191 protein-coding genes, 1 tRNA gene, 1 rRNA gene and 5 pseudogenes are annotated in these 221,826 nt (G+C 71.5%); 81 read left to right on the top strand and 117 right to left on the bottom strand.

Annotated elements, in window-relative coordinates:
* Window positions 1–342 precede the first annotated feature (342 nt).
* From ACYUD3_RS29705 to ACYUD3_RS29725, 5 genes are all read right to left on the bottom strand, one after another.
* Window positions 343–1,254: a LysR family transcriptional regulator gene (locus ACYUD3_RS29705; protein WP_470976361.1), complete on the bottom strand. Its 912-nt coding sequence runs from the start codon at window positions 1,252–1,254 to the stop codon at window positions 343–345.
* A gap of 210 nt (window positions 1,255–1,464) precedes the next feature.
* Window positions 1,465–2,361, bottom strand: coding sequence for a helical backbone metal receptor (locus tag ACYUD3_RS29710; protein ID WP_470976364.1), 897 nt, complete (start codon window positions 2,359–2,361; stop codon window positions 1,465–1,467).
* 5 nt (window positions 2,362–2,366) lie between these two features.
* The gene (locus ACYUD3_RS29715) at window positions 2,367–2,936 is read right to left on the bottom strand and encodes a helix-turn-helix domain-containing protein (RefSeq protein ID WP_470976367.1); all 570 of its coding nucleotides are present in this window, start codon (window positions 2,934–2,936) and stop codon (window positions 2,367–2,369) included.
* A 333-nt stretch (window positions 2,937–3,269) separates the two neighbouring features.
* Entirely contained in the window at window positions 3,270–5,063 is a 1,794-nt protein-coding gene (locus tag ACYUD3_RS29720; protein WP_470976370.1) for an ABC transporter permease/substrate binding protein, read from the bottom strand.
* Window positions 5,056–6,123 carry a quaternary amine ABC transporter ATP-binding protein gene (locus tag ACYUD3_RS29725; RefSeq protein WP_470976373.1) on the bottom strand — a complete coding sequence of 356 codons (1,068 nt, stop codon included), beginning with the start codon at window positions 6,121–6,123 and terminating at the stop codon, window positions 5,056–5,058. The genes ACYUD3_RS29720 and ACYUD3_RS29725 overlap by 8 nt, the downstream gene beginning before the upstream one ends.
* Before the next feature lie 281 nt (window positions 6,124–6,404).
* Here ACYUD3_RS29725 and ACYUD3_RS29730 point away from each other — a divergent pair, with 281 nt between their 5' ends.
* The 3 genes from ACYUD3_RS29730 to ACYUD3_RS29740 all read left to right on the top strand — a co-directional run bounded on the left by ACYUD3_RS29730 (window position 6,405) and on the right by ACYUD3_RS29740 (window position 10,147).
* Window positions 6,405–7,325, top strand: coding sequence for a 5'-3' exonuclease (locus tag ACYUD3_RS29730; protein ID WP_470976376.1), 921 nt, complete (start codon window positions 6,405–6,407; stop codon window positions 7,323–7,325).
* A gap of 208 nt (window positions 7,326–7,533) precedes the next feature.
* Complete coding sequence (locus ACYUD3_RS29735; protein ID WP_470976379.1) at window positions 7,534–8,382, top strand: siderophore-interacting protein; 849 nt, start codon at window positions 7,534–7,536, stop codon at window positions 8,380–8,382.
* 253 nt (window positions 8,383–8,635) lie between these two features.
* Window positions 8,636–10,147, top strand: a complete 1,512-nt coding sequence (locus ACYUD3_RS29740) for an amino acid permease (RefSeq protein WP_470976381.1) — start codon at window positions 8,636–8,638, stop codon at window positions 10,145–10,147.
* A 27-nt stretch (window positions 10,148–10,174) separates the two neighbouring features.
* Here the strand turns inward: ACYUD3_RS29740 and ACYUD3_RS29745 are convergent.
* Window positions 10,175–10,515, bottom strand: a pseudogene (locus tag ACYUD3_RS29745) (GNAT family N-acetyltransferase); the annotation flags it as partial.
* Between the two features lie 398 nt (window positions 10,516–10,913).
* Here ACYUD3_RS29745 and ACYUD3_RS29750 point away from each other — a divergent pair.
* Entirely contained in the window at window positions 10,914–11,870 is a 957-nt protein-coding gene (locus tag ACYUD3_RS29750; RefSeq protein ID WP_470976384.1) for an RluA family pseudouridine synthase, read from the top strand.
* 49 nt (window positions 11,871–11,919) lie between these two features.
* Here ACYUD3_RS29750 and ACYUD3_RS29755 read toward each other — a convergent pair whose 3' ends face one another.
* From ACYUD3_RS29755 to ACYUD3_RS29780, 6 genes are all read right to left on the bottom strand, one after another.
* Window positions 11,920–13,341, bottom strand: a complete 1,422-nt coding sequence (locus tag ACYUD3_RS29755; RefSeq protein WP_470976387.1) for a cytochrome P450 — start codon at window positions 13,339–13,341, stop codon at window positions 11,920–11,922.
* A 42-nt stretch (window positions 13,342–13,383) separates the two neighbouring features.
* Window positions 13,384–14,010, bottom strand: coding sequence for a GTP-binding protein (locus tag ACYUD3_RS29760; RefSeq protein WP_470976390.1), 627 nt, complete (start codon window positions 14,008–14,010; stop codon window positions 13,384–13,386).
* Window positions 13,991–14,401, bottom strand: coding sequence for a DUF742 domain-containing protein (locus tag ACYUD3_RS29765; protein ID WP_470976393.1), 411 nt, complete (start codon window positions 14,399–14,401; stop codon window positions 13,991–13,993). Before ACYUD3_RS29765 ends, ACYUD3_RS29760 begins: the two co-directional genes overlap by 20 nt.
* The gene (locus ACYUD3_RS29770) at window positions 14,398–14,805 is read right to left on the bottom strand and encodes a roadblock/LC7 domain-containing protein (RefSeq protein WP_470976396.1); all 408 of its coding nucleotides are present in this window, start codon (window positions 14,803–14,805) and stop codon (window positions 14,398–14,400) included. The genes ACYUD3_RS29765 and ACYUD3_RS29770 overlap by 4 nt, the downstream gene beginning before the upstream one ends.
* Window positions 14,802–16,493 carry an ATP-binding protein gene (locus ACYUD3_RS29775; RefSeq protein ID WP_470976399.1) on the bottom strand — a complete coding sequence of 564 codons (1,692 nt, stop codon included), beginning with the start codon at window positions 16,491–16,493 and terminating at the stop codon, window positions 14,802–14,804. Before ACYUD3_RS29775 ends, ACYUD3_RS29770 begins: the two co-directional genes overlap by 4 nt.
* Window positions 16,494–16,798: 305 nt before the next feature.
* Window positions 16,799–17,437, bottom strand: a complete 639-nt coding sequence (locus ACYUD3_RS29780) for a TetR/AcrR family transcriptional regulator (protein WP_470976401.1) — start codon at window positions 17,435–17,437, stop codon at window positions 16,799–16,801.
* Window positions 17,438–17,588: 151 nt separating this feature from the next.
* On the opposite strand from ACYUD3_RS29780, the gene ACYUD3_RS29785 reads away from it, so the two are divergent.
* From ACYUD3_RS29785 to atzF, 4 genes are read left to right on the top strand one after another with little or no spacing between them, the layout of a single operon-like run.
* Window positions 17,589–18,416 carry an urea amidolyase associated protein UAAP1 gene (locus ACYUD3_RS29785; protein ID WP_470976404.1) on the top strand — a complete coding sequence of 276 codons (828 nt, stop codon included), beginning with the start codon at window positions 17,589–17,591 and terminating at the stop codon, window positions 18,414–18,416.
* Window positions 18,413–19,030, top strand: a complete 618-nt coding sequence (locus ACYUD3_RS29790) for an urea amidolyase associated protein UAAP2 (RefSeq protein ID WP_470976407.1) — start codon at window positions 18,413–18,415, stop codon at window positions 19,028–19,030. Before ACYUD3_RS29785 ends, ACYUD3_RS29790 begins: the two co-directional genes overlap by 4 nt.
* Window positions 19,027–22,566, top strand: a complete 3,540-nt coding sequence (locus ACYUD3_RS29795; protein WP_470976410.1) for a 5-oxoprolinase/urea amidolyase family protein — start codon at window positions 19,027–19,029, stop codon at window positions 22,564–22,566. Before ACYUD3_RS29790 ends, ACYUD3_RS29795 begins: the two co-directional genes overlap by 4 nt.
* 14 nt (window positions 22,567–22,580) lie before the next feature.
* Window positions 22,581–24,224, top strand: coding sequence for an allophanate hydrolase (gene atzF, locus ACYUD3_RS29800; RefSeq protein WP_470976413.1), 1,644 nt, complete (start codon window positions 22,581–22,583; stop codon window positions 24,222–24,224).
* Between the two features lie 152 nt (window positions 24,225–24,376).
* Here atzF and ACYUD3_RS29805 read toward each other — a convergent pair whose 3' ends face one another.
* Window positions 24,377–27,229 carry a DEAD/DEAH box helicase gene (locus ACYUD3_RS29805; protein WP_470976872.1) on the bottom strand — a complete coding sequence of 951 codons (2,853 nt, stop codon included), beginning with the start codon at window positions 27,227–27,229 and terminating at the stop codon, window positions 24,377–24,379.
* Between the two features lie 155 nt (window positions 27,230–27,384).
* On the opposite strand from ACYUD3_RS29805, the gene ACYUD3_RS29810 reads away from it, so the two are divergent.
* On the top strand, window positions 27,385–27,729 hold the full coding sequence (locus tag ACYUD3_RS29810; RefSeq protein WP_470976416.1) for a hypothetical protein: 345 nt from the start codon (window positions 27,385–27,387) through the stop codon (window positions 27,727–27,729).
* A gap of 100 nt (window positions 27,730–27,829) precedes the next feature.
* Here ACYUD3_RS29810 and tatC read toward each other — a convergent pair whose 3' ends face one another.
* The 10 genes from tatC to ACYUD3_RS29860 form a co-directional block, all read right to left on the bottom strand.
* A complete protein-coding gene (tatC, locus tag ACYUD3_RS29815; RefSeq protein ID WP_470976419.1) occupies window positions 27,830–28,774 on the bottom strand; it encodes a twin-arginine translocase subunit TatC in 945 nt (314 codons plus the stop codon).
* Between the two features lie 54 nt (window positions 28,775–28,828).
* Entirely contained in the window at window positions 28,829–29,116 is a 288-nt protein-coding gene (gene tatA / locus ACYUD3_RS29820) for a Sec-independent protein translocase subunit TatA (RefSeq protein WP_470976422.1), read from the bottom strand.
* Between the two features lie 262 nt (window positions 29,117–29,378).
* Window positions 29,379–29,573 (bottom strand): hypothetical protein, encoded by a 195-nt coding sequence (locus ACYUD3_RS29825; protein ID WP_470976425.1) that lies wholly within the window; start codon window positions 29,571–29,573, stop codon window positions 29,379–29,381.
* Window positions 29,574–29,637: 64 nt separating this feature from the next.
* Window positions 29,638–30,018, bottom strand: coding sequence for a hypothetical protein (locus ACYUD3_RS29830; RefSeq protein ID WP_470976428.1), 381 nt, complete (start codon window positions 30,016–30,018; stop codon window positions 29,638–29,640).
* A 347-nt stretch (window positions 30,019–30,365) separates the two neighbouring features.
* The gene (locus ACYUD3_RS29835) at window positions 30,366–31,364 is read right to left on the bottom strand and encodes a helix-turn-helix transcriptional regulator (RefSeq protein WP_470976431.1); all 999 of its coding nucleotides are present in this window, start codon (window positions 31,362–31,364) and stop codon (window positions 30,366–30,368) included.
* Window positions 31,365–31,378: 14 nt separating this feature from the next.
* Window positions 31,379–32,332: a helix-turn-helix transcriptional regulator gene (locus tag ACYUD3_RS29840; protein WP_470976434.1), complete on the bottom strand. Its 954-nt coding sequence runs from the start codon at window positions 32,330–32,332 to the stop codon at window positions 31,379–31,381.
* 145 nt (window positions 32,333–32,477) lie between these two features.
* Window positions 32,478–32,849 carry an FKBP-type peptidyl-prolyl cis-trans isomerase gene (locus ACYUD3_RS29845; RefSeq protein ID WP_470976437.1) on the bottom strand — a complete coding sequence of 124 codons (372 nt, stop codon included), beginning with the start codon at window positions 32,847–32,849 and terminating at the stop codon, window positions 32,478–32,480.
* A 58-nt stretch (window positions 32,850–32,907) separates the two neighbouring features.
* Window positions 32,908–33,915, bottom strand: coding sequence for an FKBP-type peptidyl-prolyl cis-trans isomerase (locus tag ACYUD3_RS29850; protein WP_470976440.1), 1,008 nt, complete (start codon window positions 33,913–33,915; stop codon window positions 32,908–32,910).
* Window positions 33,916–34,051: 136 nt separating this feature from the next.
* Window positions 34,052–35,413 (bottom strand): Pup--protein ligase, encoded by a 1,362-nt coding sequence (gene pafA, locus ACYUD3_RS29855; RefSeq protein WP_470976443.1) that lies wholly within the window; start codon window positions 35,411–35,413, stop codon window positions 34,052–34,054.
* 9 nt (window positions 35,414–35,422) lie between these two features.
* Window positions 35,423–36,691: an MFS transporter gene (locus ACYUD3_RS29860; protein WP_470976446.1), complete on the bottom strand. Its 1,269-nt coding sequence runs from the start codon at window positions 36,689–36,691 to the stop codon at window positions 35,423–35,425.
* A 135-nt stretch (window positions 36,692–36,826) separates the two neighbouring features.
* Here ACYUD3_RS29860 and ACYUD3_RS29865 point away from each other — a divergent pair, with 135 nt between their 5' ends.
* Window positions 36,827–37,846 (top strand): LacI family DNA-binding transcriptional regulator, encoded by a 1,020-nt coding sequence (locus ACYUD3_RS29865; protein WP_470976449.1) that lies wholly within the window; start codon window positions 36,827–36,829, stop codon window positions 37,844–37,846.
* Between the two features lie 69 nt (window positions 37,847–37,915).
* Here the strand turns inward: ACYUD3_RS29865 and prcA are convergent, their stop codons facing one another.
* From prcA to arc, 5 genes are all read right to left on the bottom strand, one after another.
* Window positions 37,916–38,659 carry a proteasome subunit alpha gene (gene prcA / locus ACYUD3_RS29870; protein ID WP_470976451.1) on the bottom strand — a complete coding sequence of 248 codons (744 nt, stop codon included), beginning with the start codon at window positions 38,657–38,659 and terminating at the stop codon, window positions 37,916–37,918.
* Window positions 38,660–38,715: 56 nt separating this feature from the next.
* The gene (gene prcB, locus ACYUD3_RS29875; RefSeq protein ID WP_470976454.1) at window positions 38,716–39,561 is read right to left on the bottom strand and encodes a proteasome subunit beta; all 846 of its coding nucleotides are present in this window, start codon (window positions 39,559–39,561) and stop codon (window positions 38,716–38,718) included.
* 202 nt (window positions 39,562–39,763) lie between these two features.
* Entirely contained in the window at window positions 39,764–39,982 is a 219-nt protein-coding gene (locus ACYUD3_RS29880; protein WP_470976457.1) for a ubiquitin-like protein Pup, read from the bottom strand.
* A 190-nt stretch (window positions 39,983–40,172) separates the two neighbouring features.
* Entirely contained in the window at window positions 40,173–41,684 is a 1,512-nt protein-coding gene (gene dop / locus ACYUD3_RS29885; protein WP_470976460.1) for a depupylase/deamidase Dop, read from the bottom strand.
* A gap of 247 nt (window positions 41,685–41,931) precedes the next feature.
* The gene (gene arc / locus ACYUD3_RS29890; protein WP_470976462.1) at window positions 41,932–43,698 is read right to left on the bottom strand and encodes a proteasome ATPase; all 1,767 of its coding nucleotides are present in this window, start codon (window positions 43,696–43,698) and stop codon (window positions 41,932–41,934) included.
* A 252-nt stretch (window positions 43,699–43,950) separates the two neighbouring features.
* On the opposite strand from arc, the gene ACYUD3_RS29895 reads away from it, so the two are divergent.
* Window positions 43,951–44,256, top strand: a complete 306-nt coding sequence (locus ACYUD3_RS29895) for a ferredoxin (RefSeq protein WP_470976465.1) — start codon at window positions 43,951–43,953, stop codon at window positions 44,254–44,256.
* Window positions 44,257–44,314: 58 nt separating this feature from the next.
* Here ACYUD3_RS29895 and ACYUD3_RS29900 read toward each other — a convergent pair whose 3' ends face one another.
* The 4 genes from ACYUD3_RS29900 to ACYUD3_RS29915 form a co-directional block, all read right to left on the bottom strand.
* On the bottom strand, window positions 44,315–44,881 hold the full coding sequence (locus ACYUD3_RS29900; RefSeq protein WP_470976469.1) for a hypothetical protein: 567 nt from the start codon (window positions 44,879–44,881) through the stop codon (window positions 44,315–44,317).
* A 221-nt stretch (window positions 44,882–45,102) separates the two neighbouring features.
* The gene (locus ACYUD3_RS29905; protein WP_470976472.1) at window positions 45,103–46,002 is read right to left on the bottom strand and encodes a tRNA (adenine-N1)-methyltransferase; all 900 of its coding nucleotides are present in this window, start codon (window positions 46,000–46,002) and stop codon (window positions 45,103–45,105) included.
* A gap of 41 nt (window positions 46,003–46,043) precedes the next feature.
* Window positions 46,044–47,708 carry a site-2 protease family protein gene (locus tag ACYUD3_RS29910; protein WP_470976475.1) on the bottom strand — a complete coding sequence of 555 codons (1,665 nt, stop codon included), beginning with the start codon at window positions 47,706–47,708 and terminating at the stop codon, window positions 46,044–46,046.
* A gap of 703 nt (window positions 47,709–48,411) precedes the next feature.
* Window positions 48,412–49,266: a hypothetical protein gene (locus ACYUD3_RS29915; protein ID WP_470976478.1), complete on the bottom strand. Its 855-nt coding sequence runs from the start codon at window positions 49,264–49,266 to the stop codon at window positions 48,412–48,414.
* Here ACYUD3_RS29915 and ACYUD3_RS29920 point away from each other — a divergent pair.
* Together ACYUD3_RS29920 and ACYUD3_RS29925 are read left to right on the top strand one after the other, a co-directional pair.
* A complete protein-coding gene (locus tag ACYUD3_RS29920) occupies window positions 49,265–50,044 on the top strand; it encodes a RecB family exonuclease (RefSeq protein WP_470976480.1) in 780 nt (259 codons plus the stop codon). The genes ACYUD3_RS29915 and ACYUD3_RS29920 overlap by 2 nt on opposite strands.
* A gap of 674 nt (window positions 50,045–50,718) precedes the next feature.
* Window positions 50,719–51,393 (top strand): response regulator, encoded by a 675-nt coding sequence (locus tag ACYUD3_RS29925; RefSeq protein WP_470976483.1) that lies wholly within the window; start codon window positions 50,719–50,721, stop codon window positions 51,391–51,393.
* 474 nt (window positions 51,394–51,867) lie between these two features.
* On the opposite strand, the gene ACYUD3_RS29930 is transcribed toward ACYUD3_RS29925, so the two are convergent.
* From ACYUD3_RS29930 to metH, 4 genes are all read right to left on the bottom strand, one after another.
* A complete protein-coding gene (locus ACYUD3_RS29930; protein ID WP_470976486.1) occupies window positions 51,868–53,445 on the bottom strand; it encodes an ABC transporter substrate-binding protein in 1,578 nt (525 codons plus the stop codon).
* Window positions 53,446–53,472: 27 nt separating this feature from the next.
* Window positions 53,473–55,074 (bottom strand): ABC transporter substrate-binding protein, encoded by a 1,602-nt coding sequence (locus ACYUD3_RS29935; protein ID WP_470976489.1) that lies wholly within the window; start codon window positions 55,072–55,074, stop codon window positions 53,473–53,475.
* A 379-nt stretch (window positions 55,075–55,453) separates the two neighbouring features.
* Window positions 55,454–56,149 carry an HAD family hydrolase gene (locus ACYUD3_RS29940; RefSeq protein WP_470976492.1) on the bottom strand — a complete coding sequence of 232 codons (696 nt, stop codon included), beginning with the start codon at window positions 56,147–56,149 and terminating at the stop codon, window positions 55,454–55,456.
* A 135-nt stretch (window positions 56,150–56,284) separates the two neighbouring features.
* Window positions 56,285–59,806, bottom strand: coding sequence for a methionine synthase (metH, locus tag ACYUD3_RS29945; protein WP_470976495.1), 3,522 nt, complete (start codon window positions 59,804–59,806; stop codon window positions 56,285–56,287).
* A gap of 537 nt (window positions 59,807–60,343) precedes the next feature.
* Between metH and ACYUD3_RS29950 the strand changes: the two genes are divergently transcribed.
* The 4 genes from ACYUD3_RS29950 (at window position 60,344) to ACYUD3_RS29965 (ending at window position 65,598) form a co-directional block, all read left to right on the top strand.
* Entirely contained in the window at window positions 60,344–61,108 is a 765-nt protein-coding gene (locus ACYUD3_RS29950) for an IclR family transcriptional regulator (protein ID WP_470976497.1), read from the top strand.
* Window positions 61,109–61,508: 400 nt separating this feature from the next.
* A complete protein-coding gene (locus ACYUD3_RS29955; protein WP_470976500.1) occupies window positions 61,509–62,291 on the top strand; it encodes an MIP/aquaporin family protein in 783 nt (260 codons plus the stop codon).
* 107 nt (window positions 62,292–62,398) lie between these two features.
* A complete protein-coding gene (gene glpK, locus ACYUD3_RS29960; protein WP_470976503.1) occupies window positions 62,399–63,937 on the top strand; it encodes a glycerol kinase GlpK in 1,539 nt (512 codons plus the stop codon).
* 44 nt (window positions 63,938–63,981) lie between these two features.
* The gene (locus tag ACYUD3_RS29965) at window positions 63,982–65,598 is read left to right on the top strand and encodes a glycerol-3-phosphate dehydrogenase/oxidase (RefSeq protein ID WP_470976506.1); all 1,617 of its coding nucleotides are present in this window, start codon (window positions 63,982–63,984) and stop codon (window positions 65,596–65,598) included.
* A gap of 124 nt (window positions 65,599–65,722) precedes the next feature.
* Here the strand turns inward: ACYUD3_RS29965 and mtnK are convergent, their stop codons facing one another.
* Genes mtnK through ACYUD3_RS29985 form a run of 4 tightly spaced genes read right to left on the bottom strand, consistent with a single transcriptional unit; the run spans window position 65,723 to window position 70,632 of the window.
* Window positions 65,723–66,892, bottom strand: a complete 1,170-nt coding sequence (gene mtnK, locus ACYUD3_RS29970) for an S-methyl-5-thioribose kinase (protein WP_470976509.1) — start codon at window positions 66,890–66,892, stop codon at window positions 65,723–65,725.
* A gap of 14 nt (window positions 66,893–66,906) precedes the next feature.
* Complete coding sequence (locus ACYUD3_RS29975; protein ID WP_470976512.1) at window positions 66,907–67,953, bottom strand: ABC transporter permease; 1,047 nt, start codon at window positions 67,951–67,953, stop codon at window positions 66,907–66,909.
* Window positions 67,954–67,994: 41 nt separating this feature from the next.
* The gene (locus ACYUD3_RS29980) at window positions 67,995–69,545 is read right to left on the bottom strand and encodes a sugar ABC transporter ATP-binding protein (protein WP_470976515.1); all 1,551 of its coding nucleotides are present in this window, start codon (window positions 69,543–69,545) and stop codon (window positions 67,995–67,997) included.
* Window positions 69,532–70,632, bottom strand: a complete 1,101-nt coding sequence (locus tag ACYUD3_RS29985) for a substrate-binding domain-containing protein (protein ID WP_470976517.1) — start codon at window positions 70,630–70,632, stop codon at window positions 69,532–69,534. Before ACYUD3_RS29985 ends, ACYUD3_RS29980 begins: the two co-directional genes overlap by 14 nt.
* 367 nt (window positions 70,633–70,999) lie before the next feature.
* On the opposite strand from ACYUD3_RS29985, the gene ACYUD3_RS29990 reads away from it, so the two are divergent.
* Genes ACYUD3_RS29990 through mtnB form a run of 3 tightly spaced genes read left to right on the top strand, consistent with a single transcriptional unit; the run spans window position 71,000 to window position 72,905 of the window.
* The gene (locus tag ACYUD3_RS29990) at window positions 71,000–71,590 is read left to right on the top strand and encodes a 1,2-dihydroxy-3-keto-5-methylthiopentene dioxygenase (RefSeq protein WP_470976520.1); all 591 of its coding nucleotides are present in this window, start codon (window positions 71,000–71,002) and stop codon (window positions 71,588–71,590) included.
* The gene (gene mtnC / locus ACYUD3_RS29995; protein ID WP_470976522.1) at window positions 71,587–72,306 is read left to right on the top strand and encodes an acireductone synthase; all 720 of its coding nucleotides are present in this window, start codon (window positions 71,587–71,589) and stop codon (window positions 72,304–72,306) included. The genes ACYUD3_RS29990 and mtnC overlap by 4 nt, the downstream gene beginning before the upstream one ends.
* Window positions 72,303–72,905 carry a methylthioribulose 1-phosphate dehydratase gene (mtnB, locus tag ACYUD3_RS30000; RefSeq protein WP_470976524.1) on the top strand — a complete coding sequence of 201 codons (603 nt, stop codon included), beginning with the start codon at window positions 72,303–72,305 and terminating at the stop codon, window positions 72,903–72,905. Before mtnC ends, mtnB begins: the two co-directional genes overlap by 4 nt.
* A 71-nt stretch (window positions 72,906–72,976) precedes the next feature.
* Here mtnB and mtnA read toward each other — a convergent pair whose 3' ends face one another.
* A complete protein-coding gene (gene mtnA, locus ACYUD3_RS30005) occupies window positions 72,977–74,008 on the bottom strand; it encodes an S-methyl-5-thioribose-1-phosphate isomerase (protein ID WP_470976526.1) in 1,032 nt (343 codons plus the stop codon).
* A gap of 256 nt (window positions 74,009–74,264) precedes the next feature.
* Here mtnA and ACYUD3_RS30010 point away from each other — a divergent pair, with 256 nt between their 5' ends.
* The 5 genes from ACYUD3_RS30010 (at window position 74,265) to ACYUD3_RS30030 (ending at window position 78,813) form a co-directional block, all read left to right on the top strand.
* Window positions 74,265–74,735, top strand: coding sequence for a hypothetical protein (locus tag ACYUD3_RS30010; RefSeq protein WP_470976875.1), 471 nt, complete (start codon window positions 74,265–74,267; stop codon window positions 74,733–74,735).
* Window positions 74,732–75,505 carry a nucleoside phosphorylase gene (locus tag ACYUD3_RS30015; protein ID WP_470976528.1) on the top strand — a complete coding sequence of 258 codons (774 nt, stop codon included), beginning with the start codon at window positions 74,732–74,734 and terminating at the stop codon, window positions 75,503–75,505. The genes ACYUD3_RS30010 and ACYUD3_RS30015 overlap by 4 nt, the downstream gene beginning before the upstream one ends.
* Complete coding sequence (locus tag ACYUD3_RS30020; protein ID WP_470976531.1) at window positions 75,502–76,884, top strand: amidohydrolase; 1,383 nt, start codon at window positions 75,502–75,504, stop codon at window positions 76,882–76,884. The genes ACYUD3_RS30015 and ACYUD3_RS30020 overlap by 4 nt, the downstream gene beginning before the upstream one ends.
* A 91-nt stretch (window positions 76,885–76,975) precedes the next feature.
* Window positions 76,976–77,647 (top strand): FadR/GntR family transcriptional regulator, encoded by a 672-nt coding sequence (locus ACYUD3_RS30025; protein WP_470976534.1) that lies wholly within the window; start codon window positions 76,976–76,978, stop codon window positions 77,645–77,647.
* 248 nt (window positions 77,648–77,895) lie between these two features.
* A complete protein-coding gene (locus tag ACYUD3_RS30030; RefSeq protein ID WP_470976537.1) occupies window positions 77,896–78,813 on the top strand; it encodes a PAC2 family protein in 918 nt (305 codons plus the stop codon).
* A 108-nt stretch (window positions 78,814–78,921) separates the two neighbouring features.
* Here the strand turns inward: ACYUD3_RS30030 and ACYUD3_RS30035 are convergent, their stop codons facing one another.
* The 5 genes from ACYUD3_RS30035 to ACYUD3_RS30055 all read right to left on the bottom strand — a co-directional run bounded on the left by ACYUD3_RS30035 (window position 78,922) and on the right by ACYUD3_RS30055 (window position 83,628).
* Window positions 78,922–79,884 (bottom strand): SMP-30/gluconolactonase/LRE family protein, encoded by a 963-nt coding sequence (locus ACYUD3_RS30035; RefSeq protein ID WP_470976540.1) that lies wholly within the window; start codon window positions 79,882–79,884, stop codon window positions 78,922–78,924.
* A gap of 230 nt (window positions 79,885–80,114) precedes the next feature.
* A complete protein-coding gene (gene mshC / locus ACYUD3_RS30040; protein ID WP_470976543.1) occupies window positions 80,115–81,344 on the bottom strand; it encodes a cysteine--1-D-myo-inosityl 2-amino-2-deoxy-alpha-D-glucopyranoside ligase in 1,230 nt (409 codons plus the stop codon).
* Window positions 81,345–81,465: 121 nt separating this feature from the next.
* Window positions 81,466–82,299: an SCO1664 family protein gene (locus ACYUD3_RS30045; RefSeq protein ID WP_470976546.1), complete on the bottom strand. Its 834-nt coding sequence runs from the start codon at window positions 82,297–82,299 to the stop codon at window positions 81,466–81,468.
* A complete protein-coding gene (locus tag ACYUD3_RS30050; protein WP_470976549.1) occupies window positions 82,263–82,853 on the bottom strand; it encodes a DUF3090 domain-containing protein in 591 nt (196 codons plus the stop codon). Before ACYUD3_RS30050 ends, ACYUD3_RS30045 begins: the two co-directional genes overlap by 37 nt.
* A 91-nt stretch (window positions 82,854–82,944) precedes the next feature.
* On the bottom strand, window positions 82,945–83,628 hold the full coding sequence (locus tag ACYUD3_RS30055) for a histidine phosphatase family protein (protein WP_470976552.1): 684 nt from the start codon (window positions 83,626–83,628) through the stop codon (window positions 82,945–82,947).
* A 62-nt stretch (window positions 83,629–83,690) separates the two neighbouring features.
* Here ACYUD3_RS30055 and ACYUD3_RS30060 point away from each other — a divergent pair, with 62 nt between their 5' ends.
* Window positions 83,691–84,686 (top strand): magnesium and cobalt transport protein CorA, encoded by a 996-nt coding sequence (locus tag ACYUD3_RS30060; protein WP_470976555.1) that lies wholly within the window; start codon window positions 83,691–83,693, stop codon window positions 84,684–84,686.
* Between the two features lie 136 nt (window positions 84,687–84,822).
* On the opposite strand, the gene ACYUD3_RS30065 is transcribed toward ACYUD3_RS30060, so the two are convergent.
* Window positions 84,823–85,878, bottom strand: a complete 1,056-nt coding sequence (locus tag ACYUD3_RS30065) for an LLM class F420-dependent oxidoreductase (RefSeq protein WP_470976558.1) — start codon at window positions 85,876–85,878, stop codon at window positions 84,823–84,825.
* Window positions 85,879–86,035: 157 nt separating this feature from the next.
* On the opposite strand from ACYUD3_RS30065, the gene ACYUD3_RS30070 reads away from it, so the two are divergent.
* Together ACYUD3_RS30070 and ACYUD3_RS30075 are read left to right on the top strand one after the other, a co-directional pair.
* Window positions 86,036–87,022: an aldo/keto reductase gene (locus tag ACYUD3_RS30070; RefSeq protein ID WP_470976561.1), complete on the top strand. Its 987-nt coding sequence runs from the start codon at window positions 86,036–86,038 to the stop codon at window positions 87,020–87,022.
* Window positions 87,023–87,945: 923 nt separating this feature from the next.
* The gene (locus tag ACYUD3_RS30075) at window positions 87,946–90,198 is read left to right on the top strand and encodes a helix-hairpin-helix domain-containing protein (RefSeq protein ID WP_470976878.1); all 2,253 of its coding nucleotides are present in this window, start codon (window positions 87,946–87,948) and stop codon (window positions 90,196–90,198) included.
* A 178-nt stretch (window positions 90,199–90,376) separates the two neighbouring features.
* Here the strand turns inward: ACYUD3_RS30075 and ACYUD3_RS30080 are convergent, their stop codons facing one another.
* Window positions 90,377–91,078, bottom strand: a complete 702-nt coding sequence (locus ACYUD3_RS30080) for a hypothetical protein (protein ID WP_470976564.1) — start codon at window positions 91,076–91,078, stop codon at window positions 90,377–90,379.
* A gap of 47 nt (window positions 91,079–91,125) precedes the next feature.
* Here ACYUD3_RS30080 and ACYUD3_RS30085 point away from each other — a divergent pair, with 47 nt between their 5' ends.
* Complete coding sequence (locus ACYUD3_RS30085) at window positions 91,126–91,314, top strand: DUF5703 family protein (RefSeq protein ID WP_189718181.1); 189 nt, start codon at window positions 91,126–91,128, stop codon at window positions 91,312–91,314.
* Window positions 91,315–91,476: 162 nt separating this feature from the next.
* Here the strand turns inward: ACYUD3_RS30085 and ACYUD3_RS30090 are convergent, their stop codons facing one another.
* The 3 genes from ACYUD3_RS30090 to ACYUD3_RS30100 form a co-directional block, all read right to left on the bottom strand.
* Window positions 91,477–92,340 carry a chaplin gene (locus tag ACYUD3_RS30090; protein ID WP_470976567.1) on the bottom strand — a complete coding sequence of 288 codons (864 nt, stop codon included), beginning with the start codon at window positions 92,338–92,340 and terminating at the stop codon, window positions 91,477–91,479.
* Between the two features lie 129 nt (window positions 92,341–92,469).
* Window positions 92,470–92,703, bottom strand: coding sequence for a chaplin ChpH (gene chpH / locus ACYUD3_RS30095; RefSeq protein ID WP_470976570.1), 234 nt, complete (start codon window positions 92,701–92,703; stop codon window positions 92,470–92,472).
* A gap of 162 nt (window positions 92,704–92,865) precedes the next feature.
* Window positions 92,866–94,191, bottom strand: coding sequence for a M20/M25/M40 family metallo-hydrolase (locus tag ACYUD3_RS30100; RefSeq protein WP_470976573.1), 1,326 nt, complete (start codon window positions 94,189–94,191; stop codon window positions 92,866–92,868).
* Between the two features lie 186 nt (window positions 94,192–94,377).
* On the opposite strand from ACYUD3_RS30100, the gene ACYUD3_RS30105 reads away from it, so the two are divergent.
* The 4 genes from ACYUD3_RS30105 to ACYUD3_RS30120 all read left to right on the top strand — a co-directional run bounded on the left by ACYUD3_RS30105 (window position 94,378) and on the right by ACYUD3_RS30120 (window position 100,380).
* Window positions 94,378–94,462: transfer RNA gene (locus tag ACYUD3_RS30105), tRNA-Leu, on the top strand.
* A 277-nt stretch (window positions 94,463–94,739) separates the two neighbouring features.
* Window positions 94,740–98,594, top strand: coding sequence for a Pls/PosA family non-ribosomal peptide synthetase (locus ACYUD3_RS30110; protein WP_470976576.1), 3,855 nt, complete (start codon window positions 94,740–94,742; stop codon window positions 98,592–98,594).
* Window positions 98,595–98,653: 59 nt separating this feature from the next.
* A complete protein-coding gene (locus ACYUD3_RS30115; protein ID WP_470976579.1) occupies window positions 98,654–100,009 on the top strand; it encodes a M1 family metallopeptidase in 1,356 nt (451 codons plus the stop codon).
* Window positions 100,009–100,380, top strand: coding sequence for a YchJ family protein (locus ACYUD3_RS30120; protein ID WP_470976582.1), 372 nt, complete (start codon window positions 100,009–100,011; stop codon window positions 100,378–100,380). The genes ACYUD3_RS30115 and ACYUD3_RS30120 overlap by 1 nt, the downstream gene beginning before the upstream one ends.
* 5 nt (window positions 100,381–100,385) lie before the next feature.
* Here ACYUD3_RS30120 and ACYUD3_RS30125 read toward each other — a convergent pair whose 3' ends face one another.
* Window positions 100,386–101,087 carry a FadR/GntR family transcriptional regulator gene (locus tag ACYUD3_RS30125; RefSeq protein WP_470976585.1) on the bottom strand — a complete coding sequence of 234 codons (702 nt, stop codon included), beginning with the start codon at window positions 101,085–101,087 and terminating at the stop codon, window positions 100,386–100,388.
* 148 nt (window positions 101,088–101,235) lie between these two features.
* On the opposite strand from ACYUD3_RS30125, the gene ACYUD3_RS30130 reads away from it, so the two are divergent.
* The 4 genes from ACYUD3_RS30130 to ACYUD3_RS30145 are packed head-to-tail and all read left to right on the top strand — an operon-like array spanning window position 101,236 to window position 104,994.
* Window positions 101,236–101,745, top strand: coding sequence for a gluconokinase (locus ACYUD3_RS30130; RefSeq protein WP_470976588.1), 510 nt, complete (start codon window positions 101,236–101,238; stop codon window positions 101,743–101,745).
* Window positions 101,746–101,786: 41 nt separating this feature from the next.
* Complete coding sequence (locus tag ACYUD3_RS30135; protein WP_470976592.1) at window positions 101,787–103,184, top strand: GntT/GntP/DsdX family permease; 1,398 nt, start codon at window positions 101,787–101,789, stop codon at window positions 103,182–103,184.
* Window positions 103,185–103,204: 20 nt separating this feature from the next.
* Entirely contained in the window at window positions 103,205–103,963 is a 759-nt protein-coding gene (locus tag ACYUD3_RS30140; RefSeq protein ID WP_470976594.1) for an SDR family oxidoreductase, read from the top strand.
* 20 nt (window positions 103,964–103,983) lie between these two features.
* Window positions 103,984–104,994, top strand: a complete 1,011-nt coding sequence (locus tag ACYUD3_RS30145; RefSeq protein WP_470976596.1) for an L-idonate 5-dehydrogenase — start codon at window positions 103,984–103,986, stop codon at window positions 104,992–104,994.
* Window positions 104,995–105,029: 35 nt separating this feature from the next.
* Here the strand turns inward: ACYUD3_RS30145 and ACYUD3_RS30150 are convergent, their stop codons facing one another.
* The 3 genes and pseudogenes from ACYUD3_RS30150 to ACYUD3_RS30160 all read right to left on the bottom strand — a co-directional run.
* Complete coding sequence (locus ACYUD3_RS30150) at window positions 105,030–105,662, bottom strand: cytochrome b/b6 domain-containing protein (RefSeq protein ID WP_470976599.1); 633 nt, start codon at window positions 105,660–105,662, stop codon at window positions 105,030–105,032.
* Window positions 105,646–106,398, bottom strand: coding sequence for a molybdopterin-dependent oxidoreductase (locus tag ACYUD3_RS30155; protein WP_470976602.1), 753 nt, complete (start codon window positions 106,396–106,398; stop codon window positions 105,646–105,648). Before ACYUD3_RS30155 ends, ACYUD3_RS30150 begins: the two co-directional genes overlap by 17 nt.
* A gap of 86 nt (window positions 106,399–106,484) precedes the next feature.
* Window positions 106,485–107,422 (bottom strand): annotated as a pseudogene (locus tag ACYUD3_RS30160) (hypothetical protein); the annotation flags it as partial.
* A gap of 627 nt (window positions 107,423–108,049) precedes the next feature.
* Here ACYUD3_RS30160 and ACYUD3_RS30165 point away from each other — a divergent pair.
* From ACYUD3_RS30165 to ACYUD3_RS30175, 3 genes are all read left to right on the top strand, one after another.
* Window positions 108,050–108,943, top strand: coding sequence for a DMT family transporter (locus tag ACYUD3_RS30165; RefSeq protein WP_470976605.1), 894 nt, complete (start codon window positions 108,050–108,052; stop codon window positions 108,941–108,943).
* Window positions 108,944–109,035: 92 nt separating this feature from the next.
* Window positions 109,036–109,551 (top strand): NUDIX domain-containing protein, encoded by a 516-nt coding sequence (locus ACYUD3_RS30170; RefSeq protein WP_470976607.1) that lies wholly within the window; start codon window positions 109,036–109,038, stop codon window positions 109,549–109,551.
* A gap of 153 nt (window positions 109,552–109,704) precedes the next feature.
* A complete protein-coding gene (locus ACYUD3_RS30175) occupies window positions 109,705–110,097 on the top strand; it encodes a YidH family protein (protein ID WP_470976610.1) in 393 nt (130 codons plus the stop codon).
* 235 nt (window positions 110,098–110,332) lie between these two features.
* Here the strand turns inward: ACYUD3_RS30175 and ACYUD3_RS30180 are convergent, their stop codons facing one another.
* Window positions 110,333–110,581: a hypothetical protein gene (locus ACYUD3_RS30180; protein WP_470976613.1), complete on the bottom strand. Its 249-nt coding sequence runs from the start codon at window positions 110,579–110,581 to the stop codon at window positions 110,333–110,335.
* Between the two features lie 24 nt (window positions 110,582–110,605).
* Between ACYUD3_RS30180 and ACYUD3_RS30185 the strand changes: the two genes are divergently transcribed.
* A complete protein-coding gene (locus tag ACYUD3_RS30185; RefSeq protein ID WP_470976616.1) occupies window positions 110,606–110,938 on the top strand; it encodes a DUF202 domain-containing protein in 333 nt (110 codons plus the stop codon).
* Window positions 110,939–111,107: 169 nt separating this feature from the next.
* Here the strand turns inward: ACYUD3_RS30185 and ACYUD3_RS30190 are convergent, their stop codons facing one another.
* The gene (locus tag ACYUD3_RS30190; RefSeq protein ID WP_470976619.1) at window positions 111,108–112,049 is read right to left on the bottom strand and encodes an NADP-dependent oxidoreductase; all 942 of its coding nucleotides are present in this window, start codon (window positions 112,047–112,049) and stop codon (window positions 111,108–111,110) included.
* 164 nt (window positions 112,050–112,213) lie between these two features.
* On the opposite strand from ACYUD3_RS30190, the gene ACYUD3_RS30195 reads away from it, so the two are divergent.
* From ACYUD3_RS30195 to ACYUD3_RS30205, 3 genes are all read left to right on the top strand, one after another.
* The gene (locus ACYUD3_RS30195; protein ID WP_470976622.1) at window positions 112,214–112,510 is read left to right on the top strand and encodes a hypothetical protein; all 297 of its coding nucleotides are present in this window, start codon (window positions 112,214–112,216) and stop codon (window positions 112,508–112,510) included.
* A gap of 180 nt (window positions 112,511–112,690) precedes the next feature.
* Window positions 112,691–113,716 (top strand): phosphotransferase family protein, encoded by a 1,026-nt coding sequence (locus tag ACYUD3_RS30200; protein ID WP_470976624.1) that lies wholly within the window; start codon window positions 112,691–112,693, stop codon window positions 113,714–113,716.
* Between the two features lie 6 nt (window positions 113,717–113,722).
* The gene (locus ACYUD3_RS30205; RefSeq protein WP_470976627.1) at window positions 113,723–114,937 is read left to right on the top strand and encodes an acyl-CoA dehydrogenase family protein; all 1,215 of its coding nucleotides are present in this window, start codon (window positions 113,723–113,725) and stop codon (window positions 114,935–114,937) included.
* Between the two features lie 49 nt (window positions 114,938–114,986).
* On the opposite strand, the gene ACYUD3_RS30210 is transcribed toward ACYUD3_RS30205, so the two are convergent.
* The 3 genes from ACYUD3_RS30210 to ACYUD3_RS30220 are packed head-to-tail and all read right to left on the bottom strand — an operon-like array spanning window position 114,987 to window position 118,021.
* The gene (locus tag ACYUD3_RS30210; RefSeq protein WP_470976630.1) at window positions 114,987–115,580 is read right to left on the bottom strand and encodes a TetR/AcrR family transcriptional regulator; all 594 of its coding nucleotides are present in this window, start codon (window positions 115,578–115,580) and stop codon (window positions 114,987–114,989) included.
* Window positions 115,581–115,601: 21 nt separating this feature from the next.
* Window positions 115,602–117,263, bottom strand: a complete 1,662-nt coding sequence (locus ACYUD3_RS30215) for a class I adenylate-forming enzyme family protein (RefSeq protein WP_470976633.1) — start codon at window positions 117,261–117,263, stop codon at window positions 115,602–115,604.
* Complete coding sequence (locus ACYUD3_RS30220) at window positions 117,260–118,021, bottom strand: SDR family oxidoreductase (RefSeq protein ID WP_470976636.1); 762 nt, start codon at window positions 118,019–118,021, stop codon at window positions 117,260–117,262. The genes ACYUD3_RS30215 and ACYUD3_RS30220 overlap by 4 nt, the downstream gene beginning before the upstream one ends.
* Before the next feature lie 175 nt (window positions 118,022–118,196).
* On the opposite strand from ACYUD3_RS30220, the gene ACYUD3_RS30225 reads away from it, so the two are divergent.
* Window positions 118,197–119,489 carry a serine-threonine protein kinase gene (locus tag ACYUD3_RS30225; RefSeq protein WP_470976639.1) on the top strand — a complete coding sequence of 431 codons (1,293 nt, stop codon included), beginning with the start codon at window positions 118,197–118,199 and terminating at the stop codon, window positions 119,487–119,489.
* A 35-nt stretch (window positions 119,490–119,524) separates the two neighbouring features.
* Here ACYUD3_RS30225 and ACYUD3_RS30230 read toward each other — a convergent pair whose 3' ends face one another.
* On the bottom strand, window positions 119,525–122,293 hold the full coding sequence (locus tag ACYUD3_RS30230) for a penicillin acylase family protein (protein WP_470976642.1): 2,769 nt from the start codon (window positions 122,291–122,293) through the stop codon (window positions 119,525–119,527).
* Between the two features lie 220 nt (window positions 122,294–122,513).
* Between ACYUD3_RS30230 and ACYUD3_RS30235 the strand changes: the two genes are divergently transcribed.
* Complete coding sequence (locus ACYUD3_RS30235; protein ID WP_470976645.1) at window positions 122,514–123,122, top strand: hypothetical protein; 609 nt, start codon at window positions 122,514–122,516, stop codon at window positions 123,120–123,122.
* 113 nt (window positions 123,123–123,235) lie between these two features.
* Here the strand turns inward: ACYUD3_RS30235 and ACYUD3_RS30240 are convergent, their stop codons facing one another.
* Entirely contained in the window at window positions 123,236–124,039 is an 804-nt protein-coding gene (locus tag ACYUD3_RS30240) for a G1 family glutamic endopeptidase (RefSeq protein ID WP_470976648.1), read from the bottom strand.
* Between the two features lie 252 nt (window positions 124,040–124,291).
* Between ACYUD3_RS30240 and ACYUD3_RS30245 the strand changes: the two genes are divergently transcribed.
* The gene (locus tag ACYUD3_RS30245; RefSeq protein ID WP_470976651.1) at window positions 124,292–125,191 is read left to right on the top strand and encodes a hypothetical protein; all 900 of its coding nucleotides are present in this window, start codon (window positions 124,292–124,294) and stop codon (window positions 125,189–125,191) included.
* A 48-nt stretch (window positions 125,192–125,239) separates the two neighbouring features.
* Here the strand turns inward: ACYUD3_RS30245 and soxR are convergent, their stop codons facing one another.
* On the bottom strand, window positions 125,240–125,695 hold the full coding sequence (gene soxR, locus ACYUD3_RS30250; RefSeq protein ID WP_470976654.1) for a redox-sensitive transcriptional activator SoxR: 456 nt from the start codon (window positions 125,693–125,695) through the stop codon (window positions 125,240–125,242).
* 120 nt (window positions 125,696–125,815) lie between these two features.
* Here soxR and ACYUD3_RS30255 point away from each other — a divergent pair, with 120 nt between their 5' ends.
* Window positions 125,816–126,277 carry a MaoC family dehydratase gene (locus ACYUD3_RS30255; RefSeq protein ID WP_470976656.1) on the top strand — a complete coding sequence of 154 codons (462 nt, stop codon included), beginning with the start codon at window positions 125,816–125,818 and terminating at the stop codon, window positions 126,275–126,277.
* Here the strand turns inward: ACYUD3_RS30255 and ACYUD3_RS30260 are convergent.
* From ACYUD3_RS30260 to ACYUD3_RS30295, 8 genes are all read right to left on the bottom strand, one after another.
* A complete protein-coding gene (locus ACYUD3_RS30260) occupies window positions 126,268–126,894 on the bottom strand; it encodes a TetR/AcrR family transcriptional regulator (RefSeq protein ID WP_470976659.1) in 627 nt (208 codons plus the stop codon). The genes ACYUD3_RS30255 and ACYUD3_RS30260 overlap by 10 nt on opposite strands.
* Before the next feature lie 116 nt (window positions 126,895–127,010).
* Window positions 127,011–127,298, bottom strand: a complete 288-nt coding sequence (locus ACYUD3_RS30265) for a YiaA/YiaB family inner membrane protein (RefSeq protein WP_470976662.1) — start codon at window positions 127,296–127,298, stop codon at window positions 127,011–127,013.
* A gap of 87 nt (window positions 127,299–127,385) precedes the next feature.
* Window positions 127,386–128,705 carry an MFS transporter gene (locus ACYUD3_RS30270; RefSeq protein WP_470976665.1) on the bottom strand — a complete coding sequence of 440 codons (1,320 nt, stop codon included), beginning with the start codon at window positions 128,703–128,705 and terminating at the stop codon, window positions 127,386–127,388.
* Between the two features lie 94 nt (window positions 128,706–128,799).
* Window positions 128,800–130,047, bottom strand: coding sequence for an MFS transporter (locus ACYUD3_RS30275; RefSeq protein WP_470976668.1), 1,248 nt, complete (start codon window positions 130,045–130,047; stop codon window positions 128,800–128,802).
* Between the two features lie 28 nt (window positions 130,048–130,075).
* The gene (locus ACYUD3_RS30280; RefSeq protein ID WP_470976671.1) at window positions 130,076–131,491 is read right to left on the bottom strand and encodes a CitMHS family transporter; all 1,416 of its coding nucleotides are present in this window, start codon (window positions 131,489–131,491) and stop codon (window positions 130,076–130,078) included.
* A 138-nt stretch (window positions 131,492–131,629) separates the two neighbouring features.
* Window positions 131,630–134,143 (bottom strand): molybdopterin-dependent oxidoreductase, encoded by a 2,514-nt coding sequence (locus ACYUD3_RS30285; protein WP_470976674.1) that lies wholly within the window; start codon window positions 134,141–134,143, stop codon window positions 131,630–131,632.
* Between the two features lie 449 nt (window positions 134,144–134,592).
* A complete protein-coding gene (locus ACYUD3_RS30290; protein ID WP_470976676.1) occupies window positions 134,593–135,210 on the bottom strand; it encodes a TetR/AcrR family transcriptional regulator in 618 nt (205 codons plus the stop codon).
* A 64-nt stretch (window positions 135,211–135,274) separates the two neighbouring features.
* Window positions 135,275–135,919: a nuclear transport factor 2 family protein gene (locus tag ACYUD3_RS30295; protein ID WP_470976679.1), complete on the bottom strand. Its 645-nt coding sequence runs from the start codon at window positions 135,917–135,919 to the stop codon at window positions 135,275–135,277.
* Between the two features lie 192 nt (window positions 135,920–136,111).
* Here ACYUD3_RS30295 and hmgA point away from each other — a divergent pair, with 192 nt between their 5' ends.
* From hmgA to ACYUD3_RS30310, 3 genes are all read left to right on the top strand, one after another.
* The gene (hmgA, locus tag ACYUD3_RS30300; RefSeq protein ID WP_470976682.1) at window positions 136,112–137,470 is read left to right on the top strand and encodes a homogentisate 1,2-dioxygenase; all 1,359 of its coding nucleotides are present in this window, start codon (window positions 136,112–136,114) and stop codon (window positions 137,468–137,470) included.
* 20 nt (window positions 137,471–137,490) lie between these two features.
* Window positions 137,491–138,240: a GntR family transcriptional regulator gene (locus tag ACYUD3_RS30305; protein ID WP_470976684.1), complete on the top strand. Its 750-nt coding sequence runs from the start codon at window positions 137,491–137,493 to the stop codon at window positions 138,238–138,240.
* A 198-nt stretch (window positions 138,241–138,438) separates the two neighbouring features.
* The gene (locus ACYUD3_RS30310; protein WP_470976687.1) at window positions 138,439–139,575 is read left to right on the top strand and encodes a type ISP restriction/modification enzyme; all 1,137 of its coding nucleotides are present in this window, start codon (window positions 138,439–138,441) and stop codon (window positions 139,573–139,575) included.
* A 69-nt stretch (window positions 139,576–139,644) separates the two neighbouring features.
* Here ACYUD3_RS30310 and ACYUD3_RS30315 read toward each other — a convergent pair.
* A pseudogene (locus ACYUD3_RS30315) lies at window positions 139,645–139,794 on the bottom strand (TetR/AcrR family transcriptional regulator); the annotation flags it as partial.
* Window positions 139,795–139,796: 2 nt separating this feature from the next.
* Between ACYUD3_RS30315 and ACYUD3_RS30320 the strand changes: the two are divergent.
* Complete coding sequence (locus ACYUD3_RS30320; RefSeq protein WP_470976880.1) at window positions 139,797–140,669, top strand: ATP-binding cassette domain-containing protein; 873 nt, start codon at window positions 139,797–139,799, stop codon at window positions 140,667–140,669.
* The gene (locus ACYUD3_RS30325; RefSeq protein WP_470976690.1) at window positions 140,666–141,421 is read left to right on the top strand and encodes an ABC transporter permease; all 756 of its coding nucleotides are present in this window, start codon (window positions 140,666–140,668) and stop codon (window positions 141,419–141,421) included. Before ACYUD3_RS30320 ends, ACYUD3_RS30325 begins: the two co-directional genes overlap by 4 nt.
* Before the next feature lie 120 nt (window positions 141,422–141,541).
* On the opposite strand, the gene ACYUD3_RS30330 is transcribed toward ACYUD3_RS30325, so the two are convergent.
* The 3 genes from ACYUD3_RS30330 to ACYUD3_RS30340 form a co-directional block, all read right to left on the bottom strand.
* Complete coding sequence (locus tag ACYUD3_RS30330) at window positions 141,542–141,820, bottom strand: hypothetical protein (protein ID WP_470976693.1); 279 nt, start codon at window positions 141,818–141,820, stop codon at window positions 141,542–141,544.
* A 128-nt stretch (window positions 141,821–141,948) separates the two neighbouring features.
* On the bottom strand, window positions 141,949–142,836 hold the full coding sequence (locus tag ACYUD3_RS30335) for an anti-sigma factor (RefSeq protein ID WP_470976696.1): 888 nt from the start codon (window positions 142,834–142,836) through the stop codon (window positions 141,949–141,951).
* Window positions 142,833–143,378, bottom strand: coding sequence for a sigma-70 family RNA polymerase sigma factor (locus ACYUD3_RS30340; RefSeq protein WP_470976699.1), 546 nt, complete (start codon window positions 143,376–143,378; stop codon window positions 142,833–142,835). Before ACYUD3_RS30340 ends, ACYUD3_RS30335 begins: the two co-directional genes overlap by 4 nt.
* 208 nt (window positions 143,379–143,586) lie before the next feature.
* Between ACYUD3_RS30340 and ACYUD3_RS30345 the strand changes: the two genes are divergently transcribed.
* The 4 genes from ACYUD3_RS30345 to ACYUD3_RS30360 all read left to right on the top strand — a co-directional run bounded on the left by ACYUD3_RS30345 (window position 143,587) and on the right by ACYUD3_RS30360 (window position 150,247).
* Window positions 143,587–145,116 carry a DUF4331 domain-containing protein gene (locus tag ACYUD3_RS30345; RefSeq protein WP_470976702.1) on the top strand — a complete coding sequence of 510 codons (1,530 nt, stop codon included), beginning with the start codon at window positions 143,587–143,589 and terminating at the stop codon, window positions 145,114–145,116.
* A gap of 324 nt (window positions 145,117–145,440) precedes the next feature.
* Entirely contained in the window at window positions 145,441–146,991 is a 1,551-nt protein-coding gene (locus ACYUD3_RS30350) for a tetratricopeptide repeat protein (RefSeq protein WP_470976705.1), read from the top strand.
* Window positions 146,988–148,598 (top strand): HoxN/HupN/NixA family nickel/cobalt transporter, encoded by a 1,611-nt coding sequence (locus tag ACYUD3_RS30355; protein WP_470976708.1) that lies wholly within the window; start codon window positions 146,988–146,990, stop codon window positions 148,596–148,598. The genes ACYUD3_RS30350 and ACYUD3_RS30355 overlap by 4 nt, the downstream gene beginning before the upstream one ends.
* Before the next feature lie 44 nt (window positions 148,599–148,642).
* Entirely contained in the window at window positions 148,643–150,247 is a 1,605-nt protein-coding gene (locus tag ACYUD3_RS30360; RefSeq protein ID WP_470976711.1) for a serine/threonine-protein kinase, read from the top strand.
* 13 nt (window positions 150,248–150,260) lie between these two features.
* Here the strand turns inward: ACYUD3_RS30360 and ACYUD3_RS30365 are convergent, their stop codons facing one another.
* Entirely contained in the window at window positions 150,261–151,055 is a 795-nt protein-coding gene (locus ACYUD3_RS30365; protein ID WP_470976714.1) for an SGNH/GDSL hydrolase family protein, read from the bottom strand.
* Window positions 151,056–151,377: 322 nt separating this feature from the next.
* Between ACYUD3_RS30365 and ACYUD3_RS30370 the strand changes: the two genes are divergently transcribed.
* The 5 genes from ACYUD3_RS30370 (at window position 151,378) to ACYUD3_RS30390 (ending at window position 157,104) form a co-directional block, all read left to right on the top strand.
* A complete protein-coding gene (locus tag ACYUD3_RS30370) occupies window positions 151,378–152,586 on the top strand; it encodes a S8 family peptidase (protein WP_470976717.1) in 1,209 nt (402 codons plus the stop codon).
* Between the two features lie 482 nt (window positions 152,587–153,068).
* The gene (locus tag ACYUD3_RS30375; RefSeq protein ID WP_470976720.1) at window positions 153,069–153,896 is read left to right on the top strand and encodes a glycosyltransferase family 2 protein; all 828 of its coding nucleotides are present in this window, start codon (window positions 153,069–153,071) and stop codon (window positions 153,894–153,896) included.
* Complete coding sequence (locus ACYUD3_RS30380) at window positions 153,893–154,969, top strand: glycosyltransferase family 2 protein (protein ID WP_470976725.1); 1,077 nt, start codon at window positions 153,893–153,895, stop codon at window positions 154,967–154,969. The genes ACYUD3_RS30375 and ACYUD3_RS30380 overlap by 4 nt, the downstream gene beginning before the upstream one ends.
* Window positions 154,966–155,766, top strand: coding sequence for a polysaccharide deacetylase family protein (locus tag ACYUD3_RS30385; protein ID WP_470976728.1), 801 nt, complete (start codon window positions 154,966–154,968; stop codon window positions 155,764–155,766). Before ACYUD3_RS30380 ends, ACYUD3_RS30385 begins: the two co-directional genes overlap by 4 nt.
* Window positions 155,767–156,006: 240 nt before the next feature.
* Window positions 156,007–157,104: a DUF5925 domain-containing protein gene (locus ACYUD3_RS30390; protein ID WP_470976731.1), complete on the top strand. Its 1,098-nt coding sequence runs from the start codon at window positions 156,007–156,009 to the stop codon at window positions 157,102–157,104.
* A 320-nt stretch (window positions 157,105–157,424) separates the two neighbouring features.
* Here ACYUD3_RS30390 and ACYUD3_RS30395 read toward each other — a convergent pair whose 3' ends face one another.
* Entirely contained in the window at window positions 157,425–157,799 is a 375-nt protein-coding gene (locus ACYUD3_RS30395) for a GntR family transcriptional regulator (RefSeq protein ID WP_470976734.1), read from the bottom strand.
* A gap of 71 nt (window positions 157,800–157,870) precedes the next feature.
* Between ACYUD3_RS30395 and ACYUD3_RS30400 the strand changes: the two genes are divergently transcribed.
* Together ACYUD3_RS30400 and ACYUD3_RS30405 are read left to right on the top strand one after the other, a co-directional pair.
* Window positions 157,871–158,797: a GNAT family N-acetyltransferase gene (locus tag ACYUD3_RS30400; RefSeq protein WP_470976737.1), complete on the top strand. Its 927-nt coding sequence runs from the start codon at window positions 157,871–157,873 to the stop codon at window positions 158,795–158,797.
* Window positions 158,778–159,310, top strand: a pseudogene (locus ACYUD3_RS30405) (ribonuclease FAU-1 family protein). Before ACYUD3_RS30400 ends, ACYUD3_RS30405 begins: the two are co-directional and overlap by 20 nt.
* Before the next feature lie 87 nt (window positions 159,311–159,397).
* Here the strand turns inward: ACYUD3_RS30405 and ACYUD3_RS30410 are convergent.
* Window positions 159,398–160,012, bottom strand: a complete 615-nt coding sequence (locus tag ACYUD3_RS30410) for a class I SAM-dependent methyltransferase (protein WP_470976740.1) — start codon at window positions 160,010–160,012, stop codon at window positions 159,398–159,400.
* 125 nt (window positions 160,013–160,137) lie between these two features.
* Here ACYUD3_RS30410 and ACYUD3_RS30415 point away from each other — a divergent pair, with 125 nt between their 5' ends.
* The gene (locus ACYUD3_RS30415) at window positions 160,138–160,272 is read left to right on the top strand and encodes a hypothetical protein (RefSeq protein ID WP_470976743.1); all 135 of its coding nucleotides are present in this window, start codon (window positions 160,138–160,140) and stop codon (window positions 160,270–160,272) included.
* 31 nt (window positions 160,273–160,303) lie between these two features.
* Here ACYUD3_RS30415 and ACYUD3_RS30420 read toward each other — a convergent pair whose 3' ends face one another.
* From ACYUD3_RS30420 to ACYUD3_RS30435, 4 genes are all read right to left on the bottom strand, one after another.
* Entirely contained in the window at window positions 160,304–161,164 is an 861-nt protein-coding gene (locus ACYUD3_RS30420) for an esterase/lipase family protein (RefSeq protein ID WP_470976746.1), read from the bottom strand.
* Window positions 161,165–161,364: 200 nt separating this feature from the next.
* Window positions 161,365–162,165 (bottom strand): slipin family protein, encoded by an 801-nt coding sequence (locus ACYUD3_RS30425; RefSeq protein ID WP_470976883.1) that lies wholly within the window; start codon window positions 162,163–162,165, stop codon window positions 161,365–161,367.
* Between the two features lie 228 nt (window positions 162,166–162,393).
* Entirely contained in the window at window positions 162,394–163,281 is an 888-nt protein-coding gene (locus ACYUD3_RS30430; RefSeq protein WP_470976749.1) for a S1 family peptidase, read from the bottom strand.
* Window positions 163,282–163,580: 299 nt separating this feature from the next.
* Window positions 163,581–164,360: a DUF1684 domain-containing protein gene (locus tag ACYUD3_RS30435; RefSeq protein WP_470976752.1), complete on the bottom strand. Its 780-nt coding sequence runs from the start codon at window positions 164,358–164,360 to the stop codon at window positions 163,581–163,583.
* A gap of 38 nt (window positions 164,361–164,398) precedes the next feature.
* On the opposite strand from ACYUD3_RS30435, the gene ACYUD3_RS30440 reads away from it, so the two are divergent.
* On the top strand, window positions 164,399–164,527 hold the full coding sequence (locus ACYUD3_RS30440) for a hypothetical protein (protein ID WP_470976755.1): 129 nt from the start codon (window positions 164,399–164,401) through the stop codon (window positions 164,525–164,527).
* 10 nt (window positions 164,528–164,537) lie between these two features.
* Here the strand turns inward: ACYUD3_RS30440 and ACYUD3_RS30445 are convergent, their stop codons facing one another.
* Both ACYUD3_RS30445 and ACYUD3_RS30450 read right to left on the bottom strand, forming a co-directional pair.
* Entirely contained in the window at window positions 164,538–165,344 is an 807-nt protein-coding gene (locus ACYUD3_RS30445; RefSeq protein WP_470976886.1) for an LLM class oxidoreductase, read from the bottom strand.
* Window positions 165,345–165,523: 179 nt separating this feature from the next.
* On the bottom strand, window positions 165,524–167,260 hold the full coding sequence (locus ACYUD3_RS30450; protein ID WP_470976758.1) for an FAD/NAD(P)-binding protein: 1,737 nt from the start codon (window positions 167,258–167,260) through the stop codon (window positions 165,524–165,526).
* Window positions 167,261–167,836: 576 nt separating this feature from the next.
* On the opposite strand from ACYUD3_RS30450, the gene ACYUD3_RS30455 reads away from it, so the two are divergent.
* The gene (locus tag ACYUD3_RS30455) at window positions 167,837–168,274 is read left to right on the top strand and encodes a cell division protein SepF (protein ID WP_470976761.1); all 438 of its coding nucleotides are present in this window, start codon (window positions 167,837–167,839) and stop codon (window positions 168,272–168,274) included.
* Between the two features lie 78 nt (window positions 168,275–168,352).
* Here the strand turns inward: ACYUD3_RS30455 and ACYUD3_RS30460 are convergent, their stop codons facing one another.
* Together ACYUD3_RS30460 and ACYUD3_RS30465 are read right to left on the bottom strand one after the other, a co-directional pair.
* Window positions 168,353–169,525 (bottom strand): acyl-CoA dehydrogenase family protein, encoded by a 1,173-nt coding sequence (locus tag ACYUD3_RS30460; RefSeq protein WP_470976764.1) that lies wholly within the window; start codon window positions 169,523–169,525, stop codon window positions 168,353–168,355.
* 65 nt (window positions 169,526–169,590) lie between these two features.
* Window positions 169,591–171,207 carry an MFS transporter gene (locus ACYUD3_RS30465; protein ID WP_470976767.1) on the bottom strand — a complete coding sequence of 539 codons (1,617 nt, stop codon included), beginning with the start codon at window positions 171,205–171,207 and terminating at the stop codon, window positions 169,591–169,593.
* Between the two features lie 223 nt (window positions 171,208–171,430).
* On the opposite strand from ACYUD3_RS30465, the gene ACYUD3_RS30470 reads away from it, so the two are divergent.
* Complete coding sequence (locus tag ACYUD3_RS30470; RefSeq protein ID WP_470976770.1) at window positions 171,431–172,549, top strand: mannosyltransferase family protein; 1,119 nt, start codon at window positions 171,431–171,433, stop codon at window positions 172,547–172,549.
* Window positions 172,550–172,788: 239 nt separating this feature from the next.
* On the top strand, window positions 172,789–173,823 hold the full coding sequence (locus ACYUD3_RS30475; RefSeq protein ID WP_470976773.1) for a phosphatase PAP2 family protein: 1,035 nt from the start codon (window positions 172,789–172,791) through the stop codon (window positions 173,821–173,823).
* A gap of 21 nt (window positions 173,824–173,844) precedes the next feature.
* Here ACYUD3_RS30475 and ACYUD3_RS30480 read toward each other — a convergent pair whose 3' ends face one another.
* Window positions 173,845–174,060: an I78 family peptidase inhibitor gene (locus ACYUD3_RS30480; protein ID WP_470976776.1), complete on the bottom strand. Its 216-nt coding sequence runs from the start codon at window positions 174,058–174,060 to the stop codon at window positions 173,845–173,847.
* Window positions 174,061–174,454: 394 nt separating this feature from the next.
* Between ACYUD3_RS30480 and ctaD the strand changes: the two genes are divergently transcribed.
* Complete coding sequence (gene ctaD, locus ACYUD3_RS30485; protein ID WP_470976779.1) at window positions 174,455–176,086, top strand: aa3-type cytochrome oxidase subunit I; 1,632 nt, start codon at window positions 174,455–174,457, stop codon at window positions 176,084–176,086.
* A gap of 82 nt (window positions 176,087–176,168) precedes the next feature.
* Here the strand turns inward: ctaD and ACYUD3_RS30490 are convergent, their stop codons facing one another.
* The 3 genes from ACYUD3_RS30490 to ACYUD3_RS30500 form a co-directional block, all read right to left on the bottom strand.
* Window positions 176,169–176,666 carry an MTB12 C-terminal domain-containing protein gene (locus ACYUD3_RS30490; protein ID WP_470976782.1) on the bottom strand — a complete coding sequence of 166 codons (498 nt, stop codon included), beginning with the start codon at window positions 176,664–176,666 and terminating at the stop codon, window positions 176,169–176,171.
* A gap of 140 nt (window positions 176,667–176,806) precedes the next feature.
* The gene (locus tag ACYUD3_RS30495) at window positions 176,807–177,340 is read right to left on the bottom strand and encodes a transglycosylase family protein (protein WP_470976785.1); all 534 of its coding nucleotides are present in this window, start codon (window positions 177,338–177,340) and stop codon (window positions 176,807–176,809) included.
* Window positions 177,341–177,879: 539 nt separating this feature from the next.
* Window positions 177,880–178,596, bottom strand: a complete 717-nt coding sequence (locus tag ACYUD3_RS30500) for a transglycosylase family protein (RefSeq protein ID WP_470976788.1) — start codon at window positions 178,594–178,596, stop codon at window positions 177,880–177,882.
* Between the two features lie 545 nt (window positions 178,597–179,141).
* Between ACYUD3_RS30500 and ACYUD3_RS30505 the strand changes: the two genes are divergently transcribed.
* Together ACYUD3_RS30505 and ACYUD3_RS30510 are read left to right on the top strand one after the other, a co-directional pair.
* Complete coding sequence (locus ACYUD3_RS30505) at window positions 179,142–179,912, top strand: hypothetical protein (protein ID WP_470976791.1); 771 nt, start codon at window positions 179,142–179,144, stop codon at window positions 179,910–179,912.
* A gap of 47 nt (window positions 179,913–179,959) precedes the next feature.
* Entirely contained in the window at window positions 179,960–180,385 is a 426-nt protein-coding gene (locus tag ACYUD3_RS30510) for a hypothetical protein (RefSeq protein ID WP_470976794.1), read from the top strand.
* A gap of 46 nt (window positions 180,386–180,431) precedes the next feature.
* Here ACYUD3_RS30510 and der read toward each other — a convergent pair whose 3' ends face one another.
* The 4 genes from der to ACYUD3_RS30530 all read right to left on the bottom strand — a co-directional run bounded on the left by der (window position 180,432) and on the right by ACYUD3_RS30530 (window position 184,716).
* The gene (gene der, locus ACYUD3_RS30515) at window positions 180,432–181,892 is read right to left on the bottom strand and encodes a ribosome biogenesis GTPase Der (RefSeq protein ID WP_470976889.1); all 1,461 of its coding nucleotides are present in this window, start codon (window positions 181,890–181,892) and stop codon (window positions 180,432–180,434) included.
* Window positions 181,893–182,004: 112 nt separating this feature from the next.
* On the bottom strand, window positions 182,005–182,628 hold the full coding sequence (locus ACYUD3_RS30520; protein WP_470976892.1) for a lysophospholipid acyltransferase family protein: 624 nt from the start codon (window positions 182,626–182,628) through the stop codon (window positions 182,005–182,007).
* Between the two features lie 119 nt (window positions 182,629–182,747).
* Window positions 182,748–183,437, bottom strand: coding sequence for a (d)CMP kinase (gene cmk, locus ACYUD3_RS30525; RefSeq protein WP_470976797.1), 690 nt, complete (start codon window positions 183,435–183,437; stop codon window positions 182,748–182,750).
* 193 nt (window positions 183,438–183,630) lie between these two features.
* Window positions 183,631–184,716 carry a prephenate dehydrogenase gene (locus ACYUD3_RS30530; protein ID WP_470976800.1) on the bottom strand — a complete coding sequence of 362 codons (1,086 nt, stop codon included), beginning with the start codon at window positions 184,714–184,716 and terminating at the stop codon, window positions 183,631–183,633.
* Window positions 184,717–184,959: 243 nt separating this feature from the next.
* Here ACYUD3_RS30530 and ACYUD3_RS30535 point away from each other — a divergent pair, with 243 nt between their 5' ends.
* On the top strand, window positions 184,960–185,382 hold the full coding sequence (locus ACYUD3_RS30535) for a Rieske (2Fe-2S) protein (RefSeq protein ID WP_470976802.1): 423 nt from the start codon (window positions 184,960–184,962) through the stop codon (window positions 185,380–185,382).
* Window positions 185,383–185,394: 12 nt separating this feature from the next.
* Here the strand turns inward: ACYUD3_RS30535 and ACYUD3_RS30540 are convergent, their stop codons facing one another.
* The 11 genes from ACYUD3_RS30540 to ACYUD3_RS30590 all read right to left on the bottom strand — a co-directional run bounded on the left by ACYUD3_RS30540 (window position 185,395) and on the right by ACYUD3_RS30590 (window position 197,985).
* On the bottom strand, window positions 185,395–186,420 hold the full coding sequence (locus ACYUD3_RS30540) for an ADP-ribosylglycohydrolase family protein (protein WP_470976805.1): 1,026 nt from the start codon (window positions 186,418–186,420) through the stop codon (window positions 185,395–185,397).
* Entirely contained in the window at window positions 186,417–187,166 is a 750-nt protein-coding gene (locus tag ACYUD3_RS30545; RefSeq protein ID WP_470976808.1) for an NUDIX hydrolase, read from the bottom strand. Before ACYUD3_RS30545 ends, ACYUD3_RS30540 begins: the two co-directional genes overlap by 4 nt.
* Before the next feature lie 168 nt (window positions 187,167–187,334).
* Entirely contained in the window at window positions 187,335–188,408 is a 1,074-nt protein-coding gene (locus tag ACYUD3_RS30550; RefSeq protein ID WP_470976811.1) for a pseudouridine synthase, read from the bottom strand.
* The gene (gene scpB, locus ACYUD3_RS30555) at window positions 188,408–189,049 is read right to left on the bottom strand and encodes an SMC-Scp complex subunit ScpB (protein WP_470976814.1); all 642 of its coding nucleotides are present in this window, start codon (window positions 189,047–189,049) and stop codon (window positions 188,408–188,410) included. Before scpB ends, ACYUD3_RS30550 begins: the two co-directional genes overlap by 1 nt.
* On the bottom strand, window positions 189,046–190,005 hold the full coding sequence (locus ACYUD3_RS30560; protein ID WP_470976817.1) for a segregation and condensation protein A: 960 nt from the start codon (window positions 190,003–190,005) through the stop codon (window positions 189,046–189,048). Before ACYUD3_RS30560 ends, scpB begins: the two co-directional genes overlap by 4 nt.
* 18 nt (window positions 190,006–190,023) lie before the next feature.
* On the bottom strand, window positions 190,024–190,566 hold the full coding sequence (locus tag ACYUD3_RS30565; protein ID WP_470976820.1) for a hypothetical protein: 543 nt from the start codon (window positions 190,564–190,566) through the stop codon (window positions 190,024–190,026).
* The gene (locus ACYUD3_RS30570; RefSeq protein ID WP_470976823.1) at window positions 190,551–191,678 is read right to left on the bottom strand and encodes a ParA family protein; all 1,128 of its coding nucleotides are present in this window, start codon (window positions 191,676–191,678) and stop codon (window positions 190,551–190,553) included. The genes ACYUD3_RS30565 and ACYUD3_RS30570 overlap by 16 nt, the downstream gene beginning before the upstream one ends.
* Before the next feature lie 452 nt (window positions 191,679–192,130).
* Window positions 192,131–193,246, bottom strand: coding sequence for an alanine dehydrogenase (gene ald / locus ACYUD3_RS30575; RefSeq protein ID WP_470976895.1), 1,116 nt, complete (start codon window positions 193,244–193,246; stop codon window positions 192,131–192,133).
* A 133-nt stretch (window positions 193,247–193,379) separates the two neighbouring features.
* Window positions 193,380–195,437, bottom strand: coding sequence for a tetratricopeptide repeat protein (locus tag ACYUD3_RS30580; protein ID WP_470976826.1), 2,058 nt, complete (start codon window positions 195,435–195,437; stop codon window positions 193,380–193,382).
* A 166-nt stretch (window positions 195,438–195,603) separates the two neighbouring features.
* On the bottom strand, window positions 195,604–196,230 hold the full coding sequence (locus ACYUD3_RS30585; RefSeq protein ID WP_470976828.1) for an NUDIX domain-containing protein: 627 nt from the start codon (window positions 196,228–196,230) through the stop codon (window positions 195,604–195,606).
* Window positions 196,231–196,317: 87 nt separating this feature from the next.
* Window positions 196,318–197,985 (bottom strand): CTP synthase, encoded by a 1,668-nt coding sequence (locus tag ACYUD3_RS30590; protein WP_470976898.1) that lies wholly within the window; start codon window positions 197,983–197,985, stop codon window positions 196,318–196,320.
* Between the two features lie 519 nt (window positions 197,986–198,504).
* On the opposite strand from ACYUD3_RS30590, the gene ACYUD3_RS30595 reads away from it, so the two are divergent.
* The 6 genes from ACYUD3_RS30595 to ACYUD3_RS30620 all read left to right on the top strand — a co-directional run bounded on the left by ACYUD3_RS30595 (window position 198,505) and on the right by ACYUD3_RS30620 (window position 208,180).
* Window positions 198,505–200,304: a glycoside hydrolase family 15 protein gene (locus tag ACYUD3_RS30595; RefSeq protein WP_470976901.1), complete on the top strand. Its 1,800-nt coding sequence runs from the start codon at window positions 198,505–198,507 to the stop codon at window positions 200,302–200,304.
* Between the two features lie 330 nt (window positions 200,305–200,634).
* Window positions 200,635–201,252 (top strand): TnsA-like heteromeric transposase endonuclease subunit, encoded by a 618-nt coding sequence (locus ACYUD3_RS30600; protein WP_470976831.1) that lies wholly within the window; start codon window positions 200,635–200,637, stop codon window positions 201,250–201,252.
* A 41-nt stretch (window positions 201,253–201,293) separates the two neighbouring features.
* Window positions 201,294–203,396: a helix-turn-helix domain-containing protein gene (locus ACYUD3_RS30605; RefSeq protein WP_470976834.1), complete on the top strand. Its 2,103-nt coding sequence runs from the start codon at window positions 201,294–201,296 to the stop codon at window positions 203,394–203,396.
* Window positions 203,386–204,525: an AAA family ATPase gene (locus ACYUD3_RS30610; protein WP_470976837.1), complete on the top strand. Its 1,140-nt coding sequence runs from the start codon at window positions 203,386–203,388 to the stop codon at window positions 204,523–204,525. The genes ACYUD3_RS30605 and ACYUD3_RS30610 overlap by 11 nt, the downstream gene beginning before the upstream one ends.
* Window positions 204,522–206,435 (top strand): TniQ family protein, encoded by a 1,914-nt coding sequence (locus ACYUD3_RS30615; RefSeq protein WP_470976840.1) that lies wholly within the window; start codon window positions 204,522–204,524, stop codon window positions 206,433–206,435. Before ACYUD3_RS30610 ends, ACYUD3_RS30615 begins: the two co-directional genes overlap by 4 nt.
* Before the next feature lie 74 nt (window positions 206,436–206,509).
* Window positions 206,510–208,180: a PucR family transcriptional regulator gene (locus ACYUD3_RS30620; protein WP_470976843.1), complete on the top strand. Its 1,671-nt coding sequence runs from the start codon at window positions 206,510–206,512 to the stop codon at window positions 208,178–208,180.
* A 56-nt stretch (window positions 208,181–208,236) separates the two neighbouring features.
* On the opposite strand, the gene ACYUD3_RS30625 is transcribed toward ACYUD3_RS30620, so the two are convergent.
* From ACYUD3_RS30625 to ACYUD3_RS30645, 5 genes are all read right to left on the bottom strand, one after another.
* On the bottom strand, window positions 208,237–209,364 hold the full coding sequence (locus tag ACYUD3_RS30625) for a glycosyltransferase family 4 protein (RefSeq protein WP_470976846.1): 1,128 nt from the start codon (window positions 209,362–209,364) through the stop codon (window positions 208,237–208,239).
* A 255-nt stretch (window positions 209,365–209,619) separates the two neighbouring features.
* Window positions 209,620–211,362 (bottom strand): DNA repair protein RecN, encoded by a 1,743-nt coding sequence (gene recN, locus ACYUD3_RS30630; protein WP_470976849.1) that lies wholly within the window; start codon window positions 211,360–211,362, stop codon window positions 209,620–209,622.
* 99 nt (window positions 211,363–211,461) lie between these two features.
* Window positions 211,462–212,367 carry an NAD kinase gene (locus tag ACYUD3_RS30635; protein ID WP_470976851.1) on the bottom strand — a complete coding sequence of 302 codons (906 nt, stop codon included), beginning with the start codon at window positions 212,365–212,367 and terminating at the stop codon, window positions 211,462–211,464.
* A complete protein-coding gene (locus ACYUD3_RS30640; RefSeq protein WP_470976854.1) occupies window positions 212,364–213,179 on the bottom strand; it encodes a TlyA family RNA methyltransferase in 816 nt (271 codons plus the stop codon). The genes ACYUD3_RS30635 and ACYUD3_RS30640 overlap by 4 nt, the downstream gene beginning before the upstream one ends.
* Before the next feature lie 34 nt (window positions 213,180–213,213).
* Window positions 213,214–213,402, bottom strand: a complete 189-nt coding sequence (locus ACYUD3_RS30645; RefSeq protein WP_470976908.1) for a hypothetical protein — start codon at window positions 213,400–213,402, stop codon at window positions 213,214–213,216.
* A 63-nt stretch (window positions 213,403–213,465) separates the two neighbouring features.
* On the opposite strand from ACYUD3_RS30645, the gene ACYUD3_RS30650 reads away from it, so the two are divergent.
* Window positions 213,466–213,813 (top strand): SCP2 sterol-binding domain-containing protein, encoded by a 348-nt coding sequence (locus ACYUD3_RS30650; protein WP_470976857.1) that lies wholly within the window; start codon window positions 213,466–213,468, stop codon window positions 213,811–213,813.
* Window positions 213,814–213,834: 21 nt separating this feature from the next.
* On the opposite strand, the gene ACYUD3_RS30655 is transcribed toward ACYUD3_RS30650, so the two are convergent.
* The 4 genes from ACYUD3_RS30655 to ACYUD3_RS30670 all read right to left on the bottom strand — a co-directional run bounded on the left by ACYUD3_RS30655 (window position 213,835) and on the right by ACYUD3_RS30670 (window position 218,052).
* Window positions 213,835–214,776 (bottom strand): ABC transporter ATP-binding protein, encoded by a 942-nt coding sequence (locus ACYUD3_RS30655; protein WP_470976859.1) that lies wholly within the window; start codon window positions 214,774–214,776, stop codon window positions 213,835–213,837.
* Window positions 214,773–215,789 (bottom strand): FecCD family ABC transporter permease, encoded by a 1,017-nt coding sequence (locus ACYUD3_RS30660; protein ID WP_470976903.1) that lies wholly within the window; start codon window positions 215,787–215,789, stop codon window positions 214,773–214,775. The genes ACYUD3_RS30655 and ACYUD3_RS30660 overlap by 4 nt, the downstream gene beginning before the upstream one ends.
* Window positions 215,790–215,860: 71 nt before the next feature.
* Window positions 215,861–216,904 (bottom strand): FecCD family ABC transporter permease, encoded by a 1,044-nt coding sequence (locus ACYUD3_RS30665; RefSeq protein ID WP_470976862.1) that lies wholly within the window; start codon window positions 216,902–216,904, stop codon window positions 215,861–215,863.
* A 122-nt stretch (window positions 216,905–217,026) separates the two neighbouring features.
* A complete protein-coding gene (locus ACYUD3_RS30670; protein ID WP_470976865.1) occupies window positions 217,027–218,052 on the bottom strand; it encodes an HAD-IIA family hydrolase in 1,026 nt (341 codons plus the stop codon).
* Window positions 218,053–218,125: 73 nt separating this feature from the next.
* Here ACYUD3_RS30670 and ACYUD3_RS30675 point away from each other — a divergent pair, with 73 nt between their 5' ends.
* On the top strand, window positions 218,126–219,409 hold the full coding sequence (locus ACYUD3_RS30675) for a DUF1015 family protein (protein WP_470976868.1): 1,284 nt from the start codon (window positions 218,126–218,128) through the stop codon (window positions 219,407–219,409).
* A gap of 82 nt (window positions 219,410–219,491) precedes the next feature.
* Here the strand turns inward: ACYUD3_RS30675 and ACYUD3_RS30680 are convergent, their stop codons facing one another.
* The 3 genes and pseudogenes from ACYUD3_RS30680 to rrf all read right to left on the bottom strand — a co-directional run.
* Entirely contained in the window at window positions 219,492–220,418 is a 927-nt protein-coding gene (locus tag ACYUD3_RS30680; protein ID WP_470976905.1) for an RNA polymerase sigma factor, read from the bottom strand.
* Between the two features lie 477 nt (window positions 220,419–220,895).
* Window positions 220,896–221,642, bottom strand: a pseudogene (locus ACYUD3_RS30685) (hypothetical protein); the annotation flags it as partial.
* Window positions 221,643–221,757: 115 nt separating this feature from the next.
* Window positions 221,758–221,826 (bottom strand): 5S ribosomal RNA (gene rrf / locus ACYUD3_RS30690); the annotation flags it as partial.

The following is a 221,826-nucleotide window of genomic DNA, read 5'->3' on the forward strand; positions in this document are numbered from 1 at the left end:
AGCGCCTGTCTAGACTGCTCGCCACCACACGTCAGTGATCACGTGTTGCGACGACCTCTGGAATCCGCCCCAGAGGCACGGGGCGCTATCAACATGCGCCACCCCACGGACACAACCAGCCAAGCCCCCACAGCAACCCCACCCACCCAAGGATGCGGGGCTGTATCGATACGCGGCTCCACCACACGAGCGCAACCAGCCAACCCCCCACAGCACCCCCCACCCACCCAGGGGCGCGGGGAACTGCGCGGCCAGCCACGACGGCGCCGCACCCGCCACACCACCCCACCCCCAACGGCGCCCAAGCCCCCCGCCCCGCAAAGCGCAGCGCAAAGCACAGCGCTACGCCCGAGTCAACGACAACAACTCCCGCGCCGGCCCCGCAGGCCGATGCCCCGCCGGCCACACCGCCCGCAGCGCCCGAGTCATACTCACCCCCTCCACCGGCACCCGCACCAACCTCCACAACGCCAACTCCTCCCGCACAGCAAGCTCGCTCAACACCGCCGGCCCAGCCCCACTCACCGCAGCCGCTTTCACCGCAGTAGTAGAGGACAACTCGATCAACGGCCGGGCAAGCCCACCCAACGCCGCGTCCAACACCTGCCGAGTCCCCGACCCCTTCTCCCGAAGAATCAACGGAGTAGCAGCCAACTCCTCAGCGGACAACAGCACTTGACGCCGCACCCAAGGATGATCAGGAGCGACGACCACCACCAGCCGGTCATGGGCTATCACCACCGAATCCAGCCCCCCAGGCACACTCACCCCCTCCACGAACCCCAGATCCGCCTCCCCACCGAGCAACCGAGCCGCCACCGACGCGGAGTTCCCCGCCAGCAACGACACCGCCGTATCCGGCCGCGCGGCGCGCAGCGCGAGCAGCCAGCCGGGAAGAAGGTACTCGGCGATGGTCATACTCGCCGCGACCCGCAACCGCGAATCCCGCCGGTCCCGCAACGCCTGCGCCCCCACATCGAACGCGGCAGCCGCCTCGACGACCCTCCGCGCCCAGTCCGTGACCAACGCCCCCGCGTCGGTGAGCCGCGACCCTCTGGGCGAGCGGTCGACGAGGGCGACGCCCAACTGCCGTTCCATGGACCGCAGTCGACTGCTCGCGGCAGGCTGCGTGATGCCCAGCTCCCGCGCCGCCGCCCCGAGACTCCCCAGCCGGGCCACCGCGAGCAGCAGCTCCAGCGCGCCCAGCTCGGGCACCCGATGAGCCAGCGAAACCGCCACACCGTCACCACTCATAAACCCATCTTATGCCCGGCCCCACCCGTTTCCCCAGGTCAGAGCCGATCCTTCACACGACCGTAAAAACACCCCACCAGAAACACGGGCCACCCCACCGACGACCCCGCCAGAAACGCCGCCCACCCCCCACCAAAACACCGGCCGCCCCGCCAGAAACACCGCCCACCCCCACCACCAGAACCGCCCCCACCAGAAACACCGGACCCCCTACCCACCCCACCCCACAACCCCCGCCCGCCCCAACGCCTCCCCCAACACCTCCGGCGCCTCCCCCAACGACGGCCCGTACCAGGTCAGATGCCGCCCACTGACCAACGCACAAGCCACCCCCGGAAACGCCTCAGGCCCATCCGAAGCGGAGAACGCATACGGCTCATCCGGCAGCACAACCACCCCCGCCCCAGCCCCCCGCAACTCCTCCAACGCCACCTTCGGATACCGCTCGGAATGCCCCGCATACACATTGTCGACCCCAAGCCGCGCCAGCACATCCCCCGCAAAGGTGTCCCGCCCCAGCACCATCCAAGGCCGCCGCCACACCGGCACAACAGCAGCCGTACGCCGAAGAGGCACCCCAAAAACACGCCCCGCCCCCGACCCGCCGGCCCCAGAAACACCGGCCCCCTGCGCCCCAGACCCAGCCCCAACCCCCGATCCACCCCCAGCCTCGGTCCCCGCCCCCGACCCCGATCCACCCCCAGCCCCCGCCCCCGCCGAAAACCCCACCTCCCACCGCCCCACCTCCCCCCAAACCCTCTCCGCCGACACCAACCACCCCGGCCGCCCCGACACCCCACAAGCCCGCAGCACCCGCCCCAACTCCCGCACCCCCTGCGGCACATCCCGCACCTCGGTCACCAGCACCCGCAACCCCAGCGCCCGCAGCGCCGCCAGATCAGCAGCCCGGTTCTCCTCCTCGTTAGCGATCACCAGATCCGGCGCCAGCTCCAGCACCCGATCCAGCCGAGGATTCTTCGTACCCCCCACCCGCACCACATCCAGCCCCGCCGGATGGCTGCACCAGTCGGTGGCCCCCACCAGCACCTCAGGCACCGTCACGGCGACAGCCTCGGTCAGCGAGGGAACCAGCGACACGACCCGCACCAGAACTACCGCTTCCCGCCCCGCACGGCCTCGATGTGCTCGGCGACGGCGACGACCACGACCCGCGTGTCGGGAACGGTCGCCCGCCACCGGTGCCGCACCCCGCCGGTGAGATACAGGGTGTCCCCGCGCCCGAGCCGGTACGCCCGCCCCTCCGCCTCGATCTCGACCGCGCCGTCGGCGACGTACAGCAACTGGTCGTTGCGGTACTGGAATTCGCGCCCGGCGTCATGGTCACCGGTGAACTCGGTGGCGTGCATCTGATGGTGGCCGCGGACCAGGGAGCGGGCGCGGGCGGCGGGCGGCGGCTCGCAGGGGTCGTCCGCGCGGACGACGTCGACGCTGCACGCGGGATCGGCGGCGGCGAGGAGTTCGACGGCGGTCGTGCGCAGGGCGTCGGCGATGCGTTCCAGGGAGCTGTGGCTGGGCCGGGCGCGGTCGTTCTCGATCTGGCTGAGGAAGGGGACGGACAGGCCGCTGCGCTCGGCGACGGCGGCGAGCGTGAGGTCGAGGGCGCGGCGCCGGCGCCGTACGGCGGCACCTACCCGCAGGGGACGGTCCTTGTGGTCGCCCATGGCTCCGGCTCCCTCCTTAGCTCGTCGGTCCGCGGCTCTCCTGATGAGTTGTCTGCACCCTACGCATGTTCCGCAAACCGTTTCATGTGCCCGTCACATCGGCGACATGTGCCCGCGCTCCCGACGCACGTGTTCGCGCCAGTGGATCACACCCGCCGGTGGTACGGAGCGGACACCCGGTGCCCGGCGGTTCGCGAACGTACACCCCGCACGGCACGAAGTCACCCGTCCGGCCCCTGGAGGGGCCCGGAACGGATGACTTCGGGGCTGTGCGTGGCTCTGCGTGGTTGGCCGAATCAGGACGACGGCTCAGCCGCGCACCGGGACGACGGCTCAGCCGGCCGCGCCCCCCACCGGCGCCCACTTCTCCGCCAGCCCGGGATGGGCCTTCAGCCAGGTCCGCACGGCCTCCTGCTCCTTCCCCTTCCCCGACTTCTGGATCTGCGCCTCCAGGCCGGTGAGCTGCTCCTCCGTCATGGAGAAGTCCTTGAGCCAGCGGGCGGCCTCGGGGTGCTCGGCGGCGAATCCGGTGCGCGCGACGGTGTGGACGCCGTCGCCCTCGCCCCACGCGCCCTGCGGGTCGGCGAGCTTCTTGAGGTCGTACTCGCTGTAGGCCCAGTGCGGGGACCACAGGGTGACGACGACGGGTTCCTTCTTGGCGTAGGCGCGTTTGAGCTCGGCGAGCATGGCGGGCGTCGAGCCGTCGACGACCTCGTACCCTTCGAGCCCGTACGTCTTGGCGACCTTGTCCTTGAGCAGGCCCATGATCCCGGCGCTGGGCTCGATCCCGATGATCTTCCCCTTGAACTCGCCGGACTTCGCCTTGAGGTCGGCGAGGGAGTTGACGTCCTTCACGTAGGAGGGGACGGTCAGCTCCAGCGAGGTGGGGTTGTACCAGGAGCCGAGGTCGTCGAGCCGCTTGCCGTACTTCTTCCAGTACTCGGCGTGGGTGACGGGCAGCCAGGAGTCGGTCTGGAAGTCGATCTGGCCGGTGGCGAGGCCGGTGTAGAGGGGCCCGGCCGCGTACTGGGTGGTCGTCACCTTGAAGCCGCGTTCCTCCAGGAGTTCCTTCCAGAGGTAGGTGGAGGCGATGCCCTCGTCCCAGGGGATGTAGCCGATGCTGATCTCCTTCCCCTTGCCGACGTCCGTCCCGGAGGCCTGCGCGGTGGCGGAGTCCTTCCCGAACACCCCGAGCCCGCCCGCGACCAGCGCGAGCACGGCGACGCAGGAGATGGCGACGGCGGGGCGCGGCCGGTACGACCACACGCTCGCCTTGGTCCGCGCGGCGGCCCGGCGGCCGAGCGGGGAGAGGCGGGTGCCGAGGGCGCCGGTCATGCGGTCGAGGTAGATGGCGAGGACGACGATGCCGAGCCCCGCCTCGAAGCCGAGCCCGATGTCGAGCTGGCCGATGGCCTCGTTGACGGCGCCGCCGAGGCCGCCGGTGCCGACCATGCCGGCGATGACGACCATGGACAGGCCCAGCATGATGACCTGGTTGACGCCCGCCATGATCGTCGGCAGCGCGAGCGGCAGCTGGACGCGCAGCAGGGTGTCCCGGGGTGTCGTACCGAACGCCTCGGCGGCCTCGACGAGTTCGGGGTCGACCTGGCGGATGCCCAGCTCGGTCATGCGGACGCCGGGGGCGAGCGCGAAGATCAGGGTGGCGACGACCCCGGCGGGCACGCCCATGCCGAAGAAGAGGATCGCCGGGATCAGCAGGACCATCGACGGCATCGTCTGGAGCAGGTCCAGGACGGGCCGTACGGCGGCGCTGACGGTCTTGGAGCGGGCCGCCCAGATGCCGAGCGGGATCGAGATCACGAGCGCGATGAGGGTCGCGACCAGGACGAGCGACAGGGTCGACATCGCCTTGTCCCACAGGTCGAGCGAGTCGATCAGCGCGAACCCGGCAAAGGAGAGCACTGCGGCGACCGAGCCGCGCAGCCACCAGGCGAGCACGGCGAGGATCCCGGCGAGCAGCAGCGGCGCGGGCGCGGTCAGCAGCGCGTCGAAGCCGTCGTAGAGCCCTTCGACGACCGTCTTCAGCGCGTCGAAGAGCCAGGAGAGGTGGGAGACGAGCCAGTCGACACCGGAGTCGACCCAGTCCCCGAGCCGGAGCCTAGGCATCGGCGCTCACCTGCCCGGCGCAGGGGATCTCGGGCCGTTCCTCGTCGCCGATGAAGGCGACGAGCCGGCTGCGGGGGACGACGCCGACCACAGCCCCGTCCGCCTGTACGACGGCCACGGGGTGCGGGACGCGGGCGCTGAGGGCGCAGAGTTCGGTGAACGGGGTGTCCGGACTCGCCGTCTCGCAGCGGCAGTCGGCCTCGTCGCCGGTGAGGTCGGTGTCCATGACGGCCGTCGCCGTGAGGACGCGGGAGCGGTCGACGTCGGCGATGAAGGAGGCGACGTAGTCGTTCGCGGGGCGCAGCAGGATGTCCTCGGCGGTGCCGTTCTGGACGATGCGGCCGTCGCGCATGACGGCGATGCGGTCGCCCAGGCGCATGGCCTCGTTGAGGTCGTGGGTGATGAACACGATGGTTTTCTTGAGGGTCTGCTGAAGGGTGAGCAGCTGGTCCTGCATGTCGCGGCGGATCAGCGGGTCCAGGGCGCTGAACGACTCGTCCATGAGGAGGAGGTCGGCGTCGGTGGCGAGGGCGCGGGCGAGGCCGACGCGCTGCTGCATGCCGCCGGACAGCTCGTCGGGCCAGGACGACTCCCAGCCCTCCAGGCCGCACAGTTTGAGGGCCTCGGTGGCGCGCTTGTCGCGTTCGGGGCGGGGGACGCCCTGGACGGCGAGGCCGTAGGCGGCGTTGTCGAGGACCGTGCGGTGGGGGAAGAGCGCGAAGTGCTGGAAGACCATGCTGATCTTCGCCGCGCGCACCTCCCGCAGCTCGCGGTCGCCGAGTGCCGTGAGGTCCTGGCCGTCGAAGCGGACGCTGCCCGCCGAGGGTTCGAGCAGGCCGTTGAGCATGCGCAGCAGGGTGGACTTGCCGGATCCGGACAGGCCCATGACGACGAAGATCTTGCCGGGTTCCACGGTGAAGGAGGCGTCGATCACCGCCGCCGTGACGCCCTCGGCGCGCAGTTCGTCGCGGTCGGCCCCTTGTTCGAGCCGGTCGATGGCGGCGTCCGGTCGTCTGCCGAACACCTTGTAGAGATGGTCTGCCTCTAGCCTGGCGGACACGCGTACCTCTTCGGTCGGGGACAGGTCAGGAGCGGCGGCGGCCGGTGGTCCGGGAATTCTGGGCAGGGCTTGACCCCGCCATGGTTGAACCAACAACCGATGCCGCTCCGAGGGCCCGCCTGCCCCGGTCCTTTCCGGCCAAACGTGCGGGTGGCCCAGCTCACAGGGGATGGCGGGAACCGGCGCGCCAAGGACCGGAATGCGATGCGCAAGCACCGGCCGGGCGGCAGCCGGGTGAATCGCGTCGGGGCACTGTCAGTGGGGTGCGGCATGATGCGGGGGTGACCGGACGACTGATGCTTCTCGACACCGCTTCCCTCTACTTCCGCGCTTATTTCGGGGTGCCGGAGTCCGTGAAGGCGCCGGACGGCACTCCGGTGAACGCCGTGCGGGGGCTGCTGGACTTCATCGACCGGCTGGTCGTCGACCACCGCCCCGACGAGCTGGTGGCCTGCATGGACGCGGACTGGCGGCCCCAGTGGCGGGTCGACCTGATCCCGTCGTACAAGGCGCACCGGGTCGCGGAGGAGCGGGAGTCGGGTCCGGACGCGGAGGAGGTGCCGGACACGCTGTCGCCGCAGGTCCCGGTGATCGAGGAGGTCCTGGACGCGGTCGGGATCGCGCGGGTGGGGGTCGCGGGGTACGAGGCGGACGACGTGATCGGTACGTTCACGGCGCGCGCGAAGGGCCCGGTCGACATCGTCACCGGCGACCGGGACCTGTATCAGCTGGTCGACGACGCCCGGGGGGTGCGGGTGCTGTATCCGCTGAAGGGCGTGGGCACGCTCCAGCTGACGGACGAGGCGGTGCTGCGCGAGAAGTACGGCGTCGACGGGCGCGGGTACGCGGATCTGGCACTGCTGCGCGGCGACCCGAGCGACGGGCTGCCCGGGGTGCCGGGGGTCGGGGAGAAGACGGCGGCGAAGCTGCTGGATCAGTACGGCGACCTGGCCGGCATCCTGGCGGCGGTCGCGGACCCGGGGTCGAAGCTGACGCCGGCGCAGCGCAGGCGGCTCGACGAGTCGCGGCCGTATCTGGCGGTGGCGCCGAAGGTGGTGCGGGTCGCGGACGACGTACCGCTGCCGGAGGTGGACCCGGCGCTGCCGCGGACGCCGCGCGATCCGGCGGGGGTGGCGGAGCTGGGGGCGCGGTGGGGGCTGGGCGGGTCGCTGCGGCGGTTGCTGGGGACGCTGGGGGGCTGAGCGGGGCGAGCCGGGGGCCGGAGTTGGGCCGGAGCCGAGCCCGGGCTGGGCCTGGGCTGAGTCAAAACCGCGCAAAACCTAACGAAGTTCTTCCTGGCCAGGCTGCCTGCCTGCGGTTTCGTTCCGGGACGTCCTTTTGAGGGGGGCGGGATCGGGGGGAGTAATGCTAACTTAGGTTATCCTAACCAAAGGAACTTGGGAGGCCGTCATGGCAGAGCGTCCGGCACGGAAACCGCGCAAGCCCCATTCCGCTCGCGTCGTCCGCACCGAACGGCTCACCCCTCATATGCAGCGTGTCGTCCTCGGCGGCGAAGGTCTCGCCGAGTTCACCGCCGGCGGCTGCACGGACCATTACGTCAAGCTCCTCCTCGCCCCCGAGGGCGTCGGCTACCCCGAGCCCTTCGACCTGGAGCACATCCGCGAGGAGCTGCCCCGCGAGCAGTGGCCGGTCACCCGTACCTACACGGTCCGCGCCTGGGACCCGGAGCACCGGGAGCTGACCCTGGACTTCGTGCTGCACGGCGACGAGGGCCTGGCCGGCCCTTGGGCGATGCGGGCCCAGCCCGGCGACGTCGTCCGCTTCATGGGCCCCGGCGGCGCCTACGCTCCCGCCCCGGCCGCCGACTGGCACCTCCTGGTGGGCGACGAGAGCGCGCTGCCCGCGATCGCCGCCGCCCTGGAGTCCCTCCCGGCCGGAGCCGTCGCGCACGCCTTCGTCGAGGTCTCGGGCCCCGAGGAGGAGCAGAAGATCGACTCCGACGTCGAGGTCACCTGGCTGCACCGCGGCCGGCGCCCGGTGGGCGAACTCCTCGTGGACCAGGTCCGCGCCCTGGACTGGCCCGGGGGCCAGGTCCACGCCTTCGTCCACGGCGAGGCCCACTTCGTCAAGGAACTCCGCCACTTCCTCCGCGTGGAACAGGGCCTGTCCCGCGAGGACCTCTCCATCTCCGGCTACTGGCGCCTCGGCCACAACGAGGACGGCTGGCAGGCGTCCAAGCGCGAGTGGAACGCCCGGATCGAAGCAGAACAGGAGCAGCCCCAGCGCGCAGCCTCCTGACCCTCCCCCCCCCACATACAGAGACTCCGACAACACCCCAGCGCCTGTGCCGACCTCCAGGCGCTGATGGCTGCCGCGCGAGCAGCACACCACCCTCGCGACATAACGCGATCGAGTGAACCCCCCTCCGTCGTGAGCACATGGGCCCGCCCCCGACACGTTCGAGTGACGCGTCCGAAACAGGTCGTCCCTAATTTCTGTCATCCGACAGGAATGTGCGCGCCGCCCCACGCGCCGACGGCAGGAGCCCGCCGTGACGACCACGACCCCCTCCGACATACCCCAGGCAGCTACCCAACTCCACACCGCGGACGGCGACTTGGCGGAGTTCGGCTACCGGCAGGAACTGCACCGCAGCCTCGGCCGCTACGCCTCCTTCGCCGCCGGCTTCTCCTTCATCTCGGTCCTGACGACCGTCTTCCAGTTCTTCGCCTTCGGCTACGGCACCGGCGGCCCCCTCTTCTTCTGGACCTGGCCCGCGGTCCTGCTCGGCCAGTTCGCGGTCGCCGCCTGCTTCGCCGAACTCGCCGCCCGCTACCCGATCTCCGGCGCGATCTACCAGTGGTCGTCCCGCCTCTCCACCCCGGCGTTCGGCTGGTTCGCGGGCTGGATCATGGTGATCGGCCAGATCGTCGTCGTGTCCGCCGCCGCCCTCGCCCTCCAGATGGTGCTCCCCGCGATCTGGTCCGGCTTCCAGCTCATCGGCACCGACCCCGCCCCCACCTCCCCCGACGGCGCCGCCAACGCGGCCCTGCTGGGGGTGATCCTGCTGGCGCTCACGACCCTCGTGAACGTCCTCGACAACCGCGTCATGTCCGCGATCAACCGGATCGGCGTGACCGCCGAGATCATCGGCGCCGTCCTGATCGTCGTCCTCCTCCTCACCCACGCGCGGCGCACCCCGAGCATCACCTTCCACGCGCCCGCGCACACCGGACTGTGGAGCGCGCTGCTGGTCGGCTCGTTCACGGCCGCCTACGTGATGATCGGGTTCGACAGCGCAGGGGAGATGAGCGAGGAGACCCACAACCCGCGCCGGACCGCGCCGCGTACGATCCTCACCGCGCTCGGGGCCGCCGGGCTGCTCGGCGGGCTCATCGTGCTCGGCGGCATCCTGGCCGCGCCCAGCCTCAGCGACGGGCACCTCGCGACCGACGGCCTGAGTTACGTGCTGACCAGCAGCCTCGGGGACGGCGTCGGCAAGGCGCTGCTCGCGGACGTCGCCGTCGCCATCGCCGTCGCCACCCTCGCGATCCAGACCGCCGCCTGCCGCATGCTCTTCTCCATGGCCCGCGACGGCCGCCTCCCCTTCGCCGGCCGCCTCGCCCGCGTCAACCCGCGCACGGGCATGCCGGCCGCCCCCGCGCTGGTCGTAGGGGCCTTGGCTGCGGCCCTGCTCCTGCTCAACTTCGCGTCCCCGGAAGCCTTTCTGGCCATCGGGACGACCTGCATCGTGATGCTGTACCTCGCCTACGCGATGGTCACAGGACCGCTCCTGTTCCGCCGGCTGCGGGGCGGCTGGGGCGGCCCGGACGGCGCCGACGAGACCGGCGCGCCGCTGTTCTCCCTGGGCCGCTGGGGGCTGCCCGTCAACGTGGTCGCGGTGGTGTACGGCGTCCTGATGGCCGTCAACCTGGCGTGGCCGCGCGCGGCGGTGTACGACCCCGAGGGCGGGCACTGGTACTTCCAGTGGTTCACCGTGCTGTTCCTGGGGGCGACGGTGGTGGTGGGGGCGGGGTATCGGGCGCGGCGCGGGAATCGCTAGGGGCCTGCTGGAGTCGCTGGGGGCGGCTCAGAGGACCTCGTCGCCCCGCACCCGCGCGTGCAGGTGCATGTCGTGCCAGCCGTCGGCGTGCAGGAACGCGCTGCGCTTGGTGCCCTCCGGGCGGTAGCCGAGGCGGGCGGCGACCCGGCAGGAGGCCTCGTTGGCGCTCGCGTGGTACAGCTCGAGGCGGTGGAACCCGATGCCGTCGAGGGCCCAGCGGGTCAGCGCCGCCCGCGCGCCTCGGGGACGGTCCAGTACGCCAGCTCGGCGCCCCCGTCCCCCAGCACGATCTCCCGCAGCGCGACCCGCCCCAGCAGTACGTCGCTCCCGACGCCGACAACGGCCCACTGAGCGGCCCGCTCCCCCTCAGGTTTCCGGGGACGACGGCCCCGGCGAGCTTCTGCCAACCCCGGCGGCTCCGACAACTCCGACAACTCCGGCAGCCCGGCAGCCCCGCAGCCCCGCAGCCCCGCAGCCCCGCAGCCCCGCAGCCCCGCAGCCCCGCAGCCCCGCAGCCCCGGCAAGTCTCCCCCACCGCCGGCCCACTGCGCGGCCCGCTCCCCCTCAGGTTTTCGGGGACGACGGCCCCGGCGAGCTTCTGTCAACCCCGCCAGCCCCGTCCGCCCCGACCGCCCCGACCGCCCCGACCGCCCCGACCGCCCCGACCGCCCCGACCGCCCCGACCGCCCCGACAAGCCTCCCCCAACCCCGGCCCGCTCCCGCTCCCCAGGCCCCCTGCCCCCTCCCCCCGTACCCTGGTCAGACCATGAGACGCCGCGCCCCCGCCCCGCCTTCCCCCCTCCCCCAGCAGAACGGCGTCGACCCCGTACGTATCCGGCTGCCCGGCAACGCCTCGTGGCCGACCGTCGGTGCCTATCTCGTCGAGCGGCTCAGCGGTGCCGGGGACGGGGTCGTGGAGGGGATGCTCGCGGAGGGGCTGATCGTCGGGGCGGACGGGCGGGCCGTCGACGCCGACGCGGCGTACGTCCCCGGCGCCTTCTACTGGTTCCACCGCGAACTCGCCCCCGAGGTCCCCGTCCCCTTCCCCGTCGGCATCGTCTACCGGGACGCCCACATCGTCGTCGCCGACAAACCCCACTTCCTCGCCACCACCCCCCGCGGCAGCCACGTCACCGAGACGCTACTGGCCCGGCTGCGGCGGGAGTTGGGGATTCCCGCGCTCGGCGCCGCCCACCGGCTCGACCGGCTCACGGCCGGACTGGTGCTGTTCACCGTGCGGCCGGAGGAACGCGGCGCGTACCAGACGCTGTTCAGGGACCGGCTGGTGCGCAAGACGTACGCGGCGGTCGCGCCGTACGACCCCTCGGTCGCGCTGCCGCGCACACTGCGCAGCCGGATGGAGAAGGACCGGGGTTCACTGGTCGCCCGTGAACTGCCCGGTCCCGCCAACGCAGTTACGCATGTCGAGGTGGCCGGACGACACGAGGAACTGGCCCTGTACCGGCTCACCCCCGAGACCGGACAGACCCACCAACTCCGCGTCCACATGACGTCGTTGGGCCTGCCGATCCTCGGCGATCCGCTGTACCCCGAGATCCAACCCCCGATCCCCGCCGACGACTTCAGCCGCCCCCTCCAACTCCTCGCCCAGGAACTGGAGTTCACCGACCCGGTGACCGGTCTGCTCCACCGGCTGCGCAGCGGGCGGGAGTTGGGCGCCTGGACGGCGTACGCGGAATGGGCCCGCTCAGCCGGCGCCTGAACGCCAGCCGGCATCCGAACGCCCGCAACTCCCAGCGCCCCCCAGCGCCTTAATACCCGCGCCACCACACCAGCACCCGCCGCCAGAACCCGCCCCGCGCCCCCTCCCTCTCAACCACCACCGGCTCCGGCACCGCAGCCACCCTCGGCTCCGCCGGAATCTCCTCCGCCCGTCGCCGCGGCGGCGGCAGCGGCCGGTGGTGCGGTTTCTGCGCGACCTCCTGCTGCGGCTTCGGGTCGAAGCGCACCGGCAGCGCCACCAGATGCCGCGAGGCGATCGACTCGCTGTACTTCAAGTCGGCCTCCTGGCACGCCAGTTGGACATCCGGAAGGCGCCGCAGCAGCGCGTCCACGCCGACGTCCGCGATGGCCCGCCCGATGTGCTGCCCCGGACACTCGTGGGCCCCGCCCCCGAACGCGAGGTGCGCGCGGTTGCCCTTCATCCCGGCGGAGATGTCGGGGCGGATGCGCGGATCGACGTTGCCCGGCGCGATGCCGAGGAGCAGCCCGTCGCCCTTGCGGATGCGCTGCCCGCCCAACTCGGTGTCGTTCTTGGCGAAGTAGGCGAAGATCGTGTTGAACGGCGGTTCGTCCCACAGGGCTTGCTCGACCGCCTCGGCCACCGTGAGCTGCCCGCCGTTGAGTTTGGCGTAGAAGCGGGGGTCGATGATGACCTGGCGCAGCACGTTGGAGAGCAGGTTGACGGAGGCCTCGTAGGCGGCGAAGAGGACGACGCGCAGGTGTTCGCGGACCTCGTCGTCGGTGAGCCCGGCGGGGTGGGTGACGAGGTGGCTGGCGAAGTCGTCGGCGGGTTCGGCGCGGCGGCGGGCGGCGAGCCGGCTGAGCGCGTCCATGACGTAGCCGTGGCTGGTGATCGCGGTGTCGCTGCCTTTGAGGGCGTCGCGGGCGCAGCTGACGAGCCGGTCGTTGTACTCCTCGGACATGCCGAGGAAGTCGCACATCACGGCCATCGGGAGGTGTTCGGCGAACTGGCCGACGAGTTCGGCGCGCCCGCTCTCGCAGAACTCGTTGACGAGCCGCTGGGTGGCGCGGTCGATGTACCGCTGCACGACCCGCATCTCGAGGATGTCCATGCCGGACTTGACGGCGCCGCGCAGCCGTTTGTGCTCGTCGCCCTCGGCGTGGCAGCAGATGGGCTGCCAGGCGATGTGCGGCATGAGCGGGTGGTCGGGCTTGACCTGGCCCTCCTTGAGCGGGGTCCAGATCCGGCTGTCGCGGGTGAAGTGGGCGGGCGAGCTGATCATGTGGAGGTTCTCGGCGTGGCCGAGGACGACCCAGATCGGTACGTCGTCGTGGAGCAGGACGGGCGCCACCGTGCCATGTTCTTCACGGAGTTGGCTGTAGAGGACGGTCAAGTGCTCGGCGCCGGGGCCGAAGAGGCGGGCGAGTCCGCCGGGGCCGCGGTGGGCGGGGCAGCCGGGGGGCGGGGTGACGGTGGGTTCAGTGGTCACGGGGTTTCTTTCCACACGGGTTCAAAAGGAGTTCAGGGGCGCTCAGTTGAGGGAGCCGGCCAGCGAGAGTTCGTGCAGGAACGTCATCAGCGTCTTCAGCACGTCCCGGCTGGAGGCCCGGCGTCGTACGTCGCACTCGACGATGGGGATCACCGGGTGCAGATCGAGCGCGCCGCGCAGTACGTCGAGGGGGTAACGGGGGCCGTCGGGAAAGACGTTGACGGCGACGACGAAGGGCACGCCGCGTTCTTCGAGGCGGCCCATGACCTCGTAACTGACCTCCATGCGGCGGGTGTCGACGAGGACGACCGCGCCGAGGGCGCCTTCGAAGAGGCCGTTCCACAGGAACCAGAACCGTTCCTGTCCCGGGGTGCCGAAGAGGTAGAGGACGAACTCGTCGGTGATGCGGATGCGGCCGAAGTCCATGGCGACGGTGGTCGCGGTCTTGGTTTCGGAGCCGAAGTTGTCGTCGACGCCGATACCGGCCTGGGTCATGGTCTCCTCGGTGGTCAGCGGTTTGATCTCGCTGACGGAGCCGACCATGGTGGTCTTGCCGACGCCGAAGCCGCCCACGATGACGATCTTCGCGGCGGCCGCGGTGGAGTGCGGCAGGTGGTCCTCGGGCCGGGGCCCTGGCAGAAGGATCGGCTCAGAGCCGTTGGAGTCCATGCATCACCGCTTCGAGAAGGGACCGGTCGGGGATCTGCTGGCGGAAGATCGGGGCGCGGGCCTGGACGAGTCCGGCCGCGAACATCTCGGTCAGCAGCACGGAGATCACGCTGAACGGCAGCCGCAGATAGGCGGAGAGCTCCGCGACCGACAGGGGCGCCGCGCACATCCGCAGCACCGTCGTCTGCTCGGGGGAGGCCGAGCCGGGCGTGTCCTCGCTCGCCACGATCAGCGTGACCAGGTCGAGCGGGGCCCGCTCGCCGTCGGGCCCCGAGATGACGTACAGCCGTTCGGTCTTCTTCTTCTCCGCCGGGCCCTGCGCGGCCGGGGTGTACGACAGCGGCGGTGACTGCTGGTCCGGGGAGCGGCGCCGGCGTTGGGGAGGCGTCATACGGCCTGCCCGCTGCGCCGGGGCGGGCTGGTGAGGTGGGAGCCGATCCGGACGACGAGGTCACGCATGTGCAGGCTCATCGCGCCGGGTTCGCAGCGTACGTCGGACAGGACGGCGAGGTAGGCGTTGGCGCCGGCCGCCATGAGGTAGAAGTAGCCGCCGTCCATCTCGATGACGACGAGCTTCATGTCGCCCTCGACGGTGGGGATCTCCTCGGCGATCGCGCCGGCCAGGGACTGCATTCCGGCGCAGGCGGCGGCGACGCGGTCGGCGGCGTCGGGGTCGCCGCCGTAGCGGGCGATGCGCAGTCCGTCGGCGGAGAGCACCACGATCATCTCGATGCCCGGGACCCCGGAGTACAGCTCCTTGAGCAGCCAGTCGATGTTGCCCCGCTGCTGGATCACGTCAAGTCCCCTTCGTCACGGGCCTCGGCGCGCGCCGGGGCCTTGTCGTCGTTGTCGGCTCTGCCGTCTGAGCCGTTTTTGTCATCGAGCAGGTGCAGGTACGCGGTCGGGTTGCGCGTGAAGTCGGTGGGGTGGACGCCCTCGGGGGCGCCCGCCTTCAGGCCGGCCCAGAACGCCTCGAAGCCGACGCCGGGCTCGGGTCCGGCGGGCCGGGTGGGCTGGGGCGGGACGTACTGCGCCCAGATGTCCTCCTCGCCGCGTTCGGCGGCCTCCTTCGCGGCGCGCTCCTCGGCGGCCTGGGCGACGTAGGCGGCGGCGCGGTCGGCGGCCGGGTTGCCCTTGCTGCGGCGCTGCGGCAGGCCCTCGGCGGTCCACTCGGTGATGACGGGGAGGTCGTCGTCGAGGGAAACCCCGGCGGGGATACGGGGGTTGGTGGGGCGGCGGCGCTTCGGGGGGCGCTCGGGGCCCTTGATGTCACCGAGGTCGAGGGTGGATCCGGCGGCGGCGCCGATGCCGTGGGCGTAGATGTCGGCGGGCCCGTCGGTGACCATCTCGCTCGGCACGATCAGCACCGCGCGTACGCCGCCGTAGGCGGAGACGCGCAGCGAGCACTGCATCTTGAACTCTTTGCAGAGCCGGCCGACGACGGCGAGGCCGAGGATGGGGGTGCCGCCGCCGTCGAGGATCTGCTCGCCGCGCGAGGCGGCCTCCAGGATGTCCTCGACGCGGGCGCGGCCCTCCTCGCTGAGGCTGATGCCGGCGTCCTCGATCTCGATGGCGATCCCGGACTGCACCTCCATCGCGTTGACGTGCACCTTGGTCGCCGGGGGCGAGAACCGGGTGGCGTTGTCCATGAGTTCGGCGCAGGCGTGGATGACCGGCTCGACGGAGATGCCGCGGATGTTGACCTTGGCGATCGACTCCAGCTTGATGCGCGGGTATTCGAGGATGCGGGACATGCCGCCGCGCAGCACGCTGTAGAGGGGGACGGGCTTGGGCCACTGGCGGCTGGGCCGGCCGCCCGCGATGACGCCGATGGAGTCGGCGAGCCGGCCGATCAGCGCGGTGCCGTGGTCGATGCGCAGCAGGTCGTCGAAGACCTCGGGGTTGTTGCCGTGGTCGTACTCCATCTCCATCAGCTCGTCGTTCTGCTGGTGGACGATGGCCTGGATGCGGCGGGCGACGGTGGTGTAGGTGCGGTGCGCGGACTCGCGCAGCAGCTCTTCCCTGTCGATGATGTCCAGCGTCACGCGCAGGAGTTCACGCTGGGCCTCGTCCAAGTCGTGGAAGGAGGGCTCGCGTTCGCCGAGTTTCAGCAGCACCTCGCGGGTGGAGTTCCCGGCGTGCATGATGAACAGCGCCTCGGGCAGGATGTGCCGGGCGACATGCAGGTTCTGCTCCGCGTACCCGGCAAGTCGCCGCTCCAGCAAGGCCGTACGCCGCTCGTGCTCCGCGCCGAGTTCCCGGATGCGCCGTCCCCGGCGGACCACTTCGGTGGCGGTCAGGACGACCAGCAGGGTGGCCACCACACCACAGGCGCCGACGGCGATCCGCGCCGACCGCTCCACCAGCGCGACGGCCGCTCCGGTCACCGCGGCCATCAGTATCGCCGGGGGCAACAGCACCCGGAAGTAAGGAAGTTCGCGGCGGCCTGGTGGGGCCTGGGCCGGGGACTGGACACTCACCATGAGGACCCTCTGTCGGGAATTGTCCGCATCTTCGGAACATTTGGGAACAGGCGCACGAATACGTCTCAACTAGGTGCGCTGCGGGCGAGCTTAGTCCGAGCGGATCAACGCCGTGTCATGTTCGGCAAGCACCTGAAACGGACCCCACGACCGGGGTATGGTCGTTCGTTTTATACGAAGGGAATTCGTTCGAACGCGGGGTGTGATGGCGTACAGGCGTGCGGGGAGAGGGAGTTGGGTGTGCGATTCCGGTTGTGCGGTTCTGGTCGGACGAGGGTGACGACCCCTCAGATCCCGCAGACCCCTCAGGTCCCTACGATCCGCAGCGCCGCGTCCGCCGTGGCCCGTGCGAACTCCGCGACCGGGCGCCCCGGATCGGACCGGTGGACGAGTATGACGCCCTCGATCAGCCCGAAGACGAGGTCGGTGCGCAACTCCAGCTCGCTCTCGGCGAGTTCACGCCCGACGGCCGTCCCGGCGAGCAACTGCGCGTAGGCGCCCTTGAGTTCGGCGCGCACGGCGTGGAACCCGGCGAACCGCTCGGCGCGCACCTCGGGCAGCAGATACAGCCCGCCGAGGTTGTGCGGGCTGCCGCACAGCAGCTCGACGTCGGCCCGGCACAGCTCCCACAGCCGCTCCTCGGGCGGCCAGGTGTCGTCGGCGAGGAGTTCGCGGGCGTAGGCGAGGGACGGGGTGACCGTCGACTCCAGGAGCTCGACGAGGAGCTCCTCCTTGCCGGAGACGTAGTGATACATCGACGCCTGGCGCATCCCGGCGCGCTCGGCGACCGCGCGGGTGGTGGTGGCGCCGTAGCCGCGCAGGGTGAACAACTCCGCGGCGGCGGCCAGCAGTTCGGCTCGCGGGGTGAGCCCGCTGGCCGACCGCCCCGCGGCCCGGGGCCGCCCGACCCGCCGTTCGACCCGGCGTCCACCAGCACTTTCCATGGCCCGATCCTCGCACACGGGCTCTTTCACGAGCGCGGGTGAGCGCCCGGCAACGGAACAGAAACGCGCGGGCAACCGGCACGACGCAGCCCGCGCCTAATTTCTGTCGGGCGACAGAAATCCTGATCCCCGAGCCGATCCGGAGACCTCCATGGCGACAGCCACCACGTACGGCGCCCGCGCCCACGCCCGCGCCCAGGCCGGCACCCGCGCGGCGGCCATGCCCGTCGTACCGGCCGCCGACTGGCCCGACCCGCCCTGCGAGGCGGGCCACCTGGTGTGGGCGGAGACCGTCGCGGGCGGCAACTACACCCACCGCGTCCTCGCCCGGGGCACCGAGCTGCGCCTGACCGACACGGAGGGCGAGGCCTGCGCGCACCTGCTGCTGTACGCCGACGCCCGCCCCTGGGAGCGGCTGAACGTCGCCGACACGGTCAAGGTCCAGTGGAACGCCTACCTCGGCGAGGGCGTCCTCCTCCTGTCCGACCAGGGCCGCGTCCTCGCCTCGGTGACCGCCGACACCTCCGGCCGCCACGACACCCTGTGCGGCACCTCGACCCTGGCCCGCAACACCGAGCGGTACGGCGACGGCACCCCGCACTCCCAATCCCCCGCCGGACGCGAGCTGTTCAAGCTGGCGGCGGCCAAGAACGGCCTGGAACCGAGGGACTTGCCGCCCTCGCTCTCCTTCTTCCAGGGCGTACGGGTCCAAGAGGCCGACGGGCGGCTGGAGTTCACGGGTTCGGCAGGCCCGGGCGCGAGTGTGACGCTGCGCGCGGAGCAGGACGTGACGGTCCTGATCGCCAACGTCCCGCACCCGGCCGACCCGCGCGCCGCGTACGTCAGCACCCCGCTGGAGGTCCTGGCCTGGCGCGCGGCACCGACCTCGCCGGGCGACCCCTTGTGGGACGCGACGCCGGAGGGCAACCGGGCCTTCCTCAACACCGCCGAATTCCTCACCGCGAGGGGGCTCGCATGAAGACCGTGGTCCCGGCCAGGGCGTCCTGGTCGTCCGTACTGAAAGCGGGCGAAACCCTCACCATCACCGACCTGCACGGCAACCAGGCCGTCGACTTCCTCGTCTACGACGCCCACGACACGTCCGTCCGCTACAGCGCCCCCGACACCGTCCACGCGCAGGGCGGCATCTTCCTCACCACGGGCAGCGTGCTCCTCTCCAACGAGCACACCCCGCTGATGACGGTCACCTCGGACGACGTGGGCCGCCACGACACCGTGGGCGGCGCCTGCTCGAAGGAGTCCAACACCCTCAGGTACGGCCACCACACCTGGGCGCAGCACGCCTGCGTGGACAACTTCCTCGCGGAGGGCGCCAAGTACGGCCTCGGGAAACGGGACTTGGTGTCCAACGTCAACTGGTACATGAACGTGCCGGTCGAGAGGGACGGCACCCTCGGCATCGTCGACGGCCTCTCCTCCCCCGGCCTCTCCCTGACCCTGCGCGCCGAACGGGACGTCCTCGTCCTGGTCTCCAACTGCCCCCAGATCAACAACCCTTGCAACGGGTTCGAGCCGACGCCGGTGGAGATGACGATCTCCGGTGCCGACACGGATTCGGGAGGCCCGGAATGACCTTCGACACCCTCCTCATAGCCAACCGGGGCGAGATAGCCGTACGTGTCATCCGCACCGCACGCCAACTCGGCCTGCGGACCGTCGCGGTGTACTCCGACCCCGACCGCTCGGCGCCCCACGTCCGGCTCGCGGACGAGGCGGTGCGGCTGGGCCCGGCGGCGGCCAAAGAGTCGTACCTGGACGCGGAGTTGGTGCTGCGGGCGGCGAAGGAGACCGGGGCGGGGGCGATCCACCCCGGGTACGGATTCCTGTCCGAGGACGCGGAGTTCGCGCGGCGCTGCGCCGCCGAGGGGATCGTGTTCGTCGGCCCGACCCCGGGGCAGCTGGAGCTGTTCGGCGCCAAGCACACCGCGCGCGCGGCGGCCGAGGCGGCGGGCGTGCCGCTGGCGCCGGGCACGGGCCTGCTGGACTCGCTCGCCGAAGCCCTCGCGGCGGCCGGGGAGATCGGCTACCCGGTGATGCTGAAGGCGACCGGCGGAGGCGGCGGCATCGGCATGTCGGCGTGCCGCTCGGCGGCCGAACTCACCGACGCCTGGGACCGGGTGCAGCGCGTGGCCGCCGCCTCCTTCTCCTCCGCCGGCGTCTTCCTCGAACGCCTCGTCGAGCGCGCCCGCCACGTCGAGGTCCAGGTCTTCGGCGACGGCGCGGGCAAGGTCGTCACCTTCGGCGACCGCGACTGCTCCCTCCAGCGCCGCAACCAGAAGGTGGTCGAAGAGGCCCCCGCCCCGGGCCTGCCTCCGGCGGTCCGCCGCCAACTGCACGACGCGGCCCGCGACTTGTGCGCCTCGGTCGGCTACCGCTCGGCCGGCACGGTGGAGTTCGTCTACGACGCGGCCCGCGAGGAGGCCTACTTCCTGGAGGTCAACACCCGCCTCCAGGTGGAACATCCGGTCACGGAGGAGATCTACGGCGTCGACCTGGTCGCCTGGATGCTCCGCCTGGCCCAGGGCGACCAGGACGTCGTCCAGGACCCCGGCCCCCCGCGCGGCCACGCCGTGGAGGCCCGCCTCTACGCCGAGGACCCGACCCGCGAACACCGCCCCAGCGCGGGCCTGTTGACCCGCGTGACCTTCCCCGAGGGGGTCCGCGTGGACGGCTGGGTGGAGACCGGTACGGAGGTGACGACGGCGTACGACCCCATGCTCGCGAAGGTGATCGCGCACGGCACGGACCGCGAGGACGCGCTGCGGCGGCTCGCGCTGGCCCTCTCCGCCACCCGCGTCGACGGCATCGAGACCAACCTCGGCCTGCTCAAGTCGGCTCTGCGCAATGGGGAGTTCACGCGGGCGGCGCACTCGACGGCGACCCTCGCCGGCGTCACCGACCCGGCCCCGCGCATCGAGGTCGTCTCCGCCGGCACCCTCACCACCGTCCAGGACTGGCCCGGCCGCACCGGCTACTGGCAGGTCGGCGTCCCCCCGTCGGGCCCGATGGACGACCGCTCCTTCCGGCTCGGCAACCTCGCGCTGGGCAATCCCGAGGGGGCGCCCGGGCTCGAATGCACGTTGCAGGGACCGGAGTTGAGGTTCACCCAGCCGACGGACGTCTGTGTGACGGGGGCGCCGGCCGAGGTGACGGTGGACGGGGTGCCGGTCGCGCGCGGCACGGCGGTACGGGTCCCGGCCGGGGGTGTGCTGGCGGTGGGGGCGCCGGTCCAACACGGGCTGCGGACCTATGTGTTGGTGGCGGGGGGACTGGACGTCCCGGCGTTCCTGGGGAGCGCGAGCACGTTCACGCTGGGGCGGTTCGGGGGGCATGGGGGGAGGGCGCTGCGGACGGGGGATGTGCTGCGGGCGGGGGAAGGTGCTGTCGAGACGGGAGCCGGTGCCGAAGCAGGGGCCGTGGGAGCCGTCTTCGAGGCCGACCCCCTGACCTTCACCTCCGTCTGGCACCTCGGCGTGACCGAAGGCCCGCACGCCGCACCGGAGTTCTTCACCGAGGACGACATCCACGACTTCTACGCCGCCGACTGGAAGGTCCACTTCAACTCGGCCCGCACCGGCGTCCGCCTGGTCGGGCCCAAACCCCGCTGGGCCCGCCCGGACGGCGGCGAGGCGGGCCTGCACCCGTCCAACATCCACGACACCCCGTACTCGGTGGGCGCCGTCGACTACACCGGCGACATGCCGGTCCTGCTCGGCCCCGACGGCCCCTCCCTGGGCGGCTTCGTCTGCCCGGCGACGATCCTGAGCACCGAGCGCTGGAAACTGGGCCAGCTGCGCCCCGGCGACACCGTCCGCTTCACCCCGGTCACCACAACAGGCGCCCCCAGAGCGGCCATTGAGGACGGCGGCATCCTCGCCCGCGACGGCGACGTCACCTACCGGCGCAGCGGCGACGACAACCTCCTGGTCGAATTCGGCCCGATGCAGCTGGACTTGGCCCTGCGGATGCGCGTCCACGCCCTGATGGAGGCGGTGACGGAGGCGGCCCTCCCCGGCGTCACGGACCTCACCCCGGGCATCCGCTCGCTCCAGATCAAGACGACGCCGGAGCGGCTGCCTTTGAAGGAACTCCTGGAAAGAACAAGGGAGTTGATAGCAGGACTCCCGCCCACGGACGAACTGACGGTCCCCTCCCGCACGGTCCACCTCCCCCTCTCCTGGGACGACCCCGCGACCCGCGAGGCGATCGCCCGCTACATGGCGGGCGTCCGCGACGACGCCCCCTGGTGCCCCTGGAACATCGAGTTCATCCGCCGCGTCAACGGCCTGGACACGGTGGCCGACGTCTACGACACGGTCTTCGCCGCCGAGTACCTCGTACTCGGCCTGGGCGACGTCTACTTGGGCGCCCCGGTGGCCACCCCGCTGGATCCCCGCCACCGCCTGGTCACGACGAAGTACAACCCGGCCCGCACGTGGACGGCCGAGAACTCGGTGGGCATCGGCGGCGCGTACCTGTGCGTCTACGGCATGGAGGGCCCCGGCGGCTACCAGTTCGTGGGCCGCACCACCCAGGTCTGGTCCCCCTGGCAGCAGCGCGGCGCCTTCGAACCGGGCGCCCCCTGGCTGCTGCGCTTCTTCGACCGCGTCAAGTGGTACCCGGTGGAGGCGGACGAACTCCTCTCCCTGCGCGCGGACATCATCGCGGGCCGCTTCGTCCCGCGCATCGAAGAGGGCACGTTCTCGCTGGCCGGCTACCAGCGCTTCCTGGACGAACAGGCCGACTCCATAGGGGAGTTCAGGGCGAAGCAGCAACAGGCCTTCGCAGCCGAACGCGAAGCCTGGGAAGAGGCGGGCGAGTTCACGCGGGCGGAAGCCGCCTCGGCTCCCCCGCCCCCGCAGGCCGAGCTGGAGATCCCCCCGGGCGCCCGGCTGATCGAGGCCGAATTCGCGGCGTCCGTATGGCAGTTGAACGTGGCGCCGGGCGAGCGGGTGACGGCGGGCCAGCCCTTGCTGGCGCTGGAGGCGATGAAGATGGAGTCCCGCGTCCACGCCCCGACGGCCGGAGTGGTCGAGCGGATCCTGGCCCGCCCCGGCGACCAAGTAGAGGCAGGAACAGCCCTGTTGATCCTGACCCCGGCGAACTGAAAGAGGAGCGACAGATGACCACCCCTACCCTCACCCGGGTCCGTGCCGCCTACGCCCGCATGGCCGCCGTCGACCGCCCCGAGATCTGGATCAACCTGCGCCCCCAGCCGGAGGTGGAGACGGAGGCGGCGGCTCTCGACGCCCGCGTCGCCGCCGGGGAACAACTCCCGCTGGCGGGACGGCTCCTGGCCGTCAAGGGCAACATCGACGTGGCGGGCCTGCCGACGACGGCGGGCTGTCCGTCGTACGCGTACCAGCCCGCCGAGGACGCCCCGGTCGTGGCGAGCCTGCGGGCGGCGGGGGCGTTGGTCCTCGGGACGACCAACCTCGACCAGTTCGCGACCGGTCTGGTGGGGACCCGGTCGCCTTACGGGGCCGTGCGCAACGCCCACGATCCCTCGCGGATCAGCGGTGGCTCCAGTTCGGGTTCGGCGGTCGCGGTGGCGCTCGGGATCGTGGACCTGGCGCTCGGCACGGACACGGCCGGCTCGGGCCGGGTGCCGGCCGCCTTCAACGGCATCGTCGGCCTCAAACCGACCCGCGGCCTCGTCCCCACCACCGGCGTCGTCCCGGCCTGCGCGTCCCTGGACTGCGTCACCGTCTTCGCCCGCACCCTCCCGGAGGCCGAACGGGCCCTGTCCCGCATGACGGCCGCCCCCAGCCCCGTCCCGCCCCGCGCCCCCGGCCCCTGGCGCATCGCGGTCGCCACCCCCGAACAGCTCGGCGAACTCGACCCCGGCTGGCAGGAGGCCTACGACGCGGCGGTCCGCCGCTGCGCCGACGCCGGCGCCGAGATCCGCGCCCTCGACCTCACGCCGTTCACGGAGGCGGCGGCGATGCTGTACGAGGGCGCGTTCGTGGCCGAGCGCTACACGGCGGTCGGAAGCTTCGTCGACAAGGCGACGGACGACCTGGACCCCACCGTGGCCGCCATCATCACCCGCGCCCGCGACCTCCCGGCCCACCGGCTCTTCACCGACCAGGCCGACTTGGCGGCGCTCCGCACCCGGGCCCTGCTCGAACTGGCCGACGCGGACGCCCTGTTGCTCCCGACAGCCCCCGGCCACCCCACCCTGGACGAGGTGGCGGCAGACCCCGTGGGAGCCAACGCCCGCCTGGGCCGCTTCACCAACTCCACCAACCTCTTCGACCTGTCAGCAGCGGCCATCCCTTCCGGCGAGGTGAACGGCCTCCCCTTCGGAGTGATGCTGATCTCCCCGGCCCACACCGACGAACGCCTGCCGCGGATGGCGGAGTTGCTGAACGAGACGGTGCGACTGGCGGTGGTCGGCGCCCACTTGACGGGCCAGCCGCTGAATCCGCAACTGCTGGGGCTGGGGGCGGTGTTGGAACGTACGGGGAGGACTGCGCCGAGGTACGCGCTGCACGCACTGAAGACAACTCCGCCGAAGCCGGGGCTGGTTCATGTGGGGGAAGGCGGGGCGGAGATAGAGGCGGAGGTGTGGCGACTGCCGGCGGAGGGATTGGGCCGCTTGCTGGCGGCTTTGCCGAGGCCGATGACGCTGGGGAGGGTGGAGCTGTCGGACGGGGAGCAGGTACCGGGCTTCCTCTGCGAGCCGGGGGCGCTGGAGGAGGCGGAGGACATCACGGGGTACGGAGGCTGGCGAGCTTTCTTGGAAGCTGGCGGGCTCTCGTGAAAGCTGCCGGGCGTTCTTGAAAGCTGGCGCGCGTTCTTGAAAGGGGGCGCGGGGCTGTATCGATTTGCGGCTCCGCCGCGCTGGGGGTGCCCCCTGCTCGAAGAGCTTGGGGGAACGACCAGCCACAACCCACCCGCACCCGCCGCCGAAGCTCACCCCACGGACGAATAGGCAACAACCCCCCTGAGCAACCCCTCCACCGCCTTCCGCGCAGCCTTAGGCACAGTGGACCCCTCCCCCGGCGCCGCAGCGGCAACCTGCCCCAGCACATCGATCACCTGCTTACACCACCGCACAAAGTCCCCGGCCGGCATCTCCGCCTCCCGGAGCACCTCATCGAGCCCGGCCCCCGAGGCCCACATATAAGCAGCCCAGGCAAACCCAAGATCAGGCTCCCGCTGCCCGACCCCCTCGGTCTGACTGATCCGGAACTCCTCCTCCAGCGCGTCGAGCCGCCCCCAGATCCGCACCATCTCCCCGAGCGAGGCCTTGGCCTGCCCGGACGGCAGCTTGGGAGCCATGGCATCGTCGCTGGCCCGGGCCTCGTACACCAACGCCGAGACACAGGCGGCGAGTTCGGCGGGACCGAGCCCTTCCCAGACCCCGGCCCGCAGACACTCACTGGCCAGCAGATCGAGCTCCCCGTAGAGCCGGGCGAGCCGCCGCCCGTGCTCGGTGACCTCGTTGCCCCGCAGATAATCCAGCTCGGTGAGGAGCGCGACGATCCGGTCGAAGGTACGGGCGATGGTGTTGGTCCGCCCCTCGATACGGTGTTCCAGCTGCGAGGTGTCCCGCAGCAGCCGGTGATACCGCTCGGCCCAACGGGCGTGGTCCTCCCGCTCGTCGCACCCATGGCAGGGATGCGCGCGCAGGTCGGCCCGCAGCCGGGCGATCTCCCGGTCGTCGGCGGCCTGGGCCCGCTTCTTACGGGCCCGCTCCGGCGGAACATGCCCGGCCTTGGTCCGCAGCGCGGAGGCGAGATCGCGCCGGGACTGCGGCGAGCGCGGATTGAAGGTCTTGGGAATCCGCATCCGGTCGAACGCCTCGACCGGCACCGGGAAATCGATGGCGGCCAGCCGCTTGACCTGCCGCTCGGCGGTGAGCACGAGCGGCCGGGGCCCTTCCTGGTACTCGTGCCCGCGATGCCCGTTGGCCCGCCCGGCGGGCAGCCCGGGGTCGAGGACGAGCGCGAGGCCGGCGTACTTGCCCGTAGGAACATGGATGATGTCCCCCGGCTTCAGCCGCTCCAGCGCGACGGCGGCCTCGGCCCGCCGCTGCGTCACCCCCTGCTTGGCCAGCTCCGTCTCTCGGTCCTTCAGCTCCCGCCGCAGCCGCGCGTACTCCTCGAAGTCGCCGAGATGGCAGGTCATCGACTCCTTGTACCCGGAGAGCCCCTCCTCGTTGCGCTGGACCTGCCGGGAGATCCCGACGACCGACCGGTCGGCCTGGAACTGCGCGAACGACGTCTCCAGCAGCTCCCGCGAGCGATGCCGCCCGAACTGCTCGACGAGGTTGACGGCCATGTTGTACGACGGCTTGAAGCTGGAGCGCAGCGGATAGGTACGCGTACCGGCGAGCCCCGCGAGATGTTCGGGGCTGAAGGCGCGCTGCCACAGCACGACCGCGTGCCCCTCGACGTCGATCCCCCGCCGCCCGGCCCGCCCGGTGAGCTGCGTGTACTCGCCGGGGGTGATGTCGGCGTGCTGCTCGCCGTTCCACTTCACGAGCTTTTCGAGGACGACGGACCGCGCCGGCATGTTGATGCCGAGGGCCAGCGTCTCGGTGGCGAAGACGGCCTTGACGAGCCCGCGGACGAACAGTTCCTCCACGACCTCCTTGAACGACGGCAGCATCCCGGCGTGATGCGCGGCGATGCCCCGCTCCAGCCCTTCCAGCCACTCGAAGTACCCGAGGACGTGCAGATCCTCGCGCGGGATGGCGGCGGTCCGCTCCTCGACGAGCGCCCGCACCTCCGCGCGCGCCTCGTCGTCGTTGAGCCGCAGCCCGGCGTACAGGCACTGCTGGACGGCGGCCTCGCAGGCGGCGCGGCTGAAGATGAACGTGATCGCGGGGAGGAGGCCCTCGGCATCGAGGCGTTCGATGACCTCGGGCCGGCCGGGCGTCCAGATCCGCGACCGCGACCGGCGCTCACGCTCCCGGTCGGCCTCCCGCATCCCGCGCCCGCGCCGCCGGTCCTGATAGGACGGCCGCGAGGCCTCGGTCCGGGCCAGCCGCACCAGATCAGGGTTGACGGCCTTCTTACTCCCCTCGCCCTCCTCGAAGAGGTCGTACATCCGGCGGCCGGCCAGAACGTGCTGGAAGAGGGGGACGGGGCGGTGTTCGGAGACGATGACCTCGGTGTCACCGCGGACGGTGTCGAGCCAGTCGCCGAACTCCTCGGCGTTGGAGACGGTCGCGGAGAGCGAGACCAGGGTGACCGACTCGGGGAGGTGAATGATCACTTCCTCCCATACGGCGCCCCGGAACCGGTCGGACAGGTAGTGCACCTCGTCCATGACGACGTACCCGAGGCCGAGCAGCGTCTGCGAGCCCGCGTACAGCATGTTCCGCAGCACCTCGGTGGTCATCACGACCACCGGCGCCTCGGAGTTGACGCTGTTGTCCCCGGTCAGCAGCCCGACCTTGTCGGCGCCGTACCTGCGGCACAGATCGGCGTACTTCTGATTGGAGAGCGCCTTGATCGGGGTCGTGTAGAAACACTTCTTCCCCTGCTCCAGGGCGAGATGGACGGCGAACTCCCCGACGATCGTCTTCCCCGACCCCGTCGGCGCCGCAACCAGCACCCCCTTACCGGCCTCCAACGCCCGACACGCCTCAACCTGAAACGGATCGAGCCCGAACTCGTACATCTCGCGAAACCCGGACAGCGCGGTCGCCTGCTCGACAGCGCGCGCACGCGCCGCCGCATACCGCTCGGCCGGAGAGAGTTCCTCTGTCATCGTGCTTTCGAGCGTACCGGGCCCCACTGACAACGGGACGATCATTATCCGTATCCCCACATCCCGATCCCCTCACCCCACCAGGGCCGGATCACACCGGCCAAGATCTCCCTTGCGCGACGATCATCCCCGAACTAGCGTTCCCCCTCGTTGCATGCAACTGACCACTGCGATCAACGACAACCGAACAAGGGGGAAAGTTGAGTATCGCGAAACGCATCTCCGTGCTCACGGCCACGACGGCGCTGCTTCTGGGGGCGGCCGGCGCCGGCTCCGCCTCGGCGGCGGACGCCTCCATACTCGCCGTGCACCGCGGCAGTGTGGGCTGCTTCAACTGGTCCTGGGGGGACGGCACCATCTCCTGGACCGTCTACGCCAGCAACACCTGTAGCACGAGCCGAGGCCTGGGATTCCGCACGAACGGGGGCGCCATCGCTTGCATCTGGGTGGCGGGCAAGTCCCAGGAGAACCACAAGTACCCGGTGAAGCCTGATTCGAGCAGCTTCGTAGACGTGGCGTCCTGCCCTCCCGGCACCGGCGACTGATCGTCTGACCACAGGCTGATCCACGCAAGAACGCTCGGCCGGAACCCTCCGGCCGAGCGTTTCTGTGTGAACGCGCCGCACCTCGGCGGCGCTCGACCACTCACGTCACGTCGTCGTACCCATTGATCCGCTCACGACTCCCCTGCTCGGGCAGCGCCCGCTGGGAGCTCACCGTCTCGACCTCGCCGATGTCCGCCGGAGTGAGATCCAGCTCGGAGGCCTCGTCGTCGCCGGGGCCCGACTCGGCGCGCCGACGCTTGCGCTTGTCGTTCATCAGGGAGAACAGAGTCGCGCAGAAGTACAGCAGCCAGATCGGTCCGGCCAGGGCCAGCATGGTCAGCGGGTCGGTGCTCGGGGTCGCGAACGCCGCGAAGATCGTGATGCCCATGATCATGCCGCGCCACCAGCCGAGCAGCCGCTTGCCCGTCAGCACTCCGGTCAGGTTGAGCATGACCAGCAACAGCGGCATCTCGAAGGAGAGACCGAAGACCAGCACCATGCGGACGATCAGATCGAGCAGGTCGTCCAGCGGCAGCTGGTTGTCCAGATCGGCCGGTGAGAAGGAGAGCAGCGCCTGTGCCATCACCGGAAGCGTCTTGTACGCGAAGTAGGCACCGCCGAAGAACAGCGGGACACCGGTGCCGACGAACGCGTACGCGTACTTGCGCTCGTGCCGGTGCAGACCCGGCGCCACGAAGCCCCACAGCTGGTACAGCCAGATCGGGGAGGCGCCGATCACACCGGTCATCAAGGAGACCTTGAGAGCGAGTGTGAAGGGGGTCAGCAGACCGTTCAGGACGATACGGGCGCAGGTGCCGCTGCGTTGCTGCGCCAGCTCGGAGAGGGTGGCGTTGCACCCGACCGAGTCCAGGATCGGGTTCGTGAAGAACTCGATGATGTCCTTGTAGAAGAAGGCGGCGCCGATCGTGACCACGATGATCGCCAGCACAGCCTTCGCGAGCCGGTTGCGCAGCTCACGCAGATGCTCCGCGAGGGGCATCCGCCCCTCGGGGTCCTTCTCCTTCTTGCGGGCAGTCTTGAGCAACCCACGTTCCCATCTCGTACGGCGGGCCGGAAGGGATCACCACCGGCACCAGGGTCAGCGCTTGGTGGTGTCCGTCGTCTCCGTGACCGGCCGCGAGCTGGTCACGTCACCGGGAGCCGCCTGGATGGTGCGCTGCGCCGCGGACTCGTCACCGGGGTGCGGCGGATCGGCCGGGGCGGCTGCCTTCCCGCCCTCCTCCTTCATCGCCTTGGCCTCGCTCTTGAGGATCCGCGCGGACTTGCCGAGCGAACGCGCCATGTCCGGAAGCTTCTTCGCGCCGAAGAGCAGGATGACGACTACGAGGATGAGAATGATCTCGGGGGCTCCGAGCCTTCCGAACATAAGTCTTTACCTTCTCACCGAGGCGGCTGGGTGGGGTGCTGTCCGACCGGCCGGACACCTGTCCGGACGATCGTGATGTCAGCGATCGTAACGCTCAGGGGTGAACGTGTAGCAATCCCCGTGCGTACTCCCGGTTCCGCGAACCCGGGCCTCGTTCTCCGGTCCGCGACCAGCAGCGTACCCGCCACAGGCGGCCCCGCGGGAGGGCGAAGTAACCCAAACCACGCCGACCCCCCGACTCACAGAACCATCACAGCAGGACTCACAGCGCGTCCACAGCCCGCGCGGCGCTCCCCGCCGCCCGCTCCAGCTCCTCGGCGGCCCGCCCGATCCGCCCCGCGGACTCCGCGACCTGCGCCCCGAGCCGCCGCGCCTCGACGAACACCCGCACGGCCAGCACGCCCAGCACGGCGAGCCCCACGAACCCCACACCCACAGCGAACATCGCCCAGAACATGCCCCGAGCCTAGCCCCTGAGCGCCACGACACCGGCGCCCGCCCCATGTCCCCCCCTTCACCCTTCACCGCAGCCGCAGCGTCCGCACCCCGCCCCCCAGCAGCAGCTCCACGATCCGCTCCCCCGCCGGCTTGCGCACCGCCTCCCCGCACTCCGGGCAGGTGAAGGAGTAGAACGTCGTCTTCGCGCTCCCCCCGATCGCCAGCATCAACGAGTCGGCCCCCAGCTCGAACCGCCCCCGGCACTCCGGACACCCGGCGGTGAACATGACGGGCCCGACGGCCCGCGCCTCGACGCCGGGACTTACGGAACCGGCGCCCCCGACGCCGGGACTTACGGGACCCGCGTCCCCGGCACCCACACCCTCCGCGCCCGCATCTCCCGCGTCCCCCTCATCCCCCGCGTCCACATCCTTCATCCCGGCGAAGGCGACAGCGACGGACATCTCCCGATCCCCGCCCGCCGACACCCCCACTCCCACAGAGCCCCCCGCAACCCCAGCCCCAGCCCGCGCCCCCGCAGCCCCACCCCCACCGGCTATCCCCTCGAACGGCACCCGCCGAATCCCGGACGGCACCCGAACCAGCCCCGCCACCCTCCGCTCAGCCTCAGCCTCACCCGAAACCGAGACCAAGCCCGACCCCGACCCCGAGCCCGAACCCGAGCCCGAACCCGAACCTGAGGCCGACCCCGAGCCTGAGCCCGACCCCGAACCTGAGGCCGACCCCGAGCCTGAGCCCGAGCCCGCCTCCGAGGCCGACCCCGAGACCCCCGCCCCAGACCCAGCCCCCCTCACTCCCGCCCCACCCCATCCCCCTCATACGCCGCCAACGCCTCCCGAGCAGCCCCCCGCGCACTATCAGCCAGCTCCTGCGGAGCGACGATCCGCCCGTCCCCGCCGAGCCGCAGCCCCAGCCGCCGCAGCGACGCCGGATCCGGCGTACGCAGCGTGATCCTGAGCCCCCCGCCGGCCAGCTCCTCCGCGCTGTCGTGCGGGTAGTACTCGGCGACCCACCGCCCCCCGGGCCCCACCTCCACCACGACCTCGGGATCCTCCGCCGCCGGCTGCACCAGCGCCTCGGACAGGTCCCGCAGTTCCACCTCCGGCGGCGCCGACGGCTCGTCGAGGATCTTGATCTCGGCGACGCGGTCGAGCCGGAACGTGCGCCGGGCCTCGGAGCGCCGGCACCAGGCCTCGACGTAGGTGTGCCCGACGCTGACGAGGCGGATCGGGTCGATCTCCCGCTCGGTGACCTCGTCGCGCGCGGGCGAGTAGTAGCGGATCCACAGCCGGCGCCGCTCGGAGATCGCGCGGTCGACGTCGGCGAAGACCCCGCCCTCGGACTCGAACGTCACCGACAGCCGGGAGCTGGCCCCGGCCGCCTCGCCGGCCGCCGTCTCGACCTTGGCGGTCGCCCGCAGCAGGGCCTGCCGGTCCCCCTCGCGCAGCCCGGGCAGCGTCGCGACCGCGCGGGCGGCGACCAGCAGGGCCGTCGCCTCGTCGGCAGCGAGCCGCAGCGGCTCGGCCGCGTCCGCGCCGAGGGCGGCCGGGTTGTGCCACCAGATGTGCTCGCCGTCGGTGTCGATGTCCAGGAGGTCACCGCCCCGGAAACTCGTCCCGCACATCGGCAGCACGTCGAGATCGGCGACCAGCTCCTCCTCACTGATCCCGAACGCCCGCGCCACGTCCTCGACGCGCGCCCCGGGCCGCTCCCGCAGATACGTGACCAGCGACAGCATCCGCCGCGTCTGGTCGATCGCGTTCACCGGCCTGACCGGCTTGACCGCCATGTCCCCGTCCCCCTCTAGCCCTTGGCCACGGCCCGCAGCCGCTCCACGACGTCCGCCCGCAGCTCCGCGGGCTCCACGACCACCACGTCAGGACCGAACTCCACCAGCCAGGCGTCCAGACCGTGCCCGTACGGAATCTCCAACTCGTCCCACCCGTCCCCGAGTTCCCGGACCCCGGAGGCCTTCGCCCGAAGGGGGTACCCGGCGCCCGTGCGCAGCCGGATGACCGCGCCGCGGTCGGCGGTCTCCCCGGCCCAGCCGGCGACGGTCTCGCGGACCGTCACCACGTCCGGCACCGGCGCCGTGAACCCGGTCCCGCGCGAGCGCACCTTCCCGGTGATCCGCGACAGCCGGAACACCCGCTCGGCGCCCCGGTCGCGGTCGTACCCGGCGAGGTACCAGTGCCCGCGCCAGCACTCCAGCGCCCACGGCTCCACATGCCGCGGCTCGGGCCGCGCGGCGGTGGCCTTGCGGTACTCGAAGACGACCGGACGGCGGTCCCGGCACGCCAGCATCAGCGGCTCGAACGCCGCCTCGTGCACGGGGATACGGGGCTCCAGCGCGCCGTGCGCCTCATAGGGGTCGACGTCCTCGGGCAGCCCCGCCGCCCGCAGCTTCTGAAGCGCCCCGGAGGCCGCGCCCGCGAGCCGGGCCTGCTGCCACACCTTCGCGGCGAGCCCCAGCGCGGCGGCCTCCTCGGCGTCCAGGGTGATCGCCGGGAGCCGGTTGGAGTCGCGGCGGGCGAGATAGCCGACCTCGCCGTCCAGGTTCTCCACCGTCTCGATGACCAGGCCGAGTTCGCGCAGATCGTCCTTGTCGCGCTCGAACATCCGGTTGAAGGCGTCCTCCGCCCCGGCTTCGAGGTAGGCCTCGATGGATTCGCGCAACTCCCGCTTACTGAGCGGCCTGCGCGTCCCCAGCAGACACAGCGCCAGGTTCATCAGCCGCTCAGCCTTGGCAATGGCCATCGACGCGCTTCGCCTCCCTATGGTGCTTCCGACGGATGACCGTACCGCCCCGCACTCCCCGGACAAAAGCCGAGGGCCCACGCCCGGACAGGCATGGACCCTCGATGATCGACTCCGGTCGCGGGGCGACCGATGCGTGCGACGATCAGACCGCGATCAGGTCGACGACGAAGATCAGCGTCGAACCCTTCGGAATGGCCGGCGTCGGGCTCTGGTCCCCGTACGCCAGGTGCGCCGGAATGGTCAGCTGACGGCGGCCGCCGACCTTCATGCCCTGCACACCCTGGTCCCAGCCCGCGATGACGCGGCCGGCACCCAGCGGGAACTTGAACGCGGAACCGCGGTTCCAGCTCGCGTCGAACTCCTCGCCGGTCGCGAAGGTGACACCCACGTAGTGCACGGTCACGGTCTGACCGGCCTGCGCGACCGCGCCCTCGCCCTCCCAGATGTCCTTGATCTCAAGGTCGGCGGGCGGCTCGCCCTCGGGGAAGTCGATCTCGGGCTTCTCGATGCTCACGTCAAACTCCTGGTCGTTCACAACAGGCAACCCGCACAGTCTTACATCTCTCGTACGCTCACGACGCGGCGAGGATGTCCACGGAGAACACCATCGTCGACGTCTTCTCGATCCCGCTCCCGCTCGGCGGGTTGTCCCCGTACCCCAGGTCCGGCGGGACCACGATGACGACCCGGCTGCCGACCTTCTTCCCCGTCAGCCCCTGCGCCCACCCCTTGACGACCTGCTGCAAGGAGAACGACGTCGGCGCGTCCCGCTTGTACGACGAGTCGAACTCCTTGCCCGTCTCCCACACCACGCCCTTGTACTGCACGACGACCGTGCTGTCCGCCTTCACCTCGGCGCCGTCGCCCTCGATGACGTAGTTCGCCACCAGCTTCTTCGGCGCCGCCGACTTCGGCACCTCGATCGAGGGCGCCTTGCCGTCGGTGTTCGTCCCGACCTTCGGCAGCGCGGAGTCGTCCTGCGCGACGTCCGAACCCTTCGCGGACGACTTGCCGTTGAACGTGTCGTCGATGTCGACCACGAACACCAGCGTGTCCGTCCCCTTGATGCCCGCCTGGGACTGGCCCTGCGAGCCGTAGCCCCACGTGGGCGGCACCGAGAACTCCACGCGGCTGCCCGTCTTCTTCCCCGCCAGCGCGTACCGCCAGCCGTCGATGATCGAGCCCTGCGCGAGCTGGATGAACAACGGGGTCTTGCGGTCGTAGGAGTTGTCGAAGACCTTCGCCGACGTCCAGATCTGGCCCAGGTAGTGGGCCCAGATGTAGTCGCCCTCCGCGACCGCCTTCCCGCTCCCCGCGATCAGCGTCTTCACCGCCAGCTGGTCCGACGGCGTCCCCGAACCCTTGGCGACCGTCGGCTTCGTACCGAACTTCTCCCCGGCCGTCACCGCCGGCAGCGGGCCGTCCACGATCTTCGGCGCCGGGGCTGCGGACGCCGACCCGGCCGCCGAAGGTGACGCGCTGTCACTCGCCTTGGCTGAGTCCGACTTGCCGTCACCGCACGCGGCGAGCGTGGCCATTCCCACGGGAACGGCGGCGAGAAGAAGAGAACGTCGGCGCACGATGAAGCCTCGTAATCGGTCGATCTTGCGGATGGCGTGCGCGCAACTCTACGGCGTGCAAAGGGCGCCGCACTGGAAACGTACGGCGCCCGTGTTGCGTTCCGGCTCAGCGGTCACACTCACCGATAAGCGTGACTCACATCCCCGCGATCAGCTTCTCCACCCGGTCGTCGACCGACCGGAAGGGGTCCTTGCACAGCACCGTCCGCTGTGCCTGGTCGTTCAGCTTCAGGTGCACCCAGTCCACGGTGAAGTCCCGCCGCTGTTCCTGCGCCCGCCGGATGAAGTCGCCGCGCAGCCGTGCCCTGGTCGTCTGCGGCGGCACCGACTTGCCCTCGAAGATCTTCAGGTCGTCGCAGATCCGCGCCGCCTGGCCCTTGCGCTCCAGCAGGTAGTAGAGCCCCCGCCGGCGGTGGATGTCGTGGTACGCGAGGTCGATCTGGGCCACCCGCGGATGCGACATCGTCATGTTGTTCTTGGCCCGGTACCGCTCGATGAGCTGGTACTTCATCACCCAGTCGATCTCGGTGCCGATCCGGTCCAGGTCCTCCGCCTCGATCGCGTCGAGCGTGCGGCCCCACAGCTCCAGGACCCGCTCGACCGTCCCTGTGCGGATCCCGCGCCGCTCGCAGAAGTCCACGGCCTTCTCGTAGTACTCCCGCTGCACCTCCAGCGCCGAGGCCTCCCGGCCGCTGGCCAGGCGGACCTTGCGGCGGCCCGTGATGTCATGGCTGACCTCGCGGATCGCCCGGATCGGGTTCTCCAGCGTCAGATCCCGCATCACCGTGCCCGCCTCGATCATCCGCAGCACCAGGTCGGTCGCGCCGACCTTCAGCAGCATCGTCGTCTCGGACATGTTCGAGTCGCCCACGATCACATGCAGCCGCCGGTAGCGCTCGGCGTCCGCGTGCGGCTCGTCCCGCGTGTTGATGATCGGCCGGGAACGCGTCGTCGCCGACGACACGCCCTCCCAGATGTGCTCGGCCCGCTGCGAGACGCAGTACACGGCGCCCCGCGGTGTCTGGAGCACCTTCCCCGCGCCGCACAGGAGCTGACGGGTCACCAGGAAAGGGATCAGAATGTCGGCGAGCCGGGAGAACTCCCCGTGCCGCGCCACCAGATAGTTCTCATGGCAACCATAAGAGTTGCCCGCCGAGTCCGTGTTGTTCTTGAAGAGGTAGACGTCGCCCGCGATTCCCTCCTCGTGCAGGCGGCGTTCGGCATCCACCAGAAGGCCTTCGAGAATGCGCTCCCCGGCCTTGTCGTGGGTGACCAGCTCGATCACGTTGTCACATTCGGGTGTCGCGTATTCCGGGTGAGATCCCACGTCCAGATACAGACGGGCACCATTGCGCAGAAACACATTGCTGCTGCGGCCCCATGACACGACACGGCGGAAGAGGTACCGCGCCACCTCGTCAGGAGACAGGCGGCGCTGTCCCCTGAACGTGCACGTGACGCCGTACTCGTTCTCCAGCCCGAAAATGCGGCGGTCCATGACTGAACATTACGCCCGATCCCCCGAACTGAAACGGGGTTCGACGGCACGGTTCGGATCATTTTCCGACGACCCCACCACCACCCCGCCCGCGGCCGGCACAGCCATTACCCCCCTCGTCGCCAGCAAAACCAGCAACGCGGAGAAACCCGCGAACCCCGACACCGCGAATCCCCACAACGTGCCCCCCGCCTCCACCACCGGACCCGCGAGCCCGGTCCCCAGGGACTGACCCACCGTGAACATCGTGACCAGCCAGGAGAACGCCTCCGTCACCGTGCCGCGCGGCGCGTAGTGATCGACCAGTACGAACGCGCACGCCAGCGCCGGCGCCAGGAACAGCCCCGCGAGCGCCGCCAGCAGCACCATCCCCACCGCGCCCGGACGCAGCATCAGGGGCAGGTAACACACCGCCATCAACGCGACGATCACCCGCAGCCGCCGCACCGGGTCACCGGACCACACCTGCGCCCCGTACAGCGTCCCGCCGGCCAGCGCACCCAGCCCGATCGCCGCCATCAGCCACCCGTACACCGCGTCCCCGCCGTGCGCGTCCGCGTACGGCACCGACGCCACCGTGATCGACCCCAGCGCCACCCCCACGAACACCAGCGCCCCGAGCAGCGCGAGCAGCCCGCGCGAGCGCAGCGCGCCCAGCCAGTGCGCCTCCCGGGGCGCCGACCGCCAGGCCCGCGAGGGCGGCGACACCACCACCGACAGCGCCCCCACGACCCCGACCGCGTTGATCACCAGCAGCGCCGCCCGCTCCGACCACACCGACACGCACAGGGTCACCAGCAGCGGCCCGACCGTGAACATGACCTCCTGCGCCACGGCGTCCATCGCGTACGCCGTGTGCACCTGCTCCTCCCGTCGCAGCACCGACGGCCACAGCGCCCGCAGGCCGCCCTCCAGCGGCGGCGTGAACACCCCGGCGGCCACCACGGCCACGCACGCGAGCCACAGCGGCTCGATCCCGTTCCACGCGAACGCCCCCATGGCGAGCGCCGACACCACGGCCGCCGGCAGCTGCACCCGGGGCTGCCCGTAGAGATCCACCAGCCGCCCCAGCACCGGCTGCCCGACCGCGTTCGCGACCCCGTAGACCGCCGCGAGCACCCCGGCCAGGCTGTACGACCCGCCCTGCGCGCGCGTGAACAGCACGAGGGTGATCGCCGCCGTCGCGCACGGCAGCCGCCCCACCAGCGTCCCCACCAGCAGCCGAGCGGCGTACCGCGCCCGCACGACCTCCAGATACCCCCCGAGGCCTCCGGCCACGATCGCCTCCCACGGCTCAAGTGTTACGTATAACGTCCAGGGTCATACGTACCATGAGCGCGGACCAACGGTCCAGAGAGCGCCCGCGAGAAGGCACCCGAAGGCGAACGACCAGAAAAGGGAGGTGGGCACCTGGTGCCCCGCAACACCACCCGCCCCACCAGCCGCGACGTCGCCCAGGCCGCCGGCGTCTCCCAGGCCGCCGTCTCCCTCGTCCTCGGCGACAAATGGCGCGGCCGGGTCGCCGAAACCACCGCCGAACGCGTACGGCAGGCCGCCCGCGACCTCGGCTACCGGCCCAACCTCGCCGCCCGCAACCTCCGCCTCGGCCACACCCGCACGGTCCTCCTCGTCGTCCCGGCCCTCACCACGGAGTTCTTCGCCGGCGTCTACACCGGGGCCGCCCGCGTCGCCGCCGCCCACGGCTTCGGCGTCGTCCTCTACCCCTCCCCCGAAGGCATCGGCCCGGCCCGCGACCCCTTCCACAGCGCCCAGGCCGCCCTCGACGGCATCATCGCCTCCTCCATGGCCGCCGACGCCCTCACGGCGCTGCGCGGCGACCAGCTCCCCCTGGTCATGCTCGACAGCGACCCGCGCGGCAGCCACGGCGCCACCACCGTCAACCTCGACATCGCCGACGGCGCCCGCCAGGTCGCCGAACACCTCCTGGGCCTCGGCCACCGCCACTTCCTGCACCTCGCGGCCGACGTCGCCTCCTGGACCTTCGACATCCGCGGCGACGCCCTCACCGCCCGCCTGCGCGCCGCCCCCGGCACCACCCTGCGCACCGCGCACGCCGACATCGCCATCGACGCCGCCCAGCACGCCACCACCCAGGCCCTCAACTGGCCCGTGGGCCCCCGCCCCACGGCGATCGTGTGCGACGACGACAAACTCGCCGCCGGCGCCTACAAGGCCGTCCGCCGGCTCGGCCTGCGCATCCCCGACGACGTCTCCGTCACCGGCCTCGACGACCTCGCCCTGGCCACCGCCATCGACCCCGAACTCACCACCGTCCGGCTCGACGCCGAACTCTTCGGGGAGCGGGGCATGCAGGCGCTCCTGGCGGTCCTGGAGGGCCGGGACCCGGACGCCGGGGACATCCCGGTCCAGCTCGTCGTACGCGGCTCCACGGCGCCCCCACCGGTCTCCTGACGCCGCTGGAAAAGCCCCGTGCCCCAACCGGGGGCCCGGCCGGGGCACGTACAGGGAGGAACCGCTCGCTCACTCGTCGTCGGAGCTGTCCCCGTCCTCGGCGGACGCCGAGCCCTCCGCCTCCAGCAGGCGCGACAGCTGCGGGCCCACGATCCGCTTGAACTTCCGCTGCTGCGGGCGGGTACGGTCCAGCACCGCGACCTCGAGGCGCTCCGCCGGGATCTCCCGCTGCTGCCCGTTCGACTCGCGCGACAGCGCCTGCACGGCCAGCCGCAGCGCGGCCGACAGCGTCATCCCGTCCTCATGCCGCTGGTCCAGGTAATTGCTGATCAGCTCGGCGTTGCCGCCCACCGCGACCGAGCCGTGCTCGTCCACGATCGAGCCGTCGTGCGGCAGCCGGTAGATCTGGTCGCCCTCGGGGGTCTCGCCGACCTCCGCGACCACCAGCTCCACCTCGTACGGCTTCTCCGCCGCCGACGAGAAGATCGTCCCCAGGGTCTGCGCGTACACGTTCGCCAGGCCGCGGGCCGTCACATCGTCGCGGTCGTAGGTGTATCCGCGCAGGTCCGCGTACCGCACCCCGCCGATCCGCAGGTTCTCGTACTCGTTGTATTTGCCGGCCGCCGCGAAACCGATCCGGTCATAGATCTCGCTGAACTTGTGCAGCGCGCGTGAGGGGTTCTCGCCGACGAACACGATGCCGTCGGCGTATTGCAGCACGACCAGACTCCGGCCGCGCGCGATGCCCTTGCGCGCGTACTCCGCGCGATCGGCCATCGCCTGCTGGGGTGAGACATAGAACGGCGTCGACACCGGCGTTCCTCTCTGTGAAAGTTACTCGGTCACCTGGAAAGAGAAGGGGGCGCCGGCTACAGCAGCGCGGCCCGCGGACCGTCGGGCTGCTCGAGGCGCCGCTCCAGGATCGAACGGGCGATGTCGGCCGACTCCGCCTCGCTCAGCCGCCGGATGCCGTCCTCGGTGATGACCATGACGATCGGGTAGATCCGGCGCGCGACGTCCGGGCCGCCGGTCGCCGAGTCGTCCTCGGCCGCGTCGTAGAGGGCCTGCACCACGACCGTGGCCGCGTCCGTCTCGCCGAGGCCTTCACGGAACAGCTTCTTCAGGGCGCCGCGGGCGAAGACCGAACCCGAGCCGATGGCCGCGAAGTTCTGCTCCTCGGAGCGGCCTCCGGTGACGTCGTAGGAGAAGATGCGGCCCTTCGCGCGGTCCACGTCGAAGCCCGCGAACATCGGGATGACGGCCAGGCCCTGCATCGCCATGCCGAGGTTGGACCGGATCATCGTGGACAACCGGTTCGCCTTGCCCTCCAGGGACAGCTGGGCGCCCTCGACCTTCTCGAAGTGCTCCAGCTCCAGCTGGAACAGCTTCACCATCTCCACGGCCAGACCGGCCGTACCCGCGATCCCGACCGCCGAGTACTCGTCCGCCGGGAACACCTTCTCGATGTCCCGCTGCGAGATCATGTTGCCCATGGTGGCGCGGCGGTCACCGGCGAGGATCACCCCGCCCTCGAACGTCACCGCCACGATCGTCGTCCCGTGCGGAGCCTCCAACACGCCCTGCCCGGCCGGGAACTGACGGCTTTCCGGCAGCATCTGCGGCTGGTGCGCGGAGAGAAAGTCCATGAACGACGAGGACCCCGGGGTCAGGAAGGCAGCCGGCAGACGCCCGGTGCTACGAGTGTTGGCTTCCACGCGTTTCCTTCCGGTTGAAGCTCGGTACGCCACGGACCCTACCCGTCCCGTGACAGTGATCCACATGAACGGAGGGCGCTTTGAGGCCGCGGTGACGCCGGGCGAAGGCCGCTCGCGGTCCGTGCTTCGCGCACCGCGAGCAACGCTTCACCTCTCCACGTTCACCCAAAGAGTTCCCCCACCATCACCTTCGATCCGAAGGTTACTGGCCGCCCTTCTGGACGAATCCACGAACGAAGTCCTCTGCGTTTTCCTCAAGGACATCGTCGATCTCGTCAAGGACCGAATCGACGTCGTCCGACAGCTTCTCGTGCCGCTCCTTGAGGTCTCCGGTGGCCGCGGTCTCCTCCGCCTGCTCCTCGACCTCTTCGTTGGACCGCGTCGCCTTCTGCTGGCCGCCGCCGGTGTCCTTGGTCGACATAACCCTCACCCCGCTCAGTTCGCCCGAACATGGTCCACTGACCGGCATTTCCGCCGATCGGTGATGATCAGACCCTACAAGCCGGGTCTGACATCGGCTCCGCAGTTGGTACAACGTGCGGGAGCCACCTCGATGATTCCCGGACGCGGGGTCTTCCACCCGCGCGCCGGGTGTCCGCAATGGTCCGCGCTCAGCCGCCGGAGAGGACCCTGACCAGGTCCTCGGCGGTGCGGCAGCGGTCCAGGAGTTCCTTGACGTGATTTCGCGTTCCGCGTAGTGGTTCCAGGGTTGGGACGCGCTGGAGGGAGTCGCGGCCGGGGAGGTCGAAGATCACCGAGTCCCAGCTGGCGGCGGCGACGTCGTCGGCGTACTGCTCCAGGCAGCGGCCCCGGAAGTAGGCCCTGGTGTCCTCCGGGGGCTTGGTCACGGCGCGTTCGACCTCGGTCTCGTCCAGCAGCCGCTTGATCCGGCCGCGGGCGACGAGGCGGTTGTAGAGGCCCTTCTCGGCGCGTACGTCGGCGTACTGGAGGTCGAGGAGGTGGAGTTTGGCGGCGTCCCAGTCGAGTCCGTCGCGGCGGCGGTAGCCCTCCATGAGTTCGCGTTTGGCGACCCAGTCGAGCTCGCCGGCGAGGCTCATGGGGTCGTTCTCCAGCCGGGTCAGGGTGTCCTCCCAGCGGGCGAGGACGTCCTTGGTCTGCTCGTCGGCGTCGGCCCCGTAGCGCTCCTCGATGTACTTGCGGGAGAGCTCGTAGTACTCCATCTGGAGTTGCACGGCGGTGAGTGTGCGTCCGCTGCGCAGGGTGATCAGGCGCTGGAGGGTGGGGTCGTGGGAGATCTGGTGGAGGGTGCGTACGGGCTGGTCGACGGCGAGGTCGACGGCGATGAAGCTGTCCTCGATCATGGACAGGACGAGGGCCGTGGTGCCGAGTTTGAGGTAGGTGGAGATCTCGGAGAGGTTGGCGTCGCCGATGATGACGTGCAGGCGGCGGTACTTCTCGGCGTCGGCGTGCGGTTCGTCGCGGGTGTTGATGATCGGGCGCTTCAGGGTCGTCTCCAGGCCCACCTCGACCTCGAAGTAGTCGGCGCGCTGGCTGATCTGGAAGCCGTGCTCGTGGCCGTCCTGGCCGATGCCTACGCGGCCGGCGCCGGTGAAGACCTGGCGGGAGACGAAGAAGGGGGTCAGGTGGCGCACGATGTCCGAGAAGGGGGTCTCCCGCTTCATCAGGTAGTTCTCGTGCGTGCCGTAGGAGGCGCCTTTGTTGTCGGTGTTGTTCTTGTAGAGGTGGATCGGCTGGGCCCCGGGCAGTTGGGCCGCGCGTTCGGCCGCCTCGGCCATGATCCGCTCGCCGGCCTTGTCCCAGAGGACGGCGTCGCGGGGGTTGGTGACCTCGGGGGCGCTGTACTCGGGGTGGGCGTGGTCGACGTAGAGGCGGGCGCCGTTGGTGAGGATGACGTTGGCGAGGCCGATGTCCTCGTCGGTGAGCTGGCTGGCGTCGGCGGCCTCACGGGCGAGGTCGAAGCCGCGGGCGTCACGCAGGGGGTTCTCTTCTTCGAAGTCCCAGCGGGCCCGGCGGGCCCGGTGCATCGCCGCGGCGTAGGCGTTGACGATCTGGGACGAGGTGAGCATGGCATTGGCGTTGGGGTGGCCGGGGACGGAGATGCCGTACTCCGTCTCGATGCCCATTACTCGCCGTACGGTCATGCGGCCCTCCTTGCCCGGCGGCGCCCTCGGTGGTGGGCGTCGCTCAAGTACCGCTGATGGTGCGGTGCGTGTGCGGTGCCCGTGCCCGCACTGTGCGACTCGGCGGTACGGAAGAGCCTAGAACGCCGCCTTGCCGACGGGGAGATCATTTGCGTCATTGCCTTGTTTCTGGCGTGGCTGGATCTTCTGTATAAAACAGGGCGGCTGCGAGTGCCCGGGGTGGGCTCCCGCAGCCGCCCTGTTTTCGCTACAGGTACTGCCCGGTGTTGGCCACGGTGTCGATGGAGCGTCCGGTGTCCGCGCCCTGCTTTCCGGTGATGAGGGTACGGATGTAGACGATCCGTTCGCCCTTCTTTCCGGAGATACGGGCCCAGTCGTCGGGGTTGGTGGTGTTGGGGAGGTCCTCGTTCTCCTTGAACTCGTCCACGCAGGCCTGGAGGAGGTGGGAGACGCGCAGGCCCTTCTGGCTCTTTTCCAGGAAGTCCTTGATGGCCATTTTCTTGGCGCGGCCGACGATGTTCTCGATCATGGCGCCGGAGTTGAAGTCCTTGAAGTAGAGGACTTCTTTGTCTCCGTTGGCGTAGGTGACTTCGAGGAAGCGGTTCTCTTCGGATTCGGCGTACATGTGCTCGACGGCGGTCTGGATCATGCTTTCGACGGTGGCCGTCTTGCTGTCGCCGTGTTCACCGAGGTCGTCCGGGTGGAGCGGGAGCCGTTCGGTGAGGTATTTGCCGAAGATGTCCTTGGCGGCCTCGGCGTCGGGGCGTTCGATCTTGATTTTGACGTCGAGCCGGCCGGGGCGCAGGATGGCCGGGTCGATCATGTCCTCGCGGTTGGAGGCGCCGATGACGACGACGTTCTGGAGCCCTTCGACGCCGTCGATCTCGGCGAGGAGCTGCGGGACGATGGTGTTCTCGACGTCGGAGCTGACCCCGGAGCCGCGGGTGCGGAAGAGGGATTCCATCTCGTCGAAGAAGACGATGACGGGGGTTCCCTCGCTGGCCTTCTCGCGGGCCCGCTGGAAGACGAGCCGGATCTGGCGTTCGGTCTCGCCGACGTATTTGTTGAGGAGTTCGGGGCCCTTGATGTTGAGGAAGAAGCTCTTGCCCTGGGCCTGTCCGGTGACCTCGGCGACCTTTTTGGCCAGCGAGTTGGCGACGGCTTTGGCGATGAGGGTCTTTCCGCATCCGGGGGGCCCGTAGAGCAACACGCCCTTGGGGGGCCGCAGTTCGTGCTCTTTGAACAGGTCCGGGTAGAGATACGGGAGTTCGACCGCGTCGCGGATGGCCTCGATCTGGTTGCCGAGGCCGCCGATCTGCTCGTAGCCGATGTCCGGGACCTCTTCGAGGACGAGTTCCTCGACCTCGCTCTTGGGGACGACCTCGTAGACGTAGCCGGAGCGGGGTTCGAGGAGCAGGGCGTCGCCGGGGCGGATCGTGATGTCCAGCAGCGGTTCGGCGAGCCTGACGACCCGTTCCTCGTCGGTGTGCCCGGTGACGAGGGCGCGTTCGCCGTCCTCGAGGATCTCTTTGAGGGTGACGATGTCTCCGACGCGCTCGTACTCCATGGCTTCGACCACGTTGAGCGCTTCGTTGAGCATCACTTCCTGGCCGCGCCTGAGGTCGTCGAGGTCGACGCCCGGGCTGACGTTCACGCGGAGTTTGCGGCCTCCGGTGAAGATGTCGGCGGTGCCGTCCTCGGTGGCCTGGAGGAAGACTCCGAAGCCGGCCGGGGGCTGGGCGAGCCGGTCGACCTCTTCCTTGAGGGCCACGATCTGGTCGCGGGCCTCGCGGAGTGTGCCGGCGAGTCGCTCGTTCTGGGCGGACACGCCGGCCAGGTTGGTCTGTAGCTCGACGATCCGCTCTTCGAGAATCCTCGTGTGCCGCGGAGAGTCGGCGAGCTTGCGGCGCAGGACGGCGATCTCCTGCTCAAGATAAGCGATCTGCCCGGCCGGGTCGTCGGACCCTCGTCCCGGGCGGATGCCGCGGTTCATGTCGTCGTCGTGGGCTGCCACGGTCCTCACCTCCTCCAAGGGGAGCTGGACGCTTCCAGACCCTACCTGGGTGGGTGTCGATTGAAACCCCTAGATCACAAAGACGGTCGGGGTGTGTCCGATCTTCACCCTTGCGCTCTCCCTCACGCCAGGGGAATACCCAGCGGAGGGGGTGCGGAAGCGGGCCCAGGTAGGGTCGAAGTGTTCAACACCCGTCAGGGCCTGCATGGTTCCCGTAGGGGTGTGCGTTAAACGGCAGGGACGGCGGAGAAGATGAGTACGGGTCCGGAGGCCGCTGTCGGCGGCGAGGTGCTGGAGGTCTGGATCGACCAGGCTCTCTGCACGGGTGACGGGATCTGCGCGCAGTACGCGCCCGAGGTGTTCGAGCTGGACATCGACGGTCTGGCGTATGTGAAGGACGCCGGGGACGAGTTGTTGGTGGCGCCGGGGGCGACGACGGTGGTGCCGTTGCCGCTGCTGACCGATGTGGTGGATTCGGTGCGGGAGTGTCCGGGTGAGTGCATTCATGTGCGGCGGGTTTCGGACAGCGTCGAGGTGTACGGACCGGACGCGGAGTGACCGCACCTGACCCTCTGTGACCGTTTGCCGGTTTTCCCGCCGCCCGGGTTGGCCGGTTTCAGACGGTGCGGGTTCCCGCAGGTGTCGAGCGGATGAACGCGTTCCCCTTCCAGCGCCATTGGACGTCGCTCTTGACGTCGGGGCAGCAGCTGGGGACGTCGGCGGTGGAGTACCCGAGGAGGCCCGCGCGGACCGCGCCGTCGGTGACGCTCAGCGCGGTGACGGTGTTGCGGTCCTTGGGCCCGACGAGGGTGGCGACCACCCGGGGCGCCGCGTCCTTCGCCCCTTGGGTCAGCACATAGACGGAGTCGGGCGGGGTCCCCATAGGGGCGTCGCAGTGCACCACCGCGACGGTCTCGGGCCGCCCGTCCCCGTCGAGATCCCCGCCGGCCTGCCGCACGACGAGCGCCTTGACGGGCCCGCAGTCGAGAGGGAAGCGCACTCCGGCGACCGAGGGGGCGACAGCGGGTCTGGAGTCGGCGGAGGTGGGCTGTGCGGCGGTCGCGGGGCCGGGCTGGAGAACCGAGGAGAGGGCGACGACACCGGCGAGAGCGGTGGCGGTCGCGACCCAGTGGATCGGCCGGGTGTGCGTGTGGGCCAGTTCCGGGACGACGGGGTGCTGCACGTTGAGCGCGTCTCCTGTGAGGGCTGTGCCGAAAAAGGGGCGGGGCCGGCTGCGGAGGGGGGAGTGCCCAGCATCGTGCCACATGAGGAGGAGCGGCGGAACGCCGGGGTGCGCGGTCGTACAGGGTGTCAATACGACGATGCCGTGGCGGAGTTCCCTGGGGATCTGCGGGAACTTCGCCACGGCGTGGTGTCGTTGTACGCGGCACAGGGCCGCCAGGGTCAGCGTTCGCCGGCGTCGGCGTTGGGGCCCGTGTAGTCCTCGCCGTACGCGCCCTTGGCCGGACGGCGCCGGCGCATGGGCGGCTCCACCCCGTCGGCCAGGCGGCGGGCGGTGAGCAGGAACCCGGTGTGGCCGATCATCCGGTGATCCGGACGGACGGCGAGCCCCTCGATGTGCCAGTTGCGGATCATCGTCTCCCAGGCCGTCGGCTCGTTGAAGCAGCCGATCTCGCGGATCGACTCGACGGTCCGGGCGAGCTGGGTGGTGGTGGCGACGTAGGCGCAGAGGATGCCGCCGGGGACGAGCGCCTTGGAGACGGCGTCGAGGCACTCCCAGGGCGCGAGCATGTCGAGGATGACGCGGTCGACGTCGGTGTCGGACAGGTTGTCCTGGAGGTCACCGACGGTGAGCTGCCAGGCGGGGTGCGGGCCGCCGAAGTAGCGCTCCACGTTCTGCCGGGCGATGTCGGCGAAGTCCTCGCGGCGCTCGTAGGAGTGCAGCATGCCCTGGTCGCCGACGGCGCGCAGCAGGAAGCTGCTGAGCGACCCGGAGCCGACGCCGGCCTCGACGACGCGGGCGCCGGGGAAGATGTCCGCGAAGGAGAGGATCTGCCCCGCGTCCTTGGGGTAGACGACGGCTGCCCCGCGGGGCATGGAAAGGACGTAGTCGGGGAGCAGGGGGCGCAGCGCGAGGTAGGCGACGTTCCCGGTGGTGCGGACAACGCTGCCCTCGGGTGCGCCGATCAGTTCGTCGTGCGGGAAGGAACCCTTGTGGGTGTGGAAGTTCTTCCCGGCCTCGAGCGTGAACGTGTAGTGGCGGCCCTTGGGGTCGGTCAGCTGAACCTGGTCCCCGACCTTGAAGGGCCCGCGCCTGCGGGCGGCACCGGTCGGTTCGGACATGTGACCAGCCTACCGGCGTTTCGGGGGCCGCCCGACCACGGTCAGCTGGGGCGGGCCATGGCCTTCACGAAGGCGCGCTCGACGTCGGCGGCGGACAGGACGCCGTAGATCTCGCCGGTGTCCTCGACGACCAGGTACTCGGTGGCCGGGGCGGCGCGCAGGGCGTCGAGGAGGTCTTCGCCCGCGAGTTCGGCGGAGACGCGCATACCGTCGGTGAGGTCCTGGGCGAGACCGCTGACGGCGACCCAGGGGCGGCGGTGCTCGGGGATGCCGACGATAGCTGCCTCGCGGACCAGGGAGAGCGGTTCCCCGTGGGCGTCGACGACGACCAGGGCGCGGGCGCCGGCGGCGTTGGCGCGGCGCAGGGCCTCGGACAGCGGGGTGTCGTTCTCGACGGGCACCGCGCGGCGGGTCAGGTTGCGGGCGCGCAACTCCGGGAGGTGTTCGCGCAGCCGGGCCATGCGCAGGCTGTTCCCCGCGCCGGTCCAGATGATCGCGGCGAGGATCGCGGCCAGGAGGGCGTCGGTGACGGTGTCCATGCCGACGCTGTCTTCCGCGGTCGTGCCGAGGGCGCCGGACTGGGTGAGCAGGGGCAGTCCGATGAGGACGGAGACGGCCAGGGCGCGGCCGACCCAGGCGGCGGCGATCGTACCGCTCATCGGCTTTCCGGTGATCTTCCAGACGACCGCGCGGAGCATGCGTCCGCCGTCGAGGGGGAGGCCGGGCAGGAGGTTGAAGATGGCGACGATCAGGTTGGAGATCATCAGGCCCGCGAGGAGGACGCCGGGGACCGTGCCGGGGTCCACGGGCTGCATCGCGAGGTAGAAGAGTCCGGCGAGGACCAGGGAGAGCAGCGGGCCGACGAACGCGAGCACGAATTCGCGGCCCGGGGTCTCGGCTTCTTTCTCGATCTCGGAGACGCCGCCGAAGAATTGGAGCTGGATGCGGCGGACGGGGAGTTTGAAGCGGAGTGCGGCGACCGTGTGGGCGAGTTCGTGGACCAGTACGGACGCGTAGAAGGCGACGGCGAAGAACAGCGCCACGAGATACCGGGCGAACCCCAGTTCGGGCAGGACTCGGTCGAGTTGGCCGCCGAACACCCAGGTGATGAGCGCGGCGACGAGGAACCAGCTGGGGGCGACGTAGACGGGGACTCCGAAGGGGCGTCCCATGAGGATGCCGCCGCGGGGTTCGGTGGGGGGTTTTTGCGGGCGGGGTTTGCCGTTGCCGGGGGGGTCGCCGGGGTCGGTGTGGGCGTGTGCGTGGCCGGGGTGGAGGTCGTGGGTGGGGGCGGAGGCGGATGGCTCGGGGGTGTCGGGGGTTTTCGTGAGCTGGGGTGCCTTCGCGGGGGCGGGGGGCTGCGTGCGCTGAGGGGTCTGCGGCGCGGGCTCGGGGGCTTTCGCGAGGTGGGGGGGCTGCGCGGGCTGGGAGGGCTGGGAAGCCTTCGCAGGCTGGGAGGTCTGCGGCGCGGGCTCGGGAGCTTTCGCGAACTGGGGGGGCTGCGCGGGCTGGGAGGTCTGTGCAGGCTGAGGGGTCTGCGCGGGTTGAGGCTGCTGCGCTCCCTCGCCGGTTGCCTTCTTCTCCGTGCCGGCCGGTTCCGCGGCTGCCGGGGAGGCTGGGGGCTCTGGGCGGGTCACAGGGGGCTCGGGCTGGGCTGCCGAGGCTGTCGGCTGAGTCACCGACGCATCCGGCTGAGCTGCCGGCACCCCTGGCTGGCCTGCCGAGATTTCCGGCTGGCCTGCCGAGGCTGCCGACTGGGCTGCCGGGGGTTCGGGCTGGGGTACCGACGCCTCGGGCTGAACTGCTGGGGCTTCTGGCTGGGCTGCCGGGAATTCGGGCTGGGTCGCCGACGCTTCGGGCTGGGCTGCCGGAGACGTCGGCTGAGTCACCGGGGCTTCTGGCTGTTCCGGCTGGGGCACAGGGGCGTCCGGCTGGGCTGCCGAGGTTTTCGGTTTGCCGGGCTCGGGGGCGGGCTGGGGCGCAGGGTTGGTGGAGGGGTCGGCCGGCTGTTCGTCGTCCGGCCGTGGCCTCCCGCTCCCGCCGCTTTCCACCACGGTGTCCCCTCGATCGAAGCGTCTCCCGCTCCAGCCGGGCGGAAGGGTCTTTGACCGATGGTATGCGGCCGCCGGGACGCGTTCCGCCCCGGCACCCCCTGTGTTCGCCCGCCCGTCGCGGGGCTGGGGCCGGGAGTGGGTCACTGTCAGTGGCGGGCCGTATGGTCTGGGGCATGGAGAGCAGCAGCGAGGGTGTGGTGCGGGGGTCCGGTGGCGGGCGTGCGCGGGAGTGTGTGCCGGGTGGGGTGGGGGTGGGCGAGACGGATACGCCGGGCGCCGTGACGGACGGCTCTGCCGGGACCGACGCCGACGGGTCTGCCGCGACCGACGGGTCTGCCGCGACCGACGCCGACGCTCACGCCGGGGGCGACTCCAGCGCTGCGATCGACGCAGACGGCTCTGCCTCGGCCGACGGATCTGCTGCGAACGACGCCGACGCTTCCGCCCACGCCACGGCTGACCTCGCCGCCGAAGCCGACTCCAGCCCCGCGACCGACTCCAACGAGACCTCTTCCGCTTCCGGCTCCGCCGAGGGCAAGGGCTTCGGCAAGAGCGACGACCCCAGCTGCTCCGACGACTCCGGCAGCTCCGGCAGCTCCGGCAGCTCCGGCAGCTCCGGCAGCTCCAACGACTCCAGCAGCCCCGCCAGTTCCGACGACCCCGGCAGCTTCAGCGGGTCCGAAAAATCCGACGGCTCCGACGGCTCCAGCAGCCCCGGCGACTCCGGTGACCCCGAAAGTTCCACCTGCCCCGACGCCTCCGGCGGCCCTGGTAGTCCTGGTGGTCCTGACAACCCCAACGACTCCGCCAGGGCTGGCAGCTCCGGTGCCCCCGCCGTCCCTGGCAACTCCGACAGCCTCGCCAGCTCCGACAGCCCCGTCAACTCCAGCGGCTCCAAAAGCTCCGGCAGCCCCGAAAGCTCCGCTGGCCCTGGTGGCCCTGCCAGCCCCAGCAACTCCGCCAGAGTTGGCGGCTCCGGTGGCCCCGCTGCCCCTAGCAACCCCAGCAGCTCCGACGGCTCCGCCAGCTCCAGCAACCCCGGCAACTCCGGCGACCCCGCAAGCTCCGTCAGTCCCGTTGGCTCTGGTGGCCCTGACAACCCCAGCAGCCCCAACGTCCCTGGCGCCCCCAGCAGTGCCCCCGTCCCCTCCCCCACCCGCTCCCCCTCCTCCCCCACCTCCCTCTCCCCCTCCCGAGCCGGGGACTTCATGCAGTGCCCCTTGCTCTATCGGTTCCGGGTCATTGATCGGTTGCCGGAGAAGCCGAGTGCGGCGGCTACTCGGGGGACGTTGGTGCATTCCGTGCTGGAGCGGCTGTTTGACGCGCCCGCCGGGGAGCGGACCGTGCCGCGGGCCAAGGGGCTGGTGCCGGGGCAGTGGGAGCGGCTGCGGGAGAGCCGGCCGGAGGTCGGGGAGCTGTTCGCCGACGATCCGGACGGGGAGCGGCTGGCGGCGTGGCTGGGAGAGGCCGAGCGGCTGGTCGAGCGGTGGTTCACGCTGGAGGATCCGACGCGGCTGGAGCCGGCCGAGCGGGAGCTGTTCGTGGAGGCCGAGCTGGAGTCGGGGCTGACGCTGCGCGGGATCATCGACCGGGTGGACGTGGCGCCCACGGGCGAGGTGCGGATCGTCGACTACAAGACAGGGAAGGCCCCGCGGCCGGAGTACGCGGAGGGCGCCCTGTTCCAGATGAAGTTCTACGCGCTGGTGGTGTGGCGGCTGAAGAAGGTCGTACCGCGCCGGTTGCAGCTGGTGTATCTGGGCAGCGGCGAGGTCCGGACGTACGACCCCGTACCGGCCGACCTCGAACGCGTCGAACGCAAGCTGCTCGCGCTGTGGGAGGCGATCCGGCTGGCGACGGAGACGGGGGACTGGCGGCCCCGGCCGACGAAGCTGTGCGGTTGGTGCGATCACCAAGCGCACTGCCCGGAGTTCGGAGGCACTCCCCCGCCGTACCCACTGCCGGTACGCCCGGCTGACGTACCGAGCTGATCCCCGGCCGACGCCCCGAGGCCGGGGGAGTCTCCGGTGCCGACACAGAGTAGAGCCGACGCATCTCCGGTGCCGGCGCGGGGCAGAACCAGGCGGGTCCCCGTACCGGCACAGAGCAGCGCCGGACGGGTCCTCAGTACCGGCGCAGAATCGAACCGGGCAAGTCCCCGATGCCGGCGCGGAGTAGAACCGGGCAAGTCCCTGATGCCGGCGCGGAGTGGAGCCGGGCGTATCTCCGAGGCCAGCGCAAGGCAGAACCAGGCATCTCCAGCGCTGACGCAAGGTGAGCCGGGCAAGTCTCCAGCGCCGGCACAGCCCGGAGCCGGGCAAGCCCCCGGTACGGAGCAGCACCGAGCAAGTCCCCTACCCCAGCACAAGGCAGAGCCAGGCGTCTCCAGCACCGGCACAACCCGCAGCCCAGCAAGCCCCCGATGCAGGGCAGCACCGAACGAGTCCCCCATCCAGCGCAAGGTATAGCCGGGGCGAGTCCCCCGTACCGGCACAGGGCACAGTCGCTCGTCCCCCCGCCAGCACAGAGCAGAGGCCAGGTAAGTCCCCCCGCCGGCGCAGCCCAGAGTCACGCGAGCCCCCCACTCCGGCGCAGCCCGGAGCCGGGCGAGTCCCCCCTGCTCGCGCAAGGCAGAATGGGGCCGGGCTAGCTAAGGAGACTCACCGTGGCCATCCGTGTCCTACTGGTCGACGACCAGCCCCTGCTGCGTACCGGGTTCCGGATGATTCTGGAGGCCGAGCAGGACATCGCTGTCGTCGGCGAGGCCGGGGACGGCCTCCAGGCGCTGGACCAGGTGCGGGCGTTGCAGCCCGATGTGGTGCTGATGGACATCCGGATGCCCCGGATGGACGGGGTGGAGGCGACCCGGCAGATCACGGGTCCGGAGCGGGACGGTCCGGCGAAGGTGCTGGTGCTGACGACGTTCGACCTGGACGAGTACGTCGTGGAGGCGCTGCGCGCGGGGGCCAGCGGGTTCCTGCTGAAGGACGCGCCGGCGAACGAGCTGGTGCAGGCGATCCGGGTGGTGGCCGCGGGCGAGGCGATGCTGGCGCCGAGCATCACGCGCCGGCTGCTCGACAAGTACGCCACGCATCTGCCGTCCGGCGACGACCCGATGCCCGACACCCTGCACACCCTCACCGACCGTGAGGTGGAGGTCCTGAAGCTGGTCGCCCGGGGCCTGTCGAACGCGGAGATCGCGGCCGACCTGTTCGTCAGCGAGACGACCGTGAAGACCCACGTGGGCCACGTCCTGACGAAGCTGGGGCTGCGGGACCGGGTACAGGCGGCGGTGTACGCGTACGAGAGCGGCCTGGTGCGGCCGGGGGCGCAGCAGTAACCCTGCGGGAGGCGGCGGCAGCAGTCTGGCCGGGGGCGGCAGCCCACAGTCCGGCCCGGGGGGGGGCGGCAGCAGCAGTCCGGCGGAGGCAACAGCCCACAATCCGGCCCCGGGGGCGGCGGCCCGCAGCCCGACGGGAGGCGGTGGCCCGCAGTCCGGCCGAGGGCGGCAGCGGTGGTCCGGGGTTCGCGGCCGCCTCACCCTCATCTCGGCTCACGCCCGGCCGCCCACCTCCCGTACAAGCCCCGGCTCACCGCCCACCTCCCGTACAGGCCACCAGCTCACCGCCCACCTCCCGTACAGGCCCCCGGCCCACCACCCCAGCCCCCGTACAAGCCCTCAACTCACCGCCCCAGCCCCGCACAGCCCCTCGGCCGCCCAGCCCCCGTACAGGGCCCCCGGCCCACCACCCGGCCCCCGCACAGACTCAGGGCGCCCCCACCCAAGGAGGCACCCTTCCCCCCCCGTCCCCTATCAGCCCTTGCTCAGTTCCCAAAAACGGAAGACCGTCGACGCGTCCAAGCAGTACTCGAGGCCATAGACGTTCTCCCGGGTCACCGCATACTGCTTCGCCTGCCAGACCGGCAGGATGGGGAGTTGGGCGGCGACGATGTCCTGGAGTTCGCCGTAGTCGCGGTCGGTGTTGCCGCGGTTGGTCTGGGCCGCGGTGCGCGGGATGAGGCTGCCGGTGATCGTCTCGTTGGCGTAGTTGTTGCCGAGGACGTTCCCGGTGCCGAAGAAGGGGGCGGTGAAGTTGTCGGCGTCGGGGTAGTCGGGGACCCAGCCCTTGACGTAGACGCCGTATTTGCCGGCCGCGATGTCCTTCTCGTACTGGTCGTAGGCGACGGATCTGACGTCGGCGTCGAAGAGGCCGCTCGCGTTCAGCTGGGCGGCGATCGTCTTCAGCTCCTGGTCGGTCGCGGGGCCGTAGCGGGACGGCGTGGACCAGAGAGTCAGTTTGACCTTGTCGGTGATGCCGCCCTCGCGCAGGGCCGCCTCGGCTTTGGTCTTGGAGGGGCGGGCGCCGTAGCGGTCGAAGAAGGCGGTGTTGTGGCCGGTGATACCGGCCGGGATGATCGAGTAGAGGGGGTCGGCGGTGCCCTGGTAGACGTCCTTGATGAGCGCGTCGCGGTCGATGAGGTACGCGATGGCCTGGCGGACGGGGAGTTTGCCGGCGACGGGGTCGTCCATGTTGAAGACGAGGTGCTGGACCTCGGCGCTGCTGCCTTCGACGACTTCGACTTCTTTGCTGGCGTTGTGCTGGACGTCGGTGATGTCGGCGGCGGTGAGGCCCCGGTAGGCGATGTCTATTTTGCCGTCGAGGAGGGCTTTTTTGAGGGCGGCCTGGTCGCCGTGGAAGAACTTGAGGGTGACGCCGGAGTTCTTGCGCTTGACGTTGCCCTTGTAGTTCTCGTTGGCGGAGAAAACGGCTTGTCCGTCGCTGAAGGAGTCGAGTTTGTAGGGGCCCGAGCCGACCGCTTTGCCGTCTTTGCGCAGGGCGTTTCCGTCATATTGCTTGTGGTCGACGATGGCGCCGGCGCCGGAGGCGAGTTTGCTGGGGAAGGTGGCGTCGGGGACCTTGAGGCGGAAGACGACGGTGTGTTTGTCGGGGGTCTCGATCCTGTCCAGCATGGGGAACATGATCGCGGGGCCGTTCTCGTCGTTGATCTTCAGCGTGCGGTCGAGGGAGAACTTGACGTCTTCCGAGGTGAGGGAGTCGCCGTTGCTGAATCTCAGGCCGTCTTTGAGGGTGCACTCGTAGACCTGGGTGGCGGTGTCGGTGAAGGTGCACTCTTTGGCGGCGTCCGGTTCGGGGTCGGTGCCGCCCTTGGGGAAGGCGAGGAGGGACTGGAAGACGTTGTTGAACAGCAGCCAGGAGCCGGGGTCGTAGCCCGAGGCGGGGTCGGTGGCGAGGACGTCGTCGGACATCCCCATGACCACCGAGGAGCCGCTGCTTCCGGAGCTGCCGCTCTCCGAGCCGCAGCCGGTCAACAGTCCGGAGGCGAGGCCTGCCACGATCGGCAGGACCGGCCACTGGGTGCGCTTGTTCACGTGTGCGTGCCTTGTCGTCGTTTGGGGTCAGTGGGCGCCTCTGCCCAGCTCCCACAGGCGCAGGGTGGCCGAGGAGTTGAGGGCGTACGCGGTGCCGGTGATGTCGTCGTGGGCCGCGACGTACTGTTTGCCCTGCCAGAGGGGGAGGACGGGGACGTCCTCGGCGAGCAGGGTCTGGATGGTGTTCAGGGGTTTCGCGGCGGCCTTGCGGTCGGCGGCACGGCGGGACTGGGGGATCAGGGTGTCGGTGATCTCGGGGTTGACGTAGGGGGAGCCCAGGAAGTTGTCCCGGTCCAGGAAGGGGGCGAGGAAGTTGTCGGGGTCGGGGAAGTCGGGGAACCAGCCCATGCCGTAGGCGGCGTAGGTGCCTTTGCGGGCGGCCGGGACGTAGGTGTCCCAGGGGGCGCCCTGGAGGGTGACCTCGAACAGGCCGCTCGCGTTCAGCTGTCTCTGGAGCTCGGTGAACTCCTGCTTGGTGGCAGGGCCGTAGTGGTCGGTGGTGTAGTTCAGGGTGAGTTTCACCGGGACGGGAACTTTCGCCTGATCGAGGAGCGTTCTCGCTTTGACCGGGTCGGGGTCGCCGTAGCGGTTGAAGAAGGCGTTGGAGTGGTTGGCGACGCTGTTGGGGACGAGCGAGTAGAGGGGGTCTGCCTGGCTGCCGTAGACGGCGGCGACGAGGGCTTCGCGGTCGACGAGCTGGGCGATCGCCTGGCGGACGGCTTTGTTGTCGACGGGGGGTGCGGTGGTGTCGAAGACGAGGTAGCGGATCTCCAGGCCGGAGAGGTCGACGAGGTCGATGCCGTTCCCGGCGGGGGCGGCGGCGTACTTGTCGATCTGGCGGGGTGTCATGGTGCGGGTCATGACGTCGAGGTCGCCCTTCGTCAGGGCGGTGTCCATGGCGTCCGCGTCGTCGTAGGTGACGAGGTCGACGCGGTCGCTCGCGACCTTGAAGGTGCCGGTGTAGCGGGGGTTCTTGGTGAGGACGGCTCTGGTGATCCGGTCGCCGTCGGTCTCGGCCTTGAGGATGTAGGGGCCGGAGCCGTCGACGGCGAAGCCTTCGCGGAAGGTGTCGGCGCGGTAGTCGGCGGGGTTGACGATGCCGGCGACCGGGGTGGACAGCTTGTAGGGGAAGGTGGCGTCGGCGGTCCTGAGGTGGAAGACGACCTGGTCGGTGCCCTGGGTCTCGACGGTGTCGATGGTGTTGAGCAGCGCCGCGACGCCGGAGTCGGCCTTGAGCGCGAGGGCGCGGTCGACGGAGAACTTGACGGCTTCGGCGGTGACGGGGGTGCCGTCGGCGAAGGTGAGGCCTTCGCGCAGGGTGCAGGCGTAGCGCTCGCTGCCGGTGTCGGTGAATCCGCAGGACTTGGCCGCTTCGGGGACGAGGTCGCCGTCGCCCTTGGGCTGGGCCATGAGGGTCTGGAGGGTCTGGCGCAGGATGTTCCAGCTGCCGGCGTCGTAGGCGTAGGCGGGGTCGAGGGGGGCGGGGGCGTCCTGGGTGGCGGTGACGCGGTCGGTGGTGCCGACGCGGACGGGGGTGTCCGCCTGTGGGTCGCCGCTGCCGCCGCAGGCCGCGAGCATGGGGGCCAGGAGTGCGGCGAGGGCGGGGATCGCCGGTGTCCTGCGGTTCATGCGCGGGCTTCTCCTGGGCTGTGCGCGGCTCGCTCGCCTCGGTCTCGGGTAACGCGTTACCGGTGGGTTCAAGCGTCGAGATTAGTGCGCGTTCGCAAGTCTGTTCGCGGGTTCGGGAAGGGAATGCCGCTCACCCTGTGGAGCCGTTTGCGGACGGAGTGGAGAATCGGGCTCGGAATGTTTGGTGCGGTGTTCCATCAATCGGGACACAAAGGCGGGGTGGGGCCGTGTCCGGTGGGGCATGGGGGCGCGCCGGGGCCCGCCAGGAAGTGGGGAACGTCACATTCCTGGTGGGGGCGGAATTCGGCCGCCGGCTCATGATCGGGAATTCACGGCCGGGGGTCGCTGTGAATTTCCGGGCTGATGTGGGGTTTTTCTGTCAGCCGGTCATGAGGGCGCGCAGAAATGTCAGGTCGACGTGTTCCAGGGAGGACACGACCGTGCGGCGCGCGGCGGGGGCGATGGGGGTGGTGGAGGGGACGGCGACGACCTGGCAGCCGGCGGCCTCGGCGGCGGCGACTCCGGTGGCGGTGTCCTCGATGACGGCGCATCTGGCCGGATCGGCGCCGAGTCCGGCGGCGGCGGCGAGGTAGGGGTCGGGGTGCGGCTTGGTGCGCGGGACCTCGTCGCCGGCGACGGTGAGGCGGAAGTGCTGGGGGCCGAGGGAGGTGAGGACGCGGTCGATGATGCGCCGGTGGGAGGCGGAGACGAGGGCGGTGGGGATGTCGTGGGCGGCGAGTTCGGCGAGCAGGCGGGCAGCGCCGGGCATGAGCGGCAGGCTCTGGCCGATGCGCTCCTCGAAACCGTCGTTGAGCAGGACGCTCAGCTCGGCGAGGGTGATGTCGGCGCCGGTGGCCTCGATGAGGAAGCCGGCGCTGCGGGTCATGGGGCCGCCGACGACGATGTGCCGCCAGGAGTCGTCCAGGGTGTGGCCGAGCTTCTTGAAGATCTCCACCTCGACGTCCCACCAGAAGCCCTCGGTGTCCACCAGGGTGCCGTCCATGTCGAGGAGGACGGCCTGGAGGGCGGAGCCTTCGGCGGTGCGGGTTGCGGGCGCGGGGACCGTACTGGTCATCCACTGCCTCCTTGCTGGCCTTCGTGCCGGCCGTGAGGGACGAGCAGGCCGGTCACGACTCCGCGTTCACGCGGAGAGGCGACCGGCCTGCGGTGGACCGACCAGTGTACGACTCGGGCGGTCGGCGCGCGTTTTTTATCGCGCGTTGAAGTACTTGGCCTCGGGGTGGTGGATGACGATGGCGTCGGTGGACTGCTCGGGGTGGAGCTGGAACTCCTCGGAAAGGTGGACGCCGATGCGTTCGGGCTGGAGGAGTTCGGCGATCTTGGCGCGGTCCTCGAGGTTGGGGCAGGCACCGTAGCCGAGGGAGAAGCGGGCGCCGCGGTACTTGAGGTCGAACATGTCGGTGATGTCGGCGGGGTCCTCGGCGGCGAAGCCGAGTTCGGCGCGGACGCGGGCGTGCCAGTACTCGGCGAGGGCCTCGGCCAACTGGACGGAGAGGCCGTGCAGTTCGAGGTAGTCGCGGTAGGCGTTGGCCTCGAAGAGCTTGGCGGTCTCCTCGCCGATGCGGTTGCCGACGGTGACGACCTGGAAGCCGACGACGTCGGTCTCGCCGGACTCCTCGGGCCGGAAGAAGTCGGCGAGGCACAGGCGGCGGCCCCGGCGCTGGCGGGGGAAGGTGAAGCGGGTGCGCTCGTTGCCCTGGTCGTCGAGGACGATGAGGTCGTCGTCCTTGGAGACGCAGGGGAAGTAGCCGTAGACGACGGCGGCTTCGAGGAGGTTGTCGGTCTGGAGCCGGTCGATGAGGCCGCGCAGCCGGGGCCGGCCCTCGTTCTCGACGAGCTCCTCGTAGGTGGGTCCGTCGCCGGCGCGGGCCTGCTTGAGGCCCCACTGGCCCTTGAAGAGGGCGCCTTCGTCGAGCCAGCTGGCGTAGTCCTTGAGCGGGATGCCCTTGATGATGCGGGTGCCCTGGAAGGGCGGCGCGGGTACGGGGTTGTCGGTGGCGACGTCGGAGCGTACGTGCCCTTCCTCGGGGCGCTCCTCGGCCACCGCGGCGGCGGCGCCGGCGGGGCGGACCCGGCGCTGTTTCAGCTCGGGGAGGGCGGCGCCGGGGACGCCGCGCTTGACGCCGATGAGGGCGTCCATGAGGCGCAGTCCCTCGAAGGCGTCGCGGGCGTAGCGGACCTCGCCCTGGTAGATCTCGTGGAGGTCCTGTTCGACGTAGGCGCGGGTGAGGGCGGCGCCGCCGAGGATGACGGGGTAACTGGCGGCGAGGCCGCGGCTGTTGAGCTCCTCCAGGTTCTCCTTCATGATCACGGTGGATTTCACGAGGAGTCCTGACATGCCGATGACGTCGGCCTTGTGTTCCTCGGCGGCTTCGAGGATCGCGGAGACGGGCTGCTTGATGCCGAGGTTGACGACGTTGTAGCCGTTGTTGGACAGGATGATGTCGACGAGGTTCTTGCCGATGTCGTGGACGTCACCGCGGACGGTGGCGAGGACGATGGTGCCCTTGCCCTCGCTGTCCGACTTCTCCATGTGCGGTTCGAGATGGGCGACCGCGGTCTTCATGACCTCGGCGGACTGGAGGACGAACGGCAGCTGCATCTGGCCTGAGCCGAAGAGCTCGCCGACGACCTTCATGCCGTCGAGGAGGGTGTCGTTGACGATGTCGAGGGCGGGGCGGGTCTGGAGGGCTTCGTCGAGGTCGGCTTCGAGGCCGTTCTTCTCGCCGTCGATGATGCGCCGCTTGAGGCGTTCCTCCAGGGGCAGCGCGGCGAGTTCCTCGGCCTTGCCGGCCTTGAGGGACTTGGCGGTGGCGCCCTCGAAGAGGGCCATCAGCTTCTGGAGCGGGTCGTAGCCCTCGGCGCGCTTGTCGTGGATGAGGTCGAGGGCGGTCCGCACCTCTTCCTCGGTGAAGCGGGCGATGGGGAGGATCTTGCTGGCGTGGACGATGGCGGAGTCCAGGCCGGCCTTGACGCACTCGTCGAGGAAGACGGAGTTCAGGAGGATGCGGGCGGCGGGGTTGAGGCCGAAGGAGATGTTGGACAGGCCGAGGGTGGTCTGGACGTCCGGGTGGCGGCGCTTCAGCTCGCGGATGGCCTCGATGGTGGCGATGCCGTCGCCGCGGGACTCCTCCTGGCCGGTGCAGATGGTGAAGGTCAGGGTGTCGATGAGGATGTCGGACTCGAGGATGCCCCAGTTGGCGGTGAGGTCGGTGATCAGCCGCTGGGCGATCTCGACCTTCTTCTCCGGGGTGCGGGCCTGGCCCTCTTCGTCGATGGTGAGGGCGATGAGGGCGGCGCCGTGTTCCCGGGCCAGCGCGCTGACCTTGGCGAAGCGGGACTCGGGGCCGTCGCCGTCCTCGTAGTTGACGGAGTTGATGACCGCGCGCCCGCCGAGCTTCTCAAGTCCCGCCTGGATGACGTCGACCTCGGTGGAGTCCAGGACGATCGGCAGGGTGGAGGCGGTGGCGAGGCGGCCTGCGAGTTCCTCCATGTCGGCGACGCCGTCGCGGCCGACGTAGTCCACGCAGAGGTCCAGCATGTGGGCGCCTTCGCGGATCTGCTCGCGGGCGATCTCCACGCAGTCGTCCCAGCGGGCCTCCAGCATGGCCTCGCGGAACTTCTTCGAACCGTTGGCGTTGGTGCGTTCGCCGATGGCGAGGTAGGAGGTGTCCTGGCGGAACGGCACGGGCTGGTAGAGCGAGGCGGCGCCGGGCTCGGGGCGCGGCTGCCGCTCGGTGGGGGTGACGCCCTGGACGCGCTGGACGAGCTGGCGCAGGTGTTCGGGGGTGGTGCCGCAGCAGCCGCCGATGAGGCTGAGGCCGTAGTCGCGGACGAAGTTCTCGTGGGCGTCGGCGAGTTCGGCGGGGGTGAGGGGGTAGCTGGCGCCGTCCTTGCCGAGGACGGGGAGACCGGCGTTCGGCATGCACGACAGGGGGATGCGCGCGTTGCGGGCGAGATAGCGCAGGTGCTCGCTCATCTCGGCGGGCCCGGTGGCGCAGTTCATGCCGATCATGTCGATGCCGAGCGGCTCCAGCGCGGTGAGCGCGGCCCCGATCTCGGAGCCGAGCAGCATGGTGCCGGTGGTCTCGACGGTGACGGAGACGATGATCGGTACGTCGATCCCGGCCGACGCGCGGGCGCGCTGGGCGCCGATGACGGCGGCCTTGGTCTGGAGCAGGTCCTGGGTGGTCTCGACGATGAGGGCGTCGGCGCCGCCCTCGATGAGGCCCTCGGCGTTGCGCTGGAAGGCGTCGCGGATGGTGGTGTAGCCGACGTGACCGAGGGTCGGCAGTTTTGTACCGGGGCCGATGGAGCCGAGGACCCATCGGCCGCGGCCGTCGCGCGCGGTGTAGGCGTCGGCGGTCTCGCGGGCGATACGGGCGCCGGACTCGGACAGCTCGTGGACGCGCTCGGGGATGTCGTACTCGGCGAGGGCGGCGAAGTTGGCGCCGAAGGTGTTGGTCTCGACGCAGTCGACGCCGGCGTCGAAGTAGGCCTCGTGGACGGAGCGGACGATGTCCGGGCGGGTGACGTTGAGGATCTCGTTGCAGCCTTCGAGGTCCTGGAAGTCCTCCATGGTGGGGTCCTGGGCCTGGAGCATGGTGCCCATGGCGCCGTCTGCGACCACCACGCGGGTGGCGAGCGCCTCTCTGAGCGCGGACACACGGGTCCGGCTGTCGGCGGAAGGGGTCGGCGGCACAGAGGCCATGTAAGGGCTCCCTCGGGTGCGACGGCTGTCGGCTTCGCGGCGGCTCCCGGGCGGACGGCCGTGGGCGCAGGGCTCACGGCTGTGCCCCGGGGAAGGCGCACGTGGCCCAGGGTAGCGGTGAGGAGGCCTCTGGCGGCAGGGCGTCCCACGGGACGGAATGGTGTGTCGGTTTTCGGACAGGGCGGCCGGGGCGTTGCGCGGGGGCGGCGGCGGGGGCGGGTTCCGGCCGGATGGGGGCCGGTGTCGTCGCAGGTGGGGGCGGTGACCGGGGGCGCGGGGCGGGGGCTCAGACTGGTGTCCGCCGAGGCGGGTCGCGGTGGCGTGTGAAGGGCCGTCACTTTGTGCGGGATGGCGCGTTGGGCAACGTGTGGTGACCGACCATTGGCGGCAGGTCGACATCGACCGGTAGTGTTCGACATTGCCGAACGGTGGCTGCGCAAGTGGATCACAGGGACGCGAGCGGTACCGGAAGCGGCCGGTGGGCGCCGGCCGGGGCCGGACCGGACACCGGTCGAAGGGGACGGAGGCAGGACGGCAATGGCACGGAACATCCAGTCGCTCGAACGGGCGGCCGCGATGCTGCGGCTCCTCGCGGGCGGCGAGCGGCGGCTCGGCCTGTCGGACATCGCCTCGGCCCTCGGCCTCGCCAAGGGCACGGCCCACGGCATCCTGCGCACCCTCCAGCAGGAGGGGTTCGTCGAGCAGGACGACATCTCCGGCCGCTACCAGCTGGGCGCCGAGCTGCTGCGCCTGGGGACGACCTACCTGGACGTCCACGAGCTGCGCGCGCGGGCCCTCGTATGGACCGACGACCTCGCGCGCGCGAGCGGTGAGAGCGTGCACCTGGGGGTGCTGCACCAGCAGGGCGTGCTGATCGTGCACCACGTCTTCCGGCCCGACGACAGCCGGCAGGTCCTGGAGATCGGCGGGATGCAGCCGCTGCACTCCACGGCGCTGGGCAAGGTCCTCTCCGCCTACGACCCGGTCGCGCACAGCGAGGCGCTGGAGACCGAGCGCAGGTCGTTCACGGACCGCACGGTGTGCGAGCCGAAGGCGTTCGAGCAGATCCTCGACCTCACGCGCGCGCGGGGTTATGCGGCCGACGTGGAGGAGACCTGGGAGGGCGTCGCGTCGATCGCGGCGCCGATCCACGACCGGCGCAGCATGCCGGTCGGCGCGGTCGGCATCACGGGGGCCGTGGAGCGGCTGTGCCGGGACGGCGAGCTGCGGCCGGAGCTGATCGCCTCGGTGCGGGACTGCGCCCGCGCGGTATCGCGGGATCTGGGCGCCGGGCGGTTCTGATCGGGCCCCTGCGGGGCTTGCGGGACGTATAGGGCCTGCTGAGAAGTTCGTGAGAGCTCACCGGGACGTCGGGCGGCGTTCCGGCTCTCGGCATACCCTGAGCCCAGAACGGGACGCAGCGGTCGATATCGGGTCAGACGTGGGCCGACCTCGCGAAGATCGATAACCCATGACTATCAATAACGATCGTGTTTTCGATAACAGAACTCTTGACGTGCGCGTAACGCCGGAGCAAGACTCCCGTCCATCGGTCGACATTGTCGAACACCTACCGGCAATACGCGCTAGAGTGTGACAGTGCCAAGGGCCGAACATCGCTCTCATCCCCCGAGGGCGGCGCGGAACCCCCGGAGGGACCCGGGGTTCGGCTTCCCCTGGACGAAGGACAAAGGAGTCGCGGGTGTCCAGCTCCGACATCTTCATCGGCGAGACCATCGGTACCGCCATACTCATCCTGCTCGGCGGTGGCGTGTGCGCCGCCGTCACGCTGAAGGCCTCCAAGGCCCGAGGCGCCGGCTGGCTCGCCATCACCTTCGGGTGGGGTTTCGCCGTTCTGACGGCCGTCTACACCTCCGCGCCGCTCTCCGGCGCGCATCTCAACCCGGCCGTGACCCTCGCGCTCGCCATCAAGAACGACGACTGGAGCACCGTCCCCGAGTACTGGGGCGGTCAGCTGCTGGGCGCCATGATCGGCGCGACGCTCGTCTGGGTCGCCTACTACGGCCAGTTCCACGCGCACCTCACCGACCGTGAGATCGTCGGCGAGCCCGGCCAGGCCAAGGCCGTCGAGGCGCAGGAGCGCGGGGCCGGCCCGGTGCTCGGCATCTTCTCCACCGGCCCGGAGATCCGCGTCGTCTGGCAGAACCTCGCCACGGAGATCATCGGCACGATCGTGCTGGTGCTGGCGGTCCTCACCCAGGGGCTCAACGACAGCGGCAAGGGTCTCGGCACCCTGGGCGCTCTCATCACCGCCCTCGTGGTGGTCGCGATCGGCCTGTCGCTCGGCGGTCCGACCGGCTACGCGATCAACCCGGCCCGTGACCTCGGTCCGCGCATCGTGCACGCCCTGCTCCCCCTGCCCAACAAGGGTGGTTCCGACTGGAGCTACGCCTGGATCCCGGTGGTCGGCCCGCTGATCGGCGGCGCCATCGCGGCAGGCATCTACAACGTCGCGTTCGCTTAAAGAAGCCGCCCGAGGGTTTCACTCGTACGAGCTACGGAGTATCGAAACTCTCGGCGAACGCCGTTCGTCAAGCCCCATAACCACGGAAAACGCCCCAGGAGCACACAGTGACCGACGCCCACACCGCAGGCCCCTTCATCGCCGCCATCGACCAGGGCACCACCTCCAGCCGCTGCATCGTCTTCGACCGCGACGGCCGCATCGTCTCCGTCGACCAGAAGGAGCACGAGCAGATCTTCCCCAAGCCGGGCTGGGTGGAGCACGACGCGAACGAGATCTGGACGAACGTCCAGGAGGTCGTCGCGAGCGCCATCGCCAAGGCGGGCATCACGCGCGACGACATCAAGGCCATCGGCATCACCAACCAGCGTGAGACGACGCTGCTGTGGGACAAGAACACCGGCGAGCCGGTCCACAACGCGATCGTCTGGCAGGACACCCGCACCGACGCGCTCTGCAAGGAGCTCGGCCGCAACGTCGGCCAGGACCGCTTCCGCCGCGAGACCGGCCTGCCGCTCGCGTCCTACTTCGCCGGACCCAAGGCGCGCTGGCTGCTCGACAACGTCGAGGGCCTGCGCGAGCGCGCCGAGCGCGGCGACATCCTGTTCGGCACGATGGACAGCTGGGTCATCTGGAACCTGACGGGCGGCGTCGACGGCGGCCGGCACGTCACGGACGTGACGAACGCGTCGCGCACGATGCTGATGAACCTGCACACCCTCGCGTGGGACGACAAGATCGCCGAGTCCATCGGCGTCCCGCTCCAGATGCTCCCCGAGATCCGCTCCTCCGCCGAGGTCTACGGCGAGGTCACCGGCGGCCCGCTCGGCGAGCTGCTCGGCGGCATCCCGGTCGCCTCCGCGCTCGGCGACCAGCAGGCGGCCCTCTTCGGCCAGACCTGCTTCTCCGAGGGCGAGGCCAAGTCGACCTACGGCACCGGCACGTTCATGCTGATGAACACCGGCGAGAAGATCATCAACTCGTACTCGGGCCTGCTCACCACGGTCGGCTACCGCATCGGCGAGCAGGCCCCGGTCTACGCCCTGGAGGGCTCGATCGCGGTCACGGGTTCGCTGGTGCAGTGGATGCGCGACCAGATGGGCCTCATCTCCACCGCCGCCGAGATCGAGACGCTCGCCCTGTCCGTCGAGGACAACGGCGGCGCCTACTTCGTCCCGGCCTTCTCCGGCCTGTTCGCCCCGCACTGGCGCTCCGACGCCCGCGGTGTGATCGCCGGCCTCACCCGGTACGTCACCAAGGCGCACCTCGCGCGCGCCGTCCTGGAGGCCACGGCCTGGCAGACCCGTGAGATCACCGACGCCATGACGAAGGACTCCGGTGTCGAGCTCGCGGCCCTCAAGGTCGACGGCGGCATGACCTCCAACAACCTGCTGATGCAGACCCTCTCGGACTTCCTGGACGCCCCCGTGGTGCGCCCGATGGTCGCCGAGACGACCTGCCTCGGCGCCGCCTACGCCGCCGGCCTCGCCGTCGGCTTCTGGACCAACACCGACGACCTGCGCGCCAACTGGCGCCGGGCCGCCGAATGGACCCCCCGCATGGACGCGGACACCCGCGACCGTGAGTACAAGACCTGGCTCAAGGCCGTCGAGCGGACCATGGGCTGGATCGAGGACGAGAGCTGAAGCGACCCCCCGCTCACAGCTCTGATGAGGAGTAAGAACCGCACATGACCAGTCAGCCCACCCTCCAGACCGTGCCTGCCCTGGGCACCCACCCGGCCTCCGGCTCGAACCCGAGCCGAGCCGAGACCCGGGAGCAGCTCGCCAAGGCGTCGTACGACCTCCTCGTGATCGGCGGCGGCATCCTGGGCATCTCCACCGCCTGGCACGCCGCGCAGTCCGGTCTGCGGGTGGCGCTGGTCGACGCCGGTGACTTCGCCGGCGCCACCTCCTCCGCCTCCTCCAAGCTGCTCCACGGCGGTCTGCGCTACTTGCAGACCGGCGCGGTGAAGCTGGTGGCGGAGAACCACTTCGAGCGGCGGGCGGTCTCCCGCCAGGTGGCCCCCCACCTGGCGAACCCGCTCACCTTCTACCTGCCCGTCTACAAGGGCGGCCCGCACGGCGCGGCCAAGCTCGGCGCGGGCGTCTTCGCCTACTCCGCGCTCTCCGCGTTCGGCGACGGCGTCGGCCACCTCCTGTCCCCCGCGAAGGCGGCGCAGGACGTGCCCGAGCTGCGCACGGACAACCTGAAGGCCGTCGCGGTCTACGGCGACGACCAGATGAACGACGCCCGCATGGCCCTGATGACGGTCCGCGCGGCCGTCGAGGCGGGCGCCGTCGTCCTCAACCACGCCGAGGTGACCGGACTGCGCTTCACCAACGGCCGGGTCACCGGCGCCGAGCTGAAGGACCGGCTCTCCGGTGACGAGTTCGGTGTCGGCGCCCGTCTGGTGCTCAACGCGACCGGCCCCTGGGTGGACCACCTGCGCAAGATGGAGGACCCGAACGCGGCGCCCTCCATCCGCCTGTCCAAGGGCGCCCACCTCGTCCTGAAGCGGACCTCCCCCTGGAAGGCCGCCCTCGCGACCCCGATCGACAAGTACCGCATCACGTTCGCCCTCCCCTGGGAGGACATGCTGCTGCTCGGTACGACCGACGAGGAGTTCGAGGGCGACCCGGCGGACGTCTCGGTCACCGAGAAGGACACCGCCCAGATCCTCGACGAGGCCGCGTTCTCGGTCCGTGACAAGCAGCTGCACCGCGACAACATCACGTACGCGTTCGCCGGCCTGCGCGTCCTGCCCGGCGGCCCCGGCGACACCGCGAAGGCCAAGCGCGAGACGGTCGTCACCGAGGGCAAGGGCGGCATGCTGTCCATCGCCGGCGGCAAGTGGACGACGTTCCGCCACATCGGGCGCACGATCATGAAGAAGCTGGAGGCGCTGCCGGGTCACCCCCTCGGCGACGACTTCGAGCCGATCGCCTCGCTGCCCAAGAAGCTCCCGCTGCCCGGCGTGGCCAACCCCCGCGCGGTCGCCCACCGCCTCCTGGTCGACAGCCCCGCCCCCGGCCCCCGCATGGCCGCCGACACGGCGAAGCACCTCGCGACCCACTACGGCTCGCTGGCCTTCGACATAGCCCGCCTGGCCAACGAGAACCCGGAGCTGGGCCGCCGCGTCCACCCCGACGCCCCCGAGATCTGGGCGCAGGTCGTCTACGCCCGGGACAACGAGTGGGCGGAGACGGCGGACGACGTGCTGCGCCGCCGGACGACGCTGACGATCCGGGGTCTGGCGACGGACGAGGTGCGGGCGCAGGTGCAGGACGTGCTCGACAAGAAGTGACGGTACGGCTGGTGTCGGGCTGACGCCGGTACGCGGAAGGGGCGGCTCCTTGAGGGGCCGCCCCTTTTGTATGCCGGCTTCGCTTAGCGGGCCGAGTTGCGCGAGCCGGCGCGCAGGCTGCGCGTTACAAGCTCTCCGCCAGCCCCCGCACATCCCCCGCCGACCCCAACTCCCCCCGCCGCACGATCAGTTCCCGCCCCAACAACAGCGCCCGCCGCGACGCCGGCACCGGGTCCGGCAGCGTCGTCAGGTCCGTCAGATGCGCGAACCCGATGATCCGCCGCACGATCTCCGTCCCCGCGTACCCCAGCGACTCCACCCACACCCGGCGCAGGAACCGCTCCAGATAGGCGTCGTCGAAGAAGGTGTCGACCCGGGTCGGCCACAGGCGGCGGAACTCGGCCGTGAACGCCTCCCAGGACAGCCGGAGTTGATCGGCGTGGTCGGTCAACGTGCCCAGCGCGCGGGCCCGTTCCGCGGCGACCAGGACGTTGGCCCAGTACAGGCCGAGGTCGTAGCCGATCGGTCCGACGAAGGAGAACTCGGGGTCGAAGACCCGTACCACCGGCGCCCCTTCGCGCTCGCCGACCATGACGCTGCCGGTGTGGAGGTCGCCGTGCAGGAGCGCCTGGGCGCTGGTCATGAAGGTGTGCCGGAGGTCGGCGACCTCGGTGCGCAGCCGGGCGTCCGCGCGGAACTCCGCCGCCAGATCCGCCAACTCCGGGAGCCAGTGGTTGTGTTCGTGCTCGATGTACGGCTCGGAGAGGACCACGTCCTCGGTGATCTTGCACAGCTCGGGGCTGACGGACGCCGCGAGCAGCGCCTTGCGTTCGGCCGAGGGCATCCCGAAGTCGCTGGTGGCGAAGGTGAGCTGGGCGACGAACTCGCCGATGCGGGCGGAGGTGCCGGGGCCGTAGGAGGCGCCTTCGTTGAGGAGGGTGCGCAGGACCTCCAGGTCGGACATGTCCTCCATGACGAGGGCGTAGTTCTCGGGGTCGTAGCCGTGGATCGCGGGGATCTTGCCGGGGGCGACGGCCGCGACCTGGTCGTAGGCGCGGGCCTCGGCGTCCGCGCGGTCGGGGTTCATCGGCCAGGAGGGGCCCGCGACCCGGACCCAGGGCAGGGCCTGTTTGACGGCGAGGCTCTGGGTGCCGGCGGCGTTGGCGGCGAGGAAGACGCGGTTCATGTTGCCGTCGGAGACCTCGCGGACGCGGATGTCGGCGAGGTCGTCCCAGTGGCCGCGCTCGTTGAGGTACGCCGGGATGTCGTCCGGCTCCAGGATGCGGTAGCCCATCGGCGGTAACTCCCTTATGCGGTGCGGCGCTTGGACAGGGTGAAGCTGAAGACGAGGGCGAGGATGAGGACGGCTCCCTCGACGACGTCCTGGGTGTAGTACGGCAGGCCCTTGATGGTGAGGCCGGTGCTGATGATGCCGATCAGGACCGCGCCGAGGGCGGTGCCCCAGACGTTCGGGCGGCCCCGGCCGAGCACCGAGGTGCCCACCAGCGCGACGGCGACGGCCTCCAGGAGCTGGGACGTGCCGGCGCTGACGTCGCCCTGGCCGATGCGCGAGGCGAGGATGAGGCCGCCGACGGAGGCGAGGACGCCGGAGATGACGTAGGCGAGCGAGCGGTAGGCGCCGACGCGGATGCCGGCCAGCCGCGACGCCTCGGGGTTGGCGCCGATCGCGTACAGCACGCGCCCCCAGCGGGTGCGGGCGAGGAAGATCCAGGCGGCGACGGTGAGCCCGCCGAAGATCAGCACCGAGATCGGGACGCCGAGGACGGTCCCCCGGTCGATCTTCAGGAACCCGGCGGTGAACTTCCCGGGCGCCGTCGAGCCGTCCGACATGGTCATGCCCGGCGTGATCGACTGCCCGTCGACCAGGATGAGCTTGCTGCCCTGGATGACGAACATCGTGCCGAGCGTGGCGAGCATGTCGGGGATCTTCAGTACGACGATCAGCAGCGCGTTGAGCAGTCCGGCGAGGGCGCCCGCGATCAGGACGGCGACGATCGCTACGCCGCCGACCTGGTTGTGCACGACCATCGTCTGCGCGGCGACCGAGACCCCGAGCCCCGCGACCGCGCCGACGGACATGTCCATGCCGCCGACGGCCATGGTGAGGGTGACGCCGAGGCCGAGGATCGCGGCGACGGAGACGTAGCGCAGGGTGTCGAGGAGGGTCGCCGACTCGCGGAAGGAGCCCTCGCTCAGCGCGAAGTACAAGAACAGCGCGACCGTCACGAAGATGAAGCCGTATTTGATGACGGCGTTCTGGACGCGCGCGGCCGTGCCCGGCGCGGGCGGGGTCGCCGCCTTCGCCGGGGCCTCGGTGCTCTGGGTGGTGGTCATGGGGTGCTGCTTCCTTCGGCTTTCCTTCGGCGCGGCGAGCGTCAGACGGACGCCGAGATGGTCTGGATCACGCGGTCGCGCTCGGCGTCCTCGCCGTACGCGTCGAGGTGGATCTCTCCGGCGGCCAGGACGACCACCCGGTCGGCGGTCTCCAGGATCTCGTCGACGTCGGCGGACAGGACGAGGACGGCCGAGCCGTCGGCGGCAAGCTGACGGGCGCGGCGGCCGATGTCCCGGCGGGCCCCGATGTCCACGCCTCGGAACGGTTCGTCCAGGATGAGGACACGGGGGGTCTCGGCGAGCCAGCGGCCGACGACGACCTTCTGCTGGTTGCCGCCGGACAGCTCCTCGACGGTGCTGTGCTCGTCCCGGGTGACGACGCCCAGCGCCTCGATGGTGTCCCGGCCCAGCGCGTCCTCCTTGGCCCGCTGGAGCAGTCCGCCCCGGGACAGCGACTTCAGGAACGGCAGCGACACGTTCTGGGCGACCGACCAGCCGGGGACGAGCGCGTCCGCATGCCGGTCCTCCGGTACCAGATGGACGCCGGCGCGGATCGCGTCCGCCGGGCGGCGCGGCGCGTACGCCGTCCCGTCCAGCTCGGCCGTGCCCGCCGCGAACGGCTCGGCGCCGAACAGACCCCGGGCCAGCTCGGTCTTGCCGGCCCCCAACAGGCCCACGACGCCGGTGACTTCACCGGCGCGCAGGTCGAGGTCGAGGGGCTGGGCCTGGGCGGCGAAGAGCCGTACGCCCTTCAGGGAGAGCACGACGTCGCCGGACGCGCCCTCCTGGACCGGGCGGGCGGTCGTCGCCTCCTGTTCCTGGGCGAGCATCGCGCGCAGGGCCGCGTCCCAGTCGAACGGCTTGGCCTGGTCCTCGGTGAGACGGCCGTCTCGCAGGACGACCAGCCGGTCGGCGAGGGCGTCGATCTCGCCGAGCCGGTGGGAGACGTACAGCACGGCGATGCCGTCCGCGCGCATCCGCTCGACCAGCTCGAACAGGCGCCGCGCCTCGGCCGCCGAGAGCGCGGAGGTCGGTTCGTCGAGGATCAGCAGGCGCGGGCGGGTCGCCAATGCTCGGGCCAGGATGAGGAGTTGGCGGTCGGAGATGCCGAGTTCGGTGACGTCCCGCTTCAGGACGGCGTCGCTCCAGTCGAGTCCGAGGCCCGCCTGGATCTCGCGGGCGCGGGCCAGCGTGCGGCGACCGCTGAGGAAAGGGTTGCCGCGCTGCTGGGCGAGCTCCTCGAAGACGAGGTTCTCGGCGACGGAGAGCCCCGGGACGATGCCCTCGCCGATCCGCTGGTGGACGGTCTGGATGCCCAACGCGCGGGCGGCGGAGGGGGATTGGAGCGCGACGGCCTCCCCGCCGACCCGCACCTCACCGCCGTGCCCGGCGTGCACCCCGGACAGGATCTTGATCAGCGTGGACTTGCCCGCCCCGTTCGCCCCGAGCAGCGCGACCACGCTGCCGGGGGCGATGTCGAGGGAGACGGAGGCGAGGACGGTCTTGCCGGCGAAAGCCATGCTGACGTCGGTGAGGGTGACGGCCGGGCCCTGCGTATCAGAGGCCGGACTCCCCGTCTCAGTGCGCGACATTCGCGATCCAGTCCGCCGTGGACACCTCGGACAGGTTCAGCGCCGGCAGCGCCGCCCGCAGCTCATCCATGTTGGCGATCTTCTTCTCGCGCAGGAAGTCCTGGGTGATGGCGACGGCCGGGAACTCGACCGTCGTCTTGCCGAGCTGGCCCGCCAGCTCCAGGGCCGTGGTGCGTACGACCGCCGCGCCGACCGCCGACGGGTCGGTGCCGGCCGTGGCGACCCAGGGGCTGCCGGCGGCGGTCATCTGCTGGATGTCCGCGTTGGAGACGTCGGCGCCGAAGACCTTGACCTTGTCCTGGAGCTTCTTGTTCTGGACGGCGAGGACGGTGCCCTTGGCGAGTTCGTCGTAGGGGGCGAAGACGCCGGCGACGTCGGAGTTCTGGGTGAGGGCGGCCGAGACCAGCGGCACGTTGTCCGTGGCGGTGGAGTCGGTGACCTTGCCGACCTTGAACGCCTGCTTCCAGCCTTGAGCTGCGGCCTCGGTCTTCCAGACGGAGTCGCGCTTGTCGAGGGCGGCGTACCCGGCGACGTTGACGTAACCCACCTTGGCGTTCTTGCCGAGCTGCTTGGCCATGACGTCGAGGACGGCCTGGGCCAGGCTCGCGTCGTTCTGGCGGGTGGTGACGACACCCTTGGTGGGGGTCTCGACGTCGTAGACGACGACCTTGATGCCCTTCTTGACGGCCTGGTCGATCTCCGGCTGGATCGTCGCCGGGAAGCCGTGGTCGATGATGATCGCCTTGGCGCCGGAGTTGATCGCCGAGGACAGGTCGGTGGCCTGCTTGGCGTTGTCGGCCTGGGCGTCGTACACGGTCAGGTCGATGCCCAGGGCCTTGGCCTGGGCCTTCGCGCCGTTGCCCCACTGTTCGAAGTAGTCGCCCGCGCCGCTCTGCCGGACCAGGGCCACCTTGACCGCGCCCGCGCTGAAGGGGGCGGGCTTCTTGCCGGTCGCGGCCTGGGCGGAGGCGGCCGAGTCGCCCGCCGTTTTGGACGAGGAGTCCGAGGACTGGGCGCAGCCGCTCAGGACCAGGGCCGAGAGGGACGCCAGTGAGAGTGCGGCGAGGGGCAGACGGGTACGGGACATGAGGGGCTCCAGGTACGGGGGTGCTGCGAGGGGTCGCGGAAGAGGGGCGCGAGCCTTGAGAGGGGAGGCTCCGGGAACGGTCAGCGACAGCTGGCTGTGGTCGACCGGAGCAAGTCCACGTACAGCCGCCGCACGAGCAGCAGCGTCTTCATACCCCAGATCATGAGAAGGGTTTCAGTGTTACGTCAAAGGTGTAAAAGGTCTTTCTCAAGGGATGAGACAACTACTACGTCACACCGGGCGCTCTCAGGCCCTGGAGTTACCATCAGCAGGACCGGCACCTGCCCCTTTGCCCCTATCGCCCGTCCATTGCCCGTCTCGGCATCCGGACAGGCCCCTCACCTCGACAGACCCTGGAGCTGCTGCCATGACGCTGCTGACCACCTGGCCCGAGTCCGGCCCCGAGACCCAGGTCCGCCGCACGGCGGACCCGGCCGAGATCGCCGCGGCGCTGAAGCCGCTCGGCGTGCGGTACGAGCAGTGGCCGATCCGCGAGGACGTGCCCTTCGACGCGGACAGTGACACGGTCTTCGCCGCGTACGGCCCCGAGATCGACAAGCTGAACGCCGAGGAGGGCTTCACCACGGTCGACGTCCTGGGCCTGCACCCCAGCGACGACCCGGGCTTCCCCGCGAAGGCGAAGGCCGCGCGCGAGAAGTTCCTCCAGGAGCACACGCACGACGACGATGACGAGGTCCGCTTCTTCGTCTCCGGCTCCGGCATCTTCTACCTGCACGTGAACGGCGAGGTGCACGCCGTCTTCTGCGAGAAGGGCGACCTCCTGGGCGTCCCGCGCGGCACCACGCACTGGTTCGACATGGGCACGAACCCCTCCTTCACCGCGATCCGCTTCTTCCACGAGGAGGACGGCTGGATCGGCAGCTTCACCGGCTCGGCCATCGCGGGCCGCTTCCCCGACTACGACACGATCGCCGCAGGATACGAGGGCGCCGCGTGACGCTCCGGTACGACGTCGACGCCGTGGTGCTCGACATCGAGGGCACCACGAGCGCCACGGGCTTCGTCGTGGACGTGCTGTACCCGTACTCGCGTGACCGCTTCGCGGAACTGCTGTCCCAGCGGGCGGACGAACCGGCGGTGGCCCGGGCGATCGCGCAGATCCGCGAGCTGTCCGGCGAGCCGGACGCGGACGCCGCCGCGCTGGAGAAGACCCTCAACTCCTGGCTGGACGAGGACCGCAAGGCGACCCCCCTGAAGACCCTCCAGGGCATCGTCTGGTCCGAGGGCTTCGCGCGCGGCGAACTGGTCTCGCACTTCTACGCCGACGTCGTCCCCCAGCTGAAGGCCTGGCACGCGGCCGGCGTCCTGCTGTACGTGTACTCGTCCGGCTCGGTCGCCGCCCAGCGGGCGTGGTTCGCGTCCACCCCGGACGGCGACCTGCTGCCGCTGGTCTCGGGTCTGTACGACACCGAGAACGCCGGGCCCAAGCAGGATCCGGCGTCGTACCGGACCATCGCCGAGTCGGCCCAAGTGGCGCCGGAGCGGCTGCTGTTCCTCTCCGACCGGCCGGGCGAGCTGGACGCGGCGCGCGCCGCCGGCTGGCACGCGGTGGGCGTCCGGCGGGCCGGGGAGCCGTACTACGAGCAGGGCGTCGGGGACCACGCGCAGGCCGCGTCCTTCGACGAGATCGTCTTGACCAGGAGCACCGCATGAGCATCACCGAGCAGGACCTCCACGAGGCGGGCGCGGTCCTCGCCGCCGAGTCCGCGCGCTTCGCCTCCTTCGGCTGGATGCGCGGGACTTCGGGCAATCTGTCGGCCGTGCTGTCCCGGGACCCGCTGCTGCTCGCGGTGACGGCGAGCGGGCACGACAAGGGTGAACTGACGCCGAAGGACGTGGTGTTGGTCGACGCGCAGGGCGCGGCCGTGCAGGGGGGCAAGCCCTCGGCGGAGGCCGAACTGCACGCCCGGGTCGCCGCGTTGACCGGCGCCGGGGCCGTCGTCCACGTCCATACGGTCGCGTCGGTCGCGATGGGGCACCGGCAGCCGGGCGGGATCGCGTTCCGGGACGTGGAGATGCTGAAGGGGGTGGGGCAGCCGGCGCACGGCGTCGAGGTGGTGCTGCCGGTCATCGCCAACAGCCAGGACATGAAGGAGCTGGGGGACCGGCTGGAGGCGGCGCGTAATCCCTTGATGCCGGCGGTGGTGGTGGCCGGGCACGGGCTGTATGTGTGGGGGGCCGATCCCCGGCAGGCCCGGCATCACACCGAAGTGGTGGAGTGGCTGCTGGAGTTGGAGTTGGCTCGGCGGTAAAGGGGGTGTGGGTGGGGGCGGTTGGGTGAGAAGTGGGGCCCTTTCCGGAAAGGGCCCCACTTCGCGTACGGCTACTTCAGCCGGTCGCCCGGCAGTTCGCCCGCCGAGACCTCCAACACGCCCCGCTCGGTGACCAGTCCGGTGACCAGGCGGCCCGGGGTCACGTCGAACGCGGGGTTGTGGCCGCGCGACTCGGCGGGGGCGGTGCGGACGCCGCCCCACTCCAACACCTCGTCCTCGCCCCGGAGTTCGATGTGGATGTCGGCGCCGGTGGGCGTCGAGAGGTCCACGGTCGTGGTGGGGGCCGCGACGAGGAAGGGGATGCCGGCGTCGGCGCACGCGAGGGCGACGCCCACGGTGCCCACCTTGTTGGCGGTGTCGCCGTTGGCTGCGATGCGGTCGGCGCCGACGATCGCCGCGTCGACCTCCCCGCGCAGGATGGTCCCGGCCGCCGCCCCGTCCGCCTGGACGTAGTGCGGGATGCCCTCCTGGACCAGCTCCCAGGCGGTGAGCCGGGACCCCTGGAGCAGGGGCCGCGTCTCGTCGGCGTACACGAGCTCGACCTTGCCGCGGGCGTGGAGTTCGCGTACGACGCCCAGGGCCGTGCCCCAGCCGGTCGTCGCGAGGGCGCCGGTGTTGCAGTGGGTGAGGATGCGCAGGGGGCGGTCGAGGCCCGTGCGCTTGAGGAGCCACTCGGCGCCGTGGACGCCCATCGCGCGGTTGGACTCGACGTCCTCGCGCTGGACGGCCGCCGCCTCCTCGAGGACCGCGTCGAGGCCCTCGGCGTAACGGGTCATGACCCGGTCCACGCCGACCATGAGGTTCACGGCGGTGGGGCGGGCCTCGCGGATGCGGGCGACGGCGGCGAGGGTCTCGACGTCGCTCCAGCCCTCGCGCTCGGCCTGGAGCATGGCGACGGCGACCCCGTACGCGCCGGCGGCGCCGATCGCGGGGGCGCCGCGGACGACGAGGCGCTGGATGGCGTCCACGAGGCTGTCCACATCGTGGATGTCCACCGTCTCGTAGCGGTGCGGAAGAAGGGTCTGGTCGATCAGCGCGAGCGCGGAGCCGGTCCAGTCGACGGCACGCAGTTCCTGGGGCATATGGGGGACGCTCCTGAAGGTCCGTTCGGTGTCCGACACCGTACATGACCTCGGCGAACCATAGTTCGAGACAGGAGACGTGTCCCCGCTCACGAGGCGCCGTTTCCTGGACTTCGGCCGGTGTCGCGGCTGAGCCTTCCCCTCCTCGGCCTCGCTTCACCCTCCCCCGTGCACTTTTTTCCCGCCCTCTCCCCCAGCGCTCTCGTGACCCGGCGCGTCGTTCTTCTTCGCGGTGCCGCAAGTCGGCGGGCTGGCGATGGAGCGGACGACGGAGGTGCCGCGCGAGCTGACGCAGGTGCTCCGGGCGATCGTGATCGTGTTCCTCGCGGCGGCGGCGTACTCGCTGGTCCTCGCGGTCGGCGCGGTGACGCTGAAGGGCGACGCGGTGGTGCTCGGCATCGCCATGTTCAGCGACCCGGCGCTCCAAGGCCTGCCCCTGGTAGGGGGGTTCAGCCCGCCGGCGTATCTCGCGTGGGGCCTTCGGCTGCGCGGGGTGGGTGAATCCCCGGAGGCAGCCGCGACGTTGGGCGTGCGGCCCGCCAAGTACCGTTATACGGCGGTGCTGCTGTTCGGCCTGGTGGAGGCGGCGGGCTTCCGCCTCCAGGGCGTCGGCCTGCCCCAACAGGCCACGGACGCCGCGCCGTACGTCGTCACGCTCGGCGCCCTGTTCCTGTCGACGGCCCGCCGCCGTCGCCGTACCCCTCCCCCTTCTGGAGCTGTCTCATGACGCAGGACCTCCTGCCCGTCACCCGTGTTCCCCGTACCGGTCTGCCCGTTCACGCCGTCGTGGTCGGTGATCCGGCGCGCGCGGCGGCGGTGGCCGGGCTGCTCGACGGTGCGCGGGAGGTGTCGTACCACCGTGAGTACCGTGTGTTCAGCGGGAGTTGGAAGGGGTTGCCGGTGACGGTGGCCTCGCACGGGGTGGGGGCGCCGGGGGCGGTGCTGCTGTTCCAGGAGCTGGCCGACGCGGGCGTCCGCACTTTTCTGCGGTTCGGTACGGCCGGGGCGATGCGGCCGGGGATCGGTGACGGCGATCTGGTGATCGCGGAGGCGGCCGTGCGCGACGACGGCGTCACCCAGCAGCTGATACCGGCCGAGTACCCGGCGGTCGCCGCCCCCGAGGCGGTCCTGGCGCTCCAGCGCGCCGCCCGCGAGACGGGCGCCCCGCACCACCGGGGCGTGGTCTGGACCCGCGCGGCCTTCCAGCCGGGCCTCATCCCGCTGTTCTCGTACGACGGCGCCGGGCTCGCGGCGATCGAGATGGAGCTGTCGGCGCTGTTCGTGACGGCGTCGCTGCGGGGGCTGACGGCGGGCGGTGTCCTGGTCGTGGACGGCGCGAACGCGGACGAGCTGGTCGACGAGGAGGGCACGAGCAGTTACGACCCGCACCGCGACGTCGTCGCGCGGGGTGTCGAGCGGGGGGCGGTCGTCTCGCTGGAGGCGCTGCGGCTGCTGGCGGAGGCTTTCGAAGCTGAGGCTGAGGTGAAGTCCGCGTGAACGTCGACCTGTTGGTGCGCTCGGGGACCGTCCTGACGATGGACGACCGGTCAACTGTCTGGGAGGACGGGGCGGTTGCGATCCACCGGGGCGAGATATTCGCCGTGGGGGAGACCAGGGCCGTCCAGGCGCGTTTCTCGGGCGTCGAGGAGATCGACGCCTCGGGCTGTCTCGTGCTGCCCGGTTTCGTCAACACGCACACGCATCTCGCGATGAGCCTGCTGCGCGGCCGGGCCGACGACGTCACTCTCCAGGGCTTCCTGGAACGGGTGTTGACGTGGGAGGCGGAGCTGCTGACGCCCGAGAACGTGGCGGCGGCGGTCCGGCTGGCGGTCGCGGAGAGCGTGCGGGCCGGGGTGACGTCGGCGCTGGACATGTACTGGTTCCACGAGGCGGCCGAGGAGGCGGCGCGGGCGGCGGGGTGGCGGCTGCTGACCGGGCCGACCTTCATGGACGTGCCCGAGCCGCCGGACGGACGGTCCTTCGAGGACCGGATCGCCTGGGCCCGCAAGGACCTTGAGATCCGTACCGGCCGGGGCGCGGGCCTTGAGTTCAGCACCGGGGAGGTCCGCACCGGTCAAGGCGCAGCCCTTGATGCCGGCCCCGCCGGGAGACCCGTCCTCTTCGCCCACTCCGCCTACACCCTCTCCCCCGCCCAGCTGACCGAAGTGTTCGCCCTGGCAAGGGAGTTCGGCGCGCTGATTCACCTCCACGCGGCGGAGAACGCGGCCGAGGTCGCGACCGTGGAGGTCAAGTACGGGAAACGGTCTGTGGAGTTGCTGGACTCGCTCGGCCTGCTCGGCCCGGACGTCCTGCTGGCGCACGCCGTCGACCTGACCGGCCCGGAGATCGCGGCGCTGGCCCGCACCGGCACCTCGGTGGCCCACTGTCCGCTCTCCAACCTGAAGTTGGGCTGCGGCGTCGCGCCGGTGCCCCGGCTGCTGAGCGCCGGGGTGACCGTCGGCCTCGGCACGGACGGCGCGGTCAGCTCCAACTCCCTTGACGTGCTGGGGGTCGTACGGCAGGCCGCGCTGGTGCACAAGGCCGGGGGTGATCCGACGCTGGTCGGGGCCGAGCAGGCGGTGCGGATGGCGACCGTGGAGGGGGCGCGGGCGCTGGGGCTCGGGGATCAGTTGGGGTCGCTGGAGCGGGGCAAGCGGGCCGACTTGGCGGTCGTGTCGCTGGAGGGGCCGCATGTACGGCCGCTGCACGACCCGTGGTCGACGCTGGCGTACGCGGCGAAGTCTTCGGACGTGCGGGACACCGTCGTCGACGGGAGAGTCCTGATGCGGGACCGGGTGCTGACGACGCTGGACGAGCGGGCCGTGGTCGCGGAGCTGGAGTCGGTGATCGCGGACTTGGGGTCGCGGGTCCGCTGAGCCCGCATAATGTCCGCTAGACATCCGATGTCTGGGTGGGGACGAACGTGGGTCGACGCGCCCCGGGACGAACGACGCTGGGAGGCCGGTCATGGCAGTCACCGACGAGGCGATCGAGAAGATCAAGGGAATGATCGTCTCAGGTGCGCTGCGGCCCGGGGACCGGCTGCCCAAGGAGAGCGAACTCGCCGCCGAACTGGGCCTGTCGAGGAATTCGCTGCGGGAGGCGGTGCGGGCGCTGTCGCTGATCCGCATCCTGGACGTGCGCCAGGGCGACGGCACGTACGTCACCAGCCTGGACCCCCAACTCCTGCTGGAGGCGCTGAGTTTCGTCGTGGACTTCCACCGCGACGACACCGTCCTGGAGTTCCTGGCGGTGCGCCGCATCCTGGAACCGGCCGCGACGGCGATGGCGGCGCTGCGCATCAGCGAGCAGCAATTGGACGCGCTGAGCGCCCAGTTGGACAAGCTGGGGGCGGCGCCCTCGGTGGAGGAACTGGTCGCCGCCGACCTGGAGTTCCACCGCGGGATCGTGCGGAGCGCGGGCAACTCGGTGCTGTGCTCGCTGCTGGACGGGCTCTCGGGGCCGACGACGCGGGCGCGGATCTGGCGCGGGCTGACGCAGGAGGACGCGGTCGCGCGCACTCTGCACGAGCACCGGGCGATCCTGGCGGCGCTGCGGGACCGGGACGCGGAGGCGGCGCGGTCGTGGGCGACGGTGCACATCGCGAGCGTGGAGCAGTGGTTGCGGTCCAGTCTGTGAGACGGATCGCGGGGCGGCGGCGGACTGGCCGTGAAAGCGGTTGCGTCGAGTGCCCTCGAAGCGGCTGTATGGAACCCGTAAGGAATTTCGGGAAACCGGTTTCCGCACTGACCCCGGCCGCGGGGTGTCCAAGGCCGCCGGGCGGGGCAGTGATCCGGTCACTCCCCCGTCCAGGGGGCTGCGGACGCTCCCGCCGCACGCCGTAAGGTTGGGTGGTCAGGCGAGAGCATGTCGGAAGGAGGCGCTGGGTGATCGAGCTGGAGGGAGTTCCCGAGCTGATCGACCCAGTCATGGTGGCCGCGTTCGAGGGCTGGAACGACGCCGGTGACGCCGCGTCCAGCGCCGTCGCGCATCTGGAGCGGGAGTGGAAGGGCGAGGTGTTCGCGGCGCTGGACGCCGAGGACTACTACGACTTCCAGGTGAACCGCCCCACGGTGTTCATGGACGGCGGGGTGCGGAAGATCACATGGCCGACGACGAGGCTGTCGGTGGTGCGGGTCGGCGGGGACAAGCCGCGTGACCTGGTGCTGGTGCGCGGCATCGAGCCGTCGATGCGCTGGCGGTCCTTCTGCAACGAACTGCTGGCGTTCGCGCATGAGCTGGGCGTGGAGCTGGTGGTGATCCTGGGCGCGCTGCTCGGTGACACCCCGCACACCCGTCCGGTCCCGATCAGCGGCACCACGTCCGACCCGGACCTGGCGCGGCGGATGGACCTGGAGGAGACCAAGTACGAGGGCCCGACCGGCATCGTCGGCGTGCTCCAGGAGGCGTGCACGCACGCGGGCGTCCCCGCGGTGTCGCTGTGGGCGGCCGTCCCGCACTACGTGTCGCAGCCGCCGAACCCCAAGGCGACGCTGGCGCTGCTGAACCGCCTGGAGGACCTGATCGACGTGGCGATGCCGCTCGGCGAGCTGGCCGAGGACGCGCGCGCCTGGCAGACCGGGGTGGACCAGCTGGCCGCCGAGGACAGCGAGGTCGCCGAGTACGTCCAGACGCTGGAGGAGGCCCGGGACACCGCCGAGCTGCCCGAGGCGTCCGGCGAGGCGATCGCCCGCGAGTTCGAACGCTATCTGCGCCGCCGCGACCCCAACGAGCCGAGTGAGCGGACCCGTCCGCCGAAGCCGCCGAAGGCCGGCGGGGACGATGAGGATTCGTCGGAGGACTGAGGGCCCCTGCGGGCCGAGGTGGAGGGCGGTGCTCATGGGCACCGCCCTCTGCCGGTTTTAAAGCGCTTTAAGAACCTTTTAAAGCGCTTTAGGTCCGCTTAAAGCGCTTTAAGCCGGTACCGACACGATCGCGTACGTCGTCTCCGGCGTCGGTGTCGTCGTGAACCGCGCGTTGGGCAGGTACAGCCGCCCCTGATACGCGGCGACGGTCGTCGGCACGTCGAACTCCGGGTGCGTGAGCCGCCGTTGGAACACCCCGCTGCGCCCGTCGGCGGCCAGCCTGAACACGTCGACGGCGTTCTGCCGGTTCTGGACGACGTACAGGGTGCGCCCGTCGCGCAGCAGCCCGTCGCCGTTGGTGAGCGGGGCCGCGTCCCCGAGGTCGACGAGGGTGGTCAGGCCGGTGCGCGGGTCGACGCGGTGCAGGGCGCCGACGCCGGACTGGACGACGAGGAGCGCGGAGCCGTCGGGGGTGCGGGTGATGCCGTTGGCGTTGACGGCCTCGCCGGGGGTCTGGGCCCAGTCGCCGCCGAGGGTGAGGGTGACGACGTCCTCGGCGGCCGGGAGCGCGCCGCCGCGGCCGAGCGGGAGGGCGTAGAGGGCCGGCTGGTTGGAGTCGGTGAACCAGGCGGCGCGCGGGGTGAGCAGCACGTCGTTGATGAACGTGGGCTCGGCCTGGGCGGGCGCGTAGGAGGCGAGGATCTCGCCGCTGCGGGCGTCGACGACGCGCAGCCCGAATCCGCGTCCGGCGACGAACAGGCGCCCCTGGTCGTCGAGTTTGAGGCCGACGGAGGGGGTGCCGGGTCCGGCGGAGACGATGCGGCCCGCGCCGGTGCGCAGGTCCGCGCGGTAGATCGAGCCGTCGCCCAGGGAGCCGAGGTAGGCGTAGGGGCCGCGGCCGATGGTGATCCCCTCGGGGCGGAAGCCGTCGGGGAGTTGGATCACCTCGGGCCAGGAGGCGGCGCCGGCCGGTGTGCCGAGGGAGGCGGCGCCGAGGGTGGCCGCGCCGACGGCGAGCACGCTGCGGCGGGAGAGAAGGCGTGGGGGGCGTGCGAAGGAACCGGGTGCCACGGGGGCGTCCTTCCGCAGGAGGGCCGGCTGCCTGCCGGCCGGACGGTCAACAGTCCGTCCACCCCATCACAACTGCCGCTGGGGACACAGGGGTTGCCCGGCCTTCGACAGTTCATCGACAGCTCTCCGGCACCGGAAGGGGGGCGGCCGGATCGTACGGACACCGGAAGGGGGCGGCCGGATCGTATGAATACGACCTGACCGCCCCCCCCTAGTGCTGCCGGTTGCCCCTAGAGGGCGATGCCCAGGAGGGCGTCGACCGCGCGGGAGACGACTCCGGGGGCGCCGATGTCGTCGCCGCCCTCGCTCTCCTGGCGGGCGGCCCAGCGGTCGACAGCCGCGAGGGCCGCCGGGGTGTCGAGGTCGTTCGCGAGGGCTTCGCGGAGTTCCTCGACGAGGACTTCGGCGGGCGGGCCGTCGGGGCGGGAGACGGTGGCGCGCCAGCGGGCGACGCGAGCGACGGCGTCGGCGAGGCCCTGGTCGGTCCACTCCCAGTCGGAGCGGTAGTGGTGGGCGTGCAGGGTGAGGCGGATGGCGGCGGGGTCGACGCCGTCGCGGCGCAGCCGGGAGACGAAGACGAGGTTGCCGCGCGACTTGGACATCTTCTCGCCGTCCAGGCCGACCATGCCGGCGTGGACGTAGGCCTTGGCCATGGGGTGTTCGCCGGTGAGGGCGTGGGCGTGGGAGGCGCCCATCTCGTGGTGCGGGAAGACGAGGTCGGAGCCGCCGCCCTGGACGTCGAAGCCCATCCCGAGGTGTTCGAGGGCGATGGCGACGCACTCGATGTGCCAGCCGGGCCGGCCGCGGCCCAGGGAGGCGCCGTCCCAGCTGGGCTCGCCCGGGCGGGCGGCCATCCACAGCATCGGGTCGAGGGGGTTCTTCTTGCCCGGCCGGTCGGGGTCGCCGCCGCGCTCGGCGGACAGCAGCCGCATGGCGGCGGCGTCCAGGTTGGAGACCTCGCCGAAGTGCGGGTCGGCCTCGACGGAGAAGTACACGTCCCCGTCGAGCTCGTAGGCGGCGCCGGCGTCGCGCAGCCGCTCGACGAGCGGGACGATGCCCGGTATGGCCTCGACGGCGCCTATGTAGTGCTTCGGCGGGAGCATCCGCAGGGCGGTCATGTCCTCGCGGAAGAGGGCCGTCTCCTGCTCGGCGAGGCCGGCCCAGTCGACGCCGTCGCGCTCGGCGCGCTCCAGGAGGGGGTCGTCGACGTCGGTGACGTTCTGGACGTAGTGAACCTGCCGCTTGGTGTCGAGCCACACGCGCTGCACGAGGTCGAACGCGTTGTAGGTCGCCGCGTGCCCCATGTGCGTGGCGTCGTACGGCGTGATGCCGCACACGTAGATACGGGCGACAGGACCGGGGTCGAGGGTCACCGGACCGCCGGTCGCGGTGTCGTGGATCCTCAGGTCGCGGCCCTGACCAGGCAGGGCGGGGACCTCGGAAGCGGGCCAGGCATGCATGTCATGAGCGTAACCGGACGGCACTTCGGGTCACGAACCGGAGTGCGTGGGATCGGCCGGGAAGGCGCTCTTGTGCGGGTGCGGGCGCTGTGCTGGGGGTTCGTGAGAAATCTCAGGTTTGTCAGACGGGCGGCCAGGGAATCGCGGGCCATTCGCCGCCGGGCTCGGGGTGCTTGCCGGTGGTGAGGAGGTCGGCGACCCGTGCGCGGGTGGCGTCCAGTTCCGCCGGGGTGATGAGGGGGGCGAGGGTCGCAGTGAGGGTCCCGGAGGGCTCCAGGGCCGTTCTGAGGGCCTGGAGGGCGGCCTGGGCCTCCCCGGTCAGGGGTTCGCCCGCCCAGCCCCACAGGAGGGTGCGGAGCTTGTTCTCGGCGTTGAAGGTGACGCCGTGGTCGATGCCGTAGAGGCGGCCGTCGGCGGTGGGCAGGAGGTGGCCGCCTTTGCGGTCGGCGTTGTTGATGACCGCGTCGAGGACGGCGAGGCGGCGCAGGCGGTCGTCGTCGGCGTGCACCAGGAGGGCCGTCTTGCCTTCGCCGACCTCGGCGAACCCGATGGCCTTCCAGCCGGGTCCGGGTTCCTCGGCGTCGACCAGGGCGAGGAGTTCGGCTTCGGGGGCGGCCTCGATCCACAGCTGGCACATGCCCTCGCCGTAGGGGCCCTCGCGCAGCACGGTCGGCGGGATCAGCCCCCAGCCGGTGGCGGCGGAGACCGCGTAGGCGGCGACCTCTCGCTGGGCGAGGGTCCCGTCGGGGAAGTCCCAAAGGGGCCGCTCCCCCGCGACGGGTTTGTACACGCAGGCGGCTTCGCGGCCCTCATGGGCGACGGTGCAGTACAGGACGGCGTTGGAGGCGTCCCCGATCCGGCCGCGCACGGTCAGCTCGCCGTGCGCCAGCAGGTCGGCGTCGGCCGGTTCCACGGCGGTCACGCCCCCCGGCGGTATCCGTTCTGGCGCGGACATACGTGTCCCTCCGGGTCGAGCGGCAGGCTGCACAGCGGGCAGGGCGGGCGGCCCGCGTTGACGACGTCCAGGGCGCGCTTGGCGAAGGCCCTCGCCTGCGCGCCGGTCAGCCGGACCCGCAGCATCGGGGGCCCGTTCTCCTCGTCCTGGAGGAGCTTCTCCTCGGCCTCGGCGAGGTCCTCCTCGGACTCCGCCTCCAGTTCGACGAGCGCCTGCGCCTCGACGATCATGCGCTGCTCGTCGCCGTCCCACGCCAGGGCCATCGTCCCGACCCTGAACTCCTCCTCCACGGGGGCGTCCAGGGGCGCGGTGTCGTGGTTCTCGGCCGGGGCGACGGCGGGTACGGCGGCGCTTCCGCCGCTGCGCCGCACGACTTCGTCCAGCAGTTCGTCCATGCGCTCGGCGAGCGCCGCGACCTGGGTCTTCTCCAGGGCCACGCTGGTCACCCGGGGGCCGGCGCTGGCCTGGAGGAAGAACGTACGGCGTCCGGGCAGCCCGACCGTACCGGCCACGAAACGGTCCGGGGGGTCGTAGAGGAACACCTGACGGGACACGTCCTGATCTCCATGGTCGGGGGTGTGCGGATAGGGGTACGGCCCTGTGTGCGCGCGCAGGGCGACCGCCTCACCCTACTGCGGCCGACGATCACGGTGCGCCCGCACCGCCCCCTACGGTCGCGTCCCCGGCGGGCGGCTCCTCGCGCGGGACGAGCGAGGCGAAGTCCCCTGTGTCGCCGAGGCGCACGAGGAAGGGCCGCAGCCGGGTGTACCGGATGACGGTGACCGAGCAGGGTTCGACGGAGATCCGCTGGAACAGGTCGAGGTGCAGTCCCAGGGCGTCGGCGACCAGCGACTTGATGACGTCGCCGTGCGAGCACATCACATAGACGGCGCCTTCCCCGTGGTCGCGCTCCACGCGCGCGTTCCACTCGCGTACGGCTTCGGCGGCCCGGGTCTGCATCGCGCGCATGGACTCGCCGCCGGGGAAGGCGGCGGCGGAGGGGTGGGCCTGGACGACCTCCATGAGGGGATCGCCGCTGAGTTCGGCGAGTTTGCGTCCCGACCAGTCGCCGTAGTGGGCCTCGCCTATGCGTTCGTCGGTGTGCGCGGTCATCCCGCGCGCGTGCAGGAACGGCTCGATGGTCTCCTGGCAGCGCTGGAGCGGGCTGGTGACGACTTCCGCCACCGGCACCCCTTCGAGCCGCCCCGGCAGCGCGGCGGCCTGCGCGCGCCCGCGTTCGTCGAGAGCGACCCCCGGCGTCCACCCGGCGAGCACTCCAGCGGTGTTGGCGGTCGACCGTCCGTGCCGGACGAGGATCAGCGTGGGCATGCGGCCCAGGGTAGGCGCAGGCGTGGGTGCGCCGCCGTGACACCGGCGGGAGAATGAGCGGCGTGATCGTCGACTGTGGGATCTACCGTGAGGGCCGCCGCAGCGAGGGTCCCGCGGACTTCTCGGACGCGCTGGCCGCGGCGCGGGCCGGGGGCGGGTTCGTGTGGATCGGGCTGTACGAGCCGACCAGGGACGAGTTCGCGCTGGTCACCGAGGAGTTCGGGCTGCATCCGCTGGCGGTGGAGGACGCCCTGAAGGCACATCAGCGCCCGAAGCTCGAGGTGTACGACGACTCGGTGTTCGTGGTGCTGAAGCCGGTGGGCTACGACGCGGGGAGCGGCACGGTCTCCTGCGGCGAGGTGATGGTGTTCCTCGGCGACGGCTTCGTGGTGACCGTCAGACACGGCCAGGACGCCCCTCTGACGGCCGTACGTCGCCGGCTGGAGCAGGAGCCCCAGCTGCTCGCGAAAGGGCCCACAGCGGTCCTCTACGCGATCTCGGACGCGGTCGTCGCCGGGTACCTGGAGATCGCGGCGGAGTTGCAGTCGGACCTGGAGGGCCTGGAGGCGGAGGTGTTCTCACCGGCCGGCGGCGGCTCGGGCGGCACCGCGTCGCGGATCTACACGTTCAAGCGGCAGATCCTGGAGTTCCGGCGTGCGACGGTCCCCCTGGCCATGCCCATGGCCCGCCTGGGCGGCGCGGACCGGTACGACCCCCAGGTGCCGTTCGTGCACGACGGGTCGCGGCCCTTCTTCCGGAGCGTGAGCGACCGCCTCGCGCGCGTGAACGAGTCCGTGGAGGGCCTGGACCGGCTGGTGTCGGACGTGCTGTCGGCGCACCTGGCGCAGATGAGCGTGCGGCAGAACGACGACATGCGGAAGATCTCCGCGTGGGCGGCGATGGCGGCGGTCCCGACGATGATCGCGGGGATCTACGGGATGAACTTCACGCACATGCCGGAGCTGCACTGGGTGTGGTCGTACCCCGGGGTGATCGCGCTGATGCTGGTCCTGGTGTGGCTGCTGTACGGGACGTTCAAGCGGCGGGGCTGGCTGTGAGCCTTCGCGCTCGGTAGGACAAGTGCGCCGTAAGAGGGACCGCCGGGGGCGTAACCCCGCGCGGGGTGGCGCGTTGTTCCCCGTGACGGCCGTGGCGGGGAAGACCCCCCGAGCCCCCACCACGGCCGGGGAAACCTCAGGCCAGTCCGGCCAGCTCCAGCGCCTCGCCGCCCGCGCGCAGGGCGGCGATCCGCTCGTCGAGGGTGAACCCGGCGGGCGCGAGCGTGAGGGTGGTGACGCCGGCCGCCGCGTAGGCCTTCATCCGGTCGGCGATCCGCTCCACGGAGCCGAGCAGCGTGGTCTGGTCGATGAGGTCGTGCGGCACGGCCGCGGCGGCGCCGTTCTTGTCGCCGGCCAGGTACTTGTCCTGGATCTCGGCGGCGGCCTCCTCGTAGCCCATGCGCCGGGCGAGCTGGTTGTAGAAGTTCTGCTTGCGGCTGCCCATGCCGCCGACGTACAGCGCGGTGTAGGGCCGGAAGGTGTCCGCGAGCTTGTCGACGTCCTTGTCGTCGCCGAGGGCGAGCGGGAGGGTCGGGCAGACGTCGAAGCCGTCCAGGGTCGCGCCGGCTTTCTCGCGGCCCGCGCGGAGGTGCTTCAGGGCGGTGTCCTCCAGGTGCTCGGCGGAGGGGAAGATCAGCAGGGCGCCGTCGGCGATCTCGCCGGTCTGCTCCAGGTTCTTCGGGCCGATCGCCGCGATGTACAGCGGGATGTGCTCGCGCTCGGGGTGCACGGTCAGCTTGATCGGCTTCCCGGGGCCGCCGGGCAGCGGCAGCGTCCAGTGCTCGCCCTCGAAGGACAGGCGCTCGCGGGTCATCGCCTTGCGGACGATCTCGACGTACTCGCGCGTGCGGGACAGCGGCTTGTCGAACTTGACGCCGTACCAGCCCTCGGAGACCTGCGGTCCCGAGACGCCCAGGCCGAGGCGGAAGCGGCCTCCGGAGAGCGAGTCCAAGGTGGCCGCCGTCATCGCCGTCATCGCGGGCTGGCGGGCGGGGATCTGGAAGATCGCCGAGCCGACGTCGATGCGTTCGGTCTTGGCCGCGACCCAGGTCAGCACGGTCGCCGCGTCCGAGCCGTAGGCCTCCGCGGCCCAGCAGACGGAGTAGCCGAGCCGGTCGGCCTCCTGCGCCACGGCGAGGTTGTCCCCGTCCATCCCGGCACCCCAGTACCCCAGGTTGATCCCGAGCCGCATCGGCCACATCCCCTTACTGAGCAGTAACGTCCCTTGCGGACAGACCATAGCGCGGCCCCGCGCGCGGCGGGGAGGGGCCGCCCGATGTGGATAACCTGCGGATTCGGTTATCCACAGGCAACCCACCGCCGGGTTCTGGCCAGTAATGTCGGCGTTCATGGAGCAGAGGCATCTCGGCCGCACCGGCCTGCGCGTGTCCCGCATCGGACTCGGCACCCTCACCTGGGGCCGCGACACCGACGAGCACGACGCGGCGGACCTCTTGAAGACGTTCTGGGAAGCGGGCGGTTCACTGGTCGACACGGCCGACGTGTACGGCGACGGCGACGCCGAATATCTGCTGGGCCGGCTCATCGAGGGGCTGGTACCGCGCCGGGACCTGATCATCGCCACGAAGGCCGGCAGCGTCCCCGACCCGCACCGCCGCTTCGACGGCTCCCGGGGCCACCTCCTCGCCGCCCTGGACGCCTCCCTGGCCCGCCTCGGCACCGACTACGTCGACGTCTGGCACATCCACGCCTACGACCCCGACACGCCCATGGAGGAGACCCTCCAGGCCCTCGACATCGCCGTCTCCAGCGGGCGCGCCCGCTACGCCGGGGTCTCCAACTTCTGCGGCTGGCAGATCGCCAAGGCGGCGACCTGGCAGCTGGCCGCCCCGGGCACGCGTACGCGGCTGTCCAGCACGCAGATGGAGTACTCGCTCCTCCAACGCGGCGTGGAGCGCGAGGTGTTGCCCGCCGCGATAGACCTCGGCATCGGCCTCCTCCCCTCCTCTCCGCTGGGCCGGGGCGTCCTCACCGGCAAGTACCGGGGCGACGCCCTGCCCCCGGACTCCCGGGCCGCCTCCGACCACTTCGCCCCGTTCGTGGAGCCGTACCTCGACGACACGGCGAGCCGGATCGTCGACGCGGTGACGACGGCTGCGGACGGTCTCGCGGTGACCCCCCTCCAGGTCGCCCTGGCCTGGGTCCGCGACCGCCCCGGCGTCTCCGCCCCCATCGTCGGCGCGCGCAACGCGCAGCAGCTCACGGCCGCATTGTCAGTGGAGGCCCTTACGCTTCCTGACGAGATCTGCCGGGCGCTCGACGACGTCTCCGCGCCCGTGCACCGCTATCCCGATCACGACTGGAGCACGCTGTGAGCACGGACCCGCAGACCACGGAACAGACCGGGGCTGGGACGCCGGAGGAGTACGCGGGCGGGGGGTCGGGGGCCGAGGGGGGTTCCGGGGGCGGAGGGATTTCTGAGGGGGGCGGGGCTGAAAGGGGCTCGGGCGGGGGCGGCGAGCGGGCCGAGGGGGATCTGGACGACGGGCGGGGCGGGTCCGGGGGTGCCGTTCAGGAGGCTGGTGCCGGTGGGGGTGACGGGGCTGAGGGGGGCGTAGCCGCTGAGGGGGACGCCCAGGCTGCGGGTGTCAGGGAGGACGATGCCGAGGGGGGCGCGGGCGAGGGGGGCGCTCGGGCTGCCGGCTCCGGGGAGGGTGATGTCGACGGTGCTGTAGCCGATGCGGAGGCTTCCGGGGCCGACAGCGCTGAGGGGGCCGTGCGCAGTGACGGGGACACCAGCGTTGAGGGGGCCGCGAGCAGTGAGGGCACCGCCAGCGGTGAGAGTGCCGTGAGCGGTGACGGGGACGCGGGTGCCAAGCCTGAACTCTCCGAAGCCCAGGCCGAGCTTGCCGCGCAGAAGGTCGAGCGGGAGCGGATCGCGCGGCGGAAGGCCGAGAGGGAGGGGCCGGTCGACAGCGGGACCAAGCTGACGGGGACCGCCGCCCAACTGCTCGCCGCCGTGCGGGCGATGGAGAGCGGGGCCAAGCCGGCCTCCGTACCTGTCGCTGTTCCGGCGTCCCTGGGGGACTCGGGTGCCCCGGCGACTCCGGGCGGTCTGGCCTCCTCGGGTGCCCCCGCGACTCCAAACGGCCAGGCCTCCTCGGGCGGCCCGGCGACTCCAGGGTCCCCGGCGACTCCGGGAACCCCCGCGACTCCGGGCAGCCCTTCACCCTCGGGCAGCCCGGCGATTCCGGGAACCGCTGCGACTTCGGAGTTCCCAGCAGCTCCGGGAGCCCCGATGTCCTCGGGCGCTCCGGCAACCCAGGGCGCTCGGACAGCCTCCGGTGCCCTAGCAACCCCGGGCGCCTTCGCGGCTCCGGATACCGCAGGCACCGCAAGCACTCCTGCAACCCTGAACACCCGAGCCGCCGCTCAAGCCGTTCCGGCCGCTCCCGGAGCCCCCGGCGCTCCCGCCCCCTCCGTCGGCCATGCCGCCTACTCCAGCCCCGCTGCCCACGCCGTTCCGAGCGCTCCCGCGGCCCCCGGCTCTCCCGCCCCCTACGTCAGCCCCGCCGCCCACACCGTGCCGCCCCAGACCTCCCCCGATCCCGCACAACGGCCCGCAACGCCCCCCACCGACGTCACCCACGCCCCGCCCGCCCCTGCCCTGCCCCCCGAAGCCACGGCAGCCGTACGGGCCGTCCTGGTCGCCGGTGGAGCGCCCGAGGGGATGGCTCCGCAAGTCGCCGCCGTGCACGGAGTCGGCGCCGGTGAGTTGCTGCGGGACGACCCCTGGCAGTTGCTGCGTGTCCCCGGGGTGCGGCCCGAGCAGGCTGATGGGTTCGCTCGGGCGCTGCTCGGCGGGGAGTGCGGGCCGGACGACGAGCGCAGGGGCCGTGCGCTGACGGTCTGGCTGCTGGAGCAGGCCGCGCTGGCGGGGCACACGGTGCTGGAGCTGGCGGCGCTCACCGGGGCGCTGGCCCAGCGCGGGGTGCCGGACGCCGAGGAGGCCGTGCGGAACGCGCTGGACGAGGGGGAGGCGCTGCTCTTCCAGGACCCGCTGGAGGAGGCGGTCGTGGAGGACGACGATGAGGAGGCGGAGCCTCCCACGCGCGCGTTGGTCGGCCTGGAGCGGTACGCCCTCGCGGAGGAGAGCCTCGCCGAGGGCCTGGGCCGCATCGCCAACTCCCTTCCCGGGGACGCCGCCGAGGAGTGGGACACGTCCACCGCCCCGCGCGGAGCCGCCGAGTTGATCCGCGCGGTCGCCGCACACCCCTTGGTGCTCCACACCGGCGGCGAGGCGTCCCGCACCGAACCGGCGGCCCTGGCCGACGCCGCGCGGGCGCGGGGTCTGCGCGTGGTGGTCGCCTGCCATACGGCGGAGGGCCGGGGGAGGTTCGCGGGGCTGCTCGGGGGTGGCGGCGCGGAGGGGCGGGCCGGCGCGGGGGCGGACGGGCCTTCTGCCGGTGCCGATTCCCACGCCCGGCACGCCGAGTACGCCGACGCATCCACCGCGCGCGGCACGCACTCCGCCGACCACGGCACCGGCCGCGCGGACTCCTCCCCAGCCCTCCCCGCCCACCTCACCGACACCATCGTCACCCTCCCCGCCCTCCTCTCCGGCGCCCAGGGCCCCGGGCGGGACTCCGATGGGACCCTGGCTCTCGATCTGCTGATCGTCCTGGACGCCCCGCAGCTCGATGTCGAGATCGGTGCGATGGTCGTGGAGTCGCTGGCGGACGGAGCCCGGCTGGTGTTCAGCGGGGATCCGGGGGTGCTGGGGTCGGCCGGGGCCGGGCGGGTGTTCGGGGATCTGATCGCCGCGCGGAGCTGTCCTCAGGTCGCCTCGCGGGTGCCCGACCCGGGGCCCCTCGGGGAGCTGGTCTCCGGGATCGGGATCGGGGAGCTCAACCAGGTCGACGCGCCCGGCAAGGAGATCGTGATCGTGCCGGTGCGGGACGCGGGTGAGGCCGTGCACCGGACCGTGCAGCTGGTCGCCGACTCCGTACCCCGCGCCTTCGGGGTCACCGCGGGCGAGACCGTCGTCATCACCCCGGGTCACGGCGGCGCGGCCGGTACCCGCGCGCTCAACTCCGCGCTCAAAGAACGGCTGAATCCCGGCCCCGGGAAGTACGCCGGATACGACCCCGGTGACCTCGTCGCCTACTCCCCCGCCCCCGGCCGGACGGCCCAGGCACGGGTCGTGGGGGCCGGCGCGGACGGGCTGCGCCTCACGTGCGCCGGCGCCGCCGTCGTCGTGCCCAAGGAGCAGGTCGAGAGCCGGCTGCGGCACGGGTGGGCGATCACCGCGCATCAGGCGGCGGGGGGCCGCTGGCCGGCGGCGGTCGTCGTGCTGCCGGGGGACGCGGCCCAGGGGCTGTCGCGGCCCTGGGTGTACACGGCGTTCAGCCGCGCGGAGCGGCACCTGTCGGTCGTCCACGGCGTCGACCAGGCCCTCCCGCACGCGGTCGCCGAGATCCCCGCCAAGCCGCGCACGACCCGGCTGCCGGGGCTGCTGAAGGGGCAACTGGCGGCGGTGGCGGTCGAGTAGCGGGGGCGGGGGCCGGCAAGCGAAAGGGGCGCGGAGGAAACCCACCCTCCGCGCCCCTCGGGCAAACCCCGAAGCCCCTGGCCCGGACGCTCCGAAGCCCCTGGCCCGGACGCTCCGGAGCGCCCTTAAGCGCGCGCCCCCGAAACAGCCGCCGAGCCCCCTGAGCCCCTAACCCGCCCTACCGCCGATCCGCGTCCAGCGGCTCCAGTTCCTCCACCTCGTCTTCGACCTCCACCTCGACCTCATCCTCATCGAGGTCGAACTCGTCCTCGTCCTCCACATCCTCGTCGAAGACGGCGCTGACGTCGAAGCGGCAGACGACTCTCTGGGGGTCGGTCTGTTCGAAGGGGCTCTCCAGCCACTCGCCGGGGTCGGCGGGCTCGTCGGCGGCCAGGACCCAGAGGGTCGAGTCGCCCTCCTCCAGGCCGAACTCCTTGTGCCGGGAGGCGATCTCGTCGGGCTCGTACTCACCGAACAGGATGCCGAGCGCGCCATGGACGGTGCTCGCGGTGTCCTCGCCGCCGTCGTACTCGGCCGCCTCCACCCGCTGGGCCTGTGCCAGCAGCCGCTGTGGCTCCGCGACGGCGTAGTCGCGGCGGATCAGCACGCTGAGGGCGTTCGGCTCCTCGGGGCCCGCGTACGGCGGGAGGGTGTCCTCGGAGCCGGGGATCTCGAAGGGGGTGACCTCGTCGTAGCGGTCGTAGAGCAGCTCGTCGTACGCTTCCGCCGCCGTGGCCAGCTGGTTGAACGCCTCGTAGACGGCCGGGTCGTCCTCCCCCGACCGGCGTTCGACCGCCGCCAGGTGGCGGTCGAGCGCGGTCTTGATCGCCTCGGCGGCGGCGCGTACCTCGGCAGCGGTGGGCTGCGCAGCATCAGACATAGTGCAGACGCTATCCGTACCAGGCCCCAGCCCGCACAATAGATGCGATGCCGGAATACGAATTTGTCGACGTCTACGTACCTCGTGGGGTCTCCCGCAACGAGGCGACACGTCTGCTCACGGACCATGCCGAGTACGGACACTGGGAGTTGCACCGCCTGAGCCTCATGCGTGACGGCAGCCGCAGGGTGCGGCTGCGGCGGCGGATCATCCGCCAGGTACGGGCCACGTGGTGAGCTGAGACGCGCGCGACCCAGGTCAGCGACGCGACGGAGCGAGCCCCACCGCCGGGGCTCGCTCCACCGTGTTTTCACTCGTGTTTCTTACGGCCGCCCGGCCGCCGTCCACAGCGCCGACGGCCGCCGGCCGGGACGCCTACGACTCCCCCGTGGGCGATTTCACGCCGCGCGCCGCGCCTTGCGGTAGAGCACCGCGCCGGCCAGCACCGCGCCCGCGCTCAGCGGGACGGTGAGGCCCAGGGGGATGTCGCTTCCCGTGTGGGCGAGTTCACCGGAGGCCGCCGCCTGGTGGGCGACCGCCGGTGCGACCTGGGGCGCGTGATTCGGGGTGGACGACCCGGTGTTGGTGTCCACCAGGCCCGTGGGGGTGGTGGGGTGCGTGGGGTGGGAGGGGTGTGCCGGGTGCGTGGGGCCCGAGGGGATCGGTGTCCCAGGTGCCCCCGGTGTCCCCGGCTTGCCCGGCGTGTGGCCCCCCGGAGTCCCCGGGTTGCCCGGATGCCCAGGCTTCCCCGGCGGCGTCCACTGATGCCCGCCTCCGTACCCCCCGTTCCCGCAGTCCCCCCCGAACGCCGGGTTCGCGATCCCGACCACGTCGACGCTGTTGCCGCAGACGTTCACCGGTACGTCGACCGGCACCTGGACCGTGTTGCCCGACCCCACGCCGGGCGACCCGTCGCTGTGCCCGCCGGCGTGCGAACCGCCGTGCGCACCCCCTGAACCGCCGTGCGCGCCACCGCCGTGCGCGCCGCCTCCGTACCCCCCGCCGCCATGCCCGCCCCCCGCAGGGTTCGCGCACGCGTTCCCGTACGCCGGGTTGAGGAGGCCGACGACGCTCACGGTGTTGCCGCAGAGGTTGACGGGGACATGGACCGGGACCTGGACGGTGTTGCCGGAGAGGACGCCCGGGGAGTCCGTGGCGGAGCCGGTGGTGGCGGAGTCGGCATGGGCGACTCCGCCGGCGGCGGCGATCACCCCCGTCGCCGCCGCCATGGTCATGAGGCCCTTGCGGGTGACCTGTCGCATTGCTGGAGACCTGCCTTCATGTCTCTGATCGGTGGGAAAGCTCGCTGGGAAAACGGGCCGGCCCCGGAGCGCATGGCGCGCGCTCCGGGGCCGGTTCGCCGTGTGGACGACCCCTTCAGCGGGGTGACGTCACTTGTTGACGCAGGTGTTGCCGAAGGCGGGGTTCAGCAGCCCGATCACGGAGATCGTGTTGCCGCACACGTTCACCGGGACGTGCACGGGCACCTGGATGACGTTGCCGGAGACGACGCCCGGGGACTGCACAGCGGCACCCTGGGCACCCGAGTCGGCGACGGCCAGGCCGGCACCCGCGAGAACCAGTCCGCCCGTGGCGGCAGCGGCGACGGCGACCTTCTTGATCATTAGTTCCTCCTGTTAGGCAAACGGCCCCAAGGTGCGGGACCGCATGAGCTGTAACGAGGAGGGAGTAATGAGGCTACGAGCTTATGGTCGGATTCACTCTTCCCAGGCAAGCCCGAACGGCCGCTCTAATAAAAGGACTTACAGCCCACCGAGGCTCAGGACTCACGACGCGTCGATGAACCGGTCGAGCACCCGCACCCCGAACTGGAGCCCGTCCACCGGCACCCGCTCGTCCACCCCGTGGAACATCCCCGCGAAGTCCAGCTCCGGCGGCAGCTTCAGCGGCGCGAAGCCGAAGCCGCGGATGCCGAGGTCGTCGAAGGACTTGGCGTCGGTGCCGCCGGAGAGCATGTACGGGACGGCCTTGGCGGTGGGGTCCTCGGCGAGCAGCGCGGTCTGCATGGCGTCGACGAGGGCGCCGTCGAAGGAGGTCTCCAGGGCCTTGTCGGAGTGCACGTCCTCGCGCTTCACGCGCGGGCCGAGCAGGCGGTCGAGGTCGGTCAGGAACTCCTCCTCGTGGCCCGGCAGGAACCGTCCGTCGATGTGGGCGGTGGCCTCGCCGGGGATGACGTTGACCTTGTAGCCGGCGCCGAGCTGGGTCGGGTTGGCGGTGTTGCTGAGGGTCGCGCCGATCAGCTTGGCGATGCCGCCGAGGCGGGCCAGGGTCGCCTCCATGTCCTCGGGGTCGAGCGGCGTCCCGAGGGCGTCGCCGAGTTCGTCGAGGAAGGCGCGGGTGGTCTTGGTGACGCGGACGGGGAACTTGTGCCGGCCGACCCGGGCGACCGCCTCGGAGAGTTCGGTGATCGCGTTGTCGCGGTGGATCATCGAGCCGTGCCCGGCGGTCCCGGCGACGGTCAGCTTCATCCAGTGCATGCCCTTCTCGGCCGTCTGGATGAGATACAGCCGCCGCTGCTCGCTGACGGTGAACGAGAACCCGCCGACCTCGCTGATCGCCTCGGTGACCCCGTCGAAGAGCTCGCGGTGCCGGTCGACGAGGTAGCGGGCGCCGTACGTCCCGCCCGCCTCCTCGTCCGCGAGGAACGCCAGGACGATGTCCCGGGGCGGCTTGCGCCCGCTGCGCAGCCGGTCGCGCACGACCGCGAGGGTCATGGCGTCCATGTCCTTCATGTCGACGGCCCCGCGCCCCCACACACACCCGTCGGCGACCTCGCCGGAGAAGGGGTGGTGCGTCCAGTCGTCCGCGTTGGCGGGGACGACGTCCAGGTGGCCGTGGATGAGCAGCGCGGGCCGGGAGGGGTCCGCGCCCTCCATGCGGGCCACCGTGGAGGCCCGGCCGGGGTGCGACTCGAAGATCTTCGGCTCCAGGCCGACCTCGGCGAGCTTCTCCGCGACGTACTCCGCCGCCGCCCGCTCCCCCGGGCCCGAGTGGTCGCCGTAGTTGCTGGTGTCGAACCGGATCAGCTCGGACGCGAGGTCGACCACCTCGTCCTCGCCCCTGACGTACCCGCCCGTGCCCGTATCGCTCACGCTGCCGCCTCCCACGTACCGGTTGTCTGCTGCCCCCATCCTCCCTCCCCGCGCCACCGCCGCCCAAGACCGCTCCCTCCTCGTCACACACCGTTCACGCCCCTCCCGTGCGTGATCAGGCACCCCGGAAACCCTGGTAGGGTTTACGACGTCGCCGCAGGGGAAACCCCGCGAGTCGCACACCTTGTCCGGGTGGCGGAATGGCAGACGCGCTAGCTTGAGGTGCTAGTGCCCTTTAACGGGCGTGGGGGTTCAAGTCCCCCCTCGGACACAAGAGAGCGAGGGCTCCGACCAGCCGGTCGGGGCCCTCGCTTTTAGCGTGTGTGGCTGATCTCTCGCCGGACAAAGATCGCGCAGGTCAACGCCGTGAAGATCACTGCGGGGCATGGCCGGGACCGGACGTCCGACTGGCCGTCCGCCCCACCGCTTCATAGCCTCGTACTAAAATTTCCGGCTTGTTACGGAGCTGGACCCGGACAACCCCAGGCAGACCTGCGGGCCCACCAGCGCCCCGGAGCTTCCGGGCACGAGAACGCGAGGGGGCCCCGATGGCGGCCATGCACGAGGGCGGTACCGCCCTGTTGGCGCAGGAGGAGGTTCCGGTCGCGCGGTTCTCCGCCGGCCGGGCTCCTGATCCGCGCACGCTGGTCGACGTCTTCGAGGCGAGTCTCGCGGCGTACCCGGACGAGCCCGCGCTCGACGACGGGCACGTCCAGCTGACCTACCGCGAGCTGGCCGCCGAGGTCGAGCGGGCGCGGCGGCGGCTGGCCGAGGCCGGGGTGGGGCGCGGCGACCGGGTCGGGGTGCGGGTGCCGTCGGGCACCAATGAGCTGTACGTCGCGATCCTGGCCGTGCTGGCGGCGGGGGCCGCCTATGTGCCGGTGGACGCCGAGGACCCCGACGAGCGGGCCGTGCTGGTCTTCGGTGAGGCCGGGGTGCGGGCCGTCGTCACCGGCGGGCACACCATCACCCTCCATGGGCGGGCGCCGGAGGGCGAGCACGCCCCCGCCGGGCGGCCCGGGCTCCAGGACGACGCCTGGATCATCTTCACCTCCGGTTCGACCGGCAAGCCCAAGGGCGTCGCCGTCTCGCACCGCAGCGCCGCCGCGTTCGTCGACGCCGAGGCGAACCTCTTCCTCGTCGAGGAGCCGGTGGGCCCCGGTGACCGGGTCATGGCAGGTCTTTCGGTCGCGTTCGACGCGTCCTGCGAGGAGATGTGGCTGGCCTGGCGGTACGGCGCCTGTCTGGTGCCGGTGCCGCGCGCGCAGGTCAGGAGCGGCGCCGATCTCGGTCCGTGGCTCGTCGAGCAGGACATCACGGTCGTCTCGACCGTCCCGACGCTCGCCGCGCTGTGGGAGCCGGGGACGCTGAACGATGTCCGGCTGCTGATCTTCGGCGGGGAGGCGTGTCCGCCGGAGCTGGCACAGCGGCTCGTCACCGAGGGGCGGGAGGTCTGGAACACGTACGGGCCGACCGAGGCGACCGTGGTGGCGTGCGCGGCGCTGATGTCCGGTGAGGAGCCGATCCGGATCGGACTGCCGCTGGACGGCTGGGAGCTGGTCGTCGTCGACGAGTCCGGGGAGCCCGTACCCATGGGCGGGACCGGGCAGTTGGTCATCGGCGGGGTCGGCCTTGCCCGTTACCTCGATCCGGAGAAGGACGCCGAGAAGTACGCCCCGTTGGAGTCGGTCGGCTGGGAACGCGCCTATCGCAGCGGTGACTTGGTGCGCGCCGACGCCGAGGGTCTGGTGTTCCTCGGGCGGGCCGACGAGCAGATCAAGCTGGGCGGGCGGCGCATCGAACTCGGTGAGGTGGACGCCGCGTTGCAGGCGCTGCCCGGGGTCGCCGGGGGCGCCGCCGCCGTACGGACCGCGCGCAGCGGGAACCAGCTGCTCGTGGGGTATGTGGTGACGCAGGACGGGTGGGACCAGGCGGTGGCCGTGGAGAAGCTGCGGGCCGGACTGCCCGCCGCGCTCGTGCCGTTGCTCGCGCCCGTCGATGAACTGCCCACCCGGACCTCGGGGAAGGTCGACCGTAACGCCCTCCCCTGGCCGCTCGACCACCTCCAAACGTCCGTCGCGAAGGAGGAGTTGTACGGCACCGAGGCATGGCTCGCCGAGCAGTGGACGGAAGTCCTCGGCGCGCCCGTCACCAGTGCCGGCGACGACTTCTTCGCGATCGGCGGCGGCAGCCTCGCCGCCGCTCAGCTCACCACGCGGCTGCGCACCCGGTATCCGAGCGCGGCCGTCCTCGACATCTACTCGCAGCCGGTGCTGCGCAAACTCGCCCGGCTCCTGGAGGAGTCGGCGCAGGATGACAACTCCGCGCGGGACATCCGGCCGGTGCCGGTGCGCGCGCAGGCCGTCCAACTCCTCGCGCTGGTCCCGATGTTCACGCTGATGGGGCTGCGCTGGGCGACCATCGTCGCCCTCGCCGGGAATCTGCTGCCGGGGTACACCTGGCTGCCGACGGTCTCCTGGTGGGCGCTGGTGCCGCTCGCGCTGGTGCTGTTCAGTCCGGCCGGGCGGCTCGCGATCGCGGCCGGCGGGGCGCGGCTGCTGCTGCGCGGGGTCAGGCCGGGGCGGTACTCGCGCGGCGGGAGCGTGCACCTGCGGCTGTGGGCGGCCGAGCGGCTGGCGGAGGCGTCCGGGGCGACCGGGCTGACCGGGGCGTGGCTGGAGCGGTACGCGCGGGCGCTGGGGGCGAAGATCGGGCCCGAGGTGGATCTGCACTCGCTGCCGCCGGTGACGGGGCTGCTGAAGCTGGGGCGCGGCGCGGCCGTGGAGTCCGAGGTGGACCTGTCGGGCTGGTGGCTGGACGGGGACCGGCTGGAGATCGGGGCCGTCAAGGTCGGCGCGCACGCCGTCGTGGGCACGCGCAGTGTGCTGTTCCCGGGGGCGCGGGTCGGGAAGCGGGCCGAGGTGGCGCCGGGTTCGGCGGTCACCGGGCAGATCCCGACCGGGCAGCGCTGGGCCGGCGCCCCGGCCGTGAAGCTGGGCAAGGCGAAGCGGAACTGGCCGAAGGACCGGCCGGCGCGGGGGACGTACTGGCGGGTCATGTACGGGCTGACGGGCGGCGCGCTCGGGCTGCTGCCGCTGGTCGCGGCGGGTGTCGCACTGCTGGTGGCGTCGGTGTTCGTGCGGCCGGGCGGGGCGGTGTGGCCGGGGATCGCGTACGCGCTGGTGCCGGCGACCCTCGCCTACGGGCTGGTGTGCGCGCTGCTGATCCTGGTCGGCGTGCGGCTGCTGAGCATCAGGCTGACCGAGGGGACGCATCCGACGCACAGCCGGATCGGGTGGCAGGCGTGGACGGTGACGCAGCTCATGGACCAGGCGCGGGAGATCCTGTTCCCGCTGTACGCGGGTCTGGTCACGCCGGTGTGGCTGCGGGCGCTGGGGATGCGGATCGGGCGCGGGGCGGAGGTGTCGACGGTGCTGGCGCTGCCGAGTCTCACGACGGTCGGTGAGGGCGCGTTCCTGGCCGACGACACGCTGACCGCGCCGTACGAGCTGGGCGGTGGCTGGGTGCGGATCGGGCGGGCCGAGATCGGGCGGCGGGCGTTCCTGGGGAACTCGGGGATGACGGCGCCGGGGCGGTCCGTGCCGGAGGGCGGTCTGGTGGGTGTGCTCTCCGCCACTCCGAAGAAGGCGAAGAAGGGCAGTTCGTATCTGGGGCTGCCGCCGGTGAAGCTGCCGCGCAGCGCGAAGGGCGGCGACCAGAGCCGTACGTACGAGCCGTCGGCGGGGCTGCTGTGGGCGCGGGGGCTCGTGGAGCTGTGCCGGATCGTGCCGGTGTTCTGCTCGGCGGGGCTCGCGGTGCTGGTGGTGACGGCGCTGTGTCTGCTGGGGCCGTGGGGGTTCCCGCTGTCCGGGGTGGTGCTGCTGGGCGCCGGGGCGGTCGGGTCGCTGCTGGCGGTCGGGGCGAAGTGGGCGCTGGTCGGGCGGCACCGGGCGGGTGAGCATCCGCTGTGGAGCCCGTTCGTGTGGCGCAATGAGCTGGCGGACACGTTCGTGGAGGTCGTCGCGGTGCCGTGGCTGGCCGGTGCGGTGCCCGGGACGCCCGTCATGACGGCGTTGCAGCGCGGGCTCGGGGCGCGGATCGGCAAGGGGGTGTGGCTGGAGAGCCACTGGCTGCCCGAGGCGGATCTGGTGACGCTCGGGGACGGCTCGACGGTGAACCGGGGCTGTGTCCTTCAGACTCACCTCTTCCACGACCGGATCTTGCGGACGGATACTGTGATCCTCCGTGAGGGCGCCACCCTGGGCCCTGGCGGGATCGTGCTGCCCGGCAGCACGGTCGGGGCCCGTACGACTCTGGGTCCCGCGTCGCTCGTGATGGCCGCGGAAGTCCTTCCCGATGACACTCGCTGGCTCGGCAACCCCATCGAGGCGTGGCGCGCCTGAGCGCGAGCGGCGCAGATCGGTGTGGGCACGTGAGCACGGCGCAGGGAGCGGACTCGGCAGTGGCAGTGCAGCAGACGGCGGGCGTCGACCCGTACTTCCCGGAACACGGAGACCCCCGGTACCGGGTGCATCGGTATGAGCTCGCGCTGGACTACCGGCCGGGACCCAACAGGCTGGCGGGGCAGGCCCGGATCAACGCGATCGCGGGCCGCTCGGCGCTGGCCGAGTTCCAGCTGAACCTGGCCGACTTCAAGATCGGCCGGGTGCGGGTGGACGGCCGGCAGGTGCCGTACACGCATCGCGGCGGGCGGCTGCGGGTGCGGCCCGCGAAGGCGGTGCGGCCGGGGGCCGCGTTCACCGTCGAGGTGCACTGGTCGGGCAACCCGAAGCCGGTCAACTCGCCCTGGGGCGGCCTCGGCTGGGAGGAACTCGGGGACGGCGCGCTGGTCGCGAGCCAGCCGGTGGGGGCGCCGTCGTGGTTCCCGTGCAACGACCGGCCGGCCGACAAGGCGTCGTACCTGCTGTCGGTGACGACGCCGTCCGCGTACGCGGTGATCACCGGCGGGCGGCTGCTGACGCGGACGACCCGGGCGTCGACGACGACCTGGGTGTACGAGCAGGCGGCGCCGACCTCGCCGTACCTCGTCGGGCTCGCGATCGGGAAGTACCAGACGGTGCTGCTCGGGGACACCGGTCCTGAGGGGGTGCCGCAGCACGGGCACATTCCGGCCGAGCTACTGCCTTCCTTCTCGCGGGACTTCGCGCGGCAGCCGCAGATGATGGAGCTGTTCCAGGAGCTGTTCGGGCCGTATCCGTTCGACGAGTACGCCGTGGTCGTCACCGAGGAGGAGCTCGATGTGCCCGTCGAGGCACAGGGGTTGTCGCTGTTCGGGCTCAACCATGTGGACGGGGCCCGGGGTTCGGAGCGGCTGGTCGCGCACGAGCTGGCGCATCAGTGGTTCGGCAACAGCGTGTCGGTCGCGGACTGGCGGCACATCTGGCTGAACGAGGGGTTCGCCAAGTACGCGGAGTGGCTGTGGTCGGAGCGCACCGGCGGGCGCAGCGCGCACCAGCACGCCGCCGCCGCGCACCGGTTGCTGGCGGGGCTGCCGCAGGATCTCCGACTGGCCGACCCCGGGCGGAAGTTCATGTTCGACGACCGGCTGTACGAGCGCGGCGGCGTCACCGTCCACGCGATCCGCTGCGCCCTCGGCGACTCCCGGTTCTTCCCGATGCTGCGCGGCTGGGCCGGGCTGCACCGGGGCGGGGCGGTGACGACGTCCACGTTCACCGCGCACGTGGGCCGCTTCTCGGCCGAGCCGCTGGACGAGCTGTTCGACGCGTGGGTGTACGGGACGAAGCTGCCGGCGTTCCCGGCGATGCCTCCGGTGCCGCCGCTGCCGGTGGTGCGCTGATGGCCCGTACCTGCCCTTGCGGGCTGCCCCGGTCCTACGCCGCCTGCTGCGGCCGGTACCACTCCGGCTCAGCTTCCGCGCCGACCGCCGAGGCCCTGATGCGGTCGCGGTACTGCGCGTTCGTGCAGGGGGACGTGGCGTATCTGCTGCGCACCTGGCATCCCGAACACCGGCCCGCGCGGCTGGAGTTGGACCCCGGGATGCGGTGGACGGGGCTGGAGATCATCAGGGCCGAGAGCGGAAGCGCCTTCCATACGGCCGGAGTTGTGGAGTTCCGGGCGTCGTACCGGGGTGGGGCGCTGCACGAGGTGAGCCGGTTCGCGCGGGTCGAGGGGGCGTGGGTGTACGTGGACGGGGAGTTCCCCGCGTAGGCCAACTACGGTGCCAGGATGTCGAGTTCCTGGAGCGCGCCCTCCGCGATCTCCCGCGTCAGCCGCTCCGCCCGTACCGCGTCCCCTTCGCGGATCGCCTCGGCGACCTGGACGTGGAGGGTGACCGCCGCCGGGTCCGGGTCCTCGAACATCACGCGGTGTTCGGTGCGGCCGGTGAGGACCTCGGCGACGACGTCGCCGAGGCGGGCGAACATCTCGTTGCCGGAGGCGGTGAGGACGACGCGGTGGAAGGCCACGTCGTGGACGAGGTAGCCGGCCAGTCTGTGGCCGCGTGAGTGGGCGACCATGCCCAGCGCGCACTCGGTCAGCTCCGCGCACTGCTCCGGGGTGGCGTGCTTCGCGGCGAGCCCGGCGGCGACCGGTTCGACGGCCGAGCGCAGGACGGTGAGCGAGCGCAGCTGGCGGGGGCGGTCGGCGCCGGCGAGCCGCCAGCGGATGACCTGGGGGTCGTAGACGTTCCACTCCGCCATGGGGCGCACGCGGACGCCGACCCGGCGGCGGGACTCGACGAGGTGCATGGACTCCAGGACGCGGACGGCCTCGCGCATCACGGAGCGGGAGACCTCGAAGCGCTGGGCGAGTTCGTCGGTGCGCAGCACGCTGCCCGGGGGGAACTCGCCTGCGGTGATCGCGGGACCGAGGGAGTCGAGTACTTGGCCGTGCAGACCCCGGCCCGGAGTGGTCATGCACTCAGCGTACGGCCTCCGTCACGAGACCAAAAAGTCAGACTTATTAGTCACAGGGTCTTGAATTCGTCGTACCTAATGGGTTTCAGTGGCGTCGACATCACGTGTCGGTGATATGTCCGGCACGTCGAGGAGGAGCGAGGTTGTGATGAGCACCCCCCAGGTCGTCGTGGTCATGGGCGTCGCGGGCACCGGGAAGACCACCGTCGGGCCGCTGCTGGCGGCGCGGCTCGGTGTGCCGTACGCCGAGGGTGACGACTTCCATCCGCCGGCGAACATCGCCAAGATGGCGGCCGGCACCCCGCTGGACGACGCGGACCGCCGGCCGTGGCTCGACTCGATCGGCGCCTGGGCGCAGCAGCGGTCCGGGCTCGGCGGGGTGGTCTCCTGCTCGGCGCTGAAGCGCGCGTACCGGGACCGGCTGCGGACGGCCGCCCCGGGGCTGCTCTTCGTGCACCTGTCCGGCTCGCGCGAGCTGATCGGGGAGCGGATGGGCCACCGTGCGGGGCACTTCATGCCGACCGCGCTGCTCGACTCGCAGTTCGCCACCCTGGAGCCGCTGGGCGCGGACGAGGCGGGCGCGGTCGTGGATGTCTCCGGCTCGCCGGAGGAGATCACCGAGCGGGCGGCCCGTTCGCTCGCCGCGCTCCCCGTCTAGCCCCGCCCGTCGAACCACTTCATCTGCAAGGGACACCTCCCGTGACCAGACTCAGCGTCGAGATGCTGGCAGCGGACAGCGCCGAACCCATCACCTCGGCCGGACACGCTCAACTGGGCGTCGCCGTGCTGGCGGGTATCGCCGTCATCGTTCTGCTCATCACCAAGTTCAAGCTGCACGCCTTCCTGTCCCTGACGATCGGCTCGCTGCTGCTGGGCGCGTTCGCCGGGGCGCCGCTGGACAAGGCGATGGCGAGCTTCACCTCCGGGCTCGGCTCGACCATGGCCGGCGTCGGTGTGCTCATCGCGCTCGGCGCGATCCTCGGCAAGCTGCTGGCGGACTCCGGCGCCGCCGACCAGATCGTCGACACCATCCTGGCCAGGGCGAACGGCCGGACCATGCCGTGGGCGATGGTCCTGATCGCCTCGGTGATCGGGCTGCCGCTCTTCTTCGAGGTCGGCATCGTCCTGCTGATCCCGGTCGTCCTGATGGTCGCCAAGCGCGGCAACTACTCCCTGATGCGGATCGGCATCCCGGCGCTGGCCGGTCTGTCCGTGATGCACGGCCTGGTCCCGCCGCACCCCGGCCCGCTGGTCGCGGTCGACGCGCTGGGCGCCAACCTGGGGGTCACGCTGGCCCTCGGTGTGCTGGTGGCGATCCCGACGGTGGTCATCGCCGGGCCGCTGTTCTCCCGGTACGCGGCCCGCTGGGTCGACGTCCAGGCCCCCGACCGCATGCTCCCTCAGCGTCCTTCGGAGGACCTGGAGAAGCGTCCGAGCTTCGGCGCGGCGCTGACGACGATCCTGCTGCCGGTCGTGCTGATGCTGTCCAAGGCGCTGGTCGACATCGTCGTGGACGACCCCACGCACACCGTCCAGCGTGTCTTCGACGTCGTCGGCTCCCCGCTGATCGCGCTGCTCGCGGCCGTCCTGGTCGCCGTCTTCGCCCTCGGCCGGCCCGCCGGGCTCACCAAGGACCAGCTGTCGGGCCTGGTCGAGAAGGGCCTCGCGCCCATGGCGGGCATCCTCCTCATCGTCGGCGCGGGCGGCGGCTTCAAGCAGACCCTGATCGACTCCGGTGTCGGCCAGATGGTCCTCGACATCTCCAAGGACTGGTCGATCCCGGCGATCCTGCTGGCCTGGCTGATCGCGGTGGCGATCCGGCTGGCGACGGGTTCGGCGACGGTGGCGACGGTCTCGGCGGCCGGCCTGGTCGCACCGCTCGCGGCCGACATGTCGACGACCCACGCGGCCCTCCTGGTCCTCGCGATCGGCGCCGGCTCGCTCTTCCTGAGCCATGTGAACGACGCCGGGTTCTGGCTGGTGAAGGAGTACTTCGGGCTGAGCGTCGGCCAGAACCTGAAGACCTGGTCGGTCATGGAGACGATCATCTCGGTGGTCGCGGGCGGCATCGTCCTGCTCTTGTCCCTGGTCATCTAGCTCCCTTGGGGGTCACGACGATGAGTCATCCTCTTTTCGACATCAGTGGAAAGACCGCGCTGGTCACCGGCTCCAGCCGGGGTATCGGCCTGGCGCTCGCCCGGGGGCTCGCCGAGGCGGGCTGCACGGTGGTCCTGAACGGGCGGGACCCCGAACGCCTCAAGGAGGCCGCCGGCCGGCTGCCCGGCGAGGTCCACACCGCCGTCTTCGACGTCACCGACGGCCCCTCGGTCGCCGCCGGGGTCAAGGACGTCGAGGAGCGGGTCGGGCCGCTCGACATCCTCGTCAACAACGCGGGGATGCAACTGCGGGCACCCCTGCTGGAGTTCACCGACTCCGACTGGCACCGCATCCTGAACACCAACCTCACCAGCGCGTTCCTCGTCGGCCGCGAGGTGGCCCGGGGCATGACGGCACGCGGCCACGGCAAGATCGTCAACATCTGCTCCCTCCAGAGCGAGGTCGTCCGCCCCGGCATCGCGCCGTACGCGGCGACCAAGGGGGCGCTGAAGATGCTGACCAAGGGCATGTGCGCGGACTGGGGGCCGCACGGCGTGCAGGTCAACGGGCTGGGGCCCGGTTACATCGAGACCGAACTCACCCAACCCCTCGTCGCCGACGAGGAGTTCAGCGCGTGGGTGCGCAAGCGGACGCCCGCCGGGCGGTGGGGCCGTACCGAGGATCTGGTCGGCGGGGTGCTGTTCCTCGCCTCCCCTGCCGCGGACTTCGTCAGCGGGCAGGTGCTGTACGTCGACGGCGGCATGACGAGCGTGCTGTGACTTCGGAGGGGGCAACGCGGATGCTGGGCTGTGTCATTCACGGTCAAGGGGACCTGCGCGTCGAGGAGTTGGCGCCGCCGGCCGCCGGTGCGGGGCTGGCGCTGGTCGCCGTGCGCTACGGCGGGGTCTGCGGCTCCGACCTGCACTACTGGCGGCACGGCGGGGTCGGGGACTTCCGGCTGAAGGAGCCGATGGTGCTGGGGCACGAGGTGGTCGGTACGGCGCTCACCGGCGCCCTCGCCGGGCAGCCCGTCGCCGTGCATCCCGCCACCCCCTGCGGGGTGTGCCCGGAGTGTGCCGGCGGGCGGCGCAACATCTGCCGCGACACCCGGTACCTCGGCAGCGCCGCCCGGACCCCGCATGTCCAGGGCGGGTTCGCCGCTCAGATCGCCGTTCCCGAGGAGCAGTTGCGGGTGCTGCCGGAGGGGCTCGACCTTCGGCGGGCGGCGCTGGCCGAGCCGCTGTCGGTGGCGCTGCACGCGGTGCGGCGGGCCGGGGACGTGACCGGGCGGCACGTACTGGTCACCGGGGCGGGTCCGATCGGCTGCCTGGTCGTGGCGGCGGCGAAGGCCGCCGGGGCGGCCCGGGTGACGGTGACCGACCTGCTTCCGGCGGCGCTGGAGTACGGGCGGACCGCCGGCGCGGACGCTCTCGTACGGGCCGACGATCCGTCAGATCCCGGCTGGCCCAAGGAAGTCGACGTCGCCGTCGAGGCGTCCGGGGTGGCCGCGGGGCTCGACACCTGTCTGCGGCTCGTGCGGCGGGGCGGGGTCGTCGTCCAGCTCGGGATGCTGCCGCCGGGGCAGAGTCCGTTCGCGGGGAATCTGGTGGTGAGCCGGGAGATCGAGCTGCGGGGGGCGTTCCGGTTCGACGGGGAGTTCGACGACGCGCTGCGACTCCTCGCCGGGGAGGCGGCGTTCGACGGGCTGGTGAGCGCGGTGGTCCCGGTGACGGCGGCGGAGTCGGCGTTCGCGCTGGCCGCCGACCGGGGGAAGTCGTGCAAGGTGCTGCTGGACTTCGGGGCCGGCTAGGCGGCGCCCGCGTGCCCGCGACGGTGGCGGCGCGCTCAGTCCTTCGGGTGCCGCCACAGGGGATGCTCCCTCTTCGCCCACTCCCCCGACACCCTCCCCGTCCGCATCCCCTCCCTGGCCTCCGGATCCCCCAGCGCCATCCCGATGTGTCCCGCCAGCACGATCCCGATCGTCAGCGCCAGCCAGTCGTGCACGAAGGTCGCGCTGGTGCGCCACATGATCGGGGTCAGGTGGGTGAACCACATCAGCAGGCCCGTGCCCAGCATCACCAGGGTCGCGCCCGCGATCCAGGCCGCGTAGATCTTCTGGCCCGCGTTGAACTTGGCCGCCGGGCGGGAGCTTTGGCGCTTGTCCCGGCGGAGGACCGCCCGGAGCCAGACCTTGTCGTGGGGGCCGAAGCGGTTGAGGTGGCCGAGGTCGCCGCGGAACGCCTTGGACAGCAGGCCCGCCAGGAACGGGAGGGGGAGGAACAGGCCCACCCACTCGTGGACGCGGGTCACGAGGTCGCGGCGGCCGACCAGTTCCGCGAGCTGGGGGACGTACAGGCAGGCCGCCGTCGCCACGACGACGCCCATCATCACGGCCGTCGTGCGGTGGACCCAGCGTTCCGTCCGCGTGAAGCGGGCGATGCCCGTCGGCGCCGGGCGCAGGTCAGCTCGTGGGGGCATCGTCACGTCCGTTCGACTTGCCCACCCAGCCGTCGACGTCGTACCCGCGCTCCTCCCAGTAGCCCGGTTCCACCTTGTCGGTGACCGTGATGCCGGAGAGCCACTTGGCCGATTTGTAGAAGTACATGGGGGCGACGTAGAGGCGGACCGGGCCGCCGTGGTCGTGGCCCAGGGGCTTGTCCTGCATGCGCAGGGCCACCAGGACGTCCGCCCGGCGGGCCTGGTCGAGGGTGAGGCTCTCGGTGTAGGCGCCGTCGAAGCAGGTGAAGTGGATCGCCTTGCCCTTGGCCTGGACGCCCGCCGCGTCCAGCAGGTCGGAGAGGCGGACGCCCTCGAAGGGGGTGCTGGGGACGCGCCAGCCGGTGACGCACTGGACGTCCTTGACGATCCGCGTCTGGGGCAGGGCGCGCAGGTCGGGGAGGGTGTAGGTCTTGGGGCGGTCGACCAGGCCGCCGACGGTGAGGCGGTAGTCCGTGTCGCTCTTGTGGGGGACGGACGCCGTCACCGAGTAGTAGCGGAAGCCGCCGCCGTTGGGGAGCAGTCCGGTGAGGCCGGTGGGGTCCTTGCCGGCGATCGTGCCGAGGACCTTCTCCATGCCGCGCTGGAGGACGGGGGCGGTGGTCACGCCGAGGGCGCCGAGGGCGAGGGTGGCGAGGAAGATACGGCGGCCGACGGGGGTGCCGGCCGGCTCTCCCGCGGCCTGCGTGCCCGGCTCCTTCGGTGGTTCGGGGTTCACTTGTCCATTCGAGCACTCGGGGGCGGGCGGGGCCAGTCGCCCCGGCCGGTCTTACTCGGTTCTCAGACTGACTTGGTCCGGCTGACTTATGTGCTCCGCGTGCGGGAGACCTCCCGCGCCGCCGCGAACGCCCCGTACGGGTCCCGGTCCGGGTAGGACCAGGGCCGGCGGGTCATATGGCCGCCTATCCGCTGGAACAGGGCCGCCGCCTCGGCCGGCCGGCCCTGGCAGACCTTCGCGTGGGCGAGGTAGTTGAGGTCGAGGAGGCGGCGGGGGTGGCCGTCGTGCTCCCACTCCAGCCACCAGTCGAACGCGGCCTTCATGACCTCGTGGGCGCGGGCGTCGTCGGACCAGTGCCCGGAGGCGGCCGGGTCGGCGGCGAGGAAGCCGCGCTCGGCGAGGACGCGGTAGCGCTCGGCGTGCGCGACGACCGGGAGGATCGCCAGCGGGGAGTCGGCGGGGGCCTGTTCGGCGGCCCAGGCGGCGAAGTCGTAGACCTCGTGCAGCGGGTCGGGGCCGGTGTCCGCGCGGCGGGCGGCGAGGCGGGTGACCATCAGGTGGTGGGCCTGGTGATGGTCGGGGTAGCGGGCGCGGACCTCCTCGAAGAGGCGGACGGCGGCGGTGTCGTCGGGGCCGGTGGGGCCCTCCAGCATCAGCAGGCCGAGCCAGGGGGTGGGGTCGGCGGGGGCGAGTTCCGCGGCGGCGCGGCAGGCCTCGCGCGCGTCGTCCGGGCCGCCCTCGCCGGTCCGCGCGCGCCGGACTAACGCGAGCGCGTACAGGGCGGCGGCGTCGGCGCTCCAGGGTTCGGCGCGGGTCCATTCGCGGGCCGCGGCGGGGGCGTACGGCTCCAGGGCGAGGACGGCGGTGCGGTGGCCGCGGCGGTCCCACTCGTCGCCGGTGCGGGCGAGGAGGGAGCGGGCGGCCTGCCAGCGGCCCTGGGCCAACGCGGCGCGGGCGACGCCGAGTTCGGCGTCGTCGAGGGTGGTGTCGTCGCGCGGGGCGCTGTGGGGGGCGGTGGCGGCGCGCGGGGCGCCGTAGGCGGGGTGCGGGGTGCCGGCGGGCGGGGCCGCGCCTTCCGGGGGCACCGCGGCTCCTTCGGGCGGCATCACGTCCTCGGACGGCATCACGTCTTCGGACAGCACCGCTCCTTCGGGCAGCACACCCATGGGCATGTCTCGCATGTCTCGCATGTCTTCGTCGAGCAGGGCGCCGTCGGGCAGGGCGCCGCGAGCTGGGGCCGGGGCCGGTCGGGCCTCGGCGGGCGGGGGTGGGGGCACCGCGGGACTTCCTCATCCTCCTGGCGCGAGACGGATCGCCTCGGCCTGCGATCGGCCGATCACGCACAGCAAATCCCCAGCCGGTGGTCAGCGTCAAGGGCCGGGGGGCCGTGACACGTATCAAGTGCCTTTCTTCCCAAGGGACTTGCCGTCCGGGCGGGGAGCACTCCGCCGCTGGTGGGAGCGGCGGGTGTGGCGTGAGTCATGGCGGGCGGCGCCCGCGCCCCTCACGATGGCGGTACCGCCCCGGTCGTGGGTACCCCTGTTTCACAGGAGGCGCTCGATCTGGACGACCCGGGGGCACGAGGGGTAGGGGGGCGCTACAGTCGGCCTACGATCCGTGGCCCGACCGGACGATCATCGAGGTACGCAGCGTGTCGGTTCTGGTTCTGACTCTCGCCGTGAGCGCCGCCTGCTGCCTGGGCTTCGGGTTCGTGCTCCAGCAGCAGGCCGCGCGGAAGGCGCCGCTGGGCGACTTCCTCTCGCCCCGGCTGCTGCTCGACCTGATGCGGGTGCCGCGCTGGCTGGCGGGCATCGCCCTGATGGTCGTCGGCATGATCCTCGGGGCGGTCGCGCTCGGGCAGGGGGAGATCTCGCTGGTCGAACCGCTGCTCGCGACCAACCTCCTGTTCGCCCTCGCCCTCTCCCGCCGCTACACCCACCAGTCGCTGGGCCGCCAGGGCTGGACGGGCCTGGCGCTGCTGGCGGGCGGGGTGAGTACGTTCATCCTCGCCGGGGAGCCGCGCGGCGGGCACGCGACCGTCGATCCCGTGCGGCACTGGCTGATCATCGGCGCGACGGTCGGTACGGCCCTGCTGCTGGCCGCCTTCGCCAAACGCACCCGCCTCGGCGCGGGCCCGGTCCTCCTCGGCCTCGCGGCGGGTCTGCTGTACGGCGTCCAGGACGCCCTCACCCGGGTCAGCGGGCAGCGCTTCTCCGCCGGGGGCCTCACCGAACTCCTCACCGGCTGGCAGCCGTACGCGGTCCTCGCGATCGGCGTGACCGGGCTGGTCCTCGTGCAGAGCGCCTTCGAGACGGCGCCGCTGCGGATGTCGCTGCCCGCGCTGACGGCCGCCCAGCCGCTCGCCGGGATCCTGTGCGGGGTGGGGTTCCTGGGGGACCGGCTGCGTACGGACACCGGGGCGCTGGCGTGGGAGGCGGCGGGGCTCGCGGGGATCGTGGCGGGGATCGTGCTGCTGGGGTTGCATCCGGCGTTGCCGCAGGGGGCGGGGGTGCGGGAGCCGGAGCGGGATCTTCAGCCGCATTGAGTTCTAGGGGGCTGGCGGCGAAGGGCGTTCCTTTGCGGGGGCGTTCCTTCGCCGGTCCCCGGTGCTCGTACCCCTCCTGCTTTCATGGGCGTATGAGCTCTGCTGACGAGATTCTCGACATCGTCGACGAACAGGACCGGGTGATCGGGCGGTCTACGCGCGGGGAGGCTTATGCCCGCAGGCTGCCGCACCGGTGCACGTTCATCCAGGCCCGGGACTCCGAAGGGCGCCTCTTCGTCCATCGGCGCACCGCCACCAAGCTGGTCTTCCCCTCGCTGTACGACATGTTCGTCGGCGGGGTCGTCGGCGCGGGCGAGTCGTACGACGCGGCGGCGCTGCGGGAGGCGGAGGAGGAGCTGGGGGTGAGCGGGCTGCCGCAGCCGGCGTTTCTTTTCAAGTTCCTGTACGACGGCGGGGCGCGGGGGAAGTGGTGGTCGGCCGTGTACGAGGTGCGGTGCCCGTCCGTCGTCCAGCCGCAGGTGGAGGAGGTCGGCTGGTACGGGTTCCTCACCGATGCGGAGGTGGAGGAGCGGCTCGGGGAGTGGGAGTGGGTGCCGGACGGGAGGGCGGCGTACGAGAGGTTGCGGGAGTTCAGGGTGGGGGGCTGAGGTGGGCGTCGGCTCGGGTAAGGGGGCCTCTGGTAGCTCGGTAAGGGGAGCTCCCGTGACTCGGTAAGGGGAGCCCGGGTGGCTCGGTAAGGGGAGCCCGGGTAAGAGGAGCTGGCCGGGCTTGGTGCTTTCCTGAACGGTAAGGTCCTAAACGTGATCGAGTTTGTGCGTAACGTCCGCCTATGGTTCGCGCCCGAGTTGGTGCGGGGGGAGGGGCGTACGCCGGACTACCGGTTCTCCCTGGCCAACGAGCGGACCTTCCTCGCCTGGCTGCGGACCGCGATGGCGCTGGTCGGTGGGGGGTTCGCGGTGGATCAGTTCCTGCCGGACCTGGGGTGGGGGTGGCGCGTCGCCTTCGCGCTGGCGCTGCTTGTGGCGGGGGTGTTGTGTGCGGTGCGGGCGGTGCATCACTGGGTGCGGTGTGAGAGGGCTATGCGGAGGGGGGAGGATCTGCCGGTGTCGCGGTTCCCGGCGGGGTTGAGTCTGGTGGTGGCGGGGGTGGCGATGGGGATGGTTGTCGTGGTGCTGTTCGGGTGGGACAAGTGAGGGGGCGCTCCGCGGGGGGTGCCGGGGGGTGTCGGTGGTCGGCTGCGGCTCCCGCGGGGGGTGCCAGGGTATGTCGGTGGTCAGCTGCGGCTCCCGCGGGGGGTGCCAGGGTATGTCGGTGGTCAGCTGCGGCTCCGTCGTGGCTGGTCGCGCAGTTCCCCGCGCCCCTTGAAGGCGGCTGCGCCGCCTGTCCGCCCGGCCCCATGGGAGGCTTCCACGCAAGCGCTCCGGCCAGTCACATGAGGAGTTCCCGCGCTGGCTCGCCGGTCGGCCTGACGAGAAACCGCCGCGCAAACTCATCGGTCGGCCTCATGAGAAGCTCCCGCGCAAACTCGTCGACCGGCCCCACGAAAAGCTGCCGCACAAGCCTGTCGGCCAGCCCCACGAGAAGCTTCCGCACAAGCCCGCCGACCGGCTTCACTAGAAGCTCCCACGCAAACTCTCCGGCCGGCCTCACCAGAAGCTCCCGCACAAGCTCACCCACCGGCCCCACCAAAAACTCCCGCCCATGAACACCACCCCCTCCCCCAACACCCCCCTCCGCGACCCCGGCCTCCAGCCCGAGCGCACCCGGCTCGCCTGGCGGCGCACCACCCTCGCCTGCACGATCGTCGCGATACTCGCCATGAAGACCGCGCTGCACGACGGCACCCCGGCCGCCGGGCTGGTCGTCGCCGCCCTGTGCTGCGTGCTGTGGCTCGGGTTCCTCCGGCTCGCGCAGCGGCGGATGCGGATGCTCGGCGCGGCGCGGCCCCCTGTACTGACGCCGCGCCTCGCCGCCCAGGCCGTGCTGTGCGTCGTGGCACTCGCGGTGTGCGCGGCCGTGCTCGTGGCCGTCTAGATCAGCGGCAGCCCATCTCGAACACCCTGCCCAGACCAGCCGCACCCCACCTCAAGCGCCCCACACAGGCCCGCCGCACCCCACCTCAAACGCCCCGCACAGACCAGCCACGCCCCACCCCAAGCACCCCACACAGACCAGCCTCAGCTCACCTCAAGCCCCTCCCCCCTCACTCCCCCTCCCCCCAATCCACCGTCACCACGATCTTCCCCCGCGTCCGCCCCTCCTCATTGAGCCGGTACGCCTCCGCCGCCCGCTCCAGCGGGAACTTCTCCGAGACGTGCACCGTCACCACCCCCTGCTCCGCCAGTTCCGCCAGCCTCGTGAGGTCGGTCGTGTCCGGGCGTACCCAGAAGTAGCGGCCGCCGTAGCCGAGGACGTCGCCGTCGGCGATCGACACCAGGCGGCCCTCCGAGGTGAGGACGTTCGCCGAGGCCTTGAGGGCGTCTCCGCCGACCGTGTCGAAGGCCGCGTCGACGCCTTCGGGGGCGAGGCCCCGGATGCGGTCGGTGAGGCCGTCGCCGTAGGTGACCGGCTCCGCGCCCAGCTCGCGCACGAAGTCGTGGTTGCGCTCGCTCGCCGTGCCGATGACGCGGCAGCCGAGGTGGCGGGCGATCTGGACGGCGATCGAGCCGACCCCGCCGGCCGCCGCGTGGACGAGGACGGTCTCGCCGCGCCTGACCTGGAGGACGTGCTGGAGCGCCTGATAGGCGGTGAGCCCGGCGAGGGGAAGCCCGGCGGCCTGCGCGAAGGAGAGGTTGCGGGGCTTGCGGGCGAGGGTGCGGACGGGGGCGGCGACGTACTCGGCGAAGGTGCCGCGCGAGAGGAAGTCCTCGCGTACGTAGCCGATGACCTCGTCGCCGACGGCGTACTCGGTGACCGAGAGGCCGGGCTGGACGACGACGCCGGAGACGTCCCAGCCGGGGACGACGGGGAAGACCGGGTCGATGACGCCGTCGAGATAGCCCTCGCGGGCCTTCCAGTCGACGGGGTTGACGGCCGCCGCGCGGACCTTGACGAGCACCGCGTCCGGGCCCACCTTCGGCTCGCGGACCTCGCCGTACTCGAACACCTCTGCGCCGCCGTACCGGCTGTAACTGATCGCCTTCATGCCTAGACCCTCCAAGGCGGGCGGGCGGCGCGCAAGCCGGAGGCCGTCCGGTGGGGACCGGCGCGCCAGCGGCAGCGGGGCGGTATGAGACGTATGCTCCGTTCGCGTGCCCCTGTGGGCACAGCTGTCACACACCCCCCACCACACCTCACGAGGTGAGCACCATGACCGTTCTGCACCAGGAACACGACACCCACCCGCACGCCCACGGCCCGGGCTGCGGCCACACGGAGGTCCCGCACGGCGACCACACCGACTACGCGCACGACGGGCATCTGCACCGGGCGCACGAGGACCACTGGGACGAGTGCGAGCCGGCCGGGCACGCGGCCCACTCCGGGCACGGGCACGAGCACGGGACGGACTGCGGGCACGTGCCGGTGCAGCACGGCGACCACGTCGACTATCTGCACGACGGGCACCGGCACGCCCAGCACGAGGACCACTGGGACGATCACTGACGGTCGTACCCGACCGAAAACGTTCCGTACGGCTCTCCGCGCTTCTGCGCGGGGAGCCGTACCCCTAGGGTGGCCCAGGTCACGTTCGCGTTCCGCACTGGACGACATACCGACCGGTCGGCATCATGAGCTGCGTAAGCCGTTCGGCCCCGCCCGTCCGCCCTGCCGTAGGAGTTCCGTATGACCACCGATCACCCACCCGGGCTCGATCCCGGCCGGCTGCGCCGGCTGCTCGACCGGGAGCGGCCCGGGCTGGTGGCGGGCGAGCTGACCGGCCGGCTGATCGAGGGCGGGCGGTCGAACCTGACGTACGCGGTCACCGACGGCCGCTCGCGGTGGGTCGTGCGCCGGCCGCCGCTCGGGCATGTGCTGGCCACCGCGCACGACATGCGGCGCGAGCACCGGGTGATCGACGCGCTGCACCGGGGCTCCGGGGTGCCCGTGCCGGCGCCGGTGCTGCTGTGCGAGGACGAGGAGGTGCTGGGGGCGCCGTTCTACGTCATGGAGTTCGTCGAGGGGACGCCGTACCGGACCGCCGAGGACCTCGCCCCGCTGGGGGCCGCGCGGACGCGGGAGGTGACTCTCTCGCTGGTCGACACGCTGGTCGAGCTGCACGCCGTGGACCCCGAGGCGGTCGGGCTCGGCGACTTCGGCCGCCCCGAAGGCTTCCTCGACCGGCAACTGCGGCGCTGGGGCAAGCAGTTGGACGCCTCCCGCAGCCGCGAGCTGGCCGGGGTCACGGAGTTGCACGCGGCGCTGGGGAAGCGACTGCCGGTGTCGTCGGCGGCTTCGGTGATCCATGGGGACTACCGGCTCGACAACGTCCTTGTGGGCGCCGATGATTCGATCAAGGCTGTGCTGGACTGGGAGATGTCGACCCTCGGTGATCCGCTCACCGACCTCGGGCTGCTGGTGATGTACAGCATCCCGCTCGACCTCCCCAACTCCCCCATCACCACTACCGCTTCGGCCGCCGGGCACCCTTCGCCCGCCGAGCTGATCGAGCGGTACGCCGCGCGCTCCGGGCGTGATGTCTCCGCTGTCGACTGGTACACCGCCTTCGCCTGGTTCAAGCTCGCCGTCATCCTCGAAGGCATCCACTACCGGTACACCCTCGGGCAGACGGTCGGGCGCGGTTTCGACCGCATCGGGGAGCTCGTCCCCGTCTTCATCGAGCACGGACTGACCACTCTTCAGGAAGGCTGACCTGCCATGGACTTCGCGTTCGACGCGCGTACCGAGGAACTGCGCGGGAAGCTGCTCGCCTTCATGGACGAGTACGTCTACCCGGCAGAGCCGGTCGCCGAGGAACAGCGCGCCGCGCTCAGCTCCCCTTGGGAAACCCCGGCTGTCATAGAGGAGTTGAAGGCCGAGGCCCGCAAGCAAGGCCTGTGGAACCTCTTCCTGCCTGATGCCGAGTACGGCGCCGGGCTCACCAACCTCCAGTACGCCCCCCTCGCCGAAATCACCGGCCGCTCCCCGCAGTTGGCGCCGACCGTCCTCAACTGCTCGGCCCCCGACACCGGGAACATGGAGGTCCTCACCCAGTTCGGGGACGAGGCGCAGAAGAAGCAGTGGCTGGAGCCGCTGCTGGCCGGGGAGATCCGCTCGGCGTTCGCGATGACCGAGCCGGAGGTGGCCTCATCGGACGCCACCAACATCACGACGCACATCCGGCGGGACGGCGACGAGTACGTCATCACCGGGCGGAAATGGTACATCTCCGGTGCCATGAACCCCGATTGCCGGATCTTCATCGTCATGGGGAAGACCGACCCGGACGGCGCCGACCTCCGCCGCCAGCAGTCGATGGTGCTCGTCCCCCGGGACACCCCCGGGGTGACCGTCAAGCGGGCGATGAAGGTCTTCGGGTACGAGGACCACTACCACGGCGGTCACGCCGAGGTGGTCTTCGACGAGGCGCGGGTCCCCGTCTCGAACCTGATCGGCGAGGAGGGCGGCGGCTTCGCGATCGCCCAGGCCCGCCTCGGCCCCGGCCGTATCCACCACTGCATGCGGCTGATCGGCATGGCCGAGCGGGCGATCGAGCTGATGTGCCGGCGGGCGGTGTCCCGTACGGCGTTCGGAAAGGCCCTGGCCCAGCAGGGAGTTGTGCACAACTGGATCGCGGACGCCCGCGTGACGGTCGAGCAGCTCCGGCTGCTGGTGCTGAAGACGGCCTGGATGATGGACACCGTGGGCAACAAGGGGGCGCACACGGAGATCCAGTCCATCAAGATCGCCACGCCCCGCGCGGTGGTCGACATCATCGACCGGGCGATCCAGCTGCACGGCGCGGGCGGCCTGAGCCAGGACTTCCTGCTGGCCGAGCTGTACGCGGGGGCGCGGACGCTGATGATCGCCGACGGTCCCGACGAGGTGCACCAACGGTCGCTGGCACGGCGGGAGTTGAAGAAGTACCTGTAGGCGTAGGGAAGTTGCGGGCCACCCCGATCGGGGCGGCCCGCGTTTCTGTCTACGGCCGCAGCGCTCTCAGCAGCAAGTCCGCCAAATGGTCCGCCACTTGCTGCGGAGTCCACTGGCCGCCGGGGCGGTACCACGTGGACAGGTGGTGGACCGAGCCGAAGTGGTAGTCGACCACGAGGTCCGCCGGGGTCGCCGTCGAGAAGACGCCCGTGCGCTGGCCCTCCTCGACCAGCGCGCGGAAGCGCTCGTGGTAGCGGCGGCGTTCGGCGCGGACCTGTTTGTTCTTCTCCGGGCTCAGGTGCTGCATCGAGCGGAAGAAGATCGAGGCGTCGTCGAGGTTGTCGATGGTGGTCACCACCACGTCCGCCGCCGCGCCGCGCAGCCGCTCCTCGACCGGCCCCTCCCCGTCCGCGAACGCGTCGAGGCGGTCCTGCTGGACGCGCAGGACGCGGGCGTAGATCTCATGGAGGAGGTCGTCCTTGGAGCCGAAGTAGTGGTAGAGCGCACCCTTCGTCACCCCGGCCGCCTCCACGATCTCCTGGACGGAGGTGCGGTCGTAGCCCTGTTCGGCGAAGAGCCGGGTGGCGGCGGCCAGGAGTCGCTGGGGGACGGGGGTGGGGTCTCCGTCGGTCGTTCTGGGCACTGCCGCCACCTGCCTTGCTGGTTACTCGGGGGACTTTCCGCGGGAACGCAGTTCCCGACGCAGGATCTTCCCACTCGCCGTCTTGGGGAGTTCGGGCAGGATCTCCACCTGCCGAGGGTATTTGTACGCGGCGAGCCGCTCCTCGCAGTACGCCGCCAGTTCCTCAGGGCTGACCGAGGCCCCGGGCCGCACGCTGATGTACGCCCGCACGGTCTCCCCCCGGTACCCGTCCGGCACCCCCACCACGGCCGCCTCGCGCACGGCGGGGTGCGTGTAGAGCACGTCCTCCACCTCGCGCGGCCACACCTTGAACCCGGACGCGTTGATCATGTCCTTCTTGCGGTCGACGACGTACAGCCACCCGTCGGCGTCCATGAACCCGATGTCCCCGGTCCTCAACTCCCCGCCGGGGAACGTCTCTTCGGTCGCCTCGGGCCGCCGCCAGTACCCCGGCACGACCTGCGGCCCGCGCACGGCGATCTCCCCGTGCTCCCCGAAGGGCACCTCGTCGCCCTCGTCGTCGACGATGCGTACGACGGCGTCGGCGCTCGGCAGGCCCACGGCGAGGGTGCCGGAGACGGGGTCGACGGGCGCCTCGTGCTGCTGCGGGACCGAGGCGCAGGGGGCCGTGCACTCGGTCAGCCCGTAGCCGTTGCGGAGGTAGGGGCCGAACCCCGCGCGGAACTGCTCGACCAGGGCCGGCGGCAGCGGGGCGCCGCCCGAGCTGATCATCACGAAGGAGGAGAAGTGGTCCCTGGTCGCCTTCGGGTGTGCCGCCAGCGCCATGAACGCGGTGGACGGGCCGACGGTGTAGTGCGGCCCGAACTCGGCGAACGCGTCCAGGACGACGCCCGCCTCGAAGCGGTACGTCAGGACGAGCGTGCCCGCGCTGTTCAGGCAGGCGGCGAACTGGCAGACCATGCCGGTGATGTGGAAGAGGGGCGCCAGCGCGTAGTAGACCGGCGCCTCGGGCATCCGCATGCCGGTGCTCTGCCGCTCGGCGTTGACCATGATGTTGCCGTGCGTGTTGGTCGCGCCCTTGGGGGTGCCGCTCGTTCCGGACGTGTAGCTGATCAGGGCGACGTCAGAAGGCGTGACAGTCCTCCCTTCGGGTGAACTCAAGCCCCTGTGCGCAACCTCCGTGAGGTCATCGGCATCAGGGGCCTGCGGCAGCCGCTCGAAGGTCAGCACCCGCTCGTCGTCCCGGCTCTGGAAGTCCCGCTCGCACGCCGTCACCGCGAACCGCACCGGGGAGTCGGCGGCCGTCGCGCGCAGGTACGTGTCCCAGGCCCGGTCGGTGCAGATCAGCGCCGTCACCTCGGCGTCCCGCAGGACGTGCGCGACCTCCGCCGACTTGTACATGGGGTTGACGGGCACGACGACCGCGCCCGCCTTCCAGGCCCCCAGCACGGCCAGCACGAAGTGCGGCGAGTTCTGGAGGACGACGGCCACCCGGTCCCCGTACGCCACCCCGCGCGCCGCCAGGTACCCGGCCACCGAGTCGCTCAGCCCGTCCACCTCGCGGTAGGTGAGGCGGCCGTCGAAGTAGGCGAGGCACGGGCGGTCGGGGGCGAGCGCCACCGAGCGGTCCAGGGCGTGGACCAGGGAGTCCAGCGGGGTGATCGGGGCGCGCTGGGCGGCGTCGAGGAGGTTCAGCCAGGGCCTGTCGGCGTAGGTCGTCACCGGGCCTCCCACTTCTGCTGGATGTGGTTCATGGTGCCGAGCCAGCGGTCGGGGTCGCCCGCGCGGCCCTGGTAGAACGCGGCGACCTCGGGGTGCGGCAGGATCAGGAAACGGTCCTCGGCGATGCCGTCCAGGAGGGCGTCGGCGACCGCCGAAGGATCGATGGCCGTCCCCTTCAGGACCAGGTCACCGATGCTGCCGCTCTCCTCCAGCATGTCGGTGCGCACGCCCTGCGGGCAGATCGCGTGCACCTTGATCCCCCGGTGCCGGTAGGTCAGCGACAGCCACTCGGCGAAGGCGTACGCGCCGTGCTTGGTGACGCTGTAGGGGGCGGCGCCGATCATCGTGAGCAGCCCGGCGGCCGACACCGTCGACACGAACCGCCCCTCGCCGCGCTCCAGCCAGCCGGGCAGCAGCGCGCGGGCGGCGCGGACGTGGGCCATGACGTTGACGTCCCAGGCCAGCGCCCAGACGTCCTCCTCGGCCGCCTCGGTCCCGCCGGCCCCGACCCCGGCGTTGGCGCAGTAGACGTCGACCCGCCCGCCGAGGGCCTCGCGGGCTTGCTCTACGACGACGGAGGCGTCCCCGGGGACCGCCGTCCCGCCGATCTCGTCGGCGACGGCCCGCGCCTTGCCCGCGTCGAGGTCGTTGACGACGACCCGGGCGCCCTCGGCGGCGAACCGCCGGGCCAGCGCGGCTCCGATCCCACCCCCGCCCCCGGTCACGACGACCCCGGCTCCTCGCAAGGCTTCCACCATCGGTCTCCTTCGACACGACACGGCTCGGTACGGCTCATCGACAGACTAACCAGTCGGTATGTGACTCCGGAAGAGCCGTCGCCCTCCGGCGATTCCCATCCGTACGTGACGTCTGGCCAAGCCCCTCCGTTAGCAGGACACTGCGCCCACACCACTCCGGGGGACGGAGCCCGCCATGGCCGGACCGGCAATCAGCGTGAGTCCTTACTGGGAACTGACCTTCGACGCGGACGGCGATCCGAGCCCCGCCGAACGCGCCGCCTTCCTCACCGACATCAGCGAACGCGGAGTCCAGGACCTGCTCGTCTTCGCGCACGGCTGGAACAACGACCGCACCGAAGCGACCTCTCTCTACAACCGCTTCTTCGCCCCCGTCCCGGCGCTCGCCCCGCGGGCGAGGCTCGGGTATGCGGGCGTCATCTGGCCGTCGATGCGCTTCTGCGACGAGCCGATCCCCAACTACCCCGCGACCGTGGCCGTCTGCGGTCCCACCCTGGACGACGACACCCACCGCGCCCTGCTCCAGACCTTCCCCGGCCAGGGGCCGACGGTCGAGCGGCTGGCCCAGCTGCTGGCCCAACGGCCCGCCGGGGACGCCGGGTTGACGGAGTTCGGGCAGCTCGTGCGGACACTCGTGGGCGTCGACCCGCAGGGCCCGTGCGTCGCCGACACCGGCGCGGACGAACTGCCGGAGATGTTCTCGGCGTCGGCGGCCGACATCTGCGAACAGTTCGCGCAGGCGCTCGCCGCACTGCAAGACGGCGGCGGGAGCGAGGAGTTCAGCCTTCCCAACCCCTGGGACGGGGCCAAGGAGCTGCTGCGGCAGGCGACGTACTACGAGATGAAGCGGCGGGCCGGGACGGTCGGACAGAACGGACTCGGGCCGCTCATCGGGCAGTTGGCGAGCGCCGCCCCCGGAGTGCGCGTCCATCTCGTCGGGCACAGCTTCGGCGGCCGGCTGGTGTCGTTCGCGCTGCGCGGGCTGCCGCCGGGCGTGCGGTCGGTGAAGTCGGTGACGCTGCTCCAAGGGGCCTTCTCCCACTACGCGTTCGCGGCCAGCCTGCCGTTCGCGGCCGGGACCGCCGGGGTGCTCCAGGGCCAGGAGAAGCGGATCGACGGACCGCTGGTGTGCTGCTACTCGTCGTACGACGAAGCGCTCGGGACGCTGTACCCGCTGGCCTCGAAGGTCGCCGGTGACGACCGGACGTTCACCGGGGAGGGGTTCGGGATCGGGCAGCTGCTCGGCACGAAGTGGGGGGCGATGGGGCACGACGGGGTGCAGTCCGTGCCCGGCACAAGGGCGTTGAGCCTCGCGGAGGCGCTGGGGGCGCCGTTGCCGGTCTCGGGGTGCGTGAACGTCGACGCGGCGGCCGTCGTACGGCAGGGCGGGCCGCCGACCGGGGCGCACAGTGACATCGTGCACCCCGAGCTGGCGCGGGTGGTGCTGGCGGCGGGCCGGGTCCGTTAGCCGGGGCTCATGAACCCGGCCCGCTCACAAGGGAGTTACCGGTGTGACGTGAACTCCACCACCTGCTGGAAGGTGGGCCGGTTCTGCCAGCTGATGTTGTAGTGCTTGATGCCGCCCAGCGGGCGCTGCTGGATGGAGTCGGCGCACCACTGGTCGCCGGCCGAGCAGAGGGTGTCGGCCGGGTAGACCTGGGCGGCGGTCTTGCCGGCGGCCGTCTTCAGGGTGCTGATGAGGATGTCGCGGCAGGCGCTGAGGACGCCGCCGCCGCAGTACTGCTGGGCCAGCGGGTCCTGGACGGTGTCGCCGAGGACGGACCTGATGTCCTTGTCGACGTAGGACCACCAGCCGTACTGGAAGGAGCTTCCGGCGTGGGCGCCGGTCGGGCCGTGGGCGGCGGACGGGGACTCGTCGACCGGGATGTTGTTCGTGAACGCCGTGTAGAGGTCGCTGCCGAGGCCGGGCTGGAACTCGCCCTGGACCAGCAGGGGCCACCACGCGTCGAGGATGCGGATCGCGTCGGGGTCGGCGTACTTCTTGGCGCCCGCCGAGGTCTCCGTGCGTTTCGCGCCGTTGGTCAGCCAGGTCTGGAGTTTGGTGACCGCCGCCGCTGCCGTGGAGTCGGTGACCGTGGAACTGTTGATCACGCGGAGCAGCTTGGGCAGGACGTCCTCGGCGCGCAGGTCGGCGAGGGCGGCGTCGGCCATGGCCTGGGTGAGCTGGGCGCGGGTGACGCCGCCGGCCGCGACCAGTTTCTTCACCCGGTCCTCCAGGAGGTTGCCCCGGTGCACCGAGCCCTCGCCCCAGGGGGCGCTGGAGTAGTCCTTGGCCTGCTTGTTGTTCCAGGAGATGTAGTAGTCCTGGTCGACGGACTGGGGGTGCTGCGAAGCGGGCGTGTAATCAGCGGTGTTGGTCGTCGGGTTCCAGTTCTGCCACTCGTACGCGGCCTGCGCCCAGACCGGGAACTCGGCGTCGACCCCGGCCGCGCGGACCGGGTTGTCGCCGGAGTTGTAGTAGGCGGTGTGGCTGGAGTCGGCGTAGAACCAGTTGAACGTGTAGTTGATGTGCTGGACCGCGCTCTGGAAGGTCTGCGGACTCGTCACGTAGGACGGGTCGTTGAGCATCTGGAAGCCGATGATCGAGTCGGCCTCGTGCATGTAGGAGGAGCGCAGGGTGGTGTAGGCGACCTTCTTGCCGCCGACGGTGGCGCGGTAGGAGACGGGTCCGTACTTCGTCTTCCACGCGCGCATCGTGTAGGAGCCGGCGGCGGTGCCGTCGGCGGTGGTCGGGGTCCAGGCGTTCTTCTGCTCGATCTTGTCCATGGCCGTGCAGGTGCCGTGGTACAGGTAGTGGTAGTCGTCCTGGCACAGTTCGACGGCGTAGGTGTCGATGATGTCCTGGCCCGAGGTGGTCGCGCTCCAGGCGTAGTCCTGGCCCCGGCCGAGGTTGACGTACATGCTCAGGCCCGCGAAGGACGCGCCGCGCGCGCTGATGCCGGGGCCCTGGATCTCCTGGAGCATGAGCAGCTGCGGGGCGAAGTAGCCGGTCTGCGGGCCGAAGACGGCGACGGGGTGGCCGCTGGCGGTGTATTTGCCGCTCACCACAAGGGCGTTGGACATACCGCGCTTGGCGGAGCTGACGGCCGCGGTGGCCGCCGTGGACTGGGGGGCGCCGGTGCCGGTGGCGTCGTAGACCAGAGGTTCCTGGACGGTCGTGCCGGCGTCGGGCAGGGCCTCGCCCTGGGGGGTGTCCGGTTTGGTGGCGTAGGGGAAGCTCTCGCCGTTGTGGACGGTGACGACGGCCTCGGCGTCGTTGCGTTCGCGGAAGGACTCCCAGACCTTGGTGCCCTGGGCGACGCCGTACTTCTCCTGGGCGGCCAGCAGTGAGAGGGCGTTGTTGACCTCGCCGCCGCCGCCGGAGCCGAAGAGGGAGCCGATGACGGAGGCCAGCGCGACCAGGTCGGTGATCTTGAAGTGGTCGATGGTGCCGGCGTTGGTGACGGAGTCCTTGTGGCCGGTGAGGACGTACTCGCCGGGGAAGTAACGGCCGCTGTCGGAGGCGTCGATGTAGGAGTTGATGCCGTCGAGGTAGGCGCCCGCGTCGGTGAGGGCCAGCTGGCCGCGGGCGCCGTTGGTGGCGACCGCGTTGTCGATCTGGGCCTGGAGGTCGGCCTCGCTGTAGGGGGCGTTGCGCCAGAACTGCTGCTCCAGGCCCTGGTTGGAGGCGGCGCCGCCGGCGAAGGCGGTGAGCTGGCCGCGGCCGACGTGGCGGAAGACGTCCATCAGCCACAGCCGGTCCTCAGCGGCGGCATATCCGGCGCCGAACTCGGTGCCGTATCGAGTGGTACCGGTGATGTGCGGCACACCCGTCTTCTTGTCGCGGACGATCGTGACGTCGCTGCGGTTGGCGGGCTTCTCGGTGGAGGCGACTTGATCGGACGGGACGCCGAACGAGGCGTCGTTGAAGAACGTGTTGATGGTGGCGTTGGTCAGCGTCGGGTACCCCTTGGCCAGGTTGGCGTAGGGGCCGAGCTGGTCCTCGGCGTGGTCGGGCTGGGTGCCGAAGACCTGGTTCAGGAGGATCTGGGCGAGGGTGGCGTTGCCGTTCTCGCCGGGCGGCAGGATGTCGGAGCACTGGCCGCCGCAGTAGTCGTTCGAGGCGGCGGCCTCGGCGGCGGCGGTGGTCTGGGTCAGCGGGGAGAGGAGTCCCGCGACGAGCGCGCAGACGGTGGCCGACTTCAGGAACCCCGGGATTCTCCCGGGAGTTCTCAGTCTGTCGAGCGCGAAGCGGGGGGTTCGCCGTGGCATGGGCAGCTCCTAGCGACGAGGGTGGCCGAAAGGTTACCGCCGGTATCCCCGGGATTGAAGATGAACATGCGTCAAGTTTTTCCAGGATTCGGGGGACTCGGGAAACGCGATGGAGCCGATTCCCGAGTCGATACGTCTATTCGACGACGCCGCGTGAAGTCGGCGCGGCGGCGCCGAAGTGACCGAAGTACAGGTGCAGGTGTGACGGAGGTGCAAGGCGATGGCAGGTTTCCGGAGTCTGGCGAGACAGGTACGCGACCCGCGCTGCGATCTGGCGCTGCGGCGTTATTCGCTGCGCAAGTGCCTGGAGCGGTTCGCCCCTTACGGGCACAGGGCGACCTGGGCCCATCTCTGCTCGCGGGCCGGCTTCGGGCCGGAAGACCGCTCTCCCGACCCGGCGCGGCTCGTGGCCGCGCTGGAGGAGCTGGAGGAGGCGCGGGTGGTGTGGCTGGCCTATGAGACCGAGTTCGCCAAGCGGCGCAGGAAGGAGAAGCACGACGGGCTGCGCAGGCCCGGCAGTGTGGACGACTGGCACCGGCTGACCTGGGGCGGGTTCGGCGTGGCGTGGTGCGACGACCCGCGACTTCACCCCCGTGAGTCGCTGGCCGGCGTGCTGCGCAAGCTGATCGCGGCGCTGGAGCGGGCGCCGGGCGGCAACTGCCCGGTCTGCGGCGGCGGGCGGCTGCTGTGGAAGTACGACCTCGACCACGAGCCGTCGGCGGGCCCGGTCTGCACGGACTGCGGGATCCTGGTCCCGCGCCCGGTCCTCACCCCCGAGGCGCTGGCGTACGCGCGTCGGGGGCGGGTGCTGCTGTCGGTACCGGCGTAGGAGGGGCGACGGGGGTGCGCCGGGGATGCCGCACCCCCTTTGATCACCGGCATGTCGCTATCGGCGTCCTCTTTAGGGGGCGGCGTTTACGACAACTCCGGTCATTTTCTTGCTTACGCCGACTTCCACGCCACGGAGAACGCGCCGCCCGAGATGGACCCCGGCTGCGCCCGCACGGCCGAGCCGCTGGCGTTGGTCATCGTGATCGAGTCGGGCGAGAAGGTGTCCAGGTTGCTGCCGTTCGCCTTGGAGGCGGTGAACCTCGCGGTGCCGAAGTTGGAGAGCTTGGCGACGGTGCCGTCGACCTCGGGCGCCTCGGCGACGACCTCGGCGGAGGAGTTCTCGAACCCGGAGGACCCCGCGTGCGTGGTGGTCTTGGTCCACCCCTGCGTGGAGTCCGTCAGCGTCATCTTGAACGTACTGCCCGTGTAGGTCACGGACGCGGTGAGCTTGTCGCCGCCGGCGACGGTGACGTCGTCGTACGACGTGGAGGCGGCCGGGAGGACCTCCCACCAGGCGCCGTAGACGGCCTGGCCGCCGATGCAGTCGGCCTCGGTGCCGGTCTGCTCCAGGGCCGAGTTGGAGTAGCCGTCGAGGCCGATCCAGAAGGAGGAGTAGGTGGTGGCCGAGCCGCAGGTGACGGTCGGCTCGGTCCAGGAGGTGGTGGTCGAGGTGAAGTCGCCGGAGGAGCCGGTGGCCGCGTAGCCGGACCAGTTGGTGGACGACTCGGCGGCGTTGACCTTGCCGGAGTGCCTGAGCGAGCCGTGCGGCGCGTGGTTCTCGTGGCGCTCTATCGCCTGGGTCAGCCGGTGCGAGGACGCGGGGGCGGCCTGGGCGGCGAGCGCCGGGGTGGCGAGGGCGGCGGTGAGGGTGCCGGCGGCGAGGACGGCGAAGCCTGCGGACCTGATGCTGGGCATGAACTCTCCGTTGTTTCCTGGGGAGGTGGGGGGACATGCGGCGGTGTCCAGCAGCTTCGGCGAGCTTTCATGGGCATGGCAAGGAGGTCCGGGGCGTTCAGTGTTGCGGGTATTGGGGCCGCAATGCCGATGAAACGGCCAGCAGGAAAAGCCTTTAGAAATGGGCGAGTTCGATCAAACAAGCGGAAACTTTGATCAAACATCGGGGCAGCGGACTCCGCCTTGTCAGGGGCCTGAGCGGAGACTGTGGGAATGGGTGAGAGACCGTTCGACCAGGAACTGCGGGCCGCCATCGCCGCGAGCGGGCTGAGCCTGGACCGCATCCACGAACGGCTGCGGATCCGCGGCGCCCCGGTCTCCGCGGCGACGCTCAGCTCCTGGCAGTCCGGCCGCTACCAGCCCGAACGCCGCCGCTCGCTCACCGCGCTCGCCGCGCTGGAGGACGTCCTGTCGCTGCCGCCGGCCACCCTCAGCGCCCGGCTCGCCCCGCCCCGCCCGCGCGGCCGGTGGCTGCCGCCGGGCGAGGGCCACTCCGCGCTCGCCCAGACCTGGCGGCTGGGCGCCGCGAGCCACGCCGTCGACGTCCGCTGGGACTCCGCGCTGACCCGGCTGAGCTGCCACAACCGCGCGGAGGTCGACGCCGAGGGGCGCATCCGCTCGCTGACCAGCCGCCGGCTGCTGCGCGCGGAGGCCGACGGCGCCGACCGCTGGATCGCCCTCTACCGCCGCGACACCCCCGGCCCCCTCCCCCGCGTCCGGCTCGCCGAACCGGCCCGCCTCGGCAACGTCGTCGAACTCCCCGAGGAGGGCCTGATCGTCGCCGAGCTGCTCTTCGAACACCCCCTCGCGCGCGGGGAGACGGTGATCGTCGACTACACCCTCGACCACGTCGACCCCCGCCCCTTCTCCCCCCGTATCGAGACCGCGATCAACGTCCCCATGCGCGAACACCTCCTGGAGGTGAACTTCACCCCGGGCACCCTCCCCCAGGCGTGCTGGTCCTTCCGTACGACGGGACTGGCGCCGGAGGCGGAGGGGGCGGCGCGGTTCCGCCGGGAGCAGCGGCTGCGGCTGGACTCCTCGGGGACGGTGCACGCGGTGGCGCTGGGGGCGGGGGGCTGCCGGTTCGGGATCCGGTGGGTGTGGGAGTGACCGGAGTTACCCAGAGGGTTCGCTGAAGGGGCGCTCGCCCAAAGGGAGTTACTTCTCCCGCAGCAGCCTCGACCCGGCCCCCTGCTCCCCGAACACGTCGTCCGGGTTGGACAGCACGCAGGTGCTCAGCGAGAGGCAGCCGCAGCCGATGCAGTCGGTCAAGTGGTCGCGCAGGCGGCCGAGTTGGCGGATGCGTTCGTCGAGTTCGGAGCGCCAGGCGGCGGAGAGGCGGGCCCAGTCCTCGCGGGTGGGGGTGCGCTCCTCGGGGAGTTCGGCCAGCGCCTCGCGGATGGTGGCCAGCGGTATGCCGACGCGCTGGGCGGCGCGGACGAAGGCGACGCGGCGCAGCGTGTCCCGGGTGTAGCGGCGCTGGTTGCCGGAGGTGCGGCGGCTCGTGATCAGGCCCTTGGCCTCGTAGAAGTGCAGGGCCGAGACGGAGGCGCCGCTGCGGGCGGCCATCTGGCCCACGGAGAGCTCTTGGCACTGTTCGGGAATCTGGGGCACCCGATCAAGGGTAGGCGGGAGTCGTCGGCTTCGTTGACTGCGAGCGGCCCGCACGACAAGATGCTAAGCAGTCGCTTAGCAGATTGCCGACTGGGGCCGATGACTGAGAGGGCCGGGAACATGGCAGAGCCGAGGATCTTCACGTCCGCCGACGAGCTGAAGGCGGCGGTGGGCGAGCAGCTGGGGCACACCGACTGGCTGGAGATCGACCAGAAGCGCATCGACCTCTTCGCGGAGGCGACCGGGGACCACCAGTGGATCCACGTCGACCCGGAGAAGGCGGCGCAGGGCCCGTTCAGGACGACGATCGCGCACGGCTACCTCACCCTGTCGCTGCTCCCCCTCTTCGGCCCCCAGCTGATCGGGGTCGAGGGCGCGAAGATGGGCGTCAACTACGGGACGAACAAGGTGCGCTTCCCCGCCCCGGTCCCGGTCGGCTCCCGGCTGCGGGCGACGGCGGTGCTGGCGGCGGTGGAGGACGTCAAGGGCGGCGTCCAGGTGACCCTCACCTTCACCGTGGAGCGCGAGGGCGGCGAGAAGCCGGTCTGTGTCGCGGAGTCGGTCTCCCGCTACTACCTCTGACCGCGCACCATCCGCAGGGCGAGGTCGGCGTACAGCTCGCCGACCTCCTCCGGGGTACGGGGCCCGTCGACGTTGAACCAGCGGGCCACGTCGATGCAGAGCGACAGGATCGCCAGCGTCGTACCGCGTACGTCGCCGACGTCGAACTCGCCCGCGGCGACGCCGTCCTCGACGATGCCGCGGACCTCGGCGTCGACCTGCCGGCGCAGGGCGACGATCTCGGCGCGGGCCTCGGGGCCGAGAGCGTCGAGCTCGTACTGGACGACGCGGGCGGTGGTGCGGCGCACGGCATGCCAGCGGACGAACGAGCTGATCGCGTCCGCGAGCCGCTCACCCGCGGTGCCTTCGCGGGCGGCGGCGGTGCGCAGGATGTCCAGCGCCTTGTCGTGGCCGAGCCGGCTGATGCGGTGGAGCAGCTCTTCCTTGGTCTTGTAGTGGATGTAGAGCGCGGCGGGGCTCATGCCGGCCCGGCCGGCGATGTCCCGGGTGGTGGTCGCGTGGTAGCCGCGCTCGGCGAAGGCCTCGACGGCGGCGACGAGCAGGCGCCGGGCGGCGTCCGGCGTGACCTCTTCCCACGGCTCGGCCTCGCCGCCGATCGTGTCCTGCGCCGTACTCATCGCTCCTGGACCCCTCTCGCTGACAGTCGCCCTACCATACCGCCGAAGCTGAGCGGGCGCTTAGCGAGGTGCGGGGGTTCTTGAGGGGCTTTTTGAGGGGGCGCGCCGGGCGGGGCTCAGAGTTTCTCGAAGGGGTCGTGGTCGGAGAGAAGCTTCTCCAGCCGGGCCTGATCGACCCGGCTGACGATCTTCCCGGCTTCCTGGCGGTCGCGGATGACCTTGGCCAGGGTGAAGCAGGACGTCACCAGGTACAGCACGGCGATCGCGAGGAAGGCGCGCACCCAGGCGTCCGCGCTCAGCTGGTAGATCCCGATGGCCGTGGCCGCCATCGCGATGGCGAAAGAGAGGACCGCCTGGCCGTAGAAGGCGGCGGTGCTCTGCTCCTTGACGGGTGAGTCGCTCATGGGCCACAGCTTCCGCCCGCCGTGGCCCGCGCCGCATCCGTCGGGATACTCAGAACGTACTCAGACCCAAGTCCCCTCGCATCGGCCTCAGTTGGCCCTCGCCCGGTTCGCCAGCACCTTGATCGAGGCCAGTGCGATCAGTGACAGGCCGATGATGTACGCCGACACCGACAGGGACGTGCCCGTCGTCTCCAGCAGCAGGACCATCATGAAGGGGGCCAGGCCGCCGCCGGCCACCGCTGCTATCTGGTAGCCCAACGAGGCTCCGGTGTACCGCATTTCGGGGGTGAACAGCTCGGCGAACAGCGCCGCCTGGGGGCCGTACATGATGCTGAGGAAGCAGCCGGCCACGAAGGTGCTGATCGCCAGCCAGAGGAGGGAGCCGGTGTCGATGAGGAGGAACATCGGGACGGCCCACAGGGCGATGCCGGCCGCGCCGAGCGCGTAGATCCGGATCCGGCCCACCTTGTCGGAGAGCGCCGCCGCCGCGGGGATCAGCAGGAGCTGGGTGAGGCTGACGCAGAGGGAGACGGTGAGGACGGCGCTGCGCTTCATGCCCAGGTCCCGGGTCGTGTAGTCGAGCACGCCGGTGATGAGGATGTAGAAGGTCGCCGTGTTCACCGCGAAGGAGCCGCCCGCGAGCAGGACGGTGCCGAGGTGGTGCCGGAGGATCGTCCGCAGCGGCGACTGCTGCCCGCCCTGCTCCTGCTGCGCCAACTTCCGTTCGGCGGCCCGGAATTCGGGGGTCTCCTCGACGTGGGTGTGGATGTACCGGGCGAGCACGAGGACGAACAGCCCGATGACGAAGGGGATCCGCCAGCCCCACGCGCTGAACGCCGAGTCGGAGGTGAACGCGCCGGCCAGCAGGAACACCGAGTTGGCGGTCACCACCCCGATGGGCACGCCGAGTTGGACGAAGCTGCCGTAGATCCCGCGCTTGCCCTCGGGCGCGTACTCGGTCGCCAGCAACATCGCCCCGCCCCACTGGGCGCCGACGGCGACGCCCTGGACGATCCGCAGCAGCACCAGCAGGATCGGGGCCGCGACACCGATCGTGGCGTAGGTCGGGAGCAGCCCGATCCCGGTCGTCGCGAGCCCCATGAGGGTGAGCGCGAGCACGAGCATCGGCTTGCGCCCGCGTTTGTCACCGAGCTGACCTGCGACGATCCCCCCGATCGGGCGGGCGAGGAAGCCGACGGCGAAGGTCGCGAACGCGGCGAGGACACCGGCGGTGGAGCTGCCGGCCGGGAAGTAGAGATCCCCGAGCACGAGCGCGGCGGCGATCCCGAAGACGAAGTAGTCGTACCACTCCACGGCCGACGCGAGCGCGGCGGCGGTGGCGACCCGGCGGTGGGAGGTCCGCCGGGCGTCGGTGGAGAGCGGCTGAGCGGTGGGGAACGTGTCCATACGTGCACACTCCGGTGGGTGCGATGGGGACGTTCACGGGAACATACTGACCGGACGGTATGGGGTCAATGAGATGGACGGAGAAGATCAGGTCTCACCCCGGCCGCACCTCCTCCCCCTCCTCGGCCCCCTCGGCCTTTTCACTCCGGTCCGCCTCCGTCTCCGCCGCCACCGGCCGCCCCGGCGCCCGTACCGCCACCCCCGACGACAGGAGCAGCAGCACCCCGAGCATCAGGAACGGCGCCGCCACCCCCGCAACTCCCGCCACCAGACCGGCCGTTGCGGGCGCCGCGACCTGGCCCAGGCGGTTGCCGGTCAGCCGCAGTGCCAGAGCCGTCGAGCGGGCACCGGCCGGCGCCGCCTGAACCACCGTTGTCATGGAGAGGGGTTGGCCAACTCCCAGGCAGAACCCCAGAATCGCCAGCGTCACCGCCAGTCCCCACCCCGGCAGCGGCAGCGCGATCGCCGCGCAGAGCAGGGCGGCCAGCAGACAGGTCAGGGTCAACAGGCGGGCCCGGCCCAGGAGTTGCAGCAGCGGGGTGAGGACCAGACGGCAGGCTATGGACGCCGCGGCGCGCAGGCTCAGCAGCAGGCCGACCGCCGCCGGGGAGATGCCCCGGGCTTCCCCCACCACCGGGAGGTACGCGGTCAGGATGTCCGTCGCGGACAGGACCGACATGCTGACGAGCATGCCCGCGGGGACGCCGCGGGTGCGCAAGATGCCGGTGACCGGGACGCGTTGACCGGAGCGGGGGCGCGTCGACGGCGTCGTCTCCCTGGACTCGATGCGCCAGAGGGACGTGAAGGACACGGCGGCGCCCGCGCCCGACATCAGGAGGGCGAGGGCGCTGGTGCGGGCGAGGTCGTGGCCGGTGATCAGCGCGCCGGCCGCGATGGGGCCGGCCAACTGGCCGAGGGACGCGCCGATCGTGAAGTGGCCGAAGTTGCGGTCCTGTTCGTGGGGCGCCGACTGGCGGGCGACCAGGGACTGGGCGCCGATCACGAAGCTGAGGTGGCCCAGGCCCATCACCCCGCTCCAAAGGGCCATCGCCCACAGGGAGTCGGCGAGTCCGCTCAGCGCGCAGCCGCCCGCTATCAGGATCACGCCCGCCGGGAGCAGCGGGGCGCAGCGGCCGTGGTCGGTGCGGCGGCCGAGGGGGACGGCGGCGAACAGGGGCAACAGGGCGTAGACGCCCGCGATGACGCCCACCGCCCGCTCGTCCGCGCCCAGCGCGAGGGCCCGGTAGGAGACGGCGGGCCGGGCCATCGACACCGCCCCCTGCGCGAAGGCGAAGGCGACGACGAGCCGGAGCAGCCAGCCGCGATTCCTGCCGGGCCTCACAACGTCCTCCAGGGATAGGTAAGTTGTTCTAGATGATCCCGAAGAGCATGCCCGCCGCGAGGATCACCAGACAGGTGAGGCAGGCCCACTTCACGACGAACCGGGTGTGGTCGCCGAACTCGACCTTGGCCATGCCGACGAGGACGTAGACGGCCGGGACCAGCGGGCTGGACATGTGCAGGGGCTGGCCGACGAGGGAGGCGCGGGCGATCTCCAGCGTGGAGACGCCGTGCGCCTGGCCGGCCTCGGCGAGGACGGGGAGGACGCCGAAGTAGAAGCCGTCGTTGGACATGAAGTAGGTGAGCGGCAGGCTCAGCAGGCCGGTGACGAAGGCCATGTGCGGGCCCATGCCGTCGGGGATGTTGTCGACGAGCCAGCGGGCCATGTGGTCGACCATGCCGGTGCCCTTGAGGACGCCGGTGAAGACGGCGGCGGCGAAGACCATGCCGGAGACGTTCAGGACGTTCTCGGCGTGCGCGGCGAGGCGGGCCTTCTGGTCGGGCATGTGCGGGAAGTTGACGGTCAGCGCGAGGGCCGCGCCGAGCAGGAACAGCACCGGGATCGGCAGCCACTCCATGATCATGGCGGTGAGGAGGGTGGCGGTGAGGAGGGCGTTGAACCAGTACAACTTGGGGCGGAGGGTGGGGCGTTCGGGGTCGAGGACGTGGAAGCCGTCGTCGGGGTCGGGGCCTTCAGGGCTCTCGGGGAGGGCGGCGCCCTTGCCGCCGGCGGAGCCCTGGGAACCGGCGGAACCCTTGGCGCCGGCGCCGACCAGGGCCGTCTCCGACTCCTCGGCCTTCTCCTCCACCAGCACCTCGTCCAGCGTCAGCACGCCCAGCCGTTTGCGCTCGCGGCGGCCGAGGACGTACGACAGGGCGATCACGAAGACCAGGCCGACGGCGAGCGCCGGGATCATCGGTACGAAGATCTCGCTGGCGTCGAGCTTCAGCGCCGTCGCCGCGCGGGCCGTCGGGCCGCCCCAGGGAAGGGTGTTCATCACGCCGTTGGCCATCGCGGCGACACCGGTCAGCACGACGAGGCTCATCTTCAGCCGCTTGTACAGCGGGTACATCGCCGAGACGGTGATCATGAAGGTCGTGGAGCCGTCGCCGTCGAGGGAGACGATCGCGGCGAGGACGGCCGTACCGACGACGATGCGCAGCGGGTCGGCCTTGCAGAACTTCAGGATGCCGCGGACGACCGGGTCGAAGAGGCCGACGTCGATCATCACACCGAAGTAGACGATCGCGAACATCAGCATCGCCGCGGTGGGGGCGAGGCTGGTGACGCCGTCGATGACGTAGTCGCCGAGGTGGGCGCCCTTGCCGACGAACACGCAGAAGAGCGCGGGGATCAGTACGAGCGCCGCGATCGGCGACATCTTCTTCAGCATGATCAGGACAAGAAATGTCGCGATCATGGTGAAGCCGAGGATGGTCAGCATGAGTTGGATACCTAACGTTCGCCCTTGAACATCCCACCGTGGGCAGGCGGTGCGTTGACGTTAGGTGGCGTCAAACTGGGTTAACAAGATGTTGACACGCGAGCAATAAGCGCAAAACTCCAGGTCAGCCGCGCGTCATCAGAGAGCGGTCAATTCGACCGGCACCGCGTTGAGGACGGCGTTCCCCGAAAGGGGGTCGAGCTGCCGGCCGTCCAGGAGCTGATTGACGTTGACGCCGGGGTCGAGCGCGGCGTGCCGGGTCCGGGTGCCCGGACGGTCGTGGCCCCAGCCGTGCGGGAGGCTGACGACGCCCCGGCGGACGGTGTCGGTGATCTCGACGGGTGCGGTGACCGCTCCGCCGGCGCCCCTGACCTTGACGTACTGCCCGTCTGCCACGCCCAGCTCCTCGGCGTCCTCCGGGTGCACATGCAGCGTGCACCGGTTCGAACCGCCGGTCAGGGAAGGGAGGTTGTGCATCCAGCTGTTGTTGGAGCGGAGGTGGCGGCGGCCGATCAGGAGGGGGGTGCTGGGGAGTTGGGTCATCGCGCGGGCAAGTCGGGGGAGATCGGCGGCGATTGGGGCGGGGAGCAGCTCGATCTTCCCGGTGCGGGTCTTGAGGGGTTGGGGAAGGCGGGGGCGGAGGGGGCCCAGGTCTATGCCGTGGGGGTGGGTGAGGAGGTGGGCGAGGGTGAGGGGGGTGGGGGTGAGGGGGGTGGGGGTGGTGGTGGGGGCGAGCTGGGCGCTTCGGCCGCGCTGCTCGGCCTGTTTGGGGTCCCCGCCCGGCTCGGCTTGCTCGGTCGGCTCGGCTTGCGTGCTCTGTTCGGCCGGCTCGGCTTGCCCGGCTTGCGCGTTCTGCTCGGTCGGCTCGGCTTGCGTGCTCTGTTCGGTCTGCTCAGCTTGCGCGCTCTGTTCGGCCGGCTCGGCTTGCGTGCTCGGCTCGGTCGGCTCGGCTTGCCCGGTCGGCTCGGCTTGCGTGCTCTGCTCGGTCTGCTCGGCGAATCCGTCTCCGTACGGGCCCAGCCGCAGCATCATGTCCAGGCGCCGTTCCACCCCGTTCTCGCCGGTCAGCAGGGCCGCCAGCGCTTTGGGGTCGCGGCCGTGGACCGGTGAGTGGGGTTCCTTCACCGCCTTGCCCAGGGTCTGCGCGATGACCATCTCGTCGACCGCCGCCGGGTCCGTGCCGTGCATGCCGGTGGCCGCCAGGGTGAGGCGGGCCAGGATCTCGCTCTCGGGCATGCGGTCCGGTTCGAGGGGGATCGCGGGGCGGGTGTAGCGGACCTGGTTGCGGACGGCGAGGGTGTTGAGGGCGAAGTCGTGGTGCGCGGACTGCGCGGGCGGCGGCGGGGGGAGGACGACGTCGGCGTGGCGGGACGTCTCGTTGAGGTACGGGTCGACGCTGACCATGAAGTCGAGGCCGGCCAGGGCTTTGTCGAGCCGGTCGCCGTCGGGCGCGGACAGTACAGGGTTGGCGGCGACCGTGATGAGCGCCCTGATCGGCTCCCCCTCGGCCGTCTCCGTGTCGATCTCCTCGGCGAGCGCGGCCAGCGGCAACTCCCCCTTGGCCTCCGGGTGTTGACCGACCCGGGAGCGCCAGCGGCCGAGCGCGAACCCATGGCTCGGACCGGCCGGGCGGGGCGTCTTGTCGGTCGCGGCCTGCGGGAAGAGCACACCGCCGGGCCGGTCCAAGTTGCCGGTGAGGATGTTGAGTACGTCGACGAGCCAGCTCGCGAGCGTGCCGTGCGCGACCGTGCAGCTGCCGATCCGGGCGTACACGGCGGCAGTTGGGGCGGCGGCGAGTTCACGGGCGAGGGTACGGATGGTGCCGGCGTCGATGTCACAGGCGCCGGCGACCGCTTCGGGCGTGAACTCCCTGAGCGCGTCCCGGAGTTCACCGAGCCCCTGGAGATGCGGCGCCAACTCCCGTGTGTCCACGGCGTCTTCGGCGAACAGTGTGTTCACCATCGCCGCGAGCAGCAGCGCGTCCGTGCCCGGCCGGATCGGCAGATGGCGGTCGGCGAGGCGCGCGGTGCGGGTGCGGCGCGGGTCCACGACCGTCAGGGTGCCGCCGCGTTTCCTGAGCGCCTTCAGCCGGCCGGGGAAGTCCGGTGCCGTGCACAGACTCCCGTTGGACTCAAGGGGGTTGGCGCCGATGAGGAGGAGGTGGTCGGTGCGGTCGAGGTCGGGTACGGGGATCGCGTTGGCGTCACCGTAGAGGAGTCCGCAGGCCACATGTTTGGGCATCTGGTCGACCGTCGAGGCGGTGAAGTAGCTGCGGGTGCCGAGGCCGGCGAGGAGGACCGGCGGGTAGAGGGCGCCGGCGACGGTGTGGACGGTGGGGTTGCCGAGGACCAGGCCGACCGAGTTCGCGCCGTGCCGTTCGGCGACCGGGCGGATCCCGGCGGCGACCGCGTCGAAGGCCTCCGCCCAAGTGGCCTCGCGCAGTTCGCCGTTCTCGCGGATCAGGGGGGCGCGCAGCCGGTCGGGGTCGCCGTCGAGGGCTCCGAAGGAGGCGCCTTTCGGGCAGATGAAACCTTTGCTGAAGACGTCGTCACGATCACCGCGCGCGCCGGTGACCCGGGTGCCTTCGACGGTGAGGGTGAGACCGCAGGTGGCTTCGCACAGGGGGCAGATGCGGAGGGCGGTGCGGGGCATGGGGGCCTCCCGGGCGACGGCGACGGTGACGCGCGTGGGGTGCGGCGCGCTGGTGCGCGTACGCTTGTGAGCGTACCGACCGGTATGCAGGCTGGCGAGCCTTACGGGGAGATGCGGCGCGAAACCTCCGGAGGGCTGCGGCGGGCCTTTCCTGGACCTCCGAGGAGCTGCGGCGCACGCTCCGGAGAACTGCGGCGAACCTTCCCTGGACCTCTGTAGAGCTACGGCGAGATCTCCCCGGCCTCCGCAGCCCTTGCGCGACCACCCCTCCACCAAGCCCTTCCGAAACCTCCGGAAAGCTGCGGCGAGCGTTCTGCGGAGCTGCGGCGAGACCTTGCCGGCCTTCGCAGATCTGCGCGACCGCCCCTCCGCCGAGCCGCCCGGCCCCCGCCCGCGCACCCTCCGCCGAGCCGCCCGACCCCGGCCGGCGCCCCCTCCGCCCGGCCCCCTCAGTCCAGCACCCGCGCCAAATACGCCCGCAGCAGTTGTCTCGCCTCGTCGATGATCTTCTCGTCGCCCTCCGGTGAGACCCGGAACGCCAGGTGGACCAAGGTGTCGGCGGTCTCCACGGCGACCAGGAACGTCCGGCGCAGATCGTCGTCCGCCGGGCGGCCGAGGTAGTCCGCGAGGAGGAGGGTGAGGCGGTCGGCGACGCGGGTGTTGGGCTCGGCGTGCCGGGAGCCGACCGGGATCTGGTTGCCGAAGTCGACGAGCGAGAAGCCCGGCGCCGTCCGCGTCATCTCCAGGTACTCGTCGAGCACCGCGTCCATCGCCGCCCGCCAGTCGCCGGGGCGGGACTTCCGGAGGCGTTCGGTGACGCGGACCGAGTAGCGCTCCAGGTTGCGCTGGGCGAGGGCGTCGGCCATCTCGCGCTTGTTGCCGAAGAAACGGTAGACCGAGCCGATGGGCACCCCGGCCCGCTGGGCGACCGCGCGGGTGCTCAGGTCGTCGTAGCCGACCTCGTCGAGGAGATCCGCGCAGGCGTCGAGAATCCTGGCCAGCCGTTCCGCGCTGCGGCGCTGGACCGGGGCGCGGCGTAGCGATGTCGCCGGGGGCACGGAGTTCATGATGCCTTTCCGCCGGGGGCCGTCGAGGGTCGCCCGTGGATACGGAGAAGGGTGGTTGGGCCACTCATCCCTTAGGGGTTCCCGTAGGTGAGGGGCTTCCCGTAGGGGAAGGGTCTCCCTTAGGGGCGGGGGCTCCCTTAGGGGAAGCGCTGCCCTTAGGGGTTCCCGTAGGTGAGGGAGCTCCCGTAGGGGACGGTGATCCGTCCGTCTCCGACGCCGTGATGTCCGCCGTGTTCTCCACCGGCTTCCCGTCCACCGCCCACACCGTCCCGTCGTCCGCGTACAGCCGCGCCGTGACGTGATGGGTGCCGTGCGGCAGATACCCGGCGGCGATGCGGTAGCGCGGGACGCGCAGGTCGGCGAGGGGTTTCCCGTCGACGTAGAGACGGGCGGTGCCCCGGCCGGGCACGGCGGTGGCGGCGCCGGGCGCGGAGAAGGCGAAGTCGCGCAGGGTGAGCCGTATGTCCCAGCTGCCGTCGGGTTCCGGGGTCACCTGGAGGCCCACCGAGGGCGCCCCTTTCTCCGGCACTTCCCGGTAGTGCCGGCCCGCCTCGTCCGTCCGCTCCAGGACCTTGCCGACCGGGGCGGTCGACACGGTGTTCTTCCCGTCTCCCGCGACGGCTCCGGAGCCCGAGCCACAGCCCGCGAGTCCGGCCGGCAGCAGGACACAGACCACGAGCGCGGCGAGAGATCCACGCTTCCACGACATGCGGCTGAGCCTAGGACAGCGGGCGGACCCGCGAATCCCCCTGGAGTCTGGTTCTCGTCATCCCTGGTCGTCCCCCTAGAGGACCCCCGAGTCCCCCTAGGGAGTACCTGAGAGGGAGAGCCGGGCCGCCCCTTGCGGCGCGGCGGCGGCAATCCTACGGTGGTCCATAGGATTCGACGCGAGGGAGCGACGATGGGCGCGGACGCGCGGAAGACCGCCGAACGGCTGGCGTATCTCACCGGTTTCGGCAATGAGCACAGCTCGGAGGCGGTGCCGGGGGCGCTCCCGGAGGGCCGCAACTCCCCGCAGCGCGCCCCGCTCGGCCTGTACGCGGAGCAGCTGAGCGGCACGGCGTTCACGGAGCCGCGCGCCCACAACCGCCGCTCCTGGCTGTACCGCGTCCGCCCGAGCGCCGCGCACCCGGCGTTCACCCGTACGGACAACGGCGCGATCCGTACGGGACCCTTCACAGAGACCACACCGGACCCCAACCGCCTGCGCTGGAACCCCCTCCCCGAGCCCGCGCCCGGCACCGACTTCCTGGCGTCCCTGTGGACCGTCGGCGGCAACGGCGACGTCACGCAGCGCACCGGCATGGCCGTGCACCTCTACCACGCGAACGCCGGCATGGACCGCGTGTTCTCCGACGCCGACGGCGAGTTGCTGATCGTCCCCGAGCGCGGCGGCCTCCTCCTGCACACGGAGTTCGGTCAACTCCAGGCCGAGCCGGGCGAGTTCGCGCTGATCCCGCGAGGCGTCCGGTTCCGCGCCGAACTCCTCGACGCCACCGCGCGCGGCTACGTCTGCGAGAACTACGGCACCCCCTTCCGCCTCCCCGACCTGGGCCCGATCGGCGCCAACGGCCTGGCGAACCCAAGGGACTTCAGGGCGCCGACGGCGTCGTACGAGGACGTCGAGGGCCCCGTCGAGGTGGTGAACAAGTTCTGTGGGAACCTCTGGCACGCGACCTACGACCACTCCCCGCTCGACGTCGTCGCCTGGCACGGCAACCTCGTCCCGTACGTCTACGACCTGCGCCGCTTCAACGTCATCGGCACCATCTCCTACGACCACCCCGACCCGTCGATCTTCACCGTCCTGACGTCCCCCTCGGACACCCCCGGCCTGGCCGGCGTCGACTTCGTGGTGTTCGCGCCGCGCTGGCTGGTCGGCGAGGACACGTTCCGGCCGCCGTACTTCCACCGCAACGTGATGAGCGAGTACATGGGCCTGATCGAGGGCGCGTACGACGCCAAGGCCGAGGGGTTCGTGCCGGGCGGGGGCTCGCTGCACAACATGATGTCGGCGCACGGCCCCGACCGGGCGACGTACGACCGCGCGAGCGGCGCCGACCTGCGGCCCCAACGCGTGGACGACGGACTGGCGTTCATGTTCGAGACCCGCTGGCCGCTCACCCTCACCGCGCACGCCGGAGAGCATCTCCAGGAGGGGTACGACGAGGTGTGGGGCGGGCTGGAGCGGCACTTCCGGGGCGCCGGAGCCGGCCAAGTCACCGGTGCCGTCCGGGACTTCGGCAACCCCCAAGACTGAGCCTGCGGTTGGATGCCCCCGTGACCTCCTTCGCCCCCGACTCCCTGACCCTGAACCGGAAACTCCCGCTCTGGTACCAGGTTTCGCAGTCCCTGCGCGCGTCGATACTCGGCCGCTCGCCCTCGGACCCGCTCCGGCTGCCCACAGAAGAGCAGTTGGCGGCGCACTACGGGGTGAGCGTGCTGACCATGCGGCAGGCGCTGAAGGAACTGGAGACCGAGGGGCTGATCACCCGGCACCGGCGCCGGGGCACGTTCATCGAACCGACGGCCCAACGGGGTATGCCGGTACGCCTGTTGGGCTCGGTCGACGCGATCGTCGCCCAGCAGTCGGGGATGCGGACGGAGCTGCTGGCGCAAGGTCCGGCGCCGACGCCTCCCGAACTGACGTCATATTTCCCGGACTTGGCGGAGGTCATGGCGTACCACCGCCTGCGCGGCGACGAGTCGACCGGCGAGCCGACCAACCACGCCCGCAACTGGGTCCGCCCCGAACTCGCCGCGCGGATCGACCCGGAGGACCTGTCGCGGTTCCCGATGACGAAGGTGCTGCGGGACGTCGTAGGGGCGGAGATCGGGAGCATCACGGACACGGTGGCGGCAAGACTGGCCGACCCGGAGACGGCGCGGCTGCTGGGGGTGCCGCTGCTGAGTCCGATCCTGCATTACACGGGGGTGACACATGATCCGGCGGGGCGGGTGCTGGATGTGGCGGTGATCCACTATCGGGGGGACCGGTTCTCGTTCACGGTGACGTTGGACGCGCCTTAGGGGACGGGGCTCGGCTGGGTGGAGTTCGGCTGGGCGGAGTTCGGCTGGACGCCCCTTAAGTGACCGCCCCTGGGCGAACGTCCCCTAAGGGTGGACGCCCCTTAGGCGAGCGCCCCTAGGTGACCTCCCCTAGGTGACCGCCCCCTAAGGATGTTCCCGTAAGGACACCCGGCCCCTCCCCCACCCCGGCGTCGTACCATGCCCTGCGTGACGCACGACGACGCTCCGCCGCTCGCGGACCTCATGCCGTGGTCCGTCGCACCGCCGAAGCTCGGTCGGGGGTGGCCGGCGGCCACGGACGCGGCCGTGCTCAAGTCCCGTTGGGAGACGCTGATCCGGGCGGCGGGCGCGGAGCGGGAAGCCCTCTTCGAGCCGACCCGGGCCCGCACCCTGCGCTCGGCCGTCCCCCAGCTCCCCGGCCAGCCCACGGACACCGACCGCCTCACCCACGCCTCCGGCCCCTGCCCGCAGCCCGTAAGGGTCCTGCACTCCCCCTACGACGAGCGCTGGCTGCTCCCCGACCACCGCCTGATCGACGCGGCCCGCCCCGAGCTGTGGCGGGTCGCCGACGCCCACCAGATCTTCCTGGTGGAGACCCCGGACGGCCTCCTCCCCAGCGCCCACCTCCCACTGCTGCGCCCGTCCCGGATCCGCCCCCTGTACCGCCGCCCGGGCGGCCGGGAACCGAACCTGGCCCCGGGCCTCCAGGACCACCTAGCCCACCACCTAGGGGCGACCCCGAGCCCCGAGGACGTCCTGGCATGGATCGTGGCGACCACGACCCCCGATCTCAGGGTCCCCCTGACGAGTGACCCCGCTCTCTGGTCACAGGGCACCGAAAAAGGCCACCGCATCCTCTGGCTCCACCGCCGCGACGGCACCCGCCCCAAACTTCCCGGCGGCCGCCGCCCCTACGTCCGAGCCCCCCTCCCACCCCGCCCGACCGAGATCCGCTACACCCTGGAGGAGGAGACCCTCCACTTGAACGAGGGCAAGATCTCCCCCGTCCCAAGGGAGGCGTGGAACTTCCGCCACGGCGAACTCCGGGTGCTGGAGGAGTGGTTGGGGGCGAGGACGGGGGAGTCAGGGGAGAAGAACGGCACCCTGGAGTCGATCGTCCCGACGACTTGGCCACAAGGCTGGACGAGCGAACTCCTTGAGCTGGTAACGGTGTTGACGCTGCTGGCGGAGGAGGGGGAGGGGATGAGGGTCGAGCACGAGTTGGGGAACTTGCGAGAGAAGGGCCTATTCCCAGCACCGAGCAACTACCGAGTACCGGCATCGGTGTTGGATCACCAAGAGGAAGGCCCAGAAGGCCAACTGGCGTTGATCTAAGAAACTTCAGGGGCGCGGGGCTGTATCTATTTGCGGCTCCGCCGCGTGGGCGCGATCAGCCACAACGCACCCGCACCCGATCTCGGCCGCGACCCGCCGCATGGACACGGCGTCGAGCCCGTCCGCGTCGGCGACCCGGACGGCCGCCGCCGCGATGTCGGCGCGGCTGTACGCGGGCCTGGGCCCCCGCCCGGCCCGCTCGGGACGCGCCCAGATCACCTCTGGTTCAGCCGGTCGGCCCGGACCTCCAGATCCCGCCGGGCACGGTCTGCGGGCTGCTGGGCCGGAACGGGGCGGGCAAGACGACGGCGGTGCGGATTCTGACGACGCTGCTGGCGCCGGACGCCGGGACCGCGCGGGTGGCGGGTCTGGACGTCGTACGCGAGGCCGCCGGGGTGCGGCGCAGGATCGCGGTGGCCGGGCAACGGACCTCCGTGGACACGGAGTTGACCGGCGCCGAGAATCTGCGGCTGCTGCGGGCGCCGAAGGGGCGGGCCGGCGAGCTGCTGGAGCGGTTCGGGCTCGCGGGGGCGGCGGACCGGGTCGTGGGGACGTACTCGGGCGGGATGCGGCGGCGGCTCGACCTCGCCGCGAGTCTCGTCGTACGGCCGGAGGTGCTGTTTCTCGACGAGCCGACGGCCGGGCTCGACCCGCGGGGCCGGGCGTGGGTGTGGGACGCCGTGCGGGAGCTGGCGGCGGAGGGGACGGGGGTGCTGCTGACGACGCAGTACCTGGAGGAGGCGGACCAACTCGCCCACGAGATCGTCCTGATGGGCGACGGCAAGGTCGCACACCGGGGAACGCCCGCCGAACTCAAGTCCCGGCTGGGCCGGTTGGCCGAGGTCACGGTCACGGAAGCGGCCGCGCTGCCCGCCGCGGCGGTCGTACTCGATCAACTCACCGGCAGACTCCCAGTACTTGACGACCAGCGCCGCACCGCCCGGGTGGTGGTCCTCGACCCGGAGCTGACTCTGCCGCGGCTGGTGCGTGAACTCGACGCGTCCGGCGTCCCGTTGGCCGACGTCAGTCTCCGACTGCCCACGCTGGACGAGGTGTTCCTGAGGCTGACCGCCCGTGAGGAGGCGCAGCGATGATCCATGACGGTACGGCGATGCTGGGCCGCCAGCTGCTGCGGCTGCGGCACGCCCCCGCGCTGCCGGTACTGACCCAGGCGATGTCGGTCGCGCTGCTGCTGTTCTTCGGATACGTCCTCGGCGGCGCGCCGGCGATGCCGGCCGGGGAGTACCGGGCGTTCCTGGTGCCGGGGATGCTGGCGGCGCTGGGCGCGAACGGGATCATGGCGGGGATGTTCACGGCGGCGCAGGACCTGCACCGGGGGGTGACGGACCGGCTGCGCACGCTGCCGGTGAGCCGGGCGGCGGTGCCGCTCGGGCAGGTGGCGGCCGATGCGCTGGTGACGGCGGCCGGGCTGGTGCCGCTGATACTGGTGGGGCTCGCGATGGGGTGGCGGATCGAGGGCGGAGCGCTGGCGGCGCTCGGGGCGGTGGGGCTTCTGCTGCTGTTCCGGTGCGCGTGCGCCTGGGTGGGGATCGCGCTCGGCCTCGCCTCTCAAAGCGAGGAAGCGGCAGGGCAGTTGGGGAGTGCGACGTTCCTGCTGCCGATGCTGTCCACCGCCTATCTGCCGGCGGACGGGCTCCCGGAATGGCTGCGGGTGGCCGTCGAGTGGAATCCGATCAGCGCGGTCGCCGCCGCCGTACGCCATCTCTTCGGCAACTCCCCCATTCCTGAAGGGCATCCGGTGATGGGGGCGCTGGGGTGGTGTGCGCTGCTGATCGGGGTGTGCGCGCCGTGGGCGGTTCGGCGCTACGCGCGTGTCGGTGGGTGAGGTGAACGCGCCAGCAGAACAAGGGGAGTTGGCCCGCGCTCGGGCGGGTACACCTGACGCCGCCGCGTGCCGTGGGGATGGCGGGGAGACGCGGCGGGCGCCTGAGCGCGGGGCGTGACGTCAGTGCCGGCGACCGCCGAAAAGCGTACGGCGCAGCCGGCGCAGTGGCGCGAAGAGGGAGACCCGGCTGAGCCGGCTGCCCTGGTCGCTGGTCTGCTGGGTGCTCCTGTCGCGGGAGGTCAGCTCCAGCATGAGCGAGGTCGCCTCGACAGTTTTCTGCTGTGGTATCGCAGGTCCGGACAGCACCGACAGATGTCGGTCAAGGCGCGAACTGGTCGCGCTGCTACCGCAAGTGATCGCCGGGACCCTCGCCCTGCTGCGCATCGTTATCTGTTCCATCGTCACTCCCCACCCGTACGAGTCCACCCGACCCCGGGCAGGTTAACCCTATCTCCCCCTCAGGGCACGCGTGTATCCCGTCCTCATGATTCACCTTCTCCGCAAGGGGGTTGACAAATCCCCCGCGATTACTCTCCGAATCCAACCGATTTCAGGGCGAGTTGGACAACTGGCTGCGAAGTGGGCTGAGGTGACCCGCCGTCGGGCTCGACCGTCACAGCGAGTGACGTCGCGTCGGTCTCAAGTCCCGTTGCCACCAAGGGCGTGTCGGCCGAGAAAAGACCAAGCGAGCGCGGCTGCTCGGCGGGTCGCATGAGCCAGAGCTGATGCACCTGCCCACCCCCCAACTCCCCATACCCGCTGAGGGTTACGACCGCTTCACCCTCCGCGACCGAGGCGATCACGCCGATACCGCGGCCCTCGGTGTCCTTGCCGCTGCTCGCACGGGCGTCGGGCGCGGCGAGGACGTGCGCGATGCGCCGCGCCTGAGTCTGCGCGGTGTCCAACTGCCCCTGGGTTTCCCGGGCTTGGACGGCGAAGAGCGCGGCGACCACAAGAGCCGCGGCGGCGGTGACCGTCGCGAAGGGGGCGAAGAGCGGACGGCGTGCGCGGGCGGCCCGTGAGCGCCCGGGCGGCGGCTGCGCGCCCCAAACGTGCGGCGGAAGCTGAGTCGTACGCTCGCGCACACCGTCCGCGCGCTCACGCGACTCCCCCCGCCGCTCACTCCGCTCACGCGACTCCCGATACCCCCCGCGCGCCCCCGCCGGCTCCTGCGGAGTCAGCTGCACCGCGGCGAACACCCGCTCCCGCATCCCGGCCGGCGGCACCGCGGCCGTCGACCAGGCCAGCCGTACGGCGTCCTCGGCGAGCGCGCGCACCTCGGCCGCGCACGCCCCGCAGGAGGCGAGGTGTTTCTCGAAGCGGCGCCGCTCGTCGCCCTCCAGGGCGTCCAGCGCGTAGGGCGCCGCCAGCGAGTGCGGGTCCTCCCTGCGCAGCAGGCGGTCGAGGACGCTCATGCGGCGGCACCTCCCAGGCAGTTGCGCAGCCGCGTGAGTCCGTCCCGCATCCGCGTCTTGACCGTGCCGAGCGGCAAGGAGAGCCGTTCGGCGACCTCACGGTACGTGTAGCCGTCGTAGTAGGCGAGGGTGACCGACTGGCGCTGGAGCGTCGTCAGCCGGCCCAGGCAGCGGCGTACCCACTCGCGTTCCAGGCCCGCCTCGACCTCTTCGGCGACGTGGTCGAAGGCCGGCTGGTGGTCGCGCAGGGCCTCGCGCTGCTCGCGTTCGCCGGCCGCGCGGACGCTGCGCACCCGGTCGACGGCGCGGCGGTGGGCGAGGGTGAGGATCCAGGAGAGCGCGCTGCCGCGGCCGGGGTCGAAGCGGGGCGCGGTGCGCCAGCACTCCAGCAGCACTTCCTGGGCGACCTCCTCGGACTGGGAGGGGTCGCGCAGCACGCGCCGGACGAGGCCGAACACCGGTCCGGAGACCATCGTGTACAGCCGCTCGAACGCCCCTTGGTCGCCCTGGGCCACGAGCACGAGCAGCTCGTCCGCCTCCACGCGGTTCCCCTCTCCGCGGCCACAGCCGGGCCGACCTGCCACTCCAGGCACTCGCACGGGCACACACCTCCGGTGGAGGTACGGATCAGAAAGGGGAAAGCGCGGGTCGGAGATGAAAATAATTTTTTTCGGATTGACCAATCCGATCGCCCTCCTGCCTCCGTATCCCCATCCGTCACAAGCAAGCTGGGACTTCAGGACGGACGGCATGACGACTTCTCTCTCCAGGGGCGCCGCGCGGCGCAGGAGCATCGCGACCCTTCTGTGCGGCGCGCTCGCCGCGGGCGGAATGACGGCCGCCGGCGCGGCTCTGCTGGCCCCGGGGGTCGCCAACGCCTCCAGCCACCGCGAGGCCCCCCTGATCTCCGGCACCCCGCAGTACGACAACACCGACGTCTACGCGTTCGTCAGCCCCGACAAGCCGGACACCACGACGCTCGTCGCGAACTGGATCCCCTTCGAGGAGCCGGCCGGCGGCCCGAACTTCTTCCAGTTCGCCGAGGACGCCCAGTACGACCTCAACATCGACAGCGACGGTGACGCGAAGCAGGACCTCACCTTCCGCTACACCTTCAAGACGCACGTGAAGAACAAGAAGACGTTCCTCTACAACACCGGCGCGGTGAAGAGCCTCGACGACCCCAACCTGAACATCACCCAGACCTACGACCTTGAGCTGATCAAGTTCAAGAAGGGCAAGGAGCAGCACCGCACGAAGATCGCGAGTGACGCGCCGGTCGCCCCGTCCAACGTGGGCAAGGCGTCCATGCCGGACTACGCCAAGCTGCGCGACCAGGCGATCTACAAGCTCACGAGCGGCGGCCAGAGCTTCGCGGGCCAGGCCGACGACCCGTTCTTCCTCGACCTGCGCGTCTTCGACCTCCTCTACGGCGGGAACCTCTCCGAGGTCGGCAACGACACCCTCAAGGGCTACAACGTCAACACCATCGCCCTCCAGGTCCCCAACGACCTGATCCGCGAGTCCTCGCACCAGCCGATCGTCGGCATCTGGTCGACGACCCAGCGCAAGAACGCGCGCGGCTACTACGAGCAGGTCTCGCGGCTGGGCAACCCGCTGGTCAACGAGGTCGTCAACCCCATCAAGGACAAGGACAAGTTCAACGCGTCCCAGCCCAAGGACGACGCCCAGTTCCTGAAGAACGTCACCAACCCCGAACTGCCCAAGCTCATCGAGGCGATCTACAAGATCAAGGCCCCCGCCGAGCCGCGCAACGACCTCGTCGACGTGTTCCTCAAGGGCGTCAAAGGTCTCAACCAGCCGCCGTACGTGACGCCTTCGGAGCAGCTGCGGCTCAACACCTCGATCAAGCCCAACGCGAGCCCCAAGCGGCTCGGCGTCCTCGACGGCGACACGGCCGGCTTCCCCAACGGCCGCCGGCTCAGCGACGACGTCGTCGACATCGCGCTCCAGGTCATGGAGGGTGAACTGGTCGGCGCCAAGAACGACTTGGGCGACGCCGTCGACAAGAACGACAAGGACTTCGAGAAGTACTTCCCGTACGTCGCCCTGCCCACCGAGGGTTCGCGCGGTCCCGTCGCCAAGGGCGTCGACACCAAGAGCGACGTCACCGGCCAGCTCGGCAACGCCCTTTCTCCGACCGGTACTTCGGCGACGGACGACAAGACCCTGATCGCCGCCTCGGCGGGCGCCGGCGCGGCGGGCGTCCTGCTGATCGGCGGCGGGCTGATGTGGCTGCGAGGGCGGCGCCGGTACTAGGCGCGGCGCTCGCTCAACGGGCCTTGCAGATCAGCCGAGTTGAGCCTCACTCAACGGGCCTTGCAGATCAGCCGAGTTGAGCACCGCTCAACAGGCTTGGCTGGCCGGCCGAGTTGAGCCAGGCCCCCCAGACCGGGCCGGTGCAAGAAAGGGCGGCGCACGCACCCGCCCGCACCGGCCCCGGCGGGCCGGGAGGTCCACTGCGCCTCCCCGGCCCGCCACCCAGACCGGCGCGGCCCGGACCATCCGAATCCCCCACGGCCCGGGCCGCGCCACCCCACCGCACCACCAGGCGAAGCACCACCACGCGAACGAGGAGAGGGCATGGCCCCGCGCACGAACGACGGCGAGCCGGAGCAGCAGACGTCCGAGGAGCCCAAGTCGCTCTCCGGGGAGGGAAGTTCACCTCGGACCCCGGCGACGGAGAAGTCCGAGGCACCGACACCCGAGACCCCTGCCCCTCCTCCCTCCGAGCCCCCCTCCCCCACCGACGACCGAACCGACGAACGAACAGCCGCCGTCCGCCGCGTACGCGCCGCAGGCACCCGCTGGCGCGCCCTCCAACTCGGCGCCTGCGCAAGCCTCCTGGCCGTCGCCCTGACCGGCGGAGCCATCGCGTTCGGCGCCCTCCGCGACGGCGAACCCGCTCCCGTGGCGGCAGCGGCGGCCCTCTCCCCGGGCCTGCTGAACACCGGGAACATCGACAGCGCGATCACCGCCCTCCAGTCCCATCTCCGCACCCAGCCAAGGGACTTCGGCAGCTGGGCGAGCCTGGGCCTGGCCTACGTGGAACAGGCCCGCACGAAGGGCGACCCCTCCCGCTACCCCCAGGCGGACAAGGCGTTCAAGAAGTCGCTGGAGATCAGGGCGGCCAACGAGCAGGCGCTGGCCGGACAGGCGGCCCTGGCGGCGGCCCGGCACGACTTCACCGGCGCCCTCACCCACGCCGCCGCCGTACTGAAGGAGAACCCCTACAGCGAACGCGCCCTCTGCTCCCGCATCGACGCCCTGGTCGAACTCGGCCGCTACGACGAGGCGTTGACGGCGGCGGAGATCGCCGACACCCGCCGTCCGGGCATCCCGGTCTTCACCCGGTACGCGTATGTACAGGAGCTGCGCGGCGACGTCACCACCGCGCGCCGCGTCCTGGAACAGGCCCTCGGCAGCGCGACGACGAACGGCGACATCGCGTACGTCGCCGCGCAGCTCGGTCAACTCGCCTGGAACCAGGGCGACTACGCCACCGCCCTGACCGACTACGCCCGCGCGCTGGCCGCCGACGAGAACTACCTCCCGGCGCTGGAGGGCAGGGCGAAGGCACAGGCGGCGAGCGGCCAACAGGCGCAGGCCATCAAGGGGTTGGAGAACGTGGTGGCCCGCTACCCGCTGCCCGCCCCGCTGGTCGAGCTGGGCGAGCTGTACGAGGCCCGGGGCGCGGACGGCGACAGGGCGACGGCGGCCGACCAGTACGTGCTGGTCGACGCGTGGACGGCGCTGGCCCGCGCGAACGGCGTCAACGCGGACCTCGACACGGCCCTCGCGGCGGCCGACCACGGCGACAAGTCGGCGGCGCTGAAGGCGGCGCAGGCGGAGTGGGGGCGCCGCGAGACCGTGCACACGGCGGACGCGCTGGCCTGGGCCCTGCACGTCAACGGCCGTGACGCGGAGGCGCTGCCGTACGCGCGCAAGGCCACCGCGACCGGCTACCGCAACGCGTCCTTCCTCTACCACCAGGGCATGATCGAGCGCGCGACCGGCCAACAGGCCGACGCCCGCGCCCACTTGAGCGCCGCCCTGAAACTCAACCCCGGTTTCTCCCCCCTCGGCGCCCGCGCCGCGCGCGCCGCCCTCAAGACGCTGGAGGCGGGTCAGTGACGAACTCCCGTCGGCTGTTCGCCTCCAGCGCGGCCGTCCTGACGGCCGGGTGCGCGCTCGCGCTCCTTCCCACCGCCAGCGCGAGCGCGCACCCACTCGGCAACTTCACGGTCAACCGCTACGACGGCCTCGTCGCCGCCCCCGGACAGCTCCGCGTCGCCCACGTGGAGGACCTCGCGGAGATCCCGGCGACCCAGGCGAAGCCGGCGATCGAACGCCTCGGCGGCCTGACCCCGTGGGCCGAGCAGCGCTGCGCGACGGCGGCGGCCGAGAGCGAACTGACCGTCAACGGCCGTACGGTCAAGCTGACTTCGGCGTCCGCAAAGGCCGCAGTACGGCCGGGGCAAGCGGGCCTCGACACCCTGCGCGTGGAGTGCCGACTGACGGCTCCACTCCCCGAGGAACGGAACGTCGAGGTGAGCTTCCACAGCGCGGGCACCTCAACTGGCCCCGGCTGGCGGGAGATCACCGCCCAGGGCGACCGTATGACGCTCACCGCCACCGACGTGCCCAAGACCTCCGTCTCCGCCGAACTCACCAGCTACCCGCAGGAGTTGCTGTCCTCCCCGGCGGACACGGCGACCGCCTCCCTCACCCTGGAGCCGGGCGGCCCGGCGCTCGCCGCGCAGTCGGACGACGCCCCCGGCGCCGCCGTCCTCCCGCGCGGCGCCGACCGCTGGACCCGGGCCCTGGACGAACTCGTCGCCCGCCAGCACCTCACCCTCGGCTTCGCCGCGCTGGCGATCCTCCTCGCGATCGGGCTCGGCGCGATGCACGCGGTCGCCCCCGGCCACGGCAAGACCATCATGGCCGCGACGGCGGCGGCGCGCGGCGGCAAGGCCCGCATGAAGGACGTCCTCCCCCTGGCCGCGTCGGTCACGGTGACCCACACCCTCGGCGTGGTCGCCCTGGGCCTGTTGGTCACCGCCGGCTCGGCCGCGGCCCCGTCGGTCATCACCTGGCTGGGCGTGGCGAGCGGCGCACTGGTAGCGGCGGCGGGCGTGACCCTCGTACGCAGGGCATGGCGCAACCGAAGCAACGGACATGGACACGGCCACAGCCATGACCACGGGCACACGCACGACCACGGAGACGGCCACCCCCACACGCACGCCCCCACTCCCGCCCCGACCCGCCAACTGGCCCTGGCAGGCGCTCACTCGGCCCCCGAGCACCACCATCACCACAACAACCACGAACACCCCCACCCGCATACCCACACCCACACCCACAACGGCCACACCCACACCCACGAAACCGCCCCCACCCTCCGCGGCACCCTCCTCCTGGGCTTCGCCAGCGGTATGGTCCCCAGCCCCTCCGCGGTGGTCGTCCTCGTCGGCGCGGCGGCGCTCGGCCAGGCGTGGTTCGGTCTGCTGCTGGTCATCGCGTACGGCGTCGGCCTGGCCCTCACCCTCACCGCCGCCGGTTTCGCGGTCGTCCGGCTCGGCGGCGGCGCCACCCGGCTCCTGGAGCGCGGACCGCGCTGGACCGCCCACCCGCTCGTGGCCGCCGTGCAGCGGAATCTCCCGCTGTGGTCGGCGCTGGTCGTGGTGGTGCTCGGGGTCGGACTGATGCTCAAAGGGGCGGCAACCGCACTGGGCTGAGCTAATTTTGGGGAAGTACCCGAGAGGGTGCGAAGGGGGGCACGATGTCGGTGGAATCCGGCGGTGAGCGGCTGATCTCGGACCGGTACCGGCTGCTCACGCCGCTCGGCGAGGGCGGCATGGGGACGGTGTGGCGGGCCCGTGACGAGGTCCTGCACCGGGAGGTGGCCGTGAAGGAGGTCCGCCCGCCCGCGGGGCTCGGCGCCTCGGACGTCGAGCGGATGTACGCCCGCCTGGAACGCGAGGCGTGGGCGGCGGCGCGGGTCGCGAACAGGAACGTGGTGACCGTCTACGACGTCGTGATGCAGGACGGCCGGCCCTGGATCGTGATGGAGCTGGTGCCGGGCCTCACGATGGCCGAACTCCTGGAGGCGGAAGGCCCGTTGGAGCCGGCGCGGGCCGCGTGGATCGGCGCCGAGGTGCTGTCGGCGCTGCGTGCGGCGCACGGCGCGGGGGTGCTGCACCGGGACGTGAAACCGGCCAATGTGCTGCTGTCGAACGACGGCCGGGTCGTCCTCACGGACTTCGGGATCGCGACGATGGAGGGCAGCGCGGCGCTGACGATGACCGGCGAGGTCATCGGCTCGCCCGAATTCCTGTCCCCGGAGCGGGCGATGGGCCGCACCCCGGGCCCGGAGTCGGACCTGTGGTCGCTGGGCGTGCTGCTGTACGCGGCGGTCGAGGGCATCTCCCCGTTCCGCCACGACACCCCGCTCAGCACGCTGCGGGCCATCGTGGACGAGGAGTTGCCGCCCTCGCGCCGGGCGGGACCGCTCGCCCCGGTCATCGCCGGCCTGCTGCGCAAGGACCCGGCCCAGCGGCTCCCGGCCGACCGGGCGGAGCACGACCTGCGGATCGTCGCGGCGGGCGGGACGCCGCGCGAGGAGACGGCGCCGACGACCCCGTACGCGCCGTACAGCCCGACCGTGGCGGCGCCGCAGCCGTCGTACGACGAGCCGAGGCATCAGCGGCCCGCGTATCAACAGCAGCCGCTCGCCGACCCGTTGGCGCGGGAGCCGCGGAGCGCGGGGAGCCGGGTGCTGGGCGCGGGGGTGCTCGCGGTGGCGGTCGCGGCGGCGCTGGCGCTCGCGGCGATCGTGTACCTGGCGATGCATTTGAACGACAACCGCGGCGGCGACAAGAGCACCGGCGGCGGCCAGACCAACAGCCAGTCGCAGGGCGTGACTCCGCCGCCCGTGCAGAGCAGCCCGAAGGAGGAAACCCCCAACTCCCCGTCCCCGAGCCCGACCCCGACTCAGGCCAAGCAGTCCGTCTCGGTGACCGTCAGCGGCAACAACACGCAGTACGACGGGAGTTGCCCGCCCGCGCGCTCGGACGCCCCGGCGTTCACCGCGACCATCACGGTCGGCCGGACCCCGGCGGCCGTCTCCTACCGCTGGGTCTCCCAGGACGGCCAGGCGGACTCGGGCTGGCAGACCCTGAACTTCGGTGCGGGGGACGGCACTTCGCAGAAGGTGCGGGTGTTCCTGACGGCGTACGCGCAGGCGGGGACGTTCGGCAGCGCACTGTGGGTGGAGGTGCGCCAGCCGGCCGAGGCCAGGTCCAACTCGGTGCCGTACTCGGTGACTTGTGAGCCGGAGACCCCGTCCAGCGGGACCTCCGGCTCGCCTTCGCCGTCAGCCTCGTAGCAGGCCGTGCGGCTCAGTCGTTGGCGTTGAGGGTGGGGAGGTAGCCGCCGGACTGCCCTGCGGCGGTGGGGTGGTAGGACTCACCGAGGTTCAGCAGTTCGAGGCTGTGCAGCCAGGAGCTGCCGGAGCAGATGAGGTGGGAGTCGAAGGGGGAGCGTACGTCGCCGAAGGTGAAGCCGTGGTCGGCGGCGCGCTTGGCGATGGCGGTGTCGAGGTAGTCGGCCGCGTCGTTGATGGCCTGGCGCTTGGTGTCGGAGAGGCCCAGGCAGACCTGTCCGAGCAGGTAGAAGCGCGGGTAACCGAGCACGACCACATGGGCGTTGGGGGCTTTGGAGCTGATCGCGCTGTACACGCTGTCGAGCCGGCCGGGGAGGGTGGAGTCGACGTACGCCTTGGCGGTGTTGATGCGGCTGAGGCAGGTGCTGTCGCCGTTGAGGACGCAGGTGGTCATGACGTCCGTGAAGCCGGCGTCGTTGCCGCCGATGGTGAGGGTGACGAGGGCGGTCGAGGAACTGAGGCCGCCGAGCTGGTTGTTGAGGACGTCGGTCGTGACGGCGCCGGAGCAGGCGGCGAAGGTGAACGACGAGGGGGAGTTGGCGGCGTTCCAGAGGTAGGGGTACGCCTTGGTGCTGCGCTTGCAGTCGCCGCTCGAGCTGATGTAGGTGCCCGTGCCGACTCCGGAGGAGTAGGAGTCGCCGAGGGCGACATAACCGCCGGTGGCCGCGTGGGCGTTGGTCACGCCGCTGAGGGCCGCGCCGAGGGTGAGCAGTGCCGTACTGACGAATACGGCAATTCGGGAACGTCTCATGGAACCTCCCTTTAGCAGCATCTCTGCCACAACTGTGGTAGCAGCCACGCGTGTTGACCGGAAGTGTTCATGCCAAGACTTCTGCTACCCGAACGGGATCTTTCCGGGCCCCTTTTGGATCATTTTGTTTCGTGCACATGTCAACTTTGTTGACAACCACTCAGGTCCCTTGTTCTACCCCTGTAGATGACCCAGGCTTTACCTCAGCCGCGAACGGAACGCGACATTCGACGGCCATGTGCGCACGACCCCGTGCGCATCCCCCACACGTCGCCCTCCCCTACCCAGGGAGCGGCGCAGCCCGGAGGAGGACCCCCTCGTCATGGCACAACCGCGTAGCTCCAAGGCCCGTATAACCGCCGCCGCCACCCTGGCGGCCGCCGCCCTCGTCGGCGGGCTCACCGCACTCCCCGCCCAGGCCGCCCCGGCCGAGGGCAAGGTCCTCGCGGCCGGCTCCCCCACCGCCGTCAAGGACAGCTACATCGTCACCCTGAAGTCCCAGGCCGGCTTCAAGGCCGCCTCGACCGACGGCAAGGCGCTCATCAAGGAGTACGGCGGAAAGGTCGACAAGACCTTCGGCGCCGCCCTCAACGGCTACACCGCGACGCTCTCCGCGCAGGAGGCCCGCAGACTGGCCGCCGACCCGGACGTCGCGGCGGTCGAGCAGAACCAGACGGTCCACCTGACCGACACCACGCAGTCCAGCGCTCCTTGGGGCCTCGACCGCATCGACCAGACCTCGCTGCCGCTGTCGGGCACGTACACCTACCCCGACTCCGCGGGCAGCGGCGTCACCGCGTACGTCATCGACACCGGTGTGCGCATCACCCACGCGCAGATCAGCGGCCGTGCCTCGTACGGCTACGACGCGGTCGACGGCGACAACGTGGCCTCCGACGGCAACGGCCACGGCACCCACGTGGCCACCACGATCGCGGGGTCGACCTACGGGGTCGCCAAGAGGGCGAGGATCGTGGCCGTCCGCGTGCTCGACAACGCCGGTTCGGGCACCACCGCCGGCGTCATCGCGGGCGTCGACTGGGTGACGGCCAACCACTCAGGACCCTCGGTCGCCAACATGTCGCTGGGCGGCGGCACTTCGGCCTCGCTGGACACGGCGGTGCGCAACTCCATCGCCAGCGGTGTCACGTACGCGGTCGCGGCCGGGAACAGCAACGCCAACGCGTCCTCCTCCTCGCCGGCCCGGGTCACCGAGGCCATCACGGTCGGCGCCACCACGAACACCGACGCCCGCGCCAGCTACTCCAACTACGGCTCGGTCCTGGACATCTTCGCCCCCGGCTCCTCGATCACGGCCGGCTGGTACACCAGCGACACCGCCACCAACACCATCTCCGGTACGTCGATGGCGACGCCGCACGTCGCGGGCGCGGTGGCGGTCTACCTCGCCGGCCACACCTCGGCGACCCCGGCGCAGGTCGCCACGGCGCTGACCGGGGGCGCCATCACCGGCGCCGTCACCAGCCCCGGCAGCGGCTCCCCGAACCGGCTGCTGAAGCTCGTCCCGTAAGTCCTGTGAGACACCTCGTGTCCCGATAACGGATACCCGCTCCACCCGGTTCCCCGGAGGCGTTCCCAGCCTCCGGGGAACACTTTTTTCCCTGGGAACGAAGGGAACCGCAGCGGGACGACCGGATGTGTAACGGTCAAAAGAACAAAAACGTGAGCCCTCGTTCCAGGTCTTGCCATACGGGCTCAATCATCAATACCGTCATACATCTCACTCGCATCGGACCGCCGGAAAGCGGCACCAGGGGAGGGCTCGGGGGCCATGACGGACCCCGGTGCGAGGCGCGGTAGGGGGGTGCCGTGCCCGGTGACCCGAACGGGGTGACCGGGCCGTGCCGCGCGATCGGCCGCCGGACGTCCGGGGGCCGGTCAGCCATGCCAGCTCGCCCGGCTCCGCCCGGGCGGTAAACCCCCCTTTCGAACCGGACTCAACGCCGGGCCGCCCAGGGGCGGGCGGTCCACCGGACGAGAGGGACCAGACCCATGAGTTCCGTTCTGCAACCGGTCACACCAGTACCGGAACCGGCGTCACCACCACAGCCCATCGAGAAATACCGGCCGGTCACCTCCTACCTCGCCATCGCTCCGCCCGTGAGCGTGGTGATCCCCGCCATGAACGAGGCGGAGAACCTTCCCTACGTCTTCAAGACCCTGCCCGGCTGGATCCACGAGGTGATCCTGGTCGACGGCAACTCCACCGACGCCACCGTCCGTGTCGCCGAGGAACTGTGGCCCGGCGTCAAGGTCGTGCCGCAGCAGGGCCGCGGCAAGGGCGACGCGCTGATCACCGGCTTCGAGGCGTGCAGCGGCGACATCATCGTCATGGTCGACGCGGACGGCTCCGCCGACGGCGGCGAGATCGTGAGTTACGTCTCCGCACTGGTCTCCGGCGCCGACTTCGCCAAGGGCTCGCGGTTCGCCAACGGCGGCGGCACCGACGACATGACGTTCGTGCGCCGGCTCGGCAACCGGGTGCTCTGCGCGATCGTCAACCGCAAGTTCGGCGCCCGCTACACCGACCTCTGCTACGGCTACAACGCGTTCTGGCGGCACTGCCTCGACAAGATCGACCTCGACTGCACCGGCTTCGAGATCGAGACCCTGATCAACATCAGAGTCGTCAAGGCGGGTCTGAGGGTGCAGGAGATACCCAGTCACGAGTACCTGCGCATCCACGGCGTCAGCAACTTACGCGCCGTGCGCGACGGCTTACGCGTGCTGCGGGTCATCCTCCGCGAACGCTCCAACCGCCGTGCGCTGCGCCGCCGTTCACCGCGCTCGCCCTTGCTGGACGCGGGCGGTACACCGTGATCCCGCTCGACATCTCGGTCGTGATCTGCGTCTACACCGAGGACCGCTGGGACGACTGCCTCGCCGCGGCCGGCTCGGTGCGGGCGCAGAGCCACCCGGCGCGCGAGATCCTCATGGTCGTCGACCACAACCCGGCGCTCCTGGAGCGGCTGGACCGGGAGTTCAAGGAGAGCGCCGACGTGCGGGTCCTGCCCAACGCGGGCCCGCGCGGCCTCTCCGCCGGCCGCAACACCGGCATCGCCGCGTCCCGGGGCGAGGTCATCGCCTTCCTCGACGACGACGCCGTCGCCGAACGCGACTGGCTGCGCCGCTTCGCCGACCCCTACAGCGACCCCCGGGTCCTCGCGGTCGGCGGGCGCTGCGAGCCGGTCTGGTCGTCCGGGCGGCGGCCCGACTGGTTCCCCGAGGAGTTCGACTGGGTCGTCGGCTGCTCCTACAAGGGCCTCGCGCCCGGCCGGGTCCGCGTCCGCAACATCCTCGGCGGCAACGCCTCCTTCCGCCGCACCGCCTTCGACCTCGTCGGCGGCTTCGCCAGCGGCATCGGCCGCGACGGCGGCACCCGCCCGATGGGCGGCGAGGAGACCGAACTCTGCATCCGCCTGGGCCGCGAGAGACCCGACGCGATCCTCCTCGTCGACGACAGAGCCGTCATCCACCACCAAGTCCCCGCCGCCCGCGAGCACTTCGCCTACTTCAGGACCCGCACCTACGCGGAGGGCCTGTCGAAGGCACTGGTGGCCCGCAGCGTCGGCACAGAGAAGGGCCTGGAGTCCGAACGCCGGTACACGACAAGGGTGTTGCCAGCCGGGGTGGTACGGGGTCTGCGTGATGCGTTACTGGCCCGCCCGGGTGGGGCGAGGCGCGCGGGAGCGATCGTGGCGGGGGTGCTGACGGCCGCGGGGGGTTACGCGGTGGGGGCGGTACGGGCCCGGCGCAACGGGACGACGTTCGCGGTGGTGCCGATCGAGGGGTACGAGGGTGGGGGTGGCCCAACTGAGGGCGCGGCGCAGGCCGTTGACGCCGACTCCTCAACTGAGGCCGAAGCCCGCCCAGTTGGCGAGGCCCCCGCATGACCGACGTCCGCGTCCCGATCCTCATGTACCACTCCATCTCCGCTCAACCCAACGCCGCCACAAGGGAGTTGTCGGTGTCCCCGGAGTCGTTCGCGCAGCAGCTCGCGCTGATCGCGGACCGCGGCCTGACCCCGCTCACCACCGCCGCGCTCGCCGCCCGCTGGCGCTCGGGCCGCCCGCTCCCGGCCCGCCCGGTCCTGATCACCTTCGACGACGGCTACGAGGGCGTCCACCGCCACGCCCTCCCGGCACTGGCCCAACACGCCTTCCCCGCAACCCTGTTCGTCTCCACCGGCTGGATCGACGGCCCGCACGGCACCGGCGCCGGCCTCGACACGATGCTGGACTGGCGGCAGATCCGCGAACTCGCCGCGGCGGACGTGGAGATCGGCGGCCACAGCCACTCCCACCCGCAGCTCGACCAGCTCGCCGACACCGCGCTCCACACCGAACTGGCCCGCTGCCGGGACCTGGTGGCCGCTGAACTCGGCGCGCCGCCGGTGTCGTTCGCGTATCCGTACGGCTACTCCAGCCGCCGGGTCCGCACGGCCGTACGCGAGCACGGCTTCGCCCAGGCGCTGGCCGTCGGCAACTCCCTGGCCCGCCGCGCCCAGGGCCCGTTCGCCCTGCGCCGGGTGACGGTCCGCCGCCGCACGGCCCTGCCGGAGTTCGAACGGCTCCTGGACGGCCGCTCGCTGACCCGGACGTTCGCGAGGGACCGGGCGCTGACGAAGGGGTACGCGGTGCTGCGGCGGACGCGGTGGGTGGGGAGGAGGGTGGTGGAGGGGTTGGGGTGAGGGTGGGCGCCCACGCCGGCTCGGGGGGAGGCGGGGTGGGGGCGGACGCTCGCTGCGACTCGGGGTGAGGCGGGGTGTGGGCCGGCGCCCGCTCCGACTCGGGGTGAGCTGGGGCCAAGGCCTGCTGCCCCACCCCGGCTCAAGGCGGCATATCCCCGCGGCACGACGCCCTTCGTACCCCCGCGACACGGCCACCGGAAACGGGGTGCGGCCGGCGCCCCCGTGCCGGATCATGGCGGCATGTCTGCCCAGGAACCGCACGACGCTCTGCCGATCCGGCTCACCGTCGACGACTCCGACTCCCCTTCCGACGTCGTGGACGCGCTGTTCCTCGGCCGGTTCGCGACGGGCGAGCAGCCGTACTCGCACGCGGTGAACATCGACCGCGTCCGCAGCGGCGCGACCCTGCTGCCACCCGACGCGAAGGTGCTGCGCGTCGCCCGCGACGACGACCGCAGCGCGACCCTCGCGGAGGGCGACGGCTGGACGATGCTGGTGTCCCGCTGGAACCGGGGCGCCGACGTCACCGTCACCGCGACCACCTCCGAACTCGCCGAACGCGTCCTGAGCGCGGCGACCGACGGCGCGGCGGACGAGCCCGAGCCGCAGCCGGAGAACGTGACCATGGGGTTCTGGTACGTCTCCCCGCGCCGGGGCCCGCACCGCACGACGCGGCAGATCTCCGCCGGTACGTGGGACGAGGTCCGTGCGAACTACACGGCGCCGGTCGCGGAGGCGATGGACGGCCTCATGAAGACGACGCCGCAGGACATCGCCGGCCGGCTGCTCCTGCTGCACGGGCCGCCGGGCACCGGCAAGACCTCCGCGCTGCGTACGCTGGCCCGCTCCTGGCGGGACTGGTGCCAGGTCGACTGCGTCCTGGACCCCGAGCGGCTGTTCTCCGACGTCGGCTATCTGATGGACATCGCGATCGGGGAGGACGACGCCGCCGGCAAGTCCCGCTGGCGGCTGCTCCTGCTGGAGGACTGCGACGAGCTGATCAGGGGCGAGGCGAAGCACACGGCGGGCCAGGCGCTGTCGCGGCTGCTGAACCTGACCGACGGGCTGCTGGGCCAGGGCCGCAACGTCCTGGTCGGCGTGACGACCAACGAGGACCTGGAACGCCTGCACCCAGCGGTGGTCCGCCCCGGCCGCTGCCTGGCCCGCATCGAGGTAGGCCCCCTGACCAGAACGGAATCGGTGACCTGGCTGGGCACGGAGAAGGGCATCGGCAGAGAGGGCGCGACACTGGCAGAGCTGTACGCCTTGAAGCGGGGCACGAGCCCGACATCACTGCCGGAGCCTAGGGGGAAGGCGGAGGAGGGGCTGTACCTGTAGCTCGGTCTCCGCGGAGGGGCTGCACTTGTAGCTCCGGTCTCCACGGAAGGGCTGCACTTGTAGCTCGGTCTCCGCGGAAGGGCTGCAACTTGTGGCTCCGGTCTCTACGGAAGGGGCTGCACTTGTGGCTCCGGTCTCCCCGGCCGCCGCCCTCCACTCCGCCGCCCCCCACTCCGCCGCCCCCCTCTCCGCCGGTCCTCACTCCGCCGCCCTCCACTCCGCCGGTCTCCCCAGCCGCCGCCCCCCACTCCACCGGCCCCCTCTCCCCGCCCCGACGGCGCCCAGCCACGACGCGGTGGCCCGGCGGTGCCGAAGCGCCCTCACCCCCGCTCCCCCAACCCCGCCCGCAGCGCATCCGACACCGCCGCCAGCGCCGTGCTCTCCCCGACCCCCAGCCGGCGCGCCCGCTCGGCGAACGCCTGGGCGGCGGCGGCCAGTTCGCGCATCGCGGCGGAGCCGGCCGCGGCGATGTACGTCCCGTTGCGGCCCCTCGTCTCGATCACCCCGTCCGCCTCCAGCGCGCGATACGCCTTGGCGACGGTGTTGGCGGCGAGGCCCAGCGACTCGGCCAGGCCCCGGACGGTGGGCAGCCGGTAGCCGACCGGGAGGACCCCCGCCCGGGCCTGCTCCGAGATCTGGGCGCGCACCTGCTCATAGGGCGCGCCCCCCTCACTGATGTCGATCTTCAAGGTCACCCTCCGATTCTTCCGCACCCCCGGGAAAATGGGAGGCGACTGTCCACAGCCCCGCCCTAATCTGCGCTCATATGACCATCACCGTGCGCGATCTGCGCCCCGAAGACCCCGCCGACCTGACCGCCTTCTGCGCGGTCCGCGAGGCCGCCCTCCCGTACCTCCTGTTCACCCCGGCCTCGGTCCGCCACGACGCCACCCACGCCCACCCGGACGCGAAGGCCCGCAAACTGCTGGCGGAGGCGGACGGCGACATCATCGGCACCGCCCAGATCGGCCTGGCCCACGACGCCCCGGAACCCGGCAAGGCGTACCTGAACGTATACGTGGACCCGGCCCACGAAGGCAGAGGCGCCGGCACGGCCCTGCGCCGCACGGCGGAGGAGTACCTGGCGGGACTCGGCGCGCACAGCCTCTACACCTGGGCCATGGACACCCCGCGCGACCTCGCGTACGCGGCCCACGCGGGCTACCGCCCCAGCCGCTCGGCGTACTTCCTGCGCCGCGACCTGACGACGTCCCCCCTCCCCCCGCTCCCGCCCCACCCCGGCGTGGAACTGCGCACGGCCGCCGCCTTCACGGCCGACCCGCTCCCCCTGTTCCTCCTGGACGCGGAGGTGACCGCGGACGAACCGGCCGACGTGGGCGCCGAGATGACCGACTACGAGGCGTGGCGGACGGAGAACTGGAACCACCCGCACCTGAACCGCGAACTCACCACGGTCGCCCTCATCGACGGCCGCCCGGTCGCCTTCAGCGTCGCCCACACCGACGGCGCCGGCCGCTACCTCTCGGCGATGACCGGCACCGCCCGCGCCCACCGCGGCAAGGGCCTGGCCGCCCTCACCAAGACGGCCTCCCTGCACCGCGCCCGCGAGTCCGGCTGCACGGTCGCGTTCACCGGCAACGACACGGAGAACGCCCCGATGCTCGCGGTCAACAAGCGGCTCGGGTACGACACCTGCGCGAAGGAGATCCGTCATGTCCGCGAACTCGACTGAGACACCGGCCGAGTTGGACATCGTCCTCGTCAAGTCCGGCCGCACGAAGATCCGTTACCCCGCCCGGCTCGTCTCGGACGACGGCACCCGTATCACCGTGACCGCCCCCTGGGCCGCCCCGGGCATCCGCGACTTCGGCTTCGTCACGTTCGAGCCCGGTGACGTCTTCACCGAGCACTACTGGCGCGACCTCCCCCACTGCCTTAAAGGCGTGGGAGGTGCCCCCAGTACGCGGTCAAGGAAGTCCGCGCCCCCTCCGGCGAATTGAAGGGCTGGTACTGCGACATCACGCGCCCGGCGGTCCGCTCCGGCGCCGAACTCGTCGTCGAGGACCTGGACCTGGACCTCTGGCGCTCCGCCGACGGCAAGGACGTACGCCGCCTGGACGAGGACGAGTTCACGGCGAGCGGCCTGCCGGAACGCGACCCGGAGGCGGCGGCAGCGGCGACGGCGGCCCTGGAGGAACTGGCGGCACGGGCGACGCGGGGGGACTGGGCGGAGCTGCTGAACTAGAGCACCCCCAGCCTCGTACCGCTCCTGGCCGGGGCCACCCCCAGCCCCAGCCCCGACCCGACCCCGCACCCCCGCCGAAGGCCCCCCTCACACCACCCCCACCACCGCATACCGCACATCCCCCACCGGCCCGCCCCACAACCCCTCGTCCCCCTCCAGCCGCTCCACCCGCGCCCGCGCCCCCGCCGCCTCCACCAGTTCCGCCACCCGCCCCTCGGGTATCCCGACCGGCGTGATCTCCCCCCAGACCCCCTCGACCAGCACCATCCGCCCGCCCGGCCGCAGCAGCCCGCGCCAGTTGCGCAGCGCCCGCGCGGGATCGGGCAGGGCCCACAGGACGTGCCGGACGAGGACGGTGTCGTAGCGCGCGTCCCCCACCGGAGGGGCCGTCGCGTCGCCGAGGAGGAAGTCCGCCGCGTGCCCGGCGAGCTTGGCGCGGGCCCGGTCCAGCATGGCCGGGGAGCGGTCGACGCCGGTCACGCGGTGGCCCCGCTCGGCGGCGAGGAGGGCCAGACTCCCCGTGCCGCACCCGAGGTCGAGGACGTCGGAGGGCGGGGCGGGCAGCCAGCCGTCCATCCGCGCGCCCCAGGCGGCCCGCACCTCCGGGTCGCCCAGTCCGTGATCCGCCGCCTCGTCGAAGGAGGCCGCGGCCAGGTCCCAGTCGACCCCGCCCGCCACCGCACCACCACGTCGTTCGCTCATGCCCACAGGGTGACACCCGGCACTGACAACGGGCCGCGACGGCGGGACGTGACAGCCGCCACTGACAGAAGCCGCCGGATGCGTCACTCTCCCCCAAAGGGGCACCGCCCCTGAAGGAGGCCGCCATGCGCCGCACGACCGTGCAGAAGCCCCTGAAGAAGACCGAGTCCCGCCGCGTCCGCGAGAAGTCCGAGGACCGCCCCGCCGCGCGCCCGGAGATCCGCCAGGACATCGCCCGCACGTGGTGGCCGGACGGCTGAGCGGCGCCCGGCCGTCACAGGTCCGCACCACTCAGCTGAACACCGACGCGCAGGTCGTCGGCGTGGCCGTCGCCGGATCGAGCGCGTTGGCCACCTCGTGGAACGCGATCCGGTCCGTCAGCCCGATCAGCGCGTGCTCGGACAGGTCGAGCGGGCACAGGTCCTGGAGCAGGACGTTCTTGACGTCGGGCCCGGTCAGGAACTGCGTCTGGTACGGCGTGACGACCTCGTCGTACTTCGTCGCGATGACCGTGTAGTGGACGCCGGGCACGGTGTCGCCGCCCGCGTTCAGCCTGGTCAGGAAGTCGGAGCCGACGATCTGCTGGGCCAGCGCCGGGGTGTTGGTGGTGAGCCACTTCGCGGCGCCGGGGAAGTAGGGCAGCAGGTTGGTGAGCCCGCTGAGCGTGGTGCCGTGGCTGCTGGGGGCGAGCGCGACGAGGGAGTTCACCTTGGCCGCGCCGCCGAGGAACTTGAGGTAGTAGCGGGGCATCATGCCGCCCTGCGAGTGCCCGACGAGGTCCGCTTTGGCGGCGCCGGTCGCGGCGAGCACCTTGTCGACGTAGGCGGAGAGTTGCGCGGCCGACTTGTCGATGGGGCCCAGGCCGTAGAAGACGGGGACGCCGTCCAACTGACCGTAGTCCAGGGCGAAGACGCAGTAGTCGCGTTTCTCCAGATAGGGGGCGAGTCCGAGCCAGTTGGTGGTCGAGCTGGCGAGGGTGCCGTGGACCAGGATGACCGGGCGGGGGTGCGCGGCGGAGGGCTTGCAGGAGAAGTCGTTCCACCCACTGCTGGAGGCGGAGTCGGCGGCTGCGGAGGAAGCCGGGACGACGGCGGCGATGGCCGTCAGCAGCAGGGCGACGAGGGGTCTGAGCAGGCGTTTCCAGGGCAGCATCGAGTGATCTCCTTGCGGCTCATGGGGGGATGCGCGATGACACTAGGCCCTGTGATCCGGATCACAAAGGATGCTGTTCACTTTTCAAGTTACGGACGGGTAGCCCCGATGTGAAGTTACGTGCCGGTAAAAAATCGCGCACGAGGAGAAGACTGGAAGATGTCCTAGTCCCGCCCGATCACCCTTGCCTCAAACGGAGTTCACCCGCGAGGCTGCTCCTCCTGCCGAGGCGCGGGCGCCGCCCCCTGCGCCCGCTCCAGGAACCGCAACAGCTCCACCGGAAACGGCAGCACCAGCGTCGAGTTCTTCTCCGCCGCCACCGCCACGACCGTCTGGAGCAGCCGCAGTTGCAGCGCGGCCGGCGTCGCCTCCATCTGCTGGGCCGCCTCCGCCAGCTTCTTCGACGCCTGGAGCTCCCCGTCCGCGTTGATGACCCGCGCCCGCCGCTCCCGGTCCGCCTCGGCCTGCCGGGCCATCGAGCGCTTCATCGTCTCCGGCAGCGAGACGTCCTTGATCTCGACCCGGTCGATCGTCACGCCCCACTCCACCGCCGGGCTGTCGATCATCAACTCCAGCCCCTGGTTGAGCTTTTCGCGGTTGGACAGCAGGTCGTCCAGCTCGCTCTTGCCGATGATCGAGCGCAGCGAGGTCTGCGCCATCTGCGAGACCGCGAACCGGTAGTCCTCGACCCGCACCACGGCCTCCGCCGGGGACGTCACCTTGAAATAGACGACGGCGTCGACGCGCACGGTCACGTTGTCCCGGGTGATCCCCTCCTGCCCGGGCACCGGCATCGTGACGATCTGGAGGTTGACCTTCCGCAGCCGGTCGACACCCGGCACGATCATGACGAGCCCGGGTCCGCGCACGTCGGGGCGGAGTTTCCCGAGCCGGAAGACGACCCCCCGTTCGTACTGTTTGACGACCCGCGCCGCCGCCGAGAAGTACACCGCCCCGGCCGCGAGCACCGCGACCCCCGCCGCCACCAGTTCCTCGACCATCGCGACCCCCAGGGTCCGCACCGTCGCCGCCTGTACGTCGAAGGTAACGCCGCGGGCGCGCCAGGGGGAGCCCTGTACCCGGCCGCGCTCCCCGTACAGCGAGAAGCCCCCGCCCACCCGGAGGTGTGCGGAGGCTCCCGGCGCCCGCGGTCCGGTGCACTCGGCCCGCAATGCGCATAAAGCGTCAGCTATACGGACAGACCATGCGCGGCCCTGCCCGCCGGACGGCTAGAGCAGGCTCACGCCGTACGCGCTCAGCGCCGCCGTGACCGGCTGGAAGAACGTCGTCCCGCCGGAGGTGCAGTTGCCGCTGCCGCCGGAGGTCAGCCCGTAGGCGATGCCGCTCAGCGAGTACAGCGGGCCGCCGGAGTCGCCGCCCTCGGCGCAGACGTTGGTCTGGATCATGCCGTAGACGATGTCGCCGCTGCCGTAGTTGACGGTCGCGTTCAGCCCGGTGACGGTGCCGCTGTGGATGCCCGTGGTCGAGCCGTCGCGGTAGACGGTGGTGCCGACGCTGGGGTTGCCCGCGCTGGTGATGGTCGTGTTGCCGGCCACCCGGGACTTGGCGATGGTGGTGTTGGTGTACCGCACCAGCGCGTAGTCCCTGGTCGGGAAGGTGTAGCTGGAGTTCGGGCCGAGGACGGTGCTCTGCCCGGAGTTGGAGTACCAGGTGGAGGCGACCTCGCCGCAGTGGCCGGCGGTGAGGAAGTAGTTGGTGCTGCCGCTGACCACGTTGAAGCCCAGCGAACACCGGTAGCCGCCGCCGTAGATGGCGTCGCCGCCGCCGATCAGCTTGTTGAACTTGCCCGGCGTGTACTTGATCGTCGCCGCGCCGCCCGCCGCGGTCTTGATCTGCGCGACCTCGGCCTTCGTCACCGTGCTGTCGACGGTGACGACGAGCCGGCCGCTCTCGGGGTCGACGGCCCAGGCCGTCCCGGCTATGTCGGCCTTGAGCACCGAGTTGCTCGCGCTCTGGAGTTCGGTCGCGCTGTACGTGCGGGCGTCGGCGGCGTTCGCGGCGGGAACGGCGAAGGCCGCCGCCGCCGTGAGACCGGTGACGACGGCGAGCAGACGGGTCCGTCTGGTGAAACCGGGGGTGGTGCGCTTGATCCTCACTTTTCGTTCCCTCCCAGGGGAATTGGGGGCCCGCGTGGGGTCGGGGCCCGTGAGGCGCAGCCAGGGCGGGGACACCCCGCGGCGGCTGGGGTGCATGTCCCTGACAAGCGCTGGTTGAGGAGTATTCGGCCGAACGGCCGGTAGGCGCAAGGGCACCTTTCGGCCTCGGCCCCTTGGGGAAAACACCGTGACCCCTGGGAGAAAACTGCCTGAAACGCCTTGCGTCAACGGCCCTTTCACGACCGGACGGCCGCGTCGGAGCACCCGCCCGGCGCGCGCCGTGACCGCCCGCCCCCGGCTCACACCACCGTGCGCTCCCCCGCCTCGACGGCGAACTCCAGCCGGTTCCCGGGCGGCGGGAACGGGCAGATGAACGCGTCGGAGAACGCGCACGGCGGCAGCTCGGCCCGGTTGAGGTCGACGCTCACCCGCCCCCGCGCGTCGGGCGCCCCGGTGTGCAGGAACCGGAACCGGTAACTGCTCACCCCGCTCGTCGCGTCCGCGAACACCGCCCACAGCCCGCCCCCGGCCCCGGTCCCCACCTTGAGCACGACCTCCCGCCCCTCGACGGCGAACGCGACCTCCCCGTCGAGCCCGAGCCCCCGCTCCCGCCCGTCCGCGTTCTCGACCCGCACGGTCCGCCCGCGCTCGTACGGCGTGAAGACCCCCTCGACCGCCCACCGGGGGTCGTACTCAGCGGCGTCGATCCCCCCGAACCCCCGCCTGGCCTCGGCGTCCGGGTCGTAGTCCCGCACCCCCCAGACCCCCTCGCGCTCCAGCACCACGAGCCGCCGCTCCCCCACCGAGACCCGGGCCCGCCCCGCCGCCCCCCGGTCCGCGTCCAGCCGTACGACGCCGCCGAACGGCTCCCCGTCGAGGAACAGCCCCTCGCCGGCGCCGGCCGTCAGCACGACCCCGGCGTCCTCGGCGAGCGCCCAGTGCCCCGGGGTGTCCGGAAGTCGCCCCTCGGGAAGGTCCTCCACCCAGTACGTCCCGGTGAGCGCGAGCGGCCCGTAAGGCCCCGACACCGTGTCCACCCGCCGCGCCCGCCACTGCCGCCACGCCTCAAGACCGCTCATGTCCGCCAGCCCTTCCCTGTACCGGTACGAAACCCCCGATGCCAACCACCCCCGCCACCCCCGTATTCCGCACGGAACAGGCCAAGCACACGGACACCGGCGCATACGGCACCGGCGCCCCTGTATACGACCCCGGCGGCCCCCTCTCCCCTCCGGCGCGCCGGTGACACGCCCCCCTCACGCCCCCTCGGCGACCGCGTACCGCGCGAGCCCCAGATGCTCCCGCAGCGTCCCGCCCGGATAGAACGTACGGAACAGCCCCCGGTGCTGGAGCAGCGCGACCGTCCCGTTGACGAGCCGTTCCAGGTCCCGGCGCGGCTCGACCGGCGTGAGGTGGAACCCGTCCACCGCGCCCTCCCGGTGCCAGCCGGCGATCAGCTCGGCGAGGTCGACGGGCCCGCCCCGGTACAGCGGCCCCCGTACGGTCGGCCGGGGTCCGCCCCCGCCGTGCCCGCGCTCGGCGGCCCGCTCCCCGTCCCCGAGGTCGATCAGCAGCCCGGCGAACACCCGCAGCGTGTCGGGGTCGCGGCCCGACTCGGCGGCCCGCAAAAGCAGTTGAGCCCGTACCTCGGCGGCCTCGCCCGGACTCACCGCGCGCACCAGCGCGACGTCCGCGTCCCGCGCGGCCCGCTCCCGGCCGCCGGGTTCGGTGGCGTCGACGACCTTCAGCGCCGGGCACACCGGCACGGGCGCCGTCTCCTCGGGCCGCCACCCGGCCCGCCCCCGGCTCACCCGGTCGAGCCCGCTCGCGACACCGGGCCCGCCGCACATCGCGACCAGCCCGATCCGCCGCGTCCCCGACGCCACCCGCGCGAGCACGGACCCCGCGTCGAACCCCGGCACCGCGTACGGGTCGCCGACGGTCACGAAGTCGAGCCCGCCCCGCTCGGCCAGCCCCACCAGCTCCAGATACGGCTCGGCCCCGGACTCCCCCGGCAGGTCGACGGCCGCCGCGAGATGCAGCAGCCTGCGCCGCCCGCTCATGACGGCGCCGCCGCACCACGCCCAGGGCCCGGCGGACAACAGGCCGGCAGAGAGGTGGACATGAGGCAGGCCGCGTCGTTCATCACTTGAACTCCCTTGCTGGATAACACAGTTGACCTTTCGCACCCGTACGGAACAGCTACGGGGAACGCTTTCACAACCGGACGCCGGACACCCAATTACGTTTCACTCAGCGATCCGAGGACCGCCCGCGCGGTCGCGTCGTTCTGCCGGAACGCCGGTCCCCCGGTCCGGGGCCGCGTGAACGCCCCCGGCGCCCGCCCGTCCGTGTAAGGCCCGAGCGCGAACAGCCGCCCGTACGGCCGCCCTTCGCGGTCCAGCACCCGTCCGTCGGCCCGGTCCACCCGCAGCAGTCCGTCCGCCGTCTCCCCGACCCCGCGCCCGATCAGCTCCCGCAGCAGCGCGTCCCGGGCCCGCCCCACGGCCGGCTCCGGGAGCCGCGCCTCGACCAGCGCCCGCGCCTCGACGACCGCGCCCGGCACATTGGGGCTCGTCCCCCTGAACACCCCGTCCTCGGCCCGGACTTGCATCTCGCCGCCGACGAACTTCAGCAGCCCGGCCCGCGACAGCGCGAGCATCTGCCGCAGCCGGGGTCCGGGCGGCCCGGACGCGAGATAGCTGAAGAAGCCGTGCCACCACCCGCCGACCCCGCCGAGCCGGATCAACTGCACGTACACGGACAGCAGCCCGAGGAACACGGCCTGGTCCTGGCTGTACGCCGGGTCGTGGGCGCGCGCCAAGTCCCCCTGGATGTAACCCCGCAGCCCGTCCTGGAACTCCTCGGCCGACCCGTACCGCACCCCCGCGAGCGGCCGGTCCAGCGCCCCGAGGTCGAGCCGGTCGGCGGGGTCGGGCACGGCGGCGGCGATCAGCGCCTGGAGATCGGAGCCGCTCCCGACGGCGTACTTCTCCTCGAACTCCGCCCAACTCCCTTGCGTACGTTCGGGATGCGCGGAGAACAGCCGGTGGTAGTGGGCGAACCCCAACTCCTTCTCCACCAGCGGCCACACGTCCCGCCGGAACTCGAACCCGCCTTCCCTGGCGAGGAGTTCATCGATCTGCGCGGGCCCGAGAAATCTCGGCAAGGGAGGCCGCTCGCCGCTCCACTCGTACCCGATCTTCGAGTGGTACGGCACCCCTCTGCGCGACCCGACGTACAGCACCGGCTCCCGCCCCGACGGCACGTACACGTCCCCGTCGTAGCGCCCCCCGCGCCCTTCGGTGAGCAGGACCATCAGATCGACGAAGGCCAGCCCGAAGCCGCGTACGAGGACCGGTTCACCGGCGGGCAGCGCGGACAAGTCGCTGTCGGCGGTGAAGTCGGGCGGCAGGTGCAGCAGCCCGTGTTCCTCGGCGTACGCCGCCAACGCGCGCTGTTCGTCGTCGAGTTCGGCGTCGAGGTGGCCGAGGGCGAGGACGACGAGATCGGCGTGCAGCGGTTCCGAGAGCCCCTCCAGCCAGACCTCCTGGCGTCCGTCGCGCGGGCCGGAGATGCGTAGCGCCCGGCGGGGGTGGTGGTGGACGCGTATCCCCGGAGGCAGGGCGGCGATCGCCCGGTCGTGGAACCAGGCGAGGTAGGTGCCCTGGAGCCGGCGGTCGGCGAAGAGGTCGCCGTCGACGCCGGCCCACTCGTGCAGGGTGGGTCCGGGGCGCACCGGGCCGGCCATGGTGACGGACTCGTCCGTGAACATGGTGATGTCCTCGGCGTGGGAGTTCATCCACAGCAGCGGGGACTGGGCGGCGCGCCAGATGCGTCCGGCGCCCGGCGGGTGCGGGTCGACGAGGTGGAGGTCGAGGGGTGAACCGTCGTACAGCTCGGGGGCGTTGGCGGCGATGCGTTCGAGGAGACCGGATCCGCGGGGACCGGCCCCGATGACGACCAAGCTGGAAGGCATGCGAAGGCTCCGTGGAGTATCGGTTCGCCTTCACACGGGGGCGCCGCGCGGCGCCGTCACGGCCGAGCCCCTCAGCAGGGCCGTACAGCGAGAGTACGGCGGCGTTTCCCCTCGCTGTCAAGGGCGTCCACACTGTGAGCGGTAGGTCTCATCTCGTTGACGTGACAACCGGAGACCTGTTCCACTTGGCCCATGCATCCGCAGCAGTGGCTGGTCAAGCGCTCCCACATCGACTTCGGTCGCGTGTGGTCCTGTTCCTGTTGAGCGACCCGCTGCCGCGCTTTCTCCCCCTTTCTCCGCCTTCACACCGGCGCCCCCCTCACTGACGTACCGTCACTCCTCTTCACCCGTACGCCCTATTCGTCACCCATCCGCCACAATGAATCATATTTCACTCACAGTCAGCAGCCGTACGCGCTAACACCCTTGGGGGGCTTGGCCTCTCGACGGATCGGCTGTGCACCAGTACCGTCACAAACCTCCCGCGCGGCGTCCATCCACTTGGCGCGACCTCCGCATCATGCACGACCATGGGGAATGCGGAAGCAAGCAGAACCGCTGTGAGAGGAGGCGTCCATGGGATCGGTGCGCAAGGCGAGTGCCTGGCTTGGCCTCGTCGACGACAACGATGACGAGCGTTACTACGACGACGACTACTCCGAGGGGTCCGACTCCGGCGAGGCCTGGGTCACCGACCCCCGGGTGAAGGTCGCCGCGGACACGGCCGAGGAGAAGGGCCGCCGGATCGGCACGGTCACCCCGGACAGCTTCCGGGACGCCCGCGCCATCGGCGAGATGTTCCGTGAGGGGGTCCCGGTCATCATGAACCTGACGGCGATGGAGGCGGCCGACGCCAAGCGCGTCGTCGACTTCGCCGCCGGTCTCATCTTCGGCCTGCGCGGCTCCATCGAGCGGGTCTCCACCCGCGTGTTCCTGCTCACCCCCGCCAACACGGAGATCGTGAACGGCGATTCCTCCAACCACCGCACGGACGGCTTCTTCAACCAGAGCTGAGGCAGGGCCGCTCACCGGCCCTGCCCCGCCATCTCCGGTGGGGGTCCGGGGGTCATCCCCCGGGAGGGCACAGCCAGGTCAGCGGAAGGCGTCGAGCCCGGTGAGCGCCTTGCCCAGCACCAACTGGTGCATCTCCACGGTGCCTTCGTAGGTCAGCACCGACTCCAGATTGCTCGCGTGCCGCATCACCGGGTACTCCAGCGAGATCCCGTTGGCCCCGAGGATCGTCCGCGCGGTACGGCAGATCTCGATCGCCTCCCGTACGTTGTTCAGCTTCCCGAAGCTGACCTGCTCGGGCCGCAGTCGACCGGCGTCCATCCGCCGCCCCAGATGGTGGGCGAGCAGGATCCCCTTGTGCAGTTCGACGGCCATGTCCGCCAACTTCGCCTGGGTGAGCTGGAATCCGCCGATCGGCCGCCCGAACTGCTCCCGGGTCCTCGCGTATTCGACGGCCGCCTCGAACGAGGCCCGCGCCGCTCCCATCGCGCCCCACACGATCCCGTACCGGGCGTGCGACAGACAGCTCAACGGCCCCCGCAGCCCCACCACTTCGGGCAGCGCCGCGTCCGCCGGCAACCGCACGTCGTCCAGCACCAGTTCACTGGTCACCGACGCCCGCAGCGACCACTTGTGCTTGATCTCCGGCGCGGCGAACCCGGGGGTGTCGGTGGGGACGACGAACCCCCGGATGCCCTCCTCGGTCTGCGCCCACACGACGGCGACCCCGGCGACGGACCCGTTGGTGATCCACATCTTCCGGCCGTTGAGCACCCAGTCGGAGCCGTCCCGCTTCGCCCGCGTCCGCATCGAGGCGGGGTCGGAGCCGTGGTCGGGTTCGGTGAGCCCGAAGCATCCGATGACGTGCCCGGACGCCATCGCGGGCAGCCACTGCCGCTTCTGCTCCTCGCTCCCGAACCGGTGGATGGCGTACATCGCGAGGGACCCCTGGACGGACACCAGCGAACGCACCCCGGAGTCCCCGGCCTCCAGCTCAAGACAGGCCAGCCCGTACTGCACAGCGCTGGCGCCCGCGCACCCGTACCCGGACAGGGACATCCCGAGCGCCCCGATCTTCCCGAGTTCCAGGGCGAGTTCGCGGATCTGCGGCAGCTCCCCGGCCTCGAACCACCCGGCGACATGGGGCAGCACGTTGTCCCCGACCCAGCGCCGCACGGTGTCCCGTACGGCGAGATCCTCATCGGTGAGCAGTTCATCGAGACCCAGCAGATCACGGGGGTCGAACGCGGCCACGGAAACCTCCGGCGTCAGCAGACCAACAGGAGCGGTAACACAACGAACTTACGTGGCAGGGGACTTCAGCGGCGAGGGAAGGGGACGTCCACCTCAGCGGGGGCGAGCGCGGCGCTCATCTCACCGGCGGGGGCGAGAGCAACCCCCGCGCCCTGCATCCCCTTCGGCAGCCGCAGCGCCATCACCGCCCCCAACAGCAACAGCCCCGCGCTCACCAGCAACGTGACATGCAGCCCGTGCACGAACGAATCCCGCGCCACCCGCCGCAGCACACCCCCGGCCGGCTCCCCCAGCCGCCCGGCCACCTCGTACGCCTCCCCCAGCGAATGCCCCGCAGCGGCCGACGCCTCCGCGGGCACCCCAGCGACCGCCGACACCCCAGGTTTATAAGCCGCGTTCATCACACTCCCGAGCAACGCGATCCCGATCCCGGCGCCCAGCTGGTACGACGTCTCCCCCATCGCGGCGGCCCCGCCCGCCTGTTCGGCGGGCGCCTCGCTCAGCATCGACTCGTACGCGGCGAACAGCGTCGTCTCCAGCCCGAACCCGAGCAGCACAAACCCGGCGAGCAGCAGCCCCGGCCGGTCGGCGTTGCCCATGGCGGTGAGGGTGAGGACGGCGGCGGCGGTCAGCACGAACCCGCCGCACACCATCCGCCGTGGCCCGACGGCCCGCAGCAGCCGGGCCCCGGCGAGCCCGGCGGCCATGGCGGCGAACGTCAGCGGCAGCAGCCGCAGCCCGGTCGCCAACGGCGAGAGCCCCAGCACGAGTTGCAGATACTGCGCGGCGATCAGCTCGAGCCCGACCAGCGCCAGCATGGCCAGCACGATGCACAGCACGGCCGTACCGAAGGCGGGCCGGGCGAACATCCGCAGATCGACGAGCGGACAGACCCGCCGCCGCTGCCGCCGCACGAAGAGCACCACCAGCACGGCCCCGAACAGCAGCGGTACGACGGTCAGCGGCCCGAACTCGCCGCCCCCGAGCCGCTTCACGCCGAGGACGCACCCGAAGAGCCCGCCGGCGGCCATGAGCGCGCCGACGACGTCCCAGGGCCCGTCGCCGCCCCCTTTGGACTCGGGCAGCAGCCACCGCCCGACCGGCAGACTGACCAGCATCAGCGGGATGTTGACGAGGAAGACCGACCCCCACCAGAAGTGTTCGAGGAGGAACCCGCCGAGCAGCGGACCGGCCGCCGCGCCGACGGCGGCGACCGCGCTCCAGATCCCTATCGCCAGCGCCCGCTCCCGCCGGTCGGGGAAGACCTGCCGCAGGATCGACAGGGTGGCCGGCATGATCATGGCCCCGCCGACCCCGAGCAGCGCCCGCGCCAGGATCAGCGTCTGCGCGCTGTCGGCGAGGGCGGCGAGCGCGGAGGCGACGCCGAAGATGCCGTAGCCGAACAGGAGGATGCGCCGCCGTCCGACCTTGTCGCCGAGGGTCCCGAAGAGGATCAGCAGGGAGGCGCAGACCAGGGGATACGTGTCGACGATCCACAGCAGCTCGATCGCCCCGGGCCTGAGGTCCTCGGTGACGGCGGGCACGGCGACGTGCAGGACGGTCGCGTCGACGGCGACGAGGAGGAGGCTCACGCACAGCACGACGAGGACGACCCAGCGGCGGGCGGCGGGGGGTCCGGCGGTCCTGGAGGGCGCGGCTGTGGCCGTGAGCGTCCCGGACATGTGCGTACCTCCCAGCTATTCGCGCGTTCGGCGGGTTCGCGGGGTGGGGACTCCCCGCGCCTTTGGCCGGGGAGGAGCGGTGTCCCTGGCCCGCGCGGACGAACGGCGAGTGGATCGCAGCGTACGCGAGTTCGTGGCCCGGTCACGTGGTGGACCTCTCAGACGCCACCTGGAACCCATGTGGCGTACACCACTCATCCGTAGGGGCCGGATAATCGAGCCCATGACCGACCGTGCGACGCGCGTCTCCCAGGGACTTCGCCGGGCCGCCCCCGCCCTCCTCGGCTTCGCGGCCGTCCGGGCGCTCGGCCTGCTCGCCCTGGCCGCGTGGAGCGGCGCGCGCGGCACGAACGCCTACCACTTGCTGACGGCCCGCTGGGACTCCCTGTGGTACGTCCGCGTCGCCGGCCTGGGCTACGGCTACGAGGTCCGCCTCCCGAACGGCGACGTCCACTCGAACCTCGCGTTCTTCCCCCTCCTGCCCTGGCTGGAGCGCGCCCTCCATGCCGCGACCGCGCTGTCGTACGCCGACGCCGGTTTCGTCGTGTCCCTGGTGTCCTCGCTCGCGGCGGCCTGGGGCGTCTTCGCGGTCGCCGACCTCTTGTACGGCTCGCGCGCGGCCGTGTGCGCGGTGCTGCTCTGGGCGGTGCTGCCGGTCGGGATCGTCCAGTCGATGGCGTACAGCGAGTCCTTGTTCACGGCGCTGGCGGCCTGGTCCCTGTACGCGGTGCTCACCGGGCGGTGGGTCGCGGCGGGCGTCCTGGCGGCGCTGGCGGGGCTGACCCGTCCGGTCGGGCTCGCGGTGGCGGCGGCGGTCTGGGCGGCGGGCCTCTCGGTACGGCCGGCCGGCGCGCGCGCCCTGGGTCTGCTCCTCGCGCCTCTGGGCACGGTCGGTTATGTCCTCTGGGTGGGTCGTCGCACCGGTGACGGTCTCCTCGGCTACCTCGACGTCCAGTCCGGCTGGCGCAACGGCTTCGACGGCGGCTGGGCCTTCGCCCGCTTCGTCGCCGCCAAGTTCACCTCCCCCCTGGGCGCCCTCGCGGGCCTGGCCCTGATCGCGGGCGTGGCCCTGCTGATCCGCCTCTACGTCATCTGCGTACGGCAGCGCCAGCCGCTGCCCCTGCTGGTCTACGGCGGTACTGTCCTGGTCCTCGCCCTGTGTGCGTCGAGCTACTTCGGCTCGAAACCGCGCCTGCTGATGCCCGCGTTCCCCCTGTTGTTCCCCCTCGCGCTGCGCCTGGCGCGGGCGCGTCCGGCGCGGTCGGCGCTGGTGGTGGCCGGGGTGGCGGTCGCGTCGGCGGTGTACGGGGCGTGGTGGCTGAACGGCTCGGGACCACCGTGACCGCGCCATGATCGACCCCGCCACGCTCAGTGAATTGCAGGCGACCAAACACCGAACGTATTCATAACCCCGTTAAAACCTGTACCCAGAATGATCAAAGGAATTGCCGGTACAGATGTCAGTCGATTTTGGATTCCAAAGGAATAAACGCCCGCCTGAGAGCAATCCCACATCACATCGTCATCACAAAGCCGTGGATTCGCGGGGGAAGCCAGCTCACTCGCTGTAACGTCGATTGGGTGCGTACCGAACGAAACCTCACCCGTCTGGACCGGGTGTTCGCGAGGCTGGACCGGGAGCCCGAACGCCCGGGCCACCTGAAATTGCCGCGGATGAGCCGCCACCGGGTCGCCCTGCTGACGGCGACCCTCGCCTTCTATCTGGCGATCGTGTGGCTCGTGGTGACCACCTCGTGGCTGGTCCGCCTGGACTGGCAGGTCATGTTCTTCCGGCCGTACCAGCAGTGGCCGTCGATCCACGCGTTCCTCGACTACTACGTCGTGCTGGGCCAGCGCGGCCCGACCGCCGTGATGGTCGCGGCCTGGCTGGGCTGGCGTTCGTGGCGTCAGCACACGCTGCGGCCCCTGCTCACGCTGGGCGCCTCGCTGCTGCTGCTGAACGCGACGGTCGGTGCCGCGAAGATCGGCATGGGCCGGCTCGGTCCGCACTACGCGACGGCGATCGGCTCCAACGAGATGGGCCTGGGCGGCGATATATTCCCCAGCGGCCACACCGCGAACGCGGTCGTGACCTGGGGGATCCTGGCGTATCTGGCGTCCACGCCGAGAGCGCGGCGCTGGCTGTCGGCGCTGTCGGCGGTCGTGTCGCTGGGCGTCGGGCTGACGACCGTCTATCTGGGGACGCACTGGCTGAGCGACGTGCTGCTGGGCTGGGCGGCGGGGCTGCTGGTCCTGCTGGCGCTGCCGTGGTGCGAGCCGCTGATCGCCCGCGCGGAGAGCGCGCTGCTCGATCTGCGCGACCGCTGGCGCACCTCCCGTACGGCTCCGGCGAAGCCCGCGCTGCCCGCGCCGGTCACCCTGCCGGTGTCGCTGGTCCGCCCCCGGCCCTCGGACCAGGACCAGGCGCCCGCCGCCCGCGAGGCGCTCCCCGTCCCGCGCGGCCAGAGACCCCCGCTCTACCTCGCGCCGGGCCCGCACGCCGCACGCTCCGAGCGCACCCCGGTCACCCCTCTCGGCAGCCGCCGCCCGCCGCCCCACCAGGACCGCCTGGCCCGCGGCACGACGGCCTCGGCGGCCCGCCCGCTGGGGAGTTGACGCCTGCGGGGGCCAGCGGGGCTAGCCCTTCCAGGCGCGGGTTACGCGGCCGTCGCGGACCTCGAAGTTGATACGTCCCGCCAGGTACTCCATGGTGACGATCGCGCCGGGCGGCAGTTTCCTGACGGTCGCCCAGCCCTGCTCGCGGGCCTGTCGCTCGGCCCGCGCGGCCTCCAGGCCGACGTAACTGTCCGGGTTGTCTCGGGGCTCCTGAGGCGGAGTCGGAATCGGTGCCATGGTCCCCAACCTAGGCCCCCGGGACACGCCCGGGAACCCGGGGTTCCCGTCTCAAGGATCACTCTGGTCACGCTTCTGTCACAGGATCACCGCGCATGTTTCGGCCGTTACCTGTCACACGTACGAGCGGTTCCGGACAACTTCCGAGCGCATTCGAACGTAATTCCCGAGCCGTCTGCGGAGTGGCCGGAAAAACCGGCGGAAAGCGGCCCCGGATTCCTTTCCGGAACCCCGCCGCATTCGTGTTCCGGGGCGCACGCGGCCATCTGACACCCCATAGAAAAAGCACCGGACCCCCACACGCCCCCCGTACGCCCCCTGTCGCGGCGCACGGGGGCGCGCGCATCATGGCGGGGTTCGTAGGGGCCCGCGTACGGCACGCGAAGGAGCGGCGATGGCGACGCAGACCATGGCGACGGACGTACCGCCGGTGCGCGGCGGGCGGATCGTCGTCGACTGGCTGACCACCACCGACCACAAGAAGATCGGCCACCTCTACCTCATCACGTCGTTCCTGTTCTTCCTGGCCGGCGGGGTGATGGCGCTGCTGATGCGGGCGGAACTCGCCCGCCCGGGGCTCCAGTTGATGGACAGCAACCAGTTCAACCAGCTGTTCACGATGCACGGCACGGTCATGCTGCTGCTGTTCGCGACGCCGAGCTTCGCCGGGTTCGCCAACGAGCTGATGCCGCTCCAGATCGGCTCGCCGGACGTCGCGTTCCCCCGGCTGAACATGCTGTCGTACTGGCTCTTCCTGTTCGGCGGGCTGATCGTGATGGGCTCGTTCCTCGTGCCCGACGGACCGGCCGCGTTCGGCTGGTTCGCCTACGCCCCGCTCAACAGCCCCGTCCACTCCCCCGGCCTCGGCCCCGACCTGTGGATCATGGGCCTCGCGCTCGCCGGGTTCGGGACGATCCTCGGCGCGGTCAACTTCGTGACGACGATCATCGGGATGCGGGCGCCCGGCATGACGATGTTCCGGATGCCGATCTTCACGTGGAACACCCTGTTCACGTCGATCCTCATCCTCATCGCGTTCCCGGTGCTCGCCGCCGCCCTGCTGGTCCTGGAGGCCGACCGGCGCTTCGGCAGCCACGTCTTCGACGCGGACGTCGGCGGCGCGCTGCTCTGGCAGCACCTCTTCTGGTTCTTCGGCCACCCCGAGGTCTACATCATCGCGCTGCCGTTCTTCGGGATCATCTCGGAGATCATCCCCGTCTTCTCCCGCAAGCCGATCTTCGGCTACACGACGCTGGTCGGCGCGACCCTGGCGATCACCGGCCTGTCCGTCGTCGTCTGGGCGCACCACATGTTCGTCACCGGCGCGGTCCTGCTGCCGTTCTTCTCCTTCGTGAGCTTCCTGATCGCCGTGCCGACGGGCGTGAAGTTCTTCAACTGGACCGGGACGATGATCAAGGGGTCCCTCTCCTTCGAGACGCCCATGCTCTGGGCGTCCGGCTTCCTCGTGACGTTCCTCTTCGGCGGCCTCACCGGCGTCCTCCTCGCCTCCCCGCCGCTGGACTTCCACGTCTCCGACAGCTACTTCGTGGTCGCCCACTTCCACTACGTCGTCTTCGGCACGGTCGTCTTCGCGATCTTCGGCGGCTTCTACTTCTGGTGGCCCAAGTTCACCGGCAAGATGCTCGACGAACGGCTCGGGAAGGTGCACTTCTGGGTGCTGTTCGTGGGCTTCCACACCACGTTCCTGGTCCAGCACTGGCTCGGCGCCGAGGGCATGCCGCGCCGCTACGCCGACTACCTCGCGGCGGACGGCTTCACCGCCCTCAACACCATCTCCACGATCGGCGCGTTCCTGCTGGGCATGTCGACGCTGCCGTTCCTCTACAACGTGTGGCGGACGGCGAAGTACGGGACGAAGGTCGACACCGACGACCCCTGGGGGTACGGGCGTTCACTGGAGTGGGCGACGTCCTGCCCGCCACCGCGGCACAACTTCGTGACCCTGCCGAGGATCCGCTCGGAGTCACCGGCGTTCGATCTCCATCATCCGGAGCATGCGGGGTAGTTGGGGGCGGGCGGGGCGGTTCGGCAGGGGGATGTTCAGCGGCGGGCGGGGGCGCGGCTCAGCGGCGGGCGGGGTGGGCGGCTCAGCAGCCGGGCGCGGGGGCGCCGAGGGTGCACAGGGTCCTCGCGGAGACCTTCCACACTCCGTCCTGCTCAACGGCCGTCCCCGGCAACGGGGTTCCCCCCTTGGCCAGCCGGTACGTCACCGAAGCCCGCGTCGCCGAGAGGAAGTTCACCTTCTCCACGGTCGCGTCCGCTCTGCTGCCGTCCAGTTCCTGGAGCGCGCCGGCCATCAACTTGCCGTGCTGGACGAGGGCTTGGCGGGCCGCCGGCTTGGTCGCGGGGGCGAAGAACGCCACCCAGTTGGCGCGGATCTGCCGCTCGGCCGCAGCGGGATCGGCGGGCGCCGTCGGAGAGGGGCTGCCGGAGGGGCGGGGCGCGACCTTGATCTCCTTGGGCTTGTCGTCGCCGCACGCGGAGAGCACGAGGAGAAGGGCGAGCGCGGCTGCGGCACCCCGGGCTCCGATCGCCGTACGTCTGACTCCTGTTGCCGTCATCTGACCACCAGCCAGCTCAGTCATCACCGGGATTGCAGGGCAGGGGCAGGGTATCGGGCGGGGCGGATCCGGACCGTACGTTCGTACGAATTCCCTTGCGGGGGCGGTCAGTTGGAGCGGTGCCTGCAAGTTGCGGCGGCGCCCGTAGGTTGCAGCCCGGCACGTCAGTTCAGCGGCGGCCCGAAGAAGGCCAGCGTCCGTGACCCCGTGTCCGGCAGCCGCAGCAGCGTCCCGGGATTGAGCCGCCCCGGATCGGCCCCGACGACCTCCTTGTTGAGCTGATAGAGCGCCTGCCACCCGCCCTTGACGCGGTACTTGACGGCGACGGCGGACAAGGTGTCCCCGGACTTCACCGTGTACATCCGCCCCTCCAGCCGGTACCGCTTCGAGCACTCCGGCCACGCACCCCACCCCTGCACCGCCAGCACCTCCTGGGCGACGGCGATCTGCTCCTCCCGGCTCGCGAGATCGGCGCGCGGCGCGTACCCCAGCCCCCCGAACTCCTCCCAGGTCGGCTGCCAGAACTGGAGCCCGCCGTAGAACCCGTTCCCGGTGTGCGCGTCCCACCGCCCACCGCTCTCACAGTCCGCGACACAGCTCCACGGCCACTGCTCCTCGGCACAGCCGTACGAGACCGGCGGCCCGCCGTCGGCCGACGGGGAGAACAGGGCAACGGCGAGCAGCAGACTGGCGAACATCGGCTCACCGTAGGCAGCACCCCCCACCCCTCACCCGATCCGCGCCCACAACGCCCGGGGCCCCACCCGGTCGGCGCACTGGGGGTACGCACCGGATGGGGCCGCGATCTGCCGGGCCGCCCGGCGGGGCGCCGAGCGAAATTCTCCGGGCCGCCCGACGGGATGCCGGACGGGGACTCCGGGCCACCCGGCGGGACACCGGGCGAAGTCTCCGGAGGCAGCCCGGCTGGGGTACCGAACTGCGTGCCCGGCGCTGGGACACCGGGCTGTGCTCTGGGGCCGCCCGGCCTCCGCGCCGGGCGAAGTCTCTGGGTGCCGGACTCTCCGGCCTAGGGCGGCGGCCCGGGTTCGCGACCCCGGGCCCGCCTCGTGCCGTACGGCGCCGACTCCCGTCGGCCCGCACCGTCTCGCGCCGGCGTTCAGCTCCGGTCGGCCCACCTCAGCCTGAGCGATCTCGCCTCAGCCTGAAAACCGACTCACCTCAGCCCGCGCCGGCTCAGCTCATGCCGGCCCACCTCCGCCGGCCACGCCGGACCCGCTCAGACCAGCAGCCGCTGCCCCGGCACGATCAGGTCCGGATCGCCGCCGATGACCGGCTTGTTGGCGGCGTAGATCCGCTCCCACGTGGTGCCGTGCCGCTCGGCGATGGCGCTGAGCGTGTCTCCGGAGCGGACCGTGTAGTTGGCGCCGGGCGTGGCGCGGACGGTGCCCCGGGAGGTGTTCGCCGTACGCTCCGGCGCCGCCTTGGGCGTCGCGGCGGACGAGTTGGTGTTCTTCCTGGTGCCGCTGCTGGGGCTCTTCTTGGTGGCGGAGCCCGACTTGGCGGACGGGGCCGAGGCGTCGGGCGCGCTGCCGTAGGCGCCGGCGCGGGCCGAGCAGACCGGCCAGGCGCCCCAGCCCTGGCCGCGCTGGACCTTGGTGGCGACCGCTATCTGCTGCTCGCGGGAGGCCTGGTCGGCCGTCGGCGCGTACGCCGTGCCGCCGTAGGCCCGCCAGGTCGACGGGGAGAACTGCAAGCCCCCGTGGTAGCCGTTGTGGGTGTTGATGTGCCAGTTGCCGCCGCTCTCGCACTGGGCGATGCGGTCCCACACCCCGCTGTCGGCCGCGGCGGCGTTGCCGCTCGCGGCCAGCAGCCCGAGCGGGGCCAGCAGTGCCGCCCCGGCGAGAGCCGCCGTCGTACGTGCCCGGCGGGCGGTGGTGTCAGTCACCGGCGCCTGGTCGTGCGTGTCGCGTGTGTTGTCGGCACACTCGGACATGAAGTTCCCTCTCTACGGACCCGGGTTCCCCCTGCTGGGCGGGACGCTATCCGCGAAGAGCCGTGGATATGGCGTTCCGCCCCCCGTGCGCCGACGTGATGCTTCCGCGCGCTGTCTGTCCCAGCGCGGCCGGCGAACGTTTCCCGGGTGGTGCTCGGTGCACCGGCGGAGGAATCTATGGACCCTGACGAGCCGTTAGCAACCAACTCCCTGTTTCCGCAGGCCAGTTGCCCGTTACCAGGGGTAACTTCGAGTTCCCGCAGGGGGGTTCGCACCCCCTTTTCCTGATTTATCGACCATAGGCCGAGACGCCCTGTGAGCCAGCTCACGGAACCAACCCCCGTAACCTCTCCGTTACTTGACCGGGAGTGTTCGATAGCGGACCTAAAGTGACCGACCGCGTCCGAGGGACGGGACACTCACGCGGGACACCGTGACTATGGCCACAGGACGCCCGTTGTCTCTGCGTGAGCCGGGGACCCACCCCGGCCGAGCCGGGGACGCCCCCGGCCGTGCCACCGCACCGCATCCCGAGGGAGCCACCCGTGCCGCGCATGCTCGACGTCAGCGACGAGGTACGCACCGAGATCGGCGACGAAGAAGCCGACCGGCTGCTCACCGGAGACAACGCCCCCGGCAGTTACGACTGCACGTCGTGCCGCGCCCCGGGCGACTCCGCGCAGGAGCGCACCAGCACCGTCCTGTTCATCGGCGACGAGACCGCCGTCCTCGCCTTCGCCCACGCCACCTGCCTGCCCTCCCAGGTCGTCCAGGTGACGGAGGACCAGCTCAAGGGCGCCGTCCGGTCCATCAACGGGGTCGGCGGCCCGGAGCCGCAGCCGCAGCAGGCCGTGCTCGGGGTGACCAGCGGGCTGATCCTGATCAACGGCGAGCTGCACCCCGCGCTGGTCGTCGAACCGACCGCCCCCATCGTGCGCCCCGGCAGCACGGGCCCGGGCGACGACTTCCTCGCCCTCCTCGTCGAGCAGGGCTTCACGCCGCTCGGCCAGATCAGCGAGGTCCCGCCGGTGCGCCACGGCTGGTCGGTGCTGCTCGCCGCGGGCCAGCTGCACGCGATCCTCCAGCCGGGCCCCAACGGCGTCCAGCCCGCCGCCTGGTGGCAGGCGCACCAGCCGCTCCAGGTCACCGACGGCTGGCGGGCCGCCGCCAACAAGAACCAGCAGGTCCTGATGTTCGCCGCGCCCGTCGGCTCCATCGGCCGCCAGCCCCGCGAGGACCTGCTGCGCGACGCCCTCGACAAGGCCGCCGCCAACGGCCGCCTCGTCGCCGCCGCCCTCCCCCTCGCCGGGACCTGACCGACCCACGGGGGAAACCCTTCACCAACTGGGTCGTTCTACGCTACGTGCACCCATACGACACCTCCCGCCGGCCGTCCTACTCGCTCCCCGAGAGTTCGGCCACCCCGATCTACGACGCGCTCTACGCCGAGTACGTCAAGTCCTTCCGGGCCCTGCCGGGCGACCGCAGCGGGGAGGACCAGCTGGAGTTCACCGCGTTCGGACACGGCCTCGGCCCCGGGTACGGCGGCTACGGCGGGTCGTACGCGCTCGCGCACGGCGGCGGGCTCGGCGGACTGAACGGCGGCTCGTACGGCGGGAGTTCGTACAGCGCCTACAGCGCGGGGGCGCAGAGCGCGCGCCAGCAGGGTCAGTGGCAGCGCGTGGGGACGCTGGGCCAGCAGCAGCCGGCGTACCCGTCGTACGGGACGTACCAGGGGATGCAGCCGGTCCCGGCCGCGCTCCCCCCGGCGCCGCGGCGGGGGTACTGAGAAGAGGGCGGCGCCCGACAGGCGCCGCCCTCTTCGTCGTACGGTCCTACTTCTTCTTGCCGCGCTTCTCGCGGACGCGGACCGAGAGGTGGAGCGGGGTGCCCTCGAAGCCGAACTCCTCGCGCAGGCGGCGTTCGATGAAGCGGCGGTAGCTGGCCTCGATGAAGCCGGAGGCGAAGAGCACGAAGCGCGGGGGCTTGGTGCCGGCCTGGGTGCCGAAGAGGATGCGGGGCTGCTTGCCGCCGCGGATCGGGTGCGGGTGGGCCGCGACCAGCTCGCCGAGGAAGGCGTTCAGCCGGCCCGTGGGCACCCGGGTCTCCCAGCCGGCCAGCGCGGTCTCGATCGCCGGGACCAGCTTCTCCATGTGCCGCCCGGTGCGCGCCGAGACGTTGACCCGCGGCGCCCAGGCGACCTGCCCGAACTCGGTCTCGATCTCCCGCTCCAGGTAGAAGCGGCGCTCCTCGTCGAGGGTGTCCCACTTGTTGTAGGCGATGACCAGCGCGCGCCCGGCCTCGACGGCCATGGTGACGATCCGCTGGTCCTGCACGGAGATCGACTCGGACGCGTCGATCAGGATGACCGCGACCTCCGCCTTCTCCAGCGCGGCGGCGGTGCGCAGCGAGGCGTAGTAGTCGGCGCCCTGCTGGAGGTGGACCCGCTTGCGGATACCGGCGGTGTCGACGAACTTCCAGGTCACGCCGCCGAGTTCGATCATCTCGTCGACCGGGTCACGGGTGGTGCCCGCGACCTCGTTGACGACGACCCGCTCCTCGCCGGCGACCTTGTTGAGCAGCGAGGACTTGCCGACGTTCGGCCGCCCGATCAGCGCGATCCGCCGGGGCCCGCCCGCGGCCGTGCCGAAGGACTGCTCCGGCGCCTCGGGCAGCGCCTCCAGGACGGCGTCCAGCATGTCGCCGGTGCCCCGCCCGTGCAGCGCGGACACCGGATGCGGCTCCCCGAGCCCGAGCGACCACAGATAGGCGGCGTCGGCCTCCCCGCTCTGCCCGTCGACCTTGTTGGCGGCCAGCACGACCGGCTTCCCGGCCTTGCGCAGCAGCCGTACGACGGCCTCGTCGGTGTCGGTCGCGCCGACCTTGGCGTCGACGACGAAGACGACGGCGTCGGCGGCCTCGATCGCGTACTCGGCCTGCGCGGCGACGGACGCGTCGATCCCGAGGACGTCCTGCTCCCAGCCGCCGGTGTCGACGACCTTGAACCGCCGCCCGGCCCACTCGGCCTCATAGGTGACCCGGTCGCGGGTCACACCCGGCTTGTCCTCGACGACGGCCTCGCGCCGCCCGATGATCCGGTTGACGAGCGTCGACTTGCCGACATTGGGCCGCCCGACGACGGCGAGCACGGGCAGCGGCCCGTGTCCCGCCTCTTCGATGGCCCCCTCGACGTCCTCGGCGTCGAAGCCCTCTTCCGCGGCAAGCTCCATGAACTCCGCGTACTCGGTGTCACCGAGCGCTCCGTGGTCGTGCTCGGAGTGGTTGTCGTCGTTCATGAAGTTCCGTACCTCGTTCATCGTGGTGATCGGTGGACGCCCGTCGGGGCGGCCACTACTCGGGGCGGCGGGGGCGCACAGGCGCGCCCTTCGGCCGGCCGCTCATCCGAGGTTATCCGGCGGCGTCGCTTTTCTCCGCCTCGATTGCCCCGCGCCCGGTGAAGCGCCGGGCGCCGTCCAGGTGCGCGGCGAGCTGCTTCTGGATGTGGACGGTGGCCTCGTCGAGCGCCTTACGGGTGCGCCGCCCGCTGCCGTCGCCCGCCAGGAAGGGGTCCCCGAACACGACATCGACCCGCGACCGCAGCGGCGGCACCCCCTTGAGGATCCTGCTGCGCCGCTCGGCGCTGCCCAGGACCGCGACGGGGACGATCGGCGCGTTCGCCCGTACGGCGAAGTAGGCGAGCCCGCCGCGGATCGCCGCGAAGTCGCCCTCGCCCCGGGTGCCCTCGGGGAAGATCCCGAGCACCCCGCCGTTCTCCAGCACCCCGAGCGCCTGCGTGACGGCGGTCCGGTCGGTCGTGGACCGGTCGACCTTCACCTGCCCGATGCCGAGCAGGAAGGGGTCGAGGGGCCCGATGAAGGCTTCCTTCTTGATGAGGAAGTGGGTGGGCCGGGGGGCCACACCCATGACCATCGGTCCGTCGATGTTGTGGGAGTGGTTGACGGCGAAGATGACGGGTCCGGTGGCCGGGACCTTCCAGGCGCCGAGGACACGGGGGTTCCAGAAGCCGTACATGAGCCCGACGCCGATACGGCGGCCGACTTCGGCGCCGCGCTCGGAGGGGGTTTTCCTGCCGGCGTCCGCTGAGGGGGCGGGGGTGCCTGCCTTCGGCCCGTCCGCTGAGGGGGCGGCGCTCACTTGGCGGCCCGCTTCTCCTCGACGAGCCGCACGACGTGCTCGATGACCTGCTCCAGCGTGAGCGCGGTGGTGTCCACCTCGACGGCGTCGTCGGCCTTGGCCAGCGGCGAGGTCTTGCGGCTGGAGTCGGCGGCGTCCCGCTTGATCAGCGCCTCGCGGGTGGCGGCGACGTCGGTGCCCTGGCCCAGCTCACCGCTGCGCCGGGCGGCGCGGGCCTCGGCGGAGGCGGTGAGGAAGATCTTGAGATCGGCGTCGGGAAGCACGGTCGTCCCGATGTCGCGCCCCTCGACGACGATGCCCTCCGCGGCGCCGGCGGCGATGGACCGCTGCAACTCGGTGATCCGCTCGCGCACCTCGGGCACCGCGCTCACGGCGCTGACCTTGGAGGTGACGTCCTGGGTCCGGATGGCGAGGGCGACGTCGACGCCGTCGACGCGGATGGTGGGGGCGGCGGGGTCGGTCCCGGAGAGGATCTCGGCCTTGCCGCAGACGGCGGCGACGGCGGAGGGGTCGTCGAGGTCGATCCCGTTGCTCACCATCCACCAGGTGATCGCCCGGTACTGCGCCCCCGTGTCCAGATACCGCAGCCCGAGCCGCCCGGCGACGGCCTTGGAAGTGCTCGACTTACCCGTACCGGAGGGCCCGTCAATGGCCACGACCACAGTCCCGGCAACGCCGTTTTCCACAGGGGAACACCTTCCTGGTGCACAGAGGCAGAGAGTTACGGCCCAGAGGGGCACTGGGTACAAGGTTACTGGGTGCCCCGTCCCAGCCCGTCCGGCGTTTGAGGACAAGGCCCGTCCAGGGCCGACAGCGGGGGCACGGGGGCGGCAGCCCCCGGAAAGGACGGGAAGGGCAGGGGCGGCGGGGGCGAAAACCCTACTGCCGCAGAGCCCACCCCCGCTCCCGCAGCGCAGCGCCCAGCACCCCCACAGCCTTCGGCTCCACCATCAACTGCACCAACCCGGCCTGCTGCCCCGTCGCATGCTCGATCCGCACATCCTCGATATTGACCCCCACCCGATCCGCATCGGCGAAGATCCGGGCCAACTGCCCCGGCTGGTCGTCGATCAGCACCGCCACCACCTCGTACACCCGCGGCGCGGCCCCATGCTTCCCCGGCACCCGCACCTGCCCCGCGTTCCCCCGCCGCAGCACATCGGAGATCCCCTCCGCCCCTTCCCGCCGCTTCTCCACGTCCCCCGACTGAAGCCCCCGCAAAGCCTCCACCGTCTCCTGGAGATCGGCGGCGACATCGGACAGCAGCTCGGCGACGGGACCGGGGTTGGCGGACAGGATGTCGATCCACATCCGCGGATCGGAGGCGGCGATCCGCGTCACATCCCGGATCCCCTGCCCGGAGAGCCGCACGGCGGCCTCCTCGGCGTGCTCCAGCCGCGCGGCGACCAGGCTGGACACGAGATGCGGCATGTGCGAGACGAGCGCGACGGCCCGGTCGTGCGCGTCGGCGTCCATGACGATCGGCACGGCCCGGCAGTGCGACACCAGCTCCAGCGCGAGGTTGAGCACCTCGGTGTCGGTGTCCCGGGTGGGCGTGAGCACCCAGGGCCGCCCCTCGAACAGCTCCGCGGACGCGGCGAGCGGCCCGGACTTCTCCCGCCCGGACATGGGATGCGTCCCGATGTACCGGGAGAGGTCGAGCCCGAGCGCTTCGAGCTCCCGCCGGGGCCCGCCCTTGACGCTGGCGACGTCGAGATAGCCGTACGCGAGGTCGCGGCGCATGGCGTCGGCGAGGACGGCGGCGACATGGGCGGGCGGGGCGGCGACGACCGCGAGGTCGACGCGCGCGGAGGGCGCCTCGTCGGTCCCGGCCCCGAGCGCCGCGGCCGTGCGCGCCTGCTCCGGGTCATGGTCGACGAGGTGGACGACGACCCCGCGCCGCGCGAGGGCGAGCGCGGCGGACGTGCCGATGAGTCCGGTGCCGATGACGAGCGCGGTCCTCATCGGGCGCCGCCCCTGCTGTGCCCGGCACTGTCCCTCCGGACCGCCCCCCTGACCGCTCGTTCCGCCACGCCACCGCTCCTCGACCGCTCGCTCGCTCCCGCACCGACACCCCCAGCCTAGTGAGGGGGTCTGACAACGGCGCGCGCCGCCCGCCCGCTGAGATGTCCGGCACCGGTCCGCGGCTTTGTGCCACTCCGTCCCGGTTACTTCTCCTTGCCCCGCTTCGGTGCCAGGATGACGCCCATGACCCTCCCCGCGACACGCCGCACGGTCCTGATGACGTCCCTGCTGACGACGGGCGCGGCGGCGCTCACGACGGCCTGCGGCGGCTCCGACGGCAGCAGTTCCTCCGACGCGTCCCCGACGGGCGCGGCGAACGGCACGCAGCTGGCGAAGACGAGTGACATCCCGGTGGGCGGCGGCAAGATCTTCCAGGAGCAGAAGATCGTCGTCACGCAGCCCACGAAGGGTGAGTTCAAGGCGTTCTCGGCGGTCTGCACCCATCAGGGCTGCACGGTCGGGACCGTCGCCGACGGCACCATCGAATGCCCTTGCCACCACAGCAAGTTCAGCATCACCGACGGCGCGGTCAAGGGCGGCCCGGCGCCCCGCCCGCTGCCGGCGAAGGAGATCACCGTGAAGGGCGACACGATCGACCTCACCTAGCCGCCGCCTGTCTCACGCGTCCCAGAGCGCCCCGAGGGTGACGAGTTCGGTCGCGTGCTCGACCCGGTCCGCCCACTCTCTGGGCCACGCGTCGGCCCCCGCGTACGCGCCCGCGAAGGCCCCGGCGAGGCAGGCGATGGAGTCGGAGTCGCCGCAGGAGCAGGCGGCGCGGCGCAGGGCGGTCACGGGTTCCTCGGGGAAGAGCAGGAAGCACAGCAGCCCGGTCGCCAGGGCCTCCTCGGCGATCCAGCCCTCCCCAGTGGCCAGGCAGGGGTCGGCCTCGGGGTCGGGGGCGCGCAGGGCGGCCTCCAGGCGGTCGAGGATCGCCAGGCACTCGTCCCACCCGCGCGCGATGTACTGCTCGGCGGAGGCGGCCTGGCTGCGGTTCCACAGGTCGCCGAGCCACGCGTGGTGGTAGCGGCTGCGCTGGGCGAGCGCGTAGGAGCGCAGCAGTCCCACCAGGTTCGCCGGTTCGGCGCCGCCCGCCAGGACGTGCACGGCGTGGGCGGTGAGGTCGGAGGCGGCGAGGCCGGTGGGGTGGCCGTGGGTGAGGGCGGCCTGCAACTGGGCGGCGCCCGCGCGCTGTTCGTCGCTGAGTCCGGGGGCGAGCCCTATAGGGGCGACGCGCATGTTGGCGCCGCATCCCTTGGAGCCGATCTGGCTGGCGTCCTGCCAGGGGAGTCCGGGCTGTTCCAGCCGCCCGCACGCCCTGAGGCAGGTCCCTCCGGGCGCCCTGTTGTTGTCGGGCGAGCGGTACCAGTCGAGGAACTCCCGGCGCACGAACTCCTCCAGGGCGCGCGGCCCGAGCACCCCGCGGTCCATGGCGGCGCGCAGCCCGCGCGCGAGGGAGAGGGTCATCTGGGTGTCGTCGGAGACGTACGCCTGGGCGGGCAGCCGCATCGCGCGCCAGGGGCCGAACTTGGCGATGATCGACGGGACGTCGTTGAACTCCGTCGGGAACCCGAGGGCGTCCCCCAGGGCGAGCCCGATGAGGGCCCCGGTGGCGGCGCGTTTGCGGACGGTGGTCGTGGAGCTCATGCGGTGGGTCCTTCCCCAGGCGGTCGTGTCGGCCTCAGCAGCGGCGGGTGGAGGGTCGTCGCGGTCCCCGCGCGGTAGAGCGCGGCGGGCTTGCCGCGGCCGCCCGTGAGCCGGGCGGCGGCCCCCGGGACCGGCTCGACGAAGCCGGGCGTGGCGAGGACCTTGCGGCGGAAGTTGGGCCGGTCGAGGGCGGTGCCCCACACGGTCTCGTAGGCCTGCTGGAGTTCCCCGAGGGTGAACTCGGGCGGGCAGAAGGCGGTGGCGAGGCAGGTGTACTCGAACTTGGCGCCGACCCGTTCCCGGGCGTCGGCGAGGATGCGGCCGTGGTCGAAGGCGAGGTCCCGCGCGCGGGCGTACGGCGTCCAGCGGGCGCGGGCCGCGTCGCCGCCGCCGCGGGGTTCGGGCGGGCCGGGGAGCAGGGCGGTGAAGGCGACGGAGACGACGCGCATCCGGGGGTCGCGGCCGGGGTCGCTGTAGGTGCGCAGCTGTTCGAGGTGGAGTCCGGAGACGTCGGTGAGGCCGGTCTCCTCGGCGAGTTCGCGGCGGGCGGCGGTCTCGGCGGACTCGGCGGGCAGCAGGAATCCGCCGGGCAGCGCCCAGCGGCCGGCGTAGGGCTGCTGTCCGCGTTCGACGAGCAGGACGTGCAGGGCGCCGGCGCGGACGGTGAGGACCGCGAGGTCGACGGTGACGGCGAAGGGCTCGTAGGCGTGCTTGTCGTACCCGCCCGCCCTGTCCGTCCCGGTCACCCGCCACCCCCTTTATGGTCGGCACGACCATTAGCCGCCCTGACCATAAACACCCGCCCCACTCGCCCGCAAGCCCTCAGGCGCCCCCAGGAGTGCCTTTTCGCGCACGCACGACGGCCGACCCCGGAGAGCCCGGGATCGGCCGTCAGAAAGCCGTACAGCCGCCTTCTAGAGGTCGACCTCCTTCATCAGCATGCCCACCTCGGTGTTCGACAGACGTCGCAGCCAGCCCGACTTCTGGTCGCCGAGGGTGATCGGCCCGAAGGAGGTGCGCACGAGCCGGTCGACGGGGAAGCCCGCCTCGGCGAGCATGCGGCGCACGATGTGCTTGCGGCCCTCGTGCAGGGTCACCTCGACCAGGTAGTTCTTGCCGGTCTGCTCGACGACCCGGAAGTGGTCGGCGCGCGCGAAGCCGTCCTCCAGCTGCACGCCGTCCTTGAGCCGCTTGCCCAGGTCGCGCGGGATCGGGCCGACGATGGCCGCGAGGTAGGTCTTCTTCACGCCGTACCGGGGGTGCGTCAGCCGGTGCGCCAGCTCGCCGTGGTTGGTGAGCAGGATGACGCCCTCGGACTCGGTGTCGAGCCGCCCCACGTGGAAGAGCCGCGTCTCCCGGTTGGTGACGTAGTGCCCGAGGCACTGCCGCCCCTCGGGATCCTCCATCGTGGAGACGACCCCGGCGGGCTTGTTCAGCGAGAAGAACTGGTACGACTGCGTCGCCACCGTCAGCCCGTCGACACGGACCTCGTCCTTCTCGGGGTCGACGCGCTTGCCCTGCTCCAGGACGATCTCGCCGTTGACCTCGACGCGCGCCTGCTCGATCAGCTCCTCGCAGGCCCGCCGGGAGCCGTAGCCCGCGCGCGCGAGGATCTTCTGGAGCCGCTCGCCCTCCTGCTCGGCGCCCGGGAACGTCTTGGGCGGCTTGACGTCCTTCTTGTCGGCGTACCGCTCCCTGTTGCGCTCCTCCGCGCGGGCCTCGTACTCGCGCGAGGTGCCCGGCGCGGTACGGCCGGTGCGCTGCTGCTGGCCCTGCTTGGGGCCGCCCTTCGCACCGCCGCGCGCGGAGGCGCCGCGACCGGACTTCGGGCCGTCCGGGGTGGCCCCGGGACCGACGTCGTAGCGGCGCTCCTCGGGGCGGGGCTTGCGGGGCCGGCCGGCCTGGCCGCCCTGCTTCTGGTCCCTGTCGTTGCCGGCGCCGCGGTGGTTACCGCGCCCGCCGCTCTTGCCGCTGCCGCTGCTTCGCATCAAAGTTCCGTCGTCGTCGTTTGTTCGTCGTCAGGCCCCGGGACGCCGTCATCGGGGGCGTCCGGATCGAACGACGGAACGCCCTCCTGCGTCTCGGCCTCGATCGCCTCCGCCTCCGGGAGGAAGGGCGCGAGTTCCGGAAGCTCGTCCAGACCGCGCAGGCCCATCCGCTCCAGGAAGTAGTTCGTCGTCCCGTACAGGATCGCACCTGTTTCGGGTTCCGTGCCCGCCTCCTCCACCAGACCGCGCTGCGACAGGGTGCGCATCACGCCGTCGCAGTTCACCCCGCGCACCGCCGAGACCCGGCTGCGGCTGACCGGCTGGCGGTAGGCGACGACCGCCAGGGTCTCCAGGGCCGCCTGGGTGAGCCGGGCCTGCTGGCCGTCCAGGACGAAGCCCTCCACGGCCGGCGCGTAGGCGGGCCGGGTGTAGAAGCGCCAGCCCCCGGCGACGGCCCGCAGCTCGAAGCCGCGGCGCTGCGCGGTGTACTCGTCGGCCAGTTCCCTGAGGGCGTCCGCGATCTGCCGCCGGGGCCGCTGGAGGATCTTCGCGAGGTGCTCCTCCGTGGCCGGCTCGTCGACGACCATGAGGACGGCCTCCAGGGCGGGCTTCAGCTCCAGTTGTGCGACGTCCCCGCTCACACCGTCTCCTCCGTGCTCTTGTCGAACTCGTCGGTGACGGCGGCCCCGTCCCCGTCCCCGCCGGTCCACCGCACGAGCAGCTCGCCCAGCGCGGTCTCCTGCTCCAGCTCCACGGCCTTGTCCCGGTACAGCTCCAGCAGCGCGAGGAAGCGGGCGACGACGGTCAGGGTGTCGCCGTCGACGTCCTCGATCAGCGCCCGGAAGTCGGCCTCGCCCAGCTCCTTGAGCCGCGCGACGACGACCAGGGCCTGTTCCCGGACGCTGACCAGGGGCGCGTGGATGTGCTCGACGTACACCTGGGGCCTGGGCCTGGGCTGCATCGCCTTCACGGCGAGCTTGGCGAACCCTCGCGCCCCGATGCTGATGACGACCTCGGGCAGCAGCTCCGCGTGGTGCGCCTCCAGGCCGACGGTCCGGGGATAGCGCCGGCCCTCCTTGTCCAGGCGGTGCTGGAAGATGTCGGCGATCTGCTTGTACGCCCGGTACTGGAGCAGCCGCGCGAACAGCAGGTCCCGCGCCTCCAGGAGCGCGAGGTCGGCCTCGTCCTCGACCTCGGCCGCCGGCAGCAGGCGGGCCGCCTTGAGGTCGAGCAGGGTGGCGGCGACGACCAGGAACTCGGTCGTCTGGTCGAGGTCCCAGTCGGGCCCCATCGCGCGGATGTGCGCCATGAACTCGTCGGTGACCTTCGACAGGGCGACCTCGGTGACGTCCAGCTTGTGCCTGGAGATCAGCTGGAGCAGCAGGTCGAACGGCCCCTCGAAATTGGCCAGCCGGACCGTGAAGACCCCGTCGGGAACCTCCCCAGAAGCCCCTGAAGCCCCCTCAGAGGGCCCCGGAGCCTCTCGTACGGCCTCGGCGGCCCCCGGAGTCTCCTCGGGCGCTCCAGGCCCCCTCCCGAGCGCGCGGCGGCGTGGGCCGGGGGCGCCGGGGGCGGAAGAGGGGTCAAACGCGGTCATAACCCCCGCAGGCTACCCCTACCGCCCCCGCAGCCGGCGGACGAGGATGCTCGCGTCACCGCGGGCCTCCAGATCGGCCAGGACGACCGCGACCGCCTCGCGGACGATGCGCCCGCGGTCGACGGCGAGTCCGTGTTCGCCCCGGAGCACCAGACGGGCGTGCTCCAGGTCCATCAGCTCCTCGGCGGAGACGTAGACGGTGATCTTCTCGTCGTGCCGCTCCCGGCCGCTGGGCCGCCGGTTGGCGGCGCGGCCCCGTTTGCCCGCGGAGGCAGAACCTTCCTGCGCCCCCGCGCCCCGGGCCCCGCGGCTGCGCGGTTCGTCCCCGTCGACCGGGTCGGCGTCGGCGGCGACGTGTTCGGCACCCTCGCCGTCCCCGCCGCGCGCGGGCACGGCGGGCGGGGCGTCCTCGGCGGACGCGGACTGCGCCGCGTCGCTCTCCCCGGCCTGCCCCGGTACCCGGCCCTCGCCGGGCCGCCGGGGCGAGGACGGCTGGAGCGCCGTTCCCCCTGTCGTGCGGAAGAGTTCGTCGGCCCCCGGCAGACTCACTCGGCGTGACACCGGGCGAGCACCTCCCTGGCGAGCTGGCGGTAGGCGGCGGCGCCGACGGAGTTGGAGGCGTACGTGGTGATCGGCTCGCCCGCGACCGTGGTCTCCGGGAAGCGGACGGTGCGGCCGATGACCGTGTGGTAGACGTGGTCGTCGAACGCCTCGACGACGCGCGCGAGGACCTCACGGCTGTGCACCGTGCGCGAGTCGTACATGGTCGCCAGGATGCCGTCCAGCTCCAGCTGGGGGTTGAGCCGCTCCTGGACCTTCTCGATGGTCTCGGTCAGCAGCGCCACACCGCGCAGCGCGAAGAACTCGCACTCCAGCGGGACGATCACCTTGTGGGCGGCCGTCAGCGCGTTGACCGTGAGCAGACCGAGCGAGGGCTGGCAGTCGATGACGATGTAGTCGTAGTCGTCCATCAGGGGCTTCAGCGCCCGCTGGAGGGTCGACTCGCGGGCGACCTCGGAGACCAGCTGGACCTCTGCCGCCGACAGGTCGATGTTGCTGGGCAGCAGGTCCATGTTGGGGACCGCGGTCTTCAGCAGGACCTCGTCGGCCGACATGCCCCGCTCCATGAGCAGGTTGTAGACGGTGAGGTCGAGCTCCATGGGGTTGACGCCGAGACCCACCGACAGCGCGCCCTGCGGGTCGAAGTCCACGAGCAGCACCCGCCGGCCGTACTCCGCGAGCGCGGCACCCAGGTTGATGGTCGACGTCGTCTTGCCGACGCCGCCCTTCTGGTTGCACATCGCGATGATCGTGGCGGGACCGTGCTGCGTGAGCGGTCCCGGGATCGGGAAGTACGGCAGCGGACGCCCGGTCGGGCCGACGCGCTCGCGGCGCTGGCGCGCCGCGTCGGGCGCGAGCGTGGCCGCGTACTCGGGGTCGGGCTCGTATTCGGCGTCGGGGTCGTAGAAGTGCCCCTCGGGCAGTTCGTCGTAGTCGGCGAGTTGGTTGTGGGGCGCGCCACTTCCGTCGCCGGCCATGGCGTTCACGTGATGGCCATCCATGCTCTGGTGTGCTGTCCGCAGGGTCTGCGGACTCTGGTGGGCTGCGAAGGTGCGCACAGCTACGGAGCCGACAGCCTCGAATCCCTGGGGGCCCTCGGCCCGTACAGGCATTCCTGGTTGACCACCCCCGGGAGAAAATGTCGACTCATTCACAAGTCGTCTTACCTCCTTGGTGACCAGGAAACTTCTAGACAAGGTCAGCGTGGCACCATGCCGACGGTTGGCGACTCTATGGCGTGTCGGCCGTTCGCAGCAACACAATCCGCCGGACCCGGCCGGATGTGTCGGCAAAGGAACATCTCGCTGTCAAGGGCGTAAGGCCGTCGCACAGCAGGTTTCACCGGTGCGCGAATCGGTCGAACGGTTATGTTCGAGGCGAGTTGACCGAGTATCGCAAAGTGACCATACACACATCCGGCCGGACCTTATGGGGCAAGGTCCGGCCGTGCGCGTGTCGTTGACGCTTCTTGTTGACGTATCGCCTTTATGAAACGGTGACTTGAGGCCCTGCGGCGCCTGCGGAGCGGGCCTCCCGCCCCAACTCCCGCTGTCAGAAGCCCAGGTCAGCCCAGCAGTGCGGCCAGTTCGACGTGCTCCAGGCCGTGCGCCTCGGCGACCTCGCGGTAAACCACCTTGCCGTCATGGGTGTTGAGCCCCTTGGCGAGCGCGGGGTCACGGCGCAGCGCCTCGGCCCAGCCGCGGTCGGCGAGCTCGACGATGTACGGGAGGGTCGCGTTGGTGAGCGCGTGGGTGGAGGTGTTGGGGACCGCGCCGGGCATGTTGGCGACGCAGTAGAAGACCGAGTCGTGGACGGTGAAGGTCGGCTCGGCATGGGTCGTCGGACGGGAGTCCTCGAAGCAGCCGCCCTGGTCGATCGCGATGTCGACAAGGACACTCCCGGGCTTCATCCGCGACACCAGCTCGTTGGTGACGAGCTTCGGCGCCTTGGCGCCCGGAATGAGGACGGCGCCGATGACGAGGTCGGCGTCCAGGACGGCCTTCTCCAGTTCGAAGGAGTTGGACATGATCGCGCGGACCTTGGTGCCGAACACCTTGTCGGCCTCGCGGAGCTTGTTGATGTCCTTGTCGAGCAGCGTGACGTGGAAGCCCATGCCGACGGCGATCTGCGTGGCGTTCCAGCCGGAGACCCCGCCGCCGATGACGACCGCCTTGGCGGGCTGGGTGCCGGGCACCCCGCCGGGCAGGACCCCGCGCCCGCCGGCCGAGCGCATCAGGTGGTAGGCGCCGACCTGGGGCGCGAGCCGTCCCGCGACCTCGGACATCGGTGCGAGCAACGGCAGCGCGCGGCCGGGCAGTTCGACCGTCTCGTACGCGATCGCGGTGGTCCCGGACGCCACCAGCGCGTCGGTGCACTCCTTGGAGGCGGCCAGGTGCAGGTAGGTGAAGAGGACCTGGTCCTTGCGCAGCCGGTGGTACTCCTCGGCGACCGGCTCCTTGACCTTCAGCAGCAGGTCGGCGGCGGCCCAGACCGCGTCGGCGGTCTCCAGGACGACGGCGCCGGCCGCGGCGTACTCCTCGTCCGCGATCGAGGAGCCGATGCCGGCCCCGCGCTCGACGACGACCTCATGGCCGTGGCGCACCAGTTCGTGCACGCCGGCCGGGGTGATGGCCACCCGGAACTCGTTGTTCTTGACCTCGCGGGGGATGCCGACCTTCACGTCGATCACGGTCCTTGGCTGGGGGGACGCGTACGGAGCCGCACACGTGGACGTATACCGGGATTTATCGCACAAGAAGGCGCGACACAGCCAGTCTAATGAAGGTGTTCCCGCTGTCTAGCCTTTCAAAGCATCATTCTTCGGAGGATGCACTACGGATTTCGTAGGTGTTAGCCGCGTGTTCCGCCTCGGAATCACGGGGAGCGCGCTTCTCCGCCAGCAATCGCTCGGCCGCCGTGCGGTGCACCCGGGCCGCCGCCGGGTCGCCGAGGTGCTCCAACGTGTCCGCGAGCCGCAGCTGAAGAGCCGCCTCCAGGCGCCCGTCCTCCGCGCGGCGCGCCCACTCCACCGCCTCCTGGCAGGTGCGCAGCGACTCCTCGGGCCGCCCCGCGTACTCCTGGACGCGCGCCAGCTCGCTCAACGCGCGCGCGTGGGCGGCCACATCGCCGTTCTTGCGGTGCCCCTTGGCCGCCGCCCGCCAGGACCGCTGGGCCTCGCCGTAGCGGCCCGCGTAGGTGTGCGCGGTGGCGATGCGGCCGTACAGCCGGGCGGCGTCGGGGCGCTCGTCGCGGGCCAGCCGCTGGGCCAGGGCGCGGCCGTACCAGTCGGCCGCGCGGTCGTAGTCCCCGAGCTCCAGATGGGCGCCGCCGATGGATTCCATCGCGCGGCCGGTCGCATAGGGGTCGTTCGCCTCACGGCCGGCGTCCAGCGCGGCCCGGTAGCGGACCAGGGCCTCCTCGGTACGGCCGGTGCGGGCGTCGACGTCGGCGAGGTTCAGCAGCGCGGCGGCGCGCTCGCGGGGCAGGTCGCGGCGTTCGGCGACGTCCAGGACGAGCTGGTGGACGCCGTACAGGTCGGGCGCGGCCTCCTGGGTGCCGACGTGCGCGACCATGGCGCGCACCAGCTGGGACATCAACCGGCGGGCCAGGGTGTCCAGTTCGCCGTCGGCGACCGCGAGGCGGGCCGAGGCGAGCAGGGCCGGGCGGCGCAGCCGCAGCCAGTCGGCGGCGGCGCGCGGGCCGGGGAAGCGCAGCGCGCGCGGCAGGCCCTGGAGGCGGGCGCGGGCCTGGGGGTTGTCGGTCTCGGTGATGGCCCGGCAGGACTGGAGCAGCCGTACCGTGCGCTCCAGCATCCGCGCGCGCGCCAGGTGCAGTTCGGCGGGGCGGTCGTGGGTCTCGGCGGCGGCCTTCAGCAGGGGGTGCAGACAGCCCGGGACGACGTACTGGGGCAGCGGCGAGGGGATGGGGTGCAGCAGGCCGAGGCCGGCCAGGTCGTCGAGGGTGGTGCGGGCGGCGCCGACCGAGCAGCCGGCCAGCGCGGAGGCGGTGTGCGGGTCGACGAGGCCGGCCGGGGCGAGGCTGAGCAGTCGCAGTATCCGCGCGGCCGGCGCGGGCAGCCCGGCGTGCACCAGCCGGAAGACCCGGCTCAGCGGGGTGCCGTCGTCGCCCTCGGCGTGCAGTTGCTTGGCGAGGTCGGCGACGGCCGCCGTCGGCCGCGCGGCGAGCCAGCCGCCGGCCAGGATCAGCGCGGCGGGCTGCCCGTGGCAGACCTCCACGAGCGCCTCGGCCGACCTCGGGTCGACGGTCACCCGCACCGACCCCGTCGACCTGGTCAGCAGCTCCAGCGCCGACTTGGTGTCGAGCCCACCGAGCGTGCAGGGGCGGACGTCGGAGATGCCGGTGAGGGGGCCCGAGGAGACGGCGACGACGAGACAGTCGGCGTTGTCGGGAAGCAGCGCGTCGACCTGTTCGGCGCCCGCCGCGTCGTCCAGGAGCAGCAGGGCGCGGCGGTCCGTGAACGCCTCGCGCAGGGCCGCCGACAGGTCGTCCTCGTCGGCGCCCGCCGGAGCCGGCACCCCCAGTTCGGCCAGCAGGTCGCGGGCGGCACTCTCGACCGGGACCGGGGTGCCGTCCGGCTCCGCGAGCCGCGCCCGCAGCACCCCGTCGGGGTAGCGTCCGGCGACCTGGCGGGCCAGCTCCTCGGCGAGTGCGCTGCGGCCGGATCCCGGGCGCCCGGCGATCAGCAGGACGCGCGCGCGGGGTGCTTTCTTGCCGACCAGCGTGTCCAGGCCCACCCGCTCGATGTCGGCCCGGAGTTCCTTCAACTCCCTGGTCCGGCCCAGGAATTGGCCCTCCGACGCAGCGAGTCCCGACAGCACGGCGCCGCCTGTGTCCACTGCCTGATCCGTCACGGGCCACGCTCCCGTCTCACCACGCGCGCTAGGCCCGCCGGAGCTCCGAACAGGCACGTCGAGAGCCTAGTTCACGCTCTGCAACCTTCCCTGCGGAGCACGACGGTGACGCTCCTTCAGGTCGCCCGATCGGATCAGGCGATGGTCACACCGCAGTCCCCCCGCCTCACGCCTCGAACGGCCGAGCCGGCCACTCCGCGTCCGCCGGGCGGAGCGCCTCAAGCCCCTCCCCCGCCCGGGCCGCCGCCAGCGACAGCACGCCCACCACGAGGCAGTTGTTGTGCAGCTCCCCCGCGAGCACCCCCCGGACCAGCTCGGCGACCGGCACGCGCGCGTACTCCATGTCGGCCTCCTCGTCCTCGACCTCGAAGCGGCTGCCCTCGGCCTCGGACAGACCCCGGGCGAGGAAGATACGCACGGCTTCGTCGCAGCCGCCGGGGGTGGTGTAGACGTCGGTGAGGACCCGCCAGTCCTCGGCCTTGACGTGGGCCTCCTCGTACAGTTCGCGCTGGGCGGCGTGCAAAGGGTTCTCGCCGGGGACGTCGAGCAGGCCGGCCGGGATCTCCCACAGCTTCTGGCGCACGGGGTGGCGGTACTGCTTGATGAGCAGGACGCGGTCCTCGTCGTCGAGCGCGAGGACGGCGACCGAACCGGGGTGGACCTGGTAGTCGCGGCGCACGACCGAGCCGTCGGGCATGACCACGTCGTCCGTGCGGACGGAGGTCTTGTTGCCGGTGAACGGGGTCGCCGTCGCCCGCGTCTCCCACTCCTGCGGGGTGTCCTTGATCGTCATCGCCCTTACCTCTTCCACGTGCGCAAACGAAAACCGGGGCGCCCCCGTTGAGCGGGAGGCACCCCGGCCACCGTACAACCGGCCGTGTTACTTCGAACTCTTCGCTTCCACCGCCGCCTTCACCAGGCCGGCGAACAGCGGGTGCGGCCGGGTCGGCCGGGAGCGCAGCTCCGGGTGGGCCTGGGTGGCGACCAGGTAGGGGTGGACGTCGCGCGGGTACTCGACGTACTCGACGAGCTTGCCGTCGGGAGAGGTGCCGGAGAACAGGATCCCGGCCTTCTTCTCCAGCTCCGCGCGGTAGGAGTTGTTGACCTCGTAGCGGTGGCGGTGCCGCTCCTCGACGTACTCCTTGCCGTCGTACACCTCGCGGACGATGGAGCCCTCGGCGAGCTTCGCCGGGTACATGCCCAGGCGCATCGTGCCGCCCATGTCGCCCTCGCCGGCGACGATGTCCAGCTGCTCGGCCATCGTGGAGATGACCGGGTGGGCCGTGGCCGCGTCGAACTCGGTGGAGTTGGCGTCGGGGATGTCCGCGAGGTTGCGGGCCGCCTCGATCACGATGCACTGGAGGCCCAGGCACAGGCCGAGGAGCGGGATCTTGTGCTCGCGGGCGTACTTGATGGCGCCGACCTTGCCGAGCACGCCGCGGTCGCCGAAGCCGCCGGGGATGCAGATGCCGTCCACGTCACCGAGCTGGGCGGCGGCACCCGCCGCGGTCTTGCAGTCGTCGGAGGTGACCCACTTGATCTTCACGCGCGCCTTGTTGGCGAACCCGCCCGCGCGCAGCGCCTCGGTGACCGAGAGGTAGGCGTCCGGAAGGTCGATGTACTTGCCGACCAGGGCGAGCGTGATCTCGTGGTCGGGGTTGTGGACGCGGTCCAGCAGGTCGTCCCACGTCGTCCAGTCCACGTCCCGGAACGGCAGGTCCAGCTTGCGGACGACGTACGCGTCCAGGCCCTCGCCGTGCACGGTCTTCGGGATGTCGTAGATCGAGCGGGCGTCGGGGCAGGCGACGACGGCGGACTCGTCGACGTCGCACATCAGGGAGATCTTGCGCTTGATCGCGGTCGGCACCTCGCGGTCGCAGCGCAGGACGATCGCGTCGGGCTGGATGCCGATGTTGCGCAGCGCGGCCACCGAGTGCTGGGTGGGCTTGGTCTTCAGCTCACCGGACGGGCCGATGTACGGAAGGAGCGAGATGTGGACCACGAACACGTTGTCCCGGCCGACCTCGTGCCGCACCTGGCGGACGGTCTCCAGGAACGGCAGCGACTCGATGTCGCCGACCGTGCCGCCGACCTCGGTGATGACGACGTCGACCGCGTCGGTCGCCATCCGGCGGATGCGGTGCTTGATCTCGTTGGTGATGTGCGGGATGACCTGCACGGTGTCGCCCAGGTACTCGCCCCGGCGCTCCTTGGCGATGACGGTGTTGTAGACCTGGCCGGTGGTGACGTTGGCCGAGCCGTCGAGGTCGCGGTCGAGGAAGCGCTCGTAGTGGCCGATGTCCAGGTCGGTCTCGGCGCCGTCGTTCGTGACGAACACCTCACCGTGCTGGAAGGGGTTCATCGTGCCGGGGTCGACGTTCAGGTACGGGTCGAGCTTCTGCATCACGACGCGCAGGCCACGGGCCTTCAGCAGCATGCCGAGGCTGGAGGCGGTCAGGCCCTTGCCGAGCGAGGAGGCGACGCCCCCGGTGACGAAGATGTGCTTGGTCGTCGTGGCTGTGCCGTTTCGAAAAGCAGGCGGCTGCATGGCCAAGAGGGGGCTCCCGTGGTCGCGGTCTGGGGGTCGCTGCGGTTCGGGGGTTTCGTGACCTCCGGTCCACGGGCTACCAGCGTATCAGCGCCTCAGAGGGACGGCGTCCGGGCACGCTCCGCGCCCGAGGCGACACGGAGGCGTACCGCGCGCCCCCGCGCGCGCCACCCGCCGATCCTTTCTTTGGCGTGTGTTTGCACGATCCTTGACGCCGCTTTCACCCTGACTCACCCATTCGGCCGATGCGCGTTGCCGCGAGCGGCACACAGATCATCTACGTGAGTCGTATCCTGCTCAGACACTCACTGCCGAGCCCTCCCGCGCACCACGGCACACCCCCGCCCGTAGGTACCGGAACAACGAGCGCTCGTCAGTTCGTTGAGCGAAATATGCCGTTTCGCCGCCGGTGGGACGGATGCTTTGCTTCACACCGCTCAACGACATGCACAAACACCGACCCCTTGACCGCGTCACCCCCGCCTGGGGGGTGCCGTGGCCGTTCTACTGGAGTTGCACGTGGCCGGGCGCATCGAAGACTACGCACTCATCGGAGACATGCAGACCGCCGCTTTGGTCTGCCGGGACGGCACAGTCGACTGGCTGTGCCTGCCCCGCTTCGACTCCCATGCCATCTTCGCGGGCCTGCTCGGCACGGAGGACCACGGCTTCTGGCGCCTGGGCCCCGCGTACACCGGCGACAGCGCGCCCCCCGCGACCCGGCGCACCTACCGGGGCGACTCCCTGATCCTGGAGTCGGAGTGGGACACCCAGCGCGGCACGGTGCGGGTCACCGACTTCATGCCCCCGCGTGACGGCGCCCCCCAGCTGATCCGCATCGTCGAGGGCGTCTCCGGCCGCGTGCCGATGCGCTCCACCCTGCGCATGCGCTTCTCCTACGGCCGCATCGTCCCCTGGGTGCACAAGCACGAGGGCCGTACGGTCGCCGTGGCCGGCCCCGACTCGGTGTGGTTCGACACCACCGCCGAGACCTACGGCAAGCAGCTGACGACGTACTCGGACTTCACCGTCGCCCCCGGTGACCGGATCGCCTTCACCATCTCCTGGCAGCCCTCCCACAAGGAGCCCCCGGCCCTCCCCGAGCCGGAGGCGTCCCTGGAGGCCACCGAGGAGTTCTGGCGCGAGTGGGTGGAGCACTGCACCTACCACGGCCCCTACCGCGAGGCCGTCGTCCGCTCCCTGATCACGCTGAAGGCCCTCACCTACGCCCCCACCGGCGGCATCGTCGCCGCGCCGACCACCTCCCTGCCGGAGGACATCGGCGGGGTGCGCAACTGGGACTACCGCTACACCTGGCTGCGCGACGCCGCGATCACGCTCTCCTCGCTGCTGCGCACCGGCTACCGCGAGGAGGCCCGCGCCTGGCGCGAGTGGCTGCTGCGCGCGGTCGCGGGCGACCCCGAGAACCTCCAGATCATGTACGGCATCGCGGGCGAACGCGAGCTGGGCGAGGCCGAACTGGACTGGCTGCCCGGGTACGAGAACTCCGCCCCGGTCCGCGTCGGCAACGGCGCCGCCCACCAGCTCCAGCTCGACGTCTACGGCGAGGTCACCGAGGCCCTGCACCTCGGCCACATGACCGGCCTCGCCCGCAACGACTACGCCTCCCTCCTCCAGCTGAAGCTGATCCGCTACCTGGAGACCCACTGGGACGAGCCCGACGAGGGCATCTGGGAGGTCCGCGGCCCGCGCCGGCACTTCGTCCACTCCAAGGTCATGGCCTGGGTCGCCGTCGACCGCACGATCAAGCTCATCGAGTCCGGCGACGCCGACGGCCCCCTGGAGCGCTGGCGCGAACTGCGCGACGACATCCACCGGGACGTCTGCGAGAAGGGCTACGACAAGGAACGCAACACGTTCACCCAGTCCTACGGCTCGAAGGAACTGGACGCCTCCCTCCTGCTGATCCCCCAGATGGGCTTCCTGCCCCCCGACGACAAGCGCGTCATCGGCACCATCGAGGCGATCCAGCGCGAACTGTCCACCTCGGACGGCTTCATCCTGCGCTACCCGACCTCCGGCGGCGACGACAACGTCGACGGCCTCCCCGGCGACGAAGGGGCCTTCCTGGCCTGCTCGTTCTGGATGGCCGACGACCTCGCGATGATCGGCCGCGTCGACGAGGCGAGGAAACTCTTCGAGAAGCTCCTCTCCCTGCGCAACGACCTGGGCCTCCTCGCCGAGGAGTGGGACCCCCGCCTGCAACGCCAGGTCGGCAACTTCCCCCAGGCCTTCAGCCACGTCCCCCTGATCGACACTGCCCTGCGGCTGACGGCGTCGGGGGCGTACGGCGGCTAGGCCGGCTGTGGGATCCCAGATCCCGCGTCCAATTCCGCGTCGTGATGTCCACGGCGGGTCCAATTGGACAGGGTGACGGGATCCATGCCTCGTAGCCGACGGATTCCCCATTCCGTGTACCCCGGCATGCCCGCCGCCGTAAGCGATGGCACGTTGGGCATGCCAGCTGCGTTCGGCAGCCGGGAGGGCTGCCCGAAGAACGCGGGGTCGGGCTTGATGGCAGTCGATGATTTGCCCAGTTCAGTGACGGTGAGCGTCCGTCAGCGCGGTGGGAATGCGGTGGCGGATCTGGACTGGGCTGACGCTCCGCTGTCGCTTCTCGCGGGTGCCGTGCCGTGGCGGACGTTCCGCTGGTACGCGGGGCAGAAGCACTACTCGGGGACGTACTGGTCGGCGACGGTCGCCGACCACGTGATCTACGAGTCGAGGTTGGAGCTGGGGCGGCTGCTGTTCGCCGACTTCGCCAGGGATGTGCGGCAGATCGTCGCCCAGCCGTTCCTGCTCCAGGCGGAGGTCGACGGTAAGGTCCGCAGGCACATCCCGGACTATCTATTGCTGACCGACAGCGGTCCGCTGGTCGTGGACGTCAAGCCGCGGCACCGGCTGACGAAGCCCGAGGTCGCCGTCACGTTCGCCTGGACGCGCAAGGCAGTGGAAGCCCGCGGTTGGCGCTACGAGGTGTGGTGCGAGCCGGATCCGTATGTCCTGGAGAACATCCGGTTCCTGGCCGGCTACCGGCGGGACTGGCTGTTCGATGGCGCGCTTCTGGATGAGCTCCGTGCGCAGGGACTGTCGGGCAGGTCGCTCGGGGAGGTTTTCCTGCTGCTGCCGGGGCGTCCTCGTCCGCTGGTGAAGTCCGCGGTTCTGCACCTGCTCTGGAGCGGGCACGTGTCCACCGATCTGGAGCGTCCGCTAAGCGCCGGGCACGTGCTGTGGGTGGCGGCGTGAGCGGGGCTGCGGCTCGACTCGGCGTCGGGAGCCGCTTGCGGTTGGACGGCGAGAGCGTCGAAGTCGTGGAGTTCGCGAGCCTGGTGACCGGGATGGAGGTCGTGCTTCGGGACGGCCGCGGCCGGTTGCTGCGGATGAGCGTGCGGGAACTGCTGACCTCGGAGCGGGCAGTGGTCGTCCCCACCGGCCCGAGCAGTCTCGCCGATGCCCGCGACCTGGCTGCCGTGGTGCTCGACCGGCTGACGAAGGGGGAGCGGAAGGAGGTCCTCAAGCGGGCCGAGCACGTGCGGGAGGTGTTGACCGGCTTCCGTTCGGGCAGCGGGGAACTGCCCCGACCTGGCGAACCGAAGCCGCAGTACGGCCAGGGGGTTTCCAGAGGTGAGCGGGCTGCAGCGAAGGCCGCCGAGCTGGGGGTCAACGAACGAACCATCCGCCGGTGGGTGAAGGACTTCCTGGAGAGCGGCGAAGCGGGTCTTGCTCCGCGCAGGGCTCCGGCGGACGGCGGGTTGCGCAACGCCGATCCGCGGTGGGTCGAGACAGCGGAGGCAGTCCTCGATGAGTACCAGGACGAGTCGACGCCCTCCATCAAAGTGGTGCTGGAGCGGGTGGAGGCCCGTCTGCCGGTCGCCTTCCCGGACGAGGTGGTGCCGGTCCCGAAGCGGACGGCCGCTTACCGGTGGATGCAGGAGCTGGAACGGCGAAAGCCGACGTTCCGGCTGAGCGCGAAGCGCAACCGGGACATCGCCGACCGCCCGAAAGGGGTGCACGGGAAGCTTCGGCCGACACGGCCGGGTGAGTACCTGCTGATGGACACCACCCGGCTGGACGTGTTCGCACTGGACCCAGTCACTCTGACGTGGGTGCAGGCGGAGCTGACGGTCGCGATGGACTGGTACACCCGGTGCATCTGCGGGATTCGGGTGACCCCGGTGTCGACGAAGGCCGTCGACGCGGCGGCGGTGCTGTTCCAGACCTACCGGCCCCGTCCCGTCCCGGCGGCCTGGCCCGTGGGGGCGGCCTGGCCCGATCACGGGGTTCCCCGGCAGGTCCTGGTCGAGACGGAGGCGATCCACGGGCCCGTCACCGGGGCGGTCGGCCCGGCACTGGCCCCGGAGACGCTCGTGTTGGACCACGGGAAGATCTACGTGTCAGCCCACCTGACGAGCGTTTGCCGGCGGCTGGGGATCTCGATCCAGCCGGCCCGCCTGCGAACGGGCCGGGACAAGGGTCCGATCGAGCGCTTCTTCCGCACTCTGCGCGAGGACCTGCTGCAGCGGCTTCCCGGCTACAAGGGGCCGGACATCCACTCCCGCGGGCTCAATCCGGAGAAGGACGCCTTCTTCTTCCTCCACGAACTTGAAGCGATCATCCGCGAGTGGGCGGCGCTGGCCTACCACCACAAACCGCACACCGGGCTGCTCGACCCGCACCTTTCGGCTCTGAGGCTGTCCCCGGCGAAGATGTTCGAGCACGGACTCGCCAGGGCCGGCTACATCGAGGTGCCCAGCAGCCCTGATCTGGCCTACGAGTTCCTGGACGTCACGCGGCGGACCGTCCAGAGCTACGGTGTCGAGATCGAGCGCCGGCGCTACAACGGCCCGGCGCTGGACGGCCTGCGCGACATGGTCAACAACGGGGTCGAGCTGGAGCAACGGCGCTGGGACTTCTTCGCCGACCCGGACGACATCAACCAGATCTACTTCCGGGACCGGGAACGCAAGTGGCACGCGTTGCGGTGGGAGCACGCCGCCGGGCAGGACATGCCGCTGAGCGTCGAGGCGCTGCAGTTCGCCCGGCGCCTGGCAGCACAGAAATACACCTACCCGAACGACCGGCTCGCCCTGTCCCTCCTGCTGGAGCGGTGGGACCTGGGCCTGGGGAACTCGCTGGCCGAACGCAGGATGGCCCTTCGCCTCTCCCGCGAGCAGGTGGCCCTGCCCCTGCCTGCGACGCAGGAACCGGTCAGCGGGCTGCCGTCTGTCGCCCGGGTCCTGTCCTTGCCCGACCAGCCCATCCAGCCTGCGATCGAGTCGACCGCCGAGCCCGTGGCAGGCGACGACGACGCGGACGGCCTGGAGGAACTGGCCGAGGACATCGACTTCTACGCAACCGCTCTGAGGGACACCGATGACGATGACGAGTAGCTCCCGCGGCGGCCGAGACGATGGCGCCGATCTGCGGTCCAAGCTGGACCGCCTCACGCTCTCCCGCAAAGAGGGCTTCCAGCGCATGGCGGAAGCACCACGGCGGGCAAAGCCCGAACAGTTGTCCCGTCGACAGCTCAAGCAGTTGGCCGACTCAGCCCTGGGCGAGTACAACCGCGACCGCCGCAAGTGGCACGCGAACCTCGGTCCCCTTCAGACACCGCAGCTCAAAGCCCTGCACGAGGACCTGTGGGACATCTTCGACAGCAACGAGCAGGACGGAGACAAAGTCAAGGGCGCCATCGCGCTCGACGCCTTTCCCGGGCTGGGGAAGACCACCGCGGTGCTCGCGTTCGCCCGCAGGCTCCACCGCCGGATCATCAAGGAACAGGGCCGCTACACCGACGAGGGGCACGAGCGCTGGCCCGTCTGCCGGGTCGGGCTGACCAGCAACACCGGCATGCGGGACTTCAACCGGGCCATCTTGGAGTACTACGGCCACCCGGGCCGGTTCCGGGGCACCGCCGCCGACTTCGGCTTCCGGGCCCTGGACTCGGTGCTCTCCTCGGAGACCCAGCTGCTGATCGTCGACGACCTCCACTTCCTGAAGTGGAGGAACAGGACTGGGATCGAGGTCAGCAATCACTTCAAGTACATCGCCAACGAGTTCCCGGTCACCTTGCTGTTCATCGGAGTCGGCCTGGAGCGGCAGGGCCTGTTCAGCGAGGGCTGCAGCGACGACGCCGTGGCCCTGGCGCAGACCGGACGCCGCACCACGCCATTGGGCCTGGCCGCGTTCTCGATTACTTCCGAGGCAGGCCGCATCGGCTGGCGCAGCATCCTGCTGGCGATCGAGGAGCGCGTAGTCCTCGCCGACAAGCACCCCGGGATGATCGCTGACGAACTCTCCGATTACCTCTTCGCCCGCAGCGGCGGGCACATCGGCTCGCTCATGACCTTGATCAACCGAGGTTGCCAGCGCGCGGTCCGCACCGGTGCCGAACGCCTGGACAAGCCGCTGCTGGACAAAGTGAAGGGCGACGCCGCCTCGGAGAAGCAACGCGAAGAGCTCCAGCAGGCATTCGACGAGGGCCGACTGACCAGCAGGCCCTCGAAGGAGGAGTCGTGAACGATGCCCGCACGCTCGCGATCCGCGTCCTCCCGATGCCCGGCGAGAGCATCGACAGCTGGCTGGAAGCCCTCGCCCGACGCTCACGCACCCCCCTTCCCGGCCTCCTGGATGCGCTCGGTCTGAAGACCGATGCACGATTCGACCGCACCCACACCCTCCTCGGCCTTCCCCCCGAGAAGCTCCGCCCTTTGGAGAAGATGGCAGGACTGCCAACGGGCTGGCTCGACCGAACGGTCATCGCGCCCGAGATTTTCGGCCGCTTCGTACCCCACTGGCGATTCTGCCCGCAGTGCCTGTGTGAGTCCCACGGACGAGGGCTGACGAACTGGTGGCTGCCCTGGGCATTCGCCTGCACCCGACACAGCGCCGTCCTGCAGGCCCTCTGCCCGTCTTGCCGCAAGGAGCCGCGCGAGCGCGGGCCCAGGTCACTGGGGGTGATCCAGCCCGGGCACTGCATGCGGCAAACCGACCGCAGGAGCCTCTGCGGGGCCGACCTCACTGCCGTCGAATCCAACCGCCTGGAACAGACGCACCCTCTACTCCAGGCACAACGGGCCCTCGACCGCATCAGCATCGACCAGACCACGGCCGCAGACACCACCTTCAAGCACGTCGACCACTGTCTGACCGACCTGGCCGACTCGCTCACTGCGGAAGACTTCCAGGAACTGGGCAGCACGTTCGAGGACTCCTGGAAGCGGTTGTTCCACAACTCCGCAGCGTCCTTCACCGAGTACGGAATCTGGCGGCTGCGCGAACGAGGAAGGGAGATCCTCACCCCGGAGTTTCTGCACGAGCGGTACGTGAAGAACCGCACCCCTCTACGCGAACTCGCCGAATCCTTCTCCCTGCCGCGCGCGTATGTGATCAAGAGAGCCAAGGAACTTGGCGTTCCCGTCTATCGCGGCAATCGCCCGCATATCTTCGACGACGACTGGCTGCGCGACCAGTACGTCACGCATCACCGCTCCTCCATCGAGATCGCGCGAGAGACCGGAGCCGACAACGGTTCGGTCCTGCGGCGCCTGGCGGGCCTCGGCATCCCGCGTCGCATCGCAGGGAACAAGGGGCTGCACCGCTACCAACAGCAGCCCGCCGACCACTCGCTTCCCACCTCGATCCGCCGCGGCATTGAGGAGGCAGCGAACGGCTGGCTCGGTCTTCGCCGGTTCCAGATCCTCATGGCCTTCCCCTCCATGACGACAGCAGCCGACTACCTCGGCATCCAGCCCAGCCGCCTCTGCGATCAGATGAAGAAGCTAGAAGAGGCCCTCAGCGTCCAACTTTTCGAACGCTCAGTCCGCCACAGCCCGCAGCGCCCGACCATCCACGGAGAACGGCTCCTGCAGGAACTCATAGAACCGAAAGTTCAACACCTCATGGGCAAGGCCCTCGAAGAACGGATAAAGGATCTACCCCGGCGCGAAGACCTCGACGCTGCAGCGGCCGTCTTCGACGGCCAGGGAACCGCCCTCACACCCTTGCACCCCCACGAACCGACACCCCGGCCCCTACGCATCCCCGCCGCGATGGTCCCGCTTCTCCAGCACCTCTTCGAGATGTCGGAGAAATCCACCTACGAGAGCCAGATCCACTCGGCCACCGGCTTCACCCGAGCCGCTCTCCACCGACACCTGAAGACGTTGCGCACCAGCGGCTGGCTCCACAGCCGACATGAAACCCGAGAAGAACGAGGCACCCCCGGCCGATGCCGCACCTTCTACTGGCTCACTGCCGCCGCGCGCCAGATCCCGCTCAGCGAGATCGTCGCCACCTCAGCCAACCAACGGAGGAAAAGGACATCTCAGCAGGACGGAGCCATGGACACGTCGACAGAACCACACAGAACACCTGCAGGCCAAGGCCACCCGAGTGGACGAGGCCAACTGGAACCCACACCGGCGTAGGCCGAGGTCAGGACAGGTCCCGCTGCCGGGCCGGCCGGGGCGGGATCGGTCCGCCGGCCCGGTAGCGTCGCCGTATGGACAGCCCCGTGAACGGCCCCCTGAGCGGCCCCGTCGAGTTCGAGCGCACCGGCATCACCGTGCGGCGGGCGCTGGAGCTGCCGGGGCTGCGGGGCGGGCTGCCGGAGGTGCTGGCGGGCGCGGACCGGCTGGAGCGGGCCGTGCGGTGGGTGCACGCGGGCGAGGTCCCGCACATCGCCTCGCTGCTGAAGGGCGGCGAACTGCTCCTGACCACCGGGTACGGCCTCGGCACCCGCCCCGCCGAACAGCGCGCGTTCGTCCGCACGCTGGCCGAGCGGGGCATCGCGGCGCTGGTCATCGAACTGGGCCCGCGGTTCACCCGGCTGCCCGCCGCCCTCGTCGACACCGCCCGTACGACCGGGCTGCCGCTGGTACAGCTCCATCGCGAGGTGCCGTTCGTGACGGTCACCGAGGAGATCCACACCGAGATCGTCAACGGGCACTACGCGCTGCTCCAGCGCGCGGAGGAGGTGCACCGGCGGTGCACGCAGGCGCTGCTGGGCGGCGGGGGCATCCCTCAAGTGCTGCGCATCCTGGCCGACTTCAGCGGTAATCCGGTGTTCCTGGAGACGGTCGAGGGGCAGTTGCTGTACGCCGCCGGGGCGGGGTCCGAGGGGGCCGATCCGCTTCAGGTGTGGGAGGGGCTGCGGGGGGCGCGGAAGGAGGCGCCTTCGGGGGCGGTGGTGGTGGATGTGCCCGGGGACATGAGCGCCGGTTCTCCAGGGAACGCCGGTTCACCGGGGAGCGCGGGTCCTGCGCGCGCCCGGCTCGCGCTCCTTCCCGTGCGCTCCCCGCTCGCCCCCGTACACCGGATGGCGGCGGAGCGGGCGGCCGGGATTCTCGCGGTCGTCCTCATGCAGGCGCGCCAGGAGGAGGAGCTGGCCGCGCGCGGGCGGGGGGACTTCCTCACGGACCTCGCGGAGGGCCGGATCGCCGCCGAGGACGCCCCGGCGCAGGCACGCGTCCTCGGGTTCAAGCCGGGCGCGGGCCCGCTGCTGCCGGTGGTGATGCGGCTGGGCGACCCCGGCCGCTGGGCGCTGCTCGCCCGCGCGCTGGCGGAGGAGCTGGCGTCGGCGGGCGTCCCGGTCCTGCTCGGGGTGCGGCCGGTCGAGGGCCGGGTCCTGGTCCTGCTGGGCCTGCGCACGGAGCAGGAGCGCGCGACGGTCGCGGACCGGGTCGCGGCGGCGCTGCGCGCGGGCGTGGACCGCACCGGCGCACGCCGTCCGGGCGCGCGGGCGCCGGTCGTGGTCGTCGGGGTGGCGGGCGGCTGGCCGGCGGCGTCGGCGGGCCTGCGGCACGCGGCGGAGACGGCGACGGCGGCCGAGGGCCTGCCCGACCGGCCCTGGTACGACGCCCGCCGCCTCGACATCGACCTCCTGCTGTGGCGGCTGCGCGACCACCCCGACCTGTCGGCCTTCGTGGACCGCGCGCTCGGCGCCCTGCAAGCGCACGACCGCCGCGCGAAGCCCCCGCTCCTGCCCACCCTGGAGACGTACTTGGCCCACGCGGGCCGCAAGGCGGAGACGGCCCGCGAACTCCACCTCAACCGGCAGACCCTGTACAACCGCCTCGCGCGGATCGGCGAGTTGCTGGGGACGGACCTCGAAGACCCGGAGACGGTACTGGCGTTGAGCCTGGCGCTGCGGGCGCGCCGGCACGTGCGCTAGCGCCGGCCGCTTCTCCGGAGAGCCCCTTTCAAGGAACCCCCTTCAGAGAAGGCCCGTCAGCCGATCGGCCGAAGCTGCGTCAACTCGTCGTACACACTCAGCACTTGCGCCACCGTCTCGTCCTCCGTCGGCCAGGTCGCCGCCTGCCTCACCCCCGACTCCCGCAGCCGCTCCCGGCGTTCGGGGTCGCCGAGCAGGCGCAGGACGGCGGCGGCGAGGGCGACCGGGTCGCCGGACGGGATCAACTCGGCGGCGTCGCCGACCAGTTCGCGGACTCCGCCGGTCGCGGGGGCGACCAGCGGCACCCCGGCGTGCAGCGCCTCCTGGGCCAGGACCGAGCGGGACTCGTCGGCGGCCGGGAGGAGGGCGAGGTCGGCGGCGGTGAGGAGTTCGGGGAGGTCGTCGCGGCGCCCCACCAGCCGTACGGGCAGGCCCTCTTGCTCGATGCGCAGCTGCAAGTCGGCGCGCAGCGGCCCCTCTCCGGCGATGACGGCGAGCGGGAGCGGGTCGAGGCGGCGCCAGGAGCGGGCGGCGTCGAGGAGGACGTCGTAGCCGCGGTGGCGGTCGAGGGGGCCGGCGGTGAGGAGCAACGGGCGTTCGGTGGCGCCGAGTTCGGCGCGGACCTTGGGGCCCGGCGGTTCGGCGGCGAGGGATGGGCGGCGGCCGGGGAGGGCGCAGGCGGCGAGACGGGCGTCGCGGGCGCCGGTGGAGCGGGCGCGGTCGACGAGTTCGGAGGTCGCGCCGAGGACGATCGTCGCCGCCTTCACCACCCGCCGCTCCAGCAGGCGCAGCAGATGGGCCCGGGCGCCTTCCGCGCGGGCCCGGTTGTGCCAGGTCACGACCAGCGGGGTGCGCCGGCCGCCGAGGGCGAGGGCGGCGCGGAAGGAGGCGTGCAGCCCGTGCGCGTGGACGAGGTCGGCGTCCGCGCAGGCCGCCCGCAGCGCCGCGACGGACCCGGGGTCGCTGCTGCGCGGCACGGGTGCGTGATCGGCGCCGGCGCCGGAGAAGTCGTAGGCGTGTTCGGCGTCAGCGGGGGCGCACACCGTCACCCGTACGCCCCGTGCGACGAGCCCCTCGGTCAGGGAGCGCACATGGGCGCTGCTCCCGGCGTCGCCGCCGCCCAGCACCTGCACGGTGCGCAGCGGCGCCTGGCCCTGGGACGAAGGGCTGCTCACGTGGCTCACGCGGCCGGGGCTCCTGAGTTCGGCTTCGGCGGGGGACGGGCACGAGGAAACGTACCGAAGGAGGAGCCGGTGGCGTGGACCGCACACGTTCCTCCGTCCCTCCAGGTCTCCCGCCAAGGATGCCAGCACGCACGGGTGTTCCGCCCCACCCGACAACCCGGACCCCGCCCCGCCCGCCCTGCTGTCACCCACACGAGTGAGGGCGGGGGGTTACGGGGGAACGGATGTACGGGACGCTGTACGAAGAGAAACCCGTTACGCGTCCCCCCGGGCCGTCGCCAGCAGCTCCTCCGCGTGCGCCCGGGCCGTCTCGGAGTCCTCCTGCCCGGCGAGCATCCGCGACAGCTCGCGCACCCGTTCCTCCCCCTCCAGGACCTTCACCCCGGAGCGGGTGACCGACCCGTCGTCGGTCTTCTCGACCAGCAACTGCCGGTCGGCGAACGCCGCGACCTGCGGGAGATGGGTGACGACGATGACCTGGGCCGTCTTCGCGAGCTTCGCCAGGCGCCGCCCGATCTCGACCGCCGCCTTGCCGCCGACACCCGCGTCGACCTCGTCGAAGAGGTACGTCGGGACGGGGTCGGTGCCCGCGAAGACGACCTCCACCGCGAGCATCACGCGCGACAGCTCACCGCCGGAGGCGCCCTTGGCGATCGGCCGGGCCGGAGCGCCCGGGTGCGGGGCGAGGAGGAGTTCGACCTCGTCGGCGCCCGCGGGCCCGTACGCGACCGTACGCCCGTTCACCTCGACGCCCGCCGCGTCCTCGGTCTGCCGGATCGCGAAGGACACGCGCGCGTGCGGCATCGCCAGGGACGCGAGTTCGGCGGTGACGGCGGCGGCGAAGCGTTCGGCGGCCTCGGTGCGGGCGTCGGTCAACGCCTGGGCCAGCGCGCCGAGTTCGCCGCGCAGGGCGTCCCGCTCGGCCGTCAGCTCGTCGATCCGCTCGTCGTCGGAGTCCAGCTCGGTCAGCCGCGCCGCGCTCGTCTGCGCCCACTCCAGCACGGCGTTCACGTCGGCGCCGTACTTGCGGGTCAGCGCCGTCAGCGCCGCCCGGCGTTCCTCCACCGCCGCGAGCCGCAGCGGGTCGGCGTCCAAGTCGTCGGCGTATCCGGCGAGTTCGCCCGCGACGTCGCCGAGGAGGATGCCCAGCTCGCCGATCCGGTCGGCGAGGGCGGCCAGCGCGGGGTCGTAGGAGCGCACCGCCTCCAGGGCGCGCTGGGCGCCCGCCACGAGGGTCGTCGCGTCGATGCCCTCCGGGTCCTCGGGGTGGCCGGCGAGGGCGGCGTGCGAGACGGCCGCCGCCGACGACAGCGCCTCCGCGTGCCCGAGCCGCTCCGCCTCCTCCGCCAGCTCCGCGTCCTCGCCGGCGCGCGGTTCGACGGCCGCGATCTCGTCGAGGCCGTAGCGCAGCATGTCGGCCTCCTGGGCCCGCTCACGCGCGCGCGTGGTGATCTCGTCCAGCTCCTGGACCACCGCCCGCAGCCGCCGGTAGGCCCCGCCGTACCCGGCGAGCGGCCCTGCGACCGCGTCCCCCGCGTACCGGTCCAGCGCCTGCCGCTGCCGCGTCAGCTTCAGCAGCCCCTGCTGATCGGTCTGCCCGTGCACGGCCGCCAGTTCGTCGGCGAGCTCGGCCAGCACCCCGACGGGCACGCTCCGCCCCCCGACATGCGCCCGCGACCGCCCCTCGGCGGACACGGTACGGCTGATCAGCAGCGCCCCGTCGTCCAGTTCGGCCCCGGCCTCCTCGGCCCGTACGACGACGGCGGCGCCCGGCGGCAGCGAGATCCGCCCCTCGACGACCGCCCGTTCGGCACCGATCCGCACCAGCGCCGGATCGGCCCGCCCACCGAGCAGCAGCCCCAGGCTGGTGACCACCATGGTCTTGCCCGCACCCGTCTCACCGGTCACGGCGGTGAACCCGGGCGACAGTTCGACGACCGCGTCGTCGATGACTCCGAGGGACCGTATCCGCATCTCTTCCAGCACGCAGAAGACCATACGAGGTGGGGCGGGAGAAGCGCGAGGCGCCCTTGTCACCCGGACGGGCGGAACTCTCCTCGGTGCCGGGCGGAACTCTTCAGTGCCGGGCGGAACTTTTCAGTGCGGCGCCCCCCGCCACCCGGAAACGGGCAACGCGAACTTCGCCACCAGCCGATCAGTGAACGAAGCATGATGCAGCCGGGCCAGCCGTACCGGCACCGCCCCGCGCCGGACCTCCACCCGGGCCCCGGGCGGCAGTTCGACCGTCCGCCGCCCGTCGCACCACAGCACCCCCGGCGGGATGTGCGGCAGCACCTCCACGGCCAGCACCGAGTCCGGCGACGTGACCAGCGGCTTGGCGAACAGCGCGTGCGCGCTGATCGGCACCATCAGCAGCGCCTCCACCTCGGGCCACACCACGGGCCCCCCGGCGGAGAAGGCGTACGCGGTGGACCCGGTGGGCGTGGACAGGCAGATCCCGTCGCACCCGAACCCGGTGACCGGCCGCCCGTCGATCTCCAGCACGACCTCGAGCAGCTTCTCGGCCCCGGCCTTCTGGACCGCCGCCTCGTTCAGCGCCCAGTCGGTGTGGACGATGTCCCCGTTGCTGTGGACGACCACATCGACGGTCATCCGCTCCTCGACCTCGTACGCCTTGGTGACGACCCGGTCGACGACCTTGTCGAGGTCGTCCCGCTCGGCCTCCGCGAGGAACCCCACGCTCCCGAGGTTGACGCCGAGCATCGGCACCCCGGACGCGCGGGCGAACTCGGCGCCGCGCAGCAGCGTCCCGTCCCCGCCGAGGACGATCAGCAGCTCACACCCTTCGAGACACTGCGGCGTCGCCTCGGAGACCAGCTCGACCTGCTCGGGCAACGGCAGGTCACGGGCCTCGTACTCCAGCACCCGGACCTTGATCCCGGACCGCACCAGACCCTTGACGACCAGCTCGGCGCTGCGGATGGCCGCGGGCCGTCCGGTGTGCGCGAGCAGGAAAACAGTACGAGCTGAGTTCTGTGTCAACGCGGCCCCTCCGCCACTGCACGGTCAACGTCGGCCGGGTCCAGAGCGGGCGCTCCGGCGCGCAGCCACAGAAAGTATTCGACATTCCCCGACGGTCCGGGCAACGGGCTGGCTGTGACCCCGTTCACCCCGAGCCCCAGCTCGGCGGCGCGCGCGGCGACCCCGCACACCGCCTCGGCGCGCAGCGCGGGGCTGCGCACGACGCCCCCGCTGCCGAGCCGCTCCTTCCCCACCTCGAACTGCGGCTTGACCATCATCACCAGATCCGCGTCCGGCTTCGTGCACCGCTTCAGGGCGGGCAGCACCAGCCCGAGCGGGATGAAGGACAAGTCCCCCACGACAAGATCCACAGGCTCCCCATCGATCGCTTCAAGCGTCAACTCGCGTACGTTCGTACGGTCCTTGACGGTGACGCGTTCATCGCTCCGGAGAGACCAGGCGAGTTGTCCGTATCCGACGTCGACGGCGACGACGCGCGCCGCCCCCGCGCGCAGCAGCACATCGGTGAACCCCCCGGTCGACGCCCCGGCGTCGAGCGCGCGCCGCCCGGCGACGACGAGCCCCCGCGGCCCGAACACCTCCAGCGCGCCCGCGAGTTTGTGCCCGCCGCGGGAGACGTACTCGGGGTCGCTGTCGTCGGTCTGCACGACGATCGCGGCGGCCGTCTCCACCTGCGTGGCCGCCTTCGTGGCGACGGCCTTGCCGACGCTCACCCGCCCCGCCTCGATGAGCTGGCTCGCGTGCTCCCGCGACCGCGCGAGCTTGCGCCGTACCAACTCGGCGTCCAGACGGCGCCGTGCGACTCCTGCCACTGTGGGTTGCTCCTCCTACCTGGTCCTACCTGATCTACGACGACGGGGGCCCAGGAGTTCCCGGGCGGGCGTCGAGCGCGGTGAGCGCGTCGCGCAGCCCCCGGTGCACATCCTCGTACACGGCGAGGTGTCCCTCGGCCGCGAGGTGCGCGGTCTCGGCGAGCCGGGCGAGGTGGGCGTCGACCTCGGGGTTCCCGGTGGGTCCTTCGGCTGCGTCGTTCATGCCCCCGACGCTACCGCGAACCCCTGACAACGGCCGCGAACCCCCGGTGTACCGTCGCTCCCGATGGCCACGATCGAAGAGTGCCGCACGGCACTGGAACAGCTCTCGCGGAACATGGGCGGCGCCGAGGGCGACGTCCGCGCGGCGACCGCGATGGAGCGCACGGTGAGCTGCCGCATAACCGACCTCGACGTCACCTTCACCGGCCGGATGACCGGCGGGCGCATCGAGGTCGACGACGTACGCCCCGGCCCGCCGGCCGAGAAGGCGCAGATACGGCTGACGATGACCGGGGACGACCTCGTCGCCCTGGTCGCCGGGGAGCTGAACTTCGCGCAGTCCTGGGCGGCGGGGCGGGTACGGCTGGAGGCGGGGCTGCGGGACCTGTTCAGCCTCAGGAAGCTGCTGTAGCGCTCCGGGCGGGCGCCTTCTTCAGGAAGCCGCTGTGGCGCTCTCGGCGGGCGCCTTCCTCGCGCGGGACTTGCGGGCGGCCGGCACCACCAGCGGCGTGCCCGTCTCGGGATCGTCGATGATCTGGCAGCGCAGCCCGAACACCTCCTCGACGAGGCCGGCGGTGACGATGTCCTTGGGGGCGCCCTGCGCGATCAGCTCGCCGTCCTTGAGGGCGATGAGGTGGGTGGCGTAGCGGGCGGCGTGGTTGAGGTCGTGCAGGACGGCGACCAGGGTGCGGCCCTGCTCCTCGTGGAGCTGCGCGCACAGGTCGAGGACGTCTATCTGGTGCTGGATGTCGAGGTACGTCGTCGGCTCGTCGAGCAGCAGCAGCGGGGTCTGCTGGGCCAGCGCCATCGCGATCCACACCCGCTGCCGCTGCCCGCCGGACAGCTCGTCGACGTACCGGTCCCCGAGCCCGTCCACCCCGGTCTGCCGCATCGACTCCTGGACGACTCTCTCGTCCTCCGTCGACCACTGGCGCAGGATGCCCTGGTGGGGGTAGCGCCCGCGGCCGACGAGGTCGGCGACGGTGATGCCGTCCGGCGCGATGGACGACTGCGGGAGCAGCCCGAGGGTGCGGGCGACCTTCTTCGCCGGCATCGACTGGATGACCTGCCCGTCCAGCAGCACCCTTCCGGCCTGCGGCTTCAGCATCCGCGACAGCGCCCGCAGCAGCGTGGACTTGCCGCACGCGTTGGGTCCGACGATCACCGTGAAGGAGTGGTCGGGGATCTCCACCGACAGCTGCTCGGCGATGACCCGCTGGTCGTAGGCGAGGGTGACGTTCTCGGCGGACAGGCGGTTCACGGTGCTCCTTGGGGGGTTGGGGTGTGCCGAGTCGGGGGCGGGGGCAGAGGCGGTAGCCGGGGCGAGGGCGTCGGCCGAAGTTGGCGCGCTGTTGCGGTCATACGATCCGCTCATATCCGTCCCGCCTTCCGCTCGGTCACCAGCAGCCACAGCAGGTAGCCCCCGCCGAGCACCCCGGTGACCACGCCGACCGGCAACTGCCCGTCCCCGAACGCCCGTTGGGACGCCCAGTCGGCGGTGACGAGGAGCGCCGCGCCCATGCAGAGGGCCGGTACGAGGTTGGGCCCCGGCGAGCGGGTGAGCCGCCGGGCGAGCTGCGGAGCGGTGAGCGCGACGAACCCGACGGGCCCGGCGGCGGCCGTCGCCGACGCCGTCAGCAGCACCGCCGCCACCAGCGACAGCATCCGCACCCGCTCCACCCGCACCCCGAGCGCGTGCGAGACGTCGTCCCCCATCTCCATCATCCGCAGCCCCCGCGCGTTGGCGAGCACGACCGGCACCAGCACACAGGCGAGCCCGAGCAGCGGCCACACCTGCTTCCAGCCCCGCCCGTCGAGCGTCCCGGTCATCCATACGACGGCCCGCGCGGCGTCGGAGATGTCCGCCTTGGTGATGAGGTAGCCGTTGACGGCGGTCGCGACGGCGGAGACGCCGATGCCGACCAGGACGAGCCGGTAGCCGTGCACGCCCCGCTTCCACGCGAGCAGATAGATCAGCAGCCCGGTGGCGAGACCGCCGGCCAGCGCGCCGACGGTGACCTGGGCGGCGGAGCCGGAGAACAGCACGATCATCACCAGCGCCCCGGACGTCGCCCCCTGGCTGAGCCCGAGCACGTCGGGGCTGCCCAGCGGATTGCGGGACACGGCCTGGAAGAGCGCGCCGCCGAGCCCGAGACAGGCACCGACGAGCAGCCCGACCAGGACCCGCGGCAGCCGCAGCTCGTTGACGATGAACTCCTGGCCCGGATTCCCGTCCCCGGACAGGACTTTGAGCACGTCGGCGGCGGGGATCGGGAAGTCGCCGGTCCCGATGAGGACGACGCTCGCGGCGAGCGCGGCCAGGAGCAGGAGGAGGGTGACGGTCAGGGCGCGGGGGTCGAAGCGCAGAGAGAGGCCTCGGGTGCGCAGGGTGCGGGTGCGGGGGCGGGCCGGGGACTTGAGCTGGGCCGGGCGCTTCGGCTGGGGCTTCTGGTTCGTCGTCACAGCTGCGCCGTCCTCCGCCGTCGTACGAGAAAGATGAAGACCGGGCCGCCGACGATCGCGGTGACGATGCCGACCTGGACCTCGGAGGGGCGGGCCACGACCCGGCCCGCGACGTCGGAGGCGAGCAGCAGGACCGGCGCGAGGACAGCCGCGTACGGCAGGATCCAGCGCAGGTCGGGGCCGGTGAAGGAGCGCACGGCGTGCGGCACCATCAGGCCGACGAACGCGATCGGACCGCAGGCCGCGGTGGCCGCCCCGCACAGCAGGGTCGCCGCCAGCATCGACAGCGCGCGGGTGCGGTTGAGGTGGGCGCCGAGCGCCTTGGCGGTGTCGTCGCCCATGGCCACCGCGTTCAGCGGGCGGGCGAGGGCGAGCGCCAGGAGGGCGCCGACGGCGAGGAACGGCAGGACCTGGAGGATCGTCTCGGTCCGCGCGGAGGAGAGCGAGCCGACGGTCCAGAACCGCATCCGGGCCAGCGCCGCGTCGTCCATGATCATGACGGCTTGGAGGTAGCCGTAGAGCGCGGCGGTGACCGCCGTGCCGGCGAGCGCGAGGCGGACCGGGGTCGCGCCGCGGCTGCCGCCGAGGAACCACACCAGCGCGCCGACCGCCGCCGCGCCCACGAAGGCGAACCACACATACCCGCTCAGGCTCGTGACGCCGAAGAACGAGATGGCGGTGACGACGGCGGCCGAGGCGCCGGCGTTGATCCCGAGCAGCCCCGGGTCGGCCAGCGGATTGCGGGTCAGCGCCTGGAGGACGGCCCCCGAGAGCCCGAGCGCGGCGCCGGCCAGCAGGCCGAGCCAGGTCCGCGCGAGCCGGTCGGCGACGACGACGTCCGCGTAGTCGCCGGTGTCCTGGAACAGGCCGTGCCACACCTGCCCGAGCGACAGCTCTTTCGCCCCGACGGCGATGCTCGCGACGGCGACCGCCGCGAGGAGCACCACCGCCAGGAGCAGCCCGGCGGTACGTATCCCCCGCCGGTTCGGGGGCGCGGGGGGTGCCTCCGCGCGCTGTTCGGGAGCACTGTCGACCAACACGGAGGTTAGGTTAGCCTACCCTGCTATGCGGGTTGAGGGGGCTGACCTGGGGAGTCTTGCCGGCGGGGCCAAAAGGCTTGCTCCGTAAGGGAGTTCAGCTGCGAGGCCGCTCCGGAACCTGCTCAGAGCCCGAGCCGCGCCAGCGCCTTCCCCCCGTCCAGCTCGCACGCCCCCTCCCCGGCCGCCGTCCACGCCGCCGCGCACAGCGCCCGCAGGCCGTCCAGGACGTCGCCGTCGCCGGCCAGCTCCAGCTCGGTGCCGGCGGTGGCGGTCCAGCCCCCGCAGCGGAAGCCGTCCCCGGCGGGCACGACCTCCGGCTGGCCGGTGAGCAGCCCGCGCAGGTCCCGGTCCACGTAGGTCGGCCGGTGCTGCGGCGGCGCGGCCAGGAGCTGGGCGCCGTCGGTGACCCCGGTGAGCACGAGGATCGAGTCCACTCCCCCGTTGAACGCCCCCTCGATGTCCGTGTCCAGCCGGTCCCCCACGACCAACGGCCGCTCCGCCCCCGTCCGCAGGATCGTCTCGCGATGCATCGGCGGCAACGGCTTCCCCGCGACCTGCGGCTCGGCCCCGGTCGCGATGCGTACGACCGCGACGGCCGCCCCGTTGCCCGGCGCGATCCCGCGCCCGCTGGGGATCGTCAGATCGGTGTTCGACGCGAACCAGGGCACCCCGCGCGCGATGGCGTACGAGGCCTCCGCGAACCGGCCCCAGGGCAGGTCCGGGCCGCCGAACCCCTGGACGACGGCCGCCGGGTCGTCGTCCGCCGAGTCGACCGGGACCAGACCCCGCTCGCGCAGCGCGACCCGCAGCCCCTCCCCGCCGATCACCAGCACGCGCGCGCCCACGGGGACCTGCTCGCTGATCAGCCGGGCGACGGCCTGCGCGGACGTGATGACGTCGGCCGCCTCCGTCGGTATCCCCAGCTCGCTCAGGTGATCCGCCACCGTGTCCGGCGTACGCAGCGCGTTGTTCGTCACGTACGCCAGGCGCATACCCCGCGCGCGGGCCGTCTCCAGCGACTCGACGGCGTGCGCGATCGCGTCGCCGCCCGCGTACACCACCCCGTCGAGATCCAGCAGCGCCGTGTCGTACGCCTCGACCAAGGCCCGCTCACTGCTCCCCGGAACCCTCCGCACACCCTGCCCCATGCCGCATCGCTCCTCGTTCGCCGACCGTTGCCCCGATCATCCCTCATGGCACTGACACACGTACGATGCCCTGATGAACACAGCAGGTCACTCGCAGGCAACGGCGCCCCGAGGCCTGGAACTCACCCCGTTCCGAGGCCTGCGCTACGACCCCGACCGGGTCGGCGGACTCGCCGCGGTCACCTCACCGCCGTACGACGTCGTCGTCCGCCCCGACGGCCTGCACGAGCTGCACGCCTCGGACCCCCACAACATCGTCCGGCTGATCCTGCCGCAGGCCACCACCCCGGACGCCCGCAACGCACAGGCCGCCGAGACCCTGCGCACCTGGCTCGCCGAGGGCATCCTGGCCCCCGACCCGGAGCCCGCGCTGTACGTGTACGAGCAGCGGCACGACGACGGCATGCTCCAGCGGGGCCTCATCGGCACCCTGCGGGTGAGCGAGCCGGACGAGGGGATCGTGCTGCCCCACGAGGACGTCATGCCGCACGTCGTCGCCGACCGCGCGGCCCTGATGCGCGCCACCAGCGCCAACCTGGAACCCCTCCTGCTCACCTACCGGGGCGACGGCACGACGGCCGGGCTCATCGAGGAGACGGCGGCCCGCCCGCCCCTGCTGGCGACGACCACGGACGACGGCTACCGCCACCGCCTGTGGTCCCTCACCGACCCCGCCGACCAGGCCCGCGTCCGCAAGGACCTCGCCCGCCACCAGGCCCTCATCGCCGACGGCCACCACCGCTGGGCCACCTACCGGCGGCTGCGCGCGGAACACCCCTCGCCGAGCGCCTGGGACCTCGGCCTGGTCCTCCTCGTGGACACCGCCCGCTACCCGCTGCGCGTCCGCGCGATCCACCGCTACCTCCCCGGGCTCCCCCTGGCCGACGCTCTGGCGTCCCTGGAGGGCCACTTCCGCCTACAGCGCCTGGACGTCCCTCTGGCGTCTGCCCTGGAGACGCTCGCGGACGCGGCCTGCGCCGGCAACGCCTACCTCCTCGCGGGCGACGGCGCCTTCCACCTCGCCGACCGCCCCGACCCCGGCCTGCTGTCCCGCACGGTCCCCGAGGACCGCCCGCAGGCCTGGCGCACCCTGGACGCGACGGTCCTGCACGCGGCCCTGCTGCGGCACCTCTGGCACATCCCCGAGGACGATCCGAGCCGCGTCGCCTACATCCACGACACCGCCGCGACCGTCCTCAAGGCCGAGCGGGACGGGGGGACGGCGGTGCTGATGCATCCCGTGCGCGAGGAGGTCGTGCGGGAGCTGGCGCGGCAAGGGGTGACGATGCCGCGCAAGTCGACGTCGTTCGGGCCGAAACCGGCTTCGGGGTTGGTGCTGCGGGCGCTGGAGATCTAGGGGCGTGTCCCTAGGAGCACGCAGATCCTAGGAGCACGCAAAAAGGGCCCCTCCTTAGGAGGGGCCCTTTCAGTTCATACGATCACTCGTCGTCGGAGGCCTTCGGTTCGGCCTTCTTCTCGACGGGGGCGTCAGCCTTGTCGACGTTCTCCGCGTCAGCCTTGTCGACGATCTGGTCGTCATCCTGGACGTCGGTTTCATCGTCGACCTGGACGTCAGCCTCGTCGTCGTCAGCCTGGACGTCGGCCTTGTCGTCGGCCTTGTTCTCGACGGGGGCGTCGGCCTCAGGGGTGTCGGCTTCGGCCGTGTCGTTCTCGTCGTCCTCGAAGGCGTCCACGAACTCCACGCCGTCCAGTTCGGCCAGCCGGTCGGAGGCGTCGGTGGTGCTGTCCCGGTCCGCCTCGACGGCCTTGGCGAACCACTCGCGCGCCTCGTCACGCCGGTCGGCCGCGAGAAGGGCGTCCGCGTAGGCGTAGCGCAGCCGCGCGGTCCACGGCTGCACCGAGTGGGAGGCCAGCTCGGGGCTCTGGAGGGTGACGATGGCCGCGTCGAGCTGGCCGAGGTCACGCCGGGCGCCGGCGGCGACGAGCCGCATCTCGACCTGGCTCGCCTTGTCCAACTTGTTGACCTCGGGGGCGCCGGCCATGTCCAGCGCCTTCTCCGGCCGCCCGAGCCCGCGCTCGCAGTCGGCCATGACCGGCCACAGCTCCACGTTCCCGGTCATCCGCCGCGCCGCCCGGAACTCCGCGAGCGCCTCGCCGTACTTCTGGTTGGCGTACGCCGCGAACCCGGCCGCCTCCCGCACGGCGGCCACACGCGACGCCAGCCGCAGCGCCACCTTGGAGTAGCCGTACGCCCTCTCGGGCTCCTCGTCGATCAGCCGCGCGACCATCACGAGGTTGCGCGCGACGTCCTCGGCGAGGGTCTTCGGCAGGCTCAGCAGCTCCTGGCGGACGTCCTTGTCGATCTCGTCGCCGGTGACGTCCTCGGGGATCGGGAGGCGCTTGATGGGCTCGCGGTCACGGTCGTCACGGCGGTCGCGGTCGTCACGGCCTCGGTAGCCGCCACGGTCGTTGTCCCGGCGGAAGCCGCCTCGGTCGCCGTCCCTGCGGTCGTCACGGCGGGGGCCGCTGTAGCCGCCGCCGCCGTAGCCGCCACCGGGACGGCCGCCTCGGTCGTCGCGACGGTCGTCACGGCGGGGGGCACCGCCGCCGCTGTAGCCGCCACGGTCGTTGTCGCGGCGGGGGCCGCTGCTGTAGCCGCCCCGGTCGTTGCCGCCTCGGTCGTCCCTGCGGTCGTCGCGGCGGTCGTTGTCGCGGCGGAAGGCGGGGCGGTCGTCGCGGCGGTCGTTGCCGCCGCGGTCGTCGCGGCGGGGGCCGCTGTAGCCGCCGCCGGGGCGGCCGCCTCGGTCGTCACGGCGGGGTGCGCCGCCGCCGTAGCCGCCTCGGTCGTCCCTGCGGTCGTCGCGCCGGTCGTTGTCGCGGCGGTCGTCGCGCTGGAAGGAGGGACGGGGACCACGGTCGCGGTCGTCGCGGCGCGGGCCGCCGTAGCCACCACGGTCGTTGTCACGGCGGGGGCCACCGCTGTAACCGCCCCGGTCGCTGCCGCCACGATCGTCACGGCGGTCGTTGTCACGGCGGAAGGGCGGACGGTCGTCCCTGCGGTCGTCACGGCGGTCATCGCGCCGGTCGTTGTCACGGCGCGGGCCGCCGCTGTAGCCGCCCCGGCCGCTGTCGCGGTTGTCGCGGTCATCGCGGCGGAAGGGGGGGCGGTCGTCGCGGCGGTCGTTGCCGCCGCGGTCGTCGCGGCGGGGGCCGCTGTAGCCGCCGCCGGGGCGGCCGCCTCGGTCGTCACGGCGGGGTGCGCCGCCGCCGTAGCCGCCTCGGTCGTCCCTGCGGTCGTCGCGCCGGTCGTTGTCACGGCGGTCGTCGCGCTGGAAGGAGGGGCGGGGGCCACGGTCACGGTCGTCGCGGCGCGGACCGCCGTAGCCACCACGGTCGTTGTCACGGCGGGGGCCACCGCTGTAACCGCCACGGTCGTTGCCGCCACGATCGTCACGGCGGTCGTTGTCACGGCGCGGACCTCCGCTGCCGTAACCGCCCCGGCCGGCGCCGCGGTCGTCACGGCCGCCCCGGTCGTCACGGCGGAAGGAGGGCCGGTCGTCGCGACGGAAGCCACCACGATCACCGCGGTCACCACTGTCCCGCCGGCGCTGGTCGCGGTCCGGTCGGTCGTCGGGAGAGTTGGTGGACATGGGGTGACTCCTGTCTTAGGTACCGCAAGCATTGTAAAAACAAAAGGACCCCTGGTCCCAGCTGAACGCTGGGACCAGGGGTCCTCCAAAGATTGTTCGGCGGCGTCCTACTCTCCCACAGGGTCCCCCCTGCAGTACCATCGGCGCTGTGAGGCTTAGCTTC

The organism is Streptomyces sp. AMJ-169 (genome assembly GCF_055597585.1).

What these genes read in the sequence shown, in the direction of transcription:
- ACYUD3_RS29705 (WP_470976361.1), bottom strand. Translation starts at nt 1,254, where the DNA reads ATGAGTGGTGACGGTGTGGCGGTTTCGCTGGCTCATCGGGTGCCCGAG.
- ACYUD3_RS29715 (WP_470976367.1), bottom strand. Translation starts at nt 2,936, where the DNA reads ATGGGCGACCACAAGGACCGTCCCCTGCGGGTAGGTGCCGCCGTACGG.
- ACYUD3_RS29720 (WP_470976370.1), bottom strand. Translation starts at nt 5,063, where the DNA reads ATGCCTAGGCTCCGGCTCGGGGACTGGGTCGACTCCGGTGTCGACTGG.
- ACYUD3_RS29735 (WP_470976379.1), top strand. Translation starts at nt 7,534, where the DNA reads ATGGCAGAGCGTCCGGCACGGAAACCGCGCAAGCCCCATTCCGCTCGC.
- ACYUD3_RS29750 (WP_470976384.1), top strand. Translation starts at nt 10,914, where the DNA reads ATGAGACGCCGCGCCCCCGCCCCGCCTTCCCCCCTCCCCCAGCAGAAC.
- ACYUD3_RS29760 (WP_470976390.1), bottom strand. Translation starts at nt 14,010, where the DNA reads ATGGACTCCAACGGCTCTGAGCCGATCCTTCTGCCAGGGCCCCGGCCC.
- ACYUD3_RS29765 (WP_470976393.1), bottom strand. Translation starts at nt 14,401, where the DNA reads ATGACGCCTCCCCAACGCCGGCGCCGCTCCCCGGACCAGCAGTCACCG.
- ACYUD3_RS29775 (WP_470976399.1), bottom strand. Translation starts at nt 16,493, where the DNA reads ATGGTGAGTGTCCAGTCCCCGGCCCAGGCCCCACCAGGCCGCCGCGAA.
- ACYUD3_RS29780 (WP_470976401.1), bottom strand. Translation starts at nt 17,437, where the DNA reads ATGGAAAGTGCTGGTGGACGCCGGGTCGAACGGCGGGTCGGGCGGCCC.
- ACYUD3_RS29785 (WP_470976404.1), top strand. Translation starts at nt 17,589, where the DNA reads ATGGCGACAGCCACCACGTACGGCGCCCGCGCCCACGCCCGCGCCCAG.
- ACYUD3_RS29790 (WP_470976407.1), top strand. Translation starts at nt 18,413, where the DNA reads ATGAAGACCGTGGTCCCGGCCAGGGCGTCCTGGTCGTCCGTACTGAAA.
- ACYUD3_RS29795 (WP_470976410.1), top strand. Translation starts at nt 19,027, where the DNA reads ATGACCTTCGACACCCTCCTCATAGCCAACCGGGGCGAGATAGCCGTA.
- atzF (WP_470976413.1), top strand. Translation starts at nt 22,581, where the DNA reads ATGACCACCCCTACCCTCACCCGGGTCCGTGCCGCCTACGCCCGCATG.
- ACYUD3_RS29805 (WP_470976872.1), bottom strand. Translation starts at nt 27,229, where the DNA reads ATGATCGTCCCGTTGTCAGTGGGGCCCGGTACGCTCGAAAGCACGATG.
- tatA (WP_470976422.1), bottom strand. Translation starts at nt 29,116, where the DNA reads ATGTTCGGAAGGCTCGGAGCCCCCGAGATCATTCTCATCCTCGTAGTC.
- ACYUD3_RS29825 (WP_470976425.1), bottom strand. Translation starts at nt 29,573, where the DNA reads ATGTTCTGGGCGATGTTCGCTGTGGGTGTGGGGTTCGTGGGGCTCGCC.
- ACYUD3_RS29830 (WP_470976428.1), bottom strand. Translation starts at nt 30,018, where the DNA reads ATGTCCGTCGCTGTCGCCTTCGCCGGGATGAAGGATGTGGACGCGGGG.
- ACYUD3_RS29835 (WP_470976431.1), bottom strand. Translation starts at nt 31,364, where the DNA reads ATGGCGGTCAAGCCGGTCAGGCCGGTGAACGCGATCGACCAGACGCGG.
- ACYUD3_RS29840 (WP_470976434.1), bottom strand. Translation starts at nt 32,332, where the DNA reads ATGGCCATTGCCAAGGCTGAGCGGCTGATGAACCTGGCGCTGTGTCTG.
- pafA (WP_470976443.1), bottom strand. Translation starts at nt 35,413, where the DNA reads ATGGACCGCCGCATTTTCGGGCTGGAGAACGAGTACGGCGTCACGTGC.
- ACYUD3_RS29880 (WP_470976457.1), bottom strand. Translation starts at nt 39,982, where the DNA reads ATGTCGACCAAGGACACCGGCGGCGGCCAGCAGAAGGCGACGCGGTCC.
- dop (WP_470976460.1), bottom strand. Translation starts at nt 41,684, where the DNA reads ATGACCGTACGGCGAGTAATGGGCATCGAGACGGAGTACGGCATCTCC.
- ACYUD3_RS29895 (WP_470976465.1), top strand. Translation starts at nt 43,951, where the DNA reads ATGAGTACGGGTCCGGAGGCCGCTGTCGGCGGCGAGGTGCTGGAGGTC.
- ACYUD3_RS29905 (WP_470976472.1), bottom strand. Translation starts at nt 46,002, where the DNA reads ATGTCCGAACCGACCGGTGCCGCCCGCAGGCGCGGGCCCTTCAAGGTC.
- ACYUD3_RS29920 (WP_470976480.1), top strand. Translation starts at nt 49,265, where the DNA reads ATGCAGTGCCCCTTGCTCTATCGGTTCCGGGTCATTGATCGGTTGCCG.
- ACYUD3_RS29915 (WP_470976478.1), bottom strand. Translation starts at nt 49,266, where the DNA reads ATGAAGTCCCCGGCTCGGGAGGGGGAGAGGGAGGTGGGGGAGGAGGGG.
- ACYUD3_RS29935 (WP_470976489.1), bottom strand. Translation starts at nt 55,074, where the DNA reads ATGAACCGCAGGACACCGGCGATCCCCGCCCTCGCCGCACTCCTGGCC.
- ACYUD3_RS29940 (WP_470976492.1), bottom strand. Translation starts at nt 56,149, where the DNA reads ATGACCAGTACGGTCCCCGCGCCCGCAACCCGCACCGCCGAAGGCTCC.
- metH (WP_470976495.1), bottom strand. Translation starts at nt 59,806, where the DNA reads ATGGCCTCTGTGCCGCCGACCCCTTCCGCCGACAGCCGGACCCGTGTG.
- ACYUD3_RS29950 (WP_470976497.1), top strand. Translation starts at nt 60,344, where the DNA reads ATGGCACGGAACATCCAGTCGCTCGAACGGGCGGCCGCGATGCTGCGG.
- ACYUD3_RS29965 (WP_470976506.1), top strand. Translation starts at nt 63,982, where the DNA reads ATGACCAGTCAGCCCACCCTCCAGACCGTGCCTGCCCTGGGCACCCAC.
- mtnK (WP_470976509.1), bottom strand. Translation starts at nt 66,892, where the DNA reads ATGGGCTACCGCATCCTGGAGCCGGACGACATCCCGGCGTACCTCAAC.
- ACYUD3_RS29975 (WP_470976512.1), bottom strand. Translation starts at nt 67,953, where the DNA reads ATGACCACCACCCAGAGCACCGAGGCCCCGGCGAAGGCGGCGACCCCG.
- ACYUD3_RS29980 (WP_470976515.1), bottom strand. Translation starts at nt 69,545, where the DNA reads ATGTCGCGCACTGAGACGGGGAGTCCGGCCTCTGATACGCAGGGCCCG.
- ACYUD3_RS29985 (WP_470976517.1), bottom strand. Translation starts at nt 70,632, where the DNA reads ATGTCCCGTACCCGTCTGCCCCTCGCCGCACTCTCACTGGCGTCCCTC.
- ACYUD3_RS29990 (WP_470976520.1), top strand. Translation starts at nt 71,000, where the DNA reads ATGACGCTGCTGACCACCTGGCCCGAGTCCGGCCCCGAGACCCAGGTC.
- mtnB (WP_470976524.1), top strand. Translation starts at nt 72,303, where the DNA reads ATGAGCATCACCGAGCAGGACCTCCACGAGGCGGGCGCGGTCCTCGCC.
- mtnA (WP_470976526.1), bottom strand. Translation starts at nt 74,008, where the DNA reads ATGCCCCAGGAACTGCGTGCCGTCGACTGGACCGGCTCCGCGCTCGCG.
- ACYUD3_RS30010 (WP_470976875.1), top strand. Translation starts at nt 74,265, where the DNA reads ATGGAGCGGACGACGGAGGTGCCGCGCGAGCTGACGCAGGTGCTCCGG.
- ACYUD3_RS30015 (WP_470976528.1), top strand. Translation starts at nt 74,732, where the DNA reads ATGACGCAGGACCTCCTGCCCGTCACCCGTGTTCCCCGTACCGGTCTG.
- ACYUD3_RS30025 (WP_470976534.1), top strand. Translation starts at nt 76,976, where the DNA reads ATGGCAGTCACCGACGAGGCGATCGAGAAGATCAAGGGAATGATCGTC.
- mshC (WP_470976543.1), bottom strand. Translation starts at nt 81,344, where the DNA reads ATGCATGCCTGGCCCGCTTCCGAGGTCCCCGCCCTGCCTGGTCAGGGC.
- ACYUD3_RS30045 (WP_470976546.1), bottom strand. Translation starts at nt 82,299, where the DNA reads ATGTCCGCGCCAGAACGGATACCGCCGGGGGGCGTGACCGCCGTGGAA.
- ACYUD3_RS30055 (WP_470976552.1), bottom strand. Translation starts at nt 83,628, where the DNA reads ATGCCCACGCTGATCCTCGTCCGGCACGGACGGTCGACCGCCAACACC.
- ACYUD3_RS30065 (WP_470976558.1), bottom strand. Translation starts at nt 85,878, where the DNA reads ATGCGGCTCGGGATCAACCTGGGGTACTGGGGTGCCGGGATGGACGGG.
- ACYUD3_RS30070 (WP_470976561.1), top strand. Translation starts at nt 86,036, where the DNA reads ATGGAGCAGAGGCATCTCGGCCGCACCGGCCTGCGCGTGTCCCGCATC.
- ACYUD3_RS30075 (WP_470976878.1), top strand. Translation starts at nt 87,946, where the DNA reads ATGTCCTCGGGCGCTCCGGCAACCCAGGGCGCTCGGACAGCCTCCGGT.
- ACYUD3_RS30080 (WP_470976564.1), bottom strand. Translation starts at nt 91,078, where the DNA reads ATGTCTGATGCTGCGCAGCCCACCGCTGCCGAGGTACGCGCCGCCGCC.
- ACYUD3_RS30085 (WP_189718181.1), top strand. Translation starts at nt 91,126, where the DNA reads ATGCCGGAATACGAATTTGTCGACGTCTACGTACCTCGTGGGGTCTCC.
- ACYUD3_RS30090 (WP_470976567.1), bottom strand. Translation starts at nt 92,340, where the DNA reads ATGCGACAGGTCACCCGCAAGGGCCTCATGACCATGGCGGCGGCGACG.
- chpH (WP_470976570.1), bottom strand. Translation starts at nt 92,703, where the DNA reads ATGATCAAGAAGGTCGCCGTCGCCGCTGCCGCCACGGGCGGACTGGTT.
- ACYUD3_RS30110 (WP_470976576.1), top strand. Translation starts at nt 94,740, where the DNA reads ATGGCGGCCATGCACGAGGGCGGTACCGCCCTGTTGGCGCAGGAGGAG.
- ACYUD3_RS30120 (WP_470976582.1), top strand. Translation starts at nt 100,009, where the DNA reads ATGGCCCGTACCTGCCCTTGCGGGCTGCCCCGGTCCTACGCCGCCTGC.
- ACYUD3_RS30125 (WP_470976585.1), bottom strand. Translation starts at nt 101,087, where the DNA reads ATGACCACTCCGGGCCGGGGTCTGCACGGCCAAGTACTCGACTCCCTC.
- ACYUD3_RS30130 (WP_470976588.1), top strand. Translation starts at nt 101,236, where the DNA reads ATGAGCACCCCCCAGGTCGTCGTGGTCATGGGCGTCGCGGGCACCGGG.
- ACYUD3_RS30140 (WP_470976594.1), top strand. Translation starts at nt 103,205, where the DNA reads ATGAGTCATCCTCTTTTCGACATCAGTGGAAAGACCGCGCTGGTCACC.
- ACYUD3_RS30145 (WP_470976596.1), top strand. Translation starts at nt 103,984, where the DNA reads ATGCTGGGCTGTGTCATTCACGGTCAAGGGGACCTGCGCGTCGAGGAG.
- ACYUD3_RS30150 (WP_470976599.1), bottom strand. Translation starts at nt 105,662, where the DNA reads ATGCCCCCACGAGCTGACCTGCGCCCGGCGCCGACGGGCATCGCCCGC.
- ACYUD3_RS30170 (WP_470976607.1), top strand. Translation starts at nt 109,036, where the DNA reads ATGAGCTCTGCTGACGAGATTCTCGACATCGTCGACGAACAGGACCGG.
- ACYUD3_RS30185 (WP_470976616.1), top strand. Translation starts at nt 110,606, where the DNA reads ATGAACACCACCCCCTCCCCCAACACCCCCCTCCGCGACCCCGGCCTC.
- ACYUD3_RS30190 (WP_470976619.1), bottom strand. Translation starts at nt 112,049, where the DNA reads ATGAAGGCGATCAGTTACAGCCGGTACGGCGGCGCAGAGGTGTTCGAG.
- ACYUD3_RS30195 (WP_470976622.1), top strand. Translation starts at nt 112,214, where the DNA reads ATGACCGTTCTGCACCAGGAACACGACACCCACCCGCACGCCCACGGC.
- ACYUD3_RS30200 (WP_470976624.1), top strand. Translation starts at nt 112,691, where the DNA reads ATGACCACCGATCACCCACCCGGGCTCGATCCCGGCCGGCTGCGCCGG.
- ACYUD3_RS30205 (WP_470976627.1), top strand. Translation starts at nt 113,723, where the DNA reads ATGGACTTCGCGTTCGACGCGCGTACCGAGGAACTGCGCGGGAAGCTG.
- ACYUD3_RS30220 (WP_470976636.1), bottom strand. Translation starts at nt 118,021, where the DNA reads ATGGTGGAAGCCTTGCGAGGAGCCGGGGTCGTCGTGACCGGGGGCGGG.
- ACYUD3_RS30225 (WP_470976639.1), top strand. Translation starts at nt 118,197, where the DNA reads ATGGCCGGACCGGCAATCAGCGTGAGTCCTTACTGGGAACTGACCTTC.
- ACYUD3_RS30230 (WP_470976642.1), bottom strand. Translation starts at nt 122,293, where the DNA reads ATGCCACGGCGAACCCCCCGCTTCGCGCTCGACAGACTGAGAACTCCC.
- ACYUD3_RS30235 (WP_470976645.1), top strand. Translation starts at nt 122,514, where the DNA reads ATGGCAGGTTTCCGGAGTCTGGCGAGACAGGTACGCGACCCGCGCTGC.
- ACYUD3_RS30240 (WP_470976648.1), bottom strand. Translation starts at nt 124,039, where the DNA reads ATGCCCAGCATCAGGTCCGCAGGCTTCGCCGTCCTCGCCGCCGGCACC.
- ACYUD3_RS30245 (WP_470976651.1), top strand. Translation starts at nt 124,292, where the DNA reads ATGGGTGAGAGACCGTTCGACCAGGAACTGCGGGCCGCCATCGCCGCG.
- ACYUD3_RS30255 (WP_470976656.1), top strand. Translation starts at nt 125,816, where the DNA reads ATGGCAGAGCCGAGGATCTTCACGTCCGCCGACGAGCTGAAGGCGGCG.
- ACYUD3_RS30260 (WP_470976659.1), bottom strand. Translation starts at nt 126,894, where the DNA reads ATGAGTACGGCGCAGGACACGATCGGCGGCGAGGCCGAGCCGTGGGAA.
- ACYUD3_RS30265 (WP_470976662.1), bottom strand. Translation starts at nt 127,298, where the DNA reads ATGAGCGACTCACCCGTCAAGGAGCAGAGCACCGCCGCCTTCTACGGC.
- ACYUD3_RS30270 (WP_470976665.1), bottom strand. Translation starts at nt 128,705, where the DNA reads ATGGACACGTTCCCCACCGCTCAGCCGCTCTCCACCGACGCCCGGCGG.
- ACYUD3_RS30280 (WP_470976671.1), bottom strand. Translation starts at nt 131,491, where the DNA reads ATGCTGACCATCCTCGGCTTCACCATGATCGCGACATTTCTTGTCCTG.
- ACYUD3_RS30285 (WP_470976674.1), bottom strand. Translation starts at nt 134,143, where the DNA reads ATGCCCCGCACCGCCCTCCGCATCTGCCCCCTGTGCGAAGCCACCTGC.
- ACYUD3_RS30290 (WP_470976676.1), bottom strand. Translation starts at nt 135,210, where the DNA reads ATGAACTCCGTGCCCCCGGCGACATCGCTACGCCGCGCCCCGGTCCAG.
- ACYUD3_RS30295 (WP_470976679.1), bottom strand. Translation starts at nt 135,919, where the DNA reads ATGTCGTGGAAGCGTGGATCTCTCGCCGCGCTCGTGGTCTGTGTCCTG.
- hmgA (WP_470976682.1), top strand. Translation starts at nt 136,112, where the DNA reads ATGGGCGCGGACGCGCGGAAGACCGCCGAACGGCTGGCGTATCTCACC.
- ACYUD3_RS30310 (WP_470976687.1), top strand. Translation starts at nt 138,439, where the DNA reads ATGCCCTGCGTGACGCACGACGACGCTCCGCCGCTCGCGGACCTCATG.
- ACYUD3_RS30325 (WP_470976690.1), top strand. Translation starts at nt 140,666, where the DNA reads ATGATCCATGACGGTACGGCGATGCTGGGCCGCCAGCTGCTGCGGCTG.
- ACYUD3_RS30330 (WP_470976693.1), bottom strand. Translation starts at nt 141,820, where the DNA reads ATGGAACAGATAACGATGCGCAGCAGGGCGAGGGTCCCGGCGATCACT.
- ACYUD3_RS30335 (WP_470976696.1), bottom strand. Translation starts at nt 142,836, where the DNA reads ATGAGCGTCCTCGACCGCCTGCTGCGCAGGGAGGACCCGCACTCGCTG.
- ACYUD3_RS30345 (WP_470976702.1), top strand. Translation starts at nt 143,587, where the DNA reads ATGACGACTTCTCTCTCCAGGGGCGCCGCGCGGCGCAGGAGCATCGCG.
- ACYUD3_RS30350 (WP_470976705.1), top strand. Translation starts at nt 145,441, where the DNA reads ATGGCCCCGCGCACGAACGACGGCGAGCCGGAGCAGCAGACGTCCGAG.
- ACYUD3_RS30360 (WP_470976711.1), top strand. Translation starts at nt 148,643, where the DNA reads ATGTCGGTGGAATCCGGCGGTGAGCGGCTGATCTCGGACCGGTACCGG.
- ACYUD3_RS30365 (WP_470976714.1), bottom strand. Translation starts at nt 151,055, where the DNA reads ATGAGACGTTCCCGAATTGCCGTATTCGTCAGTACGGCACTGCTCACC.
- ACYUD3_RS30370 (WP_470976717.1), top strand. Translation starts at nt 151,378, where the DNA reads ATGGCACAACCGCGTAGCTCCAAGGCCCGTATAACCGCCGCCGCCACC.
- ACYUD3_RS30375 (WP_470976720.1), top strand. Translation starts at nt 153,069, where the DNA reads ATGAGTTCCGTTCTGCAACCGGTCACACCAGTACCGGAACCGGCGTCA.
- ACYUD3_RS30385 (WP_470976728.1), top strand. Translation starts at nt 154,966, where the DNA reads ATGACCGACGTCCGCGTCCCGATCCTCATGTACCACTCCATCTCCGCT.
- ACYUD3_RS30390 (WP_470976731.1), top strand. Translation starts at nt 156,007, where the DNA reads ATGTCTGCCCAGGAACCGCACGACGCTCTGCCGATCCGGCTCACCGTC.
- ACYUD3_RS30400 (WP_470976737.1), top strand. Translation starts at nt 157,871, where the DNA reads ATGACCATCACCGTGCGCGATCTGCGCCCCGAAGACCCCGCCGACCTG.
- ACYUD3_RS30410 (WP_470976740.1), bottom strand. Translation starts at nt 160,012, where the DNA reads ATGAGCGAACGACGTGGTGGTGCGGTGGCGGGCGGGGTCGACTGGGAC.
- ACYUD3_RS30415 (WP_470976743.1), top strand. Translation starts at nt 160,138, where the DNA reads ATGCGCCGCACGACCGTGCAGAAGCCCCTGAAGAAGACCGAGTCCCGC.
- ACYUD3_RS30420 (WP_470976746.1), bottom strand. Translation starts at nt 161,164, where the DNA reads ATGCTGCCCTGGAAACGCCTGCTCAGACCCCTCGTCGCCCTGCTGCTG.
- ACYUD3_RS30425 (WP_470976883.1), bottom strand. Translation starts at nt 162,165, where the DNA reads ATGGTCGAGGAACTGGTGGCGGCGGGGGTCGCGGTGCTCGCGGCCGGG.
- ACYUD3_RS30435 (WP_470976752.1), bottom strand. Translation starts at nt 164,360, where the DNA reads ATGAGCGGTCTTGAGGCGTGGCGGCAGTGGCGGGCGCGGCGGGTGGAC.
- ACYUD3_RS30440 (WP_470976755.1), top strand. Translation starts at nt 164,399, where the DNA reads ATGCCAACCACCCCCGCCACCCCCGTATTCCGCACGGAACAGGCCAAG.
- ACYUD3_RS30445 (WP_470976886.1), bottom strand. Translation starts at nt 165,344, where the DNA reads ATGAGCGGGCGGCGCAGGCTGCTGCATCTCGCGGCGGCCGTCGACCTG.
- ACYUD3_RS30450 (WP_470976758.1), bottom strand. Translation starts at nt 167,260, where the DNA reads ATGCCTTCCAGCTTGGTCGTCATCGGGGCCGGTCCCCGCGGATCCGGT.
- ACYUD3_RS30455 (WP_470976761.1), top strand. Translation starts at nt 167,837, where the DNA reads ATGGGATCGGTGCGCAAGGCGAGTGCCTGGCTTGGCCTCGTCGACGAC.
- ACYUD3_RS30465 (WP_470976767.1), bottom strand. Translation starts at nt 171,207, where the DNA reads ATGTCCGGGACGCTCACGGCCACAGCCGCGCCCTCCAGGACCGCCGGA.
- ACYUD3_RS30470 (WP_470976770.1), top strand. Translation starts at nt 171,431, where the DNA reads ATGACCGACCGTGCGACGCGCGTCTCCCAGGGACTTCGCCGGGCCGCC.
- ACYUD3_RS30480 (WP_470976776.1), bottom strand. Translation starts at nt 174,060, where the DNA reads ATGGCACCGATTCCGACTCCGCCTCAGGAGCCCCGAGACAACCCGGAC.
- ctaD (WP_470976779.1), top strand. Translation starts at nt 174,455, where the DNA reads ATGGCGACGCAGACCATGGCGACGGACGTACCGCCGGTGCGCGGCGGG.
- ACYUD3_RS30490 (WP_470976782.1), bottom strand. Translation starts at nt 176,666, where the DNA reads ATGACTGAGCTGGCTGGTGGTCAGATGACGGCAACAGGAGTCAGACGT.
- ACYUD3_RS30495 (WP_470976785.1), bottom strand. Translation starts at nt 177,340, where the DNA reads ATGTTCGCCAGTCTGCTGCTCGCCGTTGCCCTGTTCTCCCCGTCGGCC.
- ACYUD3_RS30500 (WP_470976788.1), bottom strand. Translation starts at nt 178,596, where the DNA reads ATGTCCGAGTGTGCCGACAACACACGCGACACGCACGACCAGGCGCCG.
- der (WP_470976889.1), bottom strand. Translation starts at nt 181,892, where the DNA reads ATGAACGACGACAACCACTCCGAGCACGACCACGGAGCGCTCGGTGAC.
- ACYUD3_RS30520 (WP_470976892.1), bottom strand. Translation starts at nt 182,628, where the DNA reads ATGTACGGCTTCTGGAACCCCCGTGTCCTCGGCGCCTGGAAGGTCCCG.
- ACYUD3_RS30530 (WP_470976800.1), bottom strand. Translation starts at nt 184,716, where the DNA reads ATGAGGACCGCGCTCGTCATCGGCACCGGACTCATCGGCACGTCCGCC.
- ACYUD3_RS30535 (WP_470976802.1), top strand. Translation starts at nt 184,960, where the DNA reads ATGACCCTCCCCGCGACACGCCGCACGGTCCTGATGACGTCCCTGCTG.
- ACYUD3_RS30540 (WP_470976805.1), bottom strand. Translation starts at nt 186,420, where the DNA reads ATGAGCTCCACGACCACCGTCCGCAAACGCGCCGCCACCGGGGCCCTC.
- ACYUD3_RS30550 (WP_470976811.1), bottom strand. Translation starts at nt 188,408, where the DNA reads ATGCGAAGCAGCGGCAGCGGCAAGAGCGGCGGGCGCGGTAACCACCGC.
- ACYUD3_RS30560 (WP_470976817.1), bottom strand. Translation starts at nt 190,005, where the DNA reads ATGACCGCGTTTGACCCCTCTTCCGCCCCCGGCGCCCCCGGCCCACGC.
- ACYUD3_RS30570 (WP_470976823.1), bottom strand. Translation starts at nt 191,678, where the DNA reads ATGCCTGTACGGGCCGAGGGCCCCCAGGGATTCGAGGCTGTCGGCTCC.
- ACYUD3_RS30585 (WP_470976828.1), bottom strand. Translation starts at nt 196,230, where the DNA reads ATGACGATCAAGGACACCCCGCAGGAGTGGGAGACGCGGGCGACGGCG.
- ACYUD3_RS30590 (WP_470976898.1), bottom strand. Translation starts at nt 197,985, where the DNA reads ATGCAGCCGCCTGCTTTTCGAAACGGCACAGCCACGACGACCAAGCAC.
- ACYUD3_RS30610 (WP_470976837.1), top strand. Translation starts at nt 203,386, where the DNA reads ATGACGAGTAGCTCCCGCGGCGGCCGAGACGATGGCGCCGATCTGCGG.
- ACYUD3_RS30620 (WP_470976843.1), top strand. Translation starts at nt 206,510, where the DNA reads ATGGACAGCCCCGTGAACGGCCCCCTGAGCGGCCCCGTCGAGTTCGAG.
- recN (WP_470976849.1), bottom strand. Translation starts at nt 211,362, where the DNA reads ATGGTCTTCTGCGTGCTGGAAGAGATGCGGATACGGTCCCTCGGAGTC.
- ACYUD3_RS30645 (WP_470976908.1), bottom strand. Translation starts at nt 213,402, where the DNA reads ATGAACGACGCAGCCGAAGGACCCACCGGGAACCCCGAGGTCGACGCC.
- ACYUD3_RS30650 (WP_470976857.1), top strand. Translation starts at nt 213,466, where the DNA reads ATGGCCACGATCGAAGAGTGCCGCACGGCACTGGAACAGCTCTCGCGG.
- ACYUD3_RS30655 (WP_470976859.1), bottom strand. Translation starts at nt 214,776, where the DNA reads ATGAGCGGATCGTATGACCGCAACAGCGCGCCAACTTCGGCCGACGCC.
- ACYUD3_RS30670 (WP_470976865.1), bottom strand. Translation starts at nt 218,052, where the DNA reads ATGGGGCAGGGTGTGCGGAGGGTTCCGGGGAGCAGTGAGCGGGCCTTG.
- ACYUD3_RS30675 (WP_470976868.1), top strand. Translation starts at nt 218,126, where the DNA reads ATGAACACAGCAGGTCACTCGCAGGCAACGGCGCCCCGAGGCCTGGAA.